Annotated in this window: 208 protein-coding genes, 1 tRNA gene, 2 other RNA genes, 4 pseudogenes, 2 riboswitches and 1 other annotated feature (1 of these 218 cut by a window edge); of the genes and pseudogenes, 36 read left to right on the plus strand and 179 right to left on the minus strand. The window is 25.9% G+C overall.

The window, feature by feature from the left end; all coding sequences use genetic code 11:
- Nucleotides 1-130: 130 nt before the first annotated feature.
- Complete coding sequence (locus tag B5D11_RS00005) at nucleotides 131-2,428, minus strand: AAA family ATPase (RefSeq protein ID WP_078680997.1); 2,298 nt, start codon at nucleotides 2,426-2,428, stop codon at nucleotides 131-133.
- A gap of 405 nt (nucleotides 2,429-2,833) precedes the next feature.
- Here B5D11_RS00005 and B5D11_RS00010 point away from each other — a divergent pair, with 405 nt between their 5' ends.
- A complete protein-coding gene (locus B5D11_RS00010; protein WP_078680998.1) occupies nucleotides 2,834-3,238 on the plus strand; it encodes a hypothetical protein in 405 nt (134 codons plus the stop codon).
- Between the two features lie 21 nt (nucleotides 3,239-3,259).
- Here the strand turns inward: B5D11_RS00010 and B5D11_RS00015 are convergent, their stop codons facing one another.
- Nucleotides 3,260-5,806, minus strand: a complete 2,547-nt coding sequence (locus tag B5D11_RS00015; RefSeq protein WP_078680999.1) for a calcium-translocating P-type ATPase, SERCA-type — start codon at nucleotides 5,804-5,806, stop codon at nucleotides 3,260-3,262.
- A 224-nt stretch (nucleotides 5,807-6,030) separates the two neighbouring features.
- Here B5D11_RS00015 and B5D11_RS00020 point away from each other — a divergent pair, with 224 nt between their 5' ends.
- A complete protein-coding gene (locus tag B5D11_RS00020; RefSeq protein WP_078681000.1) occupies nucleotides 6,031-7,677 on the plus strand; it encodes a putative manganese-dependent inorganic diphosphatase in 1,647 nt (548 codons plus the stop codon).
- A 26-nt stretch (nucleotides 7,678-7,703) separates the two neighbouring features.
- Here the strand turns inward: B5D11_RS00020 and B5D11_RS00025 are convergent, their stop codons facing one another.
- From B5D11_RS00025 to B5D11_RS00335, 62 genes are all read right to left on the minus strand, one after another.
- Nucleotides 7,704-8,468 (minus strand): hypothetical protein, encoded by a 765-nt coding sequence (locus B5D11_RS00025; RefSeq protein WP_078681001.1) that lies wholly within the window; start codon nucleotides 8,466-8,468, stop codon nucleotides 7,704-7,706.
- A 20-nt stretch (nucleotides 8,469-8,488) separates the two neighbouring features.
- Nucleotides 8,489-8,710, minus strand: coding sequence for a hypothetical protein (locus B5D11_RS00030; RefSeq protein WP_078681002.1), 222 nt, complete (start codon nucleotides 8,708-8,710; stop codon nucleotides 8,489-8,491).
- A 126-nt stretch (nucleotides 8,711-8,836) separates the two neighbouring features.
- Nucleotides 8,837-9,664, minus strand: a complete 828-nt coding sequence (locus B5D11_RS00035; protein ID WP_078681003.1) for a flagellar hook-basal body complex protein — start codon at nucleotides 9,662-9,664, stop codon at nucleotides 8,837-8,839.
- Between the two features lie 19 nt (nucleotides 9,665-9,683).
- Nucleotides 9,684-10,466 carry a flagellar hook-basal body complex protein gene (locus B5D11_RS00040; protein WP_078681004.1) on the minus strand — a complete coding sequence of 261 codons (783 nt, stop codon included), beginning with the start codon at nucleotides 10,464-10,466 and terminating at the stop codon, nucleotides 9,684-9,686.
- A 193-nt stretch (nucleotides 10,467-10,659) separates the two neighbouring features.
- Nucleotides 10,660-11,148 (minus strand): hypothetical protein, encoded by a 489-nt coding sequence (locus tag B5D11_RS00050; protein ID WP_078681005.1) that lies wholly within the window; start codon nucleotides 11,146-11,148, stop codon nucleotides 10,660-10,662.
- Nucleotides 11,149-11,164: 16 nt separating this feature from the next.
- Nucleotides 11,165-11,890, minus strand: a complete 726-nt coding sequence (locus tag B5D11_RS00055) for a FliA/WhiG family RNA polymerase sigma factor (protein ID WP_078681006.1) — start codon at nucleotides 11,888-11,890, stop codon at nucleotides 11,165-11,167.
- Nucleotides 11,891-11,932: 42 nt separating this feature from the next.
- On the minus strand, nucleotides 11,933-12,592 hold the full coding sequence (locus B5D11_RS00060; protein ID WP_078681007.1) for a flagellar brake protein: 660 nt from the start codon (nucleotides 12,590-12,592) through the stop codon (nucleotides 11,933-11,935).
- Between the two features lie 14 nt (nucleotides 12,593-12,606).
- A complete protein-coding gene (locus tag B5D11_RS00065) occupies nucleotides 12,607-13,461 on the minus strand; it encodes a MinD/ParA family protein (RefSeq protein ID WP_078681008.1) in 855 nt (284 codons plus the stop codon).
- Nucleotides 13,455-14,603, minus strand: coding sequence for a flagellar biosynthesis protein FlhF (flhF, locus tag B5D11_RS00070; protein WP_078681009.1), 1,149 nt, complete (start codon nucleotides 14,601-14,603; stop codon nucleotides 13,455-13,457). The genes B5D11_RS00065 and flhF overlap by 7 nt, the downstream gene beginning before the upstream one ends.
- The gene (flhA, locus tag B5D11_RS00075; protein ID WP_078681351.1) at nucleotides 14,604-16,631 is read right to left on the minus strand and encodes a flagellar biosynthesis protein FlhA; all 2,028 of its coding nucleotides are present in this window, start codon (nucleotides 16,629-16,631) and stop codon (nucleotides 14,604-14,606) included.
- A gap of 65 nt (nucleotides 16,632-16,696) precedes the next feature.
- Nucleotides 16,697-18,526, minus strand: coding sequence for a fused FliR family export protein/FlhB family type III secretion system protein (locus B5D11_RS00080; protein ID WP_078681010.1), 1,830 nt, complete (start codon nucleotides 18,524-18,526; stop codon nucleotides 16,697-16,699).
- An 11-nt stretch (nucleotides 18,527-18,537) separates the two neighbouring features.
- Nucleotides 18,538-18,807 (minus strand): flagellar biosynthesis protein FliQ, encoded by a 270-nt coding sequence (gene fliQ, locus B5D11_RS00085; RefSeq protein WP_078681011.1) that lies wholly within the window; start codon nucleotides 18,805-18,807, stop codon nucleotides 18,538-18,540.
- Nucleotides 18,808-18,842: 35 nt separating this feature from the next.
- Nucleotides 18,843-19,607, minus strand: coding sequence for a flagellar type III secretion system pore protein FliP (fliP, locus tag B5D11_RS00090; RefSeq protein WP_078681012.1), 765 nt, complete (start codon nucleotides 19,605-19,607; stop codon nucleotides 18,843-18,845).
- 3 nt (nucleotides 19,608-19,610) lie between these two features.
- Nucleotides 19,611-19,961, minus strand: a complete 351-nt coding sequence (gene fliO / locus B5D11_RS00095; protein ID WP_127836361.1) for a flagellar biosynthetic protein FliO — start codon at nucleotides 19,959-19,961, stop codon at nucleotides 19,611-19,613.
- Between the two features lie 11 nt (nucleotides 19,962-19,972).
- A complete protein-coding gene (locus B5D11_RS00100) occupies nucleotides 19,973-20,473 on the minus strand; it encodes a flagellar basal body-associated FliL family protein (protein WP_078681013.1) in 501 nt (166 codons plus the stop codon).
- Between the two features lie 34 nt (nucleotides 20,474-20,507).
- Nucleotides 20,508-20,699, minus strand: coding sequence for a flagellar FlbD family protein (locus B5D11_RS00105; protein ID WP_078681014.1), 192 nt, complete (start codon nucleotides 20,697-20,699; stop codon nucleotides 20,508-20,510).
- 93 nt (nucleotides 20,700-20,792) lie between these two features.
- Nucleotides 20,793-22,439: a flagellar hook protein FlgE gene (locus B5D11_RS00110; RefSeq protein WP_078681015.1), complete on the minus strand. Its 1,647-nt coding sequence runs from the start codon at nucleotides 22,437-22,439 to the stop codon at nucleotides 20,793-20,795.
- A 91-nt stretch (nucleotides 22,440-22,530) separates the two neighbouring features.
- Nucleotides 22,531-22,917, minus strand: coding sequence for a TIGR02530 family flagellar biosynthesis protein (locus B5D11_RS00115; RefSeq protein WP_078681016.1), 387 nt, complete (start codon nucleotides 22,915-22,917; stop codon nucleotides 22,531-22,533).
- Between the two features lie 15 nt (nucleotides 22,918-22,932).
- A complete protein-coding gene (locus B5D11_RS00120) occupies nucleotides 22,933-23,364 on the minus strand; it encodes a flagellar hook capping FlgD N-terminal domain-containing protein (protein ID WP_078681017.1) in 432 nt (143 codons plus the stop codon).
- Between the two features lie 11 nt (nucleotides 23,365-23,375).
- Nucleotides 23,376-25,475 (minus strand): flagellar hook-length control protein FliK, encoded by a 2,100-nt coding sequence (locus B5D11_RS00125; protein ID WP_180376926.1) that lies wholly within the window; start codon nucleotides 25,473-25,475, stop codon nucleotides 23,376-23,378.
- A 4-nt stretch (nucleotides 25,476-25,479) separates the two neighbouring features.
- Nucleotides 25,480-25,917, minus strand: coding sequence for a flagellar export protein FliJ (gene fliJ / locus B5D11_RS00130; protein ID WP_078681019.1), 438 nt, complete (start codon nucleotides 25,915-25,917; stop codon nucleotides 25,480-25,482).
- A gap of 14 nt (nucleotides 25,918-25,931) precedes the next feature.
- A complete protein-coding gene (gene fliI, locus B5D11_RS00135) occupies nucleotides 25,932-27,239 on the minus strand; it encodes a flagellar protein export ATPase FliI (protein ID WP_078681020.1) in 1,308 nt (435 codons plus the stop codon).
- A 1-nt stretch (nucleotide 27,240) separates the two neighbouring features.
- The gene (locus B5D11_RS00140; RefSeq protein ID WP_078681021.1) at nucleotides 27,241-27,987 is read right to left on the minus strand and encodes a FliH/SctL family protein; all 747 of its coding nucleotides are present in this window, start codon (nucleotides 27,985-27,987) and stop codon (nucleotides 27,241-27,243) included.
- On the minus strand, nucleotides 27,971-28,984 hold the full coding sequence (fliG, locus tag B5D11_RS00145) for a flagellar motor switch protein FliG (RefSeq protein WP_078681022.1): 1,014 nt from the start codon (nucleotides 28,982-28,984) through the stop codon (nucleotides 27,971-27,973). Before fliG ends, B5D11_RS00140 begins: the two co-directional genes overlap by 17 nt.
- 8 nt (nucleotides 28,985-28,992) lie before the next feature.
- Nucleotides 28,993-30,582 carry a flagellar basal-body MS-ring/collar protein FliF gene (gene fliF / locus B5D11_RS00150; RefSeq protein ID WP_078681023.1) on the minus strand — a complete coding sequence of 530 codons (1,590 nt, stop codon included), beginning with the start codon at nucleotides 30,580-30,582 and terminating at the stop codon, nucleotides 28,993-28,995.
- A 26-nt stretch (nucleotides 30,583-30,608) separates the two neighbouring features.
- Nucleotides 30,609-30,908, minus strand: a complete 300-nt coding sequence (gene fliE, locus B5D11_RS00155) for a flagellar hook-basal body complex protein FliE (protein ID WP_078681024.1) — start codon at nucleotides 30,906-30,908, stop codon at nucleotides 30,609-30,611.
- 11 nt (nucleotides 30,909-30,919) lie between these two features.
- Nucleotides 30,920-31,351 (minus strand): flagellar basal body rod protein FlgC, encoded by a 432-nt coding sequence (gene flgC, locus B5D11_RS00160; RefSeq protein ID WP_078681025.1) that lies wholly within the window; start codon nucleotides 31,349-31,351, stop codon nucleotides 30,920-30,922.
- Between the two features lie 2 nt (nucleotides 31,352-31,353).
- Complete coding sequence (flgB, locus tag B5D11_RS00165; RefSeq protein WP_078681026.1) at nucleotides 31,354-31,755, minus strand: flagellar basal body rod protein FlgB; 402 nt, start codon at nucleotides 31,753-31,755, stop codon at nucleotides 31,354-31,356.
- A 212-nt stretch (nucleotides 31,756-31,967) separates the two neighbouring features.
- The gene (locus B5D11_RS00170) at nucleotides 31,968-32,810 is read right to left on the minus strand and encodes a flagellin N-terminal helical domain-containing protein (protein WP_078681027.1); all 843 of its coding nucleotides are present in this window, start codon (nucleotides 32,808-32,810) and stop codon (nucleotides 31,968-31,970) included.
- A gap of 199 nt (nucleotides 32,811-33,009) precedes the next feature.
- Entirely contained in the window at nucleotides 33,010-33,351 is a 342-nt protein-coding gene (locus B5D11_RS00175; RefSeq protein ID WP_078681028.1) for a flagellar protein FliT, read from the minus strand.
- Between the two features lie 11 nt (nucleotides 33,352-33,362).
- Nucleotides 33,363-35,258 (minus strand): flagellar filament capping protein FliD, encoded by a 1,896-nt coding sequence (fliD, locus tag B5D11_RS00180; RefSeq protein WP_078681029.1) that lies wholly within the window; start codon nucleotides 35,256-35,258, stop codon nucleotides 33,363-33,365.
- Nucleotides 35,259-35,359: 101 nt separating this feature from the next.
- Complete coding sequence (gene fliS / locus B5D11_RS00185) at nucleotides 35,360-35,746, minus strand: flagellar export chaperone FliS (protein WP_078681030.1); 387 nt, start codon at nucleotides 35,744-35,746, stop codon at nucleotides 35,360-35,362.
- Between the two features lie 26 nt (nucleotides 35,747-35,772).
- Complete coding sequence (locus tag B5D11_RS00190; RefSeq protein ID WP_078681031.1) at nucleotides 35,773-36,123, minus strand: flagellar protein FlaG; 351 nt, start codon at nucleotides 36,121-36,123, stop codon at nucleotides 35,773-35,775.
- Nucleotides 36,124-36,183: 60 nt separating this feature from the next.
- Complete coding sequence (gene csrA / locus B5D11_RS00195) at nucleotides 36,184-36,399, minus strand: carbon storage regulator CsrA (RefSeq protein WP_078681032.1); 216 nt, start codon at nucleotides 36,397-36,399, stop codon at nucleotides 36,184-36,186.
- Nucleotides 36,400-36,403: 4 nt separating this feature from the next.
- Nucleotides 36,404-36,829, minus strand: coding sequence for a flagellar assembly protein FliW (gene fliW / locus B5D11_RS00200; protein ID WP_078681033.1), 426 nt, complete (start codon nucleotides 36,827-36,829; stop codon nucleotides 36,404-36,406).
- 10 nt (nucleotides 36,830-36,839) lie between these two features.
- Complete coding sequence (flgL, locus tag B5D11_RS00205; protein WP_078681034.1) at nucleotides 36,840-37,784, minus strand: flagellar hook-associated protein FlgL; 945 nt, start codon at nucleotides 37,782-37,784, stop codon at nucleotides 36,840-36,842.
- A 26-nt stretch (nucleotides 37,785-37,810) separates the two neighbouring features.
- Complete coding sequence (flgK, locus tag B5D11_RS00210; RefSeq protein ID WP_078681035.1) at nucleotides 37,811-39,547, minus strand: flagellar hook-associated protein FlgK; 1,737 nt, start codon at nucleotides 39,545-39,547, stop codon at nucleotides 37,811-37,813.
- 13 nt (nucleotides 39,548-39,560) lie between these two features.
- The gene (locus tag B5D11_RS00215; protein WP_078681036.1) at nucleotides 39,561-39,974 is read right to left on the minus strand and encodes a flagellar protein FlgN; all 414 of its coding nucleotides are present in this window, start codon (nucleotides 39,972-39,974) and stop codon (nucleotides 39,561-39,563) included.
- A 2-nt stretch (nucleotides 39,975-39,976) separates the two neighbouring features.
- Nucleotides 39,977-40,249, minus strand: a complete 273-nt coding sequence (gene flgM, locus B5D11_RS00220) for a flagellar biosynthesis anti-sigma factor FlgM (RefSeq protein ID WP_078681037.1) — start codon at nucleotides 40,247-40,249, stop codon at nucleotides 39,977-39,979.
- A gap of 114 nt (nucleotides 40,250-40,363) precedes the next feature.
- Complete coding sequence (gene fliY / locus B5D11_RS00225; protein WP_078681038.1) at nucleotides 40,364-41,476, minus strand: flagellar motor switch phosphatase FliY; 1,113 nt, start codon at nucleotides 41,474-41,476, stop codon at nucleotides 40,364-40,366.
- Nucleotides 41,469-42,464, minus strand: coding sequence for a flagellar motor switch protein FliM (gene fliM, locus B5D11_RS00230; RefSeq protein ID WP_078681039.1), 996 nt, complete (start codon nucleotides 42,462-42,464; stop codon nucleotides 41,469-41,471). Before fliM ends, fliY begins: the two co-directional genes overlap by 8 nt.
- A 19-nt stretch (nucleotides 42,465-42,483) precedes the next feature.
- A complete protein-coding gene (locus tag B5D11_RS00235; protein WP_078681040.1) occupies nucleotides 42,484-42,885 on the minus strand; it encodes a chemotaxis protein CheW in 402 nt (133 codons plus the stop codon).
- Nucleotides 42,886-42,987: 102 nt separating this feature from the next.
- Nucleotides 42,988-43,350, minus strand: a complete 363-nt coding sequence (locus B5D11_RS00240; protein ID WP_078681041.1) for a response regulator — start codon at nucleotides 43,348-43,350, stop codon at nucleotides 42,988-42,990.
- Between the two features lie 219 nt (nucleotides 43,351-43,569).
- On the minus strand, nucleotides 43,570-44,169 hold the full coding sequence (locus B5D11_RS00245) for a chemotaxis protein CheC (protein WP_078681042.1): 600 nt from the start codon (nucleotides 44,167-44,169) through the stop codon (nucleotides 43,570-43,572).
- A 35-nt stretch (nucleotides 44,170-44,204) separates the two neighbouring features.
- Complete coding sequence (locus B5D11_RS00250; RefSeq protein ID WP_078681043.1) at nucleotides 44,205-46,211, minus strand: chemotaxis protein CheA; 2,007 nt, start codon at nucleotides 46,209-46,211, stop codon at nucleotides 44,205-44,207.
- 21 nt (nucleotides 46,212-46,232) lie between these two features.
- Nucleotides 46,233-47,000: a CheR family methyltransferase gene (locus B5D11_RS00255; protein WP_078681044.1), complete on the minus strand. Its 768-nt coding sequence runs from the start codon at nucleotides 46,998-47,000 to the stop codon at nucleotides 46,233-46,235.
- Between the two features lie 8 nt (nucleotides 47,001-47,008).
- Nucleotides 47,009-48,058, minus strand: a complete 1,050-nt coding sequence (locus tag B5D11_RS00260; protein ID WP_078681045.1) for a protein-glutamate methylesterase/protein-glutamine glutaminase — start codon at nucleotides 48,056-48,058, stop codon at nucleotides 47,009-47,011.
- 16 nt (nucleotides 48,059-48,074) lie between these two features.
- The gene (locus B5D11_RS00265; protein WP_078681046.1) at nucleotides 48,075-48,563 is read right to left on the minus strand and encodes a chemotaxis protein CheD; all 489 of its coding nucleotides are present in this window, start codon (nucleotides 48,561-48,563) and stop codon (nucleotides 48,075-48,077) included.
- Between the two features lie 18 nt (nucleotides 48,564-48,581).
- A complete protein-coding gene (locus tag B5D11_RS00270) occupies nucleotides 48,582-49,028 on the minus strand; it encodes a chemotaxis protein CheW (RefSeq protein WP_078681047.1) in 447 nt (148 codons plus the stop codon).
- Nucleotides 49,029-49,042: 14 nt separating this feature from the next.
- Nucleotides 49,043-50,617, minus strand: a complete 1,575-nt coding sequence (locus B5D11_RS00275) for a DUF342 domain-containing protein (protein WP_078681048.1) — start codon at nucleotides 50,615-50,617, stop codon at nucleotides 49,043-49,045.
- A gap of 81 nt (nucleotides 50,618-50,698) precedes the next feature.
- On the minus strand, nucleotides 50,699-51,541 hold the full coding sequence (locus tag B5D11_RS00280; RefSeq protein WP_078681049.1) for an aminotransferase class IV: 843 nt from the start codon (nucleotides 51,539-51,541) through the stop codon (nucleotides 50,699-50,701).
- Between the two features lie 39 nt (nucleotides 51,542-51,580).
- On the minus strand, nucleotides 51,581-52,222 hold the full coding sequence (locus B5D11_RS00285) for an HAD-IB family hydrolase (protein WP_078681050.1): 642 nt from the start codon (nucleotides 52,220-52,222) through the stop codon (nucleotides 51,581-51,583).
- Nucleotides 52,223-52,292: 70 nt separating this feature from the next.
- Nucleotides 52,293-52,628 (minus strand): DUF1292 domain-containing protein, encoded by a 336-nt coding sequence (locus B5D11_RS00290; RefSeq protein ID WP_078681051.1) that lies wholly within the window; start codon nucleotides 52,626-52,628, stop codon nucleotides 52,293-52,295.
- A 127-nt stretch (nucleotides 52,629-52,755) separates the two neighbouring features.
- Nucleotides 52,756-56,274, minus strand: coding sequence for a pyruvate:ferredoxin (flavodoxin) oxidoreductase (nifJ, locus tag B5D11_RS00295; protein WP_078681052.1), 3,519 nt, complete (start codon nucleotides 56,272-56,274; stop codon nucleotides 52,756-52,758).
- 229 nt (nucleotides 56,275-56,503) lie between these two features.
- Nucleotides 56,504-57,112, minus strand: coding sequence for a SafA/ExsA family spore coat assembly protein (safA, locus tag B5D11_RS00300; RefSeq protein ID WP_078681053.1), 609 nt, complete (start codon nucleotides 57,110-57,112; stop codon nucleotides 56,504-56,506).
- Between the two features lie 167 nt (nucleotides 57,113-57,279).
- Entirely contained in the window at nucleotides 57,280-58,344 is a 1,065-nt protein-coding gene (locus tag B5D11_RS00305; protein ID WP_078681353.1) for an undecaprenyldiphospho-muramoylpentapeptide beta-N-acetylglucosaminyltransferase, read from the minus strand.
- An 89-nt stretch (nucleotides 58,345-58,433) separates the two neighbouring features.
- Entirely contained in the window at nucleotides 58,434-60,446 is a 2,013-nt protein-coding gene (locus B5D11_RS00310) for a PAS domain-containing sensor histidine kinase (RefSeq protein ID WP_242942232.1), read from the minus strand.
- A gap of 82 nt (nucleotides 60,447-60,528) precedes the next feature.
- Entirely contained in the window at nucleotides 60,529-62,310 is a 1,782-nt protein-coding gene (recJ, locus tag B5D11_RS00315) for a single-stranded-DNA-specific exonuclease RecJ (protein ID WP_180376927.1), read from the minus strand.
- 98 nt (nucleotides 62,311-62,408) lie between these two features.
- On the minus strand, nucleotides 62,409-63,629 hold the full coding sequence (locus B5D11_RS00320) for a M16 family metallopeptidase (RefSeq protein ID WP_078681054.1): 1,221 nt from the start codon (nucleotides 63,627-63,629) through the stop codon (nucleotides 62,409-62,411).
- Between the two features lie 71 nt (nucleotides 63,630-63,700).
- Nucleotides 63,701-66,631 carry a DNA topoisomerase IV subunit A gene (locus B5D11_RS00325; RefSeq protein ID WP_078681055.1) on the minus strand — a complete coding sequence of 977 codons (2,931 nt, stop codon included), beginning with the start codon at nucleotides 66,629-66,631 and terminating at the stop codon, nucleotides 63,701-63,703.
- A 14-nt stretch (nucleotides 66,632-66,645) separates the two neighbouring features.
- Nucleotides 66,646-68,592, minus strand: a complete 1,947-nt coding sequence (locus tag B5D11_RS00330) for a DNA gyrase/topoisomerase IV subunit B (RefSeq protein WP_078681056.1) — start codon at nucleotides 68,590-68,592, stop codon at nucleotides 66,646-66,648.
- A 171-nt stretch (nucleotides 68,593-68,763) separates the two neighbouring features.
- Nucleotides 68,764-69,783, minus strand: a complete 1,020-nt coding sequence (locus B5D11_RS00335; RefSeq protein ID WP_078681057.1) for a LacI family DNA-binding transcriptional regulator — start codon at nucleotides 69,781-69,783, stop codon at nucleotides 68,764-68,766.
- 269 nt (nucleotides 69,784-70,052) lie between these two features.
- Here B5D11_RS00335 and B5D11_RS00340 point away from each other — a divergent pair, with 269 nt between their 5' ends.
- From B5D11_RS00340 to B5D11_RS00350, 3 genes are all read left to right on the plus strand, one after another.
- Nucleotides 70,053-70,748, plus strand: coding sequence for a cytochrome c biogenesis CcdA family protein (locus B5D11_RS00340; protein WP_078681058.1), 696 nt, complete (start codon nucleotides 70,053-70,055; stop codon nucleotides 70,746-70,748).
- 13 nt (nucleotides 70,749-70,761) lie between these two features.
- Entirely contained in the window at nucleotides 70,762-71,364 is a 603-nt protein-coding gene (locus B5D11_RS00345; protein WP_078681059.1) for a TlpA family protein disulfide reductase, read from the plus strand.
- 231 nt (nucleotides 71,365-71,595) lie between these two features.
- Nucleotides 71,596-72,084 carry a DUF4883 family protein gene (locus tag B5D11_RS00350; RefSeq protein ID WP_078681060.1) on the plus strand — a complete coding sequence of 163 codons (489 nt, stop codon included), beginning with the start codon at nucleotides 71,596-71,598 and terminating at the stop codon, nucleotides 72,082-72,084.
- 56 nt (nucleotides 72,085-72,140) lie between these two features.
- On the opposite strand, the gene B5D11_RS00355 is transcribed toward B5D11_RS00350, so the two are convergent.
- The 5 genes from B5D11_RS00355 to B5D11_RS00375 form a co-directional block, all read right to left on the minus strand.
- A complete protein-coding gene (locus B5D11_RS00355) occupies nucleotides 72,141-73,544 on the minus strand; it encodes an aminopeptidase (RefSeq protein ID WP_078681061.1) in 1,404 nt (467 codons plus the stop codon).
- Between the two features lie 68 nt (nucleotides 73,545-73,612).
- Nucleotides 73,613-74,551 carry a magnesium transporter CorA family protein gene (locus tag B5D11_RS00360; RefSeq protein WP_078681062.1) on the minus strand — a complete coding sequence of 313 codons (939 nt, stop codon included), beginning with the start codon at nucleotides 74,549-74,551 and terminating at the stop codon, nucleotides 73,613-73,615.
- Between the two features lie 110 nt (nucleotides 74,552-74,661).
- Nucleotides 74,662-75,567 carry an HPr(Ser) kinase/phosphatase gene (gene hprK, locus B5D11_RS00365; protein WP_078681063.1) on the minus strand — a complete coding sequence of 302 codons (906 nt, stop codon included), beginning with the start codon at nucleotides 75,565-75,567 and terminating at the stop codon, nucleotides 74,662-74,664.
- Nucleotides 75,568-75,603: 36 nt separating this feature from the next.
- Nucleotides 75,604-75,771 carry a DUF896 domain-containing protein gene (locus B5D11_RS00370; protein ID WP_078681064.1) on the minus strand — a complete coding sequence of 56 codons (168 nt, stop codon included), beginning with the start codon at nucleotides 75,769-75,771 and terminating at the stop codon, nucleotides 75,604-75,606.
- A 98-nt stretch (nucleotides 75,772-75,869) separates the two neighbouring features.
- Nucleotides 75,870-76,925, minus strand: coding sequence for an FAD:protein FMN transferase (locus B5D11_RS00375; protein ID WP_078681065.1), 1,056 nt, complete (start codon nucleotides 76,923-76,925; stop codon nucleotides 75,870-75,872).
- 243 nt (nucleotides 76,926-77,168) lie between these two features.
- Between B5D11_RS00375 and B5D11_RS00380 the strand changes: the two genes are divergently transcribed.
- The 5 genes from B5D11_RS00380 (at nucleotide 77,169) to B5D11_RS00400 (ending at nucleotide 81,444) form a co-directional block, all read left to right on the plus strand.
- Nucleotides 77,169-79,073 (plus strand): FAD-dependent oxidoreductase, encoded by a 1,905-nt coding sequence (locus B5D11_RS00380; RefSeq protein ID WP_078681066.1) that lies wholly within the window; start codon nucleotides 77,169-77,171, stop codon nucleotides 79,071-79,073.
- A gap of 26 nt (nucleotides 79,074-79,099) precedes the next feature.
- Nucleotides 79,100-79,480 carry a NusG domain II-containing protein gene (locus B5D11_RS00385; protein WP_078681067.1) on the plus strand — a complete coding sequence of 127 codons (381 nt, stop codon included), beginning with the start codon at nucleotides 79,100-79,102 and terminating at the stop codon, nucleotides 79,478-79,480.
- An 11-nt stretch (nucleotides 79,481-79,491) separates the two neighbouring features.
- Complete coding sequence (locus tag B5D11_RS00390) at nucleotides 79,492-80,034, plus strand: Gx transporter family protein (protein WP_078681068.1); 543 nt, start codon at nucleotides 79,492-79,494, stop codon at nucleotides 80,032-80,034.
- The gene (locus tag B5D11_RS00395) at nucleotides 80,035-81,000 is read left to right on the plus strand and encodes a polyprenyl synthetase family protein (RefSeq protein ID WP_078681069.1); all 966 of its coding nucleotides are present in this window, start codon (nucleotides 80,035-80,037) and stop codon (nucleotides 80,998-81,000) included. It abuts the gene before it with no gap.
- 273 nt (nucleotides 81,001-81,273) lie between these two features.
- A complete protein-coding gene (locus tag B5D11_RS00400) occupies nucleotides 81,274-81,444 on the plus strand; it encodes an aspartyl-phosphate phosphatase Spo0E family protein (RefSeq protein WP_078681070.1) in 171 nt (56 codons plus the stop codon).
- A 77-nt stretch (nucleotides 81,445-81,521) separates the two neighbouring features.
- On the opposite strand, the gene ssrS is transcribed toward B5D11_RS00400, so the two are convergent.
- The 3 genes from ssrS to helD all read right to left on the minus strand — a co-directional run bounded on the left by ssrS (nucleotide 81,522) and on the right by helD (nucleotide 84,688).
- Nucleotides 81,522-81,701, minus strand: a non-coding RNA gene (gene ssrS / locus B5D11_RS00405) — 6S RNA.
- A 75-nt stretch (nucleotides 81,702-81,776) separates the two neighbouring features.
- Nucleotides 81,777-82,178 (minus strand): hypothetical protein, encoded by a 402-nt coding sequence (locus B5D11_RS00410; protein WP_078681071.1) that lies wholly within the window; start codon nucleotides 82,176-82,178, stop codon nucleotides 81,777-81,779.
- A 218-nt stretch (nucleotides 82,179-82,396) separates the two neighbouring features.
- Nucleotides 82,397-84,688 (minus strand): RNA polymerase recycling motor HelD, encoded by a 2,292-nt coding sequence (gene helD, locus B5D11_RS00415; RefSeq protein ID WP_078681072.1) that lies wholly within the window; start codon nucleotides 84,686-84,688, stop codon nucleotides 82,397-82,399.
- A gap of 506 nt (nucleotides 84,689-85,194) precedes the next feature.
- Here helD and B5D11_RS00420 point away from each other — a divergent pair.
- Nucleotides 85,195-86,334, plus strand: a complete 1,140-nt coding sequence (locus B5D11_RS00420) for an aldo/keto reductase (protein WP_078681073.1) — start codon at nucleotides 85,195-85,197, stop codon at nucleotides 86,332-86,334.
- 94 nt (nucleotides 86,335-86,428) lie between these two features.
- Here the strand turns inward: B5D11_RS00420 and B5D11_RS00425 are convergent, their stop codons facing one another.
- The 6 genes from B5D11_RS00425 to B5D11_RS00450 all read right to left on the minus strand — a co-directional run bounded on the left by B5D11_RS00425 (nucleotide 86,429) and on the right by B5D11_RS00450 (nucleotide 91,954).
- Nucleotides 86,429-86,959 (minus strand): ECF transporter S component, encoded by a 531-nt coding sequence (locus tag B5D11_RS00425; RefSeq protein ID WP_078681074.1) that lies wholly within the window; start codon nucleotides 86,957-86,959, stop codon nucleotides 86,429-86,431.
- Between the two features lie 96 nt (nucleotides 86,960-87,055).
- Nucleotides 87,056-87,520: a peptide deformylase gene (def, locus tag B5D11_RS00430; protein WP_078681075.1), complete on the minus strand. Its 465-nt coding sequence runs from the start codon at nucleotides 87,518-87,520 to the stop codon at nucleotides 87,056-87,058.
- A 30-nt stretch (nucleotides 87,521-87,550) separates the two neighbouring features.
- Complete coding sequence (locus B5D11_RS00435; RefSeq protein ID WP_078681076.1) at nucleotides 87,551-89,251, minus strand: B12-binding domain-containing radical SAM protein; 1,701 nt, start codon at nucleotides 89,249-89,251, stop codon at nucleotides 87,551-87,553.
- Nucleotides 89,169-89,813 carry a class I SAM-dependent methyltransferase gene (locus tag B5D11_RS00440; RefSeq protein WP_228201950.1) on the minus strand — a complete coding sequence of 215 codons (645 nt, stop codon included), beginning with the start codon at nucleotides 89,811-89,813 and terminating at the stop codon, nucleotides 89,169-89,171. Before B5D11_RS00440 ends, B5D11_RS00435 begins: the two co-directional genes overlap by 83 nt.
- Nucleotides 89,814-89,888: 75 nt before the next feature.
- A complete protein-coding gene (locus B5D11_RS00445; RefSeq protein WP_078681077.1) occupies nucleotides 89,889-90,596 on the minus strand; it encodes a zinc dependent phospholipase C family protein in 708 nt (235 codons plus the stop codon).
- Nucleotides 90,597-90,637: 41 nt separating this feature from the next.
- Nucleotides 90,638-91,954, minus strand: coding sequence for a PQQ-dependent sugar dehydrogenase (locus B5D11_RS00450; protein WP_078681078.1), 1,317 nt, complete (start codon nucleotides 91,952-91,954; stop codon nucleotides 90,638-90,640).
- A gap of 148 nt (nucleotides 91,955-92,102) precedes the next feature.
- Between B5D11_RS00450 and spoVB the strand changes: the two genes are divergently transcribed.
- A complete protein-coding gene (gene spoVB, locus B5D11_RS00455) occupies nucleotides 92,103-93,611 on the plus strand; it encodes a stage V sporulation protein B (protein WP_078681079.1) in 1,509 nt (502 codons plus the stop codon).
- A 10-nt stretch (nucleotides 93,612-93,621) separates the two neighbouring features.
- Here spoVB and B5D11_RS00460 read toward each other — a convergent pair whose 3' ends face one another.
- From B5D11_RS00460 to B5D11_RS00480, 5 genes are all read right to left on the minus strand, one after another.
- The gene (locus tag B5D11_RS00460) at nucleotides 93,622-95,235 is read right to left on the minus strand and encodes a putative polysaccharide biosynthesis protein (protein WP_078681080.1); all 1,614 of its coding nucleotides are present in this window, start codon (nucleotides 95,233-95,235) and stop codon (nucleotides 93,622-93,624) included.
- Nucleotides 95,236-95,252: 17 nt separating this feature from the next.
- Nucleotides 95,253-96,209, minus strand: coding sequence for an RluA family pseudouridine synthase (locus B5D11_RS00465; protein WP_078681081.1), 957 nt, complete (start codon nucleotides 96,207-96,209; stop codon nucleotides 95,253-95,255).
- 197 nt (nucleotides 96,210-96,406) lie between these two features.
- Nucleotides 96,407-97,573: a M20 metallopeptidase family protein gene (locus tag B5D11_RS00470; RefSeq protein ID WP_078681082.1), complete on the minus strand. Its 1,167-nt coding sequence runs from the start codon at nucleotides 97,571-97,573 to the stop codon at nucleotides 96,407-96,409.
- A gap of 15 nt (nucleotides 97,574-97,588) precedes the next feature.
- Nucleotides 97,589-99,640, minus strand: a complete 2,052-nt coding sequence (locus B5D11_RS00475; RefSeq protein WP_078681083.1) for a cell division protein FtsA — start codon at nucleotides 99,638-99,640, stop codon at nucleotides 97,589-97,591.
- Nucleotides 99,641-99,737: 97 nt separating this feature from the next.
- Nucleotides 99,738-101,939 (minus strand): ATP-dependent helicase, encoded by a 2,202-nt coding sequence (locus tag B5D11_RS00480; protein WP_242942233.1) that lies wholly within the window; start codon nucleotides 101,937-101,939, stop codon nucleotides 99,738-99,740.
- 161 nt (nucleotides 101,940-102,100) lie between these two features.
- On the opposite strand from B5D11_RS00480, the gene B5D11_RS00485 reads away from it, so the two are divergent.
- Nucleotides 102,101-103,579, plus strand: a complete 1,479-nt coding sequence (locus B5D11_RS00485) for a nicotinate phosphoribosyltransferase (protein WP_078681085.1) — start codon at nucleotides 102,101-102,103, stop codon at nucleotides 103,577-103,579.
- A 66-nt stretch (nucleotides 103,580-103,645) separates the two neighbouring features.
- Here the strand turns inward: B5D11_RS00485 and ndk are convergent, their stop codons facing one another.
- Complete coding sequence (gene ndk, locus B5D11_RS00490; protein ID WP_078681086.1) at nucleotides 103,646-104,053, minus strand: nucleoside-diphosphate kinase; 408 nt, start codon at nucleotides 104,051-104,053, stop codon at nucleotides 103,646-103,648.
- A gap of 120 nt (nucleotides 104,054-104,173) precedes the next feature.
- A complete protein-coding gene (locus B5D11_RS00495; RefSeq protein WP_078681087.1) occupies nucleotides 104,174-104,401 on the minus strand; it encodes a hypothetical protein in 228 nt (75 codons plus the stop codon).
- Nucleotides 104,402-104,898: 497 nt separating this feature from the next.
- On the opposite strand from B5D11_RS00495, the gene B5D11_RS00500 reads away from it, so the two are divergent.
- Nucleotides 104,899-106,119, plus strand: a complete 1,221-nt coding sequence (locus B5D11_RS00500) for a 6-phosphofructokinase (protein WP_078681088.1) — start codon at nucleotides 104,899-104,901, stop codon at nucleotides 106,117-106,119.
- A 27-nt stretch (nucleotides 106,120-106,146) separates the two neighbouring features.
- Here the strand turns inward: B5D11_RS00500 and recX are convergent, their stop codons facing one another.
- Together recX and B5D11_RS00510 are read right to left on the minus strand one after the other, a co-directional pair.
- Nucleotides 106,147-106,794, minus strand: a complete 648-nt coding sequence (recX, locus tag B5D11_RS00505) for a recombination regulator RecX (protein ID WP_078681089.1) — start codon at nucleotides 106,792-106,794, stop codon at nucleotides 106,147-106,149.
- A gap of 24 nt (nucleotides 106,795-106,818) precedes the next feature.
- Nucleotides 106,819-108,048 (minus strand): M16 family metallopeptidase, encoded by a 1,230-nt coding sequence (locus B5D11_RS00510; protein WP_078681356.1) that lies wholly within the window; start codon nucleotides 108,046-108,048, stop codon nucleotides 106,819-106,821.
- A gap of 355 nt (nucleotides 108,049-108,403) precedes the next feature.
- On the opposite strand from B5D11_RS00510, the gene B5D11_RS00515 reads away from it, so the two are divergent.
- Nucleotides 108,404-108,895 carry a QueT transporter family protein gene (locus tag B5D11_RS00515; RefSeq protein WP_078681090.1) on the plus strand — a complete coding sequence of 164 codons (492 nt, stop codon included), beginning with the start codon at nucleotides 108,404-108,406 and terminating at the stop codon, nucleotides 108,893-108,895.
- Nucleotides 108,896-109,197: 302 nt separating this feature from the next.
- On the opposite strand, the gene B5D11_RS00520 is transcribed toward B5D11_RS00515, so the two are convergent.
- On the minus strand, nucleotides 109,198-110,652 hold the full coding sequence (locus B5D11_RS00520; protein WP_078681091.1) for an NCS2 family permease: 1,455 nt from the start codon (nucleotides 110,650-110,652) through the stop codon (nucleotides 109,198-109,200).
- Between the two features lie 228 nt (nucleotides 110,653-110,880).
- Nucleotides 110,881-110,981: riboswitch (purine riboswitch) on the minus strand.
- A gap of 372 nt (nucleotides 110,982-111,353) precedes the next feature.
- Nucleotides 111,354-111,483: riboswitch (cyclic di-AMP (ydaO/yuaA leader) on the plus strand.
- 6 nt (nucleotides 111,484-111,489) lie between these two features.
- Here B5D11_RS00520 and B5D11_RS00525 point away from each other — a divergent pair.
- Nucleotides 111,490-112,263, plus strand: coding sequence for a cell wall hydrolase (locus B5D11_RS00525; RefSeq protein WP_242942237.1), 774 nt, complete (start codon nucleotides 111,490-111,492; stop codon nucleotides 112,261-112,263).
- Between the two features lie 58 nt (nucleotides 112,264-112,321).
- Here the strand turns inward: B5D11_RS00525 and B5D11_RS00530 are convergent, their stop codons facing one another.
- From B5D11_RS00530 to B5D11_RS12900, 25 genes are all read right to left on the minus strand, one after another.
- On the minus strand, nucleotides 112,322-114,106 hold the full coding sequence (locus B5D11_RS00530) for an extracellular solute-binding protein (RefSeq protein WP_078681357.1): 1,785 nt from the start codon (nucleotides 114,104-114,106) through the stop codon (nucleotides 112,322-112,324).
- A gap of 54 nt (nucleotides 114,107-114,160) precedes the next feature.
- Nucleotides 114,161-115,072: an ABC transporter permease gene (locus B5D11_RS00535; RefSeq protein WP_078681093.1), complete on the minus strand. Its 912-nt coding sequence runs from the start codon at nucleotides 115,070-115,072 to the stop codon at nucleotides 114,161-114,163.
- On the minus strand, nucleotides 115,069-116,157 hold the full coding sequence (potA, locus tag B5D11_RS00540; protein ID WP_078681094.1) for an ABC transporter ATP-binding protein: 1,089 nt from the start codon (nucleotides 116,155-116,157) through the stop codon (nucleotides 115,069-115,071). Before potA ends, B5D11_RS00535 begins: the two co-directional genes overlap by 4 nt.
- 258 nt (nucleotides 116,158-116,415) lie before the next feature.
- On the minus strand, nucleotides 116,416-116,685 hold the full coding sequence (locus B5D11_RS00545) for a hypothetical protein (protein ID WP_078681095.1): 270 nt from the start codon (nucleotides 116,683-116,685) through the stop codon (nucleotides 116,416-116,418).
- 222 nt (nucleotides 116,686-116,907) lie between these two features.
- Nucleotides 116,908-117,774, minus strand: a complete 867-nt coding sequence (locus tag B5D11_RS00550; protein WP_078681096.1) for a tRNA 2-thiocytidine biosynthesis TtcA family protein — start codon at nucleotides 117,772-117,774, stop codon at nucleotides 116,908-116,910.
- Between the two features lie 76 nt (nucleotides 117,775-117,850).
- Nucleotides 117,851-119,608: a helicase-related protein gene (locus tag B5D11_RS00555; protein ID WP_078681097.1), complete on the minus strand. Its 1,758-nt coding sequence runs from the start codon at nucleotides 119,606-119,608 to the stop codon at nucleotides 117,851-117,853.
- Between the two features lie 146 nt (nucleotides 119,609-119,754).
- Complete coding sequence (locus B5D11_RS00560) at nucleotides 119,755-120,933, minus strand: DegT/DnrJ/EryC1/StrS family aminotransferase (RefSeq protein ID WP_078681098.1); 1,179 nt, start codon at nucleotides 120,931-120,933, stop codon at nucleotides 119,755-119,757.
- Between the two features lie 97 nt (nucleotides 120,934-121,030).
- Nucleotides 121,031-122,152, minus strand: coding sequence for a DegT/DnrJ/EryC1/StrS family aminotransferase (locus tag B5D11_RS00565; RefSeq protein ID WP_078681099.1), 1,122 nt, complete (start codon nucleotides 122,150-122,152; stop codon nucleotides 121,031-121,033).
- 514 nt (nucleotides 122,153-122,666) lie between these two features.
- On the minus strand, nucleotides 122,667-123,509 hold the full coding sequence (gene nadC / locus B5D11_RS00570; protein ID WP_078681100.1) for a carboxylating nicotinate-nucleotide diphosphorylase: 843 nt from the start codon (nucleotides 123,507-123,509) through the stop codon (nucleotides 122,667-122,669).
- The gene (locus B5D11_RS00575; protein WP_078681101.1) at nucleotides 123,487-124,788 is read right to left on the minus strand and encodes an L-aspartate oxidase; all 1,302 of its coding nucleotides are present in this window, start codon (nucleotides 124,786-124,788) and stop codon (nucleotides 123,487-123,489) included. The genes nadC and B5D11_RS00575 overlap by 23 nt, the downstream gene beginning before the upstream one ends.
- A gap of 5 nt (nucleotides 124,789-124,793) precedes the next feature.
- The gene (nadA, locus tag B5D11_RS00580) at nucleotides 124,794-125,699 is read right to left on the minus strand and encodes a quinolinate synthase NadA (RefSeq protein WP_078681102.1); all 906 of its coding nucleotides are present in this window, start codon (nucleotides 125,697-125,699) and stop codon (nucleotides 124,794-124,796) included.
- 288 nt (nucleotides 125,700-125,987) lie between these two features.
- Nucleotides 125,988-127,016, minus strand: coding sequence for a galactose/methyl galactoside ABC transporter permease MglC (gene mglC / locus B5D11_RS00585; protein ID WP_078681103.1), 1,029 nt, complete (start codon nucleotides 127,014-127,016; stop codon nucleotides 125,988-125,990).
- A 51-nt stretch (nucleotides 127,017-127,067) separates the two neighbouring features.
- Nucleotides 127,068-128,588: a galactose/methyl galactoside ABC transporter ATP-binding protein MglA gene (gene mglA, locus B5D11_RS00590; RefSeq protein ID WP_078681104.1), complete on the minus strand. Its 1,521-nt coding sequence runs from the start codon at nucleotides 128,586-128,588 to the stop codon at nucleotides 127,068-127,070.
- Nucleotides 128,589-128,660: 72 nt separating this feature from the next.
- Complete coding sequence (gene mglB, locus B5D11_RS00595; protein WP_078681105.1) at nucleotides 128,661-129,713, minus strand: galactose/glucose ABC transporter substrate-binding protein MglB; 1,053 nt, start codon at nucleotides 129,711-129,713, stop codon at nucleotides 128,661-128,663.
- Nucleotides 129,714-129,873: 160 nt separating this feature from the next.
- Nucleotides 129,874-130,857 (minus strand): substrate-binding domain-containing protein, encoded by a 984-nt coding sequence (locus B5D11_RS00600; protein ID WP_164850135.1) that lies wholly within the window; start codon nucleotides 130,855-130,857, stop codon nucleotides 129,874-129,876.
- Complete coding sequence (locus B5D11_RS12765; RefSeq protein ID WP_347476663.1) at nucleotides 130,847-131,449, minus strand: sensor histidine kinase; 603 nt, start codon at nucleotides 131,447-131,449, stop codon at nucleotides 130,847-130,849. Before B5D11_RS12765 ends, B5D11_RS00600 begins: the two co-directional genes overlap by 11 nt.
- Entirely contained in the window at nucleotides 131,427-132,602 is a 1,176-nt protein-coding gene (locus B5D11_RS00605; RefSeq protein ID WP_242942234.1) for a HAMP domain-containing protein, read from the minus strand. The genes B5D11_RS12765 and B5D11_RS00605 overlap by 23 nt, the downstream gene beginning before the upstream one ends.
- A gap of 26 nt (nucleotides 132,603-132,628) precedes the next feature.
- Complete coding sequence (locus B5D11_RS00610) at nucleotides 132,629-134,242, minus strand: response regulator (protein WP_078681107.1); 1,614 nt, start codon at nucleotides 134,240-134,242, stop codon at nucleotides 132,629-132,631.
- A gap of 105 nt (nucleotides 134,243-134,347) precedes the next feature.
- Nucleotides 134,348-137,461 (minus strand): glycoside hydrolase family 2 TIM barrel-domain containing protein, encoded by a 3,114-nt coding sequence (locus B5D11_RS00615; RefSeq protein ID WP_078681108.1) that lies wholly within the window; start codon nucleotides 137,459-137,461, stop codon nucleotides 134,348-134,350.
- A 304-nt stretch (nucleotides 137,462-137,765) separates the two neighbouring features.
- Complete coding sequence (locus tag B5D11_RS00620) at nucleotides 137,766-139,448, minus strand: glycoside hydrolase family 13 protein (protein WP_078681109.1); 1,683 nt, start codon at nucleotides 139,446-139,448, stop codon at nucleotides 137,766-137,768.
- Nucleotides 139,449-139,499: 51 nt separating this feature from the next.
- Nucleotides 139,500-140,411 carry a LacI family DNA-binding transcriptional regulator gene (locus B5D11_RS00625; protein ID WP_078681110.1) on the minus strand — a complete coding sequence of 304 codons (912 nt, stop codon included), beginning with the start codon at nucleotides 140,409-140,411 and terminating at the stop codon, nucleotides 139,500-139,502.
- A gap of 107 nt (nucleotides 140,412-140,518) precedes the next feature.
- Nucleotides 140,519-141,388: a sugar ABC transporter permease gene (locus B5D11_RS00630; protein ID WP_078681111.1), complete on the minus strand. Its 870-nt coding sequence runs from the start codon at nucleotides 141,386-141,388 to the stop codon at nucleotides 140,519-140,521.
- On the minus strand, nucleotides 141,388-142,611 hold the full coding sequence (locus B5D11_RS00635; protein ID WP_078681112.1) for a carbohydrate ABC transporter permease: 1,224 nt from the start codon (nucleotides 142,609-142,611) through the stop codon (nucleotides 141,388-141,390). Before B5D11_RS00635 ends, B5D11_RS00630 begins: the two co-directional genes overlap by 1 nt.
- A 122-nt stretch (nucleotides 142,612-142,733) precedes the next feature.
- Nucleotides 142,734-143,573 (minus strand): sugar ABC transporter substrate-binding protein, encoded by an 840-nt coding sequence (locus tag B5D11_RS00640; RefSeq protein ID WP_278320330.1) that lies wholly within the window; start codon nucleotides 143,571-143,573, stop codon nucleotides 142,734-142,736.
- Between the two features lie 2 nt (nucleotides 143,574-143,575).
- The gene (locus tag B5D11_RS12900) at nucleotides 143,576-144,085 is read right to left on the minus strand and encodes a sugar ABC transporter substrate-binding protein (protein WP_278320331.1); all 510 of its coding nucleotides are present in this window, start codon (nucleotides 144,083-144,085) and stop codon (nucleotides 143,576-143,578) included.
- Nucleotides 144,086-144,494: 409 nt separating this feature from the next.
- On the opposite strand from B5D11_RS12900, the gene B5D11_RS00645 reads away from it, so the two are divergent.
- The gene (locus tag B5D11_RS00645) at nucleotides 144,495-146,654 is read left to right on the plus strand and encodes an alpha-amylase family glycosyl hydrolase (protein WP_078681113.1); all 2,160 of its coding nucleotides are present in this window, start codon (nucleotides 144,495-144,497) and stop codon (nucleotides 146,652-146,654) included.
- Nucleotides 146,655-146,915: 261 nt separating this feature from the next.
- Complete coding sequence (locus B5D11_RS12490; protein WP_143327662.1) at nucleotides 146,916-147,089, plus strand: transposase; 174 nt, start codon at nucleotides 146,916-146,918, stop codon at nucleotides 147,087-147,089.
- On the opposite strand, the pseudogene B5D11_RS12770 reads toward B5D11_RS12490, so the two are convergent.
- From B5D11_RS12770 to B5D11_RS12905, 6 genes and pseudogenes are all read right to left on the minus strand, one after another.
- Nucleotides 147,013-147,220: pseudogene (locus B5D11_RS12770) on the minus strand (recombinase family protein); the annotation flags it as partial. The gene B5D11_RS12490 and the pseudogene B5D11_RS12770 sit on opposite strands and share 77 nt — an antisense overlap.
- Before the next feature lie 162 nt (nucleotides 147,221-147,382).
- Nucleotides 147,383-147,472 (minus strand): annotated as a pseudogene (locus tag B5D11_RS00650) (recombinase); the annotation flags it as partial.
- A gap of 205 nt (nucleotides 147,473-147,677) precedes the next feature.
- Entirely contained in the window at nucleotides 147,678-148,409 is a 732-nt protein-coding gene (locus B5D11_RS00655; RefSeq protein ID WP_078681114.1) for a hypothetical protein, read from the minus strand.
- Nucleotides 148,402-149,145: a hypothetical protein gene (locus B5D11_RS00660; RefSeq protein WP_180376928.1), complete on the minus strand. Its 744-nt coding sequence runs from the start codon at nucleotides 149,143-149,145 to the stop codon at nucleotides 148,402-148,404. The genes B5D11_RS00655 and B5D11_RS00660 overlap by 8 nt, the downstream gene beginning before the upstream one ends.
- A complete protein-coding gene (locus B5D11_RS00665; RefSeq protein ID WP_078681116.1) occupies nucleotides 149,129-149,791 on the minus strand; it encodes an ATP-binding cassette domain-containing protein in 663 nt (220 codons plus the stop codon). Before B5D11_RS00665 ends, B5D11_RS00660 begins: the two co-directional genes overlap by 17 nt.
- Nucleotides 149,788-149,910: a hypothetical protein gene (locus B5D11_RS12905; RefSeq protein WP_265936962.1), complete on the minus strand. Its 123-nt coding sequence runs from the start codon at nucleotides 149,908-149,910 to the stop codon at nucleotides 149,788-149,790. The genes B5D11_RS00665 and B5D11_RS12905 overlap by 4 nt, the downstream gene beginning before the upstream one ends.
- A 142-nt stretch (nucleotides 149,911-150,052) precedes the next feature.
- Here B5D11_RS12905 and B5D11_RS12775 point away from each other — a divergent pair.
- Nucleotides 150,053-150,161, plus strand: a pseudogene (locus B5D11_RS12775) (IS1 family transposase); the annotation flags it as partial.
- A 446-nt stretch (nucleotides 150,162-150,607) separates the two neighbouring features.
- Here the strand turns inward: B5D11_RS12775 and B5D11_RS12780 are convergent.
- The 20 genes and pseudogenes from B5D11_RS12780 to B5D11_RS00755 form a co-directional block, all read right to left on the minus strand.
- Entirely contained in the window at nucleotides 150,608-150,994 is a 387-nt protein-coding gene (locus tag B5D11_RS12780; protein WP_228201947.1) for a hypothetical protein, read from the minus strand.
- Nucleotides 150,973-151,179, minus strand: coding sequence for a zinc ribbon domain-containing protein (locus B5D11_RS13015; RefSeq protein WP_347476660.1), 207 nt, complete (start codon nucleotides 151,177-151,179; stop codon nucleotides 150,973-150,975). Before B5D11_RS13015 ends, B5D11_RS12780 begins: the two co-directional genes overlap by 22 nt.
- Nucleotides 151,165-151,419 (minus strand): annotated as a pseudogene (locus tag B5D11_RS13020) (recombinase family protein); the annotation flags it as partial. The pseudogene B5D11_RS13020 and the gene B5D11_RS13015, both read right to left, overlap by 15 nt.
- A 374-nt stretch (nucleotides 151,420-151,793) precedes the next feature.
- Nucleotides 151,794-152,150: a transfer-messenger RNA gene (gene ssrA / locus B5D11_RS00675) on the minus strand.
- Nucleotides 152,151-152,304: 154 nt separating this feature from the next.
- Nucleotides 152,305-152,775, minus strand: a complete 471-nt coding sequence (gene smpB / locus B5D11_RS00680; RefSeq protein WP_078681117.1) for an SsrA-binding protein SmpB — start codon at nucleotides 152,773-152,775, stop codon at nucleotides 152,305-152,307.
- A 185-nt stretch (nucleotides 152,776-152,960) separates the two neighbouring features.
- Entirely contained in the window at nucleotides 152,961-155,138 is a 2,178-nt protein-coding gene (gene rnr, locus B5D11_RS00685; protein WP_078681118.1) for a ribonuclease R, read from the minus strand.
- A 154-nt stretch (nucleotides 155,139-155,292) separates the two neighbouring features.
- Nucleotides 155,293-155,523, minus strand: coding sequence for a preprotein translocase subunit SecG (gene secG, locus B5D11_RS00690; RefSeq protein WP_078681119.1), 231 nt, complete (start codon nucleotides 155,521-155,523; stop codon nucleotides 155,293-155,295).
- A gap of 118 nt (nucleotides 155,524-155,641) precedes the next feature.
- Complete coding sequence (eno, locus tag B5D11_RS00695) at nucleotides 155,642-156,937, minus strand: phosphopyruvate hydratase (protein WP_078681120.1); 1,296 nt, start codon at nucleotides 156,935-156,937, stop codon at nucleotides 155,642-155,644.
- A 69-nt stretch (nucleotides 156,938-157,006) separates the two neighbouring features.
- Nucleotides 157,007-158,542, minus strand: a complete 1,536-nt coding sequence (gpmI, locus tag B5D11_RS00700; RefSeq protein ID WP_078681121.1) for a 2,3-bisphosphoglycerate-independent phosphoglycerate mutase — start codon at nucleotides 158,540-158,542, stop codon at nucleotides 157,007-157,009.
- A gap of 18 nt (nucleotides 158,543-158,560) precedes the next feature.
- Nucleotides 158,561-159,307 (minus strand): triose-phosphate isomerase, encoded by a 747-nt coding sequence (tpiA, locus tag B5D11_RS00705; RefSeq protein WP_078681122.1) that lies wholly within the window; start codon nucleotides 159,305-159,307, stop codon nucleotides 158,561-158,563.
- A gap of 230 nt (nucleotides 159,308-159,537) precedes the next feature.
- A complete protein-coding gene (locus tag B5D11_RS00710) occupies nucleotides 159,538-160,728 on the minus strand; it encodes a phosphoglycerate kinase (protein ID WP_078681123.1) in 1,191 nt (396 codons plus the stop codon).
- Between the two features lie 98 nt (nucleotides 160,729-160,826).
- A complete protein-coding gene (gene gap / locus B5D11_RS00715; RefSeq protein WP_078681124.1) occupies nucleotides 160,827-161,837 on the minus strand; it encodes a type I glyceraldehyde-3-phosphate dehydrogenase in 1,011 nt (336 codons plus the stop codon).
- Between the two features lie 81 nt (nucleotides 161,838-161,918).
- A complete protein-coding gene (locus tag B5D11_RS00720; protein WP_078681125.1) occupies nucleotides 161,919-162,962 on the minus strand; it encodes a sugar-binding transcriptional regulator in 1,044 nt (347 codons plus the stop codon).
- Between the two features lie 143 nt (nucleotides 162,963-163,105).
- Complete coding sequence (gene rpoN / locus B5D11_RS00725) at nucleotides 163,106-164,479, minus strand: RNA polymerase factor sigma-54 (protein WP_180376935.1); 1,374 nt, start codon at nucleotides 164,477-164,479, stop codon at nucleotides 163,106-163,108.
- A gap of 199 nt (nucleotides 164,480-164,678) precedes the next feature.
- Nucleotides 164,679-165,011 carry a thioredoxin family protein gene (locus tag B5D11_RS00730; RefSeq protein ID WP_078681127.1) on the minus strand — a complete coding sequence of 111 codons (333 nt, stop codon included), beginning with the start codon at nucleotides 165,009-165,011 and terminating at the stop codon, nucleotides 164,679-164,681.
- A 47-nt stretch (nucleotides 165,012-165,058) separates the two neighbouring features.
- On the minus strand, nucleotides 165,059-165,982 hold the full coding sequence (gene trxB, locus B5D11_RS00735; RefSeq protein WP_078681128.1) for a thioredoxin-disulfide reductase: 924 nt from the start codon (nucleotides 165,980-165,982) through the stop codon (nucleotides 165,059-165,061).
- A 45-nt stretch (nucleotides 165,983-166,027) separates the two neighbouring features.
- A complete protein-coding gene (locus B5D11_RS00740; protein WP_078681129.1) occupies nucleotides 166,028-166,867 on the minus strand; it encodes a DegV family protein in 840 nt (279 codons plus the stop codon).
- Nucleotides 166,868-166,886: 19 nt separating this feature from the next.
- Nucleotides 166,887-167,354, minus strand: a complete 468-nt coding sequence (gene trmL, locus B5D11_RS00745; protein ID WP_078681130.1) for a tRNA (uridine(34)/cytosine(34)/5-carboxymethylaminomethyluridine(34)-2'-O)-methyltransferase TrmL — start codon at nucleotides 167,352-167,354, stop codon at nucleotides 166,887-166,889.
- A 96-nt stretch (nucleotides 167,355-167,450) separates the two neighbouring features.
- Nucleotides 167,451-168,275, minus strand: coding sequence for a Cof-type HAD-IIB family hydrolase (locus B5D11_RS00750; RefSeq protein WP_078681131.1), 825 nt, complete (start codon nucleotides 168,273-168,275; stop codon nucleotides 167,451-167,453).
- A gap of 106 nt (nucleotides 168,276-168,381) precedes the next feature.
- Nucleotides 168,382-169,422 carry an N-acetylmuramoyl-L-alanine amidase family protein gene (locus B5D11_RS00755; RefSeq protein ID WP_078681132.1) on the minus strand — a complete coding sequence of 347 codons (1,041 nt, stop codon included), beginning with the start codon at nucleotides 169,420-169,422 and terminating at the stop codon, nucleotides 168,382-168,384.
- Nucleotides 169,423-169,778: 356 nt separating this feature from the next.
- Between B5D11_RS00755 and B5D11_RS00760 the strand changes: the two genes are divergently transcribed.
- The 4 genes from B5D11_RS00760 (at nucleotide 169,779) to hsp18 (ending at nucleotide 174,468) form a co-directional block, all read left to right on the plus strand.
- Nucleotides 169,779-171,440 (plus strand): sensor histidine kinase, encoded by a 1,662-nt coding sequence (locus B5D11_RS00760; RefSeq protein WP_078681133.1) that lies wholly within the window; start codon nucleotides 169,779-169,781, stop codon nucleotides 171,438-171,440.
- A gap of 23 nt (nucleotides 171,441-171,463) precedes the next feature.
- Nucleotides 171,464-172,159: a LytR/AlgR family response regulator transcription factor gene (locus B5D11_RS00765; protein WP_078681134.1), complete on the plus strand. Its 696-nt coding sequence runs from the start codon at nucleotides 171,464-171,466 to the stop codon at nucleotides 172,157-172,159.
- Nucleotides 172,160-172,266: 107 nt separating this feature from the next.
- On the plus strand, nucleotides 172,267-173,703 hold the full coding sequence (locus tag B5D11_RS00770; RefSeq protein ID WP_078681135.1) for a carbon starvation CstA family protein: 1,437 nt from the start codon (nucleotides 172,267-172,269) through the stop codon (nucleotides 173,701-173,703).
- A gap of 324 nt (nucleotides 173,704-174,027) precedes the next feature.
- Nucleotides 174,028-174,468 carry a heat shock protein Hsp18 gene (gene hsp18 / locus B5D11_RS00775; RefSeq protein ID WP_078681136.1) on the plus strand — a complete coding sequence of 147 codons (441 nt, stop codon included), beginning with the start codon at nucleotides 174,028-174,030 and terminating at the stop codon, nucleotides 174,466-174,468.
- 90 nt (nucleotides 174,469-174,558) lie between these two features.
- Here the strand turns inward: hsp18 and B5D11_RS00780 are convergent.
- Together B5D11_RS00780 and B5D11_RS00785 are read right to left on the minus strand one after the other, a co-directional pair.
- Nucleotides 174,559-174,643, minus strand: a tRNA-Leu gene (locus B5D11_RS00780).
- A gap of 166 nt (nucleotides 174,644-174,809) precedes the next feature.
- Nucleotides 174,810-176,186: a VanW family protein gene (locus B5D11_RS00785; RefSeq protein WP_078681137.1), complete on the minus strand. Its 1,377-nt coding sequence runs from the start codon at nucleotides 176,184-176,186 to the stop codon at nucleotides 174,810-174,812.
- 151 nt (nucleotides 176,187-176,337) lie between these two features.
- Here B5D11_RS00785 and B5D11_RS00790 point away from each other — a divergent pair, with 151 nt between their 5' ends.
- Nucleotides 176,338-177,447: a M42 family metallopeptidase gene (locus B5D11_RS00790; protein ID WP_078681138.1), complete on the plus strand. Its 1,110-nt coding sequence runs from the start codon at nucleotides 176,338-176,340 to the stop codon at nucleotides 177,445-177,447.
- A gap of 51 nt (nucleotides 177,448-177,498) precedes the next feature.
- Here B5D11_RS00790 and B5D11_RS00795 read toward each other — a convergent pair whose 3' ends face one another.
- Complete coding sequence (locus tag B5D11_RS00795; RefSeq protein WP_078681139.1) at nucleotides 177,499-178,590, minus strand: TolB family protein; 1,092 nt, start codon at nucleotides 178,588-178,590, stop codon at nucleotides 177,499-177,501.
- A 108-nt stretch (nucleotides 178,591-178,698) separates the two neighbouring features.
- On the minus strand, nucleotides 178,699-179,511 hold the full coding sequence (locus B5D11_RS00800) for a CPBP family intramembrane glutamic endopeptidase (protein WP_078681140.1): 813 nt from the start codon (nucleotides 179,509-179,511) through the stop codon (nucleotides 178,699-178,701).
- Between the two features lie 287 nt (nucleotides 179,512-179,798).
- On the opposite strand from B5D11_RS00800, the gene gnd reads away from it, so the two are divergent.
- The 3 genes from gnd to B5D11_RS00815 all read left to right on the plus strand — a co-directional run bounded on the left by gnd (nucleotide 179,799) and on the right by B5D11_RS00815 (nucleotide 184,113).
- Complete coding sequence (gene gnd / locus B5D11_RS00805) at nucleotides 179,799-180,695, plus strand: phosphogluconate dehydrogenase (NAD(+)-dependent, decarboxylating) (RefSeq protein ID WP_078681141.1); 897 nt, start codon at nucleotides 179,799-179,801, stop codon at nucleotides 180,693-180,695.
- 11 nt (nucleotides 180,696-180,706) lie between these two features.
- A complete protein-coding gene (gene zwf / locus B5D11_RS00810; protein ID WP_078681142.1) occupies nucleotides 180,707-182,200 on the plus strand; it encodes a glucose-6-phosphate dehydrogenase in 1,494 nt (497 codons plus the stop codon).
- A 113-nt stretch (nucleotides 182,201-182,313) separates the two neighbouring features.
- Nucleotides 182,314-184,113, plus strand: a complete 1,800-nt coding sequence (locus B5D11_RS00815; RefSeq protein WP_078681143.1) for a stage V sporulation protein D — start codon at nucleotides 182,314-182,316, stop codon at nucleotides 184,111-184,113.
- Between the two features lie 275 nt (nucleotides 184,114-184,388).
- On the opposite strand, the gene B5D11_RS00820 is transcribed toward B5D11_RS00815, so the two are convergent.
- The 3 genes from B5D11_RS00820 to B5D11_RS00830 form a co-directional block, all read right to left on the minus strand.
- Complete coding sequence (locus tag B5D11_RS00820) at nucleotides 184,389-184,568, minus strand: MarR family transcriptional regulator (RefSeq protein ID WP_078681144.1); 180 nt, start codon at nucleotides 184,566-184,568, stop codon at nucleotides 184,389-184,391.
- A 323-nt stretch (nucleotides 184,569-184,891) separates the two neighbouring features.
- Nucleotides 184,892-185,284, minus strand: coding sequence for a hypothetical protein (locus tag B5D11_RS00825; protein WP_078681145.1), 393 nt, complete (start codon nucleotides 185,282-185,284; stop codon nucleotides 184,892-184,894).
- Between the two features lie 251 nt (nucleotides 185,285-185,535).
- Complete coding sequence (locus tag B5D11_RS00830) at nucleotides 185,536-185,934, minus strand: HNH endonuclease (protein WP_078681146.1); 399 nt, start codon at nucleotides 185,932-185,934, stop codon at nucleotides 185,536-185,538.
- Nucleotides 185,935-186,520: 586 nt separating this feature from the next.
- Here B5D11_RS00830 and B5D11_RS00835 point away from each other — a divergent pair.
- The gene (locus tag B5D11_RS00835; RefSeq protein WP_078681147.1) at nucleotides 186,521-187,363 is read left to right on the plus strand and encodes a YihY/virulence factor BrkB family protein; all 843 of its coding nucleotides are present in this window, start codon (nucleotides 186,521-186,523) and stop codon (nucleotides 187,361-187,363) included.
- Nucleotides 187,364-187,404: 41 nt separating this feature from the next.
- Here the strand turns inward: B5D11_RS00835 and B5D11_RS12600 are convergent, their stop codons facing one another.
- Entirely contained in the window at nucleotides 187,405-187,578 is a 174-nt protein-coding gene (locus B5D11_RS12600; RefSeq protein WP_164850209.1) for a hypothetical protein, read from the minus strand.
- Nucleotides 187,579-187,748: 170 nt separating this feature from the next.
- Between B5D11_RS12600 and B5D11_RS00840 the strand changes: the two genes are divergently transcribed.
- Nucleotides 187,749-188,243, plus strand: a complete 495-nt coding sequence (locus B5D11_RS00840; RefSeq protein ID WP_078681148.1) for an FMN-binding protein — start codon at nucleotides 187,749-187,751, stop codon at nucleotides 188,241-188,243.
- Between the two features lie 53 nt (nucleotides 188,244-188,296).
- Here B5D11_RS00840 and asnS read toward each other — a convergent pair whose 3' ends face one another.
- The 3 genes from asnS to B5D11_RS00855 form a co-directional block, all read right to left on the minus strand.
- Nucleotides 188,297-189,688, minus strand: a complete 1,392-nt coding sequence (gene asnS, locus B5D11_RS00845; protein WP_078681149.1) for an asparagine--tRNA ligase — start codon at nucleotides 189,686-189,688, stop codon at nucleotides 188,297-188,299.
- Nucleotides 189,689-189,756: 68 nt separating this feature from the next.
- Nucleotides 189,757-189,996 (minus strand) — a binding site (T-box leader).
- A gap of 43 nt (nucleotides 189,997-190,039) precedes the next feature.
- On the minus strand, nucleotides 190,040-191,854 hold the full coding sequence (locus B5D11_RS00850) for a MutS-related protein (RefSeq protein ID WP_143327663.1): 1,815 nt from the start codon (nucleotides 191,852-191,854) through the stop codon (nucleotides 190,040-190,042).
- Nucleotides 191,855-192,051: 197 nt separating this feature from the next.
- Nucleotides 192,052-192,966: a metal ABC transporter substrate-binding protein gene (locus tag B5D11_RS00855; protein ID WP_078681151.1), complete on the minus strand. Its 915-nt coding sequence runs from the start codon at nucleotides 192,964-192,966 to the stop codon at nucleotides 192,052-192,054.
- Between the two features lie 222 nt (nucleotides 192,967-193,188).
- Between B5D11_RS00855 and B5D11_RS00860 the strand changes: the two genes are divergently transcribed.
- The gene (locus tag B5D11_RS00860) at nucleotides 193,189-193,446 is read left to right on the plus strand and encodes a hypothetical protein (RefSeq protein WP_078681152.1); all 258 of its coding nucleotides are present in this window, start codon (nucleotides 193,189-193,191) and stop codon (nucleotides 193,444-193,446) included.
- A 130-nt stretch (nucleotides 193,447-193,576) separates the two neighbouring features.
- Here the strand turns inward: B5D11_RS00860 and B5D11_RS00865 are convergent, their stop codons facing one another.
- The 8 genes from B5D11_RS00865 to B5D11_RS00900 all read right to left on the minus strand — a co-directional run bounded on the left by B5D11_RS00865 (nucleotide 193,577) and on the right by B5D11_RS00900 (nucleotide 204,205).
- Entirely contained in the window at nucleotides 193,577-194,977 is a 1,401-nt protein-coding gene (locus B5D11_RS00865) for a DUF4340 domain-containing protein (protein ID WP_078681153.1), read from the minus strand.
- Entirely contained in the window at nucleotides 194,974-196,404 is a 1,431-nt protein-coding gene (locus tag B5D11_RS00870; RefSeq protein WP_164850208.1) for a GldG family protein, read from the minus strand. The genes B5D11_RS00865 and B5D11_RS00870 overlap by 4 nt, the downstream gene beginning before the upstream one ends.
- 11 nt (nucleotides 196,405-196,415) lie before the next feature.
- Entirely contained in the window at nucleotides 196,416-197,279 is an 864-nt protein-coding gene (locus tag B5D11_RS00875) for an ABC transporter permease subunit (protein WP_078681155.1), read from the minus strand.
- A gap of 15 nt (nucleotides 197,280-197,294) precedes the next feature.
- Nucleotides 197,295-198,227, minus strand: a complete 933-nt coding sequence (locus B5D11_RS00880; RefSeq protein ID WP_078681156.1) for an ABC transporter ATP-binding protein — start codon at nucleotides 198,225-198,227, stop codon at nucleotides 197,295-197,297.
- A gap of 295 nt (nucleotides 198,228-198,522) precedes the next feature.
- Nucleotides 198,523-200,766, minus strand: a complete 2,244-nt coding sequence (clpA, locus tag B5D11_RS00885) for an ATP-dependent Clp protease ATP-binding subunit ClpA (protein WP_078681157.1) — start codon at nucleotides 200,764-200,766, stop codon at nucleotides 198,523-198,525.
- A gap of 155 nt (nucleotides 200,767-200,921) precedes the next feature.
- Nucleotides 200,922-202,265 carry a vWA domain-containing protein gene (locus tag B5D11_RS00890; protein ID WP_242942236.1) on the minus strand — a complete coding sequence of 448 codons (1,344 nt, stop codon included), beginning with the start codon at nucleotides 202,263-202,265 and terminating at the stop codon, nucleotides 200,922-200,924.
- A gap of 8 nt (nucleotides 202,266-202,273) precedes the next feature.
- Complete coding sequence (locus B5D11_RS00895) at nucleotides 202,274-203,407, minus strand: ATP-binding protein (RefSeq protein WP_078681159.1); 1,134 nt, start codon at nucleotides 203,405-203,407, stop codon at nucleotides 202,274-202,276.
- Between the two features lie 21 nt (nucleotides 203,408-203,428).
- Nucleotides 203,429-204,205 carry a hypothetical protein gene (locus B5D11_RS00900; RefSeq protein ID WP_078681160.1) on the minus strand — a complete coding sequence of 259 codons (777 nt, stop codon included), beginning with the start codon at nucleotides 204,203-204,205 and terminating at the stop codon, nucleotides 203,429-203,431.
- 190 nt (nucleotides 204,206-204,395) lie between these two features.
- On the opposite strand from B5D11_RS00900, the gene B5D11_RS00905 reads away from it, so the two are divergent.
- The gene (locus B5D11_RS00905) at nucleotides 204,396-205,307 is read left to right on the plus strand and encodes a DUF445 family protein (RefSeq protein ID WP_078681161.1); all 912 of its coding nucleotides are present in this window, start codon (nucleotides 204,396-204,398) and stop codon (nucleotides 205,305-205,307) included.
- 130 nt (nucleotides 205,308-205,437) lie between these two features.
- Here the strand turns inward: B5D11_RS00905 and B5D11_RS00910 are convergent, their stop codons facing one another.
- From B5D11_RS00910 to B5D11_RS00950, 9 genes are all read right to left on the minus strand, one after another.
- Nucleotides 205,438-205,743 carry a spore coat protein gene (locus B5D11_RS00910; RefSeq protein ID WP_078681162.1) on the minus strand — a complete coding sequence of 102 codons (306 nt, stop codon included), beginning with the start codon at nucleotides 205,741-205,743 and terminating at the stop codon, nucleotides 205,438-205,440.
- A 50-nt stretch (nucleotides 205,744-205,793) separates the two neighbouring features.
- A complete protein-coding gene (locus tag B5D11_RS00915; RefSeq protein WP_078681163.1) occupies nucleotides 205,794-206,021 on the minus strand; it encodes a hypothetical protein in 228 nt (75 codons plus the stop codon).
- A 107-nt stretch (nucleotides 206,022-206,128) separates the two neighbouring features.
- Nucleotides 206,129-206,323, minus strand: coding sequence for an alpha/beta-type small acid-soluble spore protein (locus tag B5D11_RS00920; RefSeq protein ID WP_078681164.1), 195 nt, complete (start codon nucleotides 206,321-206,323; stop codon nucleotides 206,129-206,131).
- A gap of 267 nt (nucleotides 206,324-206,590) precedes the next feature.
- Nucleotides 206,591-208,093 carry a transcriptional repressor LexA gene (lexA, locus tag B5D11_RS00925; RefSeq protein ID WP_078681165.1) on the minus strand — a complete coding sequence of 501 codons (1,503 nt, stop codon included), beginning with the start codon at nucleotides 208,091-208,093 and terminating at the stop codon, nucleotides 206,591-206,593.
- 16 nt (nucleotides 208,094-208,109) lie between these two features.
- Nucleotides 208,110-209,018 (minus strand): 3'-5' exonuclease, encoded by a 909-nt coding sequence (locus tag B5D11_RS00930; protein ID WP_078681166.1) that lies wholly within the window; start codon nucleotides 209,016-209,018, stop codon nucleotides 208,110-208,112.
- 166 nt (nucleotides 209,019-209,184) lie between these two features.
- Nucleotides 209,185-209,826: a lactate utilization protein gene (locus B5D11_RS00935; RefSeq protein ID WP_078681167.1), complete on the minus strand. Its 642-nt coding sequence runs from the start codon at nucleotides 209,824-209,826 to the stop codon at nucleotides 209,185-209,187.
- Nucleotides 209,827-209,844: 18 nt separating this feature from the next.
- On the minus strand, nucleotides 209,845-210,267 hold the full coding sequence (locus tag B5D11_RS00940; RefSeq protein WP_078681168.1) for a CBS domain-containing protein: 423 nt from the start codon (nucleotides 210,265-210,267) through the stop codon (nucleotides 209,845-209,847).
- Nucleotides 210,268-210,468: 201 nt separating this feature from the next.
- Complete coding sequence (adhE, locus tag B5D11_RS00945; RefSeq protein WP_078681169.1) at nucleotides 210,469-213,093, minus strand: bifunctional acetaldehyde-CoA/alcohol dehydrogenase; 2,625 nt, start codon at nucleotides 213,091-213,093, stop codon at nucleotides 210,469-210,471.
- A 495-nt stretch (nucleotides 213,094-213,588) separates the two neighbouring features.
- Nucleotides 213,589-214,083, minus strand: coding sequence for a hypothetical protein (locus tag B5D11_RS00950; RefSeq protein WP_078681170.1), 495 nt, complete (start codon nucleotides 214,081-214,083; stop codon nucleotides 213,589-213,591).
- A 207-nt stretch (nucleotides 214,084-214,290) separates the two neighbouring features.
- Between B5D11_RS00950 and greA the strand changes: the two genes are divergently transcribed.
- Complete coding sequence (greA, locus tag B5D11_RS00955) at nucleotides 214,291-214,758, plus strand: transcription elongation factor GreA (protein ID WP_078681171.1); 468 nt, start codon at nucleotides 214,291-214,293, stop codon at nucleotides 214,756-214,758.
- A 264-nt stretch (nucleotides 214,759-215,022) separates the two neighbouring features.
- Nucleotides 215,023-215,922, plus strand: coding sequence for an arginase (gene rocF, locus B5D11_RS00960; RefSeq protein WP_078681172.1), 900 nt, complete (start codon nucleotides 215,023-215,025; stop codon nucleotides 215,920-215,922).
- A gap of 363 nt (nucleotides 215,923-216,285) precedes the next feature.
- Here rocF and B5D11_RS00965 read toward each other — a convergent pair whose 3' ends face one another.
- Nucleotides 216,286-217,695 carry a hypothetical protein gene (locus B5D11_RS00965; protein WP_180376929.1) on the minus strand — a complete coding sequence of 470 codons (1,410 nt, stop codon included), beginning with the start codon at nucleotides 217,693-217,695 and terminating at the stop codon, nucleotides 216,286-216,288.
- Between the two features lie 160 nt (nucleotides 217,696-217,855).
- Between B5D11_RS00965 and B5D11_RS00970 the strand changes: the two genes are divergently transcribed.
- The 3 genes from B5D11_RS00970 to B5D11_RS00980 are packed head-to-tail and all read left to right on the plus strand — an operon-like array spanning nucleotide 217,856 to nucleotide 220,366.
- The gene (locus B5D11_RS00970; RefSeq protein WP_078681173.1) at nucleotides 217,856-218,683 is read left to right on the plus strand and encodes a 5'-methylthioadenosine/S-adenosylhomocysteine nucleosidase family protein; all 828 of its coding nucleotides are present in this window, start codon (nucleotides 217,856-217,858) and stop codon (nucleotides 218,681-218,683) included.
- A complete protein-coding gene (locus tag B5D11_RS00975) occupies nucleotides 218,655-219,668 on the plus strand; it encodes an SPL family radical SAM protein (RefSeq protein WP_078681174.1) in 1,014 nt (337 codons plus the stop codon). The genes B5D11_RS00970 and B5D11_RS00975 overlap by 29 nt, the downstream gene beginning before the upstream one ends.
- The gene (locus B5D11_RS00980) at nucleotides 219,665-220,366 is read left to right on the plus strand and encodes an SDR family oxidoreductase (protein ID WP_078681175.1); all 702 of its coding nucleotides are present in this window, start codon (nucleotides 219,665-219,667) and stop codon (nucleotides 220,364-220,366) included. The genes B5D11_RS00975 and B5D11_RS00980 overlap by 4 nt, the downstream gene beginning before the upstream one ends.
- Before the next feature lie 7 nt (nucleotides 220,367-220,373).
- On the opposite strand, the gene B5D11_RS00985 is transcribed toward B5D11_RS00980, so the two are convergent.
- The 11 genes from B5D11_RS00985 to B5D11_RS01035 all read right to left on the minus strand — a co-directional run.
- Nucleotides 220,374-220,769, minus strand: coding sequence for a hypothetical protein (locus B5D11_RS00985; RefSeq protein WP_078681176.1), 396 nt, complete (start codon nucleotides 220,767-220,769; stop codon nucleotides 220,374-220,376).
- A 276-nt stretch (nucleotides 220,770-221,045) separates the two neighbouring features.
- Nucleotides 221,046-222,401, minus strand: a complete 1,356-nt coding sequence (locus B5D11_RS00990; protein WP_078681177.1) for an APC family permease — start codon at nucleotides 222,399-222,401, stop codon at nucleotides 221,046-221,048.
- A 31-nt stretch (nucleotides 222,402-222,432) separates the two neighbouring features.
- Nucleotides 222,433-223,005, minus strand: coding sequence for a class I SAM-dependent methyltransferase (locus B5D11_RS00995; RefSeq protein ID WP_164850162.1), 573 nt, complete (start codon nucleotides 223,003-223,005; stop codon nucleotides 222,433-222,435).
- A 79-nt stretch (nucleotides 223,006-223,084) separates the two neighbouring features.
- A complete protein-coding gene (locus B5D11_RS01000; RefSeq protein WP_078681179.1) occupies nucleotides 223,085-223,459 on the minus strand; it encodes a zinc ribbon domain-containing protein in 375 nt (124 codons plus the stop codon).
- A gap of 31 nt (nucleotides 223,460-223,490) precedes the next feature.
- Nucleotides 223,491-225,032: a TFIIB-type zinc finger domain-containing protein gene (locus B5D11_RS01005; protein WP_078681180.1), complete on the minus strand. Its 1,542-nt coding sequence runs from the start codon at nucleotides 225,030-225,032 to the stop codon at nucleotides 223,491-223,493.
- A 96-nt stretch (nucleotides 225,033-225,128) separates the two neighbouring features.
- Nucleotides 225,129-226,193 carry a magnesium/cobalt transporter CorA gene (gene corA / locus B5D11_RS01010; protein ID WP_078681181.1) on the minus strand — a complete coding sequence of 355 codons (1,065 nt, stop codon included), beginning with the start codon at nucleotides 226,191-226,193 and terminating at the stop codon, nucleotides 225,129-225,131.
- A gap of 143 nt (nucleotides 226,194-226,336) precedes the next feature.
- A complete protein-coding gene (locus tag B5D11_RS01015; protein ID WP_078681182.1) occupies nucleotides 226,337-226,567 on the minus strand; it encodes a DUF3892 domain-containing protein in 231 nt (76 codons plus the stop codon).
- Nucleotides 226,568-226,648: 81 nt separating this feature from the next.
- On the minus strand, nucleotides 226,649-227,197 hold the full coding sequence (gene yfcE / locus B5D11_RS01020) for a phosphodiesterase (protein ID WP_078681183.1): 549 nt from the start codon (nucleotides 227,195-227,197) through the stop codon (nucleotides 226,649-226,651).
- Nucleotides 227,198-227,298: 101 nt separating this feature from the next.
- A complete protein-coding gene (locus B5D11_RS01025) occupies nucleotides 227,299-229,317 on the minus strand; it encodes a glucose PTS transporter subunit IIA (RefSeq protein ID WP_078681184.1) in 2,019 nt (672 codons plus the stop codon).
- Nucleotides 229,318-229,487: 170 nt separating this feature from the next.
- Entirely contained in the window at nucleotides 229,488-230,312 is an 825-nt protein-coding gene (locus tag B5D11_RS01030; protein WP_078681185.1) for a PRD domain-containing protein, read from the minus strand.
- 166 nt (nucleotides 230,313-230,478) lie between these two features.
- Nucleotides 230,479-230,686, minus strand: partial view of an aldo/keto reductase gene (locus B5D11_RS01035; RefSeq protein WP_078681186.1) — the 3' end only. Its footprint extends 707 nt past the window's final position; the window shows 208 of its 915 coding nt (coding positions 708-915); its start codon lies off the right edge, out of view; its stop codon occupies nucleotides 230,479-230,481.

Here is a 230,686-nt window from a genome sequence, read left to right on the forward strand (position 1 = left end):
AGATTATTGACTTTAAATTACATTATTTTACAAATAATTTATCCTTAAATTACTTGTCGAAAGAAAGAGAATACACAAAATTATTTACACGGTCATTTTATACAAAACTAATTACGATCCCTCAATTTGCTTATTTTTTATTAGATGATAAAAATTTTTTTATTTCTTTTAAAATACTGTTAAAAACTTCATTTATAGAAATTTTTTCATTACACATTAATACTTCTATGCCTTCTTCTATATTTTTCATGGTATATATATGGAAATTACCTTTTTTAATCTCATCTTCAACTTCCTTATTCAAAACAATATCATTTTTATTACTATAAGGTATTAATACTCCTTTACCAATAGTATTGTCTAATGTTTTACATATATTAAAAAATCCTTCTATTTTTTCATTTACTCCACCTATGGCCTGAACTTCTCCAAATTGATTAACAGAGCCTGTTACCGCAATATTTTGTTTTAAAGGTATTTTACTTAAAGCAGAAATCATACATAATATTTCTGCAACAGATGCACTATCTCCATCTATTTTGCCATAAATTTGTTCAAAACTTAAATGGAAATCTACAGGTAATTTTGTATATGGATTTATAAATTTGTTTATATATCCTTTTAAAATATTTATTGATTTACTATGAATACTTCCGCTCATATTGCTTTCCTTTTGTACATCTATAATATTCCCTTCTCCTTTATAACAAGAACATGTTATTTTAATAGGTTTCCCAAATTTAAAATATCCTGCATCTATAACAGAAAGTCCATTTATTTGTCCAATAATCTCTCCATTTACATTTATAAGAATTTTACCTTCTTTATAATTATCTAAAATTTCTTTTTCTGCTTCACATTTAAAATATGCAGATTCTATAATATCTTCAGCATCAATGTATTCTTTATCCTCATTTTTAACTTTATTACTTGAGAAAATAAGTAATTTATTTATTTCATCATCATCAAAAAAGATTTTATTTTTATTTTCTGCTTTCCTAGATAAAAATTTTGCTATTTCTGTAATACCTTTTTCTGTTATAGGTTTTAAATTATTTTTATTACAGAAACTATATATATTACTAACTAAAAACTTTTTTGTATTTTCATTAATATCAACTATAGGATTACATTCACATCTAATTTTGAATATTTTTTTAAAATCTTCATCATAATTATATAAAAAATCATAGGTTTCATAATCCCCTATTAAAATTATTTTTTCTTCAATGTTTATTGGTTCAGGCTTTAAATTATTAAGAGATAGTAATTCTAAATATCCCCTATTATAATCTAAATTTACTTTACCAGATAAAAGCGTCTTTTTTAAATAATAATATGCTTGTGGATTAGAAAGCAAACTATTTGTTCTTATAATTAAGCATCCTTCATTAGCTTTTAATATAGAACCAGCATTAATCAAAGATATATCTGTTGTATATACATTATTTTTATTTTCATATTCTATACTCCCTAATAGATTATTTACGCTAGGGTCTTCTTCAAATATTACTTGAGGATTTTCATTCATACTATTATCTACTAAAACATTTATTTCATATTTATTTATTATTTCATTAATTTTTGTTTCATCTTCTTCATAATCTATTGAGTAATTATAAACAATATTATTTTCAATTTCAGTATATATAAATTCTAAAAATTTTAATGCATCCTTACATTCTGCAAATTCCTTATAATATGTTTCTCTACTTTCTTTTAAATTAGAATCAAAATGTTTTTTAAAAATTTTTTTTATTTTTTCTATTTCATCATCTTCAATTTTTTTTAATTCCTCTAATATTTCTTCTGCATCTTGTTTTAATTCATTAACTTTATTTAAAATTTCTTCTTTTTTTTCTTTACTTAAATTTTCATATTCTTTTTCTGTTATAGTTTTCCCATCTTTTAATGGTACAAACATAAATCCTTCTTGAGTAATTTTTGTTTCAAATTCATAATTAAGAGCTTTTTCTTCTAATTTATTTATTATTTCATTCCTTCTTTTTTGAATATTATCTATTAATGCTTCTTTTTCTTTATTTGCAGTGCTGTTATAAAAATTAAAAGTACTTTCATAAAAATCAATTTGTAAATTTTCTAAAGTTTTTTTTAATTTATTACCATTACCTTTTGGTAAAAATAAAACTTTTGGATTTTTAGGATCATCATATATTACATAACAAATATCATTTAATATATTCTTTTTTTTCAATATTTTACTTATAAAATTTTTTATATTTTCAATTTTATTTTTAGAAAAATCATCTATTATATAAATATTGTATCCATCTTCTTTAATTTCTAAAGAAGTACTTATGCTTTTATATATGTTGTCATATCCTGGAATATATTCGTTTTTTTCTTCTATAATGTCTTTATTAAAACTAAATTCATAAATTATATCTTTGGGCAAAAGTTCAGACATATTTTGTTCCTCCCTCAAAATATCTAGATACTAATGTATAAAATTTAAAATACATATTACTATATTAATATTCTAATATTTTAATTTTAGGAACATTTTTTAAAATAAAAATATGTTTTTTACATAACTTTCCTTATCTATTCTATTGTAATAATTCTTAAACAGTTTATATCATAAGTATACTGATATTGAAAATTTCAATTGGATATCTTAATAAAATCTTATTAAGCTTATTTATTTTTTATTACTTACTAATTTTTATATTATTATAACATTAGTGAATAAATAAAATATTTTGTACATATTTTAAAACTATTTATACTATGCTATAATATACATAAAAAACGCCATTATAAAATAATAATTTATATAAAAAATAAATCTATTTGAAAAGGAGTTATACATATGAGTGTTAAAGAAAAATTTGCAAAATACTATACTGAATCTTATTTAAAAAGGTATGGAGATAGACTTACTCAAATTCAAGGTAATGTAATATCAGTAAAAGTAGAAGAAAAAACCATTTTGTGGTTATTCCATAAATTAAAAGTAAATCTTATATTAAAACCTGATAGAAGTAAAGCAGTTATTAGATGTGTATACAAAAAAAACAAATGGTTTAAAAAACCAACATTTATTACAATAAATCAAGGTAATTTATTGTTAATTCAAGGCCTTAAAGGGAAAAAAGGTAAAGACGATAGAGAAGTTATAACAATTATGAATGTAAGAAATTTAACCACGAAAAAAGATTTAATTCCTATGGAAGGGAAAATTCAAAAAGTTCAAAAAGTTCAACGAATTAAATAAGAAATAGGAAGTATATACTTCCTATTTCTTATTTAAAAATAAATATATACTATTTATAAGCGCAATTATACCTGAGAAAAATATTATTATCATCCATTGTCCAAAATTTAATTCTACAGTTTTAAATATTCCTTGAAGAAATGGTATGTATATTACACAACATAACATTATTATAGATACTAAAACAGCACCAATTAAATATGGATTTGTAAAAAAATTAATTTCGAATATAGAATGTTTTTCTGATCTGCATTCAAATACATGAATAAGCTGAGAAAGTATCAATGTACCAAATGCTAAAGTCCTGCAAGTATTAAGATCCATTCCATAATATTTACCAGATAAAAAAGCTAATACAGTACAAATACCTATAAGGCTTCCTCTAAGTAAGATTTTTTCTTTTAGTCCTCTTGCAAAAATATTTTCATTTTTAGGTCTAGGTTTTTGATACATTATATCATTATCTGGAGGATCTACTCCAAGAGCCATTGCTGGCAATCCATCTGTAACTAAATTTACAAACAATATTTGAATTGGTAAAAGCGGAGTATCTAAATATAACAACGAAGATAAAAACATAGTTAAAACTTCACCAAGATTGCAAGATAACAAATATCGTATAAATTTTCTTATATTATCATATATAACTCTGCCTTCTTCTATAGCAGCTACTATAGTAGCAAAATTATCATCTAAAAGTATCATAGATGATGCTTCTTTAGTAACATCTGTACCTGAAATACCCATAGATATACCTATGTCAGCTTCTTTAACCGCAGGAGCATCATTCACACCATCACCAGTCATTGCTACTATGTAATTTTTTTTCTTAAAAGCTCTAACTATTCTTAATTTATGGTTAGGACTTACACGAGCAAAAATGTTTATTTTAGAAATCCTATTTGAAAGTTCTTTATCACTTAACTTGTCTAATTCTTCTCCTGTAATTACTTCTGATGATTCTTTACATATGTCCAATTCTTTTCCAATTGCAAAAGCAGTGTTTTTATGATCTCCAGTAATCATTACAGGGCGTATACCAGCTATTTTGCATTTTAATACAGCATCTTTAACTTCTTTTCTTGGTGGATCTATTATTCCAGCAACTCCTAAAAATATTAAATCATTTTCTAATGAATTGTCTTTTTTTATTCCAGAATCTTTATAAGCAGCAGCTATACATCTTAAAGCCTTAGATGACATTGTTTCTATAGCTGCATTAACTTTATCTTTATAATATGACGTTAAAAGTTTTACTTCACCATCAATAAGTATAAATTTGCACTTTTTTAAAAGTTTTTCAGGTGCACCTTTTACATAACAATATTCTTTACCATTTTCTTTTATTACTACAGACATCATTTTTCTATCTGAATCAAAAGGTATGCTATAAGTTCTAACTCCTTTTGAAATAAAACTAACATAAGATTTTGTATCTTTAAAAAATGCTTTGATTAAAGCTGTTTCCGTAGGATCTCCCAATAAACTTTTTTGTATAGAATTTTCTTTTTCGTCAATATTACAATCATTACAATATGTAAAAGACTTTTTCAATAATATGTTATCTGGTATTTCATTTTTGTCTATATTATATAATTTATCATTAAAATAAAAAGCCTTTACTGTCATATTATTTTGAGTTAAAGTTCCTGTTTTATCACTACATATTATAGATGTACAGCCTAAAGTTTCAACAGCAGGAAGTTTCCTAACTAACGCTTTACGTTTTAACATTCTAGATACCCCTAAAGCTAATGCTACTGTTACAATAGCTGCTAATCCTTCTGGTATTGCCGCTACAGCAAGACTGACTCCTAAAAGAAACATTTCATATTTATTTTGTCCTCTCAATATTCCTACTATAGTTACAACTATACATATAACAATACAAAGTATAACCAAAACTTTACCAAGAGAATTTAATTTTTCTTTTAATGGAGATTTTTCTTCTTCAATATCTTGAAGCATACCTGCTATTTTTCCCATTTCAGTTTTCATTCCAGTTTGAGTAACTTTAGCTAAGGCCCTTCCTGTAAGTATTACCGTTCCCATATATAATGAATTTTCTTTATCTTTAGCACTTTTATTTACTCCGACTGATTCTCCAGTTAGTAAAGATTCATCTGCAACAACATTATTATCTTGAATTATTATACAATCTGCTGGTACTCTATCTCCACTTTCAAGAAGTACTAAATCACCAGGAACAATATATTCAGCGTTTATTACTTGAACTTTTCCATCTCGAAGTACTTTTGAAGTTGGAGCTGCTAATTTTTTTAATGCCTCTAATGATTTTTCAGTTTTATATTCTTGAATAAACCCTAGAACAGCATTCATAACAATTATTATAAATATAGTAATTGCATCCGCTTTTTCATTCATCATAAATGAAATAACAGTAGCGGCTATAAGAACCCAAACTATAAAATCATTAAACTGCGACAAAAATATCTTAATTGGCGAAATTTTCTTTTTACTTTCAAGCTGATTTAGTCCATAAGTTTTTAATCTTTTTTCTGCATCATTTTGAGTAAGCCCTTTTAGTCTAGCTTCATTATTTATCATAACTCATAATAACCTCCCCATAAAACTAATAATTTTATTTAAATGCCTTTTCATATCTTGTACATTAGTAATATATGAGTATATTTTAAAAGTTATGAAATTTTTTATACTTATAATTAAATTTAAATGTGAATAAGTTTACATTGTTAATACCTATTTACAAACTAAATAAATACATTTAAAATTAAAATACCGAACTAATATAATATAAAGGAGAACTGCATATGAATGATATTTTATATATAACTGGTCATAAAAATCCTGACACAGATTCTATATGTGCTGCTATAGCTTATGCAGAATTTAAAAATAAAACCAGTAATTTAAAAGCCATTCCTGTAAGACTCGGAGATATAAATAGAGAAACCGAATTTGTACTTAACTATTTCAAAGTTGATGTTCCTAAATTAATAGAAACAGTAAAAGTTCAAGTTTCAGACTTACATATAGACACTGTAGCTCCAGTGTCTCCTGACATTTCTTTAAAAATGGCCTGGAATATTATGAAAAAAAATAATAGTAAAACTTTACCTGTAGTTGATGAAAATGATTGTTTAATAGGAGTTACCACTATTTCAAATCTATTTTCAAGTTTTATGGATATTTGGGATAATGATATATTAGCAAAAAGCAATACAAAACTTGAAAATATAGTTGATACTCTTTCAGCCAAATATATATACGTACATGATGAAAATTTAAAGCTTGAGGGGAAAATTGTTACTGCAGCTATGAATCCTGAAAGTACAAAATCTATAATAGAAAAAGGAGATATTGCAATATGCGGTGATAGAGAAGATACTCAATTAGTAGTAATAAATAGTGGAGCTTCTCTTATGATTGTTACTGGTAATCATAATGTAAGTGAAGAAATAATAGAAGAAGCTAAAAAATGTTCTTGTTCTATAATTTCTACTCCTTATGATTCCTTTACTGCATCAAGGCTTATAACTCAAAGTATTCCAATAAGTTATGTAATGACTAAAGATAATATTATAAGTTTTTGTACAGAAGATTTTGTTGATGATATAAAAGACGTTATGCTTGAAACTAGGTATAGAAGTTATCCCGTAGTAGATAAAGATAATAAAGTTTTAGGTACAGTTTCTAGATATCATTTAATAAAACAAAATAGGAAAAAAGTAATACTTGTAGATCATAATGAAAAAACTCAGTCAGTTCATGGACTTGAAGATGCAGAAATTTTAGAAATAATAGATCATCATAGAATTGCTGATATCCAAACTGGTAATCCAATATATTTCAGGAATGAACCTGTTGGCAGTACATCAACTATAGTTGCATCAATTTTTTTCGAAAACGGAATTAAACCTTCCAAAAAAATTGCAGGACTTCTTTGTTCTGCTATAATATCCGATACTTTGCTATTTAAATCACCAACTTCTACAATCACAGATAAATTAATGTTAAAAAGACTTGCAGAAATAGCAAATATTGATGATATTGAAAATTTTGCAAAAGAAATGTTTAAAGCTGGAACTTCTTTAAATAATAAAACTGTAGATGAAATATTTCATCAAGATTTTAAGACTTTTACATTTAACAATGTTAAAATAGGAGTATCTCAAATAGGAACTATGGATTTAGAAGGTTTCTCTAAAATGAAAACTGATATGTTGTCTTTCATGGAAAAGAAAGCTGAAGAAAGTAACTTTAATCTTTTAGTATTTATGCTTACAGATATACTAAAAGGAGGTTCAGAACTTTTCTTTGTTGGAAAAGATAAAGAATTAATATCACGAGCTTTTAACGTAAAACCATCAGGTCAAAGCATATATTTACCAGGGATACTCTCAAGAAAAAAACAAGTTATACCTCCTATAACTGCGGCTATAACTTCTTTAAAATAAATAAGAAGTGGACTTCCACTTCTTATTTATTTCCTTATTAAATAAAAAAATATAATATAAAATATTAAGCATATACCATATGCAATACTTAAATAATCTTTTACACAAATATCATCAATTTTTTTTGTATATTTTCCGTAGCTTTTTAAATAATCAGTATTTTTAAAATTATAAAGAAAATAAAAATTTACAGATTCAATATAAGCTCCTAATATATCAACATTTAAAAGAGGTCTTAGAAATGTATTTATTATATAATCACCTTTAAAATCTATTTGAGATTTTTTATTTCTACAAAAATAAACTATATAAAGAAAAATTTCTGTTATAATCGATGGAATTATAGTTAAAGCTATAAATGTTACTTTTATTAAGTTTAAATCTTCATTTACAAAACTTATATTATAAAGAAGCATGTACAAAATTCCAAACACATTTCCAAAAACAATAATAAGCATAAGTGGAGCAATAAAACCACAAACTACAGCTCTAGATATAGTTGAAATTGATTCATAAAATTTTACTTTTTCTCTTTGGCTTAAATTTTTCTTTTCAGTGTTACTTATATCTATTACTAAAAACGAAGTAATTGCATTGCTCAATTCTAAATGTTTAATTGTATGCATTAAAAAAACTATTAACATAATTAAAAAAATATAAATAATCTGTAGAATATATTTATTAGATGTAATCTTTTTAAGCATATTATCAAATTTATAGAACAAATATTGTCTATCAATTTTCCACATTACTATACTGGCTAAGCAACCAACAATATAACCTATCCCCATTTCTTTAGCTCCTTTAATTTTTAATCTTTTATTTCTTCAATTGCTACATTTTTAATACTCATATAGAAACTATTAGTATTTTGCAATAAGTTTATATAGTGGTTATTATATCTAGGAATAGTATTTTTATAAATATAATTATTACGTGGTAAATACATAGCATTTAAGTTTATAAATTTATAAAACATTGGACAAATCATAGCTGGACAAGGATATTTTATATTTTCACAAATTGACTTCATATATATCTACACCCCTTAAAGATATTATATCAGTACTAATATATGAATATTGCACTTATACTTATGAATAAATAAAAAAATAAATATGCAGTAGCATAAAATTAATACGCTACTGCATATATTTATCTATCTACTTCTTAAATTATTAGCCATTCCCCACATCTCATCAGCAGTTTTCATAGCCTTTGAGCTAAGTTCAAATGCCCTTTGAGCAACTATCATATCTGTCATTTCCTTTGATAAATCAACATTAGATAGTTCAATCATACCTTGCATTATATTAGAATCTTCAACTAAATATGGCACTTCAACAGGGACTTCTAATCCATTAATATTTTCTGTATTTACAATAAATAAATTATCTCCAATGGATTTTAATGAATTATCTCCATTTACATTATATACATTAAGTTTCCCAACTAAAATCATAGAGTTATTATCACTTTTATATACATTACCTTTATAATCTATTTTTAAATTTTCACTAGTAAATTTTCTATCTTTATCGGGAATATTTTTATTAAATATTATATTAATTTTATTGCCGTTTTTATCAGTCAAATTACCTTCACTATCTATGTTAAAACTTCCTCCTCTTGTATATGCTTTTTTATAGTTTCCATTATCATCTTTTACTGGAAGGATTACTTCAAAATATCCTTCACCATCTATGGCTAAATCAGTAGTTACAGAAGTTTCAGTTAAATTTCCCTGTTTATCATCTCTAAGCCATTCACTTGTTTTTACTCCAGTCCCATTATAAGAACTTGTACTATTTTTTTCATTAACAGGATATCCTTTTCTATTTAGAGTTTCGTATACTAAATCTTTAAAATTTACGTCTACACGTTTATATCCTTCTGTATTTATATTAGCTATATTATTTGAAATACTATCAATTTTTTCTTGTTGAGCTGCCATTGCACTTTTACTGCTCCATAATATTCTAAGCACTTTTTTTCACCTCTTAATATTATCTTACCGTACCAACTTCATTTACAGTCTTGCCCAAAGTTTCATCTATAGATTGAATAATTTTTTGATTAGATTCAAAAGTCCTCATAACTGTAAGCATATTTACCATTTCATCAATAACATTAACATTAGATTTTTCAAGAGAATTTTGTTTAATAGTTATATTTTTATTATTTATTGGATTTTGCCCCAAATATAAATTATCCCCTATTTTTTTTAGCTCGTTGTAATTTTGAAAATCAACTACATTAAATTTATATCTTTTATTTCCAATTTCAAAAGTTCCATCACTTTGCAATTTTATTTTTTCATTTCCAACTTGTATTGGCATAGGATTACTAATAGTTGTTCCATTATTATCAACATTAACACCTAAAATATTTTGACCATTATCATTTACAAGATACCCTTGAGAATTAACATGAAAATGACCATCTCTTGTATAAAATATATTATTTTTATCTGATACAGTAAAAAATCCCCTGCCTTCTATTGAAAAATCGCTCCACTTATCAGTATCTTCAATAGTTCCTTGTGTATAGTTTGTTTGTATCCCATCAATTTTGCTTCCTTGACTTAAAGAACCTATTATATTTTGTTGATTTTTGCCATTCACAATTTTATCATAATTTTCTATTAATACATCATCAAACTTTTTTACTAATAAATTATCACTCTTAAATCCAACAGTATTAACATTAGCCAAATTATTAGTTATAACATTCTGTTTAGCTTCTTGTGTAATAAGACCAGAAACAGAAGTATATAAAGCTCTTATCATTTTGTTTCCTCCTTTTTTATAACTTTAAATTCACTTGGATAATCCATACCCAAAGATCTTGCCCTTCTTTCTATTTCATCATTGCTTATATTATTATTAAATTTATAAGTACTTAAAATAATGGTTGTTAGAACAATTCCTATACCTATTCCTAATAATATTTTTCTATCACTAAGAAAATCTATTAATTTTTTTACTTTAAGTATAAATCTCTTACTAATAATATTTCACCCTTTCCTACGCCTAATTTATCACCAATTTCTTCAACTGAATATCCTTTCATTAAAAGGTCACTAATTTCATCTATTTTTATGCTGTTTTTATCGCTTTTATTTATTTTAGTATTTTTTTTAAAATCAATGTTTGTTTTTTCTTCATGTTCTATTTTCTTATTTATTGATATTTCTTGTAACGATTCTTCATCTTTTAAATTGCCATTATTTAACTCAATAATAGTATATAATTTATCTATATCTTTTTTTATATCTACAATTTCTTTTTGAAGTTCTAATATAGTTTCTGAAAATTCCTGCCTTATTTTACCTAATTTAATTTCTACATCTTCCATATTTTCTTCTGTATTATGGAAAATATTATAAAAAGATTTTTCTTCTTTTTTTATTGCTTTTAAATTTAATAATATTAATAAACATCCTATTATAATAAGAATAAATATAAGCATTTAATTCACTCCAAGGCTAAGTATATTTTAATTTTTTCAATTCTTTTCTAAGATTAATAATTGCTCTGCTATGAAGCTGACAGACTCTAGATTCAGACACTTCAAGAACTTTCCCTATTTCTTTTAATGTAAGATTTTCATAATAATACAATGATAATACAATTTTATCTTTTTCTTTTAAATTTTCTAAAGCTCTTTCCAAATATTCTTTTTTTTCTTTTTCTTCTGTTAATTTTTCTGGATTTGGACTTTTTTCATCTTCTATAATTCCTATTAACTGAATATCATCATCATCAGAAAATATTAAATCTTCTAAAGATATGACAGATATATAATTAATATAATTTTCAATTTCAAAAACTTCTTTTATAGGTATTTTAAGTTCTTTAGCTATTTCTTCATAAGTAGGTTCTCTTAAAAATTTTTTTTGTAATTTTTCTAATGTTTCATTAAATAAAGTAAGCTTATCCATTGCACCTTTTGATATAGGGCTATTTTTTCTTAATTCGTCAATCATAGCTCCTTTTATTCTTATAGATGCATAAGTAGAAAATTTCATCCCTTTACTTTTATCAAATTTATTAATGGCATCCATAAGTCCAACCATTCCACAACTTACTAGTTCTTCATATTCTATATATTTACTCTTACCTATTATAACTCTTGAAGCTATATATTTAACAAGTGGAATATATTTTAAAACCATTTGTTCTTTTATATCTGGAAGTTTTGCTAAAGCCATTATAAATCTCCCCCTAATTTTAAGCCATAAGACTTAAAATTTCTAACTCTTTTTTATTTGTTCTCTCATTATTTCAAATATAAATTTTATAATTTTTTCTCTTAATCTATTTTCTAAATTTATAAAATTAACACCACAAATATTTAATCTACTTTTCCCGTCCTTTTCTACTCTAACTATTTCTCCTTCCACTTTTATTTCTTCTCCTTTTATAGGTATATACGCTATTATTATATCTCCAATTTTTATATCTTCTTTAACTTTTAATTTCATTCCTCCACCACTTAAATCTATCATTGTTGCTTTAAAAGATTCATCATCTTTCGTTAAATTTTTTATCAGTTTAGCTTCATTATTTCTTTTGTTTAATTTTGAATACAAAATAGAATAAAGTACAGGTACTCTTACAAATTTTCTTCTTTGGATTCTAAAAATTTCTGATGGATAGTTTATTAATATAATAGGTATATTATCTATTTTTCTGTCTATAACATATGTATAAAATTTATATATATTATTTTCATAATAATATATACATTCGAGTTTGTCCCCTTTTCTAAAAGGAATATAATTTTCTCCTTTTCTAGGTATATTTATAGAAATAAATTTATCTTGCACATCTTCAATGTTACTTTTATAATAATTATCATCATAAACTATTTCAATTTTATTATTTATTTGAAATTTTAAATCATAACCCATATTGAATCCCCTTTTTAGCCAAAAATACTAAAGATCTTTTTAAATAAAACCTGAATACCATTTTTCGTTTCATATTCTTCATTCCCAATAAGTTTTTTAGCAATTTTATTTACGTCTATAGATGCATCACAATTAGGGAATTTTATACAAAAAGGTTCTTGGTTTCTTACTGCCTGAAGTAATTTTTTGTCTTCAGATATACTTCCTAAATATTCTAATTTTATTTTAAGAAAATTAGAAACAGCATTATTAAATCTATTATAAGTAAATATTGCTTCCTTTTCATCAATTACTCTATTTACAACAACCTTAGCTTTATTTTTCAATTTAAAATGATTAATAGCTTTAAGAAGACTATAAGCATCTGTAAGTGATGTAGGTTCTGGTGTAGTTAACACTATAAGTTCTTCACAACATGCTACGAAACCTAATACATTTCTATTTATTCCAGCTCCAGTATCCATTATTATATAATCAAAATTGTTTAAATTTTCTAATTTATTTATAAAATTTTCTCTTTGTTCATTACTTAATTCTTCTACTTTTGTTATTCCAGACCCTCCTGAAAGAAGCTTTACTCCATAAGGTCCTGTAACTACAGTATCTTCAATACTTTTATTATTAAAAATTACATCAAACACATTAAATTTAGGTAAAAAGCCCATGAGTACATCATCATTTCCCATACCTACATCAGCATCAAATATTAAAACACTTTTTCCCATCTGCTGCAGAATTATAGATAAATTTACAACAAAATTACTTTTGCCAACTCCCCCTTTACCTGATGTTACAGTTATAATTCTTGCCTTATTTTTTACCACATTACCAGCAGCCAACTGCCTCAATCTTTGAGCTTGGTCTAACATATACTATCCTCTCCTAGTATAAGACTTGAAATTTCTGATGCCGAAATATTTTTTATATCTTCTGGTACATTTTGACCTGTAGTTATAAAACTTAATGGTTTTTTTGCAGAATATAAAATATTTAATATTGAACCATAGGTAGAAGTTTCATCTAACTTAGTTATTATTATATTATTATATCCTAATACACTGTATCCTTGAACTATAGAATCTATATCTTTATTTTTAGTAGTACAACTTAATACTAAATGAATATTGTCTGTTTTTATTTTTTCAACAAATGCCCTTAATTCAGAAATCTGCATTATATTTTTACTGCTTCTCCCAGTAGTATCAATTAATATAACATCACAATCTTTCATTGATTCTAAAGCAGTTTCTATTTGATTTAGGGTAAATATAACCTTAAAAGGTATGTTCATAATATCAGCATAAGTTTTTAGTTGTTCAACTGCTCCAATTCTATAAGTATCTATAGTTATTAATCCTACTCTTTTTTTATCTATTAATGAAAATTTGCCTGCAAGTTTTGCTATAGTAGTAGTCTTTCCAACTCCTGTAGGACCAACTAAAACTATAGGCCCCTTCATCTCAGCTTTGGATATAGATATCATTTTTTCAATAGCTATTTTCACTTTTTTTGTTTCTTCTATATCTTCATCAATTTTTTTAACCTCATTTAAAATATTTTCTATGACTTTATCATTTATATCATTATCTTCAAGCTTATTTTGTATTTCAGATTTTATTTTATTGTTTTCAATATCTTTTTTATTCATCATATCTGAAATTAAATTTTTTATATCATGCATTTCTTTTATAATTTCTAAGTTATTATCATTGTTTTTTACAATTTTTTCTTTAGCTAATGGTTTTGGAGTATTTCCATTATCATGTAAAAATAGTTCTTCCTTTTCTATAGCTTTTTTAAATTTATCTATACTATAAATAATATTATCATTATCTTTTTTCGTATTATCAGCTGCTGCAGTTACCTCAATTACTTTTTTCCCAAAAAATCCTTTAATTCCTTGTTTCCTAATTTTTCTTTGGCTAATAATAACAGCATCTTTCCCAAGTTCATAACGAATACGTGTCATAGCCTCATTCATACTATTTACTATATATTTTTTTATAATCATTTATATGGTCACAACTCCTTCAGTTCTTATCTCAATATCATTTGGTATTTCATTTAAAGATAATACAGTTATGTTTGGAAATACCATCTCAATAAGCCTTCTAAAAGCAGGTCTAATCTTGGGAGATACTAATATAACAGGTTGATTATCATAAAAATATACACTTTCTAATGTATTTTTTATAGCACCTAATATTTTACCTGTAGTGTCAGGATCTATAGCAGGAAATGATCCATGTATAGATTTTTGTATATTATTTGCAATTTTATCTTCAATATCTGGAGATACTGTAACTACCGTTATAGCTCCATTTTCATCTATTAAAGGAGCACATATAGTTCTTCCAATAGCAAATCTTACATACTCAGTTAAAAGTTCAATATCTTTTGTAATTCTAGAATTGTCTGCAAGTGTTTCCAGTATAGTTACCATATCTTTTATAGGTACCTTTTCTTTTAATAAATTTTGTAGTACCTTTTGAACTTCTCCAATTGTCATTAAATCTGGTATAAGTTCTTCAACAACAGCATTATATTTTTCTTTAACTGCATCTATTATAAGTTTGACTTCTTGGCGTCCTAAAAGTTCATGAGAATGTAATTTGATAGTTTCAGTTAAATGAGTAATCATTACAGTAGTAGGATCAACTACTGTTAATCCTTTAATTTCTGCTTCTTCTCTTTGATCTTTGTTTATCCATATAGCAGGAAGTCCAAAAGAAGGTTCAATTGTTTTTATACCTTGTATATCAAAGTCACCATTAGTAGGATCCATACATAAAAGCATATTAGGCATAATTTCTCCTTTTGCAGTAACAGTACCTCTAATTTTTATCACATATTCATTTGACTTTAATTGAAGATTATCTCTAATTCTAATAGGCTGTACTATAATTCCCATCTCAATAGCACACTGTCTTCTTACTGATGCTATTCTCTCTAGCAAATCACCACCAGAATTTTCATCTGCTAAAGGTATAAGAGCATATCCTATTTCTATTTCCATAGGTTCAACAGTAATTAAAGACATTACATTTTCTGGCTCTTTTCTTTCTGTTTCCTCAATTTGAGATTGTTCTTTTTCCATTTTGGAAATAATTTCATTTTTTTCATCTTTATATAAAAAATAAGCACTAATACCAGCACAAGCAGCAACTACTAAAAATACAAAATGAGGAAATCCAGGTATTATTGATAAAAATAAAAGAACAACTGCTGCAATAGCTATAACTTTAGGAAACCCTGTAAGCTGCTTAGTAATAGAATTCCCTAAATTAGAATCACTTCCTGATCGTGTTACAAGTATACCAGAAGCCGTAGATATTAAAAGTGCAGGTATTTGACTTACAAGACCATCACCAATAGTAAGCATTATATAAGTTTGAACAGCCTGTGTTATATCCATACCATTCATAACAACACCTATTACAATTCCTCCTAGTATATTAATAATAGTTATTATAATACCTGCTATTGCATCACCTTTTACAAATTTAGAAGCACCATCCATAGCTCCATAAAAATCTGCTTCCATTTGAAGTTTTTTTCTTCTTTCTCTAGCCTGCATTTCATCTATAAGTCCTGAATTTAAATCCGCATCAATACTCATTTGTTTCCCTGGCATAGCATCAAGAGTAAATCTTGCAGAAACTTCTGCAACTCTTCCAGATCCATTAGTTATAACCATAAATTGAATTATCATTATAATTAAATATATTATAATACCTATAGCATAATTTCCACTTACAACAAAGTTTCCAAAAGCTTCTATAATTTTACCTGCGTTAGCATCTCTTAATATTAACCTTGTTGAAGAAATATTAAGTGCAAGTCTAAAAAGTGTTGTTATTAAAAGCAGTGTAGGAAATGAAGAAAATTGAAGCACTTCAGTTGTAAACATTGTAAGCAGTATAATTACAACTGAGATTGTAATATTGCAAGCCAAAAGTATATCTAATATACCCGGAGGAAGAGGTATAATTATCATTAAAACTACACCTATAACTAAAAATGCTACAAATATGTCCATATTATTTTTTATATTAAATTTTGAATTGGTATATAACGCCAATATACTCACCCCTAATAGCTATATCACTTGTTTTTTTTCATTTTGTATACTAATGCTAAAACTTCTGCAACAGCTTGATACATATCTGCAGGTATTTCTGTATCTAATTCTACTTCAGAATATATAAGTCTTGCTAAAACTATATTTTCAATTATAGGTACATCATTTTCTTTTGCTATTTCTTTTATTTTTATAGCTATATTATCAGCACCTTTTGCTACAAGTTTTGGTGCATTGTCTTTACCATCTTCATATTTTAGTGCGCAAGCTATATGTGTTGGATTAGTGACTACTACTGTTGCATCAGGGACAGCCTGCATCATTCTTTTTGATGCCATTTCTCTTTGCTTTTGTCTTATCCTTGACTTAATTTGTGGATCTCCTTCTTGCTGCTTAAATTCTTCTTTTATCTCTTGCTTTGTCATCTTTAATTCTTTATTGTATTTAAACCTTTGATATAAATAATCAATAGCAGCAATAGCTATCATAATTATAGTAACTTTTAAAAAAATATTTATAACTAATTTCCCAAATAATTCAGCTATAGAAGCCATTCTTAAATAGCTTATATTAATTAAAGTTTCGTAATTATCTTTTATAAATGAATAACCTGTATAACATAATACTAAAACGATTATCAAATCTTTTATAGTTTCTATAAAAGTTCTAAAAGAAAACATCCTTTTAAATCCATTAATAGGATTTAATTTATTAAATTCAAATTTAATAGTATCTTTTGTAAAAATAAATCCTGATTGAATAAAATTTCCTAATATACCAAATAACATTATTGGAATAATTAAAGGCAAAAGTACTATAAAAATCCTCAAAATCACTATAAGTATTAAATTTCTTATATTATTATAATTTAAATCTTTAAGTATATAATCTGATAAAAAAGCTCTAAGAGTATTTTTTAAACTATTAGCAGCATACCCCCCTAAAATAGTCATTAATAAAGTACAAGCTATTAAAGTAAAAGCTAGATTAACTTCCTTACTTTTAGCAACCTGACCTTTTTTTCTTGCATCACTTTTTTTCTTAGGTGTTGCTTCTTCTGTCTTATCTTCTGAAGAAAATACCATAATTAAAGGTATTACTTGAAAAATTCCTTTTAAGAGTTTAAAGCCATCATCAAAAGAAGCTATCATAAATTTAAAAATCATAGGAAGAGAAAATGCTATAGCTGTAAGGCCAATAATTATTTTTATAGGAAGTCCTAAAATCATAAGATTTATTTGAGGTACAGCTCTTCCTATAAGTCCTAATACTATATCTGTTATAAGAACAATCAATACCACTGGTATTGCTATTTTCAAACCAATAGAAAAAAATTCAATAAATCCATTTATAATAACATTAATACTTTCACCTGATAATATAAATTTTCCTAAATTTATTGCATTAAAACTGTCTAATAATGTTCTAATAAGTATATGATGTCCATCTATTGCGAAAAATAATAAAATACTACACCAATACAAAACATGTTCAATAAGAGTAGCATTACTGCTTGTACTTGGATCATACATATTTATCATTGAAAATCCAATTTGCATATCTATAAACTGTCCTGCCATTCTAATACTAAAAAAACATAAATTTGTTATAAACCCTAAAGTTAATCCAGTTATAATTTCGTTTATTAAATATGAAATTAAAATATAATTGCTTGTAATATTAATATTTGAATAATCTACTCCAGGTATAAGCATATAAGATATAATAAGTGTAAATGCTATCTTTGCAATATTATGAAATCCTTTAGGAAAAAATATAGGCATTGATATAAAAAAAGCAAGCATTCTAAAAAATATTAGAATAAGTGCGGAAAAGTATGCTATATTTATCAATATTATCCCACCTATTGTGTTATATTTAATATATTTTCAAATATTCTTTGCGTAAAACTTACTAAAGTATGAAGCATCCAAGGTCCAGCTATTATTCCTATAACTGCAGCAGCTATTATTTTAGGAACAAAAGTAAGAGTTTGTTCCTGAATTTGAGTAGCTGCTTGAAATATGCTAATAATTAATCCAACAACAATAGATATTATAAGTATAGGTGCTGCTACCAAAATTCCAGTAGTTATAGCATCTTTTATTACAGCCATAATCATATTTTCAGTCATAAATTTGCCTCCTATAAAATACAAAATTGTTTTAATCAAGAAAATCCCATAATAAGAGTTTTAACAAGCAAATTCCAGCCGTCTACCATAACAAATAATAACAATTTAAAAGGAAGTGATACCATTACAGGAGGAAGCATCATCATACCCATAGATAAAAGTACAGAAGCAACTACAAGATCTATTATAAGGAAAGGTATATAAAGCATAAATCCTATACTAAAAGCGGTCTTTAATTCACTAATCATAAAAGCTGGTATAACAACATATAAAGGAACATTTTCTTTAGTAATTTCCCCTTTAATGTTAGAAACTTCAATAAATAATTTTAAATCATTCTGTCTTGTAGTCTTTAGCATAAATTCCCTTAAAGGTTTTGACCCTTCTTCTATTGCTTGCTCTTGAGTTATATTACCATCTAAATAAGGTTTTATTGCATTTTTATTTATAACATCAAATGTTGGTTTCATAATAAATATTGTTAAAAATATTGCTAATCCAATTAATACTTGATTAGGAGGTGATTGCTGCGTGCCAATTGCAGTCCTTAAAAAAGAAAATACTACTATAATTCTAACAAAACTAGTCATCATAATAATTATAGATGGGAGAAGCGTAAGTATAGTAAGTATAATAAGGAGTTTTATATTATCTACATATTCTTTAGGACTATCTGCTCCATCTACAGATATATTAACTTTAGGTACAGGTATATCTGCTGGTGCAGCATGAACCTTAATTTCTGCAAATACTATAAAAATAAATATCAAAACTATAAATCCAGCATACTTTTTTTTCATATATTAATCTTCCCTTTTTTTAAATACTTTTTTATAAAATTCTTTAAAATTAGCATATTGAGGAATTTTATTAGATGTTTCAATTTTTTTGATTTCTTCATAACTAAGTTCTAAAAGAGTTTCAACTTTACCCGTACAAGAAGTCAACACATAACCCTTTTCTCCAATTTTTACAATAATAATACTATTTTCTTTAGAAATAGGCACTTTTTCTAATATTTTTATATACCTTCCATTTTGAATATTTTGTAATTTATTGTTCCCAAATTTTATTGATAAATAAAATAGAAGTAAAATAAATGGTAAAAAAATTACGATTTTTAATATCATAATCCAAAAATTATAATCAATCATTTCTATCTCCTTTATTGAACTAAAATTTCATAAAAGTAGATATTATTAATTTTCCCATAATTAAAATACGGATTTATCTTATCTATAATTTCTTTTTTTAAAGCATCTACTTTATCTTTTGTTGTAATATCAATAGATTTTTTAGATCTTAATATAGTGTTTATTGTGTCACGAAGTATTGGAACTTTTTCTTCTAATTCTTTATCCATTTTCTTTTTATCATCTGTTTCATAACCTATAAATATTTTAGCTTTAAAAAATCTTTTACTATTATCATCTGCTAAATTTACTAAAAATTCATCTAAACTATAAGTATACGTAGAAGTTTCATTGCTTGATGATTGTTTACTTACAGTATTAATAGCTTGTGGATCTTTATTGGTATTTTGATTTAAACTTCCATTTTTAATAAATAAAAATCCTACAAAGCCTAATGCAAATATGATTATAACAAGCAAAATTATAATTATTATATTAAATCCTTTGTTACCTTTTGAATTTTTTTCAGCCATTTTTAAGTCTCCTTTATTAAATTGCTAAAATAATTTACGTGCCAAGCTTAAAAATTTTATTTTTATATTCTATAACTTTATTTATAATTTCTTCTGTACTTTCAAGAACAATATATTTATTTCCATTAATTAAAGTGATTAAACTTTCAGGCACATTTTCAATTTTTTCAATGTGTTCAGCATTTAATATAAAATTTTTATTATTTATTGAAGTAAGTTTTATCAAACTGAGCCCTCCTAAATATTTTATATAATTTAAAATATATATTACTAATATTGGCTAACGAAAAAATCCGTTAGCCAAATTTATTATTATGTTTTATCTCTTTAAATTTAATATATCTTGAAGTATTTCATCTCCAGTAGTTATTACCTTTCCATTTGCTTGAAAAGCTCTACTTGTTACTATCATTTCAGTAAATTGTTCAGCTAAATCTACATTTGACATTTCAAGAACACCTTGTAGAATATCCCCATATCCTTTACTATTATCGTCGCCTGCAGTATTAACTCCTGTTTTTATTGTAGCATTTCCAGAGTTAGCAGAAGCAGAATAAAGATTTTTTCCAAGCTTAGTTAACCCTTCAGGATTTTTAAAAGATGCCATAGCAATCTGACCTAAAGAAGTAGCACTTCCATCTTCTAAAATTCCACTTATTGTTCCATCAGCACTTACACTAAAACTTATTAAACGCATAGCTTCCCCATTTTTTATTACTGTATCAGGTATTCTCAATGTTTTTAAGCTTGTATCTTGAGCTTTTAACTCTGTAGTAGCATCAACAAAATGTATATTACCATCACTGTCTATACTATTTGTTCCTATATACATAGATTTTAAAGGAGATATAAGCTTTATATCATTTGTTGCTTTTGAAGGATCAATTTCATCTAATCCATTCGGAGTTAAAGTTATTTCTTCTAAATCTAATCCAGTGTTATTTGTACCAGATGCTCCTTTAATTGCAGTCAATATATCACTAGCTTTATAAGTTCCACTGCTACCTAAACTTAAAATTATAGTTTTCCCATCATTACTAAATTGTCCTGAAACAGAATTTCCTGTAGTAGTAGTAAACTTGATAGTTAAATCTCCTTTACCTATATTTTCATCACCTATATCAAAAGTAAATTCATTATCACCTCCTATAATTGCTCCTGTTTTAGTTATAGAATCAATGTCAATTTTATCAGTACCATTTGCTATTACACTAAACTTTGATAAGTCATAGTCACGAACATTATTTGTAGATTTTTTTATTAAATTTTGTATATCTAAAGCTGTATAATTATTTTTAGTATTACTTAGTGTTAAAGTCAGAATAGTTCCATCAGCATTAAAAGATGCACTTTCTGAAGCTCCAAGTTTAAATTCTATACCCAAAACTCCTTTATCAGCATTTTCGGCACCGGCATCTATTGTAAAACTATTCCCTCCTGCGGAGGTTACTCCTCTAGTTGAAATCATAGAATATCCCAAAACTCTATAACCATTAGATGTTACTAAATTCCCATCATTATCTAAACCAAAAGCTCCATCTCTTGTATACATTGCATCAATTCCTGAATTAGTTAAAGAATTTCCATCTATATTATGATTACCTGCTGTATTATTTACAGTAATTTTATTATCAAAAACAGTTGGTCCTTTACCTACAATAAAATAACCTTCTCCATCTATAGCCATATCAAGATTTCTTGAAGTTGGCTGCATATTACCTTGTTTTGCTATTGTATCAATACCAGCTATCTGCACTCCCATACCAACTTGTGAAGGGTTTACTCCACCTTGATTTTCCATTGGAGCCATAGCAACATTTACACTTTGACTTAAAAGATCTTGAAATTTTACCCTGTTAGCTTTAAAAGCTGTAGTACCTACATTTGATATATTATTACCTATAACATCTAATTTTGTTTGATTTGCTTTCATTCCACTTATTCCTGAATACAATGATCTTAACATAATTAGCCTCCTAAATATAAATGATTATAAATATTTTTACTTTGCTTCAATCAGTCCACAAAGCTTGGCTTCCTCTTACAGGTCCAGCCTTTTATAACAAAACAACACTATCTATGTTTGTAAAAACATTTTCTTTCCCATTTTCTTTTCCCATAGCAGTTATAATAGTTCTATTTTTAATACTTGCAATTAACACTAAATCTTTATATAAAATTAAAGATTCATTAGCACCTTTTTCATTAGCTTTATTAATACCTTCATTAATTTTATTCATATCACCTTCATTTAGTGTAATATTTCTATCTTTTAATCTTTCAGCTGCATGATTAGATATAACAAAGCTATCCTTTTGATTTAATTCTTTTTTTAATACTTCCTTAAAATTATTATTCGTTTCTTTATTCTTTGGAGCAATATTTTGATGCTGCATAAAATCTTCGACAGAATAAAGTTTGCCGTTTATTACTCTATATCCCAAAATTAATCACCTGCTCTAATTACCATAATTAATTTCTACAACATCAGAATAATTAAAATCTTTAGATATTATTTCATTATTTTCAACAACATTAACTTTAACAATAATATCGTCTCCATTTTTAACCACACTTCTTACTATCCCTGAATATTGATTCCCAAAACTATCATAACTATTTAACTTTACATTTGCTCCAACAATACTTGCTGCTCCTGTAAATTTCATAGTACTATTAAGATTAGTTAATTGCTCTAATTCTGCAAATTGTGCCATTTGTGCAACAAATTGTGTTGAATCTTTAGCATTTTCAGGATCTTGATTGGTAAGCTCTGCCATTAAAATTTTAAGAAAAGCATTTTTATCAATCTCATTCCCATTTTTAACAATTTTTGTACCTTTATTTGTTGCTGTTGTTGTAGAATAATTTTTTATTTCACTCATTTCCATATTTTCACATCCTATGCTAAAATATTTAAATTATTATCATATAAATCTTTTTCTTCTAATATTGATATTTCTTCATTTTCTTTATAATTTAATTTTTTATAATTATTTTGCTGTTTAAAACTTTCTTGGTTCCCTTGATTTTGATTGAAATTATACCCATTAAATAAATTCAAACTGAAACTTTGTATTTTGGTATTTTGCTCCATAAGCTGAGCATTAAATTCATGCAATTTAGAATTAATAATATGATAAGTTATTTCATTCTTAACTGCTATATTAGCTTTCATAATTCCATTTTCCATAGTTACACTAATAGCTAATTCTCCAAGTTCTTTAGGATTAATTTTTACTGTTAATTCTTTTATATTTTCATTTTCCATATATTTTACAGCTCTGATTAGATCTTTTACAACATTATTTCTATTAATAACAATATCATCATTTTTATGTATCATAGAATTTTCTTTTACTGAATTTAATTTGCTCATAAATAAGTTTTGATTTGGTGTTAAGTTTTCTTTATTTTTATTGATTTTATCCCCTTGAATAATATCTTCTAATACTTTATTTTCATCTTTATTAATATTTTTAATTTTATCTGTATTTAAATAATTGTAAATTATATTTTTATCTTTATAAGTATGATTTAACTTAACTTGTTTATTAAAACTTTCATGTAAATCATCATTTATTAATTTAAAATAATCTTCTGTTTTTTTATTGTATACATATTGTTTTAATAAATTTAATTTATCTGTTTTACTTTGTTTACTGGTTAAAATTTCTATAATATCTGTTTTAATTTTATAAATTATACTGTCATTATCGTTATTAAAATTTTTATTGTTTATTACATCAGATTTTTCTTTAATTGCATTAGAAATATTAAAATTAGTCTCAGATTTAAATTGATTATCTATAACAGTTAATGTTTCATAAATTGTTTTATTATTATTAAATAATTTTTGAAGTTTTTCTTTTAAATCTTTTTTTATATTATTTTTAATTTCATCAATATCAATGCCTTTTGTATTCATTTCTTTTATTTGATTTAATATATTGTTGTTTTCTGATGCAATTAATTCTTTTTTAATTTTTGGATTTGAATCAAATCCTTCTAAAGTATTACTTTGATTAGTGTTAAATTTTGATTTTATATAATTTTCAACATTATTTAAATATAAAATAGTTTCATTTATATTTTTAGATTTAGATAAATTTAAATTTTTATTTAATGTTTCTTCATCTAAATATAAATCCTCTTTTATTTCAGAGTAGTTTATTTTAGGCATAATCAAATTATTATTTAATACTTCTTCAATTAAATCAGTTAATTGAACTAAAAAAATTAAATTTTCTATATTATCTTTATTTCCATTATCTTTATTTTTTAATTCTTCATAAAGACTTTTCAATTTATCAATGTTGAAATTATTTTTACTTGTACTAAAATTATCTTTTTTATAATTATTATTATTTAAATCATGAAGATTTTCTTCTATATATTTTTTTATATTATATTTAATTTCATCAATATCAATGTCTTTTTCATTGATTTCTTTTATTTGATTTAATATATTGTTGTTTTCTGATGTAATTAATTCTTTTTTAATTTTTGGATTTGAATCAAATCCTTCTAAAGTATTACTTTGATTAGTGTTAAAATTTGATTTTATATAATTTTCAACATTATTTAAATATAAAATAGGTTCATTTATATTTTTAGATTTAGAGAAATTTAAATTTTTATTTAATGTTTCTTCATCTAAATATAAATCCTCTTTTATTTTAGAGTAGTTTATTTTAGGCGTAATCAAATTATTATTTAATACTTCTTCAATTAAATCAGTTAATTGAACTAAAAAAATTAAATTTTCTATATTATCTTTATTTCCATTATCTTTATTTTTTAATTCTTCATAAAGACTTTTCAATTTATCAATATTTAAATTATTTTTACTTGTACTAAAATCATCTATTTCGTAATTATTGTTATTTAAATCATTTAAAATTTTTAAAAATTTTTTATCTTCATTTTCATTAATACTATTAAATTTATCCATACTGGTATTAGTATTAACTAAAGTATTAAAAACATTAGATACCTGCACTATTTCACCTCCTTTCTCTATTCCTAATAAATGCATAAAGAGCAAATTCATCTATTGATTTTTGTTCTATTAAATTTTGCTGTCTAATAAATATTTTAAGTTTTTTTTCTTTTAAAGTTTCTACAGTTTTTCTTTCAATCTGTCTTTTTTTTAATTCTTCTCTCATTTCTTCAAGCTTTTGTGCTTTATTTTGAAGCTCTAAATTTGTTTCCATAATAGCTTTATTTAATGAATTAAGATATATATTTTTTATTTTTTTTTCAACTAAAGTATCTTTTGAGGAAGACTTATTGTGTTTATTATAATTTTCTTTAAGATTTTTAAGTCTTTCTTCAACTTTTTCCTTTTCAATTTGTGCCTCTCTAAACAATCTTTTGCTTTCTTCTTCCATATCTTTTCTTATATCTAAGAGCTTTTGAAGTCTAAAATTAAATCCTTTCAAATATAGAACACTTCCTAACTAAAAATATTTTTTAAAGCTTTTATGCTATTTTTAAAGTCTGTGTGTTCTTTTACATCTTGTTTTAAAAATTTTTCTATAGCTTCATTATAATTTATAGCCAAATCAATTTTTTTACTGCTACCTTTAACATAAGCTCCAATATTTATTAAATCCTCTGCATCTTTATATGTTGAAAGTAAGTCTCTAGCAAAAGAAGCTGCTTTCTTATGTTCTTCATCTGCTATTTCTGACATTAATCTGCTTATACTGCTAAGTATATCAATAGCAGGATAATGATTTTTAGCTGCAAGTTCTCTTGAAAGAACAATATGTCCATCTAAAATACCTCTTACAGCATCAGCTATAGGTTCATTAAAATCATCTCCATCAACAAGCACTGTATAAAAAGCTGTTATAGAGCCTTTGTCAGACATACCTGAACGTTCCATAAGCCTTGGAAGCATAGCAAAAACAGAAGGAGTATATCCTTTTGTAGCTGGAGGCTCACCAATAGCAAGTCCAACTTCTCTTTGTGCCATAGCAAATCTAGTAACTGAATCCATCATTAATATTACTTTTTTACCTTTATCTCTAAAATATTCAGCTATAGCTGTAGCTGTAAAAGCTCCTTTAAGTCTTACAAGCGCTGGTCTATCAGAAGTAGCACATACAATTACAGATTTTTTAAGTCCTTCTTCTCCTAGATCTCTTTCAATGAAATCTAATACCTCTCTTCCTCTTTCACCAATAAGTGCAATAACATTTATATCTGCCTGTGCATATTTAGCAATCATTCCTAAAGTAGTACTTTTACCAACACCACTACCTGCAAATATACCTACTCTTTGTCCTTCTCCACAGGTTAAAAATCCATCTATAGCTCTTACTCCGGTAGGTAAAACATCTCTTATTCTTCTTCTTTTTAAAGGATTAGGAGGATCTCTATCTAATTCATAAAAACTTCCTTCTTTTATATCTTCTCCATTTAATGGATTGCCTAATCCATCCAATACTTTTCCGCAAAGTTCATCAGAGCACTTAACACTTAAAGGTCTTCCTTCAGGAACTACTCTACATCCTGGTGCAATAGCCGTAAGTTCTCCAAGTGGCATAAGAATTACATTATCATCCTTAAAACCGACAACCTCACAAAGTATAGGGCAATCCTTTTGATTATATATAGTACATACTTCTCCAATAAAAGCCTTTATGCCTTCAACTTCAATAGTAAGGCCTATTACATTTTTTACCATGCCTTCTACATACTTTAAATCAGTATTTTGAATTTTACTTTTAAAATAATTAAAATCAATAGACAGCATATTATTCTTTCCCTTCAAAAATTTCTTTTATTTTTAAAAGTGAAGAATCTATACCAACTAAAATTTTCCCGTTACCTTTATCTATAAGTGCATTACCCGGTTCTATACTTTCATCTCCTACAACAAAAACATCACCTAAATATGTTAGTTCATTTTTCCATAAATCTATTTTTGATTTAATCTCATTTACATAAATACTATTACATCTTATAATAAAATTTTGAGAACTTTGAGAACTTTTTAACGCATCAAATATCATATTATTAATAGCTTCTTTATTTAAAACTTCTTTTTTTAATACATTTTCTGAAATAGTTAAAATTAAATCATATATTTCATTTTTTTTGTTTTCTAAATAATTCTCATATTCGATTTTTGCATTTTTTAACATATTTTCTGCTATTGCAATTATGGCATTACTTTTTTCTTTTGCTTCTTCTAAAGCTTTGTTGTATCCTTCTATTTTCCCTTTATTAAAAGCATTTTCATATATTTCATTAACTTTACTTTGAGCTTCTTCTTCTATATTTCTTGCGTCTTCATAAGCTTTAGAAATTATAATTTCACTTTCTCTTCTTGCATTTTGCAGCATTGTTTTTACTAAATTCTCATAGCTTTCTATGTGTTCTTTAGCATCTTTTTCTTTTCCTTCTTTTTTTGTAGCAGGCAGTTCTTCATTAGTAATTATTTCCTTTTCTCCCAAACTTTTAATATTTGTATTTTTTATTACATTATACAATAATTGCATCTTCGCCACCTCTTGAAATAACAATTTCTCCTGCTTCGTCTAATCTTCTTATTATTGCAACAATTTTCTGCTGTGCTTTTTCAACATCAATAAGTCTTACAGGTCCTAAGAATTCCATATCTTCCTTTAATGTAGCAGCAGCTCTTTTTGATTGATTTCTAAATATAGCATTTGCAACTTCTTCTGAACATCCTTTAAGTGCCAGTGCAAGATCTTTAGCTTCAATTTCTCTAAGTATTCTTTGAATAGATATATCATCAAGAGTAATAATATCTTCAAATACAAACATAGATTCTTTAATTTTTTCAGCAAGTTCAGCATTTTCTCTTTCTAATCCTTCTGTAATATTTTTTTCAGTAGTTCTATCTACTTGATTTAAAATATCAACAAGTGTTTCAACTCCTCCTAAAGCTGCCATGTCAGACTTGACAATACTTGAAAGTTTAGAATCTAAAACTTTTTCTATTTCTTTTATAATAGCAGGTGATGTATTGCTCATAGAAGCAATTCTATATGCAACCTCTATTTGAATATCTTCAGGCAGTGAAGATAATATCTGTCCTGCTTTATCTGATTGAAGATAACAAAGTATTAAAGCTATGGTTTGAGGATGTTCGTTAGATATAATATTTAAAAGCTGATGAGCATCAGCTTTTCTTGCAATAGAAAAAGGTCTAAATTGCTGAGTTGCCTCTGTAACTTTATCCATAATTTCTTTTGCTCTTTGTGCTCCAAGAGCTTTACCTAAAAGAGTTTTGGCATATTCAATACCGCCTTCTAAAATAAAATCTTTAGCTTTGTTCATTTGTAAAAATTCATTTAATATTTCTTCTTTCTGTTCTGGCTTAACAGATGTTATATTTGCAATTTCATAAGTTATCTTTTGTATTTCTGATTCAGGAAGTTTTTTAATTATTCCTGCGGAGGCATCAGGACCTAAAGTTATAAATAATATAGCTGCCTTTTGAACGCCGCTTAATTTATTTTCTCTAGCCATATATACTGTCACCTCTCATCTTCTGCCAGCCATGATTTTATTATATCAACCACTTGATCTGGTTTTTCAGAAGCATATTTTTTTATTTCCTTTTCTAGATGAAGTTTTTCATTATTGTCATCTAAATCCAAATCAATAGGCTTATATTGATTTTGCGGCATTTGATTTTTGTCCCCTACAACTACATCAATTCCTTTTGGTGATATATTATTCCCTAATGAATCGAATTCTGAGTTTTTCTTTTTACCTTTTCTCATTAAAACTATAAACAAAATAGATAGTAAAAATAACCCTGCTCCAGCTGCAATATACTTATATAATTGCTTCTTTTTCTCTTCTTCTTCTTGTGCTTTCATTTCATCTAAAGCTTTTTTAGCATTTTGTGAATCAGTATCATCAAATACTATACCTTCTACATTAATAGAGTCTCCCCTTTGGCCATCAAATCCAATAGCACCAGCCACAATGCTTGTAACTTGATTTTTAAGAGAATCATCTATATTACCATTTATAATAACAGAAGCTGTTATTCTTTTTATAGAGCCTGGTGCTTTTTGAGTTTTAGTTTCGCTTTTACTTACTTCGTAATTTGTTGTTTGTTCTTTATAAGTAGAACCCTGTAAATTATTATTTGAATTAACAGCACCATTTGTCATATTATTATCAACAGGACTTTGAGATGTAGTAGTGTTATTCCCATTATTATTTTCTTCTATAATTTTTTCACTTATTGGAGTTCCTTTTGGGTCTACCTTAGTAGTTACGTTCTCAACTGCATCAAAATCAAGATCAGCATTAATTTTTACTGTTATATTACGATTGTTAAAAGGTTTTGAAAGTTGTTCTGCAACCTTATCTTCAAGATATTTTTCATACTCTTTTTTCATTTCTTGCTGTTTTAAGGTAGAACTAGTAAGATTAGCAGCATCATCATTAAATAAATCTTTAGTTAAAAGTGTCATTTTATCATCAATAATCTGCACATTCTTACTTGGAAGATTCTTAACACTTCCCGATACAAGTGCAACTATTGCCTTGACTTGTTCATCAGTTAAACTTTGACCTGGTTTCATCATAAGAGTTATAGAAGCACTAGCTGGAGTAGAATCTTTTACAAACACACTATCTTCTGGTAAAACAAGCGCAACTCTTGCTCTTTCAATTTGCGGAAAACTTTTTATGGTTTTTTCTAATTCTCCTTGCAATGCTCTTTGATATTTTATTTTCATTTCCTCATCTGTAGCTCCAAAACTAGTTCCACTGTCTAAAAGTTCCCAGCCCTTACTTCCTGAAGTTAATTGTGGAGCTAACTCAAGCCTTAACTCTTCTTTCATTTCTTTGGGTACATATATAGAATTTCCTGACACTTTATAATCAGTAATTTTCTTTTCTTTTAGCTTTTCTATAACAGTATTTGCATCTGTAGGATCCAAATCAGAAAACAAAATTTCATATTTAGAAGAACTTAAAGAAACAGCTAAATATATAGCTATTACTATTAATCCTGCAAAACTGACTCCCAAAGCTATCTTCTTACCTCTACTAATATTCTCCCATTTACCTTGAAGATTTTTAAAAATCTCCGATAGCTTACCCATTATCTGCACTCCTTACTATAACTCAGCTATAACTGCATTCTTGTGATTTCTTGATATGCTTCTACAATCTTATTTCTAACTTGAACAGCAAGCTCTAAAGACATCTTTGCCTCTTCTGTCTGAAGCATAACATCATGAATATCTACATCTTCTCCTTTTATAAAACTTTCTGTTAAATCTTCAGCTTTAATCTGCTTCTCATTAACTTCGTTTAATTTTTCTTTTAAAGTATCTAAAAAACTTACATTTTCTTCATTTTCTAAATCATCTTTAAATTTTATAGAGTCAAAAATTTTACTATCTGGAACAAAATTATTAATCTTCATATACTATCTCCTTATCTTCCAATTTCTAGTGCTTTTAAAAACATACTTTTTTCAGAATTAATTGCACTTACATTAGCTTCATAAGAACGAGTTGCCGCTATCATATCAGCCATTTCATTTAAAATATTCACATTTGGCATATTTACATAACCATCATTGTCAGCATCAGGGTGACTTGGATCATATACTTTTTTAAAAGGAGAATCATCCTCTTCTATACCTACAGCCTTAACTCCTAATAGATTATTCTCAACTGATCCTGTATTTTTATTAAGTTCTTTATTAAAGTTTTCCTTAAAAACAGCTATTTTCCTTCTATATGGTTGTCCATTTTCACCACGTGTAGTTGAAACATTTGCAATATTTGAAGCTATTGTATCCATTCTTAATCTTTCTGCAGCTAAACCGCTGGCACTAATCCTTAAAGCACTAAAAGCCCTCATTTTTATCTCCTTCCTTCATTAATAACATATCTTTCTAACGCAATTCTACTATTAACTTGACTTATTAAAGCATTATACATAAGAGAATTAGCAGCTTGATTTGTCATTTCATTATCAATATCTACATTATTCCCGTCTTCTCTCATACTTCTTGATGTATCTTGCTCAATTTTTATATTTCCCAAAGATTTGCCATCATTAATATGTTTTTTATCTGTAGTTTTAAGATTTAAATTATCAACGCTATTTTTTAAACTTTCTTCAAAAGATACGTTATATCTTTTATATCCTTTTGTATTAATATTAGCTATATTATTAGCAATTACCTTGCTTCTAAGAGATGAAGCATCTAAACTTTTTTTAAGTAACTCGTAAACATATTGACTTTTCGACAATTCATTCATTTAAATGCACTCCCTTTTGATGTTATTTTACATATATATCCATATTAAGACTTTGTTTAACATTTACAACTAAGTATATTTTACATTAAACAATTTTATTTGTATACCCTAAATTTTTTAACACTTTCGATATTAATCGACAATAAAAATATGATGACAAAAAACTATTTAAATAGTTTTTTGTCATCATATTTTTATTTAATCTATATTTTTTACTTTTTCATATTTTCTAATATTTTTAATACTTCCTGAGGAAATCTATTAGTTTGAACCATAAGTGCATTACCAGCTTCTATAAGTATATTATTTTTAGTAAATTCTATCATTTCATAAGCTATATCAACATCCCTTAAGTCACTTTCTGCCGACTGCATTTTATCTCCAATTTCATTTATATTAAAAAAACTATCTTCAAATCGATTTTCTAAAGCTCCATATTTGCTTAAAACAGAAGATACTGTATCAATAGCAGTATCTATATTTTTTAGAGTATTATCTATAGAATTATCACTAACTACATCTATATTCCCTAAAATATTATAACTATTTAAATTATACATTGGTATGCTTATTTTATCATCTATATTAAATCCTGCAGGCATATTTATAATAATTGGAGATTTATTATCACTTACTTTATCAAATCCAATAATCTTAACTCCATTAAAATCTGTATTTGATGCTATATCATCTATTCCTTTGGTTAATTCATTAATTTCATTTTGTATAATTTGCTTATCATAAATATCGCAAGTTCCATTTCCAGACTTTACTGCTAATTCTCTTATTCTTATAAGCATTTCATTTATACTTTTTAATGCTCCATCTGCAACTTGAAGCATACTTATACCATCTTGAACATTTTTACCAGCCATTTGCATTCCTCTTATCTGCATTCTAAGCCTTTCACTTTTGGCTAAATCATTTGGATCGTCTTTTGCTTTAGTAACTTTATATCCTGAAGAAATCTTCCCCGAAGATATTGCTTGTTTATCTACTACCTTTGAATAATTTTTATATACATTAAGTGACGCTAAATTATGGCTTAATCTCATGTTATCAACTCCAAAATATATTAAAAAATAATTATATTTTCATTATCGTAAAAATTTTTATAAACTTTAATATTTTTATATAATAATTATTATATAAAAATAGTCAGAGAAAATCTCTGACTATTTAATATATTTTTAAAAAATTAATACTTAAATTTTTATAACTAATAAATTATTATATTATTTATTTAAAATTTTTTTATATTTTTTTACTAAAAAATATTGAATCAGGTTTAAAGTTTTTTTGATAATTGTTATTTGCTCTTTTATATGTTTTAAGCTTATTTATTTCTTCTACTATAAACTGTCTTTTTTCATTTATAAGTATATTTAATTCTCTCTCCATTTCTAAGAGTTTAAGTTCCGAAGATATATTTTTAAAATCTTCCAAATTATAATCAATTTTTTTTATTGTATTAATTACAATTTCTCTTTTGTTAAAAATATCTTCCAACGAATTATAATTTTCTTCTTTTATTTCATTTATTAAGCTTTCAGTTATTTTTTTAAAATTTAATAAATTTTCTCTTAAATTATCCATATATTTCTCCATTAATTACCTGACATTCCAAGCTGCTGATAAAGCCAGTTTGACTGATCGTTTAATTTTTGCATTGCTGTTTCAAGTTTTGAAAATTGCATATAATAATTATTTTCTTTATCTGCAAGCTTTTTATTTAAATCAGAAATAATTTTATCCTGATATTTTATTTGATTTGTTAGTAAATTATTATATTCAGTAAAATCACCTTTAATACCAGCTTTTTCAATAAGTAAGCCTTTTTTACCACTATTATTCCTTGAAGTTCTTATATAATCTTGTAAAATATCATTTATTCTTTGAAAAATTCCTTCATCACTATTTCTGTCTTGCCTTTGACTTTGTGTCAAATTAGGACTGTAAGTTGGCTGCTTTGTAGAAACCTGCATAAAAAGTTTTGCAACTTCATCCCCTTTTTCTGCTAGCATGTCTTTAAGTTTTTGCTCTCCTCCTAAAGTGCTGTCAAATATTATTTTCCCCCTTTGAGATATATCACTTGATGTATTTAATCCAATATCTTTTAAGGATAATCCTACTCCTTCTACCTTTTGAAAGAATGCATTTCTCATAGAATAAAGCATGTTTTGAAGATTACTGTCATTTTTTAGCAATCCTTCCTTTGCTTTTTCCTCCCACTTTTTTATATCATCTTCGCTCATTTCCTTTTTTTGTTCATCAGTTAAAGGCTTATAATCATACTGTTTTTTTTCATCAATTTTTTTATTAATTTTATCTACAATTTCATTATATTTATCAATAAAATCTTTAATTTTATCAAAAGTTTTTTGAGTATTTAATGTTACTGTAATATCCACACTTTTGTTTGGATCAGCCTGCATTAAATTATAACTTATATTATCTATAGTAAAAATATTTGATGATTTTATTACTAAGGTTGATGAAGATGCTCCGGGAGGTGTTATCTCTACTTTAGCATCTTGTCCATTTTTTATACTGTAATCTTCTGATAATCCTAATGCACTCATTAATGAACTAGTAGTACCATTATCTAAATTTATAGCCATACTGCTACCTGTTGAAGATGTTTTTAACTCAAATTTTCCTGTTAGTTCGCTAAATTTAGCAGTAACATTTCCAGATGTTTTATTACTTATATTTTGGATAAAATCTCTTAACGTACTTTGATTACTAACATCAATTGAAACTAAATTCCCATTGTATGTAAATTTAAATGAGCCAGTTTCATCAGTCATACCTAAATCTGCAAGTTTTGTAGATAAAGATGGATTAATAACTTTTCCATCTAATACATTTAAATTTTCTATTCCATCTACATTTGTTATTTTTATATTTTCTGTAGTTAATGCGTCAAACTTAATATAAGTATTAGATCCATCTATTATTTTACTTACCTGTATTTTCCCTTTCATAGAACTTGCATTTATTTTACTATTAATGTCATTAACAATGTCATCTACAGAATTTAAATCAGATGATATTGTTATTTCAGTATCATTAAGTTTAATTTTTTTACCCTGCCAAATTGAAGTATCAGTAATATTATCAGTTTTATTAAATACAATTGAATTTGAAGTTATATAAGCACTAGAAGCAAGTTGATTTACTTTTATAGTATATTTACCTGATACTGCTCCTGAAACTGCTGTTACTGTTGCAATAGAGGAATCACTGCTCGTATAATCAAAATCAGCATAATTATTTTTAGAAAGCATATTTGTATCTGGCTTTAAAACATCAAAGTAAGTACTTTTAAATGTATTTAAATCACCAATAATTTCTCTATATAAGTCCTGCTGCCACTGAAGTATTTGCCTATCTTGCATCATCTTATCAACTTTAACTTGCTCAGCTTTCATCATAGTCTTTACCATACTATCAACATCAAGACCTGTAGCAAGACCTGTTATTCTTAATGTATTACTCATAAATTCACCACCTTAAATATTAAATATTAAATTATACACTTTTTATATATTTTGTTGATTTAAGATAATAAAGTAATATAGTTTAAATTAATAAAAATTTTTTATTTATAACTTTTAGCTGCTTTATATGCTTCGTTCCAAGTATCTCTTACATCTTCAATTAATGGTATAATTTCATCCATTATACCTGCATCTTTTTTTATATTTGATTCAATTAACTTTCTTATTATAAAATCATATATTTCTATTAAATTCTTTGCCCATTCTCCACCTTTATTTACATCTAAAGATGCTATAAGTTCATAAAAAATATCTTGAGTTTTGATTATATTTTCGTGAGCTTTTTTTACATCATTATCTAAAATAGATTGTCTAGCTATTTTAGAAAATCTGACAGCTCCATCTAAAAGCATTAAGAGAAGCTGTTCCTTTGATGCATAATTTATGCTATTATTTTTATATGTGTTATATGCATTACTGTTTTGCATTTAACTCATCTCCTTTTCGTAAAATTTTACGCCTTTTTATCAAATAAAATCCCTACAATTTCACACATCTTTGCAACCATATCCAATATTTTTTGTGGAGGAATTTCTTTTATTACCTTACCTGTATTATCATCAACTATTTTAATCATAACATCATTTAATTTATCATGTATTTCATATTCAGCATGAGTTTTATTATCTTCTAAAAATTTATTTAATTTATCTACTGCATTTTTTAAATCTTTTTCTTGTATATCTTTTCCCCCAAATATTTTATTGTTATCTTTTACATTATCTAAAGTTTTTTCAGTACTTATTTTAAAATTTTTATCTATACCAGATTCTATATGCATTCCTTTATCAATTTTTAATTCCATATTATCCCCCTATTATTTAAAAAACATAAAATATTATATTTTATGTTTTTTGATATTCAATTATTTTTTTATATTTTTAAGCACTTCACTGTTAAATAATGTAGCATTTTTATTTTCTTCTATTACTTCTTTATATAGTTCTTTTCTTAAAATTGTTATATTTTTAGGTGCATCAATAGACAGTTTTACAAATTTTTTATCTATATTTACTACTGTTATTTCTATATCTTCACCAATTAAAATAGACTCTCCTTTTTTTCTTGTAATAACAAGCATAAACTCACTCCTTTAAAAGAGGATGCTTTATTTTGTATTTTTCATTATCTAATATTATTTGCTCCCCTAATCTTTCTTTAATATTAATTATTATAGGTGCTTTTAAATTTATAGTTATACTGTTAATATTATTGCTTAAAGTAACTGTATTTAATACTAACACATCCTCTGGTGAAGATATTTTAAGTTCTTTTAATTTTTCATCACTTAATTTAAATTCATAATCTTTAAATATTGTAAATGGAGAAGCAACCACTAATCCAATTTCTTCATTTTCTACAGAATGTAAAATGCTAAATATATTATTTTCTTCAACAGAAAATAATATAAATTTATTTAATTTTTCGAATCCAGGAAGTCCTTTTTTAAAATATATTATATCTTCTTCTTTAAACTCTTTTACTCCATGATATTTTGTGTTAAACTTCATAATAGTCCTCCTATAAATAATCAAGAAGGGTCGGCTGAATTACCCTTGCACTTGTTTGAAGCGATGACATATATACAGTCTGAAGGGTTGCATATTCCATAGTTTTTTCAGTTATATCTATATCTTCTGTTTTAGATAATATTTCAGTTAAATTAAAAGTTTCATCTTCATTTTTAGATTTAGCACTTTCCATTCTATTTTGTTTTGCTCCAACTTCAGAACGTTTTTTTAGAAGATTATCCATAGCTTTTTTTATATCTTCCATATCACTTCCTGCAAGATCTAAAACCCCATTTTCATTATCTAAATCTGATAATATTTTAGAAAAAGTATCTTTTAGATTTTTTCCATCAAATTCTATAATTTCTGACGCTGAAACATTGTAATCTATTGTAACACCTGGAGATATTTCTACTTTCATTTTTTGATTTATTTTACTAATTTCACTTTGTATATATGATTCATCATTTGTATCTATATTATATTTCAAATTTTTATTTCCATTTACTTCATCAGTTATAACAGGTTTTGTAGTTGTTCTAGTACCACCAAATATATATTTACCATCATAACTAGTATTTAATATTTGTGTAAATTCTTCTATTCTTTCATTAAATTCATCCTTTATTGACTGTCTTTCAGTACTACTATAAGCTGCATTTCCAGATTGCATCAAAAGCTCACTCATTCTTTGAAGTACATTCCCAAGTTGTCCTAATGCTGTATCTGTAATGTCAAGCCAATTTATAGTATCGCTTATATTAGAATTATATTGCTTATTTGCATTTATATCTGTATGAAGCTGCATAGCTCTTGCAATTTTTGCAGGATCATCAGAAGGTTTTCTTATTTCTTTACCTGAAGTCATCTGTTCTTGAATTTTTTGCATATTTTTAAGATTTGTTCTCATATCAGCTAAAAAACTATGAGATAGCATTTTATTAGTAACTCTCATAATTATCATCCCCTTATAAATAATTACTATCTTATTAGTCCATTTATAACTACATCAAGGAGTTGATCAACAGTAGCAATAATTTTTGCATTTGCAGCATAAGCATGCTGATATTGTATAAGGTTTGCCATTTCTTCATCGATAGATACTCCTGATACAGATTCTCTTGTCATTTTAAAGCTTTCTAAAAGAGATTCTTGGTTAGCAACCATTCGTTTTGCTTCTGCTCCTTGTACTCCAAGCCTATCTATAATATCTTTAAAATAATCATCTATTTTCATTCCATTATTACTGTTTTTTAATTCAATAGTTCTATTTTCATTATTTACTTTTATTAAATTGCCACCTTTATTAAATAAATCTTCTCTTGAATTAATTGTGCTTCCTATATCTTGAATTCTTATAAAATTGTTTCTAAGCTGTGCTATAGCAAGAGCCCTTGTTCCTTCATTTTCCCCGCCATTTTCATCAAATGCTGTCTTAATTTTCATTACATCATCTACAATTTCTTTATTTATAGAAATATTAGCAGCTGTAATATTTTTTTCAGCTGAAAGTACATCAGCAATATTTGTTAATATATTTTTCCCACTATTAACGGTATATGATGCAATATCACCATTTACAAAAAACGGAAGAGTATCTTCTTCTGCCTTCTCACTATTACTATGTAGAGCATTTACAGTAAAAGCAAGTGCTTTAGCTATTTTGTCAAGCTGATCCATATAATTTTCTACATCTTGAAAAACAGTTTTGCACCCCATAAGCTCCCCATTAGAAGGTCTATATATGGCACTTTTGTTTCCTGGAATTTCTATAGGTTCACCATTATAATCTGTCCAAATAATTCTACCTGTTTCAAGTTCATTTAAATCTTCTTCTGATAAATTATTTAAAATTAATTCTCTTTTATAATTATCACTTGATTTATTTCCAAACTTATAGTAAGTTATTTTATAACTATTTTCACCTATTTTTTCTATTTCATCTACATAAGATAATTTATTAACATTAGTGTTGTTTTCGGATTTAACAATATTAATACCTTCTGTTTTAATATCTAAACCATAAAAATTGTTTTTATCTATTGTAATATTGAGTTTAATGCTTAAATCATCTAAAAGTTTGTCTCTTTTGTCCATTAAATCATTAGGCTCTTGCCCTGCAATTTTAACTCCCATAATTTGCTGATTTAATTTATCTATTTGTTCTATAATATCATTGACTTCAAAAACTGTATTCATTATAACTTGTTTAGAATTTTCTTTAAGTTTATTAAGCTGGTTTGCAGTATGATTTAACTCATCTGCCAAAGCCTGTGATTGATTAACAACTATTGTTCTTGAATTAGAACTTTGAGCATCTGCTGAAAGAACATGCCACGAATCAAAAAAATTTCCTATTAATGTTGAAATTCCTGTATCTGAAGGTTCATTTATAATGTTTTCTATTTGACTTAAAAATTCATCTCTTGCAGAAAATTGTCCATAAGTACTATTTTCTACCCTTACTTGATAATCTAAAAAACTATCTCTTACTCTTTGTATTATTTCAACCTGTGCACCTGTCCCAAGCTGTCCAGCTTCAAATGCACTATTTAAAGAAAGTACATTTGAAGGTCTTGTAGTTTCAATTACAGCTCTTTGTCTTGAATAGCCTTCTGTACTTGAATTAGCAATATTATGAGAAGTTACATTAATTGCTGTCTGTTGTGCTGCCATTCCTCTATTTGCTATATTAAGTATTGAAAATAATCCTGACATATATTCACCTCATTTATTTTTTAGATAACTGTCCGTAAGAGTTGTAAATTTTTGGAGTTTTTGAAGGATTTAATATGTTTAATATTCTATTTGTAAAACTTAATCCTTGTTTTATTAAAAGTTCATTTGAATCTTTTTGAATTCTTACTTCTTCAATAAGCTTTTTTATTTCTCTATAATATTTATCTAAATCATTATCTCCTATTTCCTCTATAATTTCTCTCATAGGTCTTCCTTTAGTAATCTGCCTTCTTTTAATTTCTATCTCTGCAATTTTTTTATTAGAATCTTCTATTTTAGAAATAAATCCTTCTAATGTAATTGCATTAGATTTTAATAAAAATTCATGCTGCTTCTCAAGTATTTTTAAAAGCTCTTTCAGTGCTTCTATTTCAATTAATATTATATTCATTAACTCCTCTTTCAAAATTAAACTCCTTTCCCTTTCATATTTTCTATAATGCTTTTAGCTATTAATTTTGAATTTGGTTTATATGTCCCTTTGGATATCTCTCTTTGAAGTTTTTCGATTTTTTCATTTGAATTAAAAGTTTCTTCTTCTTTTAATGAACTTAAACTTTTAGCCAAAGAAGAAAGTTCAACTGTATCTTTTGTAAAATTGGTTGATTTTTTTTCTACTGGTTTACTGTTATTTTTATATGAATTTATACCTTTATTAATCCCTAATCCATTTATCTTCATTTGAAACACTCCTATAAAATATTCATATATTTACTATTATTTATTATCGTATAAAGTTTTAAAAAATTTATACCTAAAAAAAGAAATAAAGCCCTAGACTTTATTTCTTAAAAATTAATTAGACAATGATTTAACTCTTTCAGTATTACTTACTATACTTGTTATTCTTACACCAAAATTTTCATCTACAACTACAACTTCTCCATAAGCTACTATTTTGCCATTTACTAATATTTCAACTGGCTCTTCTGCTAATTTATCAAGCTCTATTAAAGAACCTGTTCCAAAATTTAATATATCTTTTATGCTTTTTTTAGTTCTTCCAAGCACTACTGAAATTTCAAGAGGAACATCAAGTATTAAATCTATATTTTTTGGTACTTTAGTAGTTGATGTTTCTTTAAGAGGCTGAAAAGAAGCTTTATGAACTTCTACCTCTGGACTATAAATATTTTTTTCTGTATGAATTTCTTTTGGTTTATCATAATATATAGGTTCATCATAATTTGAATATTGAATAGTATTTTCTTTATTTGAATTTATATTTTTATTATCTTCATTTTCATTTCCCATCATTATTGAAACTATTTTTTTTGCTGTATCTAAGGGAAGTATTTGCATAATAGTGCTATCAACTAAATTTCCTATTGTAAGTTTAAATGAAACCTGAACTATATTTTCATTGCCGTCAATATTATCAGTTAATGTGTTTGTGTTGTCAGTCCATATTTTAGAACTTGGAGGAGAAATATTTATTTCTCTAGAGAACATAGTTGCCATTGATGTAGCTGCAGATCCTATCATCTGATTCATAGCTTCTGAAACAGCACTTTCCTCTATTTCTGTTAATTCATGATTATCTACTTTTCCGTCCCCACCCATCATAAGATTTGCTATTATAGCCGCATCTGTAATTTTCATTACAAGTAAATTTTCACCTACAATTCCACTTGTATATTTTACTTCAAGAGCTATATTAGGGACTTCAAAGCTATCTTTTAACTTATTTAAAGTAGTAACTGTAACTACAGGAGTAGTTATATTAACCTGCTGATTTATAATTGTAGAGAGAGCTGTAGATGCTGACCCCATAGATATATTGCCTATTTCACCAAGCAAGTCTTTTTCTATATCAGAAAGTATTTCCTCTGATTGTGGTTCTTGATTTAAATTTCCTCCATTTAATAATGAATCTATTTCTTCTTGTGAAAGGAAGCCATTACTCATAATTTTCCACATCCTTATCTATACTATCTATTATTTGAACCCCCAAATTTTTACCTACTATTCCTGGTTTTCCATAAAAATAAGGCGTATCTTCTATTAATACTTTAACAGGACTATCACTTCTATTATCAAGTGGTATAACATCTCCTACATTAAGTTTTAAAAAATCATCTATAGTTATGTTTTTGGTACCAAGAACTACTTTTATACCTACTTGAACTACATTAAGTCTTTGCTTTAGTTTTTCTTTTGATTCTTTTAAAGCATCTTCATTATTTTCTCTAAACCAATATTGAACTACTAATTTATCAAGTATTTTTTCAACACTTAAATAAGGTATACAAATATTAATAAAAGTATTAATTCCATTCATTTCAACAGAAAAAGTTATTAAAGCTATAGGTTCTGTAGGTGCCATAGTTTGATTTAAGGCAGGATTAGTTTCTAATCCTTCAATTTCAGGTTCAACTTCAATAACATCTTCCCAGGCAAGTTTCATATTTTCTATAAGTCCTTTATTTATAAGTTTTATAATATTTTTATCTATATCTGTAAATTCCCTCATTTTATAATTTCCTGTACCTGTACCTCCAAGAAGTATATCTATAATTTGAAATACAAATTGAGGATTTGTTTCAAAAAGTATAGAACCACTTAAGGGAGGCATTTTAAATATAGTTAATATAGTTGGATTAGGTATAGAATGAATAAATTCTTCATATGTTATTTGCTCTACAGACTCTATTTTTACCTTTACATTGCTTCTTATTTGTGCAGTAAGATAATTTGATATTATTCTTGAATAGTTATCATATATAAGTTCAAGAGTTCTTATATGGTCTTTAGAAAATTTTTGAGGGCTCCTAAAGTTATAAACTTTTACCTTTTGCTTTTCTTCATCTTTGGAAATTTCCTCTGGTTTTAACTCACCAGAGGATAAGGCAGATAAGAGAGCATCTATTTCGCTTTGTGATAATACTTCTGCCATGATTTTCCCTCATTTCTAATTAATTTAATAACAATTTATCTATATCAATAAGGGTTACTATCCTATCCTTAAAATTAATTATTCCTTTGATATAGGATTTTTTTCTATCATTTTCTATTTTTTCTATTATATTTTCTTCAATATCTAAAACTTCATCTACTTGGTCTACAGTTATACCAACTAATTCATCTTCCATTTCTAATATTATAATATTATTTTGCTCCTTTTCATCATTATTTATATTAAGAAGTAAATTAATATCTAAAAGAGAAATTATATTCCCTCTAAGATTTATAAGCCCTTTTATATGTTTGGGAGCTTTTGGAACTTTTGTTATACTCATAGTATCATTTATACTTTGAACTTTTGCAGTTTCTACTGCAAATTGTTCATCTCCAAGTTTAAATATAACAACTTGCATATTTACTCTCCTTATCTTATAATTAATAAAATTAATTATATAAATTTACAAACTGCTGCTTAATTTTTAAGTTAAGCAGCAAATTTATTATTTAAAATAACTTTAACCTAATACTTTATTAATTGCCTCTATTACCCTATCTGCTTGGAAAGGCTTTACTATAAAATCTTTTGCTCCTGCTCTTATTGCATCCATAACCATGGTTTGTTGTCCCATAGCACTGCACATAATTATTTTGGCAGAAGGATCATAAGCTCTTATTGCTTTTACTGCCTCTATTCCATCCATATCAGGCATAGTTATATCCATAGTTACTATATCAGGTTTTTCTTTTTTATAAAGTTCAAGTGCTTTTATCCCATTATTGGCTTCTCCTATTACCTGAAGCCCATTTTTTTCAAGTATATCCTTTATCATCATTCTCATAAATGCAGCATCATCAACAATTAACACTTTTGCAGCCATTTTATTCCTCCTTGTACTTTCTATCATTTTTTTATTTTATAATTTTTATAAATATTCAAAGTTTAAAATTTAATATATTAATTAAATTAATAGTTGCTTTGATTGTATAAAAATACTACTTTTTTATACAATCATTTTGCTAAACTATATTTGATTTATTTTTCATCATAAAATATTGAATATCTATGATTAAATTTGTATTAATATCTATATTATACACTATTTTACTCCAAGGGATTCTAAAATTTTATTTAATGAACCTGGCATTGGTATATAATAAAAATGTCCACTTATTTTAGAGCCTAATTCTAAAAACATAGTTTCAATATCAAGAACACAATCATCAAATTGTCCTGATTCTATAAACGTTGTAGATAAAATAGCTCCAAGCATATCATAAGTTACAGCTGGCACAGAAGGCATTATAAGCAAATTTGTAAACTTTCCTATTGCATTCATAAATGAACTTGATATTATATTTCCTATTTCACAAAGTACAGAATTCCCCATTTCGCTTATTTGTTCTTCTCTTTTACCTATAAGTATTTCTATAAGATTAAGCGCTGCTTCTTTCTCAAATATAAAAAGTATATTTCCTGGTGTATCTCCTAATACCCTTACTATAATTCCAATTACAATTTCTTCTCCACCTATTCTTGAAAAAATATCATTAAAAGATACTATATTTACTGCAGGAACGGTCATATCAATTTTTTTATTTAAAAGCTGAGATAAAGCAGTAGCAGCATTACCAGCTCCAATATTACCAACTTCTTTTAACGCGTCTAACTGCATAGAGTTAAAATTTATATATTCCATGGTTGCCTCCTATAAATTTAAAATTTATGGAAAAATTATATAAGCGCTGCAACATCTAGTATAAGGGTTACAAGCCCGTCTCCTAATATGGTTGCTCCTATATATTCCTTTAATCCCTGAAGAGTTTTCCCAAAAGGCTTTATAACAATTTCTTTTTGACCAAATAATGAATCTACTAAAAGACCTGCTGTTTTTTCTCCAACTTTTACAATAACTATATATTTTTTAGTATTTTCTAAAGAAGAAATATCTAGTTTTTTATTAACTCTAATAAGTGGAATTACATTACCATTATAAATTATAACTTCCTTATTATTAGTCTTTTTAACTATATCATCTTTATAATCTATTACTCTATCTATATATCCAAGGGATATAGCCATAGTTTCACTTCCAATTTTTACAAGAAGTGCTTGAATTATTTGCAGTGTCAATGGTAATCTTATAATAAAAGATGTACCCTTGTCAATTTCACTTATAACATCTACAGTTCCTCCAAGAGCTGATATTTTTGTCTTAACAACATCCATACCAACTCCTCTCCCTGAAATATCAGTTACTTTATCATTAGTACTAAAGCCTTGTACAAAAATCAAATTTCTTATGTCTGTATCTGTCATACCTTCAGTATTAATTCCTAATTTTTCTGCTTTATCTTGAATTTTTTTAACATCTAATCCTTTCCCATCATCTTCTACTTTAATAACTGCTTTAGTTCCTTCTTGATAAGCGGCTAATCTTATTTTCCCAATAGCATCTTTACCTTTTTCAATCCTTTCTTCTTTACTTTCTATTCCATGATCAGCAGCATTTCTTATAAGATGTATAAGCGGTTCTCCTATTTCATCTATAACAGTTCTGTCGAGCTCTGTATCCTGCCCTTCTATTATAAGTTCTATTTCTTTATTTAATTCAACTGCTAAATCTCTTACCATTCGTGGAAATCTATTAAATACAACCTCAAGAGGCATCATCCTTATTTTCATAACCAAATCTTGAAGGTCAGAAGTAGTTCTTGCAACTTGTTCTAAAGTTTCGTTAAGCTCAGTAATTTTTAAATTACTGCTTATTTGTTCCAATCTTGTTCTATGAATTACAAGTTCAGAAACCATATTCATAAATTTATCTAATCTTTCTAAATCTACTCTAACTGATTGATGCGATTTTTTATGAACAGCTGTTTCCTTTTGAACTTCTTTAGCGTTTATAAAGTTTTCGTTTGTAAAGACTAAGTTGTTATTATCAATTTTTGTATTTTCTTCTTTAATATCATTTTTTAAATTTAAAGGTGTAATAAGTTCTATATAAACGCTCTCAACTTCAGAAATATTCATTAAGCTTTTATAAATTTCTTCCTTGTCCTTATTTGTAATATAAACCAACGCAATTTGGAAATCAAAATTTTCGCTTTCTATATCTTCAACATCGGGCAATGATTTTATTATTTCTCCATTTTCTTCTAAACTCTTAAATATTAAAAAGGCCCTAGCCGATTTAAGAAGTGTATTTTTACTTAAATTTATTATAATCTCAAAAGATTTAAATCCTTTGTATGCTGCTTGTTTTACAATATTTATGTCATATTCATTAAGCTGTACTTTTAAAATTTTTTTATCGCCATTTACATCATTTTTATTTGTTATTAAATCTTCTTCAACATCATCATTTTTTGTTATTTCTTCTAGGTTTTTTAATATTTCCTCTATAGATACTTTATCGTCTTCTCCTTCAGATATACTATTTACCATAGTTTCAAGAGTATCAAGGCACTGAAAAAGCACAGTAACCACATTTTGAGTTACTTTTAATTTTCCATTTCTAAATTCTTCTAAAACATCTTCCATTTTATGAGTAAGTTCTGCCATAACATTATAACCCATAGTTGCAGCCATACCTTTTATAGTATGTGCTATTCTAAATATTTCATTTAATTTATCTATATCGTTTGGTTCTTGTTCTAGTTGAAGTAAAGATTCGTTTAAAGCTTGAAGATTATCCATAGATTCTTCAAGAAACATTGAAAGATATTGAGATGTATCCATAATCTCCCTCCTATAATTATGTTATACTTTCCTGTATATAAATGTAGATGCTTTTTCAAATCCATAATCTTTATAGTTATATATGCTTTCAGTAGCACCTACAAACAAAAGTCCTCCCTTCTTAAGAGAAGAACTAAATTTTTTATATATTTCATCCTTTACATCTTGATTGAAATATATTACTACATTTCTGCAAACTATTAAATCAAAGTCTTTTTCATAAGGTTCTAATATTAAATCATGTTTTTTAAATGATACCATATTTTTTATTCTAGAATTTATTATATATTTATCTCCTTCTATTTTAAAGTATTTATCTAAATACTCTTTTTTTACATTTTTAATTTCAGAATATGTGTATTCTCCTTTTTTAGCTCTTTCTAATATAGTAGAATCAATATCTGTTGCTATTATTTTATGATTTATATTAGGAGATAAACTATCTAATATTATAGCTAAAGAATATGGCTCTGCTCCAATAGAACATGCTGCACTCCATACTTTTAAAATTCTATTTTTTATAAGAAGTTCTTCTTTGATTTTATATTTTAAATCTTCAAAAATTTCAGGATTTCTAAAAAACTCACTTACATTTATAGTTACAAAATCAAGAAATTTCTGCCTTTGAGATTCATCTTTTTTTAAAAGTTGAATATATTCTTCTACCGAATTTACACCAACTCTTGACATTAAGCTTAATATTCTTCTGTGAAGCTGATTAGCTTTATATGCAGATAAATCTATATTAAATTCTTTTAATACCCATTGTTTAAAATATTCTAAATCCATAAATCCTCCTAACTATTCACTAATTTAATAACTTGGGAAGCTATTTCGTTAATTGGAAGAACCATATCTACCATACCCGTTTCAAAAGCTGCTTTAGGCATACCATATATAGTACATGTAGACTTATCTTCAGAAATAGTTATTCCTCCAGCTTTTTTTATAGCTTCAGTACCTTCAGCTCCATCTTTTCCCATTCCAGTTAAAACAATGCTTAATAGATGTGAACCATATACTTTAGAAGCAGAAAAAAATAGTTTATCTACAGCGGGTCTAACTCCCCAAATAGCAGGTTCTAAATTTAAGTGTATTTTTTTATCATCTTTAATTTCCATATGAAAACCTCCAGGTGCTACATAAACTATATCTTTTTCAATAGTTTGTCCATCGAAAGCTTCCACTACAGTTATTTTGCTATTATTATTTAGTCTTTCTGCAAAAGCTTTAGTAAAACCCGCAGGCATATGTTGAACTATAAATATAGGTATTCCTATATTTTTAGGGAAAGCTGTTATAACTTCATAAAGCGCCTTAGGCCCTCCTGTAGAAGCTCCTATAACTACTGCTTCAATTTTATTATTAATAATGTTTCTTTTAATACTTTTAGTTTCTATATTTTTCATATTAGAATTCTTAGAATGATTTCTCATAGTATTTTTTTTTCTGCTAGCCATTCTAATCTTTAAAACAAGTTCATCTTTTACTTTATTTAAATCTAAAGATATTGCTCCTGATGGTTTTGATATAAAATCAAAAGCACCTATTTCAAGACATTCCATTGTAAGTGCAGTTCCCTTTTTTGAAACACTGCTAAGCATTATTACTGGTATATCACATGAATTCTTTTTAATTTCTTTTAAAGCTTCTATACCATCCATAATTGGCATTTCTACATCCAAAGTTATAACATCAGGATTATATTTTTTTAATTTTTCAAGCAAATCTTTCCCATTTTTTGCTGTATCTATTACTTGCATATCTTCTTCCATATTAATTATATCAGATATTATTTTTCTCATTAATGCAGAGTCATCAACCACTAATACTTTAATTTTTTCCAAACTGCACCACTCTCCATTATATTTCTTTTATGCCTGCTCCAACTGTCCTTATCTTAACACTTCCATCTAAAGTATCAAATATCATAGTCCTTCCTTTATTTCCCCCTATATCTTCACCTATTACTGGTATTGAAAATTTAGAAAGTACATTTTTTACTGCTATACTATTTCTGTTTCCTATATCCATTATCATGCTTTTATCAGAAAAATTAAACATAGATGCTCCTCCTGCAATTTTTGCCTTTATATTCATTTTAGAAGCTCCTATTTTCTCCATTTTTTCTAATAATATCGGAATAGCTAAATCAGCAAATTTAATAGGATTATTTATATTATTAAAAAGACTACTATCTGGGAGCATAATATGTACTAGACCTCCAAGCTTTACTTCTTTATCATATAAAGCAATACCTATACAAGAACCTAACCCTATAGTTATAAGTTTATCTGGTGAAAAAGCTATATTTAAATCCGCTATCCCTACTTTTATTTCCTTTCCATTCATAACATTAACAGCACCTTACTATATTAATTTTTTTTCTTCTTCGGTTAAAATAGTGCTAAGATTTAGAAATATTATTATCTTTTTATCAGATTTTATTAATCCTTTTATATATCTTTTTGAAATTCCATACGCTATTTCAGGTGGATTTTCAATATCTTTTTCATTTATATCTTTTACTTCAGAAACAACATCAACTATTATTCCTATTTTAAAATTATCCTGCTTAGCTACTATAATTTTAGAGTCTTTTTTATTTACTTCAGAATGAATATTAAATTTTTTAGCAAGAGATATAATTGTAAGAATATTTCCCTCATAATTTATAACTCCTTCTATAAAATCAGGAGAATCTGGAAGTTTCGTGGGTTCTTCATAACCTAAAATTCTTTCAATCTCCATTATATCTGCAGCATAATATTCTTCATTTATATTAAATATAAGTACTTTTATTTCTTTACTGTCCATAAACATACCTCCACTTATAATCTTAATTTATCTACCACAATATCATGTTTATCATCTAAATATACATGTACATTTTTACTTGCATAATTAAGTAAAATTTCTCTTTGACCTATTGTAAATATTGTATTTTCATAAGCTATATCTGTATATATATGTCCACATTCTCCTACGGTAAGCCTTGTGGTTACCCCTCCATTGCTTCCAACATTTTTACATTTAATTTCTTTACCTGCTTTTATAAATCCTCCTCTTACAACACTATTTTTTTCTGTAAAATATACGCTTTCTTTAGCATATAAATTAGAAACATAGGTTCCTTTACCTGAAATTATTATATCTCCAGAACTATTAATTGTAGAATCTTGACAATAAGACAATTTTATATTTGCAGGTAAAAAAATATTATTTTTTAAAAGTAATATTCTTTCTTTAATTATATTTTTTATATCAAATAGTTCCCCATAATGTTTTATATTTAAAGGAGCTAATCCTAAAATTTTATTTTTAATAATATCTATTAAAATTTCGCATTCATTATCATCATTTTGTCTGTTTTTTACTATATGAGATATAAGAGTCAAGCAAGTTTTAGGTATAGATTTAAATTTATTTTCTATAAGTATTTTTATAATTTGTCCATCTGAAACATCATATCCGAAGAGATTAAATTTTTTTATTTCTTCTATACAGCTTATAATATTATCTAAATATGTGATAAGACTTTCTAAAATTTCTATTTCCTTAATCTTTTCCATGTCTTCTCCACCAGCTGCTATATTGGATGCAATTACATTCCCTTTGATAATTATATCTGATTTGGCTTTTATTTCTGCCTTCAAAACATTTTTAAAAATTGTAACAGAATTCCCTGATATAACTTTCATTCCTTCTCTAACATTTCCTTTAATTACTATATCTCCTAAAAATTTAATATTCCCTGTTTTTAGATTAACATCTTCATTAATTTCATGAACTGAATATACATAAAAAGCATTATTTTTCATATAAGGCTTACCAGTTATTGAAGCTGCTACAGTATTTTCATCTATTAATTTACATCCTTGAATTGCTTTAATTTTTATTTTTTTAGGATTTTTCCCTTTTACTGCTTTGCCTTTTATATCTTTACCATCAATACTTTCTTTACCTGGAATTCTTACAGCTATTATATCTCCTTCTTTAACAGAATTTACTGCTCCAATGCTTTTAAAATCTACTCTTCCACTTTTATCTTCATTTAATTTTTTTATATCTTTATCGACATCAAATTTAATATCTAAAATATCATCTATTCCATCTATTGATGGTATTCCTTTGGCAACTAATATATTATCTGCTCCATTTTTATCTAAACATTTTTTTAAATTTTCTTCTATAATTCCATATGTAATGCCAGCTTTATTAAGGGCTTCTCTTAATTCTTCAATAGTATAAAATGGTATTTTTTCTTTTTTTTCGCATTTTTCAAAGTCAGAGTAATTTATAGTAACATATGCTTCCATATTATCTTTTGATATACTAATATTTAAATTCCTCTTAAAAATAAAATCATTTTCTGTTTCTTTATCAAAAGAGTTTTTAATATTCATTACAATCTCCAACCTTTTTAAAAATAAACTTATACTTATTTTTCGTTATTTTATATATTTTCTTAATAATAATTTATAAATTTAAATAATTTTATTTTTTTCTATATAATCATTTATAATTTTATTATAAGAGTTTATAATTTTTTTCACAATTTTATTATCTGCTGAATTAAAATATAAGTCTTCAACATTTTTTATAGGAAGTACCTTAGGAGAAGTACCAGTAATAAAAAGAGCTTGCATATTTTTTATTTCTTTATAATTTATCTTTTCTTCTTTAATCTCTATTCCTTCATTTTTACATATTTCAATTATAATTTCTCTAGTTACACCTCCTAAAACATCTGTCAAAGGAGCAGTTATTACTGTATTTTCTTTAACCATAAATATATTAGATCTACTTCCCTCTGTAATATTATTATTTCTATCTATCAATATAGCTTCATATGCATTATTTTCTTTTATTTTTTCATCGCTTAATTTTCTTAAATTAGTATTTATAATTTTAGCATTAGGATTATTTCTTTCTGCAAAAAATAAAATTGTGGAAACTCCCTCTTTATACTGATTATCTGAAGGATAATTATGCTTTATAAAATATGCTAAAAAATTTTGTTTAGTATTTTTGCCTTCTTGTTTATAATTAAAAACTATTTTTATATTTCCATTGTCTACGTTATTTATTTTTATAAGTTTTATAAGATTTTCTTTTATTTCTTCTATATTCATCCAAAGTTTTAAATTTACTATTTCAGCTGAATTTGTAAGCCTTTTTAAATGCCTTTCTAAAAACAATGGAACTTTATTTATAATTCTAATAACTTCATAAAGGGAAGTCCCTTCTGAAATTAATTCATCGTTAAATTCAGAAGCCTTTAATATATTAGAGTTTTGTATAAAAAATTTTCTAAAACACTCACTCATATTTATCTATCTCCTTTTTTAAATATTTTCTGTGTTAGTTTATTTCCAGTTTAATATTTTAATTTTATCATGTTTTTTCTTAAAATTTATAAGATATGGATTCCCAACAAGATTAAAAAGGGGCATATCTGATAAAGAATCAGAAAACATATATGAATTTTTGAAATCCACATCTATTTTATCTTTTTTTAATTCTTCTAATAATCTTTTAACTTTTTCTTCTCCTTTACAATTTTCACTTTGCATCTTGCTTTTATGTATACCATTTTCGCATAAAAATATAGTCCCTATTACTTTATCTACTTCCTTTATATTATATAACTCTTTTAAATAAAATTCTGCAGAAGCTGATATTAAATATATTTTATAACCTTCAGATTTTAATTTTTTCATCATATCTATTGCATCATTATACAAAATTTTACTTAATTTTTTTTCATAAAACTCTTTTACAATAATTTGCATATCTTCTTCTTTTATTCCATCTATAAAAGAAATAAAATATTCTTTCGCTTTTCTTAAAGGTATAATTTTTAAAATATAAAGAAAAGCAGCTATTAAAATTTTAGGAAAATAAATTAATACTTTAGGATTTTTCTTAAACATAAATTTATAAAATTCTACTAATGTTTCTTTTTTAGTAAGAGTATAGTCTACGTCAAATATAGCAAGCTTTTCCATGTAACAATAACCTCCAATTATATTATATAATGTTAAAGGCCGCTATCTACGGCAGCGGCCTTTATAATATTTATTCTTCTTCTTCTAAACTTTGTTCATAGTATTTAGATACTTCTTCAAATTCATCATCTTCAGGAATTACTAATTCCCCTTCTTCTCCTACAACCTTAAATAGGTATACTGAACCATCTTCAGGGTTTTGAACAAGCACATAGTCATTTTCTTTATATGTGAATCCATCTACGACTTCACAAGAAACTATATTGCCGTTTTCATCTTCTAAATCTACAATCATTGCTCCATGATCGTGACCACAATCACAACCTTCTACATGTTCATGTTCACCGCATCCGCAGTCACATGTATCTTCTTCACAACAAGAGTTGTGTAATTTTTCTTCACTCATTAAAAAATCCTCCTATTATTTTTATTTTAAAGTTATGTTTACATTGTACCTTTAATTTAATAATTTTAAAAGAGTTTTTTTAAAATTTTATTAAAAAAGATTGCGATAAAAATCGCAATCTTTTTTGTTAATTAGACGCTAATCTCTTATAAGATTCGAGCCTTTCTTTAGCATCTTGTTCAGTTTTAGCAAATAATTCTTCTGCCTCTTCTGGGAATGCTTTTAATAATGATGCATATCTAACTTCTCCAAGTAAAAATTCTCTAAATGAAGCTTTTGGTTCTTTTGAATCTAATGTAAATGGATTCTTACCTTCACTCTTAAGTTCAGGATTAAATCTGTATAAGTGCCAATATCCAGCTTCTACTGCTTTTTTAGCTTCAGCTTGACTTGTTCCCATACCAGTCTTAATTCCTTGGCTTATACATGGAGAATAAGCAATTATTAATGATGGCCCATCATACTTTTCAGCTTCTATTAAAGCTTTTATAGCCTGATTTTTATCAGCACCCATTGATATTTGTGCTACATATACATAGCCGTAACTCATAGCCATCATACCAAGGTCTTTCTTTTTAGTTCTCTTTCCGCTGGCAGCAAATTTAGCTATAGCAGCAGTTGGAGTTGACTTAGAAGATTGTCCGCCAGTATTTGAATAAATTTCTGTATCAAACACAAGAACATTTACGTCTTCTCCTGATGCAAGTACGTGGTCTAATCCACCATATCCTATATCGTAAGCCCATCCATCTCCACCAAATATCCATTGAGATTTCTTAATTAAGTATTCTCTGTATTCATATAATTCAGCTAAAGATTCATGAACTTCTTTTTCAGCCTCTAATAATGGTAAAAGCTTAAGAGTAGCTTTCTTTGAGCCTTCTCCATTTTTAAAGTTATCAAGCCAATTTTGAAGAGCTTCTTTTAAAGCATCACTAATATTTAAAGTTAATGCTTCTTTTGCTTTTAAAGCTAATCTTTCTCTTATTTGTCTTACACCTTGGAACATACCAAAACCATATTCAGCATTATCTTCAAATAATGAATTAGCCCATGCTGGACCATGTCCACAGTGGTTTTTAGTATATGGTGTAGATGGAGCACTTGCTCCCCAAATTGATGAACATCCTGTAGCATTAGAAATCATCATTCTGTCACCAAATAATTGTGTAACAAGTTTTGCATAAGGAGTTTCTCCACAACCAGCACAAGCTCCACTAAATTCAAGAAGTGGCTGTTCAAATTGACTTCCTTTTACAGTTTCCTTATTCATTGGATTTTCTTTGTAAGACAATGTCATAGAATATTCCCAATTATTTTGTTCATTAAGTTGAGTTTCTATTGGTTCCATTGTAAGAGCTTTTCCTGGTGCAGGACAAATATCAGCACAGTTTCCGCAACCTGTACAATCTAATACATCAACAGTTATTCTATAATTTAATCCTTCAAATGCTTTACCGCCTTGAGCTTTCTTTGTATTAAATCCTTCTGGTGCATTATTAACTTCTTCTTCATTTAATAAGAATGGTCTTATTGCAGCATGAGGACATACAAATGAACATTGATTGCATTGAATACATTTATCTATATCCCATTTAGGAACATTAATTGCAATTCCTCTCTTTTCATAAGCTGAAGTTCCTGCTGGGAATGTTCCATCTTCTATTCCAACAAAAGCACTTACTGGTAAATTGTTTCCTTCTTGTCTGTTTATTGGCTCAGCTATGTTCTTTATAAAGTCTGGTACATTTTTATCATTATCATTTGAAGTTTCATCAACAGCATTTTTCCAGCTTTCTGGCACTTTAACTTCTACTAATGATTCAAGAGCTCTATCTATAGCAGCAAAGTTCATATTTACAATTTTTTCTCCCTTTCTGCCATAGGAAGTTACAACTGCTTCTTTTAAATATTTAACAGCATCTTCTATAGGAATAATGTTAGCAAGTTTAAAGAATGCAGCTTGCATTATCATATTAATTCTTCCACCAAGACCTATTTCTTGTGCTAATTTAACTGCATTTAAAGTGTAAAATTTTATGTTATTTTCAGCTATGAATCTCTTCATATGAGCTGGAAGATGTTTTTCAAGTCCTTCTTCATCCCATATAGTATTTAAAAGGAATATACCATTTTTCTTAAGTCCTGTTAAAACATTATATTTATTTACATATGACTGATTATGACAAGCAATAAAATCAGCTTTATTTATTAAATATGGAGATTTGATTGGTTTTTTACCAAATCTTAAGTGAGACATTGTTACTCCACCTGATTTTTTTGAATCATAATCAAAATAAGCTTGTGCATAAAGATCTGTATGATCACCTATTATTTTTACAGCACTCTTATTAGCTCCTACAGTTCCATCTGAGCCAAGTCCCCAGAATTTACATGCTTTAGTTGATGGATCTGCAACATCAATTTCTTCAGCTTCTGGTAATGATGTAAATGTAACATCATCGTTTATTCCTATAGTAAATCCATTTTTAGGGTTTTCTGCTTTTAAGTTTTCAAATACTGCTAAAATTTGTCCAGGTGTAGTATCTTTAGATCCTAATCCATATCTTCCGCCTACTATTACTGGTCTTAATTCGCTTTCATAGAAAGCATTCTTTACATCAAGATACAATGGTTCTCCTGCTGAACCTGGTTCTTTTGTTCTATCAAGTACAGCTATTTTTTTAACTGTTTTTGGTATGTACTTAAAGAAATGTTCTATGGAGAAAGGTCTGTATAAATGTACATTAAGCAGTCCTACTTTTTCTCCTCTAGCATTTAAATAATCTACAGTTTCTTCTATAGTCTGGCATACTGACCCCATTGCTATAATTAATCTTTCAGCATCTGGTGCTCCATAATAATTAAATAAATGGTAATCTCTGCCTGTTAATTTATTTATTTCAGCCATATAATTTTCTACTATTTCAGGTATTGCATTGTAGAATCTATTTGCTGCTTCTCTTCCTTGGAAATAAATATCTGGATTTTGAGCAGTTCCTCTTGTAACTGGTCTTTCTGGATTTAAAGAATTCTTTCTAAATGCTTTAACAGCATCCCAGTCTAAAAGATTTTTTAATTCATCATATTCTAAAACTTCAATTTTTTGTACTTCATGTGAAGTTCTAAAACCATCAAAAAAGCTTAAAAATGGTACTTTACCTTTTACTGTAGATAAATGAGCTACAGCTGATAAATCCATAACTTCTTGTACGCTGCTTGATGCAAGTAATGCAAATCCAGTTTGTCTAGCAGCCATAACATCTTGATGATCTCCAAATATTGATAGAGCATGAGCTGCTACAGCTCTAGCACTTACATGAAATACTGATGGAAGAAGTTCCCCAGCTATTTTATACATGTTTGGAATCATCAAAAGAAGTCCTTGTGATGCTGTAAAAGTTGTAGTAAAAGCTCCAGCTTGTAATGAGCCGTGTACAGCTCCAGCTGCTCCAGCTTCTGATTGCATTTCAACAACTTTAACTTCTTGTCCAAAAATGTTTTTTCTTCCTTGTGTACTCCATTCATCAACATGTTCAGCCATTGGTGAAGATGGCGTTATTGGGAAAATTGCAGCTACGTCAGTAAAAGCATACGCTACATGAGCGGCAGCAGTATTACCGTCCATAGTTTTCATTTTTCTCATGAATATACCTTCTTTCTATAAAAATTTAAATTGATACAGAAAAATAAAATATTTAATAAAGAGCCTATTTAATAATGTTTTACATTATTAAACTAATAGTACAGTCTCCATTTCTATTATATACTATTATTTTAATAATTCAACTAACTTAGTATAATAATTTTTTATTATACTAAGTTTTTTTATAATATTTTTATATAAAACTCTAAAACAAAATATTTTTTATTTTTTATTTTGATATAAACATTTGAGTCCAGTATACGTTTCCATCTTTTGCTATTCCTACGCCTATTTCTTTGAAATTAGGATTTAATATATTATCTCTATGTCCTTTAGAATTCATCCAAGCTTGCATAACTTCAGCTGGAGTTTTTTGTCCCATAGCAATATTTTCTCCTGCAGTTTTATAAATTATTCCAAAATGCTGCATCATTTGAAAAGGTGAACCATAGGTTGGAGAGTTATGGGAGAAATATCCATTGGTTTTCATATCTTGTGACTTATATCTAGCTACCCTTGAAAGTTCCCAATTAGCTGTTAATGGAGCTAATCCTCTTTTAGTTCTTTCTACATTTACAAGTCTTATTACTTCATTTTCCATTTTCTTTATATCGTCAATATTAGGTACGGTTAATTTTTGACCAGGATATATAAGATTAGGATTTTTTATTTGAGGATTAGCATGTATTATTTCCGATAATCCAATTTGATGTTTTACAGCTATTTTCCACATACTATCATTTGGTTTAACTATATAAGTTAAATCTTGAGCATTTACAATTGTTTTGAGACTTAATATTATTGCAAAAGTTAATATCATAGTATAAATTTTTTTCATATTAATCACCTCTTTCTTTATACTTTTATATTTTATATATATTTTAAAATTTTATTTAAAAAATTTATGGTTAATAATAAAAATTGTTCCTAAATTTCCAAAAAAATAATAAGGCTTTACAACAACTTAATTTGTAAAACCTTATTAAATAAACACATTTTATAATTTTATAAAGAATATTTTTCTATAATATTTATAATAGTATCTATTGTATTATTATAATTATTGTTTTCCATATTTTTGATAAATTTTTCTTTGTTTTTATAAAGCTCATCTAATTTTGATAATAAATTATTATCATTTAAATCTTCTTCTTTTAAAACCATGCTAAATCCTCTTTTTTCAAAAGATTGAGCATTTAAAATTTGATCTCCTCTGCTTGACTTAGATGAAAGAGGTATAAGCAAATTAGGTTTTTTAAGAGCTAAAAGTTCAAATATGGTATTTGAACCTGCTCTTGATATTACTATATCAGCACAAGTTAAAAGATGAGGTAATTCTTCATTAACATATTCAAACTGCCTATACCCATATTTATTATTATATTTACTATCCAAATTATTTTTACCACATATATGAATTACATTGTATTTCTCTAATATTTTATCTATGTTTCTTCTTACAGCCTCATTTATAGCTTTAGCTCCTAAGCTTCCGCCTATAATTAAAAGTATAGGTTTATCATCATTAAAATTACATATATTTTTTCCTTTAATTTTACTCCCTTGAAAAAGTTCTTTTCTTATAGGAGGCCCTGTAAGTATAGCCTTATTTTTGTTTAATTTTTCAATAGTTTCAGGGAAAGTAACACATATTTTAGTACAATAAGGCATTGAAATTCTATTGGCAAGTCCAGGTGTAATATCAGATTCATGAGCAATTACTGGAATTTTATTGAAATAAGCTCCTAACACTACAGGTACTGAAACAAAACCTCCTTTTGAAAATACTATATTAGGTTTTTCTTTTTTTATTATTTCGTAAGCCTGCCAAATGCCTTTTATAACTTTAAAAGGATCTGTAAAATTTTTTATATCAAAATATCTTCTTAATTTTCCGCTTGATATTATATGATATCTAATTTTTTCTCTTTCTATTATTTTTCTTTCAATACCATCACTTGTTCCTATATATTGTATTTCATATCCAAGTTCTTTAAGCTTTGGAACAAGAGAAAGATTTGGGGTTACATGACCTGCAGATCCTCCACCTGTCATTATTATTTTTTTTATACTCAATATATCATCTCCTAAAACTCCTTAGTATTTTAGTAATTATATATTATACTATAAATAATTTTAAAAATAATATAAAAACTATATTAATTAATATCTGAAAATTCAATGTCTATTTTGTCGTTTATAGTAGTATCCATAATTACAATATTAGAATTAGAATTAAGGCATAAGCTTTCTTTGTTAAATTTTACTAAAAATTCGCTCCCTACCCCTTCTTCACTTATTACTTCTATTTGTGCATTCATACTTTCAGTCAATTTTTTTACTAAAGAAAGTCCTATACCTGTACCTTCAGCTCTTCTTGAAAGAGATGTATTAATTTGAGAATATCTATCAAAAATGGAATCAATTTTGTTTTCTGGTATTCCTATTCCTTCATCTTTTACACTTAAAGTTACATAATCTTCCTCAACAAATAAAGTAACTAGAATTTGTTTCCCATCAGGAGTAAATTTTATAGAATTTGATAAAAGGTTTAATAAAATTCTCTCATATTTATCTTTATCTAAAAAAACTCTGCATTCCTCTTCATTAGTATCAAATATAAGATTAATTTCTTTGTTTTTAGCATATAAATTAACAGAACTTATAATAAGTTCAGTTGTATATACTATATCAAAATATGAACAATTCAAAGTTAAAAAACCAGCCTCTGCTTTTGATATATCCAATATATTATTTATAAGTTTTAATAACCTGCTACAGTTTTGATTTATTCTCTTTAATATTTTGTCAATATTAGGTGTAATATCTTTTTTGTATATATCATATGCAAGCTGAAGTGATGAGTATATTATAGTAAGAGGAGTCCTAAGTTCATGAGATATAACTGTAAAAAACTCATCTTTAAGTTTTGTAATTTTTTCAAGTTCTAAATTATGATTTACTTCATCAGTTACGTCAAGTCCATGAATATGTATTCTTTTTACTAAATTATTGTTATCTTTATATGGTATAAATTTTATTTTATAAAAACGTTCATTCCCGTTTGAGTCAATAATACTATAAGGCGACAAGCAATACTCTTTACCTTTTTCACCAACTTTACAAATTATATTATAAATATCTTCATTTAAAATTTTGATATCTAATTTGTTAATATTTTCATTTTTATTGTTTTTATATTCATTATAATTTTTATTAATTATATTCAATATATCTTTATGTTTTTTATTAACTAATCTATATTCTAACTTTGGATAATCTAGTACAGCTATTGGTACATCTAAATTATTAACCACATCTTTTATAAAATTTGACTGTTCTTCAACTTTTATTTGATGAATTTTCGTTTCAGTTATATCTTTAATAGTTATTATTGTATATACTAATTCAGAATTTTTATTAATTATAGGATTACTATTTATTTCTATATATTTTATTTCTCCAGAAATTTTATCTAAAAACTTTATAACAAAATTTTTTATGGGAATGTTCTTTTTATATAGTTTATTATACATATAATCAACAGTTTGTTCATTTTCATTTACAGTAAATATATCGTATTTATCTAAAATAACATTCTTAGTAATCTTTTCTCCTATTTTTAAATTAATTATTTTATATACTGCTCTATTACATAAACTTAATATACCTTTATTATCTATTACAATAAGACCTTCTGAAATATTATTTATCACATCTCTAAGATGCATTAAATGTTGTTTTTCTCTATCTCTCAATATTTCTATAATATCACACTTAGTTTTTAGTTCAGTAGAAATATTTAATAGCTTTTCTTTTTCTTTTTTTAATTTTACAATACTTTTTTTTATTTTTTCTCTGTTTTTTAAAACTTCATCTGTAGTTTCTATAATATATATTTCAATAAATGAATTCTTAGGGCAAATAATTAATGTAAAAAATCTATTTGAAACCAATTCCACTTCTTTTAATTTTTGTTCCTCATCTTTAGTACAATTTAAAAGTATATTATTTAGAATATTAAAAAAAGGCAAAATTTCAATATTTTTATAGAGAATGCTCTCTTCTAAATCAAGCATAATTTTTGCTCTGAAATTAAAATATTCTATTGTCAGTAAATCTTTTTTTAATATTATTACTCCAAAAGGTATATTTTCAAATAGCTGAAACATTTAGTAATTCCTCCAATTTTAGCACATATCACTTATAATTATATTCTATACATTTTTGTAAATTCCTTCAAATTTATAAAAATTAAGACGATAATCTAAATTTAGAAACTTTAAGCTGTACATTTTCAAATCCATTATAAGAATTTATATATGGATAAAAAATAATATCTATGGAAATTTTTTCATCTATATAATTATAATTATTAATAACATAATCATAATTATCTTTATATTTGATTTTTAATAATTCTTTAAATTTATCAACTTTTCCATAAGATATAGCTTCTACATTATATTTATTTAAATCAGTTAAATTTAATTTTAATACATTAGCCTCTTTACCTAATATATAAAATTTATTAACTATAAGATTCTTTTCAGCTAAAATAGGAGTTTCATTTCCTTTCCCAAAAGGTTCTAAAGAATTAAGTTCTTCTATAAAATTTTTAGTTATGTATTTAATAGGTATTCTCCTATCAATACGAATTTTAGGTATTATATCTTCATCTTTTAAAGTGCAGTTTTTATTTAGTTTTTCCCTTAAAATTTCTATATTCTCCCTTTTTATAGATAATCCTGCTGCCATAGGATGTCCTCCAAATTTATCTAAAAGTTCTTTACACTTTAAAAGTTCTTCAAATAAATTATATTTTTCTATAGAACGGCCAGAACCTTTGGGTATTTCTCTACCTTTAGTCAAAATTATTGTAGGAACATTAAATTTTTCTTTGACTTTACCTGCTACAATTCCAGCTATACTTTCATGAACACTTTCTTCATATACTACAAGAACTTTATCATTTTTTAAATCAGAATTCTCTATTTTTTTTATTATATCTTCTACATTTTTTGTAGTCATATATTGTCTTGTTTTATTTAATTCACTAAGTTTTATAGCTAAATTTTGAGCCTTTTGTTTATCTTTGCAAAGTAAAAGTTCTACAGATAGTTCCGCACTTTCAAGCCTTCCAGTAGCATTTATACAAGGACCAATTTGAAATCCTATTGTTGAAGCAGAAATTTTTTTATCTTTTAAATTTAACACTTCTATAAGAGCATTTAATCCAATATTATTTGAGGATTGAATTAATTTTAAAGCATTTTTAGCAATAATTCTATTTTCATCAACCAAATCTACTACATCACAAATTGTAGCAATACCTGCTAAAATAATAAATTCTTTTGTATATTCTAATGAAATTCCCATTTTAGAAAATAACGCTATAGAAAATTTATATGCTATAGAGGCACCACATAATAGCTTAAATGGATATTTACAATCTTCTTGTTTAGGATTTATAACTGCATCAGCTTCCGGAACAACATATTCTTTTATTCCCTCCTTGTTTTCAATAAAAGGAATTTCATGATGATCTGTAATTATAATATCCAATCCTAAGCTTTTACCATATTTAATTTGTTCTATAGCAGATATACCATTATCACAAGTTAATATTATTTCCGCTCCCTCTTTTTTTAAAATGCTTAATCTTTCACTGTTTATACCATAACCTTCATATTCTCTATTAGGTATATAATAATTTACTAAAGCACCACATCTTTTTAATGCTTTATAAAGTATTACTGTACTTGTAACTCCATCAACATCATAGTCTCCATATATAACTATATTTTTATTATTTATTATTGCATTTTTTATTATATCAGTAGCTTTGTCCATATCTTTCATAAGAAAAGGATCATATAAATCATCTAGTGATGCTCTCATAAATTTTTTTATTTTATTTTCTTCATTTATTCCTCTATTAAAAAGTATAGATAATATTATTTCATTCAATCCAGTGGATTTTATCATTTCCTTAATGTTTTCATTATTTCTTCTTAGCAGCCATCTTTCTTCCAAACTTTTTCACCTCGATGGAAATCATTATATCATAAATATATACTTTTTATGCACAAAAAGCCCATTGTTTGTTACAATTATTACCAAGGAAATAATTCCTAATACGGCTTTATTATTTGTATTGATGGATATTTTAATACTTTATTTATTACATCTATTATTTCTTTATAGGTAATATTTTCTAAATCATTTTCTTTATAAAATATATCATAATCTTTATACATAATTTCATAAGTTGTAAGCTTTTTAGAAAGTTCTATAGATCTTTCTATGCTCAGTTCTCTTTTTATATTTATAGATTTTAAATTTTTATCTAAAATTTTTTTAGAATAATAATATTTATTACATTTAGATTCTTCTATGGTTTGATTTATAAGTTTTATTACATCATTTATTTTATCACTTGAAGTTGAAAATTTTATGGTAAAAAGTTTTATTCCTTTTTCGTTTTTTATACTACTTCCTATATCATATACTAATCCATTTTTAGTCCTAATTTTGTCATAAAGTAAACTGCTTGTACCTTGTCCTAAAATATTATTAAATATATTTAAAATCTTAATTTCTTCATTATTAAGCTCATGTATTGGGTAAATATATTGAACTTTTGCAGAACTTATCCCATTTTTATTTTCTACATATATTCCTGGCTTATTATTTTCATATAAACTTATATCCTTATAAATGTTATAATTTCCTTTAAATTCTCCAAAATATTTTTCTAAAAGCTTTAATACTTCATCAAAATTTAAAGATGATACTACAGATATAACACAATTTTGCGGTAAATAATAAGATTCATAAAATTTTTTAATATCTTCTAATGTTATACATCTTATACTTTTTTCATCTCCTATAATTAAATTTTTAATTCTTCTTTTTTTAAAAGAATTATAAAAAAGTCTATCTTCACAATATTGTTCAATATCATCATTCCATTTTTTAAGTTCTTCACATATTATATTTATTTCTTCTTCAAAACCTTCATTGCTAAATTTTGGATTTAATATAATGTCAGAATAAAGTTCTATACCTCTTTCGAAATCCGAACTTAAAGTTGTGCCATAATATATACAATACGGATAATTAGTCATAGCATTATTAAATCCAAAAATTTCATCAAATAGCTTATTTATTTCATATTCACTTCTATTTTTAGTCCCTTTAAAAATAACATGCTCAACAGCATGTGCTGTCCCAAGTTTAAAACCTTCTTCCATAAGAGCTCCAGCTTCAAATCCTATACAAAAAGATGTAATATTTCCAGGTCTATAATCATAAATAAATCTAATTCCATTAGAAAGTATGTATTTATTCAAAATAAATTCACTCCTTTATTATAAAAATATACTTACTTTAAAATAAAGTAAGTATTTATTAATATAAATTATTAAATGAGTTTTACTTCTTTTATTACTTCATCCATAACAATTAACATTAAACTTATTCCTTTACCAGCTCTATTTTGGCATTTTATATTATTTATTTTTATAGAACTTTTATTTTTTTTATTTGTAGTAAATAATAATTCACTTTTCTTAATATTTGAAAGAGCTATTTCATCTTTGCTCATTGATATATCATTATTAAATCCTTCTATAACTTTTCCAAAAATAACCTCATCATCATTTTTTAAACTTATTCCTACAACTCCAGATGCTGATTTTCCCATAATAGCAACAGTTTCTATTTTAAATCTTATACCAAAACCTTTTTTAGTTACTAATAAAATATCATTGTTCCCTTCATTAAAATATTCTACAGAAATAAGTTCATCTTCTTTGCTTTTAAACTTATATCCTATAGAAGTCATATATTCACCATTAAATTCATCAAATTTAACTTTCTTTATTATTCCTTTTTTGGTTATAAATAAAATTTGTGTATTTTTGTCAAAGTCTCTAGAAGAAATAATATTTAATACTTTAAATTTATCTTCTTGTAAATCATTAAACAAATCTTTTAAATTTATTTGATTCCCCATAAAAGAGGAAAACATGCATGAATTAAAGCTTAAAACATTTCCATTATTTAAAAATATGTATAATTTTTCTAATGTATTTGTAAAAATAACATTATCTTTTGTACTTATATTTCTTTTGTTATTTGATACTTTAATATTACCATCACTACTTATACTCATAAAAAATTCTTTATATTGATTTTCTTTAGTATATTCTACGTTTATAATCTCATCTTTAGGAAATATTTCAGCCAATGATGTTGATGATATATGTCTATCTTGAGTTTCAATTTTAATTTCAGGTATTGTAAATTCCAGTCCGCATTTTGTAAATATTTTTATAAATTCTTCTTCTCTATCTTTATTAACTAATTTAACATCTATTAATGTTTCATTTTTTAATTTTAATGCTGAAAGTTTAGAATAATTTGTATTAAATTTGTCTAAATCAGTTTTCTTTATATTCCCTTTATTGGTTATAAATATAAAATCTTTAGGTAAACTTATATTTTCAATAGAATAAGCAGCAACTATTTTTTCTTTATTTAAATCTAAAGTTTTAATAATTTCATCTATTCTTTCACCTTTTTCTTTCCATTTATATTCTGGAATTGTACTAGATTTTATTTGATACATATTCCCAATATCAGTAAATAACATAATTGTATATTTTGTATTTGATTCAAGCAAAAATTTGTTAAAATCACCTTCTCTATAATCTATATCTTCTACACTGCCATTTAATCTATTAAAATATTTTAATGGTACTCTTTTTATAAAACCTTCATTAGAAAGAGTAATAACTATATCTTCTACCACAATAAGTTCTTCTATATCAATTTTAGCTTCTTCATCATCTTCAATTAAATAAGTTCTTCTAGAATCTCCAAATTTGTTTTTTATATAAAGTAATTCTTGTTTAATTACTTTTAAAAGCTCTTTTCCATTTTTTAATATTTTTTTTAATCTTTTAATTTCTTTTTCTAGTTCCTTGTATTCTTTTTCAAAAGTTTTTATTTCCAAACCAGTAAGTCTATAAAGCATAAGTTCTAATATAGCTTCTGCTTGAATTTCTGAAAATCCAAAAGTATTTATTAAATTATTTTGAGCATCTTTTTTGGATTTAGATGATCTAATTAAATTTATAATTTCATCCATAATACTAATAGCTTTAATAAATCCTTCTACAATATGAAATCTTTTTTCTGCTATTTCAAGTTCTTTTTTAGTTCTTCTAGTAATTACATCTTTTTGATGATTAACATAATGCTTTAAAATATCCTTTAATCCTAAAGTTTCAGGTTTCCCATTTGCAATAGCAACCATATTAAATGAAAGATTAGTTTGAAGATCTGTTTTTTTATAAAGATATTTTAAAACTTTTTCAGCTGTTTCAATATCTGTAGATTTTTTTAATTCTATAACAGCCCTTATTCCTTTTCTATCTGATTCATCTCTAATATCTGTTATAGCTTCTAGTGCTTTAATATGTTTTTTATCTCCAGTCATTTCAGATATACTCTCTAAAATCTTAGCCTTAGATTTTCTATAAGGAAATTCTGTAATTACTATACCAAATCTTCCGCTTTCAAGCTTTTCTATATTAGCCTTTGCCCTTAATGTAACCTTTCCTTCACCTGTTTCATAAGCTGAATATAAAGAATTTTTTCCAATAACTATTCCTCCAGTTGGAAGGTCTGGTGCTTTTATATACTTCATAAGTTCCTTAGTTGTGATTTCATTGTTATCTATATAAGCTATAGTCCCATCTATAACTTCAGATAGATTATGAGGAGGAATATTGGTAGCTAGTCCTACAGCAATTCCAAAAGCTCCATTTACTAAAATATTAGGATACTTACAAGGAAGTACATTAGGCTCTAATTCAGAATTTGAGTAATTGTAAGACATATCAACCACATCTTTATCAATGTCTTTAAGCATTTCCATAGCAAGAGGTGTAAGCCTTGCTTCAGTATAACGCATAGCTGCAGCACTATCTCCATCTTGGCTTCCCCAATTTCCATGTCCATCAATTAATGGCATCCTTGTTGAAAAATCTTGTGCTAATATAACCATAGATTCATATACAGAAGAATCTCCATGAGGATGAAATTTACCTAAAATATCTCCAACTATTCTAGCAGATTTATAATAAGGTTTATCTGGGAAAGCTTTTAATAAAAATGCACCATATAAAATCCTTCTATGTACAGGTTTTAACCCATCTCTTACATCAGGGAGAGCTCTATCTTTTGCCACTTCTACAGCATAAGGAAGATAATTTTCAGGCATAGCTTCTTCAAGTGATATTTTTATTATATTATTATCTTTTGGTATATCTATTTTTTTAGCCATATTATGGTACCTCCTTAAAATTCAGCATATTTATACATATAGTTTTTTCGAGGTTCTACAACTTCGCCCATAAGAAGAGATACCATTTTTTCAGCTTTTGCTGCATCTTCTATAGTCACTTGTTGTATAACTCTTGTTTCAGGATTTAAAGTTGTATCCCAAAGCTGATCTGCATTCATTTCTCCAAGGCCTTTATATCTTTGTATAATTGCTCCTTTACCTATTTTATTTTTAGCATTTTCCAGTTCATCATCACTATATGCATATATAGCATTTTCACCTTTTTTATCATTTTTATAAACTTTATAAAGAGGAGGAAGTGCAATAAAAAGATGTCCATTTTCTATAAGTTGTCTCATATATCTATATATATAAGTCATCCATAAGGTTCTTATATGATATCCATCTACGTCTGCATCACTCATAATTATAATCTTATTATATTTTAGTTCTTCTTCTTTATAGTTATCTAAAATTCCTGTTCCTATAGCAGCATTAAAAATTCTTAATTCTTCACTATTAAGTATATTTTCTAATTTTTGTTTTTCAGTGTTCATTATTTTCCCTTTTGAAGGCATTATAGTCTGAAAACGTCTGTCCCTTGCCTGTTTTGCACTGCCTCCTGCAGAATCTCCTTCTACAACTATAAATTCACATATTGATGGATCTTTTAAAGTACATACAGCTATTTTCCCAGCCAATGGTGAAGTTCCTTTCCCTATTTTCTTTTTTTCTGCATCATTTATCTTTTTTATTTTTTCTCTTCTTGAAGCCGTTTCTATTGCATTATTAATTAATATTGAAGCCATATCTTTGTTATCTTCTATCCATTCTGATAATTTAGTATAAACTAAATCATTCATCATAGTATATGCCTCAGTATTGCCAAGTTTATTTTTAGTTTGTCCTTCAAAAACAGGATTACTTATTTTTATTTTTACTACAGCTGTTAAACCTTCCCTTAAATCATCCCCCTCAAATTCTTTATCCTTTTCCTTTAATAAATTAAGCTTTTTAGCCCATTCTTTAAAAGCTCTGGTCATTCCTGTTTTAAATCCACTTTCATGAGTTCCAGAATCTCTTGTTGGTATATTGTTAACATAGCTTGCTATATATTCACTTGTGGAATCTGTAAATTGCATACATACTTCTCCATATAAACTTATACCATTTATTTCTTTCTCACCTTCAAAAATTATAGGTTCCTCATTAATTACTGTTTTGCTTTCATTTAGATAATCTATAAAATCTAAAAGTCCTCTTTCTGAATGATATTGTTTTTCTATAGGTTCTAATTGCCTATTATCTATTAACATCAATGTTATGCCTTTATTTTGGAAAGCAAGCTCTTGAAGTCTTTCATCTATAACTTCAAATTTAAAATCTATTGTTGAAAATACATCTTTATCAGGTTTAAAAGTTACTTTTGTGCCTGTACATTTAGTTTTCCCAACAACTTCAAGTTTTGTAACTGGAGTCCCAGGCATAAACTTTTTTAACTTTTTATCATAAGCATATTCAAAACGCTGTCTGAAAATTTGTCCATTTTGATAAACTTCTACAACTAACCATTCAGATAATGCATTAACCACTGCAGCACCAACACCATGTAATCCTCCAGATGTTTTATAATTTTTATTATTAAATTTTCCGCCTGTATGAAGTTCAGTATATACCATTTCAACACCTGACTTTTTCTTTACAGGATGTATCCCTGTTGGTATCCCTCTTCCATTATCAATAACTGTAATACTTTTATCTTTATTTAATATAATAGTTACTTTATCTCCATATCCATTTGATATCTCATCTATAGAATTATCTAAAATTTCCCAAAGGCAATGATGTAACCCCTTAGAACTAGTTGAACCTATATACATACCAGGTCTTACTCTTACTGGTTCTAATTTTTCTAATGAAGTTAACTCTGTTACATCATAAGAACTTATATTTTTTTCCATAATTACCTCCAAAATGTTAAAGCCTTATATTATAAAATTAATATTTCTTATTTTATATTATTATGACATACAAAGCAATAAGACAGTAGATTTCTCTAAATCCACTGTCTATTTTAATTTAAAAATAATATACAAATTTACTTTACTATAATAAAATTATTTATTTATAGTTTATATATTTATTTTTTCTGTACTTTCTTTTATAACAAGCTTAGTATTTAATATTATTTTTTTTCTTTCTTCATTTTTATTTTCTATAAGATTTATTACTTCTTTAGCTGAAATATGACCTACTTCTTTCATATTTAAATCTATTGTTGTAAGTTTAGGTTGAGTTATGTTAGATAACATGGTATTATCAAAACCTATTAATGAAATTTCTTTTGGAATTTTTATTTTTAATTTATTGCATGCATTTATTACGCCTACTGCCATTAAATCATTGCAAGCAAATATTGCAGTAGGTTTATCTTTACAAATTAAAAATTTTTCCATTATTTTTTCAGTTTTTTCTACTACTTCAATGGTATTTCCTTCCCCTACATTTATTATTTTTTCATAATTAAGATTGTTATCTTTTAATATCTGTTTATAAATTTTTTCTTTAATATCATAAGAAAAACTTTTATTACCTCTTATAAATGCAATTTTTTTATGATTTAAACTTAATAAATATTCAAAAGCTTCCATTGTCCCTATTTTTTCATCATAGCATACAAAACTGCAATTTAATCCATATGGCTCACCACTTACAATTATAAGTGGTATGTTATTAGAAATTTTATCATAAAATCCCTTTTTTAAATTATCACTATTAGGATCTATTATAATTATTCCATCTACCTGCTTTGATATAAGTTGTTCAACAAGACTAATTTCCTCATCTTTATTTCCACGAGTATTACAAAGTAATATACTGTACCCTAAACTTTTAGATACATCTTCTATAGCTTCAACTATAGTTGGGAAAAATAAATTTGTAATACCTGGAACTATAATACCAAGAGTAGAAGTTTTTTTTGTAATTAAGCTTCTTGCCATGGCATTAGGTTTATAATTTAATTTTTTAATAGCATTTTCAATTTTTATTCTTGTTTCTTTTTTTACTGGATAATTATTATTTAATACTCTAGATACTGTAGTTATAGAAACTCCTGCTTCCTTAGCTACATCATTTATAGTTGCAGACATAAATTCACCTCTTGGAAAACCTTTTCTGTATCTCTATTTTGATTTTATCATTAAGAATATTTTATTTCAAGTAAAAAAGTAATACTTTAAACTATAATTATTTTAATAAAATTAAATTATAGTTAATTTTAAATATTATATGAAAATTATTTACAAAATTTTCATATAATATTTTGTAAATTTTTAAATGTTATGATATTATATCTATATATCGTAATATTATGATATATAATTACTGTAATATTTTTTCTTAAGAAGGTGATACTAAAATGAATATATCATTACTATTGGCATTTTCTGCAGGAGTTATATCTTTTCTCTCTCCTTGTATTTTACCATTAGTTCCTGCTTATATAAGTTATATAACAGGCTCCAATATAAATGAAACTAATAATAAAAAATCTTATTTTTATGTCCTTTATAAATCCATTGGATTTGTTATTGGTTTTTCTATTATATTTGTTTTAATGGGAGTTTCTGTTACTTCTCTTGGGAAAATTTTTATAAAAAATAAAATTCTATTTAGAAAAATATCAGGTATTTTAATATTTATTTTTGGATTACATATAACAGGTATTTTTAAAATAAATTTATTTTATCGCGAAAAAAAATTTTTTTCTTTTAGTAAAAGCAATGGTACTTTTACTTCTATCTTAATGGGTATGGCTTTTGCTACAGGATGGACTCCTTGTGTGGGGCCTATATTGTCTTCTATTTTGGCTTATGCAGGTAATATGGAAACCATAGTTGATGGAATTATACTTTTAATATTTTATTCATTAGGTCTTGGTATACCATTTATATTTTCAGCATTAACTATAGATAGCTTAATATCTAAAATAAAAATTTTTAATAAATATATAAAAACAATTTCAGTATTAAGTGGGATATTTTTGATTATATTTGGCTCACTTATATTTACAAATAAATTAGGAATATTAAATCAATATTTAAATTTTTTATAAAGGAGATTTTTAAATGAAAAAAATAATAAAATTAATTCTATTAATTTTAATAATTATATCATTATATACAATGTATAATTATACTAAATCTAATAAAAATGCCAATAATACTAATAACAATAATTTATCCATAAATAAAAATAATACATCTTCAAATTCAAAAAATACATCTATAAATTTTAATGATAAAAATACATTAGAAAATTATAAAATTAAAGCCCCTGATTTTAAATTAAGTGATTTAAGTGGAAAAGAAATATCATTAAATGACTATAAGGGGAAAAAAATTTTTTTAAATTTTTGGGCTAGCTGGTGTGGACCTTGCCAAAAAGAAATGCCTGATATACAAAAACTTTATGAAGAAACTAAAAATTCTAATTTAATTATATTAGCTGTTAACTTAGGTGACGATAAATATACAGTAGAAAAATTTATAGAAAATAATAAATATACTTTTCCTGTACTAATAAATGAAGATACTTCTGTTGCGGATAAATATAATGTTGTTTCCATCCCTACATCATTTTTTATAGATGAAAATGGTAATATAGTATATACACATACTGGTCTTATGACAATAGAAGATATGAAAATTTATATAGACAAACTAAAATAGTACTAAATTCCCAAGTATTAAATTTATATAATTAAAATTTAATACACAAATAACATACATAATTAAACTGCCAGTTTCTATAAAATATGGCAGTTTAATTTTTCATTTTATTTATATATATTTTTTATGTATAACTTTTGAAATTTAAATTTTAATATTAAAATTCAAAGTAATAATAATAAAATTTTATACATAAATTATTTTTAGAATATGAAATATTAAGGTGAGGTAATGAAAAAAAAATATTTATACATAGTCATACTATTAATACCTCTTTTTGTAACAAGTTGTACAATTAAACTTGGAAATTATACTATTAACAATTTTAATGTAAGTAAAAAAAAGGCTAATAATTATTATTATACCAATAATTTATTAAAAAACTTAAAGATGGAATCTTCTTTTAAAATTAATGTTTTAGATACAAATTTTTATAAAGAAAAGGAACTTTCACAAGAAGATATTGAAATAATAAAAAATTTTAGTAAATCTTTAAAAATTTCAAATTTTATAGAAAAGCCTAAAGAACTTCCTGAAAAGCCTTCTTATAAATTGTTTATTACATTTAAAAAAGAAAAATATATCATAAATGTATATAATGAAAAATATTTATCTGTTTATCCTTGGGATGGTATTTATCCAATGGATTATATAGATATGGAAGGAATTCAAGCCCATTATAACCTTTTTAGTCTATGTAAGTATTTAATGGAAAAATAAATTTAAGCCTTAGCAGTTTATATTGCCTAAGGCTTAAATTTATTTTTTATGGTTTTTTATGCTTCTTTTAAAAATGCGTAATACGCCTTTACAGCTTCATATATGTCTGCTTTGCTTGCAACTTCCCAAGGTGCATGCATATTTTGAAGAGCAACTCCACAATCTATTACCTGCATATTATATTCAGCAAGTATATAAGCTATAGTACCGCCGCCACCTTGATCTACCTTACCAAGTTCCGCTGTCTGCCAAACAACTCCATGTTTTTCCATAATACTTCTAAGTTCTGCAATAAATTCAGGATTAGCATCATTTGAACCTGATTTACCTCTTGATCCTGTATATTTATTAAACACTATTCCTTTACCAAAATAAGCAGTATTTTTCTTTTCCATTACAGATGGGAAATTAGGATCATAAGCAGCACTAACATCTGAAGATAACATCTTTGAATTTGCAAGAGTTCTTTTTAATTTTAAACTACTATATTCACCACGAAGTTCCATAAGTTCACTTACTGTATTTTCAAAAAATTTAGAATGCATTCCAGTAGCTCCAACACTCCCTATTTCTTCTTTATCAACAAATAATGCTACACAAGTTTTATCTGTATTTTCAATCTTTAAAAGTGCTTCAAAAGAAGTATATGCACAAACTCTATCGTCATGTCCATATGCCATTATCATACTTCTGTCTAATCCATAATCTCTAGCAGCACCAGCTGGCACTACTTCAAGTTCTGCTGATACAAAATCTTCTTCAACTATACCATATTTATCATTTAATAATTTAAGAATATTTGCTTTAACTCTTTCTTTAACATCTTTATCTTCAATTGGAATACTACCAATTAAAATATTTAAATCTTCACCTTCTATAGCTTTGTCAAGTTTTTTTTGAAGCTGATCAGAAGATAAATGTATTAAAAGATCAGATATGCCTACTACAGGATCTCCTTCATCTTCGCCAATTACTACATTTACAAAAGTCCCATCTTTTTTTACAAATACACCATGAATTGCAAGAGGAATTGCAACCCACTGATACTTTTTAATTCCTCCATAATAATGTGTTTCAAGCATAGCTAGATCTGTATCTTCATAAAGAGGATTTTGTTTTAAATCAAGTCTTGGTGAATCAACGTGTGCTCCTAATATTTTAAGTCCTTTTTCAAAAGGTTCTGTCCCTATAACAAATAAAGCCAAAGTTTTATTCATATTGTTTGCATATACCTTATCTCCTGGCTTTAATTTCACATTTTCTTTAATTAGTGTTTCTATATTTTTATATCCAGCCTTTTCTGCTTCCTCTATAAAATAGCTTACACATTCTCTTTCAGTTTTACATCTTGACATGAAATTTTTATATTTTTCACCTAAAGAAAATACTTTATTTAAATCATCTTTTGAATATCTTTCCCAAGCATATTCATATTTTTTAGTTAAATCATTTTTAACCATATTGTGCCTCCTTTACATATAAATATATATTTATATTATCAAATTAAAAATATATTTTCAAATTTACTTTATAACCATCTTTTTTTTCTAAATAAATAAAAAAGTATTCCTGAAATAAATCCCATTATAGAAATTATTATATAATATCCATTTTTTAATTTCATAAAAGGAAGGTTATCAAAATTCATTCCATACATACTTGTTATTAAATTGAGTGGTAAAAAAATAGATGCTATAAGGGTAAATGCCTTCATAAGTTCATTAGTTTTATTAGATATTTCAGATTCAAAAGTTTCTCTAACTAACGCCAAATCTGTAACTAAGCTTTCAAGAGAAAGCATAAGTTTTTCAATTTTAATATTTAAATCTTTAAAATATTTTAAATTTTCATCTTCAATTATATAATTTTCATTACTTATTAGGCCATCTCCTATATATCTTAATGGATTTAAATATTTTCTTATTTTATAAACTTGCCTTCTTAAATGTATAAGTTCATCTATTTGTTCCTGTTTTAAACTTTTTAAAATATTTATTTCTATTCTATCAGCATATTCTTCTAATGAAGATATAACATGATAGTTTCTCAATATTATTCTATCAAGAATATAATATAAAACAATTGAAGGATAAGGCCTATCTTTTAATAAAAAAACATTTTTAAGCCTTTTTATGTCATTTAGCAAATCTTCTATTATACTTAATTCTTCTTTATAAACAGTTATAATATAATCTTTGCTTAAAAAAATATTTAATTCTTTAGATATAACTTCATCGTTATAGTATTGAAGTATATTAAATACTATAAATATATATCCAGAAAAAAAATTTAATTTAGGGAACTGATCTAAATTAATACATTCGTTAAGTGCTTCTTCATCTAAAATGAACATATTTTTTATTTTATAAATTTCATCTGCTTTTAAAAGTATCCAGTATCTGCTCTTTTCAATTTTAAGGTTTTCTTTAACTTCTTTAAAATTATTTGATATATCAAAAACATACATAAGCTCACCTGCCAGCAAATTCTAAATTTATTATCTACAAGAGCTCATGTAATTATTCTAAATAATTTTACTTGGGAAGTCTCATAAGTTTACATTAAACCTTAATGTATTTATTTACCTAAACCAATTCTTTTATTTATAGTATCTACTGGAGTAACTTTTGAATTTAAGCTGTATCTATAATTAGCAGCTACGGCTTCGATTATAACAGCTAAATTTCTTCCTGGTCTTATTGGAAGAACCATTTTTCTTACTGGCACATTTAAAATATCAATATAATCTTGATCTATACCTAATCTATCATAATCTTCATCATTTTTCCATTGTTCTAAATAAATAACCATATTTATAGTTTTTTCTGTAAGAACAGAACTTAACCCATAAAGTGCAGGCACATCTATTATTCCCATGCCTCTAACTTCCATCATTCCTGAAGTTATATAAGGTGCTCTTCCCTTTAAAATTCCATCTATTTCTTTTATGTCAACAGCATCATCTGCTACTAATCTATGACCTCTTTTAATAAGTTCTAAAGCAGTCTCACTTTTACCTATACCACTTTCACCTGTTATAAGTATTCCTATTCCATATACATCAACAAGCACTCCATGCATTCTAGTTTCTGGAGCTAACTTATCATCAAGATAATTTGTCATTTTGCTTATAAAGCGAGTAGTTATGCTATTTGTTCTAAGTACCCATCTATTATTTTCTTCAGCTGATTTAATAAATTCATCATGAGGCTCTAATCCTCTACTTATTATTACACAAGGCGTTTCAAATTGAAAAAATTTTTTTAGTCTTTTTTTTCTAAGTTCTGGTTGCATAGCATCTAAAAAGCTCCACTCTGCCATACCAACTATCTGTACTCTCTCATTTGCAAAATAATTGTAAAACCCAGAAAATTGAAGTCCTGGTCTATTTGTATCACTTAATGTTATTTCTTTATTGGGCTTACCTTGAACTATCACTTCAAGTTTCAAATCTTCTATTAAATTCTCTATTGTTACTCCCATACTGCTCACCCTTAATTTGTTAAATTTATTATTATTTTATTTTTTCTCTATCATATCAAGTTGTGCCTTAAAATTTCTTTTTACATTATCTATGTATTTTTGTCTTAAAATCTTTTGCTCTTGTTTTTCTTCATCTGAAAGTCCAATTTCTTGACTTTTTTTATATAGATAATTTATTCTTTTTACTAATTCATAAGCATTCATAATTTTCACCTCATAACTTTGCTGTTTTATATCTTTATATATAGGATTTACTTTTATAACATTCCTAATTACATTATATAACTATTAATTCAATAATTCTATTTTAATTCTAAAATTTCAAAATTTGTATCTGTAAGTTTAAAATTATCCTTAATTCCTTTAGTTATAAATATTTTATTATCTTTAGTTATAAATATAGCGTCAACATTATTCATTTTTTCAATAAATTCAATACCTTTTTTTACCCCTAATGCAAATACTTTTGAAAGTCCATCACCATCTACTGATTTATTGGTAATTATAGTAACACTTAAAAGATTATTATCTATAGGATATCCTGTATCTTTATCTAATATATGATGATATATTTTATCTCCAACCTTTATATATCTTTCATATATACCAGAAGTAACAACAGTTTGATTAGATACTTTTACAGTACCTACATAATTTCCTCTTTGTGAAAATGGATGTTGAATTCCTATAGTCCAAGGCTGTCCATCAGGTCTTCCTCCTAAAGTCATAACATTGCCTCCTAAATTTACTATTGCATGTTCAACTCCATTCTCTTTTAATATTTTTACAGCTTCATCGGCTGCATATCCTTTAGCAATGCCTCCTAAATCGAGCATCATGCCCTTTTGTTTTAACATAACTTTTTTTTCATTTTCATTTAAAACAACATTTTTATAATTTACTAAAGGAAGTTTTGATTTTATTTCTTCATCACTTGGAATTCTAGCTTTAGATGCGTTATCAAAACTTATATTCCAAAGCTTAACTAACGGTCCTATAGTTATATCAAACTTTTCATATAAACTGCTAAAATATAGTCCTTTTTTTATTACTTCAAAAGTATCCTCAGATACTTTAACATAATCTATTCCTGAATTATTATTTATATCAATAACTTCACTTTTTTCTTTATTTATACTCATTTTATTTTCTATATCTTTTAATCTATCAAAAACTTGGGTAAAAGTGCTATCGGATATATGATCGTATAATTTTATAGTACATGGAGTACCTAGTATTATTTCTGTCTTTTCTACCGGTTCAAATGTATTTTTTGCACATCCTGATAAATTGAAAGTTAAAACTGTAACTATAATAAAATTTACAATTAAATTATTTGATTTCTTTATATTTTTCATATCTATTCCTCCATTTTTCAAGATGTTATCACTAATGGTTTTCATTGTCAATATATTATTAAATATCATATTGAAAATGAATTTTTTTAATAAATTTATAGATATTTTTATTTTTCTTTGTTAAATTTATAATTTACTTATTATTTTTCATAGACATAATATATATTTTTGTATAAAATATATATATAGATATTTTACACTTTATTAAAATATTATCAAACTTGAGGAGGTCTAATATTAAAAATGGAAGATACAACAAAAATAGTCATACTCGGTACAGGGTATGCAGGAATTCATTCTGCTAAATTACTCCATAAAAAATTTAAAAAAAATACTAATGTAGAAATTACATTGATCGGTAAAGATCCTTATCATACATTAATGACTGAACTTCATGAAGTTGCTGGTGGAAGAGTTGAAGAAGATAGCGTAAAAATAAGTTTAAAAAGAATATTCAGTGGGAAAAGAGTTAATGTAGTTCTAGATGAAATAAAATCAATTGATTTTAAAACTCAAAAGCTAAAATCTGAAGATAATACTTACGATTACGATTATCTTATTTTAGGTGCTGGAAGTGAACCTGCATTCTTTGGCGTTCCAGGTGTTGAAGAAAATGGATTTACAGTTTGGTCTTTAGAAGATGCATTAAAAATAAGAGAACATATTGAAAATATGTTTAGAAAAGCAGCTAAAGAAAAAAATGCTGATAAAAGAAAAAAAATGCTTACTTTCGTTGTAGCTGGAGCAGGTTTTACAGGTGTTGAAACTATTGGTGAATTAATAGAATGGAAAAAAACTCTTTGCAAAAAATACGATATAGATGAAAAAGAAGTAAATCTTATATTGGTTGAAGCATTAGATAAAATACTTCCTATATTAAATGATAAACTTATAACTAAATCAGAAAAATATCTGTTAAAAAAAAGAGTAGAAGTTTTAAAGAGTTCTCCAATTATAAGTGTAGATAAAGATTTTATAACTTTAAAAAATGGAAGACAAATTCAAACAAATACTCTCATTTGGACATGCGGTGTTCAAGCAAGTAAATTTGCGGCAAATTTAGGTCTTAAAACTGGAAGAGCTGGTAGAATTGTAACTAATGAATATATGCAATCTGTTGATTATAAAAATGTATATGTAGTTGGTGATAATTCATATTTGGAAGAGAACGGAAAAGGACTTCCTCAAATAGTTGAAACTGCTCTTCAAACATCTGAAACAGCTGTTTATAATATAATTTCTGATATGGAAAACAAAGAAAAGAAGTCTCATAAATCAAATTATCATGGACTTATGGTTTCTATAGGAAGCAGATATGCAGTGGCATCTTTAGCTGGCATATCAATGTCTGGTTTCTTTGCAATGCTTATGAAACATTTAGTAAATTTACATTATTTATTTGGAGTTGCTGGCGTAAACGCAGTTTGTGCTTATTTAAATCATGAATTTTTTCATGTTAAAGAAAGACGTAACATACTTGGAGGTCATGCTTCAATAAAATCACATTCTTTTTGGCTTTTCCCACTAAGATTATATGTAGGTGTAATGTGGTTATTAGAGGGGCTTAAAAAATTTTTTGGAGAATCTTATTGGAATACTGCTACATCAAGCTTTAAAAATTTAACTAATTTATTTAAAGGAATTGGTGATGATAGCTGGCTTAAAGCAGGAAATATAAAAATGCCTTTTGAATGGCTAACTGCCGCAAGTACTTCCGGAGCTTCTGCAACAGCTGAAGCTGCAAGCAGTGCTTCTGCAACAGCTGGAGCAGCAGCATGGCCTACTCCTATAATCTCTAAAATGCCAGGTTTCTATAAAGCAATAATGAAATTTTTAATACCTACTCCTGAAATTGCCATTTGGTTCCAAAGAATTGTTGTATTTGTAGAAATAGGTATGGGACTTGCATTACTTGCTGGATTATTTACATTTATTGCTAGTGCAGTTTCTGCATTCATGGTTGTAAATTTTATATTATCAGCTATGGCTGGCTGGGATATATTATGGTATTTCTTTAGCTCCATTGCACTAATGGGTGGTGCTGGCCGAGTTTTAGGTCTTGATTATTATATAATGCCAAAATTAAAAAAGCTTTGGAATAAAACTTCCATTGCTAAAAAAACTTATTTATATTTAGAAAATATGTAAATAATATTAAGAAACGGGGAATCTTTATGAAACTTAAACCATTAGATATAATAATTATAATAATATTAATAATTATAGCATTAGGTTCCTCTGCAATTCCATTTATAAATTCTAATAAAAATTATAATAATAAATATGTTGAAATTGAATTAAAGGGGAAGCTTTATAAAAGGCTTCCCCTAGATAATAATATAAATGAGAAAATTGTAGTAGAAAGTGATTTAGGCAAAAATATTGTAGAAATTTCAAATGGAAAAGTTAGGATAATTGATTCAGACTGTCCAGATAAAATATGTATACAAGATGGTGCTATAAGTACTCCTGGCAGTATGCTAGTATGCTTGCCTCACAAGTTAGTAGTTCAAATTAAAGGAGAAAATGAAGAAGCTGATGAATTGTCCTTTTAATGGAGGTTTACATGAAAAAAATAAATAAGATGACATTTATATCTGTACTTGTAGCTCAAGCTCTTATTTTATATTTAGTTGAAGGAATGATGCCTATACCATTTATAGCACCTGGTGCAAAACTTGGTCTTTCAAATATTATAACTGTTATCTGTTTATATCTTTTTACACTCAAAGATGCTTTTTTAGTAATGATATTAAGAATAATTCTTTCTACTTTTTTTGCTGGTTCAATGTCTAGTTTATTATATAGTATTGCTGGTGGAGTTTTTAGCACTTTATCAATGTATTTTATAAAAAAAATTGGTAAAGAATATATAAGTATTATAGGTGTAAGTATAACTGGAGCTTTTTTTCATAATTTAGGTCAAATTATTATTGCTGCATTAGTTATCCATAATACTAATATAATTATATATCTTCCTATTCTTTCTGTAGCTGGAATAGGAACTGGTTTTTTTGTTGGTATAACTTCTAGATATTTAATGTTATATATTAAAAAACTACCTTTTTATCCGACTATAAAAAATAATAAATCTTTTAAGGGTGATTAAATGAATAAATTTTGGGATAAATATCCCTCTCTTAAGGCAGATCTTGAATATGTACTAGAAATAATGAAATCAAATGTAAAGAATCGAGAAAAAGTTATTGAAGAAGCATTGCTTGATTTAATAAATTCTGGTGGTAAGTTATTAAGACCAGGTTTTTTATTAATATCCTCTGGTTTTGGAAATTATGAAAGAGATAAAATATGTAACTTAGCTGCTGTAATAGAAATGCTTCATATGGCAACTTTAGTACATGATGATATTATAGATGATGCAAGAACAAGAAGGGGTAGAGAAACTATTCAATCAAAATATGGTAAAGATTATGCTGTTTTTATGGGTGATATACTATTTGCTAAATGTTTTATGTCATTATCAGTTAACGCCTCTACAGATAATATGAAATTACTTTCTAATGTAATTTTTGATATATGTACTGGAGAAATAGAACAATTTTCTTCTCGTTATTCTCAAAACTTAAGCATAAAAAAATATTTAAAAAGAATATCTGCAAAAACTGCCGCTTTATTTTCCTTAAGTTTTTATATTGGTTCATATGAAAGCGGATGTAGTGGAGAGCTTGTAAAAATTTTATCCAAAATAGGTTATGACATAGGAATGGCTTTTCAAATAATAGATGATATATTAGATTATAATGGAGATCCTAAGTATGTTGGTAAACCATTAGGTAATGATCTTAAAGAAGGAGTATTTACCATTCCCTTAATTTATGCTTTTAAAACAGACAAGCACAAATTAGAACCTATTCTTTCAAAAGATAAGTATACTGATTCTGATATACAAAAAATTATTAATATTACTAAAGAATTAGGTGGAATAGATAAGGCAAGAGATTTAGCTAAAAAATATACTTTAAGAGCTTTTAATAAAATTAATTCTCTTCCTAATTGTGAAAGTAAAAATATTTTATATGATGTTACTAATAAACTTTTATGGAGAAATTATTAAAAAGGTAGATATTATATTATATCTACCTTTTTAATATTCCAAAAAATTTCTGACTTTTTTCGTCATTTACAGTTATTTACATGTCGCTTTTATCAATATGTTAAGATATATTGGTAATAAATGTATTTTATTTTGTTTATATAAATTAGGTAAAAGATAGTGATTTATGTAGTTTTTTTAGTTAATTTGACTTTTAAAGAGTATTCCGTTATTTAAAAAAACTGGTACAATATAAATACATAGACATAATATAAATGAAATGAGGTTGTTTATATGGAGCTACAGATTCAAATATTATCTAAAAAAATAGATAATCTAAGATCTATCCTATATGGTTTAATAAGCAGCAACAATCTAACAGATAAATCTGTAGTAAAATGCAGTCAGCAATTAGATAAACTTCTAGTAGAATATGAAATTTGCAAAAAAAATTATTATACTTAAAAATGCTGCTTAAAATTTAATTATATTGTAAAAAAAACCGCAAGTTTAAAACCTGCGGTTTTTTTATTATCTTTTAAATATATCCCAACATGCCGTACAGCTTATTAGTTCATACCCGCACTCTCGCAGGTGGGTTAAGCTCATTTATATTCTGTCTTCTTCCTATTTTGGAAGCATGACATCCTATAAAATTGTTGCAAATCCCTTAATATTACTGTGGTTGAACCTTATAAGCGCCACGCACATCTCAGGAATTGAATTAGTGTAATTTTATTTTATCACATTATAATTTTTTTTCAATATTTAATTTAAGTAAATATTTTTATCACTACTTAAATTTCTATATTTTCTATTACTTCTTCAATTGTTATAGCTTTATTTTTAGGGAAAAATACCGCCAAAAATTCGCTATAATCATAATTTTCTTTTTCTATTTCGTATGAAACAAACTGAGCTTCTATATCAAGCTCTTCCATTATTTCTTCTATGTATTGACCAACCTCATCTATAGCATAATCATTTAAGTATGGTATAAAAAATTCTTCATACCATATATCTCCCTCTTCTTCATCTTCACTTTCATCATTTGCATAAGATTTTGCCGCATTTATGACATCATCATCAAAATCATAATAAAAGCTAACTACTAAAACGTCTTTTTCTTTGTAATCAATAATATTAATATCATTAATATTATACTCTTCTAATTTTTTTAATATATTGTCTTTATTCATTTTTATACTCCTTCTGTTAAATTGTTATTAATTAATACATAATATGATTAAACTGTAATGAGCTATAAATTAACTTTCATAATATAATTTATAATAATTAAAAATTTATATTTTATTATTATATAACTATTCAATTCTTAATAACATATTTTTCTAAAATAATTATAATATATATTATTTATTTTAGAAATTAAATTAATATACTAAAATAAATAATATTATTCAATTAGTTTTGATTTTTCTCCATTAAAAAATATATACTGAATATGTAAAGCTCTAGTAAGTGCTACATAAAGAAGTTTTTTATCTAATTTTTCTACTTTATAATTAGTATCATTACAATTATATATAATACTGCAATCAAACTCCAATCCTTTAACCATATATACTGGTATTATTATTTTATCTAAATTTAATGTCTTATCTGTATCTTTTACAAGTTTCCAATCAAATATGCTGTATTTTTTTAAAATGTCTTTTATAACTTTGCATTCTTCATAAGTTCTTCCTATAATAGCAATACTATTTTTACCTATTTCTTTTACTTCTTTAACTATATCATCAACTTTATTTGCAAATTCACTTTTTAGTTGAAATTTTATAATTTCAGGTTTTTTACCATGTCTTAAAACAGGCATAGCAGGTTTTAAATTATTTTCTTGTTTTTCTAATACTTTATTTGCAAATTCAATTATTTCCACCGTAGATCTATAACTTTGAGTTAAAGGGATATATACCGCATCTTTTTCAAAAACATCATCTATTAGTTTTTCCCAATTATCAATTCCTTTATAATAATATATTCCCTGACCTATATCTCCTACAATAGTTAAAGAATTATTTAAAACCATATTTTTTAATATATATAACTGAAAAGGACTATAATCTTGAGCTTCATCTACAACTATATGTTTAAATTTATATTTAGGCGGTATCCCCTCTATTTTAAATTTTAAATACAACATAGCTGCTAGATCATCACTATCTATAATTCCTTTTTCTAAATTATTATAAAATTCATCAATAATATATTTAACAAGCTTTTCTGGAATTTTTCCTCCACTTACCTCATTTAATATTTGATTATTATTAAATAGATTTATATATAATTTAGCGGTATCTATTTCCTTCCAATCGTTAAAATATTTTTCAAAGTTTTCTTTAGCTTTTTTAGTAATTTCTTTTTTTCTAAAATCTCTTTCATCATATATCTCTATAAGTTTTTTTCTTCTCTCATCGCTTTCTTCCATTGTTTTTTTTATCCTTGCAATCATATATTCATAAGAAAAATCAATTTTATCTAAGATACTTTTTATTTTATCATTAATTTTAAGATTAAAATATCTTTTAATTTCATCTTTTCTTTTGTTTATTGGAAGGTGTTTCATATCTTTTTCGTACAATCTTTTTATTTCACTACTTTCAAAAAGTATGTAATCTTCTACAGTAATATCTTTTACATTTATATCTTTTATCTCTAAATATCTTATATATCTGTCCATCATAGTTTTAAAAAACATTGTTCCTTTAAGCTTACTGCTATTTGTTATATATTTAATATTTTCTTCTTTCTTTTCTTCTAGAACTTGAGATAATTTTTTATCTTTTGTATAAATTTTAGCTTTGAAATTTAATATTTCTAAACTTATCTCTTCAAAAGTTTTTTGTTTTACTTTTTCTACACCTAAATTAGGTAGTACCTCAGATATATAATCTAAAAAAAGCTTATTTGGAGCTATAACTAAAATTTCTTTACCTGAAAGCTTATCCTTATATTTATAAAGAAGATATGCTAATCTATGTAATGCTATAGTTGTTTTACCTGAGCCTGCAGATCCTTGAACTATAACAGCGGTATTTTTATCTGCTCTTATTATATTATTTTGCTCCTTTTGTATAGTAGCTACAACTTCTTTTAATTTACTGCTTACACTTTCTTCTAAGTTTATTTTTAAAAATTCATCTACTAATGCCTTTCCTTCTTCTCCTCCTGAGTTTAAAATAATTTCATTTATTCCTTCATCATAAGCATCTATAAGACAACTATTTTTAATTAAAAATTTTCTTTTAAGTTTTAACTCTCCATTAATTATACCTACGGGAGCTTTATAATAAACTTCCCCTTGAGTACCACTATAATATAAATCTGCAATAGGTGCTCTCCAATCTATTACAACCTCTTCTCCCGTTTTACTATCACCAAGCCCAAATTTTCCAATATAGAAACTTTCATTTTCTTTTCTATATTCTCTAAAATCAATTCTTGCAAAATAAGGAGCCTTTTTTGCCTCATTATAATTTTTAAGATTTTTATGAGTTATTTCATATAGCTTTTGAGTTGTTTCTAACTCTTCATTATATTTTCCTTTTGCTTGTTTTTTTAGTGCTGCAATTTTATTTTGAAGTTCAATATCATTATTTTCTATTAATTTTATTTCACTTTCCAACCATTTTTTTGTATTATCAAATTTATTCTTTTCAAACTGAAATTCTTTTTCTTCAATAGACATAATATCCACACATCCTTAATGTATTACACATAGTATATAATTTTATATTTAATGCAAATATTTGTCAATATAAATAAAGTTGTAGTTTTAGTAAGTTTAAACATAGTTATGGTGATATTATTGTTAAAAATAGAAAAATTTTTATATACATATTTTTATAAAACGGATTTTAATATATAATAATTGTATAAAATAAATTGTTTATTAGATATCCAAGGGTTCAAAATCTGATGTAACCGTTTGATGAAATAATAGTCCTTTCTTATAAGAATAAAAATATTCTATGCTCTTGTTATTATTTTACTAAACTATACATAGTTTTTATCATGAATATCTATAATTATAAATTTATTATATGCTTAAACCATAATAAATGTAAATTAACTTGAACTATACACTTTGTATAATATTTAAAAATTTACATTTATTTATATCCAATTAATAATTCTTAATAAAAATACTTTTGTGGAATAATCCACTATATTTATTTAAAGGAGATGTTTGCATTGCAATATAGAAAATTTGGTAAATTTGATTTTAAAGTATCTTCACTAGGATTTGGCTGTATGAGACTTCCTTATTTAAACGGAGATGATGGCAATATTGATGAAAAAGAAGCAATTAGACTTATACGATATTCAATAGATAATGGTGTAAATTACATAGACACTGCTTACCCTTATCATAAGGGTAATAGTGAAATCATAGTTGGTAAAGCTCTAAAGGATGGTTATAGAGATAAGGTAAATCTTGCAACTAAATGTCCTGTTTGGCTTGTAGAAAAATATGAAGATTTCCATAAATATTTAGATAATCAGCTTGAGAAACTTCAAACCGATCATATAGATATGTATCTTCTTCATGCTCTTTCAAAGGAAAGATGGGAAAAATTAAAAGAATTAAATGTATTTAAATTCCTTGAAGAAGCTGTAATTAGTGGTAAAATTAAACATCCTGGTTTTTCTTTTCACGATGAACTTCCTGTATTTAAAGAAATTGTAGATTCTTATGATTGGGATTTTTGTCAAATTCAATATAATTATATGGATACAAATTATCAAGCAGGCACAGAAGGTCTTAAATATGCAGCATCAAAGGGTATGGCTGTAATAATTATGGAACCTTTAAAAGGAGGTAAACTTGCGAAAAATCCACCTAAAGAGGTTCAAGATATTTGGAATAAAGCTCCAATAAAAAGAAGTCCTGCTGATTGGGCCCTTAGATGGATATGGAACCATGAAGAAGTAACTGCTATTTTAAGTGGTATGGGAGAAATAGAGCAAGTAATTGAAAATATAAATATTGCCGAAAATTCTCTCCCAAACTCTATGAATTCTTATGAATTAAATTTAGTTAATGAAGCTAAAAACATGTACAATAAACTTATTAAAGTAGATTGTACTGGCTGCAACTATTGTATGCCATGTCCTTTTGGAGTAAATATTCCTAAAAATTTTGCTCTTTATAATGAATCTTCTATGTATAATGATATAAAAGGTTATTCATTTGCTTATAACAATTCTCTATCTAAAGAAGCTAAAGCAAATAACTGCCAAGAATGTGGATTATGTGAAACAAAATGTCCTCAAAATATATCTATAAGAGAACATCTTAAAGAAGTTCATTCAACATTAAATCAAGTATAATATTTTATTCTAAAATTTTATTTGGTAGATTATTTTTGTAATTATAAAAACATCCCATAAATTAGTAACTATATGGGATGTTTTTAATTTTTTACTATGCTTTTTCTTTTATCAATTTATTATTGCTAGCTTTAGATAAAGATTTTGAAAGAGCCCATGATATAAGTCCATCTACCGTATGATGAAGAATAGAACCTACTAAAACTGTAATTATTAAAAAATTAGCTAAGCTTCCAGTATATTTAACTTCTGCACCTAATGCAACAAATACAAATACTACCATAGCTTCTAAAATTCCATGTACAGGTGCTGTAAAAAATACTACTTTGGGAAATGAAACATTCTTTTGTATAAGCAACGCGCCCATTAATCCTACAAATGAATGCATTAATGCCCTTAGTCCTACTAAAGGTCCTTTTGTCATAAAGAAACCTAATGCGGAACCAATTCCTGTAATTACTGCAGCTTGAGGCCCTAAAAACATAGATAAAAACATAGGTACATGCGATGTAATTGTTGCTGTAAATGGACCTATAACCACAGTCATAAACCCAAAAACAAAAGGAATTATCATAGCCCAAGCTGTTAAAAGTGCTGTATAAGTTAATTTTTTTATATCTTTCATATTATAACCTCCATATGCTAATGTATATACACTAGTATATGGCATATAAAAGCATTTGTAAATACTAATTTTTACGGAAATACAAGTAAAAATTAGTTATTCTTCTATTTTGTATATTTTTTTTGCTCTGTCAATATATAATATTCCATCTAAATGATCTATTTCATGGCAAAAAGCTTTTGCCAAAAGTCCATCAGCAAAGTACTCTACATTTTCTCCATCAGCATTTAATCCTGTAACTTTTACCTTTTTAGGTCTTATAACTTTGCCTTCATATCCTGGATAGCTTAAACATCCTTCTATGCTTTCTTCTCTTCCTATCTTAGATGTTATAACAGGATTTATAAGTATAATAGGTTCCCCTTCTTCTCTTAAATCTATAAAAATTATCCTTTTCAATATTCCAATTTGAGGTGCTGCAAGCCCTATACCTGTAGTACTATAGAGAGTATCTTTTAAATCTTTTATTATGCTTATTATTTCTTCATCTATTTTATCAACTCTTTTGCTTACTCTTTTTAATGTTTTATCTCCAAATTTTAATATGTTTCTAACTGCCATTTTTACCTCCTAATTTCTCAATAAATATTTTTATAGTAAATTTTCATTATATACTAACTCTGTAATATCTAATATGTTATCAGGATTATCTTCATCAAAAATTAAATAATAATTTCCTTTAATTAATTTATTATCATATAAAAATTTAAATATATCTATATGAAAAATTTCCAAATGATAATTATAAAATGGTATTTTAATAGTATTGTTTTTTTGTTCTATTTTTAATTTTTTTTCTAATTTTTTATTAAAATATCTTGTTAAAAATTCAGGAATCCATTTTTTCCTATTATACTTTAAATATTCAAATTTAATAATTTCTTTTAAAACTTCATTATCTTCTTTAAGAACTTCACTATTAAATTCTAAAAAAACTTTGTAATAATCTACTGAAGATAAATTTCTTTTAAAATATCCTTTGTTATTGAAAAATTCGCCCAAATTTGAATAAAAATCAAAAGGAGTTTTAAATTTAGGTATAAAATAATTAATAATACTTTTAAATTTTTGAGAATTAAAATATTTATCAACTATTTCTTCAGTTCTTTTTAAAATCTGAATTTCATCATAACTTATATCTCTAGTTTTAAGCACTTCATAAGGAGGATATGGTGAATATGTTATTCCCCACATTTCTGCTTCTTCTTTCATTAAGGATCCCTTTAATACTTTCAAAAAACCAAGCTGTATTTCATCTGGATATATACTGTATAAATCATTAAAAGATTTTTTAAAGGATTCAAAATTCTCTCCTGGAAGACCAGCTATTAAATCTAAATGCTGCTTTATACTTCCAATTTTTTTTATTTCTAAAACTTGATTTTTTATTTTTTCAAATTTAACATATCTATTAATATTCTTTAATACATTATCATTTGTTGTTTGAACTCCTATTTCAAATTGAAATCTTCCTTTAGGTGCTTTTTTTAACAAATTTATCTGCTTATCATTTAAAATATCTGCAGAAATTTCAAAATGAAAAGTAGTGTTTGTATCTAAATTTATCAAATAATTCCAAATTTCCATAGAAAATTCTCTGCTGCAATTAAAAGTCCTATCTACAAATTTTACAAGTTTCACCTTTTTATCAATGAAAAATTTAAGTTCTTTTTTTACTCTTTCTATATTTAAAAATCTTACCCCACGAATAGTTGATGAAAGACAATATTTACAATTAAAAGGACATCCTCTTGATGATTCATAATAAACTATTTTGTTATTTAAATCCATATCATCATCATAAGAAAATATAAGTTTATTTATATCCATAAGATTTCTTTTCCCGCCATATATAACATTGTTCCCATATTTTGTATACAATCCTTTAATATTAAAAATTTCTTTTTTATTTATAATATTATATACAAATTCTCTAAAAGTTTCTTCTCCTTCACCTTCTATTAAATAATCTCCTGGATTATTTTCTAAAAAACTTTTACTCTCATAAGATACTTCAGGTCCCCCATATAAAATTTTAATATTTTTATCAATTAATTTTATAAGGTCTGCAATTTTTAATACATACTCTAAATTCCATATATAACAAGAAAAAGCCGCTATATCAGGCTTTTCATCTAAAATTTCTCTAAGTATTCTCTCTAATCTATCATTTATAGAAAACTCCATAATTTTACAGTCATAATCTAAATCATTTGTATATGCCTTTAAATATCTTATTGCTAAATTTATGTGAATAAACTTTGAATTTATTCCTATAAGAGCTATCTTCATTTTCTTTGCTTCCCTTCTCTATATCTATTGATGTTTTTTTATTATTCTTTTTTTGACATCTTATATAGTATATATTATCAGAAGTCTTTAAATCAATTATTTTAAAATATTTTTCTAATACTTTTATAACAGTTTCTTTGGAATTATCTTTAAAAATATTAAAATCTGAAATATTAATCTCTTTTATTATTTTGTCTGAAACAAGTACTTTTATTTTAGCATTAAAAATTTTAGAGTATCCCTTATCTATATCCCATATATATAAAGTTCCATTTTCTTTTAAATATTCACTTACATCTTTTATAAAACTATTTTTATTAAACCATATTTGGCTTAAAGAAAATAACATTATACAGCTATCGTAACTGTTTTTTTCAATAAAATCTTTTTCTTCTTTACCGTGTATATATTCTATGGAAGCCTCGTCATTATATTTTTTATAAAGATTATATATTATTCCATAATTATCTATTCCTATATCAAGCACATTTCCTGTAAATACTTCCTGTTGCATATTTATAAATAAATTTTTTTTATTACTACTATTAAAATCTAATTTCATACACTCTCCCACCTTTTTTCATATAATATGAATTATTCTACAAATAAAAAATAATTCCTCCAAATAATGGAAGAATTATTTTTTATTTTTTATGATATTATAATAATCTAATAAAAATCCAGCTGTACTATTTTGTGCTTCTTTTATTATAACTTCTGCTATCTTTTTATATCTTTCTTCTTTGTTAGTAATATTCATATATTTTAAATATATATTGTTTGCTATAAAGGCATTAGATTTTATATAATCATCTAAATTTTTATATCTTAAAATTCCTTTATCTACAAAAAAAGAATAGTCTGACATAAATCTTTTAATAACCCATATTTCAAAACTTCTATGATTATTTAAAAGCTTATTATTAACATGATGAGGTACTGTCATATCCTGTATTAAATGACATGCAGCACCAAGGAAAAACATTGCTTTATCTAATTGATGAGATTCAATATAAAAAAGAGATTTATTATAATATTTTCTAAATTCAATTAATGCATTGGAAAATCCATAAAGTCCTTTACCTTTGCTAAAATGATAAAAATGATTAGAACTTTTAAAATCTTGATCTGCCCAAGTTACACCTTCATTTAAATATTTTATATTTTCTTTAAAAAAATTATATTCTTCTAAATATCCCTCATTTTTTAAAATTTCTATAGCCTGTATATTAATAAATTTATGTATAGTACAATATGTTTTTAATACTTTTTTCTTTATAGGATTAACTACATTCATCATACTTTTTAATGCTGTTCCATAAGTTTTTTCTAAAGTATATTTCATATAAAAATGCATTCCTTCCTTTGTATAAAGCTTTAATAAAACTATTGTTTCTTTTTACTTATTTTTATAAATTTCCATATTAATATAAAAATAGTTATAGTTATTACTGTTAAAAGATAATAAATAACATTTTTATTAAGTTTAATAAAGTTTTTATTTATATTGTTTAAATATATTTCATAAAGCACTCCTTGATTTTTATCAAGTGCTAATATATTATTATTAAATATTTTCAAACTTGATATATTTGAATTAGTTTTAAAATTTACTATAGGTTGTAAATTACCTGATTTTAAAAATTTATATATTATATTATCTGTTTTATCATAAAAATATATACTATCTTTTTCTCCAATCAATCCTTTGGAATCTATAGTTAAACATTTAATTGAACTTAGTTGTTTATGCTGATAAATTGGAGCTGGTGGATTTGTATTAGGATGATTATCTAATATAAAATTTATTTTTGTATTGTTTTTTCCTTTAAATCGTGGTGATGTTAAAGGATCTCCTCCACTATAATCAGGCCATCCATACCATAAACCTTTTTTTATTTCATATATATAATCAACGTCTCCTTTTACAGGTCTTAATCCTCTATCTTCCATCCCTCCTACAGCTGCTATAAGTTTACCTTCACTATTAAAATCCATACCAGTTACATTTCTTATACCCCAAGCAAATGTTTCTCCATATCCATTGTTTAAATCATAGTGTATAATAGATGCGTTACCCGGAAAATGACCTGAAATTATCTGCCCTGTTTGATTTTTTGTTTTATATGGCACAAAAGCTCCAGTCTTTTCATTTCCAAAACTTCTTCCCTTTATAGTTATATCTTTAGGAGATATATCACAATAAAAAGGATTTTCTTTAATCCACACATTATCAGTTCCTACAACCCCAGAATTAGTTGCAGCTCCTATAGATACGAATATTTCATTCCCATTTATTTTTATAATACTATCTTTGTAGTCTCCGTAATTGGGTAAATTATCTACTAAAATCTTTTTTTCTTTTTTATCTAAATCATAGCAAAAAACTTTATCTTTAGAAAAAAAGTATAATTTTTTATTGTTATATTCTATGGAATTTATATTTAAAGACTTGTCTTTTATTAAATCATAACTTTTGCCATTTTTATCTATGTACTGAATTCTATCCATATATGCTATATAAAAATTACCATTTTCATCAAATGTAAAATCATTTGCATTTATTATACCTTTATATTTTAAATTGTACGCTAAATTTTTATCTTGGATTTCAATATTATAAGTTTTATAAAAATTTTTAAAAATAAAAAACATTATAAAAAAAATTCCTAATATAGATATACCCCTAAAAAATTTTTTCATAAATCCTCCACAAAAATACATAATATATATTTATATATATTTACAAAGTTTTAAGTATATGTATATCCTAAAAATTAAAATAGTAGAATATAATTAAAAAATTTTACATAATTATTAATGTTACACCAATTATGTGGAGTTTTTATATATGAAAAAAGATAGTTTTTTTAAAGAAACACTAGTACTTACAATTTCCAATTTAACAACAGGTATATTAGGTTTTATATTTTCTATAATATTATCAAAAGAACTTGGACCTGAAGGCATGGGATTATATGGACTTGTTATGCCTATATACAATCTTTTTATATGTTTAATATGCGGAGGTATGGTAACAGCAATATCAAAAGTTGCTGCCGTATATTTTAATAAATGTGACTTTAGAAATTTAAATAAATCTATAGAAACTGCTTTAATTTTTGATTTAATTTTATCTATATCAATATCAATTATATTTTTTGTTTTTACACCATTTATAAGTTCTAACATAATACATGATTCTAGAACTTTATATCCTTTAAAAGCTGTTGCACCCGCACTAATTTTTGTTGCTCTATCTTCAATATTAAAAGGTTATTTTTATGGAATATCTAAAGTTAAAATACCTGCTTTCATAGATATATTAGAAAAAAGCATAAGGATAGGTATAATAATAAGCGTTATATCTATGTTTTCTAATCCTGATGTTACAACTACTGTTACTATTGCCTATATAGCACTTTGTGTTGGAGAATTTATAAGTTTTGTTTCACTTTTTATATTTTATAGATTTCATAAAAAAAATATGGTTTATAGTAAATTTAAAAAAGAAAGAAAATCTCAACTTATGTTTGATATTTTAGTAGTGTCTTTACCATTATGTGTAAATGGTTTTTTATCTACAACTTTAAATACAGTTTCAACATTAATTGTACCTAGACGTCTTATAAGTACAGGAATTAAATACAGTGAAGCATTGTCACTTATAGGTAAATTTTCTAGTATGGCTATGTCTATAATAACTTTCCCTATGATAATAATAGGCTCAATATCAACTGTTCTTATACCTGATTTATCGCAAGCATTAGATAAAAAAGATTATTTATCAATGGAAAACAGAATAATTCAAGTATTGAGAATATCTTTTTTGCTAGGTTTAGCTACTCTAGTTATTAGCATAAGTATACCAAATTCTCTTGGTAAACTATTCTTTGGTAGAGATGATCTTGGATCTTATATAAAATTTGCTGCCATAGCAGCTCCGCTAACCTATGTTTCCTCTACTACTTATGGTATATTAAATGGATTAGGAAGGCAGGGAATACTCCTTAGAAATTCTTTATTAGTATCAGTAGAAGAAGTTATTCTTTTATACATATTTACAGGTATACCTAGCATAAACATATTTGGTTTTGGAATAACTCTTATTATAACTTCAACTACAACATTTTTAATAAATATTTATGAAATAAAAAAATATTGCTATATAAATTTTTCTTTTAGTGAAATATTTATATATATTTTATTTAGTATACTTATATATTTTATTATAAATATTGCTAATAATTTAATTCCAAATAAATTATTTACGCTTAAAAATTTATTTATAATATTTTTTACTTTTGCTTCTTTTTTATGTTCTATTTCTGTAATAAGCAAAAAGGAAAGCCTTATTTAGTGCTTTCCTTTTACTTTATTCTATCTAACAAAATTTTGGGTATAAACTTTTTTAATTTTTCTGGAATAATTTCTATTTCTTTTTTGCTTATTCCACCTATTAATATTAAAGCATATATATAAGTAAATGCACCTATAAGTATAGCAACACCTGTTGGAACTATACGAGTTATATATCCTTTAAATATATGACTTAATATATTTTCTAAATTTAATTGTACAATAAAAACTATAACTCCCATGAAAGCTGAAGCTATTAATGGTTTTGAAGCTAAGGAAATTAAGTTATATCTTATTTTCAAATTTCTTTTTATAAGCCTGTTATTCAATAACATAGGTACCAAAAAACCTGCCATACTTCCAAATACTGCTCCTAATATATTTATATTAGGTTTAGCAACTAAAATAAAATTTATAATAATTTTAAGAACTATACCTATTATGATATATAATGTAGATAAATAAAGCTTGCCTATGCTTTGAAGAATTGTAGCCTGTATTTGAACTATTGCCATAAGTACCAAAACTATAGAGCCATATTTTAATAAGTAAGCCCCAGATGAAAATGCGGGATAAATAGTTTTAAAAATTGCTGTACTTAAAACTGCTAGTCCTACTGCTGAAGGTATAGCAATTAAAAAAGTAGTTTTAAAAGCATAATCCACTCCTCTTTTTACTTCTTTTCTATCATTTAAAGCAGCAGCTCCTGAAATAAGAGGCAGTACAGCCGAACACAGAGCTGATATTATTGTTATCGGAACATTAATTAATGTTTGATATTTCCCTAAATAACCATATTTTACATTACCTTCAGTATCGCTAAATCCTGCTGCTAAAAGTCTGCCTTTTGTATTTGAAGCATCTATCAAATTACCAGCATTTTGAGAGCCTTGACTTACAGTTAACGGTAAAGAATAATATAATATTCTTTTAAATAAAGACTTATTAGAATGACGCATAATATCTTTATCGTTATAATCTTTAGGTAATTTAAACTTTTTATGTTTTTTATAAAATTTAATTAAATATAAAACAGAAACAAAAGCTCCTACTGTTGTTCCTACTGTTGCACCAGCACATGCTGCTTCAACCCCATATTTTCTCCAACGGGCAGCAAAAAACAACGAAAAAATAATATTTGCAACCTGCTCTAATATTTGTGATACTGCAGTAGGCTTCATATCACCTCTTCCTTGAAAATAACCTCTATAAGCAGAAGCTATAGAAGTTAATAGTGCAGCAGGAGATAATGAAGCAATAGCTAAATACGCTTTAGGATAATTTGTTATGTTAGCTAGAGCTTTAGCTGAAATAACCATAAATATAGACATAATAAGTCCTATTAAAATCATCATGGCTCTTGCCATTTTAAAAGACTTTATTGCATCTTTATAATTTTTTAAAGCTACAAGTTCTGATACTAATTTTGATATGGCAGAAGATAATCCACTATTAGTCAATATGTATATAAATGCAAATACATTATAAGTAGCATAATATACTCCATAACCATCTTCCCCTATTAAGCCAAGCAAAAAAGGAACATACAGCAAAGATAAAATTTTAACCATCATGCCTGCCGCTGATAACATTGCAAAACCTTTTGTTGTTGACTGCGCTTTCATATATTTCTCCTTATTTTTTAAAATTTAAACACATCGTTTTTTATCTTCTTTAATATAGGAGGCAAACTTTCACCTATAGTTTTGTTTTCCATATAACTTAATTTTTCAGGGCAATTTTTAAAAATAAGTTTATATGCATATAAAAATTGATAATTTAACCCATATTTATTTACAAAAAAACTATTAAGCTTTTTGTCTCCATATTTCATATCTCCAACTATTGGATTTCCTAAATGGGATAAATGAGCTCTAAGCTGATGACTTCTTCCTGTAATTAAATCTAATTCTAGCAAAGAAAAAGTCCCACAACTTTGCTCAGTTTTAACTTTCATAGCTATTTTTTTTGTGTTAGGCATTTTTTTATCAAATATTTTAGAGATGTTTTCATCTTCGTTTTTTGAAATATACGCTTCGTATGTTCCATCATTTATCTTTCCTTTTACAAGAGCTATATAATATTTGGTTATATTTCTTTCTCTTATCATCTCATTTAAAAGCTTTAAACTTTCATAATTTTTACCAAATATAACCACACCAGAAGTGTTTCTATCCAATCTGTTACATGGAGCTGGCGTAAAAGTAACCTCTTTTTCAGGAAGATAATCTCCCTTATCAAAAAGATAAGATAATACATAATCTGTAAGAGTAGGTTCTCCATCTTTTTTATCAGAATGTACAAGTACTCCTGGCCATTTTTCAACTATTACCATGTTTTCATCTTCATAAGTTATCTTTAAATGAGCGTTATCTATTCTTTGAAATTTTTCCTTTTTAGCTGAAGTTTGTATATCAAAAGTTTCAACTATATCTCCTTCCAAAAGAAAATATCTTTCCTTACTCTTTTTCCCATTAACCTTTATCTGACCAGTACGAATTCCTTTATATATAGCAGTTAAAGGTACATCTTTAAGCCATTTTCTTACGAATTTATCTAGTCTCTGCCCTGCTTCATTTGTTCCTATTTCAACTCTCATGTTCTTCACTCCTATTATAAATTTGCAGCTAATTATATGATTATCTCACAAAAAGTCTTTTCATTAAGTATTGACCACTATATGATGTAATAGAAATTTAGAAACACTATAAACTATAAATTCTATAGTAGAAATTAATTTACAGATTATTGTGATTAATCATTATATATATTATAACCTAAAATTTTAAAATAATATTAGGACAGATAATCATATGCTATCTTGCATTGAATTGCAACGCCTATAGGTATAGCATTTTCATCTATGTCAAAAAAACTACCATGTGCAGGATTAATTATTCCCTTTTCTTCATTTCTAACTCCAAGAAAATAAAAAGCTGATGGTCTTTCCATTGAAAAATAAGCAAAACTTTCTACACCCATACTTGGAGATTCAAGTTTTTTAATATTTTCTTTTCCTATTATACTTTCTGCACTATTTTCTAGCAAATTTAATATATCATCATTATTATAAAGACATGGATAACTCTCTTCTATATCTATTATACAGTCTCCTCTCATAGAATGAACTATACCTTCAACAACTTCTTTAAATCTTTTTTTTACATAATTTCTATGCTCACTTTTCATAGTCCTTATAATTCCTGAGATTTTTACTTCTTCAGGTATTATATTTTGAGCAGTACCACCATGTATACTTCCAACAGTTATTACTATTGGGTCAGTAGGAGGAATTTCTCTACTTACTATTGTTTGAATACCAAGTATTACTTGGCTTGCAATTACTATAGGATCAATGGTACTATCTGGATGAGCTCCATGTCCTCCTTTACCTTTTATAGTTATAGTAAAAGGATTAGAAGCTGCATTTACTACTCCTCTCTTTATTCCTATTTTGCCACAATTTATTCCTTCATCTACATGTAGGCCTACAATACAATCTACATGAGGATTTTCTAGTACACCTTCTTTAATCATGAATTTAGCTCCACCTACAGTTTCTTCTGCTGGCTCAAAAAATAGCTTTATATTGCCCTTAAGTTCATTTTTAATACTGTTTAAAATTTTTGCTGCACCAAGGAGTATAGTAGTATGTGCGTCATGACCACAAGCATGCATCTTTCCTTTAATTTTAGATGAATATTCACAATTTTTATTATCTTCAAGTGGAAGAGCGTCTATATCTGCCCTAAGCCCTATGGTTTTATCACCATTGCCTCTTATAATAGCACAAATTCCTGTTCCTGCAACCTCTTTATACTCTATTCCTTCATTTTTTAAAAAAGATTTTATCTTTTTAGAAGTTTCATATTCTTCAAAACCAAGTTCTGGATTGGAATGAAAGTCTCTTCTTAAAATAACTAAGTCTTCTTTAATATTTAATGCTTCTTTTAAAAAATCCATAATAACTCTCCTTTTTTATTCCCAATATATATTGATTTCATCCCCTTGCGAAAGTGTATCATAATAACCTGCTTTTTTACCATTTAAAAGAAGTACTAAGTTTCCTTTTGGCACAGTAAGATCAAAATCTATAAAATCAAATATATCTATAAATATATATTTTTCTTTACCTTTTAAATATGTCTTTTCTCCATTTACTAACACATATATAGTATTATTAGTTACATTTTCATTGTTATAATAATCATTGTTAATATCCTTTTTAGCATATTCTAATTTTTTTTCATAATCATGCTCAAATTCATTTTTAATTTCATTTTCAAATGTTATTATTTTTTTATAAATTCTATCTCCTTCTTTTATAACATAGCTTTCTTCAATTTCTTTTCCGTTTAAATAGTAAATACATTCTTTTTCATTTTCTATTTCATCTTTATATTCTTTTATTGTTTTTGGGAAAATTATTTTTACTTCATCTTTATCATTGATTCTAGCATCAAAATTTACTTTTTTACCATTTATATAGATTAATGGCTCTATATAAGTTAATTTATCATTCATATAAAAGCTTATTGTATTATAGCTATTTATAAAATCTAAAACTTTAGGCGAAGCATCTATGCCATTTTTTGCAAAAATAATTTCTATATTATCTCCTTCTTGTATTTCTGTATCTATACTGCATATTTTGCCATTTACTTTTATTACAGCATTAGTCCCTAAAGTACCAAAAGCAATTCTGCTTACTCCATTTAAATTAAATCTGACATTTTTCCCATTCTTACCTATTAAAACTTTAGGGTTTATCCCAGCTTGTATTAAAGCATCACTTACATTATTTTTATGAGTGTTAAATAAGCTTATTGTATTTCCATTTAATAAAACATCAATAAAATTATTTCCAGCTTTCATCATAGCAGTAAGTGCTATACCAAGAACAGTTACTCCTATACTCCCTAAACTGTTATCTTTACATACACATTGTGTAACTGCTTCTCTTCCTTTTATTGCTATTCTTTGAGGAGGTAAATTAAGTATTTCTGCTAATGTCTCTATAAGAGTTGGTGTATGAGCCCCTCCTCCTACTAAAAATACAGCATTAGGAGCTTTACCTCCATTTAACTCTATTATTTTTTGCCCTATTTCTTCACACATTTTTCTAACTGCTGGTTTTATTATATTTATCACTTCATTACTTTTAATTTCGTTATTTAATCCAAGTACATCTTTATATGTAATTGTATCTTTTGTGTAACATTCTTTTTTAATTTTCTCAGCAGTATTAAAATCAACAAGAATATTTTGTGCAATAATTTCTGTAATTTCATCTCCTGCAGTAGATACCATTCCATACGCACTTATAGTATTTTTACTGCTTATAGCTATATCTGATGTTCCTGCGCCAATATCTACTAAAGCTAAATTTAAAAGTCTGATGCTTTGAGGTATAGCAGCTTCTATTGCTGCTATTGGTTCTAAAGTCAAATTTATAACATTAAGTGATGCCTTTTCCATAACAGAATATAAACTTTCTATAACAGAACGTGGAAGAAAAGTAGCTATAACTTCTACACTTATATTTTCTCCTTTATGTGATAATAAATTAGTAATAACGTAATCATTTAAATAATAATTCTTAACGCTATAACCTACACAATAAAGTTTACCTTCAGTCAGCTTATTTATTTCATTTTCTGCATTTTTAACCGCTGTAAGTTCTAAGCTTCTTATTATATCTTTATCTATTTCTCTTTCATAACTAAGCTTTATATTGCCTCTTGCTGTAGTTGTTTTTAAAAATCTTCCTGCTGCAGCAATTGCTACATCAGTCAAAGTAAAACCAAGTTTATTTTCTAAATCAGATTTTATATATTTTACTTCTTCTGCAACTATATTAATATCATGTATCTGTCCATCCATCATAGCTCTTTCTTTATGTTCTATATAACTTTCATGAATAACATAAAATTTTTTATCTTTTGCTATACCTACAGTTCCTATTATAGAACGAGTTCCTATATCTAAAGCAAATATTATATCTTTAGAATTTATATTTGTAAATTCCATAATTCTTCCCTCTTAAATATTAATAATTTAAAAGCCCATATTCAAAGAACATGAGCATAGAATAACTTTAATAAAATTATATACCAATATTTATCTTTTATCTACATTTTTTTATTATACCTTTATTATGAAGCACTATTATGTCGAATTTTCTCTGAACATTATTTTCAAATTCAAGCTCTATAATATTTTTATCTATAGACTTAATTTTTGCCTTTCCAAAGCTATTATGATAAACCTTATCTCCTACATCATATATTTCATGCAAATGTTCAAAAGTATTTATATTACACTCTTTTATAAATCTTGAAGGTTCTTTAGACTTTCCTCTTATTTTTCGTGGGACACATATAAAAAGATTATCTATAGCTCGTGTCATAGCTACATACATAATTCTTCTTTCTTCTTCTATTATATTAGAAGAAATAGCATTTTTATGCGGGAAAACTTCTTCTATACAATCTATTATAAAAACATTTTTAAATTCCATACCTTTAACACCATGTATAGTACTTAAAATTACATAATCTTCATTATCATCTGTATTCATACTTTTATTTACTTCTCTATCAACATTTTCAATATGCTCTAAAAAATCTTTTATATTGGTAAACCCTTCTGCAGATTTTTTAAATTCATCTAAAATTTCTTCAAGTTCTAATATATTTATTTTAAATTTTAAACTGTAATCTTTTATATAATCATAGTAACCCAAATCACTTATTATAAAACTTATTGCACTTTGCAAAGTCATTCTATTTAAACTATATATATCTTTTTTTAATTTATCTATATTTTTAATTTGAAAAATAGGAATGTCTTTAATATTTTTTATAAATTCAAAACAATCTTCTTTCAAATAAGTCATTTTAATGCTATCTAGATTACTTTTACTTACATATCTAAAAGGTTTATTTATAATTCTTATAAAACTTTCTACATCATCACCAAAAATACTCAATTTAAGATATGAAATCAAATCTTTACATATAAAATGTTCAAAAAAATTATATTTTTTATCTAATAATCTAAATGGTATTTTCTTTCTTATAAAAGCATCTATTAAACTTCTACTTTCTATATTTGTCCTATATAGTATAGCAAAATCTTTATATTTATAATTACTTAAATTTTTAAATTTTAAAATTTGTAATGCTATATCTGAGCTTTGAGAGTTTTCATCTTGATAATTTAATATATCTACAATCTTTTTTTCTTTTTTCCATGATATCATATTTTTATCATTTCTTATAATATTATTTTTTATTAAGTTTTTTGATATATTTACTATATTTTCAGCACTTCTATAATTAGTTGAAAGAAAAATTTTTCTTCCATCCTTAAAATTTTTATCAAAATCAACCATATATTCGGGTTTTGAACCTCTAAATGAATATATGCTTTGATCTTCATCACCAACTCCAAAAATGGAATTATATTTATTTAATAATTTTATAAGTTCAATTTGAATATTGTCACAATCTTGAAATTCATCTATAAGCATATATTTAATACTTTTTCTGTAAAATTCTAAAATATCATGTTCTTTTAAAAACAGTTCTCTGCATTTAATTTGAATGTCATCAAAATCTAATAAATTTTTTTCTTTTTTATATCTTTCATAAAGCTTATAAATTTCAGTAAACACTTCCATTTTTATATTTATATTAAAACTATCTATAGTTAAAATATTGCTTTTAATTAAAGAAATATAATTTTTAACTTCCAAAACTTTTTCTTCACTGGTTTCTCCTAAATATTTCACTAATAATTTAGATATTAATTTATAGCTCTCTGAATTTTCTATTATATTTATTTTGCCATAATATTTTATTAAAATTTTATAAAACAATCCATGAAATGTTCCAAAAAAAGGTATAGATTTACCTTTATAAAGCTTCATAAATCTTTTTTTCATATTAATTGCTGCAGATTTAGTAAAAGTTATTACTATTATATTTTCAGGCTTTACTCTCTTTTGACACAAAATATATTTAATACGCTTTTTTTCTATATCATTAATTAAATCTCCGTGTAAATATTTTTCTAAAATTTTTATATCTTTCATAGTTATGTTTTCTGGAAAGTATTTGCTTTTGTATATATTTCCATATTTTACTAAATAAAACACTTTATTAATTAAAACAGTAGTTTTGCCTGAACCAGGACATGCTAAAACTAGAGTATTTCTATTATTACTTAACACTGCTTGTCTTTGTTCTTTATCTAAATGTTTAAATTCTTTTTCTATTATTTGATCTCTAATAGTAAAATACTTGCTTTTTAATTCTGAATCCATAATAAAAAATCACCTTATTTGTTTTATATTTTAAATTATTGACATAAAAATAAATTTTACTCATTTTTTAAATTGTATATTTTAAAAATCTATTGTAATAATTACTTTAGAGGATTAAAATAATTATATCTATATATAAATTACTTATAGGAGAGAATATCATGGAATATATAAAAAATTTTAACATAAGAAACGAAAGAAATCTAACTATGCTTGTTGATTTTTATGAATTAACAATGGCAAATGGATACCTTGATAATAATGTGGGAAATAAAATTGCCTATTTTGATATGTTCTTTAGAAAAGTACCAGATGGTGGTGGATACTGCATAATGGCTGGAGTTCAACAGCTTATAGAATATTTATCAAATTTAAAATTTACTAAAGATGATATAGACTATTTAAAAAGCAAAAATATTTTTTCAGAAAAATTTCTTGACTATTTAAAAGATTTTAAATTTAGTTGTGATGTTTGGGCAGTTCCAGAAGGAAATCCTGTATTTCCAAATGAACCATTAGTTATTGTAAGAGGACCTGTTATTGAAGCCCAATTTGTAGAAACAATGATTCTTTTAACTATAAATCATCAAACCCTTATAGCAACAAAAGCTAATAGAATATGTAAAGCTGCACAAGGACGCCCTGTAATGGAATTTGGTTCTAGACGTGCTCAGGGTTATGATGGTGCTATATATGGGGCTCGTGCTTCTATAATTGGAGGATGTTCTTCTTCTGCATGTACTATAGCTGAAGAAATGTTTGGAATTCCTGCATCTGGTACTATGGCTCATAGCTGGGTTCAGCTTTTCCCTACAGAATATGATGCATTTGTTGCTTGGGCAAAAACTTATCCTGATAATTGTACTCTTCTTATAGATACTTACAATGTATTAAAATCAGGTCTTAAAAATGCTATAAAAGTATTTGATGAAGTATTAAAGCCTCTAGGATTTAGGCCAAAAGGAGTTAGAATAGACAGTGGAGATATAACATATTTAACCAAAAAATGTAGAGAAATACTGGATAAAGCAGGCTATGAAGATTGCCAAATAATTATTTCTAATTCTCTTGATGAATTTATAATAAGAGATGTCCTAACTCAAGGTGCTAAAGTAGATGCTTTTGGCGTTGGCGAAAGACTTATTACAGCTAAATCAGAACCTGTATTTGGGGGAGTTTATAAACTTTCCGCAATAGAAGAAAATGGAAAAATAATACCCAAAATAAAAATAAGTGAAAATGAAGAAAAAATAACAAACCCAGGATTCAAAAAAATATATAGAATATTTGAAAAAAATACTGATAAAGCCATAGCAGATTTAATAACTCTTCACGATGAGATTATAGATGAGAGTAAACCTCTTGAAATATTTGACCCTGTTTACACATGGAAAAGGAAAAAAGTTAAAAATTACTATGTAAAAGAATTGCTTGTGAAAATATTTGATAAAGGCGTTCCTGTATATGAAAGCCCTAGTGTAATGGAAATAAAAGAATATGCTAAACAAGAAACGGAAAAGCTTTGGTCAGAAGTTTTAAGAATTGAAAATCCACATAGTTATTATGTTGATTTATCTACAAATCTTTGGAAATTAAAACAAAGCTTGCTACATCAATATACAGATGAATATGAAGAATAAATAATATGTAAATTAAATTATTTAATACTAGCAAACTTATTAAAATAAAGATGGCTTTTGCCATCTTTATTTTAATTCTGGAAACCATATTTTTATTTCTCTATCTGCATTTTTTAAATTATCAGAAGCATGAACAAGATTTCTAGTTTTATCACATGAAAATCTGCCTCTTATACTTCCCATATCTACATTTAAAGGGTCTTTATTTCCATTTATTTTTCTAACAATTTCTATTGCATTATTACCTTCAATTACAATAGCACATAATCTTTCTTCTGTTATATAATTTATTAATTCATTAAAATATGGTTTTTCTTTATGTTCTTCATAATGTTTTTCTGCAATTTCTCTATTTGCCTTTATCATTTTTAAGGCTATAATATTTAAATTTTTTCTTTCATAAAAACTTATTATTTCACCAATAAGTTTTCTTTTAACCCCATCAGGTTTAATAAGCACAAGTGTTTTTTCCATTTCCCCTCCCAAATACATAATATTGTTAAATAATATTATTGATATTTTGACACAAATATTAATAAATATTCACTTAATTATTAATATTTTAAGTAAACATATATTTAACAATATAAATTTTTAAATATATTCTCTTTCTTCCATATAGTAATCCTCTATTTCTTTAATATTTAGTCCATGTTCACCAAAAAAATCGTATTCATATAACTCTTTAAGTTTGCTAGATTTATTTTTTGTTAAAGTTTTAAATGGACATATGCCATTATTTTCTTCCCAATTATAAAATACGCAGTCATTAAAGCATTCAACTTCATTCTCCCCATTGCTTAAAAAATAACACGCTGACATACAATCTACCCCCAAAATAATTAAACTTTTATTTCATTATAATGTAAACAATATCAAATTTGAAGAGATTTTATAATTTTTTACTATTTATTAACATTCTATCTATTGAAAATTTATAAAAATATTTATAAGTAACACTTTTAAGTTTTTATTCATATAATACTAATATATAAGTTATTTAATAATTTATATAAAATAACTTATATATTGCTCCCCACTTATATTAATACACCCTTAATAAAAGCAAATATCTGATTGGTTAACTAATTAAAATTACCATCAGATGTTTGCTTTTATTATTAACTTATAATATAATTTTACTTATTTTTTTAATTATATTGTAAATTCTGAATACTTTAATTCACAGTACTTTATATTGCATAAGTAAATATAATATATTACAATCAATAAGGATACTATCATATTATTACTTTGGTATTGTTTTATTTTTATTATATAACTACTATATATTTTTCGTAAAATTAGGAGGTAAAATTATGGCTAATTGTTTAGTCGCTCAATCTGGAGGCCCTACAGCAGTTATAAATGCTTCTTTTATGGGAGTTTTAGATGAAGCTTTAGAAAATAAAGTTTTTGATAATGTTTATGCTGGTATAAACGGCATTGAAGGTATATTACAAAATAAATTAATTAATTTATCTCAAATCCCCTATAGTAAATTAAAAAATTTAAAATACACACCTTCTTCAGCATTAGGTTCCTGTAGGTATAAAATGAAAAATTATAATGAAGATAATTCCGAGTATGAAAAATTATTCAACATTTTAAAAGAACATAATATAAAAGCTTTTTTTTATATAGGCGGCAATGATTCTATGGATACTGTCCGTACCCTTTCTGAATACACAAAACTTCATAATATAGATGTTTTAGTATTAGGAATACCTAAAACTATAGATAATGATTTAATGGAAACAGATCATACTCCTGGATTTGGAAGTGCCTGCAAGTTTATAGCTACAAGTATACTTGAAAGTTATTTAGATTCTTCTGTATATACAAATAATGGCATATTTATAGTAGAAACTATGGGAAGAGATACAGGATGGCTTACTGCAAGTGCCGCTCTTGCTAAAATAGATGGTAAAGAAGTAGTAGATTTTATTTATCTTCCTGAAACCCCTTTTATTGAAGAAAAATTTTTAGATGAAGTAAATGAAAAGTTTAAAAAGCAAAATCAAGTTTATATAGTAGCTTCAGAAGGAATAAAAAATAAAAATGGTAAATTTTTAAGTATAAATAATGTAAGTAAATTTCATGATAAATTTGGTCATGCTCAATTAGGTGGTGTATGTAATATATTAAAATCACTTATCATACAAAATGGTATAACTTCAAGAGTTAAAACTCTTCAACTTGGAGTAAGCCAACGTGCAGCAATGCATTGTTCGTCATTGACTGATATAGAAGAAGCTTATAGAGTAGGAAGAGATGCTGTAAAATATGCTCTACAAGGTAAAAGCGGATATATGATTGCAATAAAAAGAATTAATAACTTACCTTATAGCATTGAAACTACTTTGGCAGAAGCTTCAAAAGTAGCAAATCATATAAAATATTTCCCTAACAATTGGATAAATAAATATGGAAACTTTGTTACGTCAGATGCTGTAGAATATATGACTCCTCTTATACAAGGAACTCCTCCAATACCTACAGAAAATGGTCTTCCTTTATATACAATATTAAGAAGATAGAATTTCTATCTTCTATCTTCTATCTTCCTAATATTCTTCAAAATCTTTAGTTACAACTACTTTATTTAATATTTGTTTAGTTTCTTCAAAAGTATACCCTTTTCTTAAAAGAAAATCTCCTAATTTTTTATATATTTTTTTAGTATCTTTTTCAGTTTTAATTAGTGTTTTATATTTCTTTTCAGCTAATTTTAAAGCATTGTCCATCTCTAAATAAGTATCTATATCATTAATTTTATTTTCTATAATTTCTTCACTTATTCCTTTTTTTAAAAGAGAGTATCTTATTTTGTTTTTTCCTTCAGTTTTAATCTTGTCTTTTATATACATTTCTACATAATTTTCATCATTTAAAAAATTATAATTTATTAAAAAATTAATAACTTTATCTATAGTTTTATCATCATATCCTTTTAATTTTAATTTGTTAATCATTTCTTTTTCAGTTTTATAGCTTTTTTCTACTATCTTTAATGCAGTTTCTTTGCATTTTAAATAATTATCTTCATCTACTATTTGTAGTAATTTTTCAGATTCAATAACTTTATTTTCTTTTAAACCATAAGTAAAAACAAGTTCAGTACTACAAGCAAATGCAAAATCTTTATCTATAAATATATTTACTCTATTTTTATTCCTTTTTTGTATCTCAATTTTAGTTATTGTGTTTTCCATAAATTTTATTACTCCTTATAAAATTTACTTAGGCATTAAAATATGAATAGTCGGATTTTTAAATACTTTTTTAGCTACATTATATATATCTTCTTTTTTTATAAATTCAAGAAATTTCATATCTTCTTCAAATTGATAAATACTTTCATTTTCAAGGCTTTGATGAAGACAATAATTACTTAACTCTGTAGAATCTTCTAAAGTTGCACATACTGCAGTTTTTAAAACCTTTTTCATAAGAAGTACTGTATCTTCGTTAAAATTTATTTCTTTATTAATAATTTTATTAATACAATTTTCAATAGTTAACATAGCTGAATTTATATTTTGAATTTCAACAGCAGTATAAATATATAAAATTTTAACAAAATTAGTCATATCAACATGTGAATAAACATCATATGCTAGTCCTTTTTCTTCTCTAAGTTCTCTAAATAATATAGAATTGGGACTTTCTCCAAGTTTATGGTTTAAAATTTTAAGTGCTAATTCTTCTTTTTTATTAAGTCCATGAAAAGTATATGCGTATATTATAGTACATTGTTCAATATCAGATTTATAAGTTATATTTTTAGTTGGTTTATTATTTTCAATTATAATAGGTTCTTCTTTTAATTTTTTTGGCTTCCAATCTTTAAAATACTTACTTATTAAATTTATTATTTCATCATGTTCATAAGATGAAACTATTGAAATAATAGAATTATTAGGAATATAATATGTATCATAAAATTCTAAAATTTGATCTCTTGTAAATTTTTTGACCGTTTTTTCTTCTCCTAATGTATCATATTTTAGAGGACTTTTATCAAAAGCTATCTCGTGTATTTTATTAAAGCTAAAATCTTCAATATCATCTTTGCTTGTTTTTATTTCTGCTAATATTACGCCTTTTTCTTTTTCTATTTCTTTTTCATCAAATATAGAATTTTGAATCATATCAGCTAAAATTTCAATTGAAGCTTCTAATTCTTCATTTAATGCTGTTATACTATAAACTGTAGATGTATAATCTGTATAAGCATTATATTCTCCCCCTCTTTTTTCTAATGCTTCATTAAGTTCTTCATTATTTCTTTTTTTAGTTCCTTTAAAAAGCATATGTTCTATAAAATGTGAAAGACCTCTATTTTTATCTTTTTCATATAAAGAGCCAATTTTTATTCCTATATGAATTGAAGCTATTTGAGTATCTTTCTTTATACTTATAATTTTCAAGCCATTTTCTAAAATAGTAATTTTCCCGTCAAACATCTTTTTTCCCACACATATTCTCCTTCTATTTTTACTTTATGATATTATGATTGTACTATAAATGGTATATATATTAATAATTAATTAATATATACTTAACAACATAAATTTTTTAGTGTTATAAAATGTATTATTAAATTTAATTTACTATTTATTTCAATTTAATCACATTATACAATAATTATTATAATACAATATTTTATTATAATTGCAAATTTTTTATTATTACTTAATCTTTAAATTTTAAATATAATTTGACGAACTTATAAAAAAATGTTAGAATTAGCTGAAATAAAATAAATTAAAGACAGTTCGAAACCATCCTGTCTATAAACAAAACTAGGGGGAATAAAAAATGAAAATATCAACAAAAAAAATTGTATTTACTTCAGTAATAGCAGCAATTTATGCTGTACTCACAATTATTTTAAAACCTATAAGTTATGGGCCTTTACAAATCCGAATATCTGAAGCTCTTACAGTACTTCCATTTTTTTCGTCATTTTCAATATTGGGACTTACTATAGGATGTTTTATATCAAATATATTTGGAGATGTTGGAATGCTTGATATTATATTTGGTCCTATAGCAACACTTTTATCTGCAATACTAACTTATTTAATAGGTAAATCAAATTTTAAATTTAGTAAATTTTTAGCGCCTATCCCACCAATAGTAATAAACGGTATAGTTGTAGGAAAAATTTTAAATTACACTCAAAATTTCCCGCTTATCCCTACTATGCTTTGGGTTGGATTTGGAGAATTAATAGCTTGTTATATTATTGGACTTCCATTAATGTCTTTAATAGAAAAAAATCCTAAATTAAAAAGCTACTTAACATAATAAAAAGTCAGTTGAAAATTTCAACTGACTTTTTATTATATACTTTTTTATAGACAATTTTTTTTAAGCAGCTAATATTTTATTTTAAATATTATAATTTTAAATTTTTTAAAATTTAATAATATCCATAGTACAATAATAATCTAGCTTCATTAAAGCAAGTCTTGAATCCATAGTGTTGCTCTTTTACCTACTGTCGTTAATTGAGCTGGTTGAAGATGTGTAAACCCTATATTTTTCACATTATTATTTTACTATATTACTTATATTTAAATTTTAATTAATAACTTATATACTAAACTTTAAACATTAAATATAAATTTAAATATAAATAATCCTGCAAATATATACATTATAGGATGTATTTCCTTAGCTTTCCCTCTAACTAATTTAACAATTGTATAAAATATAAATCCAAAAGCTATTCCATTAGCTATACTATAAGTAAATGGCATCATTACAATTGTTAAAAAAGCTGGTAATGCTTCTTCAAAGTCTTCAAAATTTATATTCATTATAGAACTTATCATAAGTACCCCCACTATTATAAGTGCTGGAGCAGTAGCTGCACTAGGCACTATACCTACTATAGGTGATATAAATAATGCTAAAAAGAAACATATTGCAGTTACTAAAGAAGTTAATCCCGTTCTTCCGCCTTCACTTATACCAGCTGCACTTTCTACATAAGTTGTTACATTACTTGTTCCAAGTAATGCTCCTATAGAAGTTGCTGTTGCATCTGCAAATAGAGCCTTATCTATTTTTCTTGGGAACATTCCTTTCTTTGGAATATCATTTTTTTCATCAAACATTCCAGTTTTAGCTCCTGTTCCTATAAATGTACCTATGCTATCAAAAGTATCAACCAAGCTAAAAGAAATAATAATTGTAATAGCAGTTAAAAATCCTGTTTTGGCTGTAAAAAGTTCAGTAAAACTCAATTTAAATAAAGTGGGTGATAAACTTGGAGGTAGTGAAAATACATTAAAAGAAGCTGGCAAAATTATATTAAGGTTAACATTAAAAAACACTTGAGCAATAACACCTGAAACTGTAGTTATTAAAATACCTAATAAAATTGCTCCTTTAACTTTATTTACCATTAAAATAACGGTTATAATTAATCCAAAAATAGCAAGTAATGTAGTAGGATTTTTAACATCTCCAAATGCTACTAATGTAGCAGGATCTGATACAACTATTCCCGCTTCTTTAAAGCCTATAATTGATATAAATAAGCCAATACCAGCACCTATAGCATTTTTAAGGGACTCTGGAATAGCGTTAACTATAGAAATTCTTATTTTTGTAACAGTTATAAAAATATTTATAATACCACAAATAAATACTGCTGCTAAAGCTGCTCTCCAAGAATATCCTGCAGTTCCTACTACATAAAAAGTGAAAAAAGCATTCATTCCCATGCCAGCAGCTTGTGCAAATGGTACATTAGCAACTAAAGCCATAATAAGAGTACCTATAATTGCAGATAAAATAGTTGCCACAAATACAGCTCCCATTATAGGATCATTTGATACATTAATGCCTGCTTCTTTAACTTTATCAAACATCAAACCTTTAGAATTCATTCCTGCTTGTCCTAATAGAGCAGGATTTACAAATATTATATAAGCCATTGTAATAAATGTAGTAATCCCTGCAATAATTTCAGTTTTTACAGTTGTATTATTTTCTTTTAGTTTGAAGAAATCTCTTTTAACATTATTTTTTTCTGAATTAGCGTAATTATTCACTCGTATTCCCCCTTAATATATTTATTTAAAGCAGGTTATATAAGTATTTCTTCCCCCTTTCATGTATATTTATACGAACTCCATATATCAAAATTATTAAATTGCTACTTTAATTGCCTAATATAAAAATAAAAACGCATGAAGTCTACTTTAGAGTGAATTCATGCGTTTACTTTTTATCATGTATGATACAAGTAACATGTTTTTCTATTTAATATAAAATAGAAAAACAGCAAATTATTCACTCATAGCTAAGCAGTTAAGGCCGCTTCGTAGAAACTCCCGAACCAAATTATCAGGATTATATGAGTTCGTATTAAATTACATATCATATAATATCACAGCTTTTAAGTTATGTAAATATAAAATGCGAATATTTTTAATGAAATTTAATAGAATATTCGATTTTATATTTTTATTCTACATACTTAGTTTAATTCTCAATTAATTTATTATTAAATTTTACTTGTAAATATTCAACTTCAAATTTTAATATCATAATTTAGTAAAATAATAATTATCTTTACTTATATAAAAAATATTTACTGATTAAATTATTATTTTACTAGACTAATAATAAATTTTCATATTAAATATCTACAATATATACAATTATTTGCAATTGAGATACTTGTACCATAACATACCTAGATTACCATATATTTTGTATAGATATATCCTAAAATCTTTGTTAAAATAACACATGAAATAAGCCGAATCTCCAAACGGAGTACGGGGGATGCCATTCTATTGGGGTGAATCTCTTTAATGAGTAGGGTACCTCTTACCCAAACCCGTCAACTAACCTCGGAGGCAAAGGAGGAGATATATACTATGATTAAATTAAATAAGTTTAAAACAACATTATTAGCAGTTTCTTTAGCAGTTCTTTCAACTAATTCTGCTAAAGCAGCAAACTATAAAGTTGTCCAAGGTGATTCTCTTTATACTATATCAAAAACATTTAATACTAATACTAATACATTAAAAAATACTAATAACTTGAAAAGTGACATTATTTATCCTGGACAAGTATTAGATGTCCCTGCTAAAACTTATACTGTAAAAAGTGGCGATTCTCTTTATTTGATATCTAAAAAATATCAAATATCACTTGATTTATTGAGAAAAGCAAATAATTATTGGAAAGATACCATATATGTTGGACAAACATTGCTTATACCAGAAGGTTCAGTTTCTGCAGTTTCTACACCTTCAAACATTTCTAAATCTGTTATATCTTATACAGAAAGTGATTTAGATCTTTTAGCTAGATTAATAACTGCAGAAGCTCAAGGAGAGCCATATAAAGCACAAGTTGCTGTAGGAGCAGTAGTTATTAATAGAGTACAAAGTGCTAATTGGCCAAATACAATAAAAGAAGTTATTTATCAAAAATCAAATGGATATTACCAATTTACACCAGTATTAAACGGCTGGATTAATAAACCTGCTTCTAGTACAGCAAGACAAGCTGCTTTGGAAGCTTTAAAAGGTTCAGATCCAACAAACGGAGCAGAATTTTATTTTGATAATAGTACTACAAATGCTTGGCTTTGGTCCAAGCCTATATCTCTTAAAGTAGGTAATATGATATTTGCATTAAAATAAAAAATAATAAAATGAGCACAAAGTTAACTTTGTGCTCATTTTATTATTTTTTATTTTTTTATTGTTTTACTTCAGACCAAATATCATCGTAAAGTTTTATTTTATCTCCTATATCTTTTAAATATTCCCCTCTTTTTAGTTCTTCATTAGGAGGATAAATACCTTCATCCTTCATTATTTCTTCATCTATAAGAGGATATGCTGCTACATTTGGATTCCCATAAGGGAAAGCCTTAGATATTTCAGCACTTATTTCTGGTTCCATAATAAAATTCATAAATAGTTCCGCCGCTTTAATGTTTTTTGCACCTTTGGGAATAACAAAATTATCTTGCTGGAGGAATAATCCTTCTTTAGGTATTATCATTTTTACATTTTTATTTTCTCTTTTAGCTAGGCTTCCTTCTGCACCCCAAGCAAAAATAATTTTAGCCTCTCTATTTATAAGCATAGTTTTAGGACTATCACTATCATAAGCCTTTACATTAGGCTGAAGTTTTTTTAGTTCTTCTTTAGCCTTTAAAAGAGCTGTTTCATCAGTTTCATTCATAGAATAGCCAAGTTTTTTAAGAGTCATACCTATTATTACTCTTTCATCATCTAGTAATACAATAGAATTTTTAAACTCATCTTTCCAAAGGTCTTTATAAGAAGTAATTTCCCCATCAGGTACTTTTGAACTATCTACAGCAATTATACCAGCAAGCCACATATAAGGTACACTATATTTATTATAAGGATCGAAATCTAAATTCATAAATTGTTCTCCCATATTTTTTAAATTAGGAAGATTTTCTTTATTTAATTCTTCTAGCAAATTTTGTTTTTTCATAATTTCTACCATATAGTCACTAGCAACAGCTAAATCATATTGAGACCCTCCTGCCATAATCTTAGCAAGCATTTCTTCATTTGAAGAAAAAGTACTATAATTAACTTTTATATTATAAGTTTGCTCAAATTTATCAATTACTGATTGTGGAAGATATTCAGACCAGTTAAAAACATTTAAAACCTGTGTATTTTCTTTTGATTCTTTAGCTAATGCCCACATTCCACCGCTTGCTCCTACAATTAAAACTGCTATAGCTGTAAGAACTGCACCTATCTTTTTCATATTAATATTTATATTTTTCAATACTAAAGCAAAAATTACAATAGATAGGGTAAATACCATTATTATTGTAGATAATGCATTAATTTCTGGAGTTACTCCAAATTTAACCATAGAAAAAACCTTAAGAGGCAAGGTGGTACTATTAGGGCCTGCTACAAAAAAACTTATAATCATATCATCTAATGATAAAGTAAAAGCCAAAAGTCCTCCTGCTATTACTCCAGGCATTATAATTGGGAGTGTAACTTTAAAAAATACTTTTGAAGGAGAAGCTCCTAAGTCCATAGCTGCTTCCTCTAAAGATTTATCAAAACCATCTAACCTAGCTCGTACAACTGCAATTACATAAGATACACTAAATGTTACATGAGCTAATATTAAAGTTACTGTCCCCATAGGGATATCTATCATAGAAAAAAAAGCTAAAAGAGATATTCCTAAAACTATTTCTGGTATTACAAGAGGTATATATAGCATACTATCTATTATACTTTTACCCTTAAAATTATGCTTATACATACCTATAGCAGCTAAAGTTCCAAGCATAACTGATATTATTGTACTTACAATAGCAATTATTAAACTATTTTTAACAGCTTCTAATATTCCAGTATTATGAACTAAACTTTTATACCATTTTAATGTAAAACCATTCCAAACAGCATTAAATTTAGAGTTATTAAACGAAAATGCAATAAGTACTATAATTGGAATATAAAGAAACATATATATAATAAAGCCATAGATTTTACCAAATAATCCTTTTTTCTTTTTCACTTATTACATCACCCCCATTTTATTTTTCTCATTACTATTTCTAGTCCCCAAAATTATTGCCAGTACCATAATAGCAATTAATAAAACTGAAATAGCAGAACCTAAAGGCCAATTTCTTGCAGTTAAAAATTGATTCTTTATAAGGTTGCTCATAAGAACTACTTTACTTCCTCCCATTAAATCTGTTATAAAAAATAATCCAAGAGCTGGTACAAAAACTAACATAGAACCAGAAATTATCCCTCCTTTAGTTAAAGGAAGTACTATTTTAAAAAATATTTTTAATCTAGTAGCTCCTAAATCCGCACCTGCTTCTATAAATCTTTTATCAAGTTTTTCAATTGAAGCATATAAAGGAAGAACCATAAATGGAAACATCATATATGTCATTCCAATCATTACAGAAATATTATTATATAGTAGCTTTAAGGGTTGAGAAATAATATGAAATTTTATTAAATAAGAATTAATTATACCCTCACTTCTTAATAAAATAATCATAGAATAAGTTCTTACTAATGAATTAGTAAAAAACGGAAGAATTATTAGTAATAGCAATATAGGCTTATATCTTTTTTTTGCATTTGCAACTATATATGCAAATGGATATCCAAGAATTAAACAAATAAGTGTAGTAAAAACAGCTATAATTATTGAATTAAAAAATATTTTAATATAAAGTGGATTTAAAAGTTTAATATAATTACTTAAAGTAAATTTATAAATAATTTCTCCTGTTTCTCCTCTTGTACAAAAACTTACTATAATTATGAATATTAAAGGCACTACAAAAAAAGCAATCATCCAAACCAAAATAGGCAAAATTGTTGTAATACCACTTAAAAGATTTTTATCTGAAACTTTTTTAGTATCTACAGTTTTATTTATACTAATAGCTTTATTTTGTAAAATCATCCTTCCATCACCACCGATTCTTCAAGTTTCCAAGTTAAAAATACTAAATTATTATTTTTTATTAAATTATTTTTTTCACTTATAGGCTCATTTACTATTATTTCTTTACCATTACTTAATTCAATTATTGTTTTATATGAAATACCAGTATAAATTCTATCCTTTAATTTACCTTTAAGATAAACATCGTCTTCTTCTGGTACTGATTTAATTTTTATTCTTTCAGGCCTTAAAGCAACACAAATATCTTGTCCCATATATAAATTTTTATTTAATACTCTAACTGTATTTTCTTCTGAGCCAATCTGAAGAATCGCTTCATTAGATTTTATATCTTTAACTTTACCCTCTAAAATATTTGTATCTCCTATAAAATCTGCTACAAACCTTGTTATAGGTCTTTCATAAATTTCATCTGGAGTCCCAAGTTGTTCTATTACTCCTTCTTTCATAACTACAATTCTATCTGACATAGTAAGTGCTTCCTCTTGATCATGAGTAACAAATATAAAAGTTATCCCAAGCCTCTTCTGAAGATGCTTTAATTCAATTTGCATCGCTTTACGAAGTTTAAGATCGAGAGCTCCTAATGGTTCATCTAATAATAATACCTTAGGCCTATTAATAACCGCTCTTGCAATAGCCACACGCTGCATTTGTCCCCCACTTAATTGAGAAGGCATCCTTTTTTCATATCCATCAAGCTGAATCATATGAAGCATTTCAAAAACTCTTTCTTTAATTTCATCTTTATGAACTTTTTTCATTTTAAGTCCAAAAGCAATGTTATCGAAAATATTCATATGAGGGAAAAGTGCATAATTTTGAAAAACAGTATTAACACATCTTTCATGTGGTGATTTATTTGTTATATCTTCACCATCTATTATTATTTTCCCGTTTGTAGGCTGTTCAAAACCTGCTATCATACGCAGCGTAGTAGTTTTACCACAACCACTAGGACCTAAAAGAGTTAAAAACTCTCCCTTTTTTATGTTTAAAGATAAATCTTTAATTACTGGATTCTCTGATCCATCAAACTTTTTACAAACATTTGCTAATTGAATAAAAGCAACTTCTGTCACACCTTACCAACTCCTCTTATTTTTTCATGCAAATAAAAAAAACCTTCCACCGGTATTGTACCGGCATAGAAGATTTTATTAAATAATGATTATAATTATACAAATTTACTACATAATTATAACCAAAAAACAATATAACATATTAGTTTAAATTTTTAAATAGTTTTTTTAAATTTTTGTTAAAATTTTATTCATAAAATAATAGGATTTTTATGTGCAATTATACATAATCATTTTTGTATTTTAAAATCCCTATATTTATTTTTTCAAATCTATTTCTTCTATAACAAACTTATCAAAATCTATTTCTTCTATAAAATTATGTTGATTAAAAGTTGTTTTCCTTCTTTTATTATACTCGTCCATATTTATAGGAAGCCAATATGGCTTTGATATATCAAATTTATTACATAATTCATTTATGCATAATTTTAAATTATCTTGATATGTTCCATCTATATTAGAAATAACTACTTCATCTTTAATAATTTTATTATTTTTTATTATTTTACCCCAAATCTTTATCATCGCTACCTCCATATATCTTATAATAATACTACTTATTATAAGATATACGCTTATTTATATAAAGAGTTTATTTATTTTTTAATTTTTATTGATACTACTTCGCATTATATTATTAATATGACATAATAAAATTTTATTTACAACCCAAATTTTAATCTTTGGAATTTAATATATTAATTTAATATATTAATTTTATATATTATATTTTCAATTATTATTTTATTACTCTTTTTCATAAAATTCTAAATATGAATGCTTTTGACCATCTTTTTTAAATCCAAGTATTGCATCTAAGTTTACATTTTCAGCTGCTCTAAATATGGATTTATCAACATCTTTAAAATTTTTCTTTAAATTTTTAATAAGTTCTTTTATTTCATAACGTTTATTACCTATTTTTTTTGCTGCAACCATACATGCGCAATTAAGAGGCCATATTCCATTATTTTGTGTAAATCTTTCAATATAAACCTCTTCTATATAATAAAGAGGCCTTATAAGTTCCATATTTTCAAAATTATCTGATTTAAGCTTTGGAAGCATAGTGCTGAAATTTCCAGTATAAAGTACATTTAAAAGTGTAGTTTCAATAACATCATTAAAATGATGTCCTAATGCAAGTTTATTGCAACCAAGTTCTTGAGCTTTAGAATAAAGCGCTCCTCGTCTCATTTTTGCACACATATAACAAGGATAATCTTTAGCTATTTTATCTACAATATCAAATATACCAGAATTAAATATTTTAATAGGAATTTCTAAATGTTTGCAATTATCTATTAGAAGTTCTTTTACATTAGTATGATATCCTGGATCTGCAACTATAAATTCAAGTTCAAATTTAATTTTACTATGTCTATGCAAAAGCTGAAAAAGCTTAGCCATAAGCAAACTATCCTTGCCTCCAGAAATTGCAACAGCTACTTTATCTCCTTCTTCTAAAAGATTATAATCATTTATAGCTTTAATAAATTTTGACCATATATGTTTTCTATAAGTAGTAGTTATACTTCTTTCAATTACATCAAGGGGTTTTCTTTCTGTGAAAGGAACTAATATTTCACATCCTTCTCCTGCAATATTACTCATTTACAATCACCTCATTTTTACGAAAGATATTATATCATTTTTTGTTATTTTTGTCTTTTAAAAAATATAATATTGATTATATCATTTTTAATATCTCATTTATAGCATTGCTTACTTTTAATCTGGATTTATATACCCATTCTTCATCAAATTCTAAATTAAAAGCTTTTGAAAAAGAGTAGTATAAATTAATTATTTGATAAAAAATTTCATAATCATAAAGTCCATTTTTTAAAAGCTGAGGTTTAGATAAAAATTCTTTTTTAGAAACAAAAAGTTCATCTATAAAATTTAAAAAAGCATCCATTAAATCTTCATTAGCAACATCAAAAGGAATTTTTAAAAGGGTCCATTGTATTTTTTCATCGAGTTTGTAGCTTTTAATATTATCTAAAACAATTAAATATTCACTTATATCCATCTTTCTGTAAAAAGGAATTTTTTCTTTTTTAGTACTCCATAAAGCAAGTTTCTCTTTTAATGGTAAATTTTTTATTGTTAGTATTTCGTCACTTGGTCCAATTACTGCTTGTTTTATACATTTATCTTCATTTTCTAAATTTTCTTTTATAAAATCTGAATTATTCCCATAAGAAGCTACATAACCAATATCATATATTCCTTTTCTTCCAGCTCTTCCTGCAATTTGCTTTATTTCTTGAGAATTTAAAAATCTTACTTCATTTCCATCAAATTTTTTTATGTCCATAAAAATTATTCTTCTAATAGGTAAATTTACACCCATTCCTATAGCATCTGTTGTAATAAGTATAGGATTTTCTTTATTTATAAATTGCTCATATTGCTTTTTTCTAACTTCAGGTGGTAAATCCCCGTAAATTAAGCTTGATTTTATACCTAAATTTGAATAATAATATGCAAGTTCTAAAACCCTTTTTTTAGAAAATACTACAAGAGCATCACCTTCTTGTATATCCTTAGATGAAAAAGGTTTTTTTATCACTTCAAGAGGTATATCTCTTTTATATTCTTTTATTTCATATTCTTCTTTACAATCTTCTAATATTTCTATAAGTAATTTTTTAGTATTTAAAGCTCCACAAACATGAATCTCTTTACACCTTAACCCAAGCAAAGCTCTTGTCCATGCTGCTCCTCTTTGATCATCATCTATCATCTGAATTTCATCTATAATTCCAACTTCATATTCTTCATTTAAATTTAATTTTTCTATAGTACAAGATATATGGCTAGCTCCTTCTACATTAATTTCTTCTTCTCCTGTAATAAGATTGCATTTAATGCCTTCTTTATTTAATCTTTCATAATTTTCTAAAGCTAAAATTCTAAGTGGAGAAAGATATATACCTTTATTGGCAGTCTTTAATCTTTGAATTGCATTATAAGTCTTTCCTGTATTTGTTTCTCCAAGATGAAGATAAAACTTTCTTTTTATTCTTCTTGCACCTAAGTATTCATCTTTTGGATTTGAAGGAAATATTTTATCAAATTCTTTTAATGCTATACTTGGAATATGTTCACTTATAAGCACACTTATTATACCAGATTTTAAAAAACTATCATAATGTTTGCTAACTATTTCATCATAAGAAAAATTTGTTTTATTTTTCTTATTATAATCATCTATAAGTCTTATAGATATATATTCTAATATATCTATATACCCTTGATACACACTTTTATAATCTTTAAAATTAAAATCTTCATACTCTTTAAGTTCTTTTAATTTTTTCCTTACAGAAGCTTCATGTTCCCAAAGAGATTTTGTTTTTGTATGATGAACTATTTCATTAATTTGAATTATCTGATTTTTAAGTTTTCTAAAATTTCTTTCAGCTGCCCCTTTTTTCATTTACCTGCCTCCATCATAAAATATATTAAAAATTTCCTTTATTTTATTTATTATTCCCCTATTTTATTGTCACTATTTCCATAATGGCATAATCATAAACTTAAAATAAAAAGAGCTAAAATGCTCTTTTTATTTTAAATATTATTTTAAAGTATTTTTTCTACACAATCTATTAATTCTTTTGCAACATATTCTGCATCTTCATATTTTAAAGTTGAGTAAAGTGGTAAAGTAATTTCGTTAGCATATTGCGCGTAAGCATTAGGATAATCTTCTAGTTTATAGCCTAAATTTTTATATAAACTAAACTTAGGAAGAGGCATAAAATGAACATTAGTTGCAATATCCTTCTCTGCCATCATGGATATTACATCATTCCTTTTTTCCTCACTAAAATTTTTAATCCTTAATGGATATAAGTGATAACAGGTTTCGCACTTTTCATCTTTATCAAAAGGCAGTATAGCCCATTCTTTCTCTTTTAAAATACTATTATATATATGATGTAGCTTTTTCCTTACTTCAAGCATTTCATCAAATCTTTTTAATTGTACAATTCCTATAGCAGCCATTATATCAGTCATATTTGATTTAAAACCATCAGTTACAATATCATATTTCCATGAACCAGCTTTCATCTTTGAAAGTGCATCTTTTGTCTGTCCATGTAAAGAAGTATATTTAAACTCTTTATATAAATCTTCTTTATCTTTAAAATTATTATTGTTATAAGTTATAGCTCCACCTTCAGCAGTTGTAAGATTTTTTACTGCATGAAAAGAAAATACATGGAAATCAAACTGTCCTCCAACTTTCTCTCCTTTATAAACAGCACCAAATGAATGAGCAGAATCTGATATAAGAATAATATCTTCTCTGTTTTTAGCCTTTATTACCTCTTTAATTAAATCATAGTCTACAGGCACTCCAGCAATATCAACAGTTATTATAGCCTTGGTTTTTGGAGTTATAGCATCATATATTTTTTGTTCATCTATAAGAAAACTATCTTTTTTTACGTCAACAAAAGTAGGTTTTATTCCTCTATGTAAAAGTACATTAGATGTAGCTGCAAAAGTATAAGGTGTAGTTATAACTTCATCATCTCCACCTATATTAAGAACTTTTAATATAAGTTCTAATCCTGCAGTATTGCTATTTAATGCAACAGCATGTTTTGTATTACAATATTTTGATAAATTTTGCTCAAATTCAGTATTTTTAGGTCCTGAAGTAATCCATCCTGATTTTAACACCTCAGTTACAGCATCAATTTCTTCTTGTGTTATGTCTGGTGGTGAAAAAGGTATCTTTCTATTAGCCATAATAGTCCTTCTTTCTTAATACAATTTTATAAATAATAATTTTTATATAAATAATTTTATTTTAAAAACACAAACTCATATGTAAATTTATTAATGTCTATTTTTTGTAAAATTTATTTATAGTTTCACAAACAAACTCAACTTCTTCTTTTGTGATTTCGGGATAAATAGGAAGTGCTATAATTTGTTTTGAAATTTTTTCAGCTATTGGAAAATCTCCTTCCTTATATCCTAAATATTGAAAACACTTTTGCATATGTAAAGGCATAGGATAATATATACTGTATCCTATTTCATTTTCTTTTAAATATTGTGCAAGTTCATCTCTTTTTTCTGCCAATATATTAAATACATAATAAACCTGTTTTTGATTTTTTGAAGATTTAGGCAGTCTTATATATTGACAATCTTTAAGTCTTTCTTTATATAAATTAGCTATTGCTTCTCTCTTTTTTATAGATTCATCTATATATTTTAACTTAACAGATAAAATAGCAGCTTGAATTGTATCTAATCTTGAATTATAGCCTATGTAATCATAATGATACTTTTTAGATGCTCCATGAACCCTTAACCTTTTAACTTTTTTAGCTAAATCTTCGTCATTTGTAACTATCATTCCTCCGTCGCCATATCCTCCTAATGTCTTTGTTGGAAAGAAAGAATATACTCCAAAATCTCCTATAGTACCTGAATGTTTATACTCTTTCCCTTCTCCTTTAAACCTCATTCCAAATGCTTCTGCAGCATCTTCAAGTACTTTTAAATTATGTGTTTTTGCAATTTTCATTATTTTATCCATATCTGACATTTGATCAAACAAATGTATTGGTAGTATTCCTACTGTATTTTTATTTATTTTTTCTTCTATTTTATCAGCATTAATTTGAAAAGTATCTTCATCAATATCTACAAAAACTGGTTTTGCTCTATGCTTTGCTATACATGATGCAGAAGCTAAAAATGTAAATGGAGAAGTTATAACTTCTTTTCCATCTTTAAATCCAAGTGCATCAGAAGCAATTATAAGAGCATCAGTACCTGAAGCTACTCCAACAGCATATTTTGCTCCTGTATACTTTTCTATATCTTTTTCAAATTGTGCTACTTGTTCTCCAAGTATAAAATTTCCTTTTTCAATTACCTTTTGAATTGCAGTATCAAATTCTATTTTTTTTTCATTATATTCACGATTAGAATTATAAAAATTTACTTTCATGAATTAATCTCCTTTTATTTAATAAATTGTTTTTATTTATAAAAATATAAAAAAGCTTTATTAAAAAGCTTTTTTACATAAGACTATAATATCACTTATATTTAATTTTGTTAATATAATTTTGATATCTAATATGAAAATTATGTTAACTATATAATATAATTAAGTAACAATTTTAACAGAAAATATATTTTATGATTAAATCACAATAGTCTGTAAATAAATTTCTATTACACTGAGTAGTATGTTTATTGATTCACTTCAAAATATAGTGGTCAATTCTAATAAAAAATAGTTTTTGTGAGATAATCATTTTATATTTTCATAATTAGTGGAAAAAACTTTTAAATTTAACTTGCTCAAAGTATATTATTATTTTACTATACGGCTACATTAAACTTTTAGATAATAATATATTAATATATTATTATCTAAAAAACAAAAAAATCAGCATAAAAAGCTGAACTTTTCTACAATAAATAAAATATAAGTTAATATACAAATCATTAAAATTTTAATAAACATTTCTTAAATTTTTCATACTTAAATCTAATATAGGAGCTGAATGAGTTATATTTCCAACAGAAATATAATCAATTCCTGTTTGTGCAATACTATATATATTATCTAAATTAATATTGCCAGAAGCTTCAATTAGTGCTTTGCCATTTATAAGCTTAACAGCTTCTTTCATATTTTCTAAATCCATGTTATCAAGCATTATAATATCAGCTTTAGCTTCAAGGGCTTCTTTTACCATATCAATATTTTCTACCTCCACTTCTATTTTCCTTACAAAAGATGCGTTTTCCCTTACAGCCCGTACAGCTTTCATTATGCTTCCTGCAGCATTTATATGATTATCTTTTAATAATACTCCATCTGATAAATTAAATCTGTGATTACACCCTCCACCAATTTTAACTGCATATTTTTCTAAAATTCTCATATTAGGAGTAGTTTTTCTTGTATCAAGTAGTTTAACATTTGTCCCTTTAAGTTTATCAACATACTTTTTTGTAAGAGTAGCAATTCCACTCATTCTTTGAAGTAAATTAAGCGCAGTTCTCTCTCCTCTAAGTATATTTCTTGTACTGCCTTTAATAGAAGCTATAAGTGTTTTTGATTTTACAAAATCTCCATCATTTTTATAGAATTCAATTTCTACATTACCAAGTAAATAAAAAACTCTTTCAAATACATTAAGTCCTGCTATTATACCATCTTCTTTAGCATACAAATCAACAATACATTTAGATTCTTCACTTATTATTGAATTTGTAGTTATATCATCATAAGGTATATCTTCTTTTAAAGCATTTAATATTATTTCATCAACTATTAAAAAGTTCAGCATTTAATTCATTAGACCTCCTCATTAATTCATTAACAACTATTTTTCTGTTATTACATTGAATTTCATCTAACTCATATTGTAATTTAGGTACTTTAATATTTATATTACTTATATTATCAATATTTTTGTTTATATTCTCAGCTGCTCGTCTTGAAAAAACTAATCCTTCTAAAAGAGAATTACTTGCAAGTCTATTAGCTCCATGAACCCCTGTGCAGCTTGTTTCTCCTACTGCATATAAATTATTCATTGAGGTCATTGAATTAACATCTACTTGTATTCCTCCTTCAAAATAATGTTGTGCTGGGGAAACAGGTATTGGTTCTTTTGTAATATCAATGCCTTTATTTAAACATTCATTATATATAGAAGGAAATCTAAATTTTATGAATTCTTCACCAAGAAAAGTTATATCTAATCTGACAAAAGGAATTTTAGATTCATTAATTTCTTTCATTATTGCTTTAGTTACTATATTCCTAGGTAAAAGCTCATTAACAAATCGTTCTCCCTTTGAGTTTAACAGTTTTCCACCTTCACCTCGTACAGCCTCTGAAATTAATAGTCTTCTATCTTTATTATTTTCTTCATAAAAAGCTGTAGGATGAAATTGAATATAATTTATATCTTTTAATTTAATATTATTTTTTATAGCAATAGCAAGCCCATCACCAGTAAGTTTTCTTTGGTTGGTAGAATTGTTAAATAACCCTCCTATACCTCCTGTTGCAAGAATAACTACTTTTGAATATACATTTATTTGCTCATTGTCTTTTAATAATATGCCACCAATACATTTATTATCTAATTTTAATATATCTACAAGAAAAGTATTTTCATAAATAGTTATATTTTTACGTTTTTTAGTTTCATTTATAAGAGTTTCTGCTACTACTTGTCCTGTATGATCCTTGCTATGAACTATTCTATTTATGCTATGTGCGCCTTCCTTTGTATATGAAAATTTTTCACTAATTTTATCAAAGGGCATACCAAATTCTATAAGCTTATTAATATCTCTCATAGACTCTTTTGCTAATATTGTTACAGCTTCTAAGGAATTTTTATATTGACCTGCTTTTAATGTATCTTCAATAAAATGAGGAATATCTTCCTCATTTTTAGCTGTAGATATTCCTCCTTGAGCAAGGTAAGTATTAGTTTCTGTAATTTTAGATTTTGATAAAACCAATACTTTAAGATCTGCTCTAAGATTTAATGCACAGTATAATCCAGATACACCAGAACCTGCTATTAATACATCTACATCTATATCCATTTTTATCACCCACATAATTCATGCATTTTTACTAGAGAGTTATATGCCTTTATTCTAATATCTTCTTTTATTACTATTTCATTATTCATATTAATAAGACTTTTATATACATCTTCAAGTGTAATTTTTTTCATATTAACACAAGTCATTGTAGTACCAGGTACATAAAATTTTTTATCAGGATTTAATTTTTTAAGCTCATGTAATACTCCTTGTTCAGTAACAATAATAAAATCTGTGTCATTTGACATAGTTGCATATTTAATAATTTCTCCTGTACTTCCTATAAAATCTGCTAAATCTAAAACCTCAGATTCACATTCAGGGTGAACCAATACTTTAGCATTAGGCACAATATTTTTTATATCCATAATTTGATTTATTTTTACTTTTTTATGAGTTATACAATATCCATCCCATAATATAAACTTTTTATCTGGAAATTTTTTAGCAATATAATTACCTAAATTTTTATCTGGTAAAAATATTATTTCTTTATTATTTAAGTTCCTTATTACTTTTTCAGCACAAGAAGAGGTTACACAAACATCGCATAAAGCCTTAACTTCTGTTTTAGAATTTATATAAGCAACTACTGCAGCATTAGGATGTTTTTGCTTAAGTTTATATAAACTGTCAGCATCCGCCATGTCAGCCATAGGACACCCTGCATCCATCACAGGAAGTAAAATTTTTTTGTTAGGAGATAAAATTTTTGCACTTTCAGCCATAAATTTTACTCCACAAAAAACAATGATATCTTTTGTAGAATCTTTTGCAATTTTACTTAAATTATACGAATCATCAACTGCATCAGCAATATCTTGAATTTCAGGTCTTTGATAATAATGTGAAAGTATAAGTGCATTTTTTTCTTTTTTTAATTTAAGTATTTCTTCCTTTAAATTCATACCTTTTCTTCACTTTCTATTATAAATTATACAGTGTATATACACGTGTATATAAGTATAACACTATAGCATATATAAATCAACAAAAAATAATAAAAAAGCACCAGTAAAACTGGTGTTAATATTATAAAAATTTTGGTAAACTTTTAAAAATAGTTGATACAAAAATAATATAAAATAATTAATTAATTATTTAAATTAATATGCTTCCTTTATGTAAACAATTTTATTAATTCAACTATATACATATAAAGGAAGCATATCAATAACAAATTAACAGCTTTATATTTATTTTTTCTTTACATATTTTCTTATATCAATTGCAACAGCAGAAACTATAATCAAACCTTTAACTATATATTGTAAATATGGATTAACATTTAAAAATGCTAGCCCATAGTTAATAACTTGGAATATTAAAACTCCTGTTATAATTCCAGGAACTGTACCTATACCTCCTGAAGTTGATACTCCACCAACAACACAGGCTGCGATAGCATCTAGTTCATACATATTACCAGTATTATTTGTTGCACTACCTACACGTCCTGCTTCTAAAGTACCAGCAAAACCATATAATGCTCCAGCTATAATATATATTATTATTAAATACTTTGTAACATTAACACCTGATACAGCAGCTGCTTCAGGATTACCACCTATAGCATACATATTTTTACCAAATTTTGTTTTATTCCAAAGAACCCATATAACTACAACTGCTATAAGTGCATAAACAATTAAATGAGGTAATTGAAATCCAAATATATTGAAACTTCCAGTAACAAAATTTTTAAAACCTTTATCAAAACCTCCTATTGGTTGTGCTCCAAGAGGTGGACGGTCAACATATATTGAACTTAAACCATAAACTATAATCATCATACCTAGTGTAGCTATAAATGGAGGAACTTTAAGTAATGAAACTACCACTCCATTGAGAAGTCCTATAATAGCTCCAATTAATATAGCAAGTAATATTGGAATTACTATTGGTAATTTAGGTAAACTCGGATACATACGATAAGCATAATCAGTTGCTTGTAATAATGAAGCTGATATAACAGCTGAAAGTCCTACTATACGTCCAGCTGAAAGGTCAGTACCCTGAGCTATTAATATACCTCCAACTCCTAAAGCTATTATTATACGTGTTGATGATTGAGTTAATATATTCATAAGGTTTTTCATTGATAAAAAATCAGGCTCTATTACAATTATAGTTATTATTAATACCGCTAAAACTACATATATTGCATTGTTCATAAGCCATTGCCCTGTTTTTTTTGCATCGAAAGAAACTTTTTTATTTTCCATAGCAAAATCCTCCTTCTCAGTTTTAAATTATATGCAATCTAACATAATATTTTATAAATATTTTGCAGATAATCTCATTATTTCTTCTTGTGTTGTATTTTTAGTTTCAACTATACCGGCAACCCTTCCATTACTCATAACTAATATTCTATCAGTTGTACCTAAAAGCTCTGGCATTTCTGATGATACCATTATTATTGACTTACCTTCTGCAGCTAAATTATTCATAAGCTGATAAATTTCAAACTTAGCACCAACATCTATACCTCTTGTAGGTTCATCTAACATTAATATTTCAGGTTTAATTAAAAGCCATCTACCTATGATAACCTTTTGCTGGTTTCCACCAGAAAGAGTTCCTATTACAGTTTTTTGGCTAGGAGTCTTAACTCTCATTGAATCAATAACCCACTGAGTGTCTCTGCTTATATTTTTATTAGATAAAAATCCAAATTTAACATAACTTTCTATATTAGAAATAACTGAGTTAAAACTTACAGATAATCTATCAAATATACCAGTTACTCTTCTTTCTTCAGTTACAAGTGCAAACCCATTTTTCATAGCTGTATTAGGATTAGTATTTTTAATTTCTTTTCCGTGTAGTTTAATACTTCCAGAACTTATTTTTCTAATTCCAAATAAAGCTTCAAGTATTTCTGTTCTTTTTGATCCTACCAATCCTGCTATTCCAAGTATTTCTCCTTCTCTTAAATCAAAACTTATATCTTTAATTGATGGCTGTATTTCTCCAGTTAAATTTTTTACTTCTAATATAACTTTACCAGGCTTATTTGTTTTTTTAGGAAAACGATTAGACAAATCTCTTCCAACCATCATATTTATTATCAAATCTGTAGTTAATTCTTTTGCTGGTTTTGTGGCAATCCACTGACCATCTCTCATTATAGTTACATCATCTGATATTTTAAGGATTTCTTCCATTTTATGAGAAATATATATAATTCCTACATTTTTCTTTTTTAATTTTTCTATTATTTTAAATAAATGTTCAACCTCTTTTTCAGTAAGTGAAGAAGTTGGTTCGTCCATAACTATTACTTTAGAATCATAAGAAACTGCTTTTGCAATTTCAACCATTTGCATTTGAGATACTGATAAAGTATTTATTTTTTGCCTTGGATCAAGATTTATATCAAGTTCTTCAAATATTTTTTTTGTATCTTCATACATTTTTTCTTCATCTATGAAAAGCCCCTTTTTAGGGTAACGTCCTAACCAAATATTATCTATAATATTTCTTTGTCTAACTTGATTTAATTCCTGGTGAACCATTGAAACACCATTATCTAAAGCTTGTCTAGAATTTTGAAAATGAACTTTTTTACCGTCTAAATAAATTTCACCTTCATCCATATGGTATATGCCAAATAAACATTTCATAAGAGTTGATTTACCAGCACCATTTTCACCCATAAGAGCATGAACAGTACCTGGTCTAACTTTAAGTGTTACACCTGATAATGCTTTAACTCCAGGAAATTCCTTAGATACATTTATCATTTCTAATATATATTTTGTATTGTTTGTTTCTTTTGCTGTATTATCCATGGATTTCCCTCCTATCCACTAAATTTTAAATAATATGAGGCACACTTTAAGTGTGTCTCATATTTATTTTATTTATTTGTATGCTTCTTCTGCAAAGCTTACATTATCTTTATTAATCTTTACATAAGGCACACGAACTGCTTTTTTATCATCTAGTTTCCATTTAGTTCCGGAAACAACATCTTTTCCATTAGCAGCATTTATAGCTAAATCAAGAGTAGCTTGTCCTTGATTTTTAGCATCATTTAATACTGTTCCTGCCATTTTACCTTCTTTAATCTTAGATAGTGCGTCTGGAATAGCATCAACACCAAATACTGGCATATATTTATCGTTTTTGAAGTATCCAACTTTTTCAAGTGAAGTTATAGCACCTAATGCCATAGCATCATTATTAGCAATAACTACCTCTATTTTACCGTCATTTTTAGCAAGCCATGCATCCATTTTTTCTGCAGCTTTATTAGTATCCCACATAGCTGTATCTTCAGCTATTTTTTCAACTCCAACTCCATTTTGAACTATAGTATCAATAACATACTTAGTTCTTGCTTCAGCATCTGGATGTCCTGGTTCTCCTTTTAATAATACATATTGGATTTTTCCATCTTTATTTAAATCCCATTGATCTTTATTTTTATTCCATTGATCTAATATTAATTCACCTTGCATAACTCCTGATTCTTTTGATAAAGTTCCAACATACCAGGCTTTATCATATCCTGCTAATGCAGCTGCATCAGGCTCTTTATTAAAGAATATTACAGGAAGATCAGCTGCTTGAGCTTTTTCTATAACATTACCTGCTGCTTTTGGATCAACCAAATTAATTGCAAGTGCTTTAACTCCTTTTGAAATCATAGCATCAATTTGTTCAAGCTGTTTAGCTTGGTCATTTTGTGAGTCGTTAAGTATTACATCAGCTTTATCTTTAGCTCCTTTTTCAATTGACTGTCTTACAAATGACATAAAATTATCATCAAATTTATATATAGTAACACCTATCTTTGGAAGTTTTGATGAACTTCCTGAAGAACCATTTTCATTTGTTGAAGTTGATTTTGAAGCACAACCTCCAAGTACTAATGATGCCGCTAATACTGTCGCAACTAATTTTTTATTCATAGAATATTCCCCCTATACTTTATTTTTAATTTATATATCGTTTTCATGTATTAATAATAACATCCTTGTTATATAAAGATAATATAAAATTCTACTGTGTTATATAAAAATTCTACTGTGTTGTAAACATACACAATAGAATTTAATAATTTTTATATATTTATCTAGTAATGGGGAATATAAATTTTTGATTTTCTTTTGTATAAATATTATTTTTATCTATAATTCTAGTTTCTATATTTAATTCTTTATCTACATCAATTCCTCTTGCAGCCATAGCAGCATTTTTAATTCCAAGATAACCCATTTTAAATGGATTTTGTACAACAATTAAATCTATTATACCTTTTTCTAAATATTGAATTTCAAGAGGTGTATTATCAAAAGCAATTAATTTGATTTTTTCACCAAGACCTAATTCTTCTATAGCTTGAGCTGCTCCTAGTGAAGCTGAATTATTTAGAGTAATTATGCCATCTAATTTATCATAATTTAAAAGCATATCTTTAGTTAAATTATAGGCAGTTTTTTCGTTTGAATAACAATATTTTTTGCTTATTAGATTTATTTCAGGATGTTGTTTTAATACATTGATTACACCAGATTCTCTTTTATATGCACTTTCACTTTTTTTATCAAAATTTATAATTGCTATATTGCCTCTTTCACCTACTGCATCAATTAATTTCTCTGCAGCTATACTACCTGCTTTAAAATTATCAGTAGATATTTTGCTTGCTACCTTGTCAGAATTTACTCCTGAGTCAACTGTTATAACAGGAATTTTTTTCTCATAAGCCTTTTGTACTAAATTTTTCATTCCTTCATAATCAGAAGCAGCTAATACAATAGCATCTACATTTTTTTCTAAAGAATTTAAAAACAATTCTTCTTGTTTTGATACATCATATTCCACACTTGGTGCTATAAAAGTCATATTCACATTAAATTCTTTAGACGCCTCATGAGCTCCTAAATATACAGAGTTCCAGTATTGATCAGTATTTATTTTTACAATAAAATCAATATTTACTCTTCTGTCAATACTGCTTTCCCCTTTATTTTTATAAATATGAAAACCATAAAAAGCAGCAGAAATAATAATGCTAATTAAAATAAAAATTAATATTATTTTATTTTTCATCGTTCCCATCCTTTACTATAGGCAGCCAAAGCTTTACCTTAGTTCCTTCTTCTAATTCACTTTCAATTTCCAATCCATATTCTTTTCCATAGCAAAGCTGTATTCTTTCATGAACATTTCTTATTCCAACTCCTGCCCCTCCATTTTCTTTAGAATTATATGAAAGTATATTTTCTAAAATATCTGGTTTTATCCCTAAACCATTATCTGTTACTTCATACAAAAGTTTACCATTTACTTCTTTAGCAGAAACAGTTATATTTCCTTCTTCAAACATATATTCAATCCCATGATAAATAGCATTTTCTATAATTGGTTGAAGTATAAGTTTTAAAGTTTTATATTGAAGTACCTTTTCTTCAACTTCAATGTTAAATTTAAATTTGCTTTTAAACCTTATTTTTTGTATTATCAAATAATTTTTTGCATGTTCTATTTCTTCTCTTACAGTAATTATATTTCTTCCTCTGCTTATACTTATTCTAAAAAGTCTTGCAAGAGAAGTTACCATTGTTATAACATCTTGAGTTTTACCATTTTCAGCCATCCATACTATTGAATCTAATGTATTATATAAAAAATGTGGATTTATTTGAGCTTGAAGAGCATTTTCTTTTTGCTTCTTGTTCTATAACTATCTGATCCATAAGCTGTCTTATTTTTGAAACCATTATGTTAAAAGTTTTAGCTAAATGTACAACTTCTTTATCTCCATTAATATCAACTTTTATATTAAAATCTCCTTCTTCAACTTTTTTCATTGAATTATCAAGTTCTTTAATAGGTTTTGTTATTTTAGCTGAAATAAAAATAAACAATAAAATAATAAATATTATTGCAAGAGCTAAAATTGCAGCCGAAAAATTTGTTATATCTTTTTTTATTTTGTAAAATTCATCCATATAGGATACTCCTGCAACTCTCCAATCGCTATTTCCTATAGTTTTTACTGTTATAAGTCTTTCTTCTTTATCAGTATTTTGAATAGTCGTTCCATAGTAAGTTTTTAATACATCTTTAATATCTTCATTTTTAAGCCCTAAATATATAAGTTGCTGCTGAGGATGATATATAAAATTTCCTTTTGAATCAATTATATATACATATCCTCTTTCACCTAAACTAATTTTTTTACAAAATTGTTCTATAGAACTAAAATTTATATCTACAAGAAGTATCCCATTTATTTTTTCTTTTCCATAGTTAAAAGTAATAGCTTTACTTAAAGATATTACCCAATTGTGTTTAACTTCAAATAAATTTTGAACATGTGGTGATGATATAAATACTTGACCATTATTCTCATTTGCTTTTATAAACCATTCTTGGTTTATTATATCAGCATTATTTTTAAGTTTTGAAAAAGGATCACCTATAATAATTTTGCCTTTATCTGAAAATAATGCTATAGAAACTATATCATCTTTCATATCAAGTATAACATCTAGCTTTTCAACAAGTTTTGAACTATTAATATTGTCAGTTTTATTAATATTTTCATCTATTAAATTTACAATATCTATCATGTTATTTCTATAATTTTCTACATTAAAACTTATTTGTTCAATAACATGCATTGTACTTTTACTTACATTTTGCTTAGCTGTATCTGAAAATTTTCCTGATAATATAACACTTATAAAAACCATAAAAATAACAGTTATAAAAGCAAAAGATACTGTAATTATTGATTGTATACTTTTAAGTTTTATAAAATTGCTTATTTTTTTAGTTAGTTCGGTCATTTATTTCAAACTCCTTATTGTACTTTTTATTTTATACTGCTTCTATATTCTGAAGGTGATAGATTAAATCTCTTTTTAAAACTATAACTAAAATAATTAGGCTCCGAATAGCCTACATTTTCTGCAATTTCAAAAGTTTTCATATTAGTTGTTCTTAAAAGTTCCTTCGCCTTTTCCATTCTTACATGAGTCAAATAATTTATAAAAGTTGTTTTTGTTTCTCTTTTAAATATAAAACTAAAATAATTTGGACTTATATGAAGATAAGTGCAAACTTTATTAATATTTATGTCACTTTCTTTATAATGCTCTTTTACATATTCTTTTGCTTTTTCAACTAATTCATTTGCAGTATCCTGTCTACCCTTAATTATATAATTTCTTATTTTAATTGAAATATTTTTAAACCAATTTTGTACTTCTTCTATTGTATTTAAACTATATAATTCTATAAATAAATTATGATTGCTTCCAAAAATATCATTAATATCTATATCTGAATTCCTTGCAACTTTTAAAATTGTTGTAAGCATTTCCATAACATATATTTGATAATCTTTAAAAGATACCTTAAAATCTGAAATTTCTTTAAAAAGTTTATCTATGGTATCTGAAATTTCTTCTAATGTACCAACCTTTATAGAACTTTCCAAGCTTCTTTCTTTAAGCTCATCAAATACAACTTTATCAGCACTTTTGGGTTCTATATCCTCTATCCAGATAATTCTGTTATTCCCCATAAAAATTTTATAATCAAGTGCAGCAACAGCATTTTGATAAGATTGGTTTAATTTAGTTATATCATTACATAAGTTTCCTATACCTATAGTTACAGTAAATTTTAAAAATTTTTCTATAGTCTGCCTTAATTCTTCTAATGCATTAAAATTCATTTCAATAATTTTATTTCTATCATAATCATCTGATTTGCTTATAATAACAACTGTTTCATTATTTATAAAAGCAACTCCTAAATTATATTTAATTATAATTTCTTCTACAATATTAAGCACAGAAAATTTCCAAAGCTCTTTTTCTTCTTTAAAATCCTTTTGATTACTTGAAAAATCTATACTAACAATAGATACCATGTAATTTTTACCACTTAAATCAATATTATAACTCTTACTTTTTTCCTCAATTTCTTCTTTTGTTAAAGTACTTGTTATAAGTGAAACTAAAAATTTTTCTTTTAATATAGGAAGACTTTTTCTAAAATACTCTCTTAAAGCTTCTATATTTTCTTTTTCAGCAATTTCATTATCTATTTTGTTCTTAATTTTTATAAGTATTTCTGTAAGTTCTGAAGATGAAATAGGTCTTAATATATATTCTAAAACATTTAGTTTTATAGCTTTATGGGCATATTCAAATTCATCATAGCCTGTTATAAGAATTATTTTAGTTGTAGGATATTTTTCCCTAATAATCGAAGATAATTCCAAACCATTCATAAAAGGCATATTTATATCTGTAATAAGTACATCTGGCAAAGTTTTTTCAAACACTTCAAGTGCTTCTTTGCCATTTTCAGCTTCTCCAACTATTTCAAATCCTATAAAATTCCAATCTATTTTTTCTATAATTCCTTTTCTAACTTCAACTTCATCGTCTACAATAAGAAGTTTATACTTTCTCATTTGCATTCCCCTTTTAAATTATTAGAATTATTTATAAATTTATTATATATTATTTAAGCAATAAAACTCTAGTTATATATCCTAGAGTTTTATTACTTATATGTTTTATTTTTTTATTCCTTTTATAGTATAAGAAAATTTATAATTTCTATTTGCATATAAAGTAAATTCTGGATGAGTCTTTGAACCCCAGCTATCATCTCCACCAATTCCCATTTGCTTATAGTTTATCCTTACTACAACTTTATCACTAATAGGAAGTTTGTAATTATGATCAGCTTTTTCTAATTCTTCTATAGAATACGGTAAAACATTTAATTCAAATACAGGATCTCCCTTTATCAATAGTCCTGTACCTTCTTTATTAGATAATAAAGCCCATCTAACTTCTGTCTTATTACCACATTCTTGTGGTTTTAAATATGGCACATACTGTTCGCAAACCTTTCCATTATAAATACCTATTTTAGCACTTTCTTTCCTATCCCAATAATTTTCATGAGGTCCATTGCCATACCATACTAAGTTTTCAAAATTTGAATTCATAATAAACAATGTACCTACTTCTGGTATTTCAGGAAGATTTTCTCCTGGAATAAGATTTTCACTTACTTTTATTTCACCATTACCTAATATTTCATATTGAATTTTGCATATTGAATAATTTGATGCAGGAATAACAAATTCAGAGTATAAAACTACTTTTGTTTTGTAAAATTCAATATTTATATTTTTAAGTTCTTTTAATATTCCAGCATATTTCCATGTTTCACACCTTTTTTCAAGCATATTGCCTCTATCATTATCTGTTACCGCTCTCCAAAAATTAGGTCTTATTCCCTCTTTTAAAAGTTCTACTCCATCAAATTTATAAGATATAATTTCCCCTTTTATTTTATCAAAAATAACTGTAAAATTCTTACCTTCAATATTTAATTTATTTTGTTTATCATAAATAAAAATCTCTGGATAATTTATTATTTTTAATTCTTTATTATTTTGTTCAACAGGAAGAATAAATTGTTTAAATGCAATTTCATGTCCTGATTTTGCCCAAATAGTATCTTTCTTTAATATAAAACTTATGTTTAAAATATATTCTTCATAAGGCAAAGCATTTTGTGGCAAATTATACTCAATTATAATCTCCTTTGATTTTTGTGGCTCTATATCTATATCTAAACTTCCATTAGAAATTACTTCTCCATTTTTAGTTATATTCCATTCAAGCTTATATTCATTTAAATTTGTAAATAAAAACTCATTATATATTTTTATTATTCCTCGTTTTAAATCTACTTTATTAACATGTATAGATTCATAGCACTTTTTTACTTCATATATTTTAGGACTTAAACTTTTATCAGCAAATAATAAACCATTGCCACAAAAATTACCATCATTTGGACTATCATTAAAATCTCCGCCATAAGCTAAATAATTTATTCCTTCAGGTGTCTTAGTAAGTATAGCTTGATCTTTCCAATCCCAAATAAACCCTCCTTGAAGCACAGGATATTTCCTAAATAATTCCCAATATTTAAATAAATTCCCACAAGAATTTCCCATTGCATGACTATATTCACAAAGAATAAATGGTTTTTTAGGATTATTTAAAGCATACATTTCTACGTCTTGAGGCTTTGTATACATTTGACTTTCTATATCTGATGCATCTTCGAAATCTCTATTATGAAAAATTCCTTCATAATGAACTAATCTTGTTGGATCATTTTCTTTAAGGAAATCATGCATTTTTATAAAATTTTCTCCTCCATAAGATTCATTGCCAAGAGACCATATTATAACAGATGGATGATTTTTATCTCTTTGAAACATGGAATTACATCTATCTATAACTGCATCAGTCCATTCTTTATGACTTCCTGGAATAATTTCTTCTTCTTTATAATGTCCTAATTCCCACATTCCATGAGTTTCTAAATTAGTTTCATCTATAACATATAAACCATATTCATCACAAAGATCATACCAAATTTCATTATTGGGATAATGTGAAGTTCTAACCGCATTTATATTAAACTTTTTCATAAGTTTTATATCATATAACATATCATCATAACTTATAGCTCTTCCATCTATATGACTAAATTCATGTCTATTGACACCTTTAAATAGTATTCTTTTGCCATTTATTTTCATAAGTCCATCTTTAATTTCAAACTTTCTAAAACCTATTTTACAGCTTATTGTTTCTATTATATTGCCTAAACTATTTTTTAAAACAAGTACTAATGTATAAAGATTAGGAACTTCAGCACTCCATTTTAATGGATTTTCAATAAAAGATGAAAATTTAACTTCACATTCGTGTTTATCATTTAAATCTATATCTGTTGTCATAGTTTGCATATTTAATACTTTATTTTTGTTTTTATCATAAAGCATTGCCTCTAAATTTAAAGTTTCCATAGATTTATTATAATAATTTATTATATTCGCTTTTATAGTTAAATTTGCATTTTTATAATCAATATCAAGATCAGGAATTGCTGCAAAATCATATATGTGTACTTCTGGTGTAGAATATAAATAAACATCTCTAAAAATACCGCTTAACCTCCAAAAATCTTGATCTTCTAACCAGCTTCCATCACACCATCTATAAACTTCTACTGCAAGTTTGTTTTCTCCTTTTTTAATATACGGTGTTATATCAAATTCCGATGGAGTAAAGGTATCTTCGCTATATCCTACAAATTCTCCATTTACCCAAACATAAAAAGCAGATTCTACTCCTTGAAAACTTATATATAAAGGTTTACCTTCCCATTCTTTTGGTATATTAAAATTTCTTATATATGAACCTACAGGATTATACTTTGTAGGTGCTGTTGGTGGCTTTATATTTTCTTTACCATACCAAGGATATATTTTATTTGTATATTGTGGATAATCATACCCTTGCATTTGCCAATTAGAAGGTACTTTTATTTCCTCCCAAGAACTAGCATCGTAATCATTTTCATAAAAATTTTTAATCCTTTTATCAGGATTTTCAGCAAAATTAAATTTCCACAATCCATTTAAAGATAGATAATATTTAGAATTAAATTTATTCCCTTCCAATGCTTCTTCAACAGTATCAAAAGGCATAAGCGTTGAATGAGCTTTCATTCTATTAACCTCAAAAATTTGCGGATTATTATTCCATTCAGGATATCCGTTAGCTGGAGGTACATATTTAAATTTACTCATACATAAACACCTCTTTATTATTTTTTAGAAATCCTTTTCTATATCATTTTAAATTATTTTATATAAAAATACAATAGTATTTTCATAGTTTTGAATATGAAAATTACTATAAATTAACTTAATATAAAAAATCCAGTAGTAATTTAAAATGATATGCTCGCCCTTATATAACAAAATCTTTTTAGTATAGGGGGTAAAAAGATTTATTATAAGTATAAGCATATCAAAATATATTCTACTGGATTGTATTTATTTTTTATCTATGCAATATAGCTAAAATTTTTTAATATAATTTATTGCTACTTTATTTTAATTTTAAAACAAATTTTTCATATGGCTTTAATTCTAGTACATTATTTATATTTATAAATTTATTTGCATATAAATCTAAAACTTCACCATTGATTCCTAAATCAGCCTTTTCATTTTTATCTCCTATGTTAAATACACAAATTATTTCTTCATTTTCTGTGTATCTTTTATATGCATATACATTTTTATTTACAAATATTTTACTATATTCTCCTTCTTGAAGTGCCTTCGATGTTTTTCTTATTTTTGCCATATTTTTATAAAATTCAAATAAATCTTTATCTATGTTTTCAAAGTCAATGGTCATTCTGCAATATGGATCTGTTGCACCTGATAAACCTACTTCATCACCATAAAATATCATTGGAATTCCAATAGAAGTAAACATATAAAATACAGCTGATTTTAATTTTTCTTTATCATTTTCACATTCATATAAAAATCTCGCTGTATCATGGCTGTCTATTAAGTTTAGAAGATTATATCTTATATCTTTTCTATATCTTGCAAATAGGTTTTGTATAAAACAGTCTAATTCATTTAATGTTGCTGTATTTTTAGCAAATACTTCAAGTGCTATATTCATAAATGGATAATTCATAGTTGAATCGTATTGTTCTCCTTTAAGATAGCTCTCTGCTCCATCCCAAACTTCTCCTATTATTATTGCGTCTTCCTTTGCATCTTTAACAACCTCCCTAAACTCTCTCCAAAATTTATGATCTATTTCATTTGCAACATCTAATCTCCATCCATCTATATCAAACTCTTCTATCCAATATTTGGAAACTTCTAAAAGATATTTTTTAGTTTCTTTATTTGTTGTATTTAGCTTTGGCATATTTTTAGAATGTCCAAACATTTCATAACTTCCGTCTTCTTTAAAAAAGTACCAATCATAATATTTTGATTTTTTACCTTTTTTAATAGCATCTTTGAATGCAAAAAATTCATCACTTGTATGATTAAATACTGCATCTAGTATAATCTTTATACCTCTTTCATGACATCTATTTACAAATTCTCTAAATATACTCTTATCGCCAAAAGATTTATCTATATTGTAATAATCTATAGTATCATATTTATGACAGCTAGGTGATTCAAATATGGGAGTTAGATATATTGCATTTATTCCAAGTTCTTCAATATAATCTAATTTATTTAGTATCCCTTTTATATTTCCTCCAAACATTCTTTTATTAGTTGGTTCATCAAACCAATTCTCATCAATTTCTTCTTTATTAAATCTATCAACAAATATTTGATAAAATATTGATTGTCTCCACCAATCATGGGCTTTGTATAAATCCCCTTTGCAAATATATGAGAATATAAAATATTTATTTCTATCCTCAGGTAATATATTGTAAAATCTTCCTTGTGCATAATATATTTTTTCACATTTATCTTCTAACTTAAAGCAATAACAAATTCTATTAAACTTTGGTGATATTGTTATCTCATAGTAATCAAATAAATCATCTGTAAAAATTTTTTTCATAGGAATTTCATACATTGTAACTATCTTAGAAGTATCATATCTATCTCCATATAAAAGTTTAACATTATAAATATCATCTTTTTTAGTCCTAAGTTTAAGACATAAAGTTTTTTCATCTAATGGATAAGCATATGTGCTGTCACTTTCATGATAAATTGCTTCTTTAAACATATATATTCCTCCAAAACTTAATCGTTTAAGTAAAATGATTATTAAGACAGATTAATCTGCCTTAATAATTGTATACTTATTATTTTTAAAATTTCCATCAATATATTTAAATAAAATATTAACTATTACTTTTGCCATTTGATTTAAATTTATTGATACTTTATTTATATCTTCTTTTAAAAGATATTCCTGATCATTTATGCATATAACAGATAAATTTTTATTATCTATATAATTATTCATAAGTATTCCTAATTCTTCTGATACAACTATAAAATGTCTATCTTTATATTTTTTTAATATATCCTCTACTTTTTCTTTTGAATCAACAAAATATATTATTTTATCTTTATTTTTTTCTAATAATTCATTCATTAAATCTTTACTATTTAATTTTGGTATTAAAATAACTGAATCATTTATGTTAACTTTGTATAAATCAGCTATCTTTTTTGCACATTCAACATAGTCTACTATTACCTTATGAAATAATATATCATCTAAATATGTGTCTATTAAAATTATTGGTACAGTAAACTTTATTGATATATTATAAAATATACTTTTATCAACATCTACAACAAGTACACCTTCTAAATCTCTTTGCTTTATTATATCTAAATTAGGTTCATCTAAATCTATGTTTGATGACAACACATGGTATCCTTTATCAGCAAGATATTCTTCAATATTTTCAAGCAATTTATAATAATGGTTTGTCATTATAGGCAATTTATTTTGTTTACTCTTTACAATCAAAACTCCTATAAGCCCTGATTTTTTCATAACTAATGACCTTGCAGCAAGATTTGGAACATAGTTTAATTTATTTGCAACTTGTATTATCTTATCCTTTGTTCCATCTGAAATACTTTGCTTTGGATTTCCATTTAATACATAAGATACAGTTGCAACTGAGACTCCTACCTCCTTTGCTATATCCTTTAAAGTAGCTTTTCTCATATATTCCCTCCACACCAATGCAATAAATAAAATCAACCTTTTTAATGATAATCTATATTATACTCTTATGAATAGAACAGTCAATGCAGGAAGGGAATATATTTACATCAGCTTTTTACAGCACCTGATGATAATCCTTCTACAACATATTTTTGAGTTATAACAAATAGTATGACTATTGGAATAGCAACTAATATTGCACCTGATGCAAATAATGTAAACTTAGTATTAGTTTGTCCTGTAACCATATCCATAAGTCCTATAGCTAATGTCTTTTTGTCAGCACTTCTTAAAACTAAACTTTGGAATATAAAATCCATCCAAGGTCCTATAAATGTAGTCAATGCTAAAAATACCATAATTGGAGTTGCAAGAGGCATTATAATTTTTGTAAATGTTATAAAATTTGATGCTCCATCAACTCTTGCGGCTTCATCTAAACTTCTTGGAATTTGATCAAAATATCCCTTTATTAGCCATGTATTCCCAGGTATTTGTGCCCCTGAATAAAATAGAACTAATCCTAAATGTGTATTAAGCAAATTAAGCTGTAAAAGTAATGTATACACAGCGGTAAGAGTTAAAAAACTTGGAAATACCTGAAGTACAAGAACTGTAACAAGTCCTGCCTTCCTTCCCTTAAATCTAAATCTTGAAAATACATATGCGTTAAATGTAGTAAGTATTGTTGATATAATCATATTTAAAAAAGCAATTTTTAACGTATTTTTATACCAAATTGGATAATCTGTTTTTGTAAATAACTCTTTATAGTGAATAAATGTTGGATTTTTAGGTATCATACTTGATGAATATAAGCTATCACCTGGATTAAGAGAAGAACCTATAATCCAAAGTATAGGGAAAAGTATAAATATACTATTTAGCACAAGAAACGTATATACTATTACTTTTAATATTATTTCCTTAGTTGTAAGTTTCCTTTTATTTTTTTTAGTATAATTATTAATATTCATTAAACTAGGTCCTCCTCTCTAAAGGATTTAGATCTTGTAAAACTATATGCAACAATTGGTGCTATAAATACAAATATAAATATTGTTACAACTGAAGCCATATGATATTGTTGTTGGTTTAAAGTCATTTTATATATCCATGAAATTAAAATATCTGTATCTCCAGCATATCTATATGAAGCATTAACTGGTCCTCCATCTGATACTGAATAAATTAGCATGAAATTATTAAAGTTATAGGCAAAGCTTGATATTAATAATGGCATTGTTGAAAATAATACCATTGGTAATGTTATATGTCTAAACTTCTGCCATGCTGTTGCACCATCTATATCTGATGATTCATATAAATCTTTTGGTATATTTGTTAATATACTTGTCATAAGAGCCATAAAATAAGGTGCTCCAAGCCACATATTTATCATTACCAAAGTAGCCTTTGCCATAGTAGGATCAGTTAACCATCCTATTCTTGGTAATCCTATACTTTCAAACAAATCATTTATTGGTCCTGAACCATTAAATAAAAGTCTCATAACAAGCATTGATATAAGTCCAGGTACTGCATATGGAATAATAAATATTGTTCTCCAAAGTTTTTTAATTTTAACTCCTGCTGAATTTATTATTAACGCCCATAATAATCCTACAAAATAGCTTGTAACTGTTGCAAGTATTCCCCAAACAACTGTCCACATAAATATTCCTGATAAAGTTTCATTCCAAATCTTAAGTCCAAATAACTCTTTAAAGTTTTGTAAGCCTACCCAATTAATAAGATTTCTAGGTGGCAGATGATATGGTGATGAATAATCTGTAAAAGCTATAAGTACAGTAAATATTATTGGTAATAAAATAAAAAACATTAATGATAACATTCCAGGTGTCATTACTATATAGTGGAAATTTCTATCAATTACTTCCTTGAAACTTTCCTTTTTTTCTTTTTTAGGTTTTCTGGCATCTTTAATACTATAAATATAAACGCCAATAAAAATAGCTATTAAAAAAATAGAAATTATACCTTGTAACATCAAAAAAATTGAATGGTCATATACCGCAATGCCTTTTGAATTATAATGAAATTTTGTTTCACCAAGAGTATAAAGCCCCCATAGCCCATTGGCAAAATAAGGAACACCTAAAACAATTGTTACTATTTCAATAAGAAGTAAAATTATACCCTTTATATGTTCTCCCTTTAAAATCTGGCCTGATCCCATAATTAAGTAGAAAAGCCATGATAATTTTTTTTATTTTCCATTTTTTCACCTCTTATTATATAATTATTATAGATATGTGCTTAAGCACATATCTATAATATATAAAATTAAATATTGATTTTTTATTTTTGTGCAGCTATAGCATCTTTTATTGTTTGAACAGCCTTATCAAGAGCTGCTTTTGGCTCTTGTTTTCCATCCCAAATTGTTGAAAATGCAGCAGCTAGTGGATCCCATACAAGACTCATTTGTGGAATTGATGGCATTGGTTGTGCAAATTGAGTTTGATCCATAAATCCAGCAACTAGTGGATCATTCTTTATCTCTTCTTTTTCAGCTAAAGTTTTAACTGGAGGCAGCTGTTTAGTCATTTCAAATCTCTTTAATAACATTTCATCTGAAGTTACAAAATCTGCAAATAATGCAGCAGCATTTGGATATTTAGTAAATGAGCTTACAAAAAGACTTCTAATACCTGAAAAGCTGACTGGCTGCTTTCCTTCAAACGTTGGAAGCTTTGCAACACCAACATCAATTCCAGCTTTTTTGTATCCTTCAAGTGCCCATGGTCCATTTATAATCATAGCAGCCTTTCCTGTTGAGAATAAACCATCTACTAACTGATAATTAGCATCTTTTTGCTTTAATGGAATTATTGAATTTAAGCTCTTAAAAAACTCAGCACCTTTTATAGCACCTTCATTATTTAACCCTAAATCGTTTTTATCAGTACCATTTTTACCAAATACATAACCACCATTTGCAGTTAAGAAACTATATGAAAAATATGCATCTCCAACATTCCATAAAAGTGCATATTTCTTTTCCTTTGGATTATTAAAAGTTTTAGCAAATTCAATTATTTGTTCATAAGTAGCTGGTGCTTCTTTAATTAATGCCTTATTATATATTAAACCATATGTTTCAATAGCTGTTGGATAACCATAAACTGTTCCATCCATACTTACACCAAAGAAAAAATCATGATTACAATGACAGTTTTAGTAGTTGGATAACCATAAACTGTTCCATCCATACTTACACCGTTTACGGCTGCATCAATGAAATCTTTTTTTATTCTATCTGGATTGTTATTAGGTCTTATAAGTCCTGCTGCAATAAGCTTTCCTAAATTATCATGTGGTGCTGATATAACATCTGCTCCAACTCCTGCAGGTCCATCTTGTTGTAGTTTTCCAGCTGTTGCTATATGATCAACAGCCTCATATTTAACCTTAACACCATATTTTTTTTCAAATTCTTGAGCAGCATATTTCATGTATTCTCCTTCTGCTCCTTCACTTTCCCAAACAACTAGTGAAGCTCCTTCTTCTGGCTTTAATTCTGCTTTTGCTTCAGTATTTGTTTGAGCATTACTCTCTGTTTCACTTTCTTCAACTGGCTTCTTTGCACATCCTGTCATTAATGATGTAACTAAAACAGTTGAAAGAATAATTGCTAATGACTTTTTCAATGTTACTTCCCCCTTAATTAAATTTTAATTCATTAACTTAAATGTTTAAGTTAATTATATTATAATATTTTTGCAAACGTTTGTCTATATTTTTAGAAAAATTTTAAAACATAAATTAATACAAAATATTGCATTTTTCGCTAAATTCTTTTTTGTAATTTTTTCAATAATACAATGATATAAAAATATACTTTAAATTGTTTTCTTATTTACTATAATTAATAATCTAACCAAAACATTTCTAAATAAATTTATATTTATATTATGAATTATTTACTTTACCATTTATTAAATAAAAATTTACAGAATTTTTATTTAATTATTGAATTTTCCATTTTATCTTGTTATAATGAATATAATTTCATTAACTTAAACGTTTAATAAATTATATTATTAAGGAGGTTTTAATATGCGTAAATTTAATGCCTTAATAAAAAACAAATTATTTCCTTTTATCCTTTCTTTTATATTATTATTTTCTCTATACATTAATAATCCGCCTAAAGCACTAACAGCATCAACTTATAGTGGTGATTCTTCTGTATCAAATAAGGTAAATTTCTCTACAGATGTAATTTATCAAATTGTTACAGATCGTTTTTATGATGGTAATACATCAAACAATCCTACTGGAACTTTATATGATTCATCTAAAACTCAACTAAAAAAATATTTTGGTGGAGACTGGCAAGGCATTATAAATAAAATTAATGATGGATATTTATCCGATATGGGTATTACTGCAATTTGGATTTCTCAGCCTATTGAAAATATTTATTCCGTTTTAAGTGATGGAAGTACTTCTTATCATGGATATTGGGCAAGAGATTTTAAAAAAACTAACCCATTCTTTGGTTCATTTACTGATTTTCAAAATTTAATAAATGCTGCTCATGCAAAAAACATTAAAGTAATAATTGATTTTGCTCCTAATCATACATCTCCTGCTGATGAAGATAATGTTAATTATGCTGAAAACGGACGCCTCTATGATAACGGTTCACTAATTGCAGGTTATTCAAATGATACAAATGGAATATTCCATCATAATGGTGGAACTAATTTTTCTACATTAGAAGATGGTATATATAAAAATTTATTTGATTTAGCAGATTTAAATCATCAAAATAATATAGTTGATTCATATATTAAAGAATCAATAAAAAAATGGTTAGATATGGGTATCGACGGGATAAGAATGGATGCTGTAAAACATATGCCTATGGGATGGCAAAAAAATTTTATGGACTCTATATATAGTTATAAGCCCGTATTTACTTTTGGTGAATGGTTTTTAGGTACCAATGAAGTTGATTTAAATAATCATTATTTTGCTAATAATAGTGGCATGAGCCTTTTAGATTTCAGATTTGCTCAAAAAGTTAGACAAGTCTTTAGAGATAATACCGACACAATGTATGGTCTAAATTCAATGATTACTGATACTTACAATTCTTATGAAGACATAAATGATCAAGTTACTTTTATTGATAATCACGATATGGATAGATTTACTATAACTAATGGAAACACAAGAAAAACAGATTTAGCTTTAACATTATTACTGACATCTCGTGGCGTTCCTGCTATATATTATGGTACAGAACAATATATGACTGGCAACGGAGATCCAAACAACAGAGCAATGATGGCAAGTTTTAATAAAACAACAACTGCTTATAAAATTATTCAAAAATTAGCACCACTTAGAAAAACAAATCCTGCACTTTCTTATGGAACTACAACAGAAAAATGGATTAATAATGATGTTTACACTTATGAAAGAAAATTCGGTAATAGCGTAGTTTTAGTTGCAATAAACAAAAATTTAAATACCAGTGTCAGTGTTAATGGAATTTATACATCTTTGCCAAGTGGAACATATTCAGATTTTTTAAGCGGGATAGTTTCTGGTAATAGCATAACTGTTAACAGCAACGGCTCAGTGAATTCGTTTACTCTTCCTGCTGGCAGTGCAGCTGTTTGGCAATATACTTCAAATACTAATAATCCTACAATTGGGCATATTGGACATCCTATGGCAAAACCTGGTCAAACAATTGTAATTGATGGCAGAGGATTTGGAAGTACTAAAGGAAGTGTATATTTCGGCAGTACAGCTGCAACAGTTATTTCTTGGAGCGATACTGAAATTAAAGTTACAGTTCCTTCAATTCAACCTGGAAAAATTGGAGTATATTTAAAGACTGCATCAGGTTTAACGAGTAACACTTTTAATAATTTTGATGTTTTAACATCTTCTCAAGTATTAGTAAGATTTGTAGTAAATAATGCTAATACAAATTTAGGAGAAAATCTATATTTAGTTGGCAATACTGCTGAATTAGGTAATTGGGATACAAATAAAGCTATAGGTCCTATATTTAATCAAGTAGTTTATAAATATCCTACATGGTATTATGATGTAAACGTTCCCTCTAATACAAATATTCAATTTAAGTTTATAAAGAAAAATGGTTCTTCTGTTGTTTGGGAAGGTGGTTCTAACCACACGTATACAACTCCAACAAATTCTACTGGAATTATAACTGTTAATTGGCAACAATAATTTTTCAAAAAAGAGCGTAATTAGATTTGATTCTACACAAATTTAATTACGCTCTCCTTTTTAAGGATTAAAATCTTGAATTTTATTATATTTGGCTATTTTTACTATCCTTGCGTAAAACATTAAAGTAATAATTGATTTTTCTTTTAATCTACATCTTCTTCTGAGCAAAATAAAATAATGTTAATTGGTGTTAGTATATTAGTGTAGACACAAAAAGCCAAACGCCTTAAAATATAAAAAGGAAAGGAAGTGTCTAGAATGGCAAAAGGGCAAAAGTATTATACAGAAGAATTTAGAAAGACAATTGTAGAGCTCTATAACTCTGGTAAGAGTTTGGCAGAGCTTAGCAGCGAATATGGCTGTTTTCTACATAATACTGTGGAACTTCCCCTTCGTTTCTCTTTATCTTCTTTGTTAGAAAATCTACTGTAAACTTATTTTGAAGTACCACATCATCTTTATATTTTTCATTTTTAAGAATGGTTAATACTGTACTTTGATGCCATACCCCTTTACCCTGCTGGTGTTGGAACTTTATTTTCTGTTAAATACTTTGCTATGCTTAATGCTGTTTTGCCCTAAGCTTTTTACTTGATGTATTATGAACAAGTTTATAATTACTTCTTCTATTTACACCACTTCGGCTCTAAGCTGAGTACTGGCGGTTGGCTAGACCTTACCAGACAGGATTCCCACCTGCTATATATTTAGCGTTTTCTGGACGCACTATTTCTTGCAAATCGGCTAACTGGCTTTGTAATTATAAGGTCTATCTTGCCACTTAAGGCATCTTCAATCATTTTATTAAATCCATTACAGCTCTTGTCATAGGTTTCCACTACATAAGTTATATGGGATATGTGATATGGCTGCCATCAAAAATCAAAAAAGCCCTGATTTCTCAAGACTTCTATCTATCTTATCAATGGAACGTTCAAATTTGTCTTTATACGATGATGTTGATACAATATTTAATTAATCCTATTCTAATACTCTCTCCAATTTTTAAATAGCTAATTTTCATAGCATGTGAATCTTTAGTGAAATCCTTTTTTGTAGAAAAACAATTCCTAAAATAAGAATGATAATAAATATAAAAAAAATACTTAAATACAACAAATTTATGTTATTAAATAAAAAAAAGTTTAAACGTCTAAATAATCCAATCTTATTTTTACTGTCTAAAAAAACTAATCCACTAAAAAATAATAGATAGTTTGAAAACAGTCCATGAGCAGCCATTATTCTCTTAACATGAAGAACAACTAACAAAAATAAATAGGACAAGAAAACCGTTATTACTAAAATTAGAATAAAATATAATAATGTTTGAAATGAAAACAATGTAAAATTCATATCTGAAACAAACAATACCAATAATACAGGAATCAATACAACAAGTATAATTTCTATACAAGTTGAAATAACTCGTGAAAGAAAAATATCAGTAAAAGAACATTTGTGATGCAAAATATTTCTTAAATAATCCATACGAATTTCCCGCTCTACTTCTGAAATAATCTTTCCAATAACTCCAGTTAAAATAAACCACATAAATATTCTAAAAATAAAATATTTATCTAAGACAATTCGATTATTATTATGATTAGTATTATATTCAACAAAAATAATTCCTAAAAGGAAAAAAATATCTGTTGCTTCACTTAAAAAATAATCTATGAAATAATTTTTGTTTTGTTGTATTTTTTTCATTAAATCTATTTTAACTAAAAATAAAAAACTATCACACATGAAGAATTTTACCCTCCCGATATAATCTTCTACAATTTATTTTAAACGATAGGAACATTAAACTTAAGTAACCAATTAATTGAAAACATATTATTATAACTGAATTCATTGGAATTTTGTTGTTGTTTAATAAAGATATAATGATGTTATTTAAAACTGTAAAAGGAAATAAAACTGAAAATACTTTTACTTCATAAAAAATGCCCGAGAAAAATAATATTACATAATACAAAACTCCAGAAAGTGAACTTATCCTTTTATATACCAAGGCAAAGCTTCCGATTATTCCTCCAATTAGATACATAATGATAGTTGTAGTTATAATAAAAATGAATATTAGTAAAAATTGACTTAAAGAAACATTCAATGACATATTCAATACTATTGCTATTATAATAAAAATAATGCAACCTTTCATAAAATCCATAAATATCTGAATAAGATTTCTCATAGCAATAATTGAAAAAATACTTACTTTACTTGAAAGAATGTTGAACAAAGTCCTATATTCAATCTCCTCTTCCAATATAAAAGCGGTACTATCTAAACCGTGCAAAGACCAATACCATGTAAAAAGCAGAAAAAACAGACTTTTTCTTTCATTGTCAAAAAAGTCAATTAACCCCATAAAAAGTATGATATATCCTAAATTAGCAAATATAATATTAATTTTAAAGTTTTTAAATTCTAATATACTCCTTCGTAATTCTATATAATAATTAAGTATCATATTCATTCCCTTTCTTTATACTAACAATTTCACCTTTATTCATTTCATATATATTAAATGAATCATGCTTTATTAAATCAGAATCATGGGTAGTTATTAATATTGTGCTGCCATTCTCTTTTAATTCATAAAGCTTTTGTAATAACACTCTTTTTGCATTGTCATCTAAACCATTGGTTGGCTCGTCCATTGCAAGATATTTAGGTCTTAATAGCATGGCAAGTATCAAAGAAAGTTTCTGTCTGTTCCCCTGTGATAGCTCACTAACTTTTTTATCTATGTGTTCACTAAACTCAAAGTCATCAATATATTGCTGTAATTCTTCTTCTTTAGCTTTATACTTTATTTTATTAATTCCCAACAAATACTGTATGTTTTCTTTGCCTGTTAAGTATTCATAAAAACCTTTTCCACTTTCTAGTACAATATGACTGTTTTTTCGCATATAGCTGCTTTTATTTGAAAATCCATCAATTAAAATTTCCCCTTTTGTTTGATAGACAAAACCACATATAATGAATATAAGAGTAGACTTACCTGCACCATTACTTCCTATGAAACAATTTATTGTTTTATCTTCTATTGTAAGTTCATTCACATTTAATACTGGTATATTTTGGTATATTTTTATTACATTTTTTAATCTTATCATACGATAACTCCCAACTCCTTAAGATCTTTTTCAATAACCGTTAAGTTTTTTTCAATTTCCGAAACATGTAAATCAGGATACTTTCTTTTAAAAAATATTATTTGTTCTTCTCTATCCATATTTTCCTTCAGACATTTTAAAAATAAATAATAAGGTTCTGTTGTTTCATATATTTCTTCAGTATACCTAAAAAAACTATTAACAAACCATTTTCTACTAAATTAGGTTCATTTGAATTTCATCCCCCTGAGAGATGAAATTATGTGCAAATCATTGAATAAAATTTCATGTTCAAGATGCCATAGTCAAAATTTCTATCACTTTGGGAAAGACAAAAGAGGTAATCAAAAATATCCGATGTAAAAATTGTTAACATCAATTTGCTCTTGAAGATTTTATGTGTAAGAAAAATCATGTATTGAGATGCTAGCATCTTTGTCCTGTTTATGGCAACGATATATCTATAAAACTGCCATCTTTTATTATGTGTGCACATACTCATAAAAACTTACATAATCAATTATGTATATATATATATATACAGTCAATAAAAATTTTTCTATATTTTTCTACATTGTTCTACACATGGTAAATGAAAATACATCCTCCAATATTAATATACAACATTTTGAGCATAATTCCTTTTAATGTAATTTAACTCTATGCTAAAAAGAGGCTAACTATCCATAGCCCCTTTACATTACAACCTCCATCCCATCCTTAAACACAAACACCATCTTGTCACCTTCATAAACCTTAACTGCCTCAATAACCATATTCCAAAGCTCACCATCAAATTCATCTATTAACATATCCCTATCCCCTATCCCTTAAAACCTTCATAAATTCATCTATCCTATCCTTCTTTGCAAGCCTTTCAAAGCTTTCATTTTCAGCATCTTCAATTGACCTTCTCTTTCCTTCATACCTTTCAATTAAGGCATCGTATCTTGTCATATATTCCTCTTGATCCTGTGCTTTGGCTGCATTATCACGTATGCATCTGTTTATCTCATCTATAATTTCTTTTGCTTCCTTTTCAATTTCATATATTTTTTCATCCAAATCTTTAACATCTGTAAGTTCCTTTATAACTTCCTCATACCCTTTTAATATTTCTTCCTTATTATTTATAACTCCATTAAACACCTCTACAAAGGCATTCTTTAAATCTTCTTCATTTATAAATGGTGTCTCTTGCACTTTTCCTCATTATTATACTTAGAATTGCACTGCCAAATAACCTTCCTATACTTATCATTGGAATGCCATACCTTTCTGCCATAGAAACTTCCACAGTCACCACAGATAATCTTTCCTGAGAAGTAGTTTCTTCCTGTCTTATAACCTCTTGCAACTTTTCTATTTTTTATCTCCATCTGCACCATATCAAAAGCTTTAGGTGAGATAATTGCAGGGTGGCTGTTTTCTACATAATACTGTGGAACTTCCCCTTCGTTTCTCTTTATCTTCTTTGTTAGAAAATCTACTGTAAACTTATTTTGAAGTACCGCATCATCTTTATATTTTTCATTTTTAAGAATGGTTAATACTGTGCTTTGATGCCATACTCCTTTACCTACTAGTGTTGGAACTTTATTTTCTGTTAAATACTTTGCTATGCTTAATGCTGTTTTGCCCTAAGCTTTTTACTTAATGTATTATGAACAAGTTTATAATTACCTCTTCTATTTACACCACTTCGGCTCTAAGGCTGAGTACCGGGGGTTGGCTAGACCTTACCAGACAGGATTCCCACCTGCTATATATTTAGCGTTTTCTGGACGCACTGTTTCTTGCAAATCGGCTAACTGGCTTTGTAATTATAAGGTTTATATTGCCACTTAAAGCATCTTCAATCATTTTATTAAATCCATTACAGCTTTGTCATAGGTTCCCACTACATAAGTTATATGGGATATGTGATATGGCTGCCATCAAAAAGCAAAAAAGCCCTGATTTCTCAAGGCTTCTATCTATCGTATCATTGTGTTGTTCAATGTGGTGGAGGTGAGCGGAGTCGAACCGCTGTCCGAAAGAAGTAGTATCCGAGCTTCTCCGAGTGCAGTCCTTATTTTTACATTCCCTCTACCAAACGCCTAAGGACAGGCTTTTGGTTTCAGTAGCTTCATATATCCCGTTCCTGTGGCAAAGCTTACACAGGCTCGTTTCACCGCTATCGACGCCAGACTCTAAGCCGCGGTACTCTTAGGCTGACGTTAGCAGACTAAGCTGCTAAAGCTAAATTATCGTTATTAGCGTTTATATTTAATCCCATAGTTTTTTAAGGCGGGACCACGGGTTCCCTCCACTCGCTTCTCAGATACCACTATCCCCCGTCGAAACCAAATACACCCCCATATTTATGTGAATGCAAGGATATTTATAGTAGTATCTAAAAATAAACTTTATTTTATTAAGTTTTTCTCTTGCATCTTAATTACATTACATATAATACATTAAATTATAGAATTAATCAATAATAAATATTAGGAAATTTTTTAAATTATTTTTTAATATCTCATTTTATTCTTTATTTCCCTTTCAATGTCTCTTTTAGCTGCTTTTTCAAGCATTGCATCTCTTTTATCATAGTTCTTTTTGCCTTTAGCTACTGCAAGATTAACTTTTATTTTACCATTTTTTAAATATAAAGATAAAGGTACTAAAGTGTAACCTTGTTGTGATATATATCCTGCAAGCTTCATTATTTCATTTTTATGAAGAAGCAACCTTCTATCGCGTAAAGGATCTCTATTAAATATATTACCTTGCTCATAAGGACTTATATGCATATTGCGTATAAATACTTCCCCGTTTCTAACTTCTGCATAACTATCTTTTAAATTAGCTTTTCCAGCTCTTACAGACTTAACTTCAGTGCCAACTAATTCAATTCCTGCTTCCATTGATTCTTCTATAAAATAATCGTGTCTAGCTTTTCTATTTTCAACAAGTGTTCTATTTTTGCTCTCTTTTGCCATAGAATCACATCCTTTAGTAACTATTAGCAGAATATTATTATATTACAAATTGTACCATAAGTCAATATATTTATCCTCATTTTTAATTTAAGTAAGCTCCTTTAATAGTAAACTCACCTCACTCACAAAAAAGAATGAGGTTTTAATAGCAGAATTATAAAGAAGCTTACTTTAAATTTTTATTATTATTTAGTTTTTTCTTCTTTAACTTCTTCTAAAGACACATTTGCATCTGAAATTTCATTTTCTTCTTTTTCTGCAAATTCAAAATAAATTTCTCTTTCATCTATATTTACTTTAGAAACTTTAACCTTTATTTTATCTCCTAATCTATATATTTTCTTAGTCCTTTCTCCTATTAAACTTAGATGTTTTTCATCATATATATAATAATCATCATCAAAATAACTTATGTGAATTAATCCCTCTATAGTATTAGGCAACTCTACAAATACTCCAAAGCTTGTTATAGAAGAAATTATACCTTCGTATACTTCTCCTATTTTGTCTAACATATATTCAGCTTTCTTTAAATCATCTACTTCTCTTTCAGCATCTTGTGCAACTCTTTCCATTTCAGAAGATTGTTTAGAAGCATATTCAACTTCTTTGTTTAACCTGCTAATTCTATTTTCATCTATTTGCCCATTTATATATTCTTTAATTATTCTATGAATAATTAAATCGGGATAACGTCTTATAGGAGAGGTAAAATGGCAATAATATCTTGCTGCTAATCCAAAATGTCCAACACACTCTGGAGAATATCTTGCCTGCTTTAATGAACGAAGAAGAAGCGTACTTACAACAGTTTCTTCATTTTTACCTTTAAATTTTTCAATTATTTCCTGAAGTATTTTAGGGTGGATTTCTTTAGTCCACTTTACAACACAGCCTAAATTATAAACAAATTCGTGAAAAATATTTAACTTTTCTTCATCTGGTTCTTCATGTATTCTATATACAAACGGTAAATTAGTCCAAAACATATGTTCTGCTATAGTTTCATTACATACAAGCATAAATTCTTCTATTATTCTATTAGCTATTTCTCTTTCATAAGGTTTAACATCTATTGCTTTACCATTTTCATCTAATATAATTTTGCTTTCTACAAATTCAAAGTCTATTGCTCCCCTACTCATTCTTTTTTTATAAAGTATATTGCAAAGCTCTTCCATAGCTTTAAAGTCTTCATAAAGATATTCATATCTTTTTATGAGATTTTCATCTTTATCTCTAAGTATTTTTGTAACATCTGTATAAGTCATTCTTTCTTTACTTTTAATAACGCTTTCAACAATTTTATAATCTAAAACTTTTCCATTTCTATCAATCTCCATAATACAGCTTAATGCTAATCTATCTACATTAGGATTTAAACTGCATACTCCATTTGAAAGTTTTTTCGGCAGCATAGGTATTACTCTGTCTATTAAATAAACAGAATTACCTCTTTTAAATGCTTCTTTATCAAGAGGATTTTTTTCTTTTACATAATTAGAAACATCAGCAATATGAACACCTAATTTAAAATTACCATTAGGCAATCTTTCTATTGATACAGCATCATCTAAATCTTTAGCATCTTCTCCATCTATAGTTACCATATTTAAACTTCTTAAATCTTCACGTCTTTTATATTCTTCTTCTGGTATTTCTTCTGATATATTATCAGCGTATCTTTCTACTTTAGGAGGAAATTCTTCTGGAAGTCCATATTTTCTTATAATAGTAAGTATGTCTATTCCCTTATCGCCTTTGTTCCCAAGTATTTCAATTATCCTTCCTTCTGGATTTCTTCTTCCATCTGGCCAAGCTGTTATTTCTGCAATTACTATTTGACCTGTTTTAGCTCCATTTTTATCATTTTTGGGAATAAATATATCCTGTGCTATTCTCTTATTATCAGCTATTACAAATCCAAAATTTTTGCTGTCTTCATAGGTGCCTATTATAGTTTTATTGTTTCTTTTAAGTATTCTAATTATTTCTCCTTCTCTTCTTTTACCTCCTTGTTCTTCTTTAGTAACCTTTGCTATTACTTTATCACCATGCATTGCTCCACTCATACTTGATATAGGTATAAAAACATCGCTTTCATTGTTTTCTGGTATTACAAAACCATATCCTTTTTGATGCCCTTGAAGTTTTCCTACTACAAGTCCCATTCTTTCTGGAAGTCCATAATGATCTGTTCTTGTTTTTAATATTTCACCATCTTTTTCCATTTCATTTATAGTGTCTTCAAAAATATAGAATTCATCTTTGCTAATATTAAAACTATTAGCCAGTTCATATATTGACATAGGTTTATAAGCTTTTTCTCTCATAAATTCTATAATAGCTTCTCTTATATTCATTTTATTTTCTCCTTTTTTATATTAATATTCTTAATACTATTTTTTGTATTATTTTAAATAATATTCTTATATTAATTATAACAAGATTATCCAAAATTTAAAATTATAAAATAAAAAAGTACAGCCTATAGACTATACTTTAACAGTAAAATTATTAAACTTTATTTAATGCGATTACAACTAAGGCAAATAAAATAGCAAAAATAACCGTAAGTCTAGATAACATACCTTCATAAGTCTTTGTTTTATTTTTGCTGTAATATGTATCTCCAGCTCCTCCACCTACAAATCCTGATAATCCATTTGTCTTACTTGGTTGCAAAAATACAAGAACTATAAGTATTAAAGAAATTATAACAAGTGCAACTATAAGTGCAGTTTTCATTTCATATACCTCCCGCAAAATTATACATTGTTATTTTATCACACTAAAAAATATAATACAATAACTATAATTAAAAAGACCTTACTGCATTATACAGAAAGGTCTTCTTATATTTTAATTATCTTTTTATGTTATAAAATGCTTTTATTCCTCTGTATTCAGCCATATCTCCAAGCTCTTGTTCAATTCTTAAAAGTTGATTATATTTTGCAACTCTTTCACTTCTTGCTGGAGCACCAGTTTTTATTTGTCCTGCATTCATAGCTACAACTAAATCAGCTATAGTTGTATCTTCAGTTTCACCACTTCTATGAGAAACTACTGCTGTATAACCAGCTCTTTCTGCCATTTCTATAGCATTAAGAGTTTCTGTAAGTGTTCCTATTTGATTAAGCTTTATAAGAATTGAGTTAGCTGTTTTTCTTTCGATACCCATTTGAAGTCTTTCAGTATTAGTTACAAAAAGGTCATCTCCAACTAATTGAATTTTGTTTCCAAGCTTTTCAGTTATAAGTTTCCAACCTTCCCAATCTTCTTCTGCCATACCATCTTCTATTGAAATTATTGGATATTTGTTAACTAAATCAACATAAAAATTAACCATTTCTTCTGGAGTAAGAACTTTTCCTTCTCCCTTTAAGTTATATTTTCCATCTTCGAATAATTCTGAAGATGCTGGATCTAATGCTATATATATATCTTTTCCTGGAGTATATCCAGCTTTTTCTATAGCTTCTATTATAACTTGAATAGCTTCTTCATTAGATTTTAAATTAGGAGCAAATCCTCCTTCATCGCCAACTCCTGTTTCATATCCTTTAGCCTTTAAGTTTGCTTTTAAAGCATGATAAACTTCAGCACTCATTCTTAAAGCTTCACTAAAAGATGGAGCTCCTGCAGGCATAATCATAAATTCTTGAAGATCTACATTATTATCAGCATGCTTTCCTCCATTTATTATGTTCATCATTGGAACTGGAAGAACCTTTGCATTTACTCCTCCTATATATTGATATAAAGGAAGACCTAAATAGTTAGCAGCAGCATGTGCAACAGCAAGTGATACCCCAAGTGTTGCATTTGCTCCTAATTTACTTTTATTTTTAGTCCCATCAAGTTCAAGCATAGTTTTATCTATCGCTACTTGATCAAATACATTCATACCAATTAATTCTGGAGCTATGATATTATTTACATTATCTACAGCTTTAAGAACACCTTTTCCATTAAATTTTGATTTGTCATTGTCTCTTAATTCAACAGCTTCAAATATACCTGTTGATGCTCCTGATGGAACAGCAGCTCTTCCTATAGTACCATCTTCTAATGTAACTTCAACTTCTACAGTAGGGAAACATCTTGAATCAAGAATTTGTCTTGCTGTTACATCTACAATATCTACATGCATTTTCATAAAAAAACTCCTTTCTAATATATATTTTATCTGCAGAGAGTATTTTCTCTCTGCAGTAATTAATTTAAATTATTTTATTAAAGATTTTCCAGTCATTTCAGATGGAATTTCAAGGCCCATAACTTCAAGCATAGTTGGAGCTATATCACAAAGTTTTCCGCCTTCTCTAAGTTCTTTGCCCTTAGCTTCTTTAGAAATATAAAGGAAAGGAACTGGATCAGTTGTATGAGCAGTCATAGGTTCTCCAGTTGAAAAATCAATCATTGTTTCAGCATTTCCATGATCAGCAGTTATAAATACTGTACCATCTTTTTCTAAAACTTTTTCCACTACTTTACCAAGACAAACATCAACAGCTTCTATGGCTTTTTTAGCAGCTTCAAACACACCTGTATGGCCTACCATATCTGGGTTTGCATAATTTAGAATTATCATATCATATTTATCACTATCTAATCTTTTAATTACTTCATCAGTAACTTCAAACGCACTCATTTCTGGCTTTAAATCATAAGTTGCAACTTTAGGAGAAGGAATAAGAGCTCTATCTTCACCTTCATTTGGTGCTTCCACTCCTCCGTTAAAGAAGAATGTAACATGAGCATATTTTTCAGTTTCAGCAATTCTAAGTTGTTTTTTGCCTAGTTTACTTACATACTCTCCTAATGTATTATTGTAAGATTCTGGTTTAAACGCTACAGATACATTTTCTAAAGTTTTGTCATATTGAGTCATACATACATAATTTAAATTTAAAGTTTCTCTCTCAAAACCGTCAAATACTTTATCATTTATAGCTCTAGTGATTTCTCTTGCTCTATCTGGTCTAAAATTAAAGAATATTACTGAATCTCCATTTGAAATTTTAGCTCTTGGTTCTCCATTTTCTAATATAACAGTTGGAAGTACAAATTCATCTGTTTTATTATCATTATAAGATTTTTCAATGGCTTCTAAAGCTGAAGATGCAGTTTCTCCTTTTCCTAAAACCATGGCATTATAAGCAAGCTGAATTCTTTCCCATCTTTTGTCTCTATCCATAGCATAATATCTTCCAGAAATTGTAGCTATACTTCCACATCCAATTTCTTTCATATAATTTTCTAAATCTAAAACAAAATCTTTTCCTGAACCTGGCTGAACATCTCTTCCATCAAGAAAAGCATGAACATATACTTTTTTTAGTCCTTTATCTTTAGCAAGCTTAATTAAAGCCTTTAAATGATCTATGTGTGAATGAACTCCACCATCAGATAAAAGTCCTAAAAGATGAAGGGAGGTAGAATTTTTAATTGCCTTGTCAATTGCATCATTAAATTCCGGCTTTTTAAAAAAATCGCCATCTTCTATCGCTTTAGTTATTCTTGTCAATTCTTGATATATTATTCTTCCTGCTCCAATATTTAAATGTCCAACTTCAGAATTTCCCATCTGACCTTTTGGAAGCCCAACATCCATTCCACTTGCTCCTATTTCTGTATGCGGATAAGTGTTAAAATATTTATCATAATTAGGTTTATTTGCTGCTGCTACTGCATTACCATCTACTTTATCTGATATTCCAAATCCATCTAGTATCATTAGCATAACTGGTTTTTTTGACATGGCTTTTCCCCCTAAAATCTAAAAATTAACAATAGCACTAAAATCTTCTACAACCAAGCTTGCTCCCCCAACTAATGCACCATCTATGTCTGATTTACTCATTTGGTCTCTTATAGTTGAAGGTTTAACAGAACCACCATATTGTATTCTAGTTTTTTCTGCTACTTCTCTTCCGTAAATATTAGCTATAACACTTCTTATAAATGCTATGGTTTCATTAGCTTGATCAGATGTTGCAGTTTTACCAGTGCCTATTGCCCAAATTGGCTCATAAGCTATAACTATTTTCTCCACTTGTTCAGAATTTAATCCCTCTAAATCCAATGTTATTTGTTTTTCTATAACTTTTTCTGTTATATTACTTTCTCTTTCTTCAAGAGTTTCACCAACACAAAGTATTGGAATTAAATTATGTGCAAATGCAGCCTTAATTTTTTTATTTACAGTTTCATCAGTTTCATTGAAATATTGTCTTCTCTCACTATGTCCTATTATAACGTAATCTACTCCAAGTGCTTCTAACATTCCTGGAGCAACTTCTCCTGTAAAAGCTCCTTTTTCTTCAAAATGAACATTTTGAGCTCCTACTTTTATATTGCTTCCTTTACAAACTTTAACAACTGATTCTAAAGCTAAAAATGTAGGACATACTACTACTTCACATTTAGCATCTTTTACTAATGGTTTTATTTCTTCAATAAAGCGAACAGATTCTTCTATATTTTTATGCATTTTCCAATTACCTGCTATAATAGGCTTTCTCATATTTTAACACCACTTTCTCTTTACTTAATAAATATAAACAAGTTATTTTAAATCTTTATTATTAATTTTTTATATTTTAAATCTTTATTTTAAAAAACTTGTTTATTTATAATTAAGAATGAAGAATACTCTTCATTCTTAATTATCTTTATGATTTTATTATATCACTATAGTTTTATATGTAAATATTAATAAATAATAATTGTTTATTAATATTTATTAATATTTTATTATTTGTCGTTAAGTGCAGCTATTCCTGGAAGTTCTTTACCTTCTAAAAATTCTAATGAAGCTCCACCGCCAGTTGATATATGAGTCATCTTATCACCAAATCCAAGATTGTTAACAGCTGCAGCACTATCTCCTCCACCTATAATTGTGGTTGCTCCTGATTCAGCCATAGCTTTAGCAACTGCTATAGTACCTTGTGCAAAATTCTTAAATTCAGCAACTCCCATAGGTCCATTCCATATAACTGTTTTTGCTTCCTTTATAGCATCTGCAAATATTTTTTCAGATTTTGGCCCTATATCTAATCCCATATACCCTTCTGGTACATTTTGATCTTCTGTAATTTTAGCTTCAACATCAGCATATTCTGGTGCAACTCTGTTATCAACAGGAAGTAATAGTTTAACTCCTTTAGCCTTAGCTTTTTCCATCATTTCTTTTGCATAATCAAGTCTTTCTTCATCAAGAAGTGATTTGCCTATTTCATAGCCTTGAGCTTTAAAGAAAGTATAAGCCATTCCACCACCTATTATTAAAGTATCAACTTTATCTAATAGGTTTTCTATAACAGCTATTTTATCAACAACCTTTGCTCCTCCTAATATTGCGCAAAAAGGTCTTGTTGGATTTTCAACTGCATCTCCTAAGAACTTTAATTCCTTTTGAATTAGGTAGCCACATACAGCAGTATCTACAAATTTAGTAACTCCAACTGTTGAACAATGTGCTCTATGAGCTGTACCAAAAGCATCATTTACATAAACATCAGCTAGAGATGCTAAATCTTTTGAGAATGAATCTTCATTCTTTCCTTCTTCTTTTCTAAATCTAGTATTTTCAAGAAGAATAACGTCTCCCTCTTTAGCGTTTTCTACTGCTTTTTTAGCATTTTCTCCAACAACTACATCATCAGCAGCAAATATAACTTCTTTTCCAAGCATTTCAGATAATCTCTTAGCAACTGGAGCAAGAGTTAAACTTGGATCTGGTCCTTTAGCTTTACCTAAATGTGAACAAAGAATAACTTTTGCACCATGCTCTATTAAATATTTTATAGTTGGAAGTGCTCCTTTTAATCTATTTTCATCTGTTATTTTTCCATCTTTCATTGGTACATTAAAATCACATCTTACTAAAACTCTTTTTCCTTTAACTTCAATATCTTCAATAGTCTTTTTATTAAATTTCATATTAATATCTCCTTTATAATAAATTTTATATGTAAATTTAATAAAGGTCTGGGTTTATAGCCCTAACTACAAAACCAGACCTATATATTTATTTTAAATTATAATCTATCAGCTACGTATTTAGTTAAATCAGCTAATCTATTTGAATAACCCCATTCATTGTCATACCAGGAAACAACTTTAACCATGTTTCCACCTATAACCATTGTAGATGGAGCATCAACTATAGAAGATCTTTCATCTCCTCTAAAGTCCATAGATACTAATGGTTCTTTTTCTATTCCAAGTATTCCTTTCATTGGTCCATTAGCAGCTTTTTCGAATGCAGCATTTACTTCTTCTACTGTTACTTCTCTTTCTAATTCAGCAACTAAATCTGTGCATGAAACTGTTGGAGTTGGAACTCTTAATGAAAATCCATTTAATTTTCCTTTTAATTCTGGAAGAACTAATGCAACTGCTTTAGCAGCTCCAGTTGTTGTAGGTATCATGCTTTCTGCTGCTGCTCTAGCTCTTCTTAAATCTTTATGTGGACCATCAAGTATTCTTTGGTCATTTGTATATGAATGAACTGTTGTCATAAGACCTTTAACTATTCCAAATTCTTGATGAAGAACTTTAGCAAATGGTGCTAAGCAGTTTGTAGTACATGAAGCATTTGAAATTATGTTATGGTTAGCTGGATCGTATTTATCTTCATTAACTCCCATAACTATTGTTATATCTTCATTTTTAGCTGGTGCTGATATAAGAACTTTTTTAACTCCAGCCTGTTCCATATGTCCTTTAGCTTTTTCAGCATCTGTATAGAATCCAGTTGATTCTATAATTATTTCTGCTCCAACAGAAGCCCAAGGAATATTTTTAACTTCTTTTTCAGCAAATATTTTTATTTCTTTTCCATCAACTATAATGGAATTGTCTGTAGCTTCTACAGTTCCATTATACTTTCCAAATAAGGAATCATACTTTAAAAGATGTGCAAGTGTTGCTGGAGTAGTTAAATCATTTATAGCAACAACTTCTAGTTCATTGCCATAATTTTTAACTAATGCCTTGAACACATTCCTTCCTATTCTTCCAAAACCATTAATACCAACTTTTACCATTTGATATTACCTCCTATGAAATATAATAAATTATATATATAAAATATAATTTGACTAAATTTATAAAATATACTATGAACATTAGATAGTTTGCTCTTTTTTATTCAAAATATTAATAATTTCTAAAGCAGCACCTTCATCTGTTATAAGAGTTGTGTTGTTTATACTTTTTAAAGCTGAAATTATAGCTTCTCCCTTGGATTTTCCTGCTGCAACAGCTATTAAATTATTAATATTTTTTAAAAAATCATGTTCAACTATTATTGTTGATGCACAGTATATTACTTCTCCATTATTATTAAAATAATATCCTAAAGCTTCTCCTACTGCACCTTTTTCCATAAGGCTTTTTATTTTGTCATCACTTAAGCCTCTTTTTTGAGCCATTATATCTGCTCTTCCTATACCATATATTAATATGTGTGAATTTTTAACATTTTCTATAACTTCTTTTACATCTTTTTCATTTAAAAGAGCACTTAAAGCATTACTGCTTAAGTTATCTGGCACATGCAAAAGTTTATAATTAGCTCCTATTTTTTGTGCTAAATTAGCAGCAAGATTATTAGCCTGAACTTCTAAACTTCTTCCCATGCCACCTCTCGCAGGTACAACTAAAATATTTTTAAAACTGCTTATATTAGGAATATTATCTATAACTGATTTTATAGTAGAACCACCAGTTAAGGCTATAATTGAATTATCTTTTAAAAGTTCTTTTATAAAATTAGATGCTGCCTTACCAAGTTCTGAAAGAACAGTTATATCTTCATCTGCATTTCCTGGAACAATAATAACATTTTTTAAATTCAAATATTTTTTTATGTAACTTTCTATTTCTGAAAGACCTTTAAGCTCATGTATAAAATCCTTAAGTTTCTCTAATACGTCAATACCTTCAGAAGTTAGTGTCATACCTGGAGTATTTATACTTATTAAATTTTGATTTTTTAAAAAATTTATTTCATTTCTTACAATTCTTTCAGATATTCCTAAATTATTTGCAAGGATTCTTCTTCCTATAGGACTATTATAATATATAGTCCTCAAAATATCATATCTTTTTTGAAGAAGTTCTAATGTTTCAGGAACAAGCTTTTGTACGGATTTTAATACATCATGCAATAAAAACACCTCTTTGGTCAACAGACGTCCCAGCTGTTTGCTTCTTGTCCCACTTCTATTATAAATTAAATACTAATTTTTTTAAATTAGTATTTAAAAAAAAATTGTAAATAAAGTGTGAACAAAAAAATTTTTTGTAATATTTAAAATCTTTTTCTTTTACTTGAAGATTTTATATTCATCTCTTCTCTATATTTTGCCACTGTTCTTCTAGAAATATTCATACCTTTTTTATTTAATATATTACATATTTCTTGATCAGAAAGAGGATTTTTTTTATCTTCTTTATCAATAAGTTCTTTTATTTCTTTCTTTACAATATTTGTAGATATTGTTTCATCTTTATTGCTGCTTAAAATTACTTTATTAGTAAATAAGTCTTTTATTTTTACTAACCCTCTATTTGTATTTATATATTTATCTTTTATAGCTCTGCTTACTGTAGATTCATTCATATCAATTTTTTCTGCTATATCTTTTAAAGTCATAGGTTTTAAATATTTTTCTCCATAATCAAAATATTCTTTTTGAATTTTTACTATTTCAGAAAGAACTTTATATATAGTGCTTTTTCTATGTTCTATACTTTTCATTAAAAAAAGTGCATTATTTATTTTTTCTTTAACATAACTAATAGCATCTTTATCTTCATTTAATTTTACTATTTCTTTATAGTTTTCATTTATTATTAATTTAGGCAAAACATTATCATTTATTATTATATGATACTCTTCACCTATTTTTCTAATATAAGCCTCTGGTACAATAAAGCTTGTCTCTTCTCCTGTATAAAACCCACTAGAAGGCTTAGGATTAAGAGATTTTATTATATCTTCATAGTATTGAACTTCTTTTAAGGAAATATTTAACGCTTTAGAAATATCTGAATATTTATTTTCTGCTAAATTCTCTAAATAATTATTTACTATTGTATATAATTTTTCATCTTCATATTTTTTTCTTTTTAGTTGAAGTATTAAACATTCTTTAATATTTCTTGCAGCTATTCCTGAAGGATCAAGGCTTTGAACAATATCTAATGCTTTAGCTGCATCATTTTTTTCTATATTAAATTGTTTTGATATTTCATCAATTCCAATTTCTAAATAACCTCTTTCATCTAAATTATTTATAATATATTCACATACAGGCTTTAGGTAATCCTTTACACCTATGTCAATAATTTGATTTATCAAATATTCTCTTAAAGTTAATTTTTCTGAAATAAAATTAAAAGGTGAGATTTCATCTTCATTATTATTTTTTTCATTATAATTATGACTATAATTATCAAACTCAAGATACTTGATTAATTCTTTATAATTAACTATATCTTTATCGTCATATGTTTGTAAATTTTCATTATACTCAGCTTCTAAAACAGGATTTTCCAATACTTCGTTTTCTATGTGTTCTATAAGTTCTAAGCTAGACATTTGTAAAATTTTTATTGATAATTGCATCTCTTGAGTCATTATTAATTTTTGCTCTTGAGTTAGATTTAAGTTAAAATTAATATCCATATTATCCTCACCTCACTTTATCTTTTTAAAATATTATAACATATTTTTAAGGACATAGCCAAAAGCTATGCCCTTTTTTAATTATATTTTATCTTTTTATACATATTTTTGTTATAATTTTGTTTATTATTTTTGTCATATTTTATTTTTAAATTATTAATTTTTAAATGATAATTTTTAAAATCTTTTCATATTAAATATTATCATAAACAATTTTAATAAAGTTTTCTACATCTTTTATACTATTTATTTTATCTGGAGTAATAGTTTTATATTTTTCTCCATTTTTATATATTATCATAGTAGGAAGTCCTAAAACTCTTTGAGATATTGCAAGTTTTCCAAAAGCAGAAGTATTTAAACTTGCAAACTTTATCTTGTCTTTATACTTTTCTTCTAATTTATGCACCTCTGGCATTAAATTTTTACAAATTTCACATTTATCTCCCCAAAAATCTACAAATACTGGTTTTTCTTTATAATTTATAACTTCTGATTCAAAGTTTTCATTGTTAAGTTCTATCATACTTTAATAAACCTCCTTAGAAATAAATTTTACATAATAATTTATTCCTAAAACTCGTTTTCTAAATAATGTTCTGCATTGGTTGCAGCAATAGCTCCATCTGCAGCAGCTGTAATAACCTGCCTTAAAGATTTTACTCTTATATCACCTGCTGCAAATACTCCTGAAATGTTTGTTTTCATTTCTTCATCTGTAATTATATAACCTGCTTCGTTCATTTTTATTTTATCTTTAAATAAATCAGAAATAGGTTCATAACCAACAAATACAAAACATCCATCAACTTTAAGATTAGATTTTTCTCCTGTTTTTACATTTTTAATAATTAATCCTTCAAGTATTCCATCCCCTATTGCTTCTTCAACTACAGAATCATATATTACTTTAATTTTAGGATTATTAAACACTTTTTCTTGTATAGATTTTACTCCTCTAAATTTATCTCTTCTATGAATTATAGTTACACTTTCTGCAAACTTTGTTAAATATATAGCTTCAGTTAATGCTGAATCTCCACCTCCAACTACAGCTACATTTAAATCAGTAAAAAAGTCAGCATCACATGTAGCACAATAAGAAATTCCTCTTCCTCTTAACTCTATTTCATTTTTAAATCCTGCAAGTTTAGGTGAAGCACCAGTTGCTATTATTACACTTTTTGCTTTATAAATATCTTTATTACCTTTAAGTTCTTTAATTTTTGATGTGAAATCTACCTCTAATATTTCATCTTTTTCAAATTTTGTTCCAAAATCTTCAGCCTGTTTTCTCATTCTTTCAACAAGCTGTGGTCCTGTACAATTTTCTATAGATCCTGGATAATTTTCAATTTCATCTGTTGTTGCTGTTTGTCCGCCAAATTTAGAACGTTCAATTACTAATGTATCCATCTTTGACCTTGCAGCATAAATAGCTGCTGAAAGCCCTGCAGGACCTCCTCCAATTATTACAATATCATATATATTATGCATTTTTATTGCACTCCTTCTATAATCTTATAAAAATATAAATTTATGTTAATACTTTTCTATAAAAAATAATCCACAAGCTCCAGTACCAGAATGAGTTCCTACTACACAACCAACTTCAGTTTCTATAAATTCAATTTTTTCTGTAATAAGATTTTCTTTTAATATTTCTAGAATATTTTTGTTTTCTGCCTGCAATAAAGCAACAGTTTCACCACTTTTTATACCTTTTTCTTTTAAATAATCCCATATAACTTTTGCTGCTTTTTTGCTTCCTCTTACCTTATCAAATACAATAAGTTCTCCATTTTCTATAGTTATTATTATTCTAATATTGAGAATTCCACCTATTACTCCTGCTGTTTTAGAAAGTCTCCCACCTTTAACTAAATTTTCTAAACTTTCAAAAGCTAATGCACTTTTTACATGAGGTATAATTTCTATAATTTTTTCTTCTATTTCTTTTATTGTAAATCCTTCCTTAACTAGCTTTGCCGCTTTAATTACCAAAAGCCCAAGACCAGAAGTAACATTAAAGCTATCTATAACAATAATATCTTCACTTCCAATCATATCTTTTGCTATACAGGCTGATTGATAAGTTCCGCTTAATTTTGAAGAAATATGTATTGATATTATTTTATATCCTTCTTTTATGTATCTATTATAATATTCATAAAAACACTGGGGATTTATTTGTGATGTAACAGGTAATTCATTGCTTTCTTCCATTTTTTTTAAGAATTCATTAAGTTTTATATCTACCCCGTCTTTATAACTTTCTTTTCCAAAATGCACTGTTAGAGGAATTACTTCTATATCATATTTTTCTACTATATCTAAAGGTAAATCCGCTGTGCTGTCTGTTATAATTTTTATTTTTTCCACAAATACTACTCCTTTTTTATTATTTCATGTTTGGAAAGTTCATTTGTCTTAAAGCTTCATAGGCCAAAATAGCTACAGTATTTGATAAATTAAGAGAGCGGGTACTAGTCTCAAGCATTGGCACTCTTATTAAATTATCTAAATTACTATTTCTTATATAGTCTGGAAGCCCTGAAGTTTCTCTACCAAAAATAATAAAGTCTCCCTCTTGATATGAAACTTGTGTATAATATTTTTTTCCTTTAGTTGTTGAAAAATAAAAATTTCCTTCTTTATATTTGTTTCTAAAATCTTCATAAGATTCATGTATTTCTAAGTCAAGATACTGCCAATAGTCTAATCCTGCTCGTTTTAAATGTTTTTCGTCTAAACTAAATCCTAAAGGTTTTATAAGATGAAGTTTAGAATTTGTAAGTACGCAGGTTCTTGCTATGTTTCCAGTATTTTGAGGAATTTCAGGTTGAAACAAAACAATATTAAGATTCAAAATTTTTCCTCCTTTATAATTTTTAATTATATTTTTAATAATTTATATATTATATTATGTAATATCTTTAGTAAAGCTTTTATTTAACTTGGTTTATTAATTATTTAATATAAATTTTTCAATTGCTTTTGCAACACCATCTTCATCATTATTATCTGTAATAAAATCTGCTATATTTTTTAGTGTTTCCTCAGCATTTCCCATTGCTACTCCAAGTCCTGCATATTTTATCATAGATATGTCATTTTCATTGTCTCCTATACACATAATTTCTTCTCTTTTAATTCCATAAAATCCAGCAAGTACTTCTACCGCTCTCCCTTTTGAAACTCCTTTGCACATAATTTCAATATTATTAGAAGATGAGCTTACCACTTCAAACTCATCATGTTGTTTTAATTCTTTTTTAGCTGCTTTAATTTTTTCTAAATCATCATCAATAGCAATACATTTTATAATACTATCACCATATTTTTCAAATATACTGTCCCAGTCTTTTGACACCTGAATTTTTATTTTCCATTTTTCAGGTAATTCTTCATTTTGTTTACTGTAACCCTCTGAAGAATATATAATTTTTTCAGTAAAAATTATATCTGGTGCATTAAAATGGGGATATATATCATATTTCTTTAATATATTTAATATTTTATTGCATTTTTCTTTACCTAAAACAGATTTATAAATAACTTCATCTCTATCTTTTTCTTTTATATAAGCTCCATTTAATGCAATAATTGGAACTTTTACTCCTATTAAATCTCCATAATAAGCAGCAGAAGTATATACTCTTCCAGTACAAATAGTAACTTTTACTCCTTTTTCATGAGCTAATTTTACAGCTTTTATATTTCTATCACTGATTTTACCATTACTATTTAAAAGTGTTCCATCCATATCTAAACATATAAGTTTATACATAAATTCAGCTCCCTTTTATATATTACTTAAATAATTATATTATATATATTTAGTTAATGCAAAAACACGGGATCCCCCGTGTTTATCTTTAACTAATAAGTGTATTTTATTCTTTTGCTTTATTACTTTCTAAATATTTATCGATTCCATTTGCAATATTTTTTGCGAAATTTTTCAAAACACTCTCATCTGTTAATTTTCTTCTATCTTCTTGATTACTTAAAAATCCACATTCCAAAAGAACACTAGGCATTTTAGTTTCTCTTAAAACTTGAAAATTTTCTTTAATTATTCCTCTATCTTCCCAATTATCATCTTTAATCAATTCTGACTGCATTGTTTCTGCGAGCTTAATTCTTTCTTCCTTTTGATATCCATCAATATCATAATAATACGTAGATACACCTTTATATACACTGTCTTCATTAAAATTAATATGAACAGATATAAATAAATCTGCCAAAGCAGCATTTGCTATTTTCCCTATTTCACTTAATTCCAATAATCTATCATCTTCTCTAGTCTTAACTACCTTATATCCTCTATATCTTAATTCATCGGCTGCATAATCAGTAATTTTTAAAGTTATATCTTTTTCATAAATTGAGCCAACATTTGCTCCTATATCATCTCCACCATGCCCTGCATCTAAAACTATGGTATTTTTATATGGATTTTCTTTTTTCGAAATTAAAACTATAATTTTTTTTGAATTAGATTTATCTAAATATACAAAATTATTTTTATTAAAGTTCTTTTTTACCTTAATTTTTAAATTGTCATCATATTTTTCATAAAAAATATCTTTAACTTCTTTATCGCTACCTCTTAAATTTAATTTTAAAATGTCATCTTTTTTTAAATTTATCTCAATAAAATCTCTTAAATCTTCAAAATCAACTGTATCGTTATAATTTTTAGTATTAATAGTAATCTTTTTAAAATAATTATTTTCTTCTAAAGTTATACTCCCATTTTTATCAGAAGTTAAGACTATATTATTAGATAATGTGGATAATGTATTAGCAGGCTTGTCCTTTATTCCAATTACATGTTTACTTATTGAAAGGAATATATTTATTATAATTAATATAAATACACAACACCAAAATGTAAATAATTTTTTATTTGCAACTCTGACTTTCATATTTCACCTCTATAATAGCTTTATAATTATAATAACATTATTATAGATAACCAAATTTTAATATATCTCTTTACTAAAATAATAGTGATTTATGCTAAAATAAAAAATATTTAGTGCTTATATTATTATTTTAGTAAATTCTAATTCATTTTGGATATCTATAAATTAATATTTAATAATAAACTTATTTATATAATATTATATTATTTTTAAAAAATCAATTTTTAGGTTGTAATTTTTTCATATGATAAAATATATTTACTGATTATATATATTTTACTATACTATATTTAAGTTCAATTTAAGTTTTATTTTTCATATTTATAAAAAAATTTAATTTAGGAGTATAAGATAATATGATATATTTACTTAAAAATCTTATAACTAATTTAAGTTATATAATTTTTATAGTTTTTATTATTTCAAATGTATCAATATTTAAAAATATAATACAAAAAGAACAACTAAAAAAATTAGATCTTTTTATACTATCTATAACTTTTTCTATATTTGGAATAATAAGTACTTATATGGGTACAGATGTTAATGGTGCAATAGCTAACACAAGAATTATAGGAATCATTGCCGGCGGAATACTTTATGGTCCCTTTGTCGGAATAATATCTGGTATAGTTACCGGTATTCATAGATTTATTTATGATATAGGTGGTATAACTTCAATTCCTTGTGCAATAACTACAATTCTTTCAGGTTTTTTCGCTGCTTATATATACAAAAAATGTAATAAATTTAATAAATGGTTATATGGTTTTATATGTGGTTTTATTACAGAAAGTATAGAAATGTTTCTTATACTTATAATGTCAAAACCTTATTCTAATGCTCTTTCCATAGTTAAAAGTATATATTTGCCAATGAGTTTTACGAATGCATTGGGAATATCATTTTTAATTATTTTAATAGAAAAAACATTAAATGAAAAAGAACAAATAGCTGCAAAACAAGCACAATTAGCACTTGAAATAGCAAATAAAACTCTACCCTATTTTAGAGATATTAATAAAAATTCTTTAAGCAATATATGCTCTATAATAAAAGATTCTACTGGAGCTGCTGCAGTAGAAATAACTGATAAAAATACAATACTTGCTCATGTAGGTCTTGGCTATGATCATCATAAAATTGGAAATTCAATACAAACTGCTTCTACAAATCAAGTTATTAAAAATGGTTCTATGAAAATTTTAAATTCTGCTAATGAAATACAATGTTTTTACAAAAATTGTCCTTTAAAATCTGCAATTATTCTTCCAATTAAAGATGGCGATGAAGTTAAGGGAACTTTAAAATTATATTATTCTAAAGAAAATGGTATATCTTATACAAATGAAAAATTAGCTATAGGTTTATCTCAAATAATTTCAACTCAACTTGAAATTAGTAAAATAGGCAAACTTAAAGAAATGGCTGCTAAAGCTGAAATCAAAGCACTTCAAGCTCAAATTAATCCTCATTTTTTATTTAATGCTTTAAACACTATAGCCTCCTTTATAAGATTTAACCCAAATAAAGCTAGAGAACTAATAATTAATTTATCTTTTTATTTAAGATACAATATGGAAAAAATAAATACATTTGTGGAGTTAGAAAAAGAAATTGAACAGGTAAAAGCTTATGTAGAGATTGAAAAGGCACGATTTGGTAATAAAATTAATATAATTTATGATATTGATAAAAGTATAAAAATAAAAATTCCTTCTCTTATAATACAGCCTTTAGTAGAAAATTCAATAAAACATGGAATTTTAGAAGGCTCTGGCTATGGTACTGTAAAAATTGCAGTAAAAAAACATAATTTAAAAGATGTTATAATAATAGTAGAAGATGATGGTATAGGTATTCCTAATCATATAATTAACAGTGTATATAGTAATAATATAAAAGAAAATAAAATTGGACTAGCCAATGTAAATAATAGACTTAAGCTAATATATAATAGCGGCCTTATAATAGAACGTCTTAACACAGGAACGAAAATAAGTTTTATTATTCATTAAATAAAAAGGAGAGTTAAATATTTATGAATTGTATAATAGTTGATGATGAATTACCTGCTATACAAGAGTTAAATTATTTTATAACTAATTTTAGTTCAATTAAAATAGTAAAAACTTTTGATGACAGCATAAAAGCTTTAGAATTTATACAAAAAAATTTTATAGATGTAATTTTTCTTGATATAAGTATGCCAAAACTTGATGGATTATCTTTAAGTAAAATTATAAACACACAAAATATTAAACCTATATTAGTATTTATTAGCGCTTATAAAGATTATGCCTTGGATGCTTTTGAAGTATCTGCTTTTGACTATATTTTAAAACCATATTCTGAAACTAGAATAATTCACACTTTAAATAAACTTGAAAAATCTTTAAACTCTAAATGTAATAAAATAACTTTATGGAAAAATGGGAAACTCATTGTTATTAATATAAAAGATATATATTACTGTAAAGCTAATGAGCATGAAGTACTTATTTATACTAAAGATAATGAATATAAAACTAATTCAAGTATAAATGAATTTTATAAAAAACTTCCCCAAAATATTTTTTTTAAATGTCATCGTTCATATATTGTAAACTTAGAAAAAATAGTAGAAATAATACCTTGGTTTAATAATACCTACATATTAAAGCTTAAAGGAATAGATGCTGAAATACCTGTTAGCCGTAATAATATGTCTTCATTTAAGCAATTAATGAGCATATAAATGTATTTTATGTGCTCTTTTTTGTATTTGGTGCAATAAGTTATGTAAACATATACATATCTTGTATAATTAATATATAAATTATAATTTTACAGGAGGTATTATAAATGATATCTTTTTTCTTATCTATTATTGCTTTACTTTTAGGATATTTTTTATACAGTAAGGTAGTAGAAAAAGCTTTTGGTGCAGATGATGGCATTCAAACTCCAGCAGTTAGAATTAATGATGGTGTAGATTATGTGGTTATGCCTGCTTGGAAAATATTTATGATACAATTTTTAAATATTGCAGGTACTGGACCTATATTTGGTGCTATTGCTGGTGCATTATGGGGGCCTTCTGCATTTTTATGGATTGTTTTAGGCTCTATATTTGCAGGTGGTGTACATGATTATTTATCAGGAATGCTTTCAGTTAGAAATGATGGTGCAAGTATACCAGAGGTGGTTGGTAAATATCTAGGAACAGGATTTAGAAATTTTATGAGAATTTTTTCAGTTATAGTTTTAATACTTGTAGGTGTTGTTTTTGTAACAACTCCAGCAAATCTTTTAGCTTCACTAACTCCTAAAGCCCTTGATACAACTTTTTGGATTTATGTAATATTCATTTACTATATTTTAGCAACCATGCTCCCAATAGATAAACTTATAGGAAAAATTTATCCTATATTTGGTATTTGTCTTTTAATAATGGCATTAGGAGTTTCTTCTGGTATAATATTTAAAGGATATAAAATTCCTGAAATTACCTTATCTAATCTTCATCCAAATGGTCTTCCTATATGGCCATTAATGTTTATAACTATAGCTTGCGGAGCTATTTCTGGATTTCATTCAACTCAATCACCAATTATGGCTAGATGTATATCTTCAGAAAAACAAGGAAGAAAGATATTTTATGGAGCAATGATAGCAGAAGGTGTTATTGCTTTAATATGGGCAGCAGCTGCAATAGCTTTCTTTGGAAGTACTGGAGAATTATCAGCTCAAATGAATGCTCACGGCGGACAAGGATGGGTTGTAAGTACTATATCAAAAACTCTTCTTGGTAAATTTGGTGGTATTCTTGCTATTCTTGGAGTTGTAGCTTGTCCTATAACTTCAGGAGATACAGCTTTTAGAAGTGCAAGGCTTACAATTGCCGATTCATTAAATTTCAAACAAAATTCATTGAAAAATAGATTTGCAATTACTATACCATTATTTGTAGTTGGATTTATATTAAGTAAAATTAATTTTGATATACTTTGGAGATATTTTGCATGGTCAAATCAAACATTAGCTATGATAGTACTTTGGGCTTCATCTATGTATTTAGCTCTAAGAAAACAATTCCATTGGATAGCTACAATACCAGCTACGTTTATGACTGCGGTTTCTATAACTTATATATTAGTTGCTCCAGAAGGATTTAAACTTGCAACTTCAATAGCATATCCTATTGGCATTATAGTTGCTATTGCTGCTCTTTCTATATTCTTAATAGCAGTAAATAAAAAAATGCAAAATTCTAATATAAATAATCAATTTAAAGCATAAATATTTATAAGTAATTTTCATATCCTGCAGATATTTTAAATCTCTGCAGGATTTTTATATATTTATATTTTACTAAAAAGTTATATTAATTCTTAAAATTTATACCCATAATTTTTTATTTTTTATAAAATGAAACTAAATTTGGCTAAAATATCTAGTTTATTTCAAAATTTTTAGGTTAAAATAAATTATGTAATTAAAACATTGTATATTTTTTAATATCATAATAAATCTTTTGTTTTTTAACTTTGACTTTCTTTGACTTTTGTTTTATTATAAAACTGTAAACAAAAGATATATTAAAAAATTAGGAGGGATTTGAGAATGTTTGAGATGATACCATTTAGAAAAAATAACTTAAGTAAAAAAGATGATTTCTTCCCACAATTTTTTAAGAGCTTTTTTGATGATGATTTCTTTACTGCATTAGATACTATGCACGGAAACTTTAGAGTTGACTTAAAAGAAAATGAAGAAAACTATATAATAGAAGCAGATTTACCTGGAGTTAAAAAAGAATCCATAGATATAGATTTTGAAAACAATTATTTAGTTATAAGTGCTAAAAGAGAAGATGCTTTAGAAGAAAAGAAAGAAAATTTTGTTAGACGTGAAAGATATTATGGAGAATTTAAGAGAAGCTTTTATATAGATAATGTAGACGAAGATAAAATAAGTGCTACATTTAAAGATGGTGTTTTAAAAATTGTTCTTCCAAAATTAAATAAAGGCAATGATAAAAAGAAAAAGATAAATATAGATTAAATTAATAATAAAAATATCCTTTGGCTTAGCCAAAGGATATTTTTTTATTTAACTTATATTTATTTAACTTATATTTATTTAACTTATATTTGGTGCGGATAACAGGACTCGAACCTGCATGGAATTACCCGCTGGAACCTGAAACCAGTGCGTCTGCCAATTCCGCCATATCCGCTAAAAATTTATTCCTTACCTTTTTATATAATAACATAAATTTTATTTAAAGAAAATATTTTTTATTTATAAAAATTAAATGATTCATTGTAAAATTAAATGCTTATTTTTTAAGATAGCAATATTTAATGCAACAACCTATAAAAATCTTATTTTTATTTTTATGTTTATGCTGCAACAGGTTTCTTTTTTGTTCCTCTTTTTATTACTCCATCGATTTTTTTATAAGTTTCTGTATATAATTTTTCTTTTTTTATAAGTTTTCCATTTTCATAAGTATTTCTGTATACATTAACTTTATATCCAGTAATTGGTTTTGTAATTACTTCTTTATATCCTTCATACATATTAGGATCGTCTATATACTTAATATTTGGTTCAATGGTATCTTGAATTTCACTTACTAGATCGTAAGTTTTATTAGACAAAGTAATATCCGAATATATATTAAAAGTTACATTTTTATTTTTTACATATCCTTCTATATATATAGGATATTCCAATGTATTTTTAAATTTATAATCTATACTTCCATAACTTACAGTTGCATCTAATCCTGGTGCTACATAATTTGATGGAAGAGAATGATGCCTTCTTTCAATATAATTTATATTAGCCCTCATTATAGCATTATATAATGTAGTAGAAACTTGACATATTCCCCCTCCTATACCTGAATCTAGTTGATTATTTATAATAACTCCAGCCTCTTTATAACCTTTAGCTATAGTTCTTTCACCAACTACATCATTAAAACTAAAGCTTTCACCAGGAAGTAGTAATTTTCCATTTATAGCTTTTGTAGCTAAAGTTATATTATTGACTCTGTTATCATTAGATTTAGCAAAATTTGTAGTAAAAGATGATATTTTAGTATTTACCTTTGAAAGCACATCTTTAGTAATAGCTGCTTGTACTTTTTCTACAGGAGCTTCTATTTCAATATTTTCTAATATTCTACTTTTAGCTAAATTATTAATAGAATTAATTATGTCTTTTTCTAATTTCTCAGTATTTAATTTTTCTCCTTCTATTTCTGGAGTTATAGAAAATTTACCACTACTTATCATTTTTAAAGAAGCATTAACAGGTGATTTATTTATATCTTTAGCAATATCTGACACAAACTCTTTTATATACTTTGGGTCATAAGTAAATTCTAATTTTAATTTTTTATCAATAGGATTTTTTATTAATTTATATTTTTTAAAAATATTGTAATTTTTACCATATTCAAAAGCTTCATTTACTGTTTCTTCAATATTATACTTAGCATTTAATTTTGAATAATTAATATTATAATTTTTATTTTCTTTTTTAATATTTATCTTTTTATTTAAAATTTCATCACTATATTTTTGATGTATTATATCCAATGCTTCTTTCTTAGTTTTACCAGATAAATTTAAATTTTCAATAAATACATTTGGGAATATTAAATTTTCATATGGTTTTATAATATTATTTATATGTATATAAACCGCAGTAATTCCAGTAATTACAAAAGCGGAAATTAAACCTGTAATTATGTACTTTTTTTTCATATATACCCCTTCTTTCTTATTTAAATATTATACTATAAAACATATTGATTTCATATATTTAAATACATTTAATCACTCTTTTTTTAAATTAGTTTATATTTTTTAGAATTTATGCTAACATTAATCTTAAAATAACTTAAGAGGTGGTATAATGAAATATGATTTTAATAGTATTAAATATTTTCTTGAAAATTTATTAAATATCCCAAGTCCTACAGGAAATACAAATGCAATAATAAATTTCATAAAAAAAGAATTAAATTCTATGAATGTTTCTTACAGTTTAACTAATAAGGGAGCTTTAATAGTTACACTAAAAGGTAAAAACAATGATTATCAAAGAACTTTTTCTGCTCATGTAGATACTTTAGGTGCAATGGTAAAATCAATTAAAAGTAACGGTGCTTTAGCTCTAGTCCCTTTAGGTGGTTTTACAATGTCATCTATTGATGGAGAAAACTGTTTAATAGAAACTATAGATGGAAAAACTTATACTGGTACTATACATAATATAAAGCCATCTGTGCATATAAGCGGTCAGGAAGCTTATGATATAAAAAAAGTCCCTGAAAACATGGAAATTATTTTAGATGAAAAAGTATCATCTAAATCAGACACTGAAGATTTAGGAATAAATGTAGGTGATTTTATAAGTTTTGACACAAGAACTATTATAACGCTTAAACCAAAAGCAGACTATACCGACACTATTTGTGATTTTATAAGTTTTGACACAAGAACTATTATAACTGAAAAACAATTTATAAAAAGCAGACATTTAGATGATAAAGCCAGTGTTGCAATACTTTTATATGTTATAAAATATTTGTCTGAAAATAATATTCTTCTTCCATATACAACAAATTTCTTTATAAGTAATTATGAAGAAGTTGGGCATGGTGCCGCTGCTTCAATTCCTGAAAATACAAAAGAATTTATATCAGTAGATATGGGAGCTCCTGGACTTGACCAAAATTCTTCAGAATATGCTGTATGTATATGTGCTAAAGATTCTTCCGGTCCTTATGATTTTGAATTAAGGAAAAAATTAATACAAACTTGTATAAAAAATAATATAAATTATAAAATAGATATTTATCCTTTTTATGGTTCTGATGCTTCTGCTGCATTAAAAGCTGGATATGATATTAAAGCAGCACTTATAGGACCTGGAGTATTTTCTTCACATTCTTATGAAAGAACTCATATGGATGCTATTATAAACACCTTGGATTTAGTCATTAAATACTCAATGGAATAGTAAACTTACCCCATCTGCAAAAGGATGGGGCTTTTTTATAAATATTTTTGTTTAACGTGCTAATAAATCAGGAACCTGTACTTTTATAAGCTCAAAATAACCTTTACTTGAATTATATATAGAAATATAAAGTGATTTATTATCTTTTGACCAAAGAGTATCAAAATAAGCAATTTTAGATACAATTAAAAAATGCTGCTCCGTTTTTAAGTTGTTTGTTTGTTTAGCCCATTCTTCTATTTCTTTATCCTTATTTTCAAATTCTTCTTTAGTAAGTTTAAATTTATTTTTTGTATTATTAGTCTCAACAATAAACACATTTGAGTATTCTTTATCTACGAATAAATTTTTCTTTTCTTTTATATTTGCATATGGCACTGTTTCTTTTTCATATTTTGTATAGCTTATATATTTACCATCATTTGAAAAAGAAGCATATTTCCCACTATCAATTAATTTTTTATCTTTAGTTTGTAAATTCATTAAATATAAATTTTCTCCCATTTCATATACTAAAGTTTTCCCATCTTTAAAAAGTACTGGATTATATCCTTCTGTAATTTTCATATCATTTTTTCCATCTTTAGATATCATATTAATGGAGGGATTTTCTTCTATAAATCCCCTTTCATCTTCTTTTGAAATAAGTTTAGTTTTAAAGTAAATTAAATCCCCATTAGGCATAAAATTAGGCTTTGCAAAAGAAATATTAGGCTCCTTAGAACTAATTATTTTTTTTATGCTGTTCTCAGTAATATTTATTAAGTATATACCATCATTCCTTGCAAATGCTATAATATTATTATCTTTTTCATAATATACAGGATTATAACAATTTCCTAAATTAGTAAGCTGCTTGACATTATTTTTTATTAAATCTATTTCATATATGTCATCTCCAGAACTATATAAAATTTTATTTCCATCTTTATTTAAACAAGGTGTAAAATATGTTCCTTCTAATGTCATTAAAGATGATTCTAAATTAGAATCTTTTGAAGCTACACTAGCTTTAGTTTTTTCTGTATTTTTTGCGTATTCATTTGCACTACTATTTTTATGTATTTTATTAATACTTATAAAAAGGGAAATACCCATAATTATTATTACTGATAAACTATATTTTAAAAATTTTTTATTCAAATTACCACCAGACTTTCCTTATCATTCTATTATTATCTTTCCAAGGAAATCTAATTTTATCCATAAAAAAACTAAAACCTATAAATTTTATAAGTTTTAGTTTTTTTATTAATTATACTGATTTACATGAGTTAATCTATATAGGTGCTTAAGCCCTATAAAAAATACTAAAATTCCAATTAACATATAAACTAAAATATTTACATTAATAAGAAGCTTACTCATAATTAAACTAGAGCTATTAAAAATCATGTGTATTAAAATTGATGCCCATAAAGAATCAGTCCAAACATAAGCAATACCTAAAAATATTCCTAAAATTGAAGCATATATAAATTGAAGCATATTAAAATGATATATACCAAATATAAGAGCTTGAAGTATAATTGCTAAGTTTAAATTCATATTTCTTCTAAGTTCATTGAAAACTAAGCCTCTCATTAAAATTTCTTCAAAAATTGGTACAAAAATACCAACGGTTAAAAATGTTAAAATGAAATTATTCCCTCCCATTATAGAATTTATAACCTGGTTATGAGAAGGAAACCATTTATCAACAGGAACAAAATTTAAAATTCCATCAATAATCATATTAACTCCAAATCCTAATAAAGCTATAGCGGCTATCTTTTTTATGCTTATAATCTTAAATTTGCATTCTTTAAAAATATTTTTCTTTTCTAAAGAAAATATAAGAATATAAACAATTAAACTCAATATTATAGAAATAAGTATAATTTTACTTGTATTTTGAGAAATTAAATTTTCAATATCACTAGATTGCAATTGAAAACTTTTCGTATATAAAACCTGCTTAAATATTAAAACTATTAAAATAATATATCCCGCAATAAATTGCATTATCATATATGTTCCTAAATATGAAAGTATAAGTCCCATCATTTTTAATATTCTTTTCACAATACTTCACCCCGCCAAATTTAAAAATGTACTTATTTTTGTAAATTAACTTTATTATATCAAAACTATATAATAAATCATATTATTTATTTTTATTATTTATTTTTATTATTTATGTTTTATTTTTAATATATTAATAATAAAATTATATTAATAATTTTTATTAATTAACTATATACATGAAATAATAATTATTATATAATATTATATATTATAATTATAGGTATTTATAATATTAATATTGGAAACTATAATATAAATATTCTCAAGGAGGATTTTATTAAATTATGAGATTTGGATTAATTGGTCTTGGAAAAATGGGTTTTAATCTTGCATTAAATGCAAGAGATCATGGTCACGAGGTTGTCGTATATAATAGGAGTTCTCAAAAAATTGATGAAGCTTCTAAAGAAAATTTAATACCTGCTTATACTATAGAAGAATTAATAAATAATATTAATGGAAGAAGAATAATTTGGCTTATGGTTCCTGCTGGAGAAGTTGTTGATGAAATAATTGAAAAACTTTTACCTCTACTTAATGAAAAAGATATAATAATCGATGGAGGCAATTCATTTTATAAAGATACTTTAAGACGATATACGTATCTAAAATCCAAAAATATAGATTTTGTAGATGTTGGAACAAGCGGAGGAATAAGCGGAGCAAGAAATGGAGCCTGCACTATGATTGGTGCTGAAGATGAAGTATTTGAATATATAGAGCCTTTAATAAAAGATATAAGTGTAGATAATGGGTATTTGCATACAGGCAAAAATGGTTCAGGACATTTTGTAAAAATGGTTCACAATGGTATAGAATATGGAATGATGCAAGCTATAGGTGAAGGTTTTGAAATTCTTCAAAAAAGCCAATTTGATTTAAACTATAAAGAAGTTGCAAGAGTTTGGAATAATGGTTCTGTAATTAGAAGCTGGCTTATGGAACTTGCCGAAAATGCTTTTAAAAAAGATGACAATTTAGACAATATTAAAGGCATAATATACTCTTCAGGCGAAGGGCTTTGGACTGTTCAAGAAGCTTTAAGTCTTAAAGTTCCAGCACCAGTAATTACTTCTTCTTTACTTTATAGATATCGTTCTGAAATGGAAGATACTTTTTCTGGTAAAGTAGTAGCCGCTTTAAGAAATGAATTTGGAGGCCATGCTGTAGCCAAAAAATAATTTTGCGAATTTTGAAAGAAGGTGATATTTTGGACACATCATGTATACTGGTTATTTTTGGAGGCACTGGAGATTTAACACATAGAAAACTTCTCCCTGCTATATATAATCTTAAACGCAGCCAAAATCTTCCAGATAATTTTGCTATTGTATCTATAGGAAGAAAAAATTTAAGTAGCGAAGAATATAGAGAGCAAATATATCTTTCATTAAAAAAATATTCTAAATATATAATTGAAGATATCCACTGGGACGATATTTCTAAAAGACTTTTTTATAAAAATTTTAATTTTAATGATATAAAAGGTTATTCTGAACTTAAGACTTTCTTAGAAGAACTGGATAAAAAATATAAAACCTCTGGAAATAGAATATTTTATTTAGCTGTTGCTCCAGAGTACTTTGATTTAATAACAGATAATCTTCACAAAGAGGGTTTAGTAAAAAACACTTCATCTTTTCAAAGACTTATCATAGAAAAACCTTTTGGACGGGATTTATCTTCAGCACGTAAATTAAATCGTAAAATTACAGAAGTTTTTAGTGAAGAAAATATTTATAGAATTGATCACTATTTAGGTAAAGAAATGATACAAAGTCTTATGGTATTAAGATTTGCAAATTCTATATTTGAACCCCTTTGGAATAATAAATATATAGATAACATACAAATATCTTCAAGTGAAACAGTAGGTGTAGAAAATAGAGGTGGATACTACGATGAAGCCGGAGCTTTAAAAGATATGGTTCAAAATCATATGTTACAGCTTTTAACATTATGTGCTATGGAACCACCAATAAATTTAACTTCTTCTTCAATCAAAGATGAAAAAGTTAAAATACTTCGTTCATTAGAAAAAATTACACCCGAAAAAATAAGTAAAGATATTATACGTGGACAATATATAAGAGGAATTGTAGATAATAAAGAGGTTTTATCATATAGAGAAGAAGATAAGGTTTCCCCTGTTTCAAACACAGAAACTTTTGTAGCTTTAAAACTTCATGTAGAAAATTTTAGATGGGCAGGAGTACCTTTTTATATAAGAACAGGGAAAAGAATGAAAAATAAATCTACTGAAATTGTTATTCAATTTAAATCTATGCCCAAAGTTTTATATGGCAAAAGTTCAGATGAAATATTACCTAATTTATTAGTTATAAGAGTTCAACCTATGGAAGGTATATTTTTTCAATTCAACACAAAAAAACCAGGAACTGAAAATATTATTATACCAGTACAAATGGATTTTTGTCAGAATTGTCAATTTGGAATAAATACCCCTGAAGCATATGAAAGACTTTTATATGATGCAATGAATGGTGATAGTACATTATTTACCAGCTGGGATGAAGTGGAATATTCCTGGAAATTTGTTGATATTATTTCTGATTATTGGAAAAATAATAATGAAACTCTTTATTATTATGAAAGTGGTAGTTTAGGTCCTCAAAAAGCAGAAGAACTTCTTTTAAAAGAAAATCATCATTGGTGGAATATATAAATTTTAATTTTATATTTATATAAATAATAATAAAAAAGCACTTATATATATTTTAAAAGTGCTTTTTTTGTTATAATATTTCTGATGCAAATTTTACGAAAGAAGGGAATACTTTGGCTGCAAAAAAATTTTCTATTAAAATTAGTCGAAAAAAAAGGCTGAAATTTACTTATTTTTTCTTAGTATTTATATTTTTATTGTTATTTATAAGATTATTTTACTTAATGGTTTTTACACCTGAAAAAATAATGCAAGTTGCAGCTAATCAATGGACAAGCGATATAGTTTTAGAAGCTAAAAGAGGAAATATATTAGATAGAAATGGTCATGAACTTGCAATAAGTGCTGATGTGTATAGAGTAGATTTAGATTTATTAGCTTTAAAACAAACTTTAAAAAAACCAGAAATGTCAGAAGAAGAAGTTCAAAAGGCATATGATGATTTAGCAGAAAAATTAGCTTCTATATTAAATATAAGTAAAGAAGAAGTACTTAAAGCTTTTAATAAAACATTAGACAATGGTCTTCCTGCAAGCTGGGCACCATTAAAAAGGAAAGTAGAAAAAGCTCAAGCTGATAAAATAAAAGCACTTAAAGTTTTTGGTATTTTAGTATCTTCAGATACTAAAAGATATTATCCTCGAGGGAATTTTCTTTCTCATGTTATAGGTATTATAAATGAAAATGGACAGGGTACTGGTGTAGAACAAACTTATAATAAAGAATTATCCGGAGAACCTGGAAGAATTATTTATGAAAGGGATAGTAAAAGCAACCAGCTTTTTTTTGAAAACTCCCGTTATACAAAGCCTGTTGACGGCAAAAGTGTTATGCTTACTATAGATGAAGTTATACAAGATTATGCTGAAAAAGCAGCTTCTAAAGCTATGACACAAAACAAAGCTCTTGGTGTATCAATCATGGTTATGAATCCTAAAAATGGTGAAATATTAGCTATGGTAAATAAACCCGATTTTAATTTAAATAATCCTTATGCCAATGGAAAAACTTCAGAAGAACTACAAAATATATGGAGAAATAATTCCGTTGAATATTCATTTGAACCAGGTTCTATTTTTAAAGCTGTAACAGCTGCAGCTGCATTAGAATATGGTACGAGTAAAGAAAATGATGAATTTATATGTAATGGAAGTACAAATGTTGCTGGTCACGAATTATTTTGTGCCAAAAAAACAGGACATGGAAAACAAAATTTTATAGATATTATAAAAAATTCTTGTAATGTTGGATTCATTGAAGTAGGGAAAAAATTAGGTAAAGAAAATTTATATAATTTCACTCGCAAATTAGGTTTTGGCGAAAAAACAGGAATTGATTTACCTGGAGAATCTTCTGGAATAGTAAAAACTCCAAATGATATAAATGATGTTGAATTAGCAACAATCTCTTATGGTCAGGGAATAGCTGTAACTCAAGTTCAATATATGGCTGCTTTTAACGCAATAGCAAATGGCGGCACTTTAATTACTCCTCATGTAATGAAAAACATAGTAAGTTATGATGAAAATGATAATATTGTATTAGAAAAAGGATTTAATAATTTTAATAAACGTGAAGTATTAGATAGTAAGATAGCAACAAATTTAAGAAGATATTTAGAAAAAGTTGTTTCTGAAGGAGGAGGCTCCAATGCTTTTGTAGAAGATTTAAATATTGCAGGTAAAACTGGTACGGCCCAAAAGGTTCAAAATGGAAAATATAAAAATAAAGCATATATATCTTCTTTTGTAGGTATGGCACCTTTTGAAGATCCAAAAATTACTTTAATTGTAACAGTAGATGAACCAAATCCTTCTAATTATTATGCTGCTCAAGTAGCGGCACCTGTAGCTAAAGAACTTTTTACAAATATTTTTAATTATATAACAATAAACCCTAAAGTTTTAGATTAAAATAATACTTACCTAATTTTATTTGTAATTAATAATAAAATATATATCTGTTTATAAATAATATGCAAGCAAAAAATAGCCGCAAATCAAGTGTTTTATTTAAACTTTATCAATGTTTAAATAAATAAAATCACTATAATTTGCGGCTATTTTTTGCAAAAGAACTTTTAAACTTTATTCAATGCTTATTATATATATTTTGTTTTTTATTTAATACAAACTATGCATAACTTATTTTATTATAAATCTTTATCTTAAATATTATATTAAAAAATTTAATTAACTGCACAATAAAAACATCTTTTAGGAGAATTAATTTTTTCTTCTTTTTTTAGCTCTTTAATAGCTTTGTCTACTAAAGCTTTATCTAAACCTGCTGCTTGAGCAATTTCCCCTGCTTTAAGCGGTTTAGATGATTTTTTCAAAGTATCTAATACAATTTCTTTTACGTCCATGTAATTATCCCCTTTCATTTCGTTTTTTTATATTATAACATAGGTAATAATTTTTTTCCAGTAATATAAATTATTATTAATATTTTATTTATACTTTTAATTTTTTATTACTTATAAATTTTAAAAAATAAAGTATTAAAACTTAAACAATAACTTTTTCTCATTAAATTCTATACTTACGTCTGATTTAGATTATATGATGCTTTCTTTACTAATAAAGTTGCCGATTAATTTTTAAAAAAATATAGTCCTTATCATTTTTGTTTTGATAAGGACTATAATATATATAATTTAAATAATAATCAATCTCAAATATTTATAATTTATTGTAATATATCCATTTGATCTTTTCTATTCTCTTGTTTTTCATTTAAATTTTCAAGTGCTTTTGACTCCATATGATCTGCATTATGCTCTATATATCCTTTAGCAAATGTATAGTTTTTCTTTAAATTTTCTAACTGATCCTCTGTAGAATTTTTAGTATTATCTCCATATACTATTGCACTTTTAAGATTTTGAATTTGTTCTTCTCTTGCATTTTGTACTTCATATACATGATGAAGTCTATCTGGATCTCCTATATCTGAATGTTCTTCCAAATGTCTTTCAGTTCTTGTTTTATTTTCAACTAAATTTATAAGATCATCTACCCTTCTTTCGTTTTCACACTGCTTAATTTTTTGGCTTACTTGTTTATCTTTTTTATTATTCATAAGAATAACCTCCCTTGGATTAAAAAGACATATAATAAAAAATTTTTATATATTTAAAAGCTTAAATATTTAATAAAAATTTCTCATTAATATTGTTGCATTTTAAAAATCTTTAATACTCTTTAAAGATTTCCAAAAGAGAAAATTTATTTAAAATATTTAAAAAATTATTCAATTTTTAAATTACATATAAAAATTATAAAAAATAAAGGTGCTGTTGCAAACTAATTTCTATGTTGCAACAGCACCTTTTATACAGACATAACCATAATATCATAAAAATTTTCCAACATATATTCATTATATTTTTTATTTCCCATAAGTCTGTATATTATATCTTGTTTTTTATAACCTTCTTTATAAATTTTTAATTCTTTAAAAAATTTTTTAGCCTTAGTTTTATTAAGATTTAAAATATCAATAAGCTCTTCTTTATTATAAAAATCTTTATATAATATATTGTTAAGCTTATCCTGCATTTCAAGCTTATATTCTATATCTGTTTTATGATTTCTATGGGGTCCTTCTTTGCCTCTATGATGTTCTGGGCACAAATACTTATAATTTAAAAAAAAATCTAGTCCCCCTTCATTTTTATGAACAATGTGGTGAATGTCAGCCTGCCTGCCGCATATTTCACACTTATACAATAACACCCCTCCTAATATATTAAAAAAATAATTTAAGCATATTACTTTTTATTTTTATAAAATCCTATTAAGTAATTACATTATTTAATATAAGTTGTGAATTATCTAATAACATTATATCACATTTATACTGAAATTTTTATATTATTTAAAAAATTCCATCAAAACAATATAGTTTCTATATATTTGAAAAAATATTATAATATATTCAAATATATTGTAAATTAATTTCCATTAAACACTTTATAGTGTTTAAAATTTGTATTATCATTATAAATATCAATATTATAATCATTAATAAAAATGTTTTTGTGTAATAATATTTTTATTAAGTTTTTAAAATATTATTACCAAATTATGTATAATATTATTTCGTTTTTAATAGTATACTTTAATAGTTATACTATTGATATATTAATTATTATATGTCATCATTAATATAAATGACTTTATAAATATTAGTATTTAAAATTTAATTTAGTAATATAATAAAATAATAATTTTTTAATAAAATAAAAATATTCCTTTATATAATTATTATATTATTATTGCTATATTTAATTTATAACATTAAAAGGAGAGCGTAATGAACAATAAATATAAAAAAATAAATATTGTTAAAAGTCTTATATTTAGATATAAAGATGATGAAATAACTGCTATGGGATCTCAACTTGCTTATAGTCTTCTTTTATCATTTTTCCCATTTTTAATACTTTTAATGACTATTATTGGATATACTAATATAAAAAGTGATGATGTTATTTTTTCATTACTACATATACTTCCATTAGAAGTTGTAAATCTTATAAGAGATACTATATTAGATATTGTAGGAAAAAGACGCAGTGGTCTTTTATCTTTTAGTATGATATCTACTATTTGGACTGCTTCTAATGGATTTAAAGCTGTTATAAGAGGGTTAAATAAAGCTTATGATGAAAAAGAAAAAAGGCCTTATTGGAAAGTACAGCTTATTGCACTTTTATGTACTATAGGCTTAGTTTCTATAATATTTTTAGCTTTTTTACTTGTAATTTTTGGAGAAATTGTAGTAAATTATTTAACTAAAAGACTTAATTATACTAAATCTTTGCAAATTATGATTAATATTATGAGATATCTAATATTTTTTTCATTAATGGTTTTTGTTTTTACTGCAGTTTATATGTATACTCCAAGCAAAAGACTTACTTTTAAAGAGACTTTACCTGGATCGATTTTTACCACTATAGGCTGGACTTTAATATCTGTTATTTTTTCATATTATGTAAATAATTTTGCTAATTATTCAAAAATATATGGAAGTATAGGAGCAATTATAGCTCTTATGTCTTGGCTTTTTATAAGCTCCATTATAATACTTATAGGAGGAGAAATAAATGCCACATTGTCTTATAGAAAATTAGAAATTAATTCTGAAAAATAATAAAAATAAGGCCTGCATAAAATTATATGCAGACCTTATTTTTACATATGTGAACCGTTATCGCTTTGTCTTATAGCTCTAGCTTTTGCATGTACTTGAGCATCATTTCCTGTATCTTTATATCCAGTTTTAGAATTTAAACTATTAAAATCTCTTTGTAGTGCAGATTGAATTTTTGATTCTTCTATAAAATTTTTTTTCTTTTTTTGAACCATAAAATCATCTCCCTTAAATTAAATTTTCTATATTTCTATATTAGATTTCCCCAAAATATATTAATATATAAAAATTTAATGTTTTTATATATTACAATAATCTATAAAAAAATGAATAAATTCATATTATTTTTACACATACTATAAAAAAACGAAAGGAAGTTTTTAATATGAAAAAATTAATTTCATTTGTATTATCATTTTTTGTTATTATATCTTTATCAGCTTGTGGCAAACAATCTAATCCCCCAGCTGAAACCAAAACAAATCCAGACGTATCAAGTAATAAAGATATTGAAAATAAAGCTACCACACCTGATATTGAAACTACTGGTAAATATAAAGATGGTACTTATGAAGGTATAGGTGATAAATGGGAGCATGGTCAAGAAAGTGCAATTGTAACTATTGAAAATGGGAAAATAGTAAAAGTAGATTTAAAAAGATTAGATACTAATGGTAAAGAAGTTAACTATGAACAATGGACTGGACAAAAAGATGCAAGCGGTAAAGTATATCCTAATTTAAAACAATATAGAATAGATTTAGCTAATAAAATTATAGAAAAGCAAAGTCCCGATGTAGATGTTATATCTGGTGCTACAATAAGCTCAAAAAATTGGAAAACAGCTGTTGAAAGAGCTTTAGATAAAGCTAAATTATAATAAAAAAATAATGAGTAAGTATCTTAATTTTAAGATACTTACTCATTATTTTTTTAAAATTCTGCGTTTCCTGTTGTTCTTGGGAAAGGAATTACATCTCTTATATTTGACATACCTGTTATATACATTATTATTCTTTCAAAACCAAGTCCAAATCCTGCATGTTTAGTTTCACCATATTTTCTAAGTTCTAAATACCACCAATAATCTTCTTTCTTAAGACCAAGTTCATTCATTCTTTTTTCTAAAACTTCAAGTCTTTCTTCCCTTTGACTTCCACCAATTATTTCTCCAACTCCAGGAACAAGTAAATCCATAGCAGCTACTGTTTTCCCATCATCATTTTGTCTCATATAAAAAGCTTTAATCTCTTTAGGGTAATTTGTTACAAATACAGGTTTTTGGAAATATTTTTCAGTAATATATCTTTCATGTTCTGTTTGAAGATCTATTCCCCATTTTACAGGATATTCAAATTTTTCTCCACTTTTTTCAAGTATTTCTATGGCTTCTGTATAAGTAATTCTTCCAAAATCAGAATTTAAAACATTATTTAATCTTTCAAACAATGTTTTATCTATAAATTTATTGAAAAATTCCATTTCTTCAGGTGCATTTTCCATTACATAATTTATTATATATTTGACCATATCTTCTGCAAGTTCCATATCATCTTCAAGATCAGCAAAAGCTATTTCTGGTTCTATCATCCAAAATTCTGCAGCATGTCTTGCCGTATTTGAATTTTCTGCTCTAAAAGTAGGACCAAAAGTGTATACATTTTTAAAAGCTAGGGCAAAACTCTCTGCATTTAATTGACCACTTACAGTTAAGTTTGTTGATTTGCCGAAAAAGTCTTTAGAATTATCAATTTTCCCTTCTTTTGTCTTTGGAAGATTTTCCATATCTAAAGTAGTTACTCTAAACATTTCTCCAGCACCTTCAGCATCACTGCCTGTAATTATTGGAGTATGAACATAAACAAATCCTCTTTCTTGAAAAAATTTATGTATAGCATAGGCTGCTAAAGAACGTACTCTAAAAACTGCTGAAAAAGTATTTCCTCTTGGTCTTAAATGTGCTATAGTTCTTAAATATTCAAAACTATGTCTCTTCTTTTGAAGTGGAAAATCTGGATGAGATAATCCTTCTATTATAATATTTTTAGCTTTAAGTTCAAAAGGCTGCTTAGCTTCTGGAGTTAATACAATCTCTCCTTCTACAGTCAAAGATGAACTTATAGGAAGTTTAGCTACTTCCTTATAATTTTCTAAGTTATTTTCAAAAACTACCTGTAAATTTTTAAAAAAAGTACCATCATTAAGTTCTATAAACCCAAAAACATTAGATGCTCTTACTGTTCTAACCCATCCTGAGACCTTTACAATTTTTCCTGCATAGTTTGCTGTGTCTCTGTATAATTTTTTTATAGCTACACTTTCCATAATCCTTCCTCCTTTTAGTTTTATAAATAAATTATTAAATAAAATAAAAAAACTTTCGTCCTATAAAATAATGGGACGAAAGTTTATATCCGCGGTGCCACCCAAATTGCTTTAAATAAAGCCAACTTTAAAGTACATATGATACTTTCCAATTTATAACGTATTGGACACGTCTAAGCCTACTGCAAAAATGGTTCGGTTAGAAACTCAGAGATGTTCTTCACTATAGGTTTCATACCAATTTCCACCAAAACATTGGCTCTCTTTAAATCCACACTTATAGCTACTCTTCTCTTCAAAGTTTTTATATATAGTATTCATTTATTAATATTATATCAATTTTTATTATTATTACAACATTTTTTTATTATTTCCATCAAAATTTATACCTGCAAGTCTCATTAAATATACTGCATTTCTCGTGTTTGAAATTCCTTCTCTTAATTTATAGTCAAATTTTATTTCGTTATTTTTATAATATTCTTCAAAATGAAAGTTTTTAACTTTTTTATTCTTTGTTTCTATATCTCCAAGCTCTAAATCATGGGTAGATACAAGACCTATAGTATTATTATAACTAAGTTTATTTATAAGAGCTTCCGCACCTAAATGTCTATCAATAGAATTAGTCCCTTTAAAAATTTCATCTAGTAAAAAAAATATAGGTTCTCCTTTTTCTGAATTCTTTATTATATTTTTTATTCTTAAAATTTCTGCATAAAATGAAGATATATTTTTTTCAAGATTGTCGCTTATTCTCATACATGTATATATATTCATAAGAGAACAAATAAATTCTTTAGCACACACTTTAGAGCCTGAATAAGCTAAAACTAAATTAATTCCTAAAGTCCTAAGAAATGTACTCTTCCCTGACATATTTGATCCTGTAATTAAAAGTATACTATAAGGTTCTCCTATAATGCAATCATTAGAAACAGCATTTTTAAGAAGAGGATGAGCTACAGCTTGAGCTTTTAAAACTAATTTATTGTTTATAAAATTCGGAACAGTCCAGGTTTTATTATCAAAATTTATTATAGCTAAAGATGATAAAGCCTCGAATTCTCCTATAACATTAAACCAATCTTCTATTTCTTTCCCATATATTTTCTTCCACATTAAAAGCATGTCTATTAAATGATAGTCCCATAAAAATAAAAGATTAATTATTTTATTAAATAAATTACTTCTATCTGAAACTTTATTGCTTATTTTTTTAAAATCATCTATAGCTTTAGAAGCTTTAATATTATTTTTATTTATTAATTTTTGTTTTAAATTTATAAGCATAGAAGATTTAAAATTTTTACTTTCAATTAATAATATCATTTCATAATAAGTGTTTATTTGTTTTTTATATTCATAAATAGCATCTAAATTTTTTGCTCTAAATCCTTCACCTATTTTTAATATAATAGCATTTATTCCAATAAAAATAAGTGGTATATAATATCCAATATCTTTATTTAAAAAATAATATATTATAGAAACTATGGTAATAATAGGCATTATGAAAGATGTCATTTTAAAAAATTTATTTATTTTTATATCTTCTTTTGCCCATTTTAAAAGATTTTCTGGATTTTTGTTTTTTTCTAAATTAATTTCTCCTAAAGCTTTAAATTTTTGTCTCCAGCCTATATGTACTGAAAGTTCCTCTATTGCCTCTTGTCTTTTAAGTATTTCATCAATATTTAAGTTTGGATAAGCTAAAATATCTCTTAATCTTTTTCTTCCTAAAAAAGTTGTGCAGCAATTTATCCATTGGTATAAAGAATTTTTACCAAATAAATCTAAATCATAAGAAAAATTATGATCTATATCTATAAATTCTTCTCCACAATCTTTAAATTCTCTCCATTTACCTTCTACTCTTTCTATAGATTCTTCATTTAAATTTATTAAAGCTAAAGTTAAATTTCTATTTTTTATAACTTTATTATGCTTTTTTACAAGAATTATAAATAAAATAATTGTTATAAAAAACAGACATAATGATAAATAATATTTTTTATGTAAATATAAATAAACAGAGAAACCTAATCCTGCTATAAATATTATAAGTCTTAGTGCACTAATAAAATTTATTGTCTGCTTTTGTTTTAAAGAAAGCTTTTTAAATTTATCTTTTCTATTTTCATAAATTTCTTTTGTATTTTCCAATATATTCATCTCTCCTTTTAAGCCTTTATCTTTTAAGCATTTTATAATGTAATTATTATGTATAATGTATTTTTAATATTAATTAATTATTTATATATAATTATACCCTAATTTTTGCATAATAAAAGGAGCTTTTAATTATTTATATAACTGTACATATAAATAATTAAAAGCTCATATTTTTAAATTTATTTTAGTTATTTTAAGCTATTATAAATTTTTTCTAAATTATATTTCATGCTTTCTATATAATTTTTATTATCTTCTTTGCTTTCTATAGTATAAATTTTTTCTACAGAAGCACCTACCTCTTTTGCCAAAGTTTCAGAAACCTTTGGACTTGCAAGTTCTTCCATAAATATTACTTTTATATTATTTTTTTTGCTAAAATCTACTAAATCCATCATTTTTTTAGGAGTTGGCTCTCCTTCTGCAAATACATCTTCAACACTATTTTGATTTAAATTAAAATCTCTGCATAAATATGCAAAAGCTGCATGCCCTGTTACAAAATTTTTATTAGAAATACTTTGAAATTTTTTATTATATTCTTCATATAAATTATCTAATTGTAAAGCAAATTCATTATAATTCTTTTCATAAAAATCTTTATTTTCTTTATCTATTTTTATTAATGCATCTTTTATATTTTTAGCAGAATTTTTAGCTTCCTTAAGGCTAAGCCAAATATGTGGATCATATTTTCCATTATCTTCTTTTATTAAATTACATCCTTTTGATGCTTCAACAATTTCTAAAGACTTATTATTTATGGCTTCTAATGTTTTATCTACCCATGTTTCCATACCTAATCCATTATAAATAAATAATTTTGCATCATTTAAACTTTCCATATCTTTAGGTTTTGGCTCGAAATCATGAGGCTCAACTCCTTCAGGAATCATTGTTTTTACTGATATTTTATCTTTACCTATAGCTTCAGCAAATTCTCTTAATGGATTAAATGATACAACTACAGATATTTTATCACTTTTTTTAGAATTATTATCTAAAGTGTTTTTTTCAACATTAGTTAATTTGTTATTTGAACACGAAGAAAAAATAAATATTGTAGAAAAAATTAACACTATACTAAAAAGTTTCTTAATCATAAATACACCTCTTATTATAAATTAATGCAAATCATTTGCATCTGTATATAAATATATATGTATTTATGATTATTGTCAATAGTTTATATTATATTATGGTAATATAATACTATTATGTTAATCATTTATAATATTTATTTAAATTATTTATATAACTTATAAATAATTATATTAGTGGAAAAATAAATTTTAGAGTTTTATAAATTTTAAAGGAGGATGACTATGAGAAAACATTACAGCGTAATTTTAATGTATGATGATTATAATTGTGCAATAAAACAAATAAGTAAAAACACATATGATCAAATTCAAGATATGAAAAAAAGGGGAGAAAGTGATAAAAGTATAATAAAAAGTTTAACAGAAATAAATACTGTAGAAGATAATATAATAATAAATGGTGCCACAATAGAAGAAGCCAAATCTCGTGCTCAAGATGAAGGTGAAGATTTTATAGTATTGAAAAATTTTACGCATTAAAATATAAAACAAAATATATTATAATAAAAAAATATTAAATGCTTATTTATACTTACAATAGATACATGGAAATTTTACAAAAAATAATATGCTGCAAAACTTTTTATAGTTTTGCAGCATATTTTGCTTTTTATTTCTTTAATTTATTAAATTCATCTAACATATTCTGAACCTGTATTTTAGAAATTAAAAATTCTGATTTACCATCTACAAAAACTGCATAAAAATCATTATTATACTCCACAAAACTTACAATAGTTGTTTTTTTATTTGTGGAATTTAAATTATAAACAATTCTTACTTCTGGTTTTTCAGAAAGATTTTTATCATTTACAGCTTCTACTTGCAATCCTATAAGTTTTTGATAAAAATTTTTAAAAGGTTCTTCTGAAACTTCTTTACCATTTATTTTATATGTTGTTAAAGTTTCATCTTTTTCTCCTTCTTTTTCTGCTTTCTTTACAGTTCTTGAAAGAGTTATAATATCCTTTTGAGATCTATTTTCTATATTAATTTGATTTACTAAATCTATATTGGTAAGATAAACAAACTTATCTATTAAATCAAAAGGATTTAAATTTAAAGCCTCCATAGAATCTTTAGACATAGCATAGATTTCTGGAGCTCCAGCAATTTTAAAGGCTACATTATCATTATCTACATCTTTTCCAAAATATAAATGCAATTCATGTTTACCGTCTTTAGCTAAAATTTCTAATCTAGGCTTATCTAAACCATATTTAGATAGTTCTTTAGAAGAATCTGAAATAAAATCTGAAATACTAAGCTTTGTTATAGAATCATTTAATTCATTTAATTTATCAGAATTTACTGCATGAATATTATTATAAGGTTTAGTCATTACAAAAGCATTTATTCCATATTGCTTTTCATTATCATTTTGAGCTTCATTTGCTTTTATTTCAATAGTTTCACCTTTTAAATTAACAATTTTAATGTATTTAATATTGGAAGTATCAATAGCAGGTAATTCTTTACTTCGTAAATCATTTATAGAATACTTTATAGAATCTCCTACACTTTCAGAAACTGTATATATATCATTTTTGTTTTTTAATTTAAGATAATAACTGGTTCCTTCAGGAGTTTTATCGCCTAATTCTAAAGTATAGCTGCTTCCATCTTTTAAAAATGATGTAACTGTATTTTTACTATTTTTAAGTCCATACTTATCTAAATCTTTAGCTTCTTTTTCAACAGACTTTTCAGCTGTTAAAGATGTAAAGTTTTGAACTAATCTATTTAACATATTTTGATCTAACTTTAAATCTTGTTTTTCTTCATATACCCAATTATTATCTTTCTTAATAAAAGAAAATGATCCTTTTTCATTGTTTAATATAATTTTAGTCATTTTGCTTTCATCTAATTTTAATATTTCAATTGTTTCACTTTCTGCACTTTTATCTTTGTCTGTTTTATCACTAGGATTTTTACTTAAATAAAAATATGCACCTATTAACACTCCCAAAAGTACTATTAATAATACAATTTTTAGAAGTTTCTTCATCTATGTCTCCTCCTAGCCCATACAGTAACTCCTATTATTAAAATTATTACTGGTATTAATATTACTACAACACCTGACAATGCAAGTTTTTGGAACACAGTCATAACTAGCATATCTGAAGTTAAACTCTTAGGTCTTATAGAAACACTATCTTTTTTATCCTGCATCCAATTTAAAGAATTCATAAAGAAATCTAAATTAGCACCCTTAGTTGCAGAAATAATATCATCATTTATAAATGTACTTCCACCTATAACTACAAGTTTAGTACTCTTTTTAGCTTCAGAATCTTCATCTGTTATTGCTACAGCAATATTTAATGGTCCTTGTATATCATTAGGCTCTTTTACCATAGTTGTAGAATTCAAATTAACCTTTCCCCATGAGTTACTTGATGTAGTAAGCAATGGTTCAATTTTAACTGTATTTCTTTTTAAATCGAGATTACTTATACCTTGTGAAACTGGCATTAATAGATATAATTTATTTGATTTAATTTCATTTACTATTTCATGTGTTCCAATATTAGGAAGTAAATCTATTGGCTGTTGAACAATATTTGAAGATTCTCCTTCTATTGCTAAAGCATTTTGCATTTTTACTCCATAAAAAGATAAAAGTTCTTGAAAATTTGGAAGTACTTCTTTAGTTATATCCATTATAAACATTGCTCTGCCACCATTTATAAGAAATGATTTTATTTTATCAGCTTCTTCTTTAGATAAGTCTCTTCTTGGAGAAGCTATAACTAAAATTCCTTCTTTATCCATTTCATTTCCACTTTGAAGCAAATTAATTTGTTTTACAGCATAATTTTCAGCTTCAAGCTGCTTTGTTATGCTGCTGCTTAAATCTATTTCTTCGTGACCTGTTAAAGTATATATAGTATTTTGCTTATCTGAATTTACATAAATTATTGCATTAGTAATTTGCTGTTCTGCTGCAAAAGAATCAACCTGCTGCTGTCCATATTCATCATAGCTTATGTTAAATAAATCATAGTAATCTATAACTTTAAATTTATTTCCACTTTCAATTACTATACTATTTGCACCTGCTTTTACATCTCCTTTATTATATTTTTGAACAACCTGCGGATTTTTGATAGGATCTTTATATTCTACAGAAATCTTTTTTGAAGCTTCTTTATACTTATCAAGTATATTTGTAAAACTTTGAATTTCATTACTGCTTTCAAAAAAAGCTATAATTTTTGTATCATTTTTTAAATTGTTTAAAACTTTATAAGTTTCGTCTGATAATGAAAATATTTTTTCTTGTGTTAAATCTTTTTTTATATTTATCTTACTTGCTACAAAATTTACAGCGAGAAGAATGGCTAACACTAAAGCTGTAACCAATGTAGAATATGAACCATATTTAAATTTTGAAGTTTTAAATGATTTTTTTATATCTAATTTTTTCATGTTGTTTCCTCCTAGCTCCATCTTCTCTTTTCTATCATTTGTATAGTTAAATACACAAATGCTATATTAAATGTTATATAATAAACTATTGAAGACACATCTAATATTCCCATACCAAAATTTTGAAATCTATTTACAAGGGAAAACCATCCAAAAAAATTAGGCAAAAATCCTTCAAATAAAGCAATCTTTTTAATTGCAAGAATTATTATAATTATAGCTCCAATAACACCTGTTATTGATGAAACTATTATATTTCTAGTTGCAAAATAAATCAGTATTGCTATGGATATAACTAAGATAGCTGAAAATACTATACCTGAAGTAGCTCCTGAAGGGAGATTTTGCTTTATAAAATCTAAAAGCCATACAACTAACAGCATACCAAAAGATATAACTGCTGCAATAACTTGATTTTCCGTAAGTGATGATGCAAAAATACCAATAGCTATAAGTGATGCTCCCATTAGAGCAAATCCTATATAAGTAGTAACTATCTGCCCTACTGGAATAGTCCCAAATTGAGATAATATAATAGGATACAAAATAGTTACAGCTAAAGTTATAAAAAATAAAGCTACAGCTGCAAGATATTTACCTATAACTATTTCACTAACACTTAAAGGAGATGTTAAAAGAAGCTGATCTGTCTTTTGATGTTTTTCCTCTGCTATAAGTTTCATTGTAATTATTGGTACCAAAATTAAAAATATAAATATTATACTTGAAAGTACCGAACTATAATCAGGACTTCCTGGAAGTAAATTATAGCTTGCAAAAAATATACCACATATAAATAAAAATACTCCCATAAATACATAACCTGAAGCTGAATAAAAATAAGTTTTGAGTTCTTTATTAAATATTGCTAACACATTAATTCCTCCTTACTATTGTGCAGTAACTTGTAAAAATACTTCTTCTAATGATAAATTTACAGGTTTCATCATAAGAACAGGCACTTCTGCCTTGGAAAGTTTCCAAAACAGTTTCTCTCTAATATCTTCATTTTGTTTTGCTTCTACCAATATATCAAAAGTACCTTTTTCAACAGTATCTTGAATTTCAACTTTTTCAACTTCATTAATATCTTTAAGCATAGCTGCAATTTCTTTTCCATTTCCTTTTATTCTCAATAAAATTTTATTGCTGTAGCTAAATTTTTTAGCAAGTTCATCTGGAGTACCAGTTGCAACAATTTCACCTTTATTAATTATAATAACTCTGTCACAAACTGCACTAACTTCTGAAAGTATATGAGAACTTAATATAACAGTATGATTTTTGCCTATTTCTTTAATTAAATTTCTAATTTCTATTATTTCTTTTGGATCAAGTCCTACAGTAGGCTCATCTAATATAAGAAGTTCTGGATTCCCTATAATAGCTTGAGCTAATCCAACTCTTTGTTTATATCCTTTAGATAAATTTTTAATAAGTCTATTTCTATGATGACTTATTTTTACTACATCACATACTCTTTGAATTGTTTCAAAAACATCTTTAGATGGTATATCTTTAATTTTACACACAAATTTTAAATATTCTTCCACAGTCATATCCATATATAGCGGAGGTAATTCTGGAAGATATCCTATTTTTTTCTTAGCTTCTTTTGGCTTTTCTAAGATATCTATTCCATCAATTTTAACACTTCCTTCTGAGGCTGAAATATATCCTGTTATAATATTCATTGTGGTAGATTTTCCAGCACCATTAGGCCCCAAAAATCCAAGTATTTCACCATCATTTATGGTCAAGTTTAATCCATTTAATACTACATTTTGACCATATCGTTTCACTAAATTTTCAATTTGAACCAACGAAAATCCCTCCTATGTATTTTTAAAAAAAATTTTATACAGGATTTATTTATTATAATTTAATTTATATATTTTTTATAATAATATCTATAAATTGATATTTAAATAAAACCCCATATTGTAATCGTTGTTATGTAATTTTTTTACTCATACAACAAAATATATTGTATCATAACTTTATAATATATAAAAGTTAATAAATTTGTATAAAAATGAAAAAAGTTTTTATTTTATATTACTATTTTGTAAACAAAAGGACTATTTCAAAATATTATTTTGAAATAGTCCTTAATATCTAAAGCTTTTTTATAACTATATTGTTATTATTAATATCTATAGATGCAGTACCTCCATTTGATAATTCTCCAAAAAGTACTTCATCAACAAAATAAGGTTTTATCTTTTGTTCTACAATTCTATTAATTTCTCTAGCACCATAATTTGAAGCGAGTCCATTTAAAGCAATATATTCATAACATTTATCTGTAACAACTAAATTTATACTTTTACTTTTAAGTTTTTCTTCAAAATTTCTAATTGCTTTTTTAGCAATTAAAATTGCCATTGATTTATCCATATTATTAAATAATACAATATCATTTAATCTATTTCTAAATTCTGGAGAAAAAAATCTTTCTATTTCTTTATTTATGGCTTCTTCCTCTACAATTCTTTCTCCAAAGCCTATTATATTTTTACCAATTTCTTTAGCTCCAGCATTAGAAGTCATAATAAGTATAACATTTTTAAAATCTGCTTTTTTACCTGTATTATCTGTAAGTTTTGCATAATCCATTATTTGAAGAAGAATATTTAAAACATCAGGATGAGCTTTTTCTATTTCATCTAACAAAAGTACGCAATGTGGAGTCTTTCTTATAGCATCTGTTAAAAGACCTCCTTCGTCATAGCCTGCATATCCTGGAGGTGCCCCAATAAGTCTAGAAGCAGTATGTTTTTCCTGATATTCACTCATATCAAAACGTATTAAAGGTATTCCAAGCGAAATAGCAAGTTGTTTTGAAAGTTCAGTTTTTCCAACTCCTGTAGGTCCTACAAAAAGCAAGCTTGCTATAGGTTTTTCTCCTTCATTAAACCCAGCTCTAGAGCGTTTTATAGCTTTTACAACGGTATCAATAGCATTATCCTGTCCGTATATAGAAGCTTTAAGAAAATTTTCTAAGTTTTTAAGTATATCTATTTCATTAGCTGAAACACTTTGCTCTGGAATTTTTCCAATAAAAGATACCATTTTTTCTATTTCTTTTATTGTAATTATAATTTTTTTATTTTCTTTATCAGAATTAAGCCTTGCATATGCTCCTGCTTCATCTATTACATCTATAGCTTTATCTGGGAGAAATTTATCTTGTATATACTTAAAAGATAGCTCGCAGGCAGCTTTTAAAGCTTCATCTTCATATATTACATTATGATAACTTTCATATTTGTCTTTTAATCCTAAAAGTATTTTATATGTATCATCTACTGAAGTTTCTGGTACTTCAATTTTTTGAAATCTTCTAGATAAAGCTCTATCTTTTTCAAATATCTTTTTATATTCTTCATAAGTAGTTGCACCAATTACTTTAATTCTGCCTCTATCTAAAAAAGGCTTTAATATATTAGATGCGTCCATAGCTCCGCCAGAAACTGAACCAGCACCAACTATAGTATGTATTTCATCTATAAAAACCATAGCTTTTTCTTTTTGTATTATTTCATTTAATATATTTTTTACTCTTTCTTCAAAATCACCTCTATATTTAGTTCCTGCTATCATTGAGCCCATATCTAAAGAATAAATTTTATAATTTTTTAAAGGTTTAGGTACTTTATCACTTACAATAAGCTGTGCTATTCCTTCTATAACAGCAGTTTTCCCAACTCCAGGATCTCCTACATAAATAGGATTATTTTTTTGCCTTCTACACAAAACCTGTAATGTTCTTTGCAATATTTCTTCTCTTCCAATAAAAGGATCAAGCTCTCCTTTTTCTGCCTTTTCAGTAATATCTACGGAAAAAGTTTTAAGCAAACTTTCTTCATTGATATTATCTTCTCTCTCATATTTTTCATATTTTTCTTCATTTATTTTTTCTTCAAAATTTATATCACTTGAAATATCATAAGAAATAAAATTTAGTATATCTATTCGTTTAATTCCTTGGTCCCTTAAAAAAAAGCTAGCGAAACTTTCTTCTTCATCATATATAGCAATAAGTACATCTTCGAATGTTATTATTTTTTTACCACAAGCTAAAACATGACTAGCTGCCTTAGACAACATATTTTCTATACCTAAAGTTTGTATAGGTTCTTTATTATCGACTTTAGCAATATAATCATTAAAATAATTTTGTATATCTCTTTTTAATTTTTCAATATCTCCACCGCAATTTTCTAAAATTTTTCTGCTTTCATCAAAAAACAAAGATGCATATAATATATGCTCTGGAGTTATGTATTCATGTTTTCCTTCCTTTGCTTTATTATAAGCTACAATAAAAATTTCATTTAATAATCTGTCAATATCCATTGCTCATTCCTCTTTCAAGCTTAATTTTAATGAGAAAGCATCTTTTTACACTTTACTTTATATAGTTATAATATATATATACTTTGAATTTCTTATATTTATAATAAATTTTATAAAAAACTATAAATTATATTTTATTTTTAATGATTTAATATTTAACCGCTTTGCTGCCATTCAAGTTCTCTAAATTCTTTTATAAGCTCAGGTGCATTTTCTATTACTTGTTCTTTGATTTTATTATTTGAAAGTTTTTTAATAACTCCATAAGGATTTTTTAAAGACAACTCTTCTTCTTTTCCTGTTAAAACCCAAAGAGTTTTTTTATGAACAGGTCTTATAGAAAGTTCCTTTTCTCCTAATCCATCTGTAAAATATATTAGTATATAGTTATTCATATTATTATTTTTCATATACTCAAAAACTGGAGAAAATTTTGTACTTCCTCTTGTATTTAATTTTTTCTTTATGTCTTTTATATTTTTTACCTTATAAACTCGTCTAACATTACTATCACACTCTAATATAGTAATTTCCCTATGATAATTTTTAACTATTGAAAATACTTCTGCCATTATTTCTTCTATTTCTTTATCGCTTATGCTCCCACTTATATCTATAGCTACAGCAATTTGTGCTGTATATTTAGGAAGTCTTCCTCTTAAATCAAGCCTTTCAGGTTGTCTTCTATCCTTTCTTGTAATAGTCTTTTTATAACCATATGGAAGACTCCCTAAAAGTTTTTTAAGATAATCTTTCCAAGAAATTTCAGACTTTTTGTTTAATTCCCTCATAAGCTCATCTATACTTTTAGGGACCCTACCTTTTAAAGCACTTGACGCTAATTTTTTAGTCATCTCTTTTGCAAGAGATTCATCTACTTCATCATTTAAAGACCAAAGCTCATGAGAATTTTTCCAATCAATATCTTCTGTATCTTCTTCATTAGATTTTTCTTTTTTTAATTTATTTAAAGCCTTTTGTATTATATCAGCGTATTGCTCCATAGTCTTGTCTTCTTCTAAAACTACATTATAACTTCTTTTTACATTATCAATGCTATATGACCAAGAAGGCAAATTTAAAATATATTGATTTATAGAAATATCCATAGCTATATTTATAGCTAAATTACTATATTTATATTTTAATGCTTTAGCTCTTATATGATGACCACTCATAATATGATAAATTTCATGTTTTATAAGTGCTTGTATTTCTTTTATAGTACATTCTAAAATGTAAATAGGATTAAAATATATTATAAATCCATTTGAAGTTAGTTTTGTTCCTGTTGGAGAAGGCAAGTCCATACTTATTTCTCTCTTCATTTGAATTAAAAATATAGCAAAAAAATTTTCTTCATCTTTCATCATAGAAAATGTACAAATTTCTATGAGCTTAAAAAATTTTTTCTTAAAATCTTCAGTTATTTTAAAATTTTCATTAAAAGCTGATAGCTCAATTATAAGTTCATCTTTAATTCTTTTAAATGATTCCACTATACATTCTACTCCTCTATTTCATTATACATTTTAAAAAATCCATCTATAAAATAATCTTCCATAAGAAATTTATTATATATATGTTCTGGGCAACTTTCCTTTATTTCTTTCATAATTCCAAATTTTAAATCCGATGGAAAATAGTCTAAAAATTGCGAAAAAAGTTTTATTTCATTTTCTATTTTTTCTTTGTTGTTTATATAATTTAAAGCATTTTTTGCAGCCATATAAAGTCTTGAATGGCTTTCAGATTTTATTTTATTTATAAGTTCTTTATCTATTTCATCTTTTAAAAAAATATCTTCAGGCCTAATAATAGGATTTTTATTATTCTCTAAAAAGGTATGAAATTCTTCAGCAATATATGGTCCTACATTACCTTTTACAACATTTTGAAATATTTTAAAAGGAATTTCATTTTTTTTATTTAAAAATACTTTATATGCTTTTGATATTCTTTCCCAGCTTCTTGGAGTTGCTTTTATTGTTTCATCTGAATAAGGAGTGTGTAAATACTCAGGAAAACTTGATATAAAATTTAAAATATCTTCATGTATATAATTATTTTCCATTCCCCATGATAACCATGACTTTACATCACATTCCAATTCAACCCAGACAAATCTATCTTCTTGCGCTGGATCCATATCTACAACTTGGTAATTACTTTCTCTGTATTCATCATACTTATTTGAAGGATTCATCGCCGCTACTACCTTTACATTATAAGGAAGTTTATATCCATTAATCTCCCTATTTAATATTATATTCATTAATTCTTGTTGTACCGTATGCTCACATCTATTTATTTCATCTATAAATAAAAGTATTATTTTATCTTTATCTTTTTTTATAACATCATCTATTTCTTGAAGTTTTGTATGAGTAGCATAAACAGTTCTCTTTTTTAAAATTTCTCTGCCATCTATAAAAGTTTTATATTCTTCTATAGTAGGAAGTCCTCCTATTTCCCCTTCTTTAAGCATATTACCATCTATAGTTATATTATAATATCCTTTATCTTTACAAAGTTTTTTTATAAGTGCAGTTTTACCTATACCGCTTTCACCTATTAAAAGAGGAACCTCGCCACTTTCCAAAATTAAGTTTATTGTTTCTAATGCATCTTTAAAATTCATAATTACGTCTCCTTTTATATGTTAAAAGCTTAATTTATAATCTACTAAAATTCTTTTTGCCATTTTACTACCATAATTATATATAAACTTTATCTTATCTATAGGAAGTGATTCACATTTTATAAAATTAATTAAATAGTTTTTATCTATAGCTTCAGCACTTATTTTTTCTTTCACAATTTCTTTGACTATATTTATATCAATATCTTTTAAATATTTTACTACCTCTATATTATCTTTTATAAAAATAATCTTAGTTTCATAGTTAATATCTTTAATATATAAAATAGCTTCAGCATTATTAATTACAGCTTTTTCTTTAACTTTTAAAGTAGGATTATTTATATATTTAATTGCTGCAAAATATTTTTCAACAGCTAAAAGTTGAATTTCTTCCATTGGCTCCTTTATATATTGAATAGAATCCCAGTCTTTTTCAATAGCTAAAATCTGTAATTCTATAGAAGGATTTTTAACATATTGTATTGCCCATCCTTTAATCTCTACAGCTTTTTTTATAACTTTTTCAGAAGGATTTTTTATAAATTTTAAAGTATTCCAAGCTCTTTCTACTGCATATAAACACATTTCTTCAGTAGGATTTTCAATATATTCAATACTCCATACGCTCTCTTTTAAAGCCTCCCATTGTATTTTTAAAGAAGGATTATTGATATATTTTAATATTGAGCCATTTTTTCTAACAGCCTTAACTATCATTTCTTCAGTAGGATTTTCAATTAATTTAATATAAAAAGGATCTTTATCTAAAATCTGCATTATTTTATTATTATCCATATACACATTACTCCATTAAAAAATTTGTCAATAAATAATAAATATTGATATACTATTATAATCAACATTTATTATTTTTTCAATGTATAAAAGTATAATAAGTATATATTTATTGTATTATAAAGTAGTATACTATTATAGAAGATTTAGTATAACCGACTATAAATTTATTATATTAGGGGGGATTTTAATGGAAAATTATAATAATATCAAAATTCAACTTAACAAATTTATATTAGATATGTTAAAAAGTGATGAGTTTAAAAACAATATTTCTCTTTATATTAAAGAGGAGATTAATAATATTATTTATATAAAAAAAGAGGAAATTTTTAATAATAACATATATAAAAATATTAAATATAATATAAAAATAAATATAATCAATTTATTAAAAAGCGAAGATTTTAAAAATGAAATATATAATTTTTTTGATTATAATTTAAAAGAACTTGAAAAGTCAGATAAAACTTTAGAATTTATAATTTCACCTGGTTTTATAAATGGATTTAAAGTATATATTTATAATCATAAAGATGATATTATTGATTCAATAAAAAATTTTTTAACAAATTCTGATATAAAAAACAAAATAAATAAAGAAATATTTAATATATTAAATGGAATAAACCCTATGGTTTCTAAATTTGTAAATTCTAATACAATTCAAATGAAATTAATGGAGGGTATAAATAATTACTTAAATAATATTAACAATGTTAATTATATAATTAATATAATTAATACAAAAATTGATGAAGTTATGAAAAAAAGAATATCCGAATTTTCTTTATATTTTCCTGATGAAAGTAAAAAATCTTTAATCAATTCTATAACAAACGGTATAATAAATAATTTATATCCTGAAAAAATTGCTGATACTATATTAAATAAACTTGAGGAAAATTTTAAAAAAGAAGTTTACTTATTAAATAAAAATTCTAATAATTCAATTTTAAATATAAATAATACTATAGATGTTTTTTTAAAAAATCATTATAACAATTTTTTAGAAAATAATAAAATTAAAGAATTTATAGATAAATTTTCAAAAGATATTATTGATAATTTCCTTAATAAACCTGTGAAAGATTTCATATAAATTTAATAAAATTGTCTATTAAAATAATAATACTTTCTGTTTAAAATATTACTTGCTTGAATTATTATTTTAATAGACTATTTATTTTCCATATTAAAATATTTATAAAAATTATTGTTTTTAAATTATATTATTGATTATTGTTTAATATATTCTGTGCTTCCTGCATATCTTCTTTTATCTTTTGTCCTGGATTTGCATAAGCATTATACCAATTTTTTGAAATTGCATAATCAGCAATTTTAAAATACTCATCTATGCAAGAATTTAATTGATTTTTTATAAGCTGTCTAAGTTCTGGATTTAATATTTCAGTTATAGCTTTACTTAAAACTTCTATGTCTTTTTTAGAAATATTAAGCATATCAAGTGATAATTCTTTATCTTTTAAAGGGGAATTATTTTCTTCTCCTAAAAAGTTATTTAACCAAGACATAAAATACCACCTTTCATTAAATTAATTTAAAATTAAAGATTTATTATATACTAATTATTATTTTGATTATTTTGAGCATTTAATTGATTATTTATAAAATTTTGAAACTCTTGTATTTTAGTTTTTTTATTATTTAATGTATTTTGCATAATATTTTTTAAATTTTCATCTTGAACCATAGAGATATTGGATTTTATCTTTTTTATACTAAGTATATTTTCATTTAAAAGTTCATGAAGTTCTAAAACTTCAGTAGGTGTCAATTTATTATTTGCCATTAATTTTCTTACTCCCTTCTTTAAAAAAAGAGCTAAAACTTAAAAGTTTTAGCTCTTTTTTTTATTTATAATATGGAATATAATTTATTCTTCAAGTATATGTTGGATTATAAATTTTTTTCGTAAGCTTCTATCATTTTTTTAACCATTTGTCCGCCTACTGATCCAGCTTCTCTTGAAGTTAAATCTCCGTTGTATCCTTCTTTTAGATTAACTCCTACTTCTCTAGCAGATTCCATTTTAAATTTTTCTAATCCTGCCTTTGCTTGAGGTACTAATACTCTATTGCTTTTGCTTGCCATGATTAATTCCTCCTTTTAATTTTTTAATTTTATTTTTTATTTGGTGTTGCTTTGTAATATAAGTTTGTGTTTTTTTTAAAAAAATAATCTATAAAATTAAAGGAAGATAAACTAAGTTTTATCTTCCTTACATATTAAATACATAATTACCATTTATTATTTAATATTGTATTTATAAATATTATTTATTTACAAATAATCTATTTATGCTTTATAATTTCTATTACAATTAAAACGCTTAATAATAGTATTGCTAATCAAGTTAGATTATTTATATTTTATAATTCCTATTACAATACCTAATATAGATGCATCATCTTTATCATGCATAAAAATAGGATCATATTTTTCATTTTCAGGCATTAAAACTGGAACACCATTATTTAAACTCAATCTTTTTAAAGTGGCGTTTCCATCTAAATCTACTGCAACTAAATCTCCATTTACAGCAGTGCTTTGTTTCCTTATAACTACATAATCACCATCAAAAATATTTGCACCTATCATACTATCTCCCTTTACTTTTAATATAAAACTGTCTTTAGATCCTTTAAAAAAATACTCTGGAAGATAGAATTCATCTAAAATTTCATCATTCATCATTATAGGTTCTCCTGCAGCAATATCGCTATATACTGGAATAGACTTTAATTCATCACTTTTTATAATTTCTTCTTCTTTTCCGTAATCTATATAAATTGTATCATTTATACCAATGTCTCTTTTAAAATTATATTTTTTACTATGCTTTAAATCTATATACTCAAAGTATTCCATAAAACTTTTATATTCAAATTTTTGAGACATTTCTACTTCTCCTTTTTGTGTTTGTGCTTTTGTTTTATATGTATTATATAAATTATAACTTTTAACGGTATTTCCTAATTCTAGATTTGAAATTTTTCTCCCTTTAATGAACCAAGAATTTTTATTTATATCATTAGATTTATTTAGTATAAACATAAGACTTGAATATGTTTTATTATTTAAAAGTTCTTTTATAAAATCTATTTGAACTTTACTTAAATTTTCAGCTTCATCTACTATTATATGAGTATATTTTTTGTGTTTCTCATTTAATGCCATTTTTAGAGCAACCTTAAAAATATCTTCAAAGTCTATAATTCTTCTTTCTTCAAGTTTTTTATTATATATTTCATAAAGTTTAAATATAATTTCTCTTTCTTTTGAATTTTTTAAAAGTCTTTGAGGACCTTCTCCTTTTTTGCATCTTCTTCCTATTCTATCTATATTTTGATAAACATCTAAATCTTCAAAATTACAAGATTTTATCCACACTATTTCTTCTTTTAAAAATTTAAAATATTTCTCACTTAAAATTTTTTTATTTTCATACTCTTTCCTTAAAAGCTCAATACTTTCTTTTATTATTTTATTTATTTCATTATCTTCTTGAACAATTTTATACCAATTTTTTGTATTATTTGTATACTCAAAATAAAATCTATTAACAATATCTAAAATTGTTAATACTTCTACAGCTTCTATATTGGTAGATAATAATGTTTTATAATCTTGTTTTACATCATCTTCTATTTCATTATATATATTTCTTAACTCATCTCTTTTAGTGCTATCTTGGGTAAGTATTAAAATTTTATCATTTTCATAAAGACAATAATTATTTTTTAAATAAAGGGCCCTATATGCTGCAGTCATTGTTTTGCCTGAACCACTTTTACCTTTAAGTATACTGTATTTAAAAGGTCTGCTTTTAATTATTCTATTTTGTGCTGCATCTAGCTGCATGACATCCCCCCCTTAATTAATCTATTAATTTATTATTTACAAATCTGTCTGTTAGCTCTAAATATTCTCTATCGTTTAAAATTTTATTATTACCTATATATACCTTATCTCCTGCTAGTGTCTGCTTTACAACTATCTTTTGAATAACTTTACTTCTGCATTTATCACAAAATCCTAATCCTATAAATCTCCATTTAAATAATTTCAATGGATATTCAAGTTCAATTTTTTCTCCACATTTAGGACATTTTAATTCAGTTTGTTTTTCATCAAGTTTAAAATTTTTCAAGTCTTTTATCATTATAGAAGGCATATTTATTATGTCTTTTACTATAAAATTTTTAACAGCTTTATCATTATAAATTCTTTTAAAAACTTCTGCAGTATAAACGGCATCATTAAGAGCATCATGTAAGTCTTTTTCAACCATCTTTATTTTTAATTTGTTTAACGCATTTTTTAAACTTATAGATCTTTTTTCTGCTAAAACTCTAGTACAATATTCCTGCAAATCAATATATTCTTTAAGCCAAGGTATAGATCCGTAATTATGATAATCTGCATTTCTTATAAGTTCTGCTATATCATCTTTGGCCCAAGAACACACAATTGAATTTTCTCCTATAAATTTGCCAAGCTTTTTTAAAGCTTCTTTAAAATGAATACCATCTTTTAAATTTTCTTCATGAATACCTGTTATTTCTATAATTTTAGGATTAAGTATTTTATAAATGCTTGGTTTTATGTAAGTTTTAAATCTATCTATTTCTTTCATAGTTCTATCTAATTTAATAGCACCAATTTCAATTATTTCATTAGGACATTTATATTCTAAAACTTCTGCATTCTCTTCATAAAATTTAGGGTAGAACTCAGTTATTTCTCCTAAATTATTAAATTCTAAATCTATAATTACGTAGTTCAAAAAATTCCCCCCAATTTTTATAATAATATACTTTATATTATAACAAAAATAATATGGTTCTGATTAAATAAATTTTAAAATTAATAAAAATTGTCTTAAAATAGTCAATAAGACAGTTTTAAGACAATTTTTATAATTTATGTTTTTATAACTTTTATTATTTATATTAATATCCTAGTTCTTTTCCTACTATAATAACTTTAATTCTACCTTTATTTCTCTGCCTTTTTATAAGTACATAATCATTACAAATTCTTGTTTCATTTTTACAATCTACGCACATTCCTATCTTTGTACAAGGTGTTTCTGTACTTAATCTTTTATTGTTAGCAGGGCCAGCTATTCTTTTTTTCCTTTCTATAGCTTCATTTAAATCTTTAACAATTTTATTAACTCCAACAATAACAATAACTTTATCAGGGCCATAAAGCATTGCAGCTACTCTATTCCCAGTACCGTCTACATTATAAAGCTCTCCACTTTCTGTTACTGCATTAGAACTTACAAAATAAGCATCAGCAAAAAAACTTTTTCTATAAATATCTTTTACATCTTCAGCTTTTAAATTTTCTTTGTATCTATCTAAAAAATTAAATTTTCCATTCCTTAAAAAATCTATTATTCCAATTTCAAAAAGAGTTTGAGAGCCTCCAACAGCTACAGTATCCCCTTCTTTTATGAATTCTTTAACTTTTTCTAAAGCTTCTTTTTCATCTTCTACATAATAAGCTTCCATATTATTTTTCTCTAAATTTTCCATAGTTCTTTTTATTCTTTGTTCTTCAACAAATTTTAAATGTTTATCCATATAAGCTCTCCTTTCTATCTATTTCTCTGCAATTTTTGATTTTACTACAAATTTATAAAAGTAATTTATAATATCACTTCTTTTTATAATTCCAATAAAAATACCATTATCATCTATAACAGGTACAAAGTTTTGATTTATTACTAAATTAATCAAACTCTCCATATCAGCATTTATAGACACAGGCTTATTAATAACTCTTCTTTCTATATCAGAAACTTTAATACTACTTGTATCTTTAATACTAAGTTCTGGAGTATTTTTAAGTTTCCAAAGTAAATCACCTTCAGTAAGAGTGCCTACATATCTTCCTTTATCATCAATAATAGGAATTGCTGTATATCTATGATATTCCATTCTTTCTATAACTTGTCTCATTGTAGAATTTAAATTTTCATAGATAACATCTTTTTTAGGCGTAAGAAAAAATGCTATATTCATATTATGTTCCTTCTCCTATACCTTAAAATTTTAGAAACCATTTACAGTTACAGTTTTATTTTAACATATTTATAATCGTTTTTGTAATATTATACAAAAAATTAACAAATACTTTATACAAAATTCAAGGACAGTACCTTAAATTAAGACTGTCCTTTATTTATTAAAATAAAAAATATTTATAAGAATGTATTAATTTATTTACTGATTTAAATCTTCTTCACACTTATCTTTTTCCCCTAAAGTACCTTCAAAAGCATTTATATACATTTGTTTTATTTCACTTATTAAAGGATATCTTGGATTTGCTCCAGTACATTGATCGTCAAAAGCTTGTTCTGACATCTCATCTAAAGTAGCATAGAAATTTCTTTCTGAAACTCCAGCGTCCTTAATTGTTTTAGGTATATTCACTTTATCTTTTAATTCATCTATTGCTGCAATTAATCTTTCTATTTTTTCATCTTCAGTATTTCCACCAAGTCTTAAATAATCTGCTATTTGAGCATATCTCCACTTTGCATTTGGATATTTATATTGTGGAAATGCAGCTTGTTTTCTTGGATTATCTACTGCATTAAATCTTATAACTTCATCTATTAATAAAGCATTTGCAACACCATGTGGTATATGATGCATTGCTCCAAGTTTATGCGCCATTGAATGACATACTCCTAGAAAAGCATTTGCAAAAGCCATTCCTGCCATTGTTGATGCGTGTGCCATTTTTTCTCTTGCTTTTACATTTGTAGTTCCTTCATTATAAGCTTGTGGAAGATATTTAAATATTAATCTTATAGCTTCTAATGCAAGGCCATTTGTATACTCTGACGCAAGCACTGATACATATGCTTCTATAGCATGTGTTAAAGCATCTATTCCTGATGCTGCTGTTAATCCTTTTGGCATCTTCATCATAAGTTCTGCATCTACTATTGCCATATCTGGTGTTAATTCATAATCTGCTAATGGATACTTTACTCCTGTTGTTTCATCTGTTATAACTGCAAATGGTGTTACTTCTGATCCTGTTCCTGCTGAAGTTGGAATAGCAACCATTGTAGCTTTTTCTCCCATTTTAGGGAATGTATATACTCTCTTTCTTATGTCCATAAATCTCATTGCTAAATCTTCAAATCTTACTTCTGGATGTTCATATAATACCCACATTATTTTTGCTGCATCCATTGGTGAGCCTCCGCCTAATGCTATTATTGTATCTGGCTTAAAGCTCTTCATTTCTTCAGCACCTTTTCTTGCAGTTCCTAATGTTGGATCTGGTGCAACATCAGAGAATATCTTAAAGTCTATACCATTTTCTTCAAGAACTTTTGTAACTATATCTACAAATCCTAATTCATAAAGAACTTTATCTGTTACTATAAATGCCTTTTTCTTACCCATATCTTTTAATTCTTTTAATGCTACAGGAAGGCATCCATATTTAAAATAAACTTTTTCAGGAACTCTAAACCAAAGCATATTTTCTCTCCTCTCAGCTACACTCTTAATATTTAATAAGTGTTTAACTCCTACATTTTCTGATACAGAGTTACCTCCCCAGCTTCCGCAGCCAAGAGTTAGAGATGGAGCTAACTTAAAGTTATATATATCTCCTATAGCACCTTGTGATGAAGGCATATTTATTATAGTTCTACCAGTTTTCATTACAGAACCAAATTTAGCAATTCTGTCTTTGCATTTAACTTGATCTGTATATAAAACTGATGTATGCCCAAATCCTCCAAGTTCTATAAGTCTTGCAGCCTTTTGTAATGCTTCATCAAAGCTATAAACTCTATACATTCCAAGAACTGGAGATAACTTTTCGCGTGAGAATGGCTCATCAAGTTCTACTGATTCAACCTCTCCTATAAGAACTTTAGTATTTTCAGGAACATTAACTCCAGCAAGTTCAGCTATTTTTGTTGCAGGTTGTCCAACTATTTCTGAATTTAAAGCTCCATTTTTGAATATAGTTTTTCTTACCTTATCCAGTTCTTCTCCTTGTAAGAAGTAAGCTCCTCTTTCAATAAATTCTTCTTTAACTTCATCATAAACCTCATCCATTACTATAACTGTTTGTTCTGATGCACATATAACACCATTATCAAAAGTTTTTGAAAGAAGTATAGAACTTACAGCCATCTTTATGTGTGCTGTTTCATCTATAATTGCTGGAGTGTTACCAGCTCCAACTCCTATAGCAGGTTTACCTGAAGAATATGCAGCTTTAACCATTCCTGGACCGCCAGTTGCAAGTATTATATCTGCCTCACTCATAACCATTTGAGAAAGCTGTACTGTTGGTTCATCAATCCATCCTATAATTCCTTCTGGAGCTCCAGCTTTAACAGCAGCTTCTAAAACTATTTTAGCAGCTTCTATTGTAGATTTTTTTGCTCTTGGATGTGGTGAAAATATTATTCCATTTCTTGTTTTTAAAGCAATTAGAGCTTTAAATATTGCTGTTGATGTTGGATTTGTAGTTGGAACTATAGCTGCAATAACTCCTATAGGTTCTGCTACTTTTACTATACCAAATGATTCATCTTTTTCTATAACTCCACAAGTCTTTTCATCTTTATATTGATTATATATATATTCGGATGCAAAATGGTTTTTTATAACCTTATCCTCGACTATACCCATACCAGTCTCTTCAACTGCCATCTTGGCTAAATATATTCTTGCATTATTAGCTGCCATAGCTGCTTGTCTAAAAATTTCATCTACTTGTTCTTGTGTATAATTTGCAAATTTTCTTTGTGCTTCTTTAATTTCTTGAATTTTTATTTTTAGTTCTTCCATATTAGTAACTTTCATAGTACAGCCTCCTTTTTATTTAAATTAATTTATTTTTTATAGGCTTCTATATTAAACTTAACTTATTTTATTTATTAAAAATTTTAAATTTTGCAATTTAAAATTTTTAATAAGTCAAGTTGTCATAAAGAAATCCTATATATGATTTACAATATAATTTGTTAAAGTTTTAACTACATTCACATTATATATTTATTTTAATAAAAAAGCAATAGAATTAATAAAAAAAAATATAAAGTTTTTATTGTATTATTCTTTAATATATTATCATTTTTATGAAAACGTTATATGTTTTTGTTTGATTTTTCATTTTAATTATTGTGTTTTTTTTAACAATCATTTTCTGAATTTAATATTTAAATAACTAAAACATACCTATAAATAGCAAAAAAACAGCTATATTTTAGCGATTTAAGCTGTTTTTTTTTGCATATATTAATTAGAAAAATTTCTTATTTGAATTTATTTTTAACAAATAAATTATTTGTCTGTAAATTAAAAAATATTAAAATTTTTTAATTTAATTGGAAATTTTATTACATCGCCTGGGTTATCATCTACAAGTTTATAAAAATTTTCATTTTCTGGTGAAGGATAATAATAACTTAAATTTTCACCATTATTAACATATTCAATTACTCCAAACACTGCTGGTTTAAATCCTATATCTATTAATTTTTCAAATATATTTTCTTTTATTATAATTTCTACAGAGTCTGGTGTAAAACTTTTATTCCAAAGCTTAAGCCAGCTCTCTTCAAAATCAAATTCAGAAATTGTTTCATAATTTAATTTTTCACAGCCTTCTACCATACCATAAATTTCACTAACTTTTATTTTCCCAAAACTTTTTATTACATAATTATACTTAAACTTCCCTTTTAATTTATAATAAAATTTATCTTTTTCTTCTACGTTCCACCCACCTTTTATAAGCTGAGCATGTGTATATGCAAAACTCATATTAACTTTAAAATACACTATCTTCATTTGATTTTCTCCTTAAACATAAAAATTTATATAAAATAATAACTTATACAATTATAGCAAAAATTAAAAAATTTTTTAATATAAATTTACCAAATAGATTTAATGTAATAGCACTTTGTTATATATGGAAATTTTTCACTTATTATGTTACTATGATGTAAAATAAATAATAAGTATTTTTATAATTTAAAAGAAAGAGGGATTATTTTGCATAATAAACTTACTTTAGATGCTATAAATAAACTTAAAGAAGAGATTGAATATAGAAAAGTTGTTGTAAGAAAAAAAATAAATGAAGATCTTAAAGAAGCAAGAGCTCAAGGAGATTTAAGCGAAAATTTTGAATACAAGGCAGCCAAAAGAGACAGAGCAAGAAATGAAAGCAGAATTCGTTATCTTGAAAGAATGATTAAAACAGCTGTAATTATATCAGATGATACTTTAGAAGATGAAGTTGGTATAGGTAAAAAAGTAACTGTAAAATTTCTTAAGGAGGATGAAATAGAAGAATTTAAAATAGTAACAACAGTAGAAGCAGATCCTCTTAACAATATGATAAGTATAGAATCTCCTCTTGGAAAAGTTTTATATAAACATAAAGTTGGTGAAATTTTAAAAGTAAACTCTCCTGAAGGAGAATATACTATAAAAATTGAAAAAATTGAAACTAAGTAATAAATAATAAATTTTAATAAATATAAGATCTTCTTATATTTATACTATCCAACATAAAAAATAAATATAATCTATATTAATATTATTTTTTAAATTACAAATAATAAAAGTATGATTTCATATAATAATATTTTTATTAAAAATTGGCCACTATATATTAATGCAATGTAAATTTTTAAATACTTTAAAAAATTATATACTAGAAGTCAATTTACAGCTTATTTTAAAAATATAAATTTATAAAATAATAAGGTGGTATTAAATATGGATGTTGCTATAATAGGGGTTCCTATTTTTTATGGAGCAGATAAACATGGACCAGAATATGGCCCTGATAAATTACGCGAAAAAAAAGTTGTAGAAATAATAGGCAGACATAATCATAGAGTTTTTGATTTTGGAAATCTTTTTATTCCTAATGTTAAAGAATGTAATAAATTTTTTTCTCATCCAAATATGAAATATCTTGATCCAATAATACAAGTTAACAATAATCTTGCACATATTGTGTATTCTTCTATTAAAGGTAATAGCTTCCCTTTTGTAATTGGAGGAGATCATTCTTTAGGACTTGGAAGTGTAGCAGGATCAAGCAGAGCTTATAATAATTCTGCAGTTGTTTGGATAGATGCTCATGGAGATATAAATACGCAAGAAACTAGTGAAAGCGGCAATATACATGGGATGTCTTTAGCTAAAGCAATGGGCCTTGGATATAAAGATTTAGTTGATGTTTATTATAAAGGTCCAAAAGTAAAAAATGAAAATGTTTTTATAATTGGTGCAAGAGATCTAGACAAAGGTGAATATGAATTAATAAAAAAAGAAAATCTTCATGTATATACTGCAAAAAGAATTCATGAGTATGGTATTGAACATGTAGTTAACGAAGTTATTAAAGATATTAAAAGCAGGAATATATCTTCAATTCATTTAAGCTTTGATTTAGATTTTATTGATGCAAAATTTGTTCCTGGAACTGGTACTCCAGTATCTAATGGTATGTCTATAGATGAAACAAAGGCTCTTTTAAAAATGTTTGCTAAATCAAATCTCGTAAAATCTATGGATTTTGTTGAACTTAATCCTCTTTTAGATAAAAATGATATTACATCTAATATTGCTATAAATTTAATTGATTGGACTTTTGAATATTTAAATTAAATAAGGACTGTTGCAAAATATATTCTAATACTCTAATTTCTTAAAACAACAACTATTTAATAGTATATTTATTTCATTGTAACTTCAAACTATCTTTCATTTTGCTACAGCCCTTTATTTTTATAAAAGATTTTTGAGATTATATAATAATATTATCTTAAAAAGTATTTTTGTTAAATATTGATACCTATATAGATATAATATAAATTTAGAAACATTATAAGATTACAACCAAAATAGGTGAATCTGCAGATAATTCTATAGAAAATCCTTATATAAAAGCACCTGCATCCATAATAACTTGATCTTCATAATAAATTATATAGTGGAAATTAATTTACAATTTATTATGGGTTAATCATATTAAAGAATAAATATAGCTGTAATAGTGGTAACTATAAGTCCTATAATTACCGGTTTTATATTTTTTTTCGCAAGTTCAAAAGCATCTACACCGCAAATAGCAGCTACAGGTATTACTGCCCAAGGAACTATTGTTCCTCCACCTACCCATATACCAGCTATTTGTCCTAAAGCCGTAAGAGTTGCTACTCCTTTACCTAACGCAGCTGAAAATATTTTAGCAACAGAACCTACTAAAGATATGCCAGAAAAGCCTGACCCATCAATTCCTGTAATGGCACCCACAACTGTAAGTGTGCTTGCCGAAATAACTGAATTAAGGGGAACTATATTTGCAAGAGCAGCACCTAAATCATTAACAATACCATTGGAGTTTTGCGGAAGTACATTACCGAATATATTAGTAAAAGCCGAATCTCCTAAATAAAAGAAAGCTGCTATAGGTATAACAATACCAAATATTTTAAAAGCAAATTGCAATCCTTTAACTAAATCATCTGTAATTTTTTCTAAGGCCTTTTTTCTATAAGCTAATATTGAAATTATGCTTAATATAAATACAGCAGTACCACCTATAAGAGCTGTAGCATCTCCTCCTTGAAGTTTTGATTTATACATTATAAAAATATCCAATGCAAATAATATAACTATGAATAAAGCTAAAATTTTTCTAAGTTTTTTAGAAGTAATTAACATTCTTTCTTCTAAATTATTTTCAGTTACCTCTTCAATTTTATACTCTTTATACTCACTTGATAATATACCTTGTTTTATATCCTTTCTAATAATATAAAAACCTGCTGTAGTAGTTACAATCCCCATTACAATTACAAGAGGAACACTTGCCGATATAACATCAGCTGCAGGTATCCCGGCAGCATCTCCAGTAATTTTAGGTGCAGCTTGAATTATATAATCACTAGATAAAGCTATGCCATGTCCAAAAAGATTCATAGACACAGCAACTCCCATAGCTGGAAGGCCAGCCTTTTTTGCTATAGGAATAAATAATGCTCCAATAAGTGCCACAGCTGGTGATGGCCAAAAGAACCAAGATAAAATCATCATAACTATACCTATAACCCAATAAGCAATCCAATAATTTTTAATAATTCTTTTAAATGGCGATATCATCTCATCGTTTATACCTGAAACTATTATGGTATTGCTCATAGCAGTTATGACAGATATTATAAATATTGTAGGCATGAGTTCTTTTGCTGCATAAACAAAACTGTTAAATATACCCATTGCTGATTTATAAACCGAACCTGTAGCAAAAATACCCAATACAAAAATGCCTATAATACAAATAAGTGATATATCTTTCTTCCTTATCATAGATACTATTATTACAATAATAAAGATAAGATATATATAGTGAAGTGATGTTAATGTTACATTAATCATATACTCCTCCAATTAAAATTACTATATTATTAAATTATGAAAAAATACATACTTAGTTACTAAATATTAAGTAATAATTTATTTCTTTATTTATAAAAATTTTACACACATAAATACCTTTGTTATAATTTATCTATAATTTTATAAGGAGGTTTTAACTGTGATTTTCATTATAACTGCACTAATGGCAGAAGCTGCTCCTATTATTGAGCATTTTAAATTAAAAAAAGATATAACTAATAATACATATCAATTATATAGAAATTATGATATTGTACTAATAATAAGCGGAGTTGGAAAAATAAAAAGTGCTATGGCAGCTACATATCTATTTTCTACTTATAATTCTAAAGAAAGAAATTTTTTAATAAATATAGGTTTTTGTGGAACAAACAGTAGCAAATATAGACTTGGCACCCCTTTATTAATACATAAAATTACAGATGTTGATACTAATTATGATTATTATCCTGATATATTTATTGACAGTACTTTGCCTAGAGAAGCTTTATACTGCTATTCAAAGCCAGTAAAAAAAGAGAATATTAATACTAAAGAAGATATTTTTTGTGATATGGAATCTTCTGGAATTATGGAAGTTTCTAAAAAATTTACTTATTCTCACGAAGTAGTAATAATAAAAATAATTTCAGATTATTTAAGTATAGAAAATTTAAATCACGAAATTTTGAAAAATTATATTAAAGATAATATATTATATATAGAACAAATTATAAAACAATTAAAATCATTAAATTACAGCTTTAATGAACTTTTTATGGAAGAAGAAGAAAATTTCCTTGATATTATTTCAGACAATTTAAGATTTACTACTTCTATGAAACAAATACTTTTAAAAAAAATAAAAAAAGCAAAATTAGAACATAAAGAACCTTTAAAAGTACTTAAATTGTTTACGGAAATAAATGTTAATTCAAAAATAGAAGGGAAGAAGATTTTTGAACAGATTATCGATAAACTCAAATAAAAAACTATTTAACACTATTTACGTTGAAGAAGAAGCTTATAAATATCCTCTTACAAAACAAATACTTAATAAATATAAAGATTCTTTTGTAATTACCATAAAACATTACAAAGATGTTTTTAATCGTACAAATCAAAATTTTAATATTCAAAAGCAAAATCAATCTTTAATTTTAGCAGTAAAAAATGTTCCATTTTTATATAATGGTCCAAATATATGCCAGAATTTTGGACATTCTAAATTTTATTATACTTCTTTTTTATTAAATTGTATTTTTGACTGTAAATATTGTTATCTTCAAGGCATGTATCCATCTGCAAATATAGTGGCTTTTGTAAATATAGAAGATTTTAAAAATGCAATTTTAAATATATCTAAAGATGACTCTATTTATTTAGCAGCTTCTTATGATACTGATTTAATTGCTTTTCATAATATTATCCCTTATTTAGATTATTTTTATGATTTTTTAAAAACCCAAGGTAATATTTTTACTGAAGTTCGCACTAAAAGTGCTAATACAACATTTTATAAAAATCATGAACCTTTTAATAATTTAATAATTGCTTTTACACTTGCACCAGAAGAAATTATAAAAAAATATGAAAATTATACTCCATCTTTAAAATCACGTATTGAAGCAATTAAAACAGCGATATCTCAAGGATTTAATATAAGAATTTGTTTTGATCCTATATTTATTAATACTGAAACAGATTCTTGTTATGAAGCATTTTATGATGAAGTTTTCAGTGAAATAAACCCAGATAAAATAATAGATATAGGATATGGATTTTTTAGAATGTCTAAAGAATTTTTTAAAAGAATTGAAAAACATAGAAATGATTGTTCACTTTTTTTAGAAGATTATTCTGTAAGTAATAATGTAGTATCTTATGATGAAAAGCTCCAAAAAAATATAAAAGAAAAACATTTTAAAATTTTAACAAAATACATAGAAAAGGAGAAAATATTTACGTTATGAAAACTGCAATTTTAACAGGTGCATCAAAAGGAATTGGTTTATCTATAACTAAAAAATTAATTTTATTAAACTATAAAGTGTATGGAATATCCCGTTCATTTAAAAATACATATTTTTCTCACGAAAATTTTATTCCATTAGAATGTGATATTTTAGATACAGCTAAACTTATTAATACAATCAATTTTATAAAATCTAAAGAAAAAGAAATAAATCTTTTAGTAAATAATGCAGGAGTAGGATATTTCGGTCCTCATGAAACTTTAAAGGTAAAAGATATTCAAACTATGATTCGAACAAATTTAGAGGCTCCATTAATTCTTTCTAATATTCTTATTAGAGATTTAAAAAAAAGTAAAGGAAACATTATATCAATTTCTTCAGTTACTGCAAAAAAAATAAGTACACACGGGTGTGCTTATGGAGCTTCAAAAGCTGGACTTTCGCATTTTTTTGAAAGTCTTTTTGAAGAAATCAGAAAATCAGGTGTAAAAATTACAACTATACATCCAGATATTACAAAAAGCAATTTTTATGATAATCTTGATTTCACATACGAAGATGAAAATGATACAGTTTTACTATCTGATCAAATAGCTGATGCTGTAGAATATATTTTAACAAGGGCAGATAACCTTGTAGTAAATGATATTACTCTTCGTCCGCAAAAGAACAGAATTAAGCGAAAAAAAGTTTAATATTTTATTATACTAAAAGTGAGCCAGTAATAGATGAGTCCCATTGTGCACTAGGAGTTTTTGGAGCAGATATACCTTGTGCTTTAAGTGAAACTTCAATAATAAGAGCTAAATAAGATAAAATTCCAGAAATAAGACCTATAGATGAACTTATTACCTTAAGCTCATTAGCTAAAGTAGTAACACCAGGTGCAATCTGCTGCTCACTTGCTTCTTTTAATGCTGCTTCTTTAAATAGAAAATTTGTTATAAGACCTATAGTACCTGCTACAACATAAATATCATCTCGTTTTGCTTTAGCTGTATTTAAATTATTTATTATAGAGGAAATTAAAACTAGAAAACTGGCTGCTGCTGCTATATCTTGTGAACTTAATGTTTGATTAGCTGTATCTTTTTTCAAGGTAAATACCTCTTTTTATTGCTTATATTTCATTATATTTATAAATTACTTTCTTTGTTCCATTTTTATTTATAAATCATAATTTTATTTATAAGTATTAAAATATTTTATATATAAAATATTTTAATACTTATTTTATGATTAAACCATAATAAGCTTTAAATTAATTCCATTATACATTATACAATTTATAGTGTTTATAATTATTATGTTCATATGATATATATGGCTTAATTTTTAATAAAAATAATTTTTACAGTATAATCATTTTATTTATTATAATTCTTTCTTTTTTAAATAAAAATAAATTGGAAGCCCTATTAAAGTTATAATTATACCATAAACTGCATTAAATGTATCTGTTATAAAAGTACTTATTAATATATAAAAACCACCTAATATACCAATTAAAGGAGTAATCGGATAAAAAGGTACTTTATATGGTCTTTCTAAATTACTATGCTTTTTCCTTAATATAAAAACACCTGCTACAGACATAATAAAAAATATCCACATTACAAAAACAACTAAATTAGTAAGCGTATCAAAAGAACCACTTAATATATATAATATTGATAATATTGATTCTAAAACAATTATATTAGCTGGAGTTTCAAATTTTTTATTTATTCTTTTAAAAATTGTAGCAAAAGGAAAAATATTATCTTGTGACATAGCAAAAGGTATTCTAACTCCTGTCATTAAATATCCATTTAATGTTCCAAAAATAGATATAATTATTCCTATTGTTATTAAAGCTGCCCCTTTTTTGCCAAATAATATAGTAGCTGCATCAGAAGCTGCCTTAGAGGATTCTATTACACTTTTTACAGGCATTATATTTATAATAGCAACATTTACCAAAATATAAACAGTAATAATAACTAACATACCTATTATTATAGATTTAGGCAGATCTTTTTGAGGATTTTTAAGCTCTCCAGCCATATTCCCTATTCCTGCCCATCCATCATATGCCCATAAAGTTGCTAAAATAGCAGAACCAAATCCTGCAATACCTGTCGTTGATACCGTTGCATTTGTATTATGTACAGTTAAACTATGTGCATCTCCATTTATTAATCCAAATACAACAATAACAAATATAGGTATAAGCTTAGCAATTGTAATAACTAACTGCATTTTACTTCCAAGCTTTGTAGATATCATATTTATACTAGCTATAAATAATAGTACTACTATCGCTAATAATTTTTGCTGTAAAATTGTCATATCTTCTATAAAATACGTTAATTGAGTTACAAAAATTATAGCTAATGCTGCTGTAACTCCAGGTACATAAATTATTGCCTGCATCCATCCAAATAAAAAAGCCCACTTTTCACCATATAATTCTTTAATATATACAAAGATTCCACCTGTTTTAGGAATTGCTGCTGCAACTTCTGCAACAGTTAAAGCAGAAGCCATTGTTATTAATCCTCCCACAATCCAAGCTAGTATTCCAAGTGCTGGAGAACCTGCACTTTTAAATACTGAGGAGGCTTTAAAAAATATTCCAGAGCCTATTACTACTCCTATTACTACAGTAATAGCTTCAGATAATCCTATTTCTTTTTTTAGTTCTTTATTTATTATGTCATCTCCATTTTGTAACTTTTGTACTTCCATTAGCTCCATCTCTCCAATTCAATACATTTTATTAATTGCATATTTTTTCTATACATATAAGTTCCGGTGGATTATTAATTTGATTAGTAAAAGAAATATTAACCACTGTATATTCTTTTTGATTTAAATTTAATGTAAATTCATCTAAAGCCTTTTTTTCCTCCATTCCATTTTCATGTCCTTTATATACAACAAGCAATATTATACCATTTAATTCAAGTAAATTTAAACTCTTTTTTAATGCTTTAATTGTAGTTTCTTTTTTAGTAGTTATTTCATGATTTCCTTTAGGAAGATATCCTAAATTAAATATAATAAGTTTAACTTTTTCTTTTATATATTTATCAATATTTTCATGACCATCAAGTATTAATTTTGCTCTATTAAATAAATTTAATTCTTTAAGTTTATTGGTAGTATTAATAACAGCACTTTCTTGAATATCAAATGCATAGACCATACCATTTTCTCCAACTAAACTGCATAAAAACGCAGTATCATTTCCATTTCCCATGGTGCAATCTATTGCTTTATCTCCTTTTTGTAATTTTAATTTACATATTCTTTTTGATATTTCTACTGCATTTGTAAAAAATTTATCCATTATTTTGCCTCTCTTTAAATGATTATTTTAAATTGCTCTAACAAAAATTAAATTTTAAAATAAATTAAAATTAATATTATTATTTTAAAGGTGAAGCACATTTAGGACAATATTGAAAATTTTCTTGAGTTTCAAATCCACAATTAGGACATCTCTTTACAAAATTAACTGTTCCATTTTTAATTAAATGTAAATCTTGATCTTTTAAAAATATATTTTCTCCACTTTCAATTCTTTTCCCAATTTCTTCATCAATTGAATAAATACTACCACAGCAACTACTTACAGCATAATATTTTTTATTCCATTTTAAAATTGGAATAAAAAACAAATTTAAATATTCATATCTCATAATTATTTCATAATGACCGTATTTACCACAATTAGAACAAATAATTGTTTGATTAAAATCTAACTTTTTTTCTTTTGAAGATATTCCTCCTATAAAAATCATATAATCAGCTCCATTTTATATAATTTTATATTTAAGATATATACATTTTGTAATTTGGAGAATCTTCCCCAATTATTCTATCTAATTTCCAATAGTATCCTTTTGAATTATCATATACTAAATAATAAAAAGCTATTAAATTAATAGTTTTTAAATCTTTCCCATCATTATAAGCAATGCTTCCATATACATATTTTATATTTCTTAATCCTTTAGGAGAAGATATTTTATTAGTTTTAAAAGTTTTTGATTCTTCAGTTGTTATTTTGTGTTTATTGTAATACCAAAAAAATAAATTATTTCCTTCTATCTCTGCCCCTTCAATAGTAGATGTTACAAAATCTTTTGATATTTCATTTACATTAATACTATCAACTGTAGTTTTAGATTTTTTTAACAACTCTATATTATTAAAATATAACTTAAATACATAATCTGTTGATAATACTGATTTTAATTCTCCTGATAAATTCTGCCTTTTTGCAGTAACATTAAGATTTTGATTCTGTGGATTAAAATCTTTATTCTCTATATTAATACTTTTTGTAAATGTATCATTTATATAAAATCCCTTCCCGCCAAATATATCAGGATGAGTTACCATCTGATTTTGTGTATCTTTTTTTATAATTTCAATAATTTTATCTTCAGAAAAAGATGGTGATAAAACTAATTTAAAATCTTCATCGCTATTTTTTTCAATAGAAACAATTTTCCATAATTCATCTTCAAAAATTAGATTAACCTTTATCTTACCTGAAGATGAAATAATACCACTATCTATATTTGTATCTACTAAAACTTCTTCTTTAAAATTATTAAAATCTGGTTTTCTTGAAATTATCTCTAGTTTTTTAACATCATTATCACTTAATGATTTTGAAATATTGAATATAAGAATATTAGTTTTTTTCACTTCATTTAAAATCTGATTTTCATCCATTCCTACTAAAGGTTTTACAACAGTATTTCCATACAATTGTACTTTATCATTTATCTTCCATACATTATTCCCAGTATATACATATTGTAATAATAATAAAGTATTTACTTCAATAATTCCATTGTTTAATGTAATTTCAACTTTTATATCATCTTTTTCTTTCTTTTTAGTATTTCTTTCTTTTATGCTAAGACTTTTAATATATCCTTCTTTAATGTCAAATTTTGTTCCTTTAGGAAGTGTTATTGTTTTATTTATTATATCTTCTTTTATTTTACCTTCATCTACAGGTCTTCCTACAAGAAATATGTATCCAAATCCTCCTATAGATATAAGAAAAAATATAGTTAATATAGTTATTATTACTTTTGATTTCTTTAACAACTTAAATTTTTTTTCTTTTTTATATTTATTTATTTGCTTATCTGTTATAACAGGCATAGGTAAAGTATCATATTTGTTTTTATTATTTATATCATAAATTGTTTCTTTTTTTTCTTCATTATTATAATTTTCTTTAATTTGTTCACCATTAGATTCAATAGTTTCTTCTATGTTTGTTCCACAGTATGGACAATATTTTAATCCATCAATAATTTCAAATTCATTTTTACATATATTACAAATCATCAATGTCCTCCAAAAAATTTATCTAAATATATGTTTTAAAGTCAATATTATAAGAACATTGTAACATATTATCTACTATCTTGAGAATAATTAAATTTATAACCATTTTTTATTTTTAAAATATTTTATCATTGTTATAATAATAATAATAGTTACTAGCCAGAATGCTGGATAAGCCCAAACAAAATTAAGTTCAGGAAAATATTTAAAGTTCATGCCGTAAATCCCCGCTAAAAAAGTTAAAGGAATAAAAATACTTGAAAATATAGTTAATATTTTCATAACTTCATTAGTTTTATTACTTATACTTGATAAATACGTATCAAGCATTCCAGAAAATATATCTCTATAAGATTCTATAATATCAACAATTTGTATTATATGATCATGTACATCTCTTAAATATACTTTGGTATTTTCTTTTATAAGAATAGAATCTGTTCTAGTTAAGTTACCAACAACTTCTCTTAATGGCCATATAGAATTACTTAAATATATCATTTCTCTTTTTAAATCATATATATTATGAAGTACTTCTTTTTTAGGATTTTCCATAAGCTGTATTTCAATCTTTTCAGAATAATCACCAATTTCTTCTAATATAAAAAAATAGCTATCAACAATAGAATCAATAAGAGAATAAAGTAAGTAATCTACACCTTGCTTTCTTATATTCCCTTTAGCAGTTTTTATTCTTTCTCTTACTTCATCAAACACATCTCCTTCAAATTCTTGAAAAGAAAAAATATAATTATCTATAAGTACAAAGCTTACTTGCTCAGTTACAATTTCCCTTATATGTTCATTGTAATAAACCATTTTAATTATGACTAAAATATAATTTTCATAATCATCTATCTTAGGTCTTTGACTAACATTTACTATATCCTCAAGCATTAAAGGATGAAGACTAAATTTAGTTCCTATTTCCTGTATAATACTTACATCGTGAAGTCCTTCAATATTTACCCATTTTATATATTCTTTATTGTTATCATCAAAACATTCCTTAATATCATTTAAATCTATTTTTTCATAAAAATCTTTATTGTATTTAATCATTGTAAGTTTAATTTCATCTGTTTTATATTCCCCATTGTATACTAATGTACCTGGAGATTCTCCAATTTTTTTAAAAGATTTTTTTATAAATTTACTCACTATTATCACCTGCTTTTATAAATATATAAAAATTATATACCTAAACTCCATTATTCATAAATTATTTTTTATTATATTATTTAATTTAATTATAAAAAAAATTTTAAAGCCGTACCTTATAAAATGGTACGGCTTTAAGTTTATTAAAATATAGGAAGATTATCTAAATTATCTCCTTCTTTATCGTTTGGATTACTTCTTAAATATTCTCTTCCATTTTTAGATTTTCCAACATTTACCCCTTCAATTAAACCATCTTTAGACATTGTTATAGCCTCATTTATAGAATATACATTACCATTTTCAAGCATTACATCTGTTATATCGCCTTCAGGATTTTTCTTAATCTTTTGTATTCTTAATTTATTATCCATATTTTATCCCCTCTTTTTTATATTTTTGATTTTATAGTATTATTTGCTATATTATCTTTTTTATACTATTAATAAAATGTATTAGCAATTTTTTACTATAATTTCTTCCCCATTTCTTATATCTATAAATTTTACTTTACCATTTTCATATAAAGCTATAGATGGTATATCATCTCCCTTAGGAACAGATATACTTCCCGGATTTATATATATAGTTTTACCATCTATGTCTAACTCTCTTATATGGGTATGTCCGCTTATTATAACATCTGCTTTATAGTTATTAGCTATTTCTTTAAGTCTTATTTTATCAGTATTATGTCCGTGAGTAACTATAAAACGAACATTATCTTTTTCAAAAAATATATATTCTGAGATAATTGTTGATTTAAGTACCATTAAATCAACATCAGCATCACAATTCCCACGTGCAAAAAGAATTGGAATAGAATTTTTTTCAATTTCTTCAATAAGCTTTTGAGGATTATAACCTTCTAAAATTGGATTTCTTGGTCCATGATAAAGTATGTCTCCTGCACAAAGTATCATTTCACAATCCTTAAAAAAAGAAAGAGCTTTATTAAATTTTTCAGGATATCCATGTATATCACTTAATATTCCTATTTTCATATATTATTACCTCCCTTAATTTATCTTTAAAATATATTCTACTATTATTTTAATAAAAAACAAAGCCAGATTTAAATTTTTATAAATCTGGCTTTGTTTTTTTACTTAATTGTAACTTCAGCTACTTTATCTCCATTATTTTTTATACCTGTTTCTACATTTATTTTTTCAACTTTATCCATATTAGTTATTATAACTGGAGAAATAACACTTTTAGCTTTTTCTTTAAGGAAATCTAAATCTAATGTTAAAAGTAAATCACCTTTTTTTACTTTATCTCCTTGTGCAACATGAGCTGTAAATCCTTCACCATTTAAGCTTACAGTATCTACTCCAATATGGACTAAAACTTCAAGTCCTGCTTCTGTCGTTATAGCTACAGCATGTTTTGTTGGGAAAAGCACAGTAATTTCTCCATCTATAGGGGAATATACTTTGTTCCCTTTTGGCACTACAGCAAAACCATCTCCAAGCATTTTACTTGAAAAAACTTCATCTGGAACTTTTGAAAGTTCTACTATCTCTCCATCAATTGGACTTGATAATATATAAGTACCAGATTTTATATCTTTATTTTCATCTACTTTAGCCTGTTCTTCTTTAGGAGCATCAGAATCTTCAAATTCAATATTTTCATCTAAAGCACCGCTTGCAATTATAGCTTTTATATCTTCTTTAATTCTTTCAGCTTCTGTTCCAAAAATTACTTGAACGCTATTTCCTGCAACTAAAATTCCTGCAGCTCCAAGTGCTTTAAGAGTAGATTGTTGTACTTTTGAAACATCTTTTAAAGTAAGTCTTAATCTAGTAACACAAGCATCTAAAACTTCTATATTTTCTTTTCCACCTATAGCCATTAATACTCTGCGTGCTTTTTCACTGCCTTTAACATTTATAGGCATTGGTGCATCAGCATCTTCATCTTCTCTTCCTGGAGTTTTTATATTAAGTGCTTTTATAACTGAATAAAAAACTACAAAATATAAAGCAAAGAAAGCTAATCCAACAGGCCATATAAGCCATGGATTTCCAGCATATTTAAAACCTAATAAATAATCAATAAATGAAGCTGAAAAAGTATAACCTAATCTAATTTTTAAAATACTTGTAATAATTCCTGATAAAAATGCTGCTAACACATGGAATACAAATAACATAGGTGCTACAAATATAAATGAAAATTCAATTGGTTCTGTAATACCAGTTAAGAAAGCAACAAAAGCTGCAGAAATCATCATACCAGAAACTTTTTTTCTATTTTCTTTTTTAGCTGCTGCAATCATAGCAAGTGCTGCTCCTGGAAGTCCAAACATTAAAATTGGATATTCAGAAGCCATAAATACTCCGGCAGTTGGATCTCCTTGGAAATATCTCGCAGAATCTCCAAAATATTTTACGCCATTAGAAACATACTCCCCAAATTGATACAAAAATGGTGGGTAATACATATGATGAAGTCCAACTGGAATTAAAAGTCTCTTACCAGCTGCATAAAATGCTGGTCCAAAAATAGAATTACTTGCCCATTGTGCAGCAACATTTATTCCATTTTGAATTGGTGCCCAAATTGTAACTCCAATTATACCAAAAGCAAGTGCTGCAACAGAAGTTATTATAGGTACAAATCTTCTTCCTCCAAAAAAACCAAGAACTTGTGGAAGTTTTATATCATGAAATTTATTAAAAAGATACCCAGCTATAAGACCTATAGCAATACCTCCAAAAACGCCCATATTTATGGTAGTTTTTGAAACTATATCTGAATAAGCTGGAGTAGCCATAAAATCTTTTAATGCCATATTTTGAGCTGCAGCAGTTTTTTGAGCAAGTGCTGTTGCTGCATTACTACTTGCAACTTTTATAACAGCTTGTAGTATAAACTGACCAACTACAGCAGCTAATGCCGCTACTCCTTCTCCTCCTGAAAATCCTATGGCTACACCAACTGCAAATATCATAGGAAGATTACTAAATATAGCATCTCCTGCTTGAGCCATATATGGTATGTTTAATAAATCTGGCTGCCCAAATCTTAGCAAAAGACCAGCTGCAGGTAAAACCGAAACAGGAAGCATTAAGGATTTACCTATTTTTTGAAGTGTTGCGAATAATTTCTTCATAGAAAGTCCTCCTTTTTTAGTATTTATAAAATATTAAATTTTTTATATTTGTTTTCTATTATTCCTTTTATGCTTAATATAAATTCAAAAAAATAAAGCACAAGCAAAAAATAACTACAAATAATATAGTAGTCATTTTAAGCTCGTGCCTAATTTAATAGTAACACTGCTTATATTTCTGAAAGCCTCCTAATATGGAGTGCAATATAACCAATTTCATCTTCAGGAATTTTTATAGAAAACAAATTTTCAATTTTTAAAGCAATCTTAATTGCTAAATCATACTCATTATACATTTCTTTTTTTATGCTGTCAAGAAGATAATTTTTAATAGTTTTTTTCTTTATAACTCTTTGAAGCATAAAGTTTATATGTGTAACAGTCCTTAAATATTCTATTGAATTTTTATCAAAATCTTTTTTTAAAAGTTTTGATATAAGTTCCATAACTTCTCCTATTTTTTTTGTATATGATAAAGCACTGCTTACCTCTTTATTATTTAGAGCAGCATTTATATGCATACATATAAAACCTATTTCAGTTTCTGGAAGATTAACATCAAGTCTTTTATTTATCATATCTATAGCTTTTTTAGCTAAACTATATTCCTTAGGATAAAGTGCCATTAACTCATGTAAAAATGGGTTCTCTATTTTTATACCTTGTTTTATTCTATTAATAGCAAAATTTATATGATCTGGAAGAGATACATGTATAGCTTCAGTAAATTTTGCTTTTAATTCATTTTCACAAAAAGAAATTATTTCTTCTGAAATACCCACTATTTTATTATCAACACTTTCTAAAATCTTGTTGAAATTATTTTCTTCCTCTGTCTGTTTCACAAATATGCTTTCAATTTTATCTTCTGAAATTTTGGAGCCTTTTCTTGAATTAAATCCAATAGCTTTTCCTACTAAAATAAATTGCTTTTTATCTTTTTCTGCTACTACTACATTGTTATTTAGTACTTTTTTTATTGTATACTCTTCCATAAATTCCTCCTAATTGTGAAGTTAACATAGCCTAAAATATAAGACTTTATGCTTATTTCACACAGGCTTAATTTAGTATGATAGTTATACCTTTATATTATACTAAATTATATTAACTAAAATTTTTATCTAAGTAAAAATAAAAATTTTATCTAAATAAAAAATTTTAAGGGAGCCTGTTTCCTGCTGCTTTATATATTTCATACCATTCTTCTCTTGTAATCTCTACATTAGAAGCCTTACATATATCTTTTAAACGCTCACTATTTGTTGTACCTACTATTGTTTGTATTTTAGCAGGATGCCTTAATATCCATGCAACTGCAATAGCACTATTTGATACTCCTTTATTTTTTGCAATTTCATCTATTTTT

Source organism: Clostridium sp. USBA 49 (assembly GCF_900167505.1).
Classification (GTDB): Bacteria; Bacillota; Clostridia; order Clostridiales; family Clostridiaceae; genus Clostridium_AT; species Clostridium_AT prolinivorans.

Coding starts and splice junctions, on each gene's coding strand:
- B5D11_RS00005 (WP_078680997.1), bottom strand. CDS start 2,428: ATGTCTGAACTTTTGCCCAAAGATATAATTTATGAATTTAGTTTTAAT.
- B5D11_RS00010 (WP_078680998.1), top strand. CDS start 2,834: ATGAGTGTTAAAGAAAAATTTGCAAAATACTATACTGAATCTTATTTA.
- B5D11_RS00015 (WP_078680999.1), bottom strand. CDS start 5,806: ATGATAAATAATGAAGCTAGACTAAAAGGGCTTACTCAAAATGATGCA.
- B5D11_RS00020 (WP_078681000.1), top strand. CDS start 6,031: ATGAATGATATTTTATATATAACTGGTCATAAAAATCCTGACACAGAT.
- B5D11_RS00025 (WP_078681001.1), bottom strand. CDS start 8,468: ATGGGGATAGGTTATATTGTTGGTTGCTTAGCCAGTATAGTAATGTGG.
- B5D11_RS00030 (WP_078681002.1), bottom strand. CDS start 8,710: ATGAAGTCAATTTGTGAAAATATAAAATATCCTTGTCCAGCTATGATT.
- B5D11_RS00040 (WP_078681004.1), bottom strand. CDS start 10,466: ATGATAAGAGCTTTATATACTTCTGTTTCTGGTCTTATTACACAAGAA.
- B5D11_RS00050 (WP_078681005.1), bottom strand. CDS start 11,148: ATGCTTATATTTATTCTTATTATAATAGGATGTTTATTAATATTATTA.
- B5D11_RS00055 (WP_078681006.1), bottom strand. CDS start 11,890: ATGGCTTTAGCAAAACTTCCAGATATAAAAGAACAAATGGTTTTAAAA.
- B5D11_RS00060 (WP_078681007.1), bottom strand. CDS start 12,592: ATGGGTTATGATTTAAAATTTCAAATAAATAATAAAATTGAAATAGTT.
- B5D11_RS00065 (WP_078681008.1), bottom strand. CDS start 13,461: ATGTTAGACCAAGCTCAAAGATTGAGGCAGTTGGCTGCTGGTAATGTG.
- flhF (WP_078681009.1), bottom strand. CDS start 14,603: ATGATTATAAAAAAATATATAGTAAATAGTATGAATGAGGCTATGACA.
- flhA (WP_078681351.1), bottom strand. CDS start 16,631: ATGGACATATTTGTAGCATTTTTAGTTATAGGTGTAGTTTTAATGATA.
- fliQ (WP_078681011.1), bottom strand. CDS start 18,807: ATGACTGAAAATATGATTATGGCTGTAATAAAAGATGCTATAACTACT.
- fliP (WP_078681012.1), bottom strand. CDS start 19,607: ATGAAAAAAAAGTATGCTGGATTTATAGTTTTGATATTTATTTTTATA.
- fliO (WP_127836361.1), bottom strand. CDS start 19,961: ATGATTGATTATAATTTTTGGATTATGATATTAAAAATCGTAATTTTT.
- B5D11_RS00100 (WP_078681013.1), bottom strand. CDS start 20,473: ATGGCTGAAAAAAATTCAAAAGGTAACAAAGGATTTAATATAATAATT.
- B5D11_RS00110 (WP_078681015.1), bottom strand. CDS start 22,439: ATGTTAAGATCATTGTATTCAGGAATAAGTGGAATGAAAGCAAATCAA.
- B5D11_RS00120 (WP_078681017.1), bottom strand. CDS start 23,364: ATGGAAATGAGTGAAATAAAAAATTATTCTACAACAACAGCAACAAAT.
- fliI (WP_078681020.1), bottom strand. CDS start 27,239: ATGCTGTCTATTGATTTTAATTATTTTAAAAGTAAAATTCAAAATACT.
- B5D11_RS00140 (WP_078681021.1), bottom strand. CDS start 27,987: ATGCAATTATTGTATAATGTAATAAAAAATACAAATATTAAAAGTTTG.
- fliG (WP_078681022.1), bottom strand. CDS start 28,984: ATGGCTAGAGAAAATAAATTAAGCGGCGTTCAAAAGGCAGCTATATTA.
- fliF (WP_078681023.1), bottom strand. CDS start 30,582: ATGGGTAAGCTATCGGAGATTTTTAAAAATCTTCAAGGTAAATGGGAG.
- fliE (WP_078681024.1), bottom strand. CDS start 30,908: ATGAAGATTAATAATTTTGTTCCAGATAGTAAAATTTTTGACTCTATA.
- flgC (WP_078681025.1), bottom strand. CDS start 31,351: ATGAGGGCTTTTAGTGCTTTAAGGATTAGTGCCAGCGGTTTAGCTGCA.
- flgB (WP_078681026.1), bottom strand. CDS start 31,755: ATGAATGAATTGTCGAAAAGTCAATATGTTTACGAGTTACTTAAAAAA.
- B5D11_RS00170 (WP_078681027.1), bottom strand. CDS start 32,810: ATGAGATTAAGCCATAATTTAGCGTCACTTAATGTATATAAAAATTAT.
- B5D11_RS00175 (WP_078681028.1), bottom strand. CDS start 33,351: ATGGATAATTTAAGAGAAAATTTATTAAATTTTAAAAAAATAACTGAA.
- fliD (WP_078681029.1), bottom strand. CDS start 35,258: ATGAGTAATACATTAAGAATAACAGGTCTTGCTACAGGTCTTGATGTT.
- fliS (WP_078681030.1), bottom strand. CDS start 35,746: ATGCAAAACAGTAATGCATATAACACATATAAAAATAATAGCATAAAT.
- B5D11_RS00190 (WP_078681031.1), bottom strand. CDS start 36,123: ATGGAATTAAAAATTGATAAAGGAATGCATATAGAATCTGGTATAGAT.
- csrA (WP_078681032.1), bottom strand. CDS start 36,399: ATGCTTGTTATTACAAGAAAAAAAGGAGAGTCTATTTTAATTGGTGAA.
- fliW (WP_078681033.1), bottom strand. CDS start 36,829: ATGAAGTTTAACACAAAATATCATGGAGTAAAAGAGTTTAAAGAAGAA.
- flgL (WP_078681034.1), bottom strand. CDS start 37,784: ATGAGAGTTACTAATAAAATGCTATCTCATAGTTTTTTAGCTGATATG.
- flgK (WP_078681035.1), bottom strand. CDS start 39,547: ATGTCAGGATTATTTTCAATACTTAATATAGCAAATAGAGGAATGGCA.
- flgM (WP_078681037.1), bottom strand. CDS start 40,249: ATGAAGATAAATGGATTAGGGATTAATAAAGGTATAAATTCATATAAA.
- fliY (WP_078681038.1), bottom strand. CDS start 41,476: ATGAGTAATGGCTTCCTTTCACAAGAAGAAATAGATTCATTATTAAAT.
- fliM (WP_078681039.1), bottom strand. CDS start 42,464: ATGGCAGAAGTATTATCACAAAGCGAAATAGATGCTCTCTTATCTGCC.
- B5D11_RS00235 (WP_078681040.1), bottom strand. CDS start 42,885: ATGCAAGTTGTTATATTTAAACTTGGAGATGAACAATTTGCAGTAGAA.
- B5D11_RS00240 (WP_078681041.1), bottom strand. CDS start 43,350: ATGGCTGCAAAAGTGTTAATTGTTGATGATGCTGCATTTATGAGAATG.
- B5D11_RS00245 (WP_078681042.1), bottom strand. CDS start 44,169: ATGGAATATATAAATTTTAACTCTATGCAGTTAGACGCGTTAAAAGAA.
- B5D11_RS00250 (WP_078681043.1), bottom strand. CDS start 46,211: ATGGATACATCTCAATATCTTTCAATGTTTCTTGAAGAATCTATGGAT.
- B5D11_RS00255 (WP_078681044.1), bottom strand. CDS start 47,000: ATGGATTTAGAATATTTTAAACAATGGGTATTAAAAGAATTTAATATA.
- B5D11_RS00265 (WP_078681046.1), bottom strand. CDS start 48,563: ATGAATGGAAAGGAAATAAAAGTAGGGATAGCGGATTTAAATATAGCT.
- B5D11_RS00270 (WP_078681047.1), bottom strand. CDS start 49,028: ATGGACAGTAAAGAAATAAAAGTACTTATATTTAATATAAATGAAGAA.
- B5D11_RS00275 (WP_078681048.1), bottom strand. CDS start 50,617: ATGAATATTAAAAACTCTTTTGATAAAGAAACAGAAAATGATTTTATT.
- B5D11_RS00280 (WP_078681049.1), bottom strand. CDS start 51,541: ATGAGTGAGTGTTTTAGAAAATTTTTTATACAAAACTCTAATATATTA.
- B5D11_RS00285 (WP_078681050.1), bottom strand. CDS start 52,222: ATGGAAAAGCTTGCTATATTTGACGTAGACTATACTCTTACTAAAAAA.
- B5D11_RS00290 (WP_078681051.1), bottom strand. CDS start 52,628: ATGAGTGAAGAAAAATTACACAACTCTTGTTGTGAAGAAGATACATGT.
- nifJ (WP_078681052.1), bottom strand. CDS start 56,274: ATGAGAAAAATGAAAACTATGGACGGTAATACTGCTGCCGCTCATGTA.
- safA (WP_078681053.1), bottom strand. CDS start 57,112: ATGAAAAAAATTTATACTATGATATTAACTTTTGCAATAATATTAAGT.
- B5D11_RS00310 (WP_242942232.1), bottom strand. CDS start 60,446: ATGTTTCAGCTATTTGAAAATATACCTTTTGGAGTAATAATATTAAAA.
- B5D11_RS00325 (WP_078681055.1), bottom strand. CDS start 66,631: ATGGCTAAAAAAATAGATATACCAAAAGATAATAATATAATAAAAATA.
- B5D11_RS00330 (WP_078681056.1), bottom strand. CDS start 68,592: ATGGAAAAAAATATAAGTTCTTATGATGTAACAGAGTTAACTTCATTA.
- B5D11_RS00335 (WP_078681057.1), bottom strand. CDS start 69,783: ATGTCTGCAACTATAAATGATGTAGCTAAGGAAGCAGGAGTTTCTATA.
- B5D11_RS00340 (WP_078681058.1), top strand. CDS start 70,053: ATGAATATATCATTACTATTGGCATTTTCTGCAGGAGTTATATCTTTT.
- B5D11_RS00345 (WP_078681059.1), top strand. CDS start 70,762: ATGAAAAAAATAATAAAATTAATTCTATTAATTTTAATAATTATATCA.
- B5D11_RS00350 (WP_078681060.1), top strand. CDS start 71,596: ATGAAAAAAAAATATTTATACATAGTCATACTATTAATACCTCTTTTT.
- B5D11_RS00355 (WP_078681061.1), bottom strand. CDS start 73,544: ATGGTTAAAAATGATTTAACTAAAAAATATGAATATGCTTGGGAAAGA.
- B5D11_RS00360 (WP_078681062.1), bottom strand. CDS start 74,551: ATGTATGTTTTTGATATATCAAATAATTTTAAAGAAGTTAAAGAAAAC.
- hprK (WP_078681063.1), bottom strand. CDS start 75,567: ATGGGAGTAACAATAGAGAATTTAATAGAAGATTTGAAACTTGAAGTG.
- B5D11_RS00370 (WP_078681064.1), bottom strand. CDS start 75,771: ATGAATGCTTATGAATTAGTAAAAAGAATAAATTATCTATATAAAAAA.
- B5D11_RS00375 (WP_078681065.1), bottom strand. CDS start 76,925: ATGAAAAATATAAAGAAATCAAATAATTTAATTGTAAATTTTATTATA.
- B5D11_RS00380 (WP_078681066.1), top strand. CDS start 77,169: ATGGAAGATACAACAAAAATAGTCATACTCGGTACAGGGTATGCAGGA.
- B5D11_RS00385 (WP_078681067.1), top strand. CDS start 79,100: ATGAAACTTAAACCATTAGATATAATAATTATAATAATATTAATAATT.
- B5D11_RS00390 (WP_078681068.1), top strand. CDS start 79,492: ATGAAAAAAATAAATAAGATGACATTTATATCTGTACTTGTAGCTCAA.
- B5D11_RS00395 (WP_078681069.1), top strand. CDS start 80,035: ATGAATAAATTTTGGGATAAATATCCCTCTCTTAAGGCAGATCTTGAA.
- B5D11_RS00400 (WP_078681070.1), top strand. CDS start 81,274: ATGGAGCTACAGATTCAAATATTATCTAAAAAAATAGATAATCTAAGA.
- B5D11_RS00410 (WP_078681071.1), bottom strand. CDS start 82,178: ATGAATAAAGACAATATATTAAAAAAATTAGAAGAGTATAATATTAAT.
- helD (WP_078681072.1), bottom strand. CDS start 84,688: ATGTCTATTGAAGAAAAAGAATTTCAGTTTGAAAAGAATAAATTTGAT.
- B5D11_RS00425 (WP_078681074.1), bottom strand. CDS start 86,959: ATGAAAGATATAAAAAAATTAACTTATACAGCACTTTTAACAGCTTGG.
- def (WP_078681075.1), bottom strand. CDS start 87,520: ATGGCAGTTAGAAACATATTAAAATTTGGAGATAAAACATTAAAAAGA.
- B5D11_RS00435 (WP_078681076.1), bottom strand. CDS start 89,251: ATGAAGATAGCTCTTATAGGAATAAATTCAAAGTTTATTCACATAAAT.
- B5D11_RS00440 (WP_228201950.1), bottom strand. CDS start 89,813: ATGAAATTAGATTTTAATAGTAGTAATAAAAAAAATTTATTTATAAAT.
- B5D11_RS00445 (WP_078681077.1), bottom strand. CDS start 90,596: ATGAAATATACTTTAGAAAAAACTTATGGAACAGCATTAAAAAGTATG.
- B5D11_RS00450 (WP_078681078.1), bottom strand. CDS start 91,954: ATGAAAAAATTTTTTAGGGGTATATCTATATTAGGAATTTTTTTTATA.
- spoVB (WP_078681079.1), top strand. CDS start 92,103: ATGAAAAAAGATAGTTTTTTTAAAGAAACACTAGTACTTACAATTTCC.
- B5D11_RS00460 (WP_078681080.1), bottom strand. CDS start 95,235: ATGAAAGCGCAGTCAACAACAAAAGGTTTTGCAATGTTATCAGCGGCA.
- B5D11_RS00465 (WP_078681081.1), bottom strand. CDS start 96,209: ATGAGAGTTGAAATAGGAACAAATGAAGCAGGGCAGAGACTAGATAAA.
- B5D11_RS00470 (WP_078681082.1), bottom strand. CDS start 97,573: ATGGATTTTTTAAAAGAAGCATTAAATATTAAAGAAGACTTAGTTATT.
- B5D11_RS00475 (WP_078681083.1), bottom strand. CDS start 99,640: ATGGAATTTACAAATATAAATTCTAAAGATATAATATTTGCTTTAGAT.
- B5D11_RS00480 (WP_242942233.1), bottom strand. CDS start 101,939: ATGGATTCAGAATTAAAAAGCAAGTATTTTACTATTAGAGATCAAATA.
- B5D11_RS00485 (WP_078681085.1), top strand. CDS start 102,101: ATGGAATATATAAAAAATTTTAACATAAGAAACGAAAGAAATCTAACT.
- ndk (WP_078681086.1), bottom strand. CDS start 104,053: ATGGAAAAAACACTTGTGCTTATTAAACCTGATGGGGTTAAAAGAAAA.
- B5D11_RS00495 (WP_078681087.1), bottom strand. CDS start 104,401: ATGTCAGCGTGTTATTTTTTAAGCAATGGGGAGAATGAAGTTGAATGC.
- B5D11_RS00500 (WP_078681088.1), top strand. CDS start 104,899: ATGGCTAATTGTTTAGTCGCTCAATCTGGAGGCCCTACAGCAGTTATA.
- recX (WP_078681089.1), bottom strand. CDS start 106,794: ATGGAAAACACAATAACTAAAATTGAGATACAAAAAAGGAATAAAAAT.
- B5D11_RS00510 (WP_078681356.1), bottom strand. CDS start 108,048: ATGTTTGACGGGAAAATTACTATTTTAGAAAATGGCTTGAAAATTATA.
- B5D11_RS00515 (WP_078681090.1), top strand. CDS start 108,404: ATGAAAATATCAACAAAAAAAATTGTATTTACTTCAGTAATAGCAGCA.
- B5D11_RS00530 (WP_078681357.1), bottom strand. CDS start 114,106: ATGTTTCTTTATATTCCAATTATAGTACTTATTGCATTTTCGTTTAAT.
- B5D11_RS00535 (WP_078681093.1), bottom strand. CDS start 115,072: ATGATTTTACAAAATAAAGCTATTAGTATAAATAAAACTGTAGATACT.
- B5D11_RS00545 (WP_078681095.1), bottom strand. CDS start 116,685: ATGATAAAGATTTGGGGTAAAATAATAAAAAATAATAAAATTATTAAA.
- B5D11_RS00550 (WP_078681096.1), bottom strand. CDS start 117,774: ATGAGTAATATTGCAGGAGAAGGATGTGAAATATTAGTTCCTTTCACA.
- B5D11_RS00555 (WP_078681097.1), bottom strand. CDS start 119,608: ATGAAAAAAGGGGCAGCTGAAAGAAATTTTAGAAAACTTAAAAATCAG.
- B5D11_RS00560 (WP_078681098.1), bottom strand. CDS start 120,933: ATGGCTAATAGAAAGATACCTTTTTCACCACCAGACATAACACAAGAA.
- B5D11_RS00565 (WP_078681099.1), bottom strand. CDS start 122,152: ATGAAAGTAAATTTTTATAATTCTAATCGTGAATATAATGAAAAAAAA.
- nadC (WP_078681100.1), bottom strand. CDS start 123,509: ATGCTGAACTTTTTAATAGTTGATGAAATAATATTAAATGCTTTAAAA.
- B5D11_RS00575 (WP_078681101.1), bottom strand. CDS start 124,788: ATGGATATAGATGTAGATGTATTAATAGCAGGTTCTGGTGTATCTGGA.
- nadA (WP_078681102.1), bottom strand. CDS start 125,699: ATGAATTTAAAGGAAGAAATACTTAAATTAAAAAAAGAAAAAAATGCA.
- mglC (WP_078681103.1), bottom strand. CDS start 127,016: ATGGAAAATAAAAAAGTTTCTTTCGATGCAAAAAAAACAGGGCAATGG.
- mglA (WP_078681104.1), bottom strand. CDS start 128,588: ATGGATAATACAGCAAAAGAAACAAACAATACAAAATATATATTAGAA.
- mglB (WP_078681105.1), bottom strand. CDS start 129,713: ATGAATAAAAAATTAGTTGCGACAGTATTAGCGGCATCATTAGTACTT.
- B5D11_RS00600 (WP_164850135.1), bottom strand. CDS start 130,857: ATGAAAAATAAAATAATATTAATTTTTATTTTAATTAGCATTATTATT.
- B5D11_RS00605 (WP_242942234.1), bottom strand. CDS start 132,602: ATGACCGAACTAACTAAAAAAATAAGCAATTTTATAAAACTTAAAAGT.
- B5D11_RS00610 (WP_078681107.1), bottom strand. CDS start 134,242: ATGAGAAAGTATAAACTTCTTATTGTAGACGATGAAGTTGAAGTTAGA.
- B5D11_RS00615 (WP_078681108.1), bottom strand. CDS start 137,461: ATGAGTAAATTTAAATATGTACCTCCAGCTAACGGATATCCTGAATGG.
- B5D11_RS00620 (WP_078681109.1), bottom strand. CDS start 139,448: ATGTTTAAAGAAGCAATTTATCATGAAAGTGACAGCACATATGCTTAT.
- B5D11_RS00625 (WP_078681110.1), bottom strand. CDS start 140,411: ATGAGAAAAGCTACTTTAAAGGATATAGCAAAGGAGGTAGGAGTCTCA.
- B5D11_RS00630 (WP_078681111.1), bottom strand. CDS start 141,388: ATGAATATTAATAATTATACTAAAAAAAATAAAAGGAAACTTACAACT.
- B5D11_RS00635 (WP_078681112.1), bottom strand. CDS start 142,611: ATGGGATCAGGCCAGATTTTAAAGGGAGAACATATAAAGGGTATAATT.
- B5D11_RS00640 (WP_278320330.1), bottom strand. CDS start 143,573: ATGGATGGAACAGTTTATGGTTATCCAACAGCTATTGAAACATATGGT.
- B5D11_RS00645 (WP_078681113.1), top strand. CDS start 144,495: ATGCGTAAATTTAATGCCTTAATAAAAAACAAATTATTTCCTTTTATC.
- B5D11_RS12490 (WP_143327662.1), top strand. CDS start 146,916: ATGGCAAAAGGGCAAAAGTATTATACAGAAGAATTTAGAAAGACAATT.
- B5D11_RS00655 (WP_078681114.1), bottom strand. CDS start 148,409: ATGTGTGATAGTTTTTTATTTTTAGTTAAAATAGATTTAATGAAAAAA.
- B5D11_RS00660 (WP_180376928.1), bottom strand. CDS start 149,145: ATGAATATGATACTTAATTATTATATAGAATTACGAAGGAGTATATTA.
- B5D11_RS00665 (WP_078681116.1), bottom strand. CDS start 149,791: ATGATAAGATTAAAAAATGTAATAAAAATATACCAAAATATACCAGTA.
- B5D11_RS12905 (WP_265936962.1), bottom strand. CDS start 149,910: ATGGATAGAGAAGAACAAATAATATTTTTTAAAAGAAAGTATCCTGAT.
- B5D11_RS13015 (WP_347476660.1), bottom strand. CDS start 151,179: ATGGTGCAGATGGAGATAAAAAATAGAAAAGTTGCAAGAGGTTATAAG.
- smpB (WP_078681117.1), bottom strand. CDS start 152,775: ATGGCAAAAGAGAGCAAAAATAGAACACTTGTTGAAAATAGAAAAGCT.
- rnr (WP_078681118.1), bottom strand. CDS start 155,138: ATGAATATAAGAGAAGCTATTATAGAATTTATGAGAGAAAAAGCTTAT.
- secG (WP_078681119.1), bottom strand. CDS start 155,523: ATGAAAACTGCACTTATAGTTGCACTTGTTATAATTTCTTTAATACTT.
- eno (WP_078681120.1), bottom strand. CDS start 156,937: ATGAAAATGCATGTAGATATTGTAGATGTAACAGCAAGACAAATTCTT.
- gpmI (WP_078681121.1), bottom strand. CDS start 158,542: ATGTCAAAAAAACCAGTTATGCTAATGATACTAGATGGATTTGGAATA.
- tpiA (WP_078681122.1), bottom strand. CDS start 159,307: ATGAGAAAGCCTATTATAGCAGGTAATTGGAAAATGCATAAAAATATA.
- B5D11_RS00710 (WP_078681123.1), bottom strand. CDS start 160,728: ATGAAATTTAATAAAAAGACTATTGAAGATATTGAAGTTAAAGGAAAA.
- gap (WP_078681124.1), bottom strand. CDS start 161,837: ATGGTAAAAGTTGGTATTAATGGTTTTGGAAGAATAGGAAGGAATGTG.
- B5D11_RS00730 (WP_078681127.1), bottom strand. CDS start 165,011: ATGATAGAACTTAACAATGAAAACTTTGAATCAGAAGTTATAAATTAT.
- trxB (WP_078681128.1), bottom strand. CDS start 165,982: ATGCATAATATATATGATATTGTAATAATTGGAGGAGGTCCTGCAGGG.
- B5D11_RS00750 (WP_078681131.1), bottom strand. CDS start 168,275: ATGTATAAACTTATATGTTTAGATATGGATGGAACACTTTTAAATAGT.
- B5D11_RS00755 (WP_078681132.1), bottom strand. CDS start 169,422: ATGAAAGTCAGAGTTGCAAATAAAAAATTATTTACATTTTGGTGTTGT.
- B5D11_RS00760 (WP_078681133.1), top strand. CDS start 169,779: ATGATATATTTACTTAAAAATCTTATAACTAATTTAAGTTATATAATT.
- B5D11_RS00765 (WP_078681134.1), top strand. CDS start 171,464: ATGAATTGTATAATAGTTGATGATGAATTACCTGCTATACAAGAGTTA.
- B5D11_RS00770 (WP_078681135.1), top strand. CDS start 172,267: ATGATATCTTTTTTCTTATCTATTATTGCTTTACTTTTAGGATATTTT.
- hsp18 (WP_078681136.1), top strand. CDS start 174,028: ATGTTTGAGATGATACCATTTAGAAAAAATAACTTAAGTAAAAAAGAT.
- B5D11_RS00785 (WP_078681137.1), bottom strand. CDS start 176,186: ATGAAAAAAAAGTACATAATTACAGGTTTAATTTCCGCTTTTGTAATT.
- B5D11_RS00790 (WP_078681138.1), top strand. CDS start 176,338: ATGAAATATGATTTTAATAGTATTAAATATTTTCTTGAAAATTTATTA.
- gnd (WP_078681141.1), top strand. CDS start 179,799: ATGAGATTTGGATTAATTGGTCTTGGAAAAATGGGTTTTAATCTTGCA.
- B5D11_RS00820 (WP_078681144.1), bottom strand. CDS start 184,568: ATGGACGTAAAAGAAATTGTATTAGATACTTTGAAAAAATCATCTAAA.
- B5D11_RS00825 (WP_078681145.1), bottom strand. CDS start 185,284: ATGAATAATAAAAAAGATAAACAAGTAAGCCAAAAAATTAAGCAGTGT.
- B5D11_RS00835 (WP_078681147.1), top strand. CDS start 186,521: ATGAACAATAAATATAAAAAAATAAATATTGTTAAAAGTCTTATATTT.
- B5D11_RS12600 (WP_164850209.1), bottom strand. CDS start 187,578: ATGGTTCAAAAAAAGAAAAAAAATTTTATAGAAGAATCAAAAATTCAA.
- B5D11_RS00840 (WP_078681148.1), top strand. CDS start 187,749: ATGAAAAAATTAATTTCATTTGTATTATCATTTTTTGTTATTATATCT.
- asnS (WP_078681149.1), bottom strand. CDS start 189,688: ATGGAAAGTGTAGCTATAAAAAAATTATACAGAGACACAGCAAACTAT.
- B5D11_RS00855 (WP_078681151.1), bottom strand. CDS start 192,966: ATGATTAAGAAACTTTTTAGTATAGTGTTAATTTTTTCTACAATATTT.
- B5D11_RS00860 (WP_078681152.1), top strand. CDS start 193,189: ATGAGAAAACATTACAGCGTAATTTTAATGTATGATGATTATAATTGT.
- B5D11_RS00865 (WP_078681153.1), bottom strand. CDS start 194,977: ATGAAGAAACTTCTAAAAATTGTATTATTAATAGTACTTTTGGGAGTG.
- B5D11_RS00870 (WP_164850208.1), bottom strand. CDS start 196,404: ATGAAAAAATTAGATATAAAAAAATCATTTAAAACTTCAAAATTTAAA.
- clpA (WP_078681157.1), bottom strand. CDS start 200,766: ATGGATATTGACAGATTATTAAATGAAATTTTTATTGTAGCTTATAAT.
- B5D11_RS00895 (WP_078681159.1), bottom strand. CDS start 203,407: ATGAATTTTAAAGATGCATTAGAAACAATAAACTTAATTTTGGAAAGT.
- B5D11_RS00900 (WP_078681160.1), bottom strand. CDS start 204,205: ATGGATAATAATAAAATAATGCAGATTTTAGATAAAGATCCTTTTTAT.
- B5D11_RS00905 (WP_078681161.1), top strand. CDS start 204,396: ATGGAAAATTATAATAATATCAAAATTCAACTTAACAAATTTATATTA.
- B5D11_RS00910 (WP_078681162.1), bottom strand. CDS start 205,743: ATGTCTTGGTTAAATAACTTTTTAGGAGAAGAAAATAATTCCCCTTTA.
- B5D11_RS00915 (WP_078681163.1), bottom strand. CDS start 206,021: ATGGCAAATAATAAATTGACACCTACTGAAGTTTTAGAACTTCATGAA.
- B5D11_RS00920 (WP_078681164.1), bottom strand. CDS start 206,323: ATGGCAAGCAAAAGCAATAGAGTATTAGTACCTCAAGCAAAGGCAGGA.
- lexA (WP_078681165.1), bottom strand. CDS start 208,093: ATGCAGCTAGATGCAGCACAAAATAGAATAATTAAAAGCAGACCTTTT.
- B5D11_RS00935 (WP_078681167.1), bottom strand. CDS start 209,826: ATGGATAAACATTTAAAATTTGTTGAAGAACAAAGAATAAAAAGAACT.
- B5D11_RS00940 (WP_078681168.1), bottom strand. CDS start 210,267: ATGAATATAGCATTTTTTCTTACGCCTAAAAAAGATGTTATCTATGAA.
- adhE (WP_078681169.1), bottom strand. CDS start 213,093: ATGAAAGTTACTAATATGGAAGAACTAAAAATAAAAATTCAAGAAATT.
- B5D11_RS00950 (WP_078681170.1), bottom strand. CDS start 214,083: ATGAAGATAGTGTATTTTAAAGTTAATATGAGTTTTGCATATACACAT.
- rocF (WP_078681172.1), top strand. CDS start 215,023: ATGGATGTTGCTATAATAGGGGTTCCTATTTTTTATGGAGCAGATAAA.
- B5D11_RS00965 (WP_180376929.1), bottom strand. CDS start 217,695: ATGATTAATGTAACATTAACATCACTTCACTATATATATCTTATCTTT.
- B5D11_RS00980 (WP_078681175.1), top strand. CDS start 219,665: ATGAAAACTGCAATTTTAACAGGTGCATCAAAAGGAATTGGTTTATCT.
- B5D11_RS00990 (WP_078681177.1), bottom strand. CDS start 222,401: ATGGAAGTACAAAAGTTACAAAATGGAGATGACATAATAAATAAAGAA.
- B5D11_RS00995 (WP_164850162.1), bottom strand. CDS start 223,005: ATGGATAAATTTTTTACAAATGCAGTAGAAATATCAAAAAGAATATGT.
- B5D11_RS01000 (WP_078681179.1), bottom strand. CDS start 223,459: ATGATTTTTATAGGAGGAATATCTTCAAAAGAAAAAAAGTTAGATTTT.
- B5D11_RS01005 (WP_078681180.1), bottom strand. CDS start 225,032: ATGATTTGTAATATATGTAAAAATGAATTTGAAATTATTGATGGATTA.
- B5D11_RS01015 (WP_078681182.1), bottom strand. CDS start 226,567: ATGGATAATAAATTAAGAATACAAAAGATTAAGAAAAATCCTGAAGGC.
- yfcE (WP_078681183.1), bottom strand. CDS start 227,197: ATGAAAATAGGAATATTAAGTGATATACATGGATATCCTGAAAAATTT.
- B5D11_RS01025 (WP_078681184.1), bottom strand. CDS start 229,317: ATGAAGAAATTATTCGCAACACTTCAAAAAATAGGTAAATCCTTAATG.
- B5D11_RS01030 (WP_078681185.1), bottom strand. CDS start 230,312: ATGGAAGAGTATACAATAAAAAAAGTACTAAATAACAATGTAGTAGTA.